Here is a 229,165-nt window from a genome sequence, read left to right as displayed (position 1 = left end):
CATCACCGCGCGCTTCCTCCCGGACAAGGCGATCGACCTGGTGGACGAGTCGATGTCGCGGCTGCGCATGGAGATCGACTCGCGTCCGGTGGAGATCGACCAGCTCCAGCGGAGCGTGGACCGCCTGAAGATGGAGGAGCTCGCGCTCGCCAAGGAGACCGACGAGGCCAGCCTGCAGCGCCTGGAGAAGCTCCGCGAGGAGCTGGCCAACCGCCAGGAGGACCTCAACGCCCTGGTCAGCCGGTGGGAGCGGGAGAAGGCCGGCCTCAACAAGGTCGGTGAGCTGAAGAAGCAGCTCGACGAGGCGCGCGGCGCGGCCGAGCGGGCCCAGCGCGACGGCGACTTCGAGGCCGCGTCCCGGCTCATGTACGGCGACGTCCCCCGCCTGGAGAAGGAGCTCGCCGAGGCCACCAAGGCCGCCGAGACGGCGGAGGCCGAGGCCGAGCCGATGGTGAAGGAGGAGGTCGGCCCCGACGACATCGCCGAGGTCATCTCCTCGTGGACCGGCATCCCCGCCGGGCGGCTGCTTGAGGGCGAGACCGCCAAGCTGCTGCGGATGGAGGACGAGCTGGGCAGGCGCCTGATCGGCCAGCAGCAGGCCGTCCAGGCCGTCTCCGACGCCGTACGGCGTGCCCGGGCCGGCATCGCCGACCCCGACCGGCCGACCGGCTCGTTCCTGTTCCTCGGCCCGACCGGCGTCGGCAAGACCGAGCTGGCCAAGGCGCTCGCCGAGTTCCTGTTCGACGACGAGCGGGCCATGACCCGCATCGACATGAGCGAGTACGGCGAGAAGCACAGTGTGGCCCGTCTGGTCGGCGCGCCGCCCGGATACGTCGGCTACGAGGAGGGCGGCCAGCTCACCGAGGCCGTGCGGCGCAGGCCGTACACCGTGGTGCTGCTCGACGAGATCGAGAAGGCCCACCCCGAGGTCTTCGACATCCTGCTGCAGGTGCTCGACGACGGCCGGCTCACCGACGGGCAGGGCCGCACGGTCGACTTCCGCAACACGATCCTGATCCTCACCTCGAACATCGGCTCGCAGTACCTCGTGGACCCCACGATCGAGGGCGGGGCCAAGCGCGAGGCCGTGCTGAACGCGGTGCGGGCCTCGTTCAAGCCCGAGTTCCTCAACCGGCTCGACGACATCATCGTGTTCGACGCGCTGGGCACCGAGGAGCTGTCGCAGATCGTGGACCTGCAGGTCTCCCGGCTCGCCCGGCGTCTGTCCGACCGGCGGCTGACGCTGACCGTCACCCCCGCCGCCCGCGACTGGCTCGCGCTCACCGGCTACGACCCGCTGTACGGCGCGCGCCCGCTGCGCCGCCTGATCCAGTCGGCCATCGGCGACAAGCTCGCCAAGGAGCTGCTGTCGGGGGCCATCCGGGACGGCGACGAGGTAATCGTCGACTTTGACGAAGCAGGTGACACGCTGACGATCCGGCCCGCTCGGTAAGGTCTTCCCCACCATTGGGGCAAGCGCGCCCCGCCCTTTCCCCTCGCTGCTACGTTCGGCGTTCGTCGGACTACCGTACGCGATCAGGGGGACGTGGATGTCCAGGACATCACGAAGTATTCGAGGGCGGTGCGTCGCGCTTGCGGCGGTCACTGCCGGTGTGAGCTGGCTGACCGGGGGCCCGGCGATGGCGAAGGGCGGTGCGCTGGCCGACGCCTGCCGGGCCCAAAGCCAGGGCGTCACCGGCCGCGACGTCACAGCCCGCGACGTCACAGCCCATGACGTCACCGGCCGCGACCCGGCGGGAGGGCTGGCCACCCTCGCTCCGGCGGCGAGCGTGCTGAGCATCGCCGACGCGGCCGGAGCTGCCGCCGGCCAGGGGCACAACTCGCTTCCCGCCGGCTCGGCCACCACCGCCAGGACCGTCTCGGGGCCGGCGGCGCTGCCGGCCGTGCCAGGCCCCCGTACGCTGCCGGGCACAATGCCCGGCAGCGTGTCCAGCGCGGTGCCCGGCACCGCCAAGGCCGCCCCCGCCATACCCGGCGGCGCGGCGGCGCTGCCCGCACCGGCGGGCGCGAAGACGCTGCCGGCCGACGCCAAGACCCTCTCGGCGCCCGCGAACGCCGTCTCCGCCCCGGTGCACAACGCCGTCGCCGGCGCCACGGCCGTCTCCGAACCGCGCCGCGCGCCCGCCGTTCCCGCGGCGGATGCCAAGACCCTGTTCCCGGCCACGAGCACCGTGCCCCTCCTTGCCGTCGCACCCGCCAAGCCCAGCACCGCGAGCACCTGCGTGCCGCAGGCGCTGCGGACCGCGCCGGCCGCCGAGGAGCGGGAGCACCCCGCCACGCAGGGGCATCCGAAGAAGAGCCACCGGCATCCGAAGCCGGAGGGCGAGCCGGCGGGCTCCGCGTCCCGCGGCGACTCCGCCCAGGGCCCGGCGTCACCGGTGTCGCAGAACCCCGGGTCTCAGAATCCGGGGTCGCAGAACCCGGAGGCGCGGAGGCCGGAGGCACGGAAGCGGGGCGCGCAGAAGCCGGAGGCGCAGAAGCCGGAGGCGCAGAAGCCGGAGGCGCAGAACCAGGGAACGCAGGGCGCTCCCGCGCCTCAGAGCGTCTCCAACAGCAGCAGTTCGCAGAGCGCCGCCTCGGGCCAGGAGCAGAGCACGAAGACCTTCCCGGTCAGGGAGCACCGCCACCGCAAGGCGCACCACCCCCACAAGCAGCCCGGGACCGTGCCCCCGGAACAGGCCGGGAACGGTGCCGCCAACCATGCCTCCAACCAGGCCTCCAACCAGGCCTCCAACCATGCGGCCGCGCAGCCGGGTCAGGCAGGCCGGCCGATGACCGGCACGCGGAACGCCTCCCTGCCCCAGGGCGAGCGCAAGAAGGGAGCCAAGGACAGGCGTCAGCGGCAGGACGGCGCGCGCGGGCGGGGGACCGCACCGGCCGTGCAGCCCGACGCGGCGGACGGCCGGCACGTGCCGCGGTTGCAGCCGCGCGAGTACCCCAAGGCGGCCACGCGCCAGCAGAACGGTGACATCACCGCCCCGGCCGCCCTCACCAAGGCGACGGGCACGCGCGCGGTGACCGATCTCGCCACCGCGACCGGCAAGAAGCTCCTGCCGTAACCCTCCATCCGGCCGTACGCCACGGACAGACGCGCGAGGACGGTGCCCTGCGGCGGCCTCGGCCTCCGCGACACCGAAGACAGCGAAACCTAAGACAGCGACACCGAAGACAGACGGAACCGAAGCAGCGAAACCGAAGACAGCGAGACTCAAGGGGCCGTGACTCACGGCCCCTTTCACATGTCCTCACACCGCATGCCGCACGCAGCCGGCACCAGCGCGACCCGCCCCCTCCGCTGTTCCCGGCGCACGTCCCCGTGGAACGCTCCGGGGCGCGGTGAGAGGCCCTCAGGCAGAGCCGGAGGCCGAGAGCGTCAGCGGGAGACGTCGAGGAGGGCGTCGAGATCGTCCTCGGGCAGGCCGAGATCGACCCGGATGCGGTAGCGGGTGCGCAGCAGGGAGTCGCGGATGCCGGGCCCCGTCGCGCCGCAGGCGCGCGTGCCCGATCCCGTGCCACAGGCACGGATGCCGTCGGTGGCCCACTCGTGCGCCGCATCGAGGTCGCCGTACGCCACGAGCGTCTCGGCGACGGTCAGCGCGGTGGCCGGGTTCCAGTCCCCTGCCCTGATCGCGGCGATCACGGCCCTGGCCTCCTCGGGCCGGTCGAGTTCGAACAGCGTGTCGGCGATGCCCGCACGCGGATCCACCGGCACCTCGCCGCCGTCCTCCAGGGCGCTCTGGTAGCGGTCGAGGGCGGTCGCGGGCTGACCGGACTGGCGCCACTCCTCCGCGGCGAGCACGAGGATCGCCGCCCTGGACATCTCTCCCGACTCGTACCCCTGGGCCAGCGCGTCGAGGCGGCGGGCGAGGGCACCGTGGTCATCGAGCAGCAGGGCCTGTTCGAGCAGTCGGTCCACCTGCTCATTTGTCACATGTGCCACAGAGCCGAGGCTACCGATCCCGGCCTGTTTTCGCAGGACAACACCAGGCATTGCCGAAGCAACAATTAGTACACGTTTGGCTACTATGCGCTTTTCTCAGCAGATAGCCGGGCATATCGCACCACGCCTGTGCCAATCGAAGCTCGGCGAGGAGCGTTACAGCATGTCCAAGCGGGTGATACTGACTCTCGCCTCCACAACGGTGCTCGCCGCCGTGGTTCCGGGTTTCGCCGGCTTCGTCACGGCCCAGTACGAGGCGCTCGACCAGGCCCGCGCCGAACTGGCCCGGCTGCAGGCCAAGCTGCAGATGATGGAGCTGAGAGTCGAGCCCGCGGCGACTCTTGGGTGCCGCGGCGACGCGGCCAGGAAGGGACAGCCGAGCCTGACGGACGAGGACGACACGCGGGAGCTCACGATACCGCCGCGCACCCGTACCAGGTCGTGGCAGAACACCGCCTACGTCCAGGGCACCGCGCCGGGGCTGTGGCCCTCGATCGGCGTCCCCCGCGCCGTACCCGGCCCGCGGGCGCCGGGCGATCCCGGCGGCCCCCGCGAGTGAGCCGCCCGTAGCCACCGACGCCTCCCGCCGCGGGTCACCGCCCGCCTCCCGCCGCGGGTCACCGCCCGCCTCCCGGAGGCGGACCCGGGCTCTTCGCGGCGAGCCACCCGATGACACCCGTCCGCCTCCCGCGAGCGATCCCACACTCTCCGCGGCGGGCCGCCCGACGACAGCCGTACGCCTCCGGCACGTGGACCCCCGCCCCGCAGCACGAGGGGGGCGCGTCGTCACTCGGGCGGTGAGACGGCGGAGGCGAGCTGACGGGACAGGTATCCGCGGACGAGTTGCTTGGCTTCGGCCACGATCCCCGGGTCGCCGTTCGGGTCGTGCCGGAAGGCGAGCTTCAGCACCGCGTCGCCGGCCTCGACGGCGACGATGATGGCACGGTCCAAATCCTCACTGTCCGCCAGTCCGAATTCGGCGAGAAGCAGCGCGCGAAGCCGTCCGGCGATCACGGTGTTGTTGTCGGCCACGGAGTCGAGGAGGTCGAGATCGAAGACCTCGCCGAAGTGCAGCGAACGGAACCCGGGCACGCTGCGGTGCATCTCGACGTACTCGTCGATGATGGCGTCGACGGCGTCCCACCAGCCGGCGTAGTCCTCGACCATGAAGCGGCTTCCGACCCGTGCGACGAACAACTCGACGTTGCGCCGCGTCAGGGCCTGGCTGAGCGCCCGCTTGTCCGGGAAGAACTGGTAGACCGAGCCGATCGCCACCCCGGCCCGCTCGGCCACCCTGGTGGTGGTCAACGCGTCGTACCCGCCCTCGTCGAGCAACTCGGCGCAGGCGTCGAGCATCCGCTCCACCCTGCGGGCGCTGCGACGCTGCGAAGGACGCCTCCGCAGCGGCTCTCCGGGATGCGACGAGCGCGGCGACATCCCCTCACCACCCCCACGGCCCCATTTTTCGTCGGCGGCACAATGCTCGACAGCGAAAGCGGGACCGCCTGCTTCCCTCACGTACCGGCTGGACACCCACCCATCTTGCCTGTTTCACGCGCCATGGTCAGCGCTTATCGGCCAGTCGTCTGAATTGCGGCAAGATTCCGTTAGGCACCACCTCAGGAGTCGGCGGGTGCGGCCGACAGGCCGGTGCAGCCGCGCAGCGCCTGGTAGGCGCCGAGCGCCTGCTGCTTGGCGCCGCCCGTCAGGGCAATCGGCACGCCGCCGTTGATCCGGGCGGGGGTCCACTGGTCCTTGAGCACCTTCCTGCCGTTGATCGTCAGGGTGAGCACACCGGTCGCCCCGGTGTCCGGGCCCCAGTTGTAGAAGGCGAAGTTGCCCAGGCCGTACTGCACGTACGCCTGACCGGAGTAACCGCCGCCCAGCAGGATGTGCGCGTGGCTGCCCACGATCACGTCGGCCCCCGCGGCCACGAGCTTGGCGGCCAGGCTCCGCTGCACCGGCGTCGGGCACTTGACCAGCTCGGCGCCCCAGTGCAGGAACACGATGACGGTGTCGGAGTTCTTGCGGGCCTGCCGTACGGCACGCAGGAGGCGGGGCTCGTTCTTCGCCGAGGCGAGCCCGCCCTTGTCGCCGGAGGCGGTCCACGACTGGATGAACTGCTCGTCGAGCACCTGGGTCGCGCCGATGATCGACACCCGGTTGCCGTTGACCGTCCTGCGGTAGGGCCGGTATGCCTCGGTCTCGTTCGCGCCGATGCCGATGACGGGGAACTTCGAGGACCTGATCGCGGCGAGCGTGTCCCTCAGGCCGCTCTCCATGTAGTCCATGCCGTGGTTGTTGGCCATCGTGACGACGTCCACCCCGGCGGCCTTGAGCGCGGCGAACGCCGTGGCCGGGGCGCGGAAGGTGAACTGCTTGCCCGGCGCGGGCGTACCGGCGGTGGTGATGGCCGTCTCGAGGTTGAGCGCGGTGAGGGTGGATTTGCGCAGCACGGCGGCGATCGGGCCGAGCGCCGTACGCGGGTCGGCGTTGAGCCGGTTGCGCAGGACGCCCTCGAAGTGCACATCGCCCGCGAAGGAGATCGTGAAGGGCCGCCGCTGCGGCTTGGGAGACGGCGTCGCGGTCTTGACCTCCGGTTGCGACGCACTGGGGACGGGCTCGCTTTCCGCCGGGCTGCACCCCGCGACGAGGAGGGGAGCCGCGAGGAGGGCGAACAGGGACAGGGCGAGGGGCTGACGTCTCACGGCACCCGAGCATGCCATCTCCCGCCGACATCCGGGGAGCCCGTGGGAGATCGTGGGGCAAGAAACTGGGAGAGTTCCTTTACTTGAGTCATTCAAGTTTGCTGCTAGCGTGGGGGCTGTGGACGACGCCGGGCGCCTTCGCCAGGCCGGACTGCGGGTGACCGCGGCCCGGCTGGCGATCATGCGGACCGTGGGCGAGGGCGACCACCTCGACGTGGAAGCCATCCATCGCGGTGTGTGCGAACGCGTCGGCCAGGTGTCCCTGCAAGCCGTCTACGACTCGCTGAACGCGTTGCAGCGCGGCGGACTGCTCCGCCGCATCGAGCCCGCGGGCAGCCCGACGCGGTACGAGACGCGGGTGGGCGACAACCACCACCACCTCGTCTGCCGCCACTGCGGGAGAGTCACGGACGTCGACTGCGCGGTGGGGCACGCGCCCTGCCTGGAGCCGGCGTCGGACGCCGGTTACCTGGTGGACGAGGCGGACGTCATCTACTGGGGCCTGTGCCCCCCGTGCCGCGCCGAGGCCCGCAGCGCCCGGCCCGACACCGCCCGCGTCTGAGCCTCGCGCCCCCTGCTTTCCGCACTCCCGATGAAGTGACTCCGCCCGATGGAACAAACCGGAGGACAGCCCAATGACCGACAGGCCCATCACCACCACTGACGCCGGGATTCCCGCCCCCAGCGACGAGTTCTCGCTGTCCGTCGGCCCCAACGGGCCGTTGCTGCTGCAGGACCACTACCTGATCCAGAAGATGGCCCACTTCAACCGGGAGCGGGTCCCCGAGCGCGTGGTCCACGCCAAGGGCGGCGGCGCGTACGGCGTGCTGCGGATCACCGAGGACGTCAGCCGATACACCAAGGCGAAGCTGTTCCAGAAGGGCAAGGAGACCGAGCTCTTCCTGCGGTTCTCGACCGTCGCGGGTGAGCTGGGCAGCGCCGACACCGTACGCGACCCCCGCGGCTTCGCGATCAAGTTCTACACGGAGGACGGCAACTACGACATCGTCGGCAACAACACGCCGATCTTCTTCATCCGCGACCCCTCGAAGTTCTCCGACTTCATCCACTCGCAGAAGCGCCGCGCCGACACCCACACGCGCGACAACAACACGCAGTGGGACTTCTGGACGCTGTCGCCCGAGTCCGCCCACCAGGTGTCGTTCCTCATGACCGACCGCGGCACGCCGCGCACGTGGCGGCACATGCACGGCTTCGGGTCGCACACCTTCCTGTGGTACAACGCCGCCGGCGAGAAGTTCTGGGTCAAGTACCACTTCAAGACCGAGCAGGGCATCGAGAACCTCACCGACGCCGAGGCAAAGGCACTGGTGGCGGAGGACCCGGACTTCCACATCCGCGACCTGCACACCGCGATCAAGAACGGCGACCACCCGGCGTGGAAGGTCAACGTCCAGATCATGCCGTTCGAGGACGCGGCGGACTACCGGTTCAACCCCTTCGACCTCACCAAGGTCTGGCCGCACTCCGACTACCCGGAGATCACGATCGGCCGGTTCGTGCTGAACCGCAACCCGGAGAACTACTTCGCCGAGGTCGAGCAGGCGGGTTTCGAGCCGGCGAACCTGGTGCCGGGCGTCGGCCCCTCGCCGGACAAGATGCTCCAGGGCCGGCTGTTCTCCTACCCGGACGCCCATCGCTATCGCATCGGGCCGAACTACCTGCAGCTTCCGGTCAACGCGCCGAAGGTGCCGGTGCACAGCTACAACCGCGACGGCCAGATGCGCTACCGCAACCCGGGCGATCCGGTCTACGCGCCGAACAGCGTCAACGGCCCCGCGGCCGACCCGTCGCTCTACGAGGGCGAGAACTACGGGGTCGCCGGTGAGATCATCCGCAGCGCCCACGTCAGGCACCGGGAGGACGACGACTACGTCCAGCCGCGGGCCCTGTGGGAGAACGTGCTCTCGGACGTCGACCGCGACCACATGGTGAGCAACATCGTCGGCCACGCCTCGGCTCCCGAGGTCACCGCCGACATGAAGAAGCGCGTGGTCGAGTACTGGACCAACATCCACAAGGACCTCGGCCAGCGCGTCGCCCAGGGGCTCGGCCTCGCCTGACCCCCTTCCCCTCGCGTACGGCTCGCGCCCCTTTCCGGGCGCGGGCCGTACGCGCTGCTTCGTTCCTCCCGAGCCTCGGCGCCGGCTCCCAAGCGCCTGTCCGGTGAGGAATTGACATGACATGATTGCGGGGTGTCAGGGCTCCGTCGTCGCAGCACTCACAAGCCGGCTTACCTGCTCCCAATAACGCTGACGGTGCTTACCGTGCTAGTCGGAGCAGCACTCACCATCGCCTCCCCCGCCGCCATGAGCAAGATCGCGGCTTCCGCCGATGTGGACTGGGAGCAGCTCAGCTATATCGGGCAGACATATGGCGCCGCTTCGGCGATCCTGTCTGCCCTCGCCCTGACGGGAGTCGCAGCCTCCCTGATACTGCAGACCAGGCAGGCCCGGGCGACAAGAAAAGAAATAGAACGCAACCACCATTTCCAGTTGATGGAAATGGCCATCAACAATCGCGAGCTTCTCGCCTGTTGGGGCGGCACCGAATCAGAACATGAGGCGCAGACATTACGGCAGCGACTCTACTTGAATCTGATCGTGTCTTACTGGGAAATGATGTACGAGGTCGGGGAGACCTCTACTCAAATGCTTCGGTCAAACGCACGAAGCGCGCTCTTTTCCCAACGAATGGGATACGACTTCTGGACGGATACCCGCATGGCTCGTCTCGCAGTCGCGAACAATGCACGTAAGCGCCGATTCTGGAAAGTCATAGACGAGGAATACCAGACTATCCGATCCTCGCAAGCCGTTCCTTCGGCGACAATCCTGCCTCGTCGCAACGGGCCATCGGCCTCAGCCCTTGCCTCAATCGCTGTTGTAGTCACCACCGCCATCTGCTGGGCGGTAGGCATCATCAGGAGGAAGAAAAAGGGCCTGGCCGCCGGGATGGTCAGCCAGGCCGAGAACTAAAGGTCGAACTCGCCGTCCTTCACGCCGCCGATGAACGCGTCCCATTCGGCGGAGGTGAAGATGAGAGCGGGACCGTCCTGGTTCTTGCTGTCACGCACACCCACATGGCCGTCGGGCAGCACGGCCACCTCCACACAGGCGCAGTTGTTGGCGCTCCGGCTGCTCTTCCACCAGACGGCGCCGGACAGGTCAATCGAGTTCATGGACAATGTTTCTCTCCCCCCGAAAACAACACGCGCGGGTTTCCGGGGCGGTCTAGAGCTGGCTATCGCCAGTGGCGGACAGTTTTCTCCAAGAACCGGCGGGAGTCGTCCACGTCGAGGGCTTTCGTCTCCAGGTAGTCGAATGCCACCTCGTACCGGTAGACGATCGCCTCGTCCTCGACCAGACGCCCGCCCAGGAGTGCCTCCAGGTACACGACGTCATGGAACTCGGGCAGCTTGAGGTGGCAGAACGCCCCGGTGTTGATCGGGTGGTCCGCGTCGAGCGGAAGTATCCGCAACTCGACGTTCGGCAGCTCTGACACCTCGATCAGCCGCCTGAGCTGTTCCCGCATCACCTCGTGGTCGCCGAACCGGCGCAGCAGGACCGACTCCTCCAGGACGGCCGAGATGGCCAGCGGGCTCTCCGCCCTGAGAACCGCCTGCTGGCGCGCCATCCGGACCTCGATCCGGCTGCGGACGCCGCCCGGCGCCTCTAGGGTGCTCCGCTGTCCGCTCTCCATCATGGCTCGGACGTACGCCTCTGTCTGGAACAGGCCCGGCACCACCTGGGGTTCCCAGTCGCGTGCCGCCGTGGCTTCGGCCTCCAGGCCAAGGAACGTCGTGTATTCCTTGGGCAGGGAGTCGCGGTAATCCTCCCACCAGCCCTTCCGGGTCGCGTCCCGGTGCAGGGCGAGCAGCTCTTGGCGCTGGCGGGAATCTACCATGTAGATCACGAGCAGCGCTTCAACGTCTGCGGTTCTCGGCGAGGTGCGCGCCGTCTCTATCCTGCTGATCTTCGCTGCCGACCAGCCGAGCCGGGCGGCGACCTGGTCGCCCGTCAGATCGGCGCGCTCGCGCAACCGGCGCAGTTCCTGCCCCAGCCGCCGGCGGCGGACGGTGGGACTGCCGTGCTCGGGCATCCCGTCCGACCTCCTTCGTCCGGTGAATCCGGTGGTTCCGGTGGACGCACGGATGGTGGGCGCGCCCTGGCGGATCGGGCGCGCGGGTGAGGGGCGCCCTCTTCGAAGATTACCGCGCCCGCTCGTGCAAGTTGCACGGTAATTTGCAGCGCATCCGCACAAGATTCTTGCGGATTTCTTTTCGGCAAGTATTGCAGGGGATTGCGTCCTGAGTCACGATCGATGCGGGAAGGGTCTTCCGGAGTGTGGGGGCGCCGGCGGTCGCCGGCGAAATACTCCGAGGCCCGCTTCCCCATCCGGGGCACGCGCCCGGCGAGGGGCGCCGGCCGCCTCGGATGCGCGTGACAACGGGAGGCATCCGGGCCAGCGGGATTTCGACATTCGGCCGGCGTCGCCGGCGCTCGCACTGCACGAGCAGCGATCACCGAATGGGCCGTTCCGGCAGTGGAACGCGCCCTCCGTACGACGAGTTCAGGACGACGAGATCTCCACTTGGCACCCATCCGAAAGGAGTCTCTTGATGAATCCCCCCGGTGCCGCCTGGTTATCACTGATCAAAAGCCGGATGACGATGGCCGACCTGGCGCTGTGCGCCGACCAGGACAGGTGGGCGCGCGAGCTGAAATGGACCGTCAGCCGCACCGGCTTCGGGGCCCGCCACTACCGCGACCCCCGCTTCGACCTCGTACGCGAACTGGAGGAGGTCGGCCGCCTCTTCACCGTCTGACGCTCTCTTCACCGGCTGACACGCTCGTCACCGGCTGACACGCTCTTCGCCGTCTGACGCTCTCACGGCTGCGACGGGACGGGACGTGTCGTGAGCCAGGCGGAGGTGCGCCACTCGCAGTGCCCGGCGGGCGTCGAGGCGCCCGGCGCGGCACGCGCCCGTGAATCAGGCGGAAGGTGATCGTGACCGGTTAGGCTTGCGCGGGTGACGACCGCGCTCATCCACGAACGGCTCCAGTCCCAGCTCGCGTTCCACATGGAGATCGACAAGCTGAAGCGCGTCATCCGCCGGAACTCGCTGATCGACGGCTCGCGCAGGGAGAACGACGCCGAGCACTCCTGGCATCTGGCCATGATGGCGATGACGCTGGCCGAGCACGCGCCCCCGGGGACCGACATGTCCAGGGTGGTCGAGATGCTGCTCGTCCACGACATCGTGGAGATCGACGCCGGCGACACCTTCATCTACGACCCCGTCGCGGTCGAGGGGCAGGCCGCCCTCGAACGGGCGGCGGCCGAACGGATCTTCGGGCTGCTTCCCGAGGACCAGGGGGCGCGGCTGCGGGCCCTGTGGGACGAGTTCGAGGAGCGGCGCACACCGGAGGCGAGGTTCGCCAGGGCGCTCGACCGGCTCGCGCCGATCATCGCCAACCACCACAACGAGGGCGGCACATGGTCGCTCTACAAGGTGACGGCCGACCAGGTCATGGAGAAGGTGCGGCTCATCGCGGAGGGGTCTGCCACGCTCGGCGAGTACGCCGCGGAGCTGGTCGCCGGCTCGGTCGCCCGGGGTCATCTGGCCCCCTGACCGGCAGCGTACCGGCCCGAAACTCGCACATACCGTCTCATGCCTGTCCATGTTCACACCCGTGACGCGGGGGTACGTGATCCCGTGTTAGGGGGCGGAACATGGAAGAGACGACCAGGCCGCGTGCGGGCCGTACGGCACGGAGGGTCCCTTCGGCAGAGCTCCTCGACGGGCTCGAGCGGGCCACCGCGCTCGACCGGCCGATCAACGTCATATCCAAGAAGGTGCGCCGCAGGCTCGGCCCGGGAAAGCTCCGAGACGTCCTGCACGGGGTGCCCATCGGACACCCGCTGCATCCTGCGCTCGCCGTGACGACCTTCGGCTGCTGGCTGTCGGCGAGCGTGGTGGACATGACCAACACGGGCTCACGCGCGGCGCGGACACTGATCCTGGCGGGGCTGGGCACCGCAGTTCCCACGGTGGCGGCCGGCCTCACCGACTGGTCCACCCTCCATCGGGAACAGCAGCGCGTGGGCTTCGTGCACGCCATGACCAACGCCACCGCGGCGCTCTGCTACACGGGCTCTCTTTTCTTACGGATGACGGGACGCGAACGCGCCGGGCGCATGCTGGCGTACGCGGGACTCGCGGCGGCCTCCGCGGGCGCGCACCTCGGCAGCCACATGTCCTACCGCCAGGCGGCCGGGGCCAACCACGCGGAGTCGGTCAGCCACCTCATGCCGCTCGGCTGGCACGACCTGTGCGCGCTCAAGGACCTGCCCAACGGACGGCCGGTCCGGCGGCGACTCGGCTACATCGACCTGTTCGTCCTGCGTCTCGGCGACGACGTGAGCGTGCTCGCGGACAACTGCTCCCACCTCGCCGGCCCCCTCCACCAGGGGCGGGTCGCCATGGAGGAAGGCGAGGCCTGCATCGTCTGCCCGTGGCACGGCAGCGCCTTCCGCATCTCCGACGGCCGGGTCATGCATGGTCCCGCGACGTCGCGCCAGCCGGCCTTCCAGACCCGGCTGCGGCAGGACGGCGTCGTCCAGGTCCGTCCCGCGGAATGACCAACACAGAGACCGTACAGTGACCGCTTGTCCGGACCCGGGTCAGCCGGTGTCCGGGCCGCGGTCGTCCGCCGGATGTTCGACCAGCGCGAGGACGCGGTTGGACATGAACCTCGCGGTGCGGACGGGAGTGCCCGCCCGCGTGACCTCGCTGACCTCGACCACTCCCCGGCCCGTCGTGATCTCGATCCGGCGGCCCGCCCTGGTCGCGACCACCTCGTAGGTGCGCGGAGTTCCCCCCGCATCGATGACGATCTCCACCCGGTCGCCCTTCACAAGGGCAGACATACCCTTTCAGGACACCAGCTTCACTATCGCCACGATTCCGATGACAACAATGAATCCCCGCAGCAAGGGTGCGGGCAGCCGGCGGCCCAGGCGGGCGCCGAGGAAGCCGCCGACGGCCGAGCCGAGCGCGACCATCAGCACGGCGGCCCAGTCCACCGGCGCGATGAACGCGAACAGCACCGCCGCCGTGGCGTTGACCAGCAGCGACAGCAGGTTCTTCGCCGCGTTCACCCGTTGCAGGTCCTCGTCGAGGACGCTGCCGAGCAGGCCGATCAGCACAATGCCCTGAGCGGCGCCGAAGTAGCCGCCGTACATGCCGGCGCCGAGGACGCCCAGCCACAGCCACGGCCCGCCGTGGGGGTGCGGCCTGCGCCGTACGGCCAGCCACTCGTTGATCCTCGGCTGGAACACCACCAGGAGGCAGGCGACCGCGATGAGCACCGGGACGATGACCTTGAACGCCTCCGCGGGCAGGCGAAGGAGCAGCACCCCGCCCGCGAGCGAGCCGATCACGGACGCGACGCCGAGCCGGGTCAGCCGCTCACGCTGGCCCTTGAGCTCGGCGCGGTAGCCGAGCACCCCGGTCACACCGCCGGGGACGAGGCCGACGTTGTTGGACACGTTCGCGACGATCGGCGGGAAGCCGACGGCCAGCATCGTCGGGAACGTGATGAGCGAACCCGATCCCACGACGGCGTTGATGGCCCCGGCCCCGACACCGGCCGCGAAGACCACGGCCGCATCCCACGGCGTCACTCGCACCTCTCCCTGTTTTCCTGCCTCGCTTCGCTCGGCTGCTCTGGGCGCTTCGATGCCGTTGGTCGTGCCGGAGGCGCGCGATGAGCACAGCCCTCGTCGTGCTTGGTCGCTTCGCTCCCGCGCGCTCCTCAGTCCAGAACACGGCGCGCCCCTCGCTGTACGGCTATCCGCCAAGGGTAGGCGCCGGGCTTCTCGCGGAGGTCAGAGGGGACGGGCGTACCAGCGGCCCTCCTGGCCGCGGTCGAGGTGCAGCGGCACGCCGAAGGTCGCGGACAGGTTCTCCGGCGTCATCACCGACTCGATCGGCCCCTGGTCGACGACCGAGCCGTGCCGCAGCAGCAGCACGTGGGTGAACCCGGCCGGGATCTCCTCGACGTGGTGGGTGACCAGGACCATCGTGGGCGACTTCGGGTCGCGGGCCAGCGCGCCGAGGCGGCGCACCAGATCCTCGCGGCCCGCCACGTCGAGCCCGGCGGCGGGCTCGTCGAGCAGCAGCAGCTCGGGGTCGGGCATGAGCGCCCGGGCGATCTGCACCCGCTTGCGCTCGCCCTCCGACAGCGTCGCGAAGCGCCGCCGGATCAGATGGGCGCAGCCGAGCTGGTCGATGAGCTCGACCGCCCGGGTGACGTCGTGGGAGTCGTACTCCTCCGTCCACCGCCCCAGGATGGCGTACGACGCGGTGAGCACGAGGTCGATGACCTTCTCGTCCGGCGGGATGCGCTCCGACAGGGCCGCGCTGGCCAGGCCGATCCGGGGCCGCAGGTCGAACACGTCCGTCTGGCCGAGCCGCTCGCCGAGGATCTCCACCGAGCCCTCCGACGGGAACAGCAGCGACGCGGCCACCTGGAGCAGCGTCGTCTTCCCCGCGCCGTTCGGCCCGATCACCACCCAGCGCTCGTCCTCGCGGACGCTCCAGTCGATGCCGCGCAGCAGGGCGGCGCCGTCCCTGCGGACGGCCACGTCCTGAAGCTGAAGCACCTGACCGCCCATGTGGTCCCCCTCCCGTGGTTCGCTGAGATAAAACTATGGCAGTCCGACCACATATCGTGGATCGGGTGCGCATCGATTCACCGATCTCCGCCACGCTCGTCGCCTGGGGCAACGCCTGGCTCGGGGGACACGTGAGCCTGGAGCACGCCCTCGACCGCGTCGAGCGCGAGGCCGGGCCGCAGGTGGTGGCGGCGGACGACGTCGAGACCCCCCTGCTCGCCTACCTCGTCGACCGGCGGATCGAGGGGCTCGCCGCGTTCCGGCTGGCCCTGCCGGTCCCCGGCGACCCGCTCGGGCTCACCGGCCCGCCCGCCTTCAACGGCGCCGCCATCGACGCCGGCCAGGCCGTCGTGGCCGTGCTGCCCGGCCGGTGCCTCGGTCTCGTGCCGTCCGCCGACCGGCGCGGCTCGTCGTACTCCGGGATCCGCTGGATCGTGGCCGAGGCGTCGGCCGTCCCGCCCGACGTGCCGTCGCTGGCCGAGGCGGAGCAGGCGCTGCGGACCGCCATGATGGCCGCCACCGAGGCGCTGCTTGGCGTGAGCGGCCCGGCGCAGGGCTTCCCGACGCCGGACGCGCTCGACCGCGCGGGCGAGGCCCTCGCCCCCGGCTATCCGGGCAGGGCGCACCGGGTCGGCGCCCTCGCCGCCCGGCTGTCGGCCGCGCTCCGCCTCGCCGACGAGCGGGGGCTCACCTCCGGGCAGGTCGCCGTCCGGGGGCAGGCCCTGCGCGACCTCGACCGAGCCGTACGGCGGGCCAGAGTGGCCGCGCACAACGCGATCGTGGAGTCCCAGGTCTGACGACGTGCGCCCGGGCCGGGCTCACTGCTTCGCGACGGCCTCGCGGACGGCGGGCACGACCTCCTGGGCCCAGCGGGCCAGGAGGGTGAGGTCGGGAGTGCCGTGGTCGGCGGAGAAGAGCGTGAAGCCCGACGCGCCGTGCTCCAGCACGGCCCCGGTCAGTTCCTCGACCCACTGGCCGACGGAGCCGCCGATCCAGCGGCCGTCGGAGTCGCGGGTGGCGGGCAGCGGCCGGTCGGTGATGCGCCCGGGGAAGTTGAAGACCGTCCGGATCTCGCGCGGATCGCGGCCGGCGGACGCCGCCGCCTCGTCGATGACCGGCCGCGACGTGCGGTATCGCTCGCTGAGCCAGTCCGCCGCGTGGCCGGGGATCCAGCCGTCGGCCACCCGGCCGGTGGCGGCCAGGGATTTCCGGCCGACCGATCCGGTCCACACGGGCGGCGCGGGCACGGGGGCCGGTTCGATGCGGTTCATCTGGTAGTGCTTGCCCTGGTAGGTGACCGGAGGGCCACCGCCCGACAGCAGCTTGACCAGGACGATCGCCTCCTCGAAGGCGTCCACGGCGTCGCCGGGCGAAAGGAGCGGCACCCCCATGTCGACGATGCGATCCCACAGTCCGCCCGCGCCCATGCCGAGCACGATCCGGCCGCCCGACAGCGCCGACAACGACGTCACCAGCCTGGCCAGCATGGGAGCGGGCCGGGTCGGCAGGTTGGTGACGTTGGCGAACCCGGCGATGTGCCGCGTACGCCCGAGGATGAAGCCGAGCGCGGCGTAGGCGTCCACACGTCCGCCTAGGTAGGGATGGTCCGACAACGTGAAGATGTCGAGCCCGTCCCGGTCGGCCTGCTGGGCCATGCGCAGCAGCTCGGGTATGTCGTCGATGCCGGGGTGCGCACCGAAACCGAAGACGACGTCATGTGCTGACAACGTTCTGCCTTTCCCCAAGAAATAGGGTTCGTGCTACGAACCATATTAGTTCGTAGCACGAACTGCAACCTCAGCGCGTGGAGTCGGGTTCCATGAAGACGGTGGGGACCTTGTTGTCCGTCACGACACGGCCGAGCAGGGCGGCGAGTGTGTCACGCTCCGCCGGGGCCAACCCCGAGGTCAGTTCCTCGACGCGGCGGCAGGTCTCGGTGTAGAACTCGTCGGCCAGCCTGGCTCCCTGCCTGGTGAGCGACACCCGCACCGCCCGGGAGTCCTGAGGGTCGGGGTTGCGCCGGACCAGTCCGTTGCGCTCGCTGCGGTCCACCAGACCGGTCAGGCTCGACTTCGCCAGGCCGAGCATCGCACCCAGCTCGCTCATGCCATAGGGCTGCGCCATCAGGACGCACAACAACTGGCCCTGCTGCTGGGTGATGCCGTACTCGCGGGCGGAATCCACGTACACGGCATTCACCAGGAACGTGGACCGCACCAGTGCGGCCACCGTCCCGATCTGGCCGTCGATATCCTTACTCACCGGTCCAGAGTAACCAATTCGCGAGACGAACTACCGCCTTCCGCCGAAGCGTGCGGAGGGGACGGCTATCGGGGCGACTGGAGCGGGGCGGCCGCCTGGTCCACGTTGTCGGCCACGCGCCGGAGCAGCCGGATCAGTTGCTCGGCCTCCTCGGCGGCGAGACCGGACAGCACGTCCCGCTCCCCCTGCAGCAGCGCCTCGCGCACCAGGTCGAGCCGGTCCCGCGCCAGGTCGGTGACGGAGAAAAGGCTGCCCCGCCGGTCACGGGGATTCCGCTGCCGGCACACCAGGCCGTCGCGTTCCATCCGCGACAGCATCTCGGCCATCGTCGGCTGTTCGACCCGCGCCAACCGGGTCAGGTCCTTCTGCGACAGCGGGCCGTCTTCGGCCAGCGTCAGAAGCACCGCGGCGTTCGCCATGCTCAGCCCGAGGGGGCGCAGCCGCAGCTCATGGAGGCGGGTCACCTTCCTCGACGAGTGGTTGATCCAGAACGCCGCATAGCGCTCCGGGGCCCAGCGCTCCCCCTCGCCCTCCATCGGCGCCTCTTTCCCGCTCGACCGGCCGTCCGCCATGGGCACGCGACGGCATCTCCCGCGTGGGATGCCCGTCCACCGCCCGGCAAAAGGCTACCGACACCGTGCGCGCCCGTTGCATAGGACCCTATGTTTCTGTTTACATAGGGCCCTATGCATCAGCTCGACAGACTGGACCCACCATGAAGACAGCCATCGTCAACGCCCGGGTGTTCGACGGCGAGAGGCCGATCGGCCCCGCCGGGGTGCTCGTCGGCGACGGGCGCATCCTCGCCGTGGGAGGCGACATGCCCTCCGACGCCGAGGTCGTCGACGCCGCCGGGGCGACCCTCCTCCCCGGCCTGATCGACGCCCACGTCCACACCAGCGAGGACTCTCTCGCGCTCGCCCTGACGTTCGGCGTGACGACGGAACTCGAGATGCAGGGCGGGCACACCCGGCACAGCCGCGCCCACATCGAGGACGACGACACACTCGCCGACGTCCGCTCCGCCGGCTTCGGCCTCACGGCGCCGGGCGGGCATCCCAGCGAACTGGTCCCCGAGGACTTCGACATCCGTCCCTTCATCGGGCGCGGTGGCCGGGCGTCCGCAGGGGACGGCGCGCCGGATGACCGGTGGCAGGCCGGCCCTCCCCCGGAACCCCACGTGACCACTCCCGAGGAGGCGGTGGCGTGGATTCCTCGCCTCGTGGCTTCGGGCTCGGACTACATCAAGTTCATGGTCGACGACGGGACGGTCGAGGGGCATCCGGGCCTTCCCATGCTCGACCAGGCGACACTGGACGCCGGCGTCGCCGAGGCCCACCGGCACGGGATGCTCGCCATCGCCCACGCGCTCACCGTCGACGCCACCCGCATGGCGATCGAGGCGGGCGTGGACGGCCTCGCCCATCTGTTCATGGACCGCCCGCACACCCCTGAGATCATCCGGATGATCGCCGACTCCGGCGCCTTCGTCGTCGCGTGCGTCTGCCTGAACGCCTCGCTGATGGGGATGACCGGCGAGGCGCTGGCCGACGACCCGCGGGTGAGCAGGCGTCTCGACGACCGCTGGGACAAGACCCTTCGCGGCAGCTTCAACCGCTACCCCCAGGGCAGGCTCGACGACGTGCTGGCGTCCGTGGCGGCCCTGCACGAGGCCGGCGTGGACGTCCTCGTCGGCACCGACACCTCCATTCCCGTGCCGTTCCTCGGCGGGCTGGCGCACGGCGCGAGCGTGCACCACGAACTGGGATACCTCGTCCGCGCCGGTCTCGCCCCGTCCGCGGCGCTCCACGCGGCGACCGCCGCCACCGCCCGGCGGTTCCGGCTGGACGACCGCGGGCGCATCGCCCCAGGGCTGCGCGCCGACCTCCTCCTGGTCGACGGCGACCCCACCACGGCCATCGGCGACACCCTGAACATCCGGGCCGTCTGGCGGCGCGGCGCCCGGCTGGCGGGGTGAGCAGGCGGGGTGAGCCTGCGGGTGCTCAGGCCAGGCCGTGGCGTACGGCGTAGAGCGCGGCCTGGGTGCGATCCTGCACGCCGAGCTTCATGAGCACGTTGGAGACGTGGGTCTTCACCGTCTTCTCCGCCACCACGAGTTCGCGGGCGATCTCGCGGTTCGAACGGCCGGCGGCCAGCAGCCGCAGCACCTCGCGTTCCCTGTCGGTCAGCGCCGCCCCCGCCCCGTCCTGCTCGTGGTCCTGACCGGCCAGCATCGCCTCCGCCGCCTCCGGCGCGAGCAGGACCTGGCCGCCGTGCACCGCCCGGATCGCCTGGACGAGGGCGCCGGGATCCACGTCCTTGTAGAGGAAGCCCGCCGCGCCCGCCCGCATGGCCGGGGCCACGTCACCGCGGTCGCTGACCGAGGTGAGGACGATCACCCGCACGTCCCGCAGGGCGCGGCTCGAAAGCTCCGCGAGCGCGCCGAGACCGTCGAGCACCGGCATCTTCAGGTCGAGCAGCAGGACGTCGGGGGCGAGCGCGCCGGTCATCTCGACGGCCTCGGCGCCGTCGGCCGCCTCCCCCACGACGCTGATGTCCTCCTGGATCTCCAGGAACGTGCGCAGGCCTTGCCGTACGACGGGGTGGTCGTCGGCGATGAGCACGCGGATCACGCGGGCACCTCCAGTCGTACGGTCGTGCCGCGGCCGGGCGCGGAGGAGACCGACAGCGTGCCGCCGACGGCCTGGGCCCGGTCGCTCATGGACAGCAGCCCGAGGCCGTGGACCCCGCCCCCGTGCAGGCCGGCGCTGTCGAATCCGGCGCCGTCGTCGCGCACCTCCAGCACGAGCCCGGCGTCGTCGTACGCGAGCCGTACGTCGATGCGGGTGGCCCCGGCGTGCCGTACGGCGTTGTGCAGCGCCTCCTGGGCGACCCGGAGCACGGCGACCTCGATCTCGGGCGCCAGATCGGGGGCACTGCCGAGGCCGGGGTCGCCGGGCGGCTCGCCCTCGGCCGAGAACGCGACGGTCATGGGGTGCAGGCGGTCGAGGAGGGCGACCTGCTTGCGCAGGCTCTCCACCAGGCCGTGCCGGTCCAGTTCGGGTGGGCGCAGCTCCACGATCACCGCACGGAGCTCGGTCAGCGCCTCTCCCGCCATCCGCTCGACCCGCTCGATCGCCTCGGCCGCCCGCTCGGGGTCCGTACGGGCGAGCGCGGCGGCGGCCCGCGCGGTCAGCCGCAACGAGAACAGCTTCTGGCTGACGGCGTCGTGCAGCTCACGGGCCATCCGCGTGCGTTCCTCGACGACCGTGAGCTCGCGCCCCCGCTCGTACAGCCGGGCATTGGTGATCGCGATGGCGGCGTGCGCCGCGAACAACGTCAGGAGTTCCTCGTCGGCCTCGTCGAACCCGCCCGGCGTCCGCTTGTTGGACAGGAAGACGATCCCGAGGACCGTTCCGCCGTCCATGATCGGCACGCCCAGGAAGTCCTTGAGCACGGGATGGGCCTTCGGCCACCACTCGAACCGGGGATCCCTGCGAATGTCGGGCAGCCGGACCGGCGTCCCCTCGCGGAGCATCGCGCCCAGCATGCCGTGCTGGCGCGGGGTGGGGCCGATGGCCGCCCACTGCTCGTCGGAGATGCCCTCGGCCACGAACTCGGCGAACGCGCCGTCGTCGTCCGGGACGCCGAGCGCGGCGTATTTCGCGTCGAGCAGCCGCGCCGCGGACCGCACGATCACCTGGAGGACCTCGCGGACCGACAGGTGACGGGTGACGGCGAGCACGGCCGAGCTGACCGCGTGCAGCACCGCGTCACGGTCCCGCGCGTCCCGCCCGGGCGCGTCGTCGCCGAGCCCGGGCGCGGCACCTGCCTTTTCGGGCGCGGCGCCTGCCTTTTCGGGCACGGGGTGAACCGGCTCGTCGGAGGCGGTGCCGGCCTTTTCGGGCGCGGTGGCATCGGTGGGCTCGGGCACGCACACAGACTAGGTCCACCGCAGAGGGGCCCGCGTCGGCCGCCGGTCCTAGACCCAACTGCCGAGCGACGGCGAGACCTCGGTCCGATGTGTGCCTGACGTGCTGATTTCTAGCGTGAAGCGCATGAAGCACGCACTCATCACCGGAGCATCGCGAGGGCTGGGACTCGCTCTCGCCAGGGCGCTCGCCGCCGACGGATGGTCGCTCCTGCTCACCGCGCGTGGCGAGGAGGACCTGATGTCGGCGGCCTTCGACCTCGGCGCCCGGGCCATCCCCGGAGACGTCGCCGACCCCGCGCACGTGGCCAGGCTCGCCGAGTCCGCGCCCGAACTGGATCTCCTGGTCAACAACGCGAGCGGGCTCGGCCCCGCCCCGCTGCCCAGGCTCGCCGACTACCCGCTGGACGCGCTGCGCGCGCTGTTCGAGACGAACGTGATCGCGCCGCTCGCACTGGTCCAGGCCACGCTGCCCGCGCTGCGCGAGCGAAGGGGCGCGATCCTCAACATCTCCTCGGACGCCGCCGTGGAGGCGTACGAGGGCTGGGGCGGCTACGGCGCGACCAAGGCCGCCCTCGACCAGGTGTCGCACGTCCTGGCCGCCGAGGAGCCCGATGTGGCGGTCTGGTGGGTGGACCCGGGCGAGATGCGCACCCGCATGCTGACGGACGCCGTCGGCCCGGAGGAGGCCGGGGCCGCGCCGCCGCCCGAGACCGTGGTGCCGGCGCTGCTGCGCCTCGTGGGCACCCGCCCGGCCCCCGGCCGCTTCACCCGGGGAGAGCTGGAATGACCGCCCCCGATCCGGCGATCCGGCCGTACGGGGCGGGGGGATCGTTCGAGTTCGCGCTGACGGCGCCGCTGGAGGCGCACGAACCGCCGGAGGCGCGCGGGCTGCGCCGCGACGAGGTCAGGTTGCTGGTGTCCCGCCGCGACACCGGCGAGGTCACCCACCACGTGTTCGCCGACCTGCCGTCGCTGCTGTCCCCCGGCGACCTGCTGGTGGTCAACAACTCCGCCACCCTCCCCGCGGCGGTGCGGCTCGACCGGCTGGCCGTCCACTTCTCCGGACGGCTCGCGTCCGGCGAGTGGCTGGTCGAGCTGCGCCGCCGTACGGGGACGGCGACGGAGCCCTACTCCGGCGCCGCGCCCGGGGAGTGGCTGCCGTTGCCGGGAGGGGCCACGCTGCGCCTGCTGGCGCAGGAGACGCCGCGCCTGTGGCGTACGCTCCTGGACCGCGACGTGCTCTCCTACCTCGCGGCGTACGGCGTGCCCATCCGGTATGGCTACGTGGGGCGCGACTGGCCGCTCGCCGACTACCAGACGGTCTTCGGGGTCGAGCCGGGCAGCGCGGAGATGCCCAGCGCCGGCCGGCCGTTCACTCCGGAACTCGTCACCGCCCTGGTCGGCCGGGGGATCGGCGTCGCACCGATCACGCTGCACACCGGGGTCGCGTCGCCGGAGAAGGACGAACCGCCCTATCCCGAGTGGTTCTCGGTCTCCCCCTGGACGGCACGGGTGGTGAACATCACTCGCGAGCACGGGGGCCGGGTGATCGCCGTCGGCACGACCGTCGTACGGGCCCTGGAGACCGCCGCCCTCGACACCCCCACCCCGGGCACGGTGCGGGCGGCGTCGGGCTGGACGTCGCACGTCGTCACGCCGGCGGGAGGCGTGCGAGCGGTGGACGGCCTCGTCACGGGCATGCACGAGCCCCGCTCCAGCCACCTGATGATGCTGTCGGCGATCACCGGGACCGAAGTGCTGGCCCGCTCGTACGAGGCGGCGCTGGAGGAGGGCTACCTCTGGCACGAGTTCGGCGACAGCCATCTCATCCTGTGACACGTGACCGAACCGTGATCTCGATCGTCAAGGCTGACCGCATGCGTACCCTCATCGGCAAGCCGACCGCGCTGCTGGCCGCGCCACTGGCCGCGGGCGCGCTGGTCGCGGCCGGCGCGCCCGCCTCCGCCGCGTCGGCCGCGACCACCACGACCACCGCGACCACCACGACCACCGCGGTCGCGGCGTCCACCTCGTCCACGGCGGCGTCGGCGCCCGTCCGCATCCAGGTCAGCTATCCCTACGGCGTCCGCGCCGGGCGCGTGGTGACCTTCAAGGTCAAGCTCGTCAACAAGCTCAGGACCAGGACCAACGAGATCTTCCTGGCGGTCAAGTTCCCCAAGAACGTCACCAAGACCCGGATCTACGTCCCCAAGGGCTCCCGCTACCACGAGCAGTGCACGCGGGAGCGGACCCGCGCGCTGTGCGTGCTGCCCGGTCTGAAGAAGGGCGGGAGCTACACGTTCTGGGCGAAGGCCCAGGTGAGCGGGTCCGCCCGCGGCAAGCTCTACGGCTACTTCGGCGGCGCGGTCACCGACACGTCACTGAACACCGACCCGAAGGAACTGCTCAGCGAGTTCGGCGACAGCATCGGCTGGGTGAAGACGAAGAGCACGATCACCCGCTGAGCTCCCCTCGGCTCACGACGATCCCCCTGATCCACAGCGCCCGCCCGGCCTCCCCGGGCGGGCGCCGGCGTTCGTGCGGCACCTCCGGGTCAGGCCGCCACGGCCTGCTCCTCGGGTTCCACGAGCCCCGTTCTGACCTGAGCCTCGGCGATCCGCGCCAGCGCCGCCCGGGCCTCCCCACGGCGGGCCCGCCCGCCGTACGCGGCCGCGCGGTCCAGCCGTACGGCGGGGAAGACCGTCACCTCCGCGACGAGGTCCCTGGTCGCGACGATCCGCAGGACGGACGCGAGCAGCGTGTCGTCCCCGACGTACGACGGCCGGGTGGAAAGGGCCGCCCGCTCCCCCTTGCCCCCATGAACCGCAGCGCCTCCATGAACCGCAGTGCCCTCCAGGAACCGCAGCGCCACCGGCCGCACGGGCACCCCCGCGTCGAGCGCCGCCTGGAACACCGCGGGCCGGAAGCGCCCCATCTCGCGTCCGCACCACGTCGTGCCCTCGGGGAACGCGGCCACGCTCTCGCCGCGCCGCAGCGCGGCGGCCATGTCCGCGACCACCCCCGGCAGGGCGGACAGCCTGTCCCTGTCGATGAACAGCGCGCCGCCCCCGGCGGCGAGCGTGCGGACGATCGGCCACCTGCCCACCTCCGCCTTGGCCAGTGGCCGGCAGGCGAAGGTGGCCGTGATGACCAGGGGGTCGAGCCAGGAGACGTGGTTGCCAACGAGCAGGGCCGGCCCGTCCTCCCCCGGCACGGCTCGCGCCCGCGCCGAACCCCCGATGCAGGAGAACCCGCGGTGCGTCACGATCCTGACGCCGAGGGCCCGCAGCAGCAGACGCGACCAGCGCGTCGTGACCGCCCCGCGCAGTGCCGTACGGCCCAGCGCGAGCGCGACCGGCAGGCCGGCGAGCAGCACGGCGGCCGCGCCCGTCAGGCGGGCCGCCCGGCGCAGGGGGCCGGCCGCACGCGCCTGCGCGCGCAGGCAGACACCCGGCGTGCAGGGAGACGCCGGCAGCCAGGCGGAGGAGGCCGCCGGCAGGTGCGCGACGGCGCTCACCGCGTCCGTCCCAGGAAGTGCCGCAGGTAGCGGGGATCGGCGTCGGCCACGGAGAGCAGCACGAAGAAGTCCGCGGTGCCGAAGTCCGGATCGTAGGCGGGAGCGCCGCAGATCCACGCGCCGAGACGCAGGTAACCGCGCAGCAGCGGCGGCAGCACGAACCGGTCGGGGCGGGAGATCCCGGCGTCGCGCCACGGCCTGTGCGGCGTGACGCGATACTCCTCGGGCCCCAGCTCGACCCGGTCGACGACCCCGGCGGCGACCGCGCCGCCGTCGTCCAGGGGCACCGAGCAGCAGCCCGCCAGCCAGGCGTGCCCGCGGCTGGTCATGTAGTGCGCGATCCCGGCCCACATCAGGGCGACGACCGTGCCGCCGCGGTGGTCGGGATGCACGCACGTGCGCCCGGCCTCGACCAGGTCGCCGCGCAGGCCCTCCAGCGCGCCGAGGTCGAACTCCCCGTCGGAGTAGAGCCGGTCGGAACGGCGGGGCGGCAGCAGGCGGTAGGTGCCGACCACCGTGTCCCCCTCGCGGACGAGGAGGTGGTCGCAGTACGCGTCGAGCGGTTCGACGTCGAGCCCGCTCAGGGGGGAGTCGAGCCGGGCGCCCATCTCCCCGGCGAACACCTCGTACCGCAGGCGCTGGGCCGCACGCAGGTCGGCGGCGCTCTCGGCGAGCCCGACGGTGTAGCGGCCGGAGCCAACGGATTGTCCAGACTGCAGAGAGATCGTCATGCGCGTCGCGTCCTTCCTCGGGGGGTGCCGGCCACGATGAGGCGGGCGGCGCAGGGCGTCCCGGCCTGGCCTGCTTCGCGGCCCACCACCATGACGACATGCGGAAATGACAGCGGACCCTCAGAGCGGGGGCATGAAGGCGTCCGCATCGTGAACCTCGTGCGCGCTCATGACAAGCCGCGCAGTAACCTCAAACAACGTGAACCAGCGCACGCTCCTGATCACGCTGACCGGTCCGGATCGCCCGGGCGTCACCTCGCGGCTGTTCTCCGTACTGGCCGGGTTCCCGGTCGTCGTGGCCGACGTGGAGCAGGTCGTCATCCGAGGCCGCCTCACCCTGGGCGTGCTCGTCGCCTACGCCGGGGGACCGCCCACCGGCACCGGAGGCACGATCGGCGGCCTGTGGACGGCCGTCGAACAGGTCGCCGCCGACCTCGACATGGACCTGGAGATCGCCACCGGCACGACCTCCAAGGAGAAGCGGCGACGCGGACGGCTGCACGTCACCGTCCTGGGCGCGCCGCTGCTGCCCGCCGCCATGGCCGGGATCGCCGGCCGGATCGCGGCGAGCGGCGCCAACATCGACAGGATCGAACGGCTGTCGAGCTATCCCGTGACGTGCATCGAGCTCGCCGTGTCCGGCGCCGATCCCCAGGCGATGCGGGCGGAACTGGCCGCGGAGGCGGCGGCGCAGCAGGTGGACGTGGCCGTGCAGCGCAGCGGCCTGTACCGCCGGGCCAAGCGCCTCATTGTGATGGACGTCGACTCGACGCTGATCCAGAACGAGGTCATCGAGCTGCTGGCCCGGCACGCCGGCTGCCTGGACGAGGTCGCCCGGGTCACCGACGAGGCCATGCGCGGCGAGCTCGACTTCGCCGAGTCGCTGGTCAGGCGGGTCGCGCTGCTCGAAGGGCTGTCGGAGGAGGTCTTCGAGAAGGTCGTCAAGGAGGTCGTCCTCACCCCCGGCGCGCGCACGCTGGTGCGCACGCTCAAGCGGCTCGACTACCGCTTCGCGATCGTCAGCGGCGGCTTCACCCAGATCACCGACTCCCTCGTGGCCGACCTCGGCATCGACTACTCGGCCGCCAACACCCTCGAGGTCGTGGACGGCCGGCTCACCGGCCGGGTCGTCGGCGAGATCGTGGACCGTCCGGGCAAGGCCCGCGCGCTGGAGCGCTTCGCCGCCGAGTCGGGCATCCCGCTGAGCCAGACCGTCGCCATCGGCGACGGCGCGAACGACCTCGACATGTTCGCGGTCGCCGGGCTCGGCATCGCCTTCAACGCCAAGCCGATCGTGCGGCAGGCCGCCGACACCGCGGTCAACGTGCCATACCTCGACTCGATCCTCTACCTGCTCGGCATCTCCCGTGAGGAGGTCGAGGCGGCCGACGCCGAGGACGGCATGCCGCCCGTCATGACCTGACGCCTCAGAACCTGACGCCTCATGTCCTGACGCCTCAGGGCCTGTTCGCGAAGGCGTCGGCCGCCGCCGCGCACAGCCGTACGGCGTCGGCGTCCAGCGAGCGCAGCGCCTGGTCGACGGCGGCGGTGCGCAGCAGGGCCCGCCCCGAGCCCGGCTCGGTCGCGTCCGCCTCAAGTTCGGTGAGCCGGCGCTCGGCCTGGGCGCCGACCCACACGGCGTCGTCCGCGAGCCCCCGGCTCACCTCCGCCGCCGGCTCGTACGGCTCGCGCCCCCGCACGGCCTGCGCGGCGGCCCGCAGGTGGCCGCCCACGGCGTCCAGGACGTCGGGCACCGGCCCGGCGCCGGTCGGCTCGTCGCGGAGCACCGAGATCAGCGTCAGCAGGTCGTCGCGGACCCGCTGGGCGGCCTCCAGAGCCTCGTCGACGGCGTCGGGGACCGTGCCGCCGGGCTCCTTCGCGATGTAGCCGAGCGCCCCCACGACCATCTCGGCGTCCACCGCGGCCTTCCTGATCCGCTCCTCGGCCCGCTCCGCGCCCGCCTTCCCCCTGGCCAGCTGCGCGAGCGCCCGGGCGACCGCCGCGTGCGAGTCGAGCATCCGGCCGACCCGCTCGGCCAGCCGCTCGGTCTCCCCGCGCGGCCACAGCAGCCGCGCGCACGCGATGGCGATGACGCTGCCGACGACGGTCAGCACGACCCGCGACTCGGCGATCCGGGCGGTCTGCGGCACCTGGAAGTCGAGCAGCAGCAGCACGCACATCGTCATGAACGTCGCCCAGTAGGCCTGGTGCGTCGGGGCCAGGCCGAACGCCAGCGCGGCCGACACCCCGATCAGCGCGACGAGCGGCCAGTGACCCGGCGCGAGGTGCAGGATGGCGGCCGAGACCAGCCCGCCGGCCGTGCTGCCGCCCACCCGTGCCCACACCTTGGCCCGCGTCTCCCCGTACGTCGGCTGGATGGTGACCAGCACCGCGATCACCAGCCAGTGCGGGAACGCGGGCTTGACCACCACGATGACGATCGAGGCGAAGGCGGTGCCGAGCACGACCCGCAGGGCGTGCCGCACACGCGGGTCGTCGAAGGCGAGCGGCGGGGGGACCGCCAGGGGGGCCAGATCGAGGCCGGGCGCGCACAGGCGGCGGGCCGCCTCGGCGGAGCCGTCGAGCGCCTCCCGGATCCGCCCGGCGCTGTGGGCGATCTGCCGGAGGAGGACGAGCACGACCATCTCGCGCTCGCCGCCCGCGGCCCGGTCGCGCAGCCGGTCGACCCGGTCGCCGAAGTCCACGACGGGCACGTGCTCGGGCGGGCACTCGGCCAGGTAGGCCCGCAGCGACGCGGACAGCGAGCCCACGAGGTCGCCGAGCTTCGCCTCGTCCGCCGCGCCGGGCGCACGCCGGGCCAGCGTGTCGCACAGCCCGCGCAACGCGACGATCTCGTGGAATACCCGGCGCAACGCGATCGCGACGTCCTCGGCCGCCCTCGACCGCTCCCACCGCAGGCGGCGGGCCCGGGCCGTACGGACCTCGGCGATCGCGTCGGCGGCCTTCCTGCGGCGCTCGTCCCACTCGTCCCGGCCCACCGCCGGGTCGGCCACGGCCTCGACCAGCCCGGCCAGGGTGTCGGCCGTCTCGCCCAGCATCGTGACCACCGGGCGGGTGCGCCGCCACGGCCAGGGCAGGGTGAGCAGGACGGCGGCCAGCAGACCGCCGAGCAGTTGCAGGCCCGTGTGCGGCACGGGGTCGAGCGGCAGCGGGTTGGCGGCGGTCAGCAGCAGCGTGAGCGCCGGGGTGACGCCGATCGGGCGGACCAGGCCGCCCAGCCCGGCCAGGGCCGAGGCGACGGCCACCATGAGCCAGCTGCTGCCCGACAGCAGGATCCCCAGCGACGTCCCCACGCCGACCGACAGCACGACGCCGAGCAGGTAGGGCGTGCGCACGCCGGCGGGGTTCGCGATGGCCCGCGCCGCGACCAGCCACGCGCCGAGGCCGACCGTCGCCCCGCCCGCCGGGTGACCGGTGAGCAGGCCCGTGAGCAGCGGGATCACCAGGCAGGCGGCCCCGGTCAGGCCGAAGCCGAGCGCGAGGCGCGGATCCTCCAGCCTCGGCGCCCTGGCGAGCACGACGTTCCTGAGCGGCAGGCGCTTCTTACTACCCGCCTCGCCGGGCCGCAATCAGGTGCGGCTCAGATGGACCAGCCGTCCGGTGCCGGGGGCGGCGTCCTCCCACGGCACGTCCAGCTCGATCACCGCGTACGCGCCGGGCGGGAAGCCGTCGAGCCTGGCGTCCGTCAGGGCGGCGACGAGCTCGTGCACGCCCGGGTTGTGGCCGACCAGCACCACGGACGCGACCTCGCCGTCCGTACGGCGCAGCACGCCGAGCAGGTCGTCGGGGTACGCCTCGTAGATGTCGCGTTCGATCTCGACGGGGGCGTCGAGACCGAGCAGCTCGGCGGTCCTGCGGGTGCGGACCGACGGCGAGCACAGGACAAGTCCGGGGGCGAACCTCCGGATCTCCTCCCCGGCCGCCCGGGCGTCCCGCTCACCGCCCGGGGTGAGCGGACGTTCGCGGTCCGGGAGGCCGAGCGCATGGCCGGCCTTGGCGTGCCTGACCACGACGAGGGTCCGGGCGCTCATGGCATGGCCCAGACGGCGAGGCCCACGATCACGGCGATCATCACCGCCATGGTCAGCAGGATCAGCGCCAGCGTCCTGCCCCCGTTCGGCTTGTCCATAAGTGCTCAGTGTAAGGAGAAGGTCCCCCGCTCCAGGAGCAGGGGACCTTCGGGCCGTGGTGCGGGCCGCGTCAGTGGGCGACGGGCTCCGTGGCGCGGGACGCCTTGTCGGCCTCGCCGGACGGGGCGATGCCCGTGGCGCGGCGCTTGGAGACGACCACGGCGCCGACGACGACCGCGACCGCGACGACCGTCGCGGTGGCACGGACCGCGACGTTGTCGGCGTACGCGACGACGGCCGGGGCGATCAGCAGCGCGACCAGGTTCATCACCTTGATCAGCGGGTTGATGGCCGGGCCGGCGGTGTCCTTGAACGGGTCTCCGACGGTGTCGCCGATCACGGTGGCGGCGTGCGCCTCCGAGCCCTTGCCGCCGTGGTGGCCGTCCTCGACCAGCTTCTTGGCGTTGTCCCAGGCGCCGCCGGAGTTGGCGAGGAACACCGCCATCAGCGTTCCGGCCGCGATGGCGCCGGCCAGGTAGGCGCCGAGCGGCGCGTACCCGAGCGCGAAGCCGACCGCGATCGGGGTCAGCACGGCGAGCAGGCCGGGGGTGGCGAGCTCGCGCAGCGAGTCGCGGGTGCAGATGTCCACCACGCGGCCGTAGTCAGGCAGCTCGCTGCCGTCCATGATCCCCGGCTTGGTGCGGAACTGCTCGCGCACCTCGTACACGACCCGGCCGGCGGCGCGGCCGACGGCGCTGATCGCGAGGCCGGAGAACAGGAACACCACGGCCGCGCCGACGACGAGGCCGACCAGGGCGTTCGGGGCGTCCACCGAGAGGCTGAAGTTGGCGAACGAGCCCAGGGCGTTCTTCACGCCCTGCGTCGCCTTCGCGAGCTCGCCCTCGACCGCGGTGCGGAACGAGCCGAACAGCGCGGTCGCCGCGAGCACGGCGGTCGCGATCGCGATGCCCTTGGTGATGGCCTTGGTGGTGTTGCCGACCGCGTCCAGGGAGGTGAGGACGCGGGCGCCCTCGCCCTCGACGTCGCCCGACATCTCGGCGATGCCCTGGGCGTTGTCGGAGACCGGGCCGAAGGTGTCCATCGACACGATGACGCCGACCGTGGTCAGCAGGCCGGTGCCCGCGAGGGCCACGGCGAACAGCGCCACGGTCACGTTGCCGAAGCCGAGCAGGAAGGCGCCGTAGACCGCGCCGCCGATCAGCAGCGCCGAGTAGACCGCGGACTCCAGGCCGACCGAGATGCCGGACAGGATGACGGTGGCGGGACCGGTGAGCGAGCTCTCGCCGATCTCCCGGACCGGGCGCCGGTTGGTCTCGGTGAAGTAGCCGGTGAGGATCTGGATGGCGCTGGCCAGGACCAGGCCCACGAGCACCGCGCCGATGGCGATCAGGCGCGGGTCGGCGGTGAGCGCGGCGACGTCCGCGGAGGCGCCGGACAGTTCGGCGAAGCTCGACGGGAGGTACGCGAACGCCGCGACGGCCACCAGCACCGCCGAGATGGCGGCGGAGATGAAGAAGCCGCGGTTGATGGCGGTCATGCCGGAACGGTCGTTGGAACGGGGAGCCGTGGTGAAGATGCCGATGACCGCGGTGATCACGCCGATCATGGGGACGATCAGCGGGAAGACCAGGCCCTCGGTGCCGAAGGCGGCCCGGCCCAGGATCAGGCTCGCGACCAGCGTGACGGCGTACGACTCGAACAGGTCGGCGGCCATGCCGGCGCAGTCGCCGACGTTGTCACCCACGTTGTCGGCGATGGTGGCGGCGTTGCGCGGGTCGTCCTCCGGGATGCCCTGCTCGACCTTGCCGACCAGGTCGGCGCCGACGTCGGCGGCCTTGGTGAAGATGCCGCCGCCGACACGCATGAACATCGCGAGCAGCGCGGCGCCGAAGCCGAAGCCCTCGAGGACGTTCGGCGCGTCGCCCTTGTAGACGAGCACGACGATCGCGGCGCCCAGCAGGCCCAGGCCGACCGTGAACATGCCGGCGACGCCACCCGTGCGGAACGCGATGCGCATCGCGGTCCTCTCACCCGACTCGCGGGCGGCGGACGCGACGCGGACGTTTCCGCGTACGGCGAGCCACATGCCGATGAAACCGGTCAGCGCGGAGAACACCGCGCCGACGACGAAGAAGACGGACCGGCCGATTCGCTCACCGGTAGAGCCCGCCGGGAGCAACAGAAGCAGGAACGGAATGACAACGACGAATATCGCAAGCGTCCGGAACTGCCGCGCGAGATACGCGGCGGCGCCCTGCTGCACGGCACGCGCGATGTTCTGCATCCGCTCGGTGCCCTGCCCGGCGGCGAGCACCTCCCGGACGAGACCGCCCGCGACGGCCAATGCCAGCAAAGCCACGACGGCGACGACTATGACAAGAGTGAGATGGGAACCGTTCAGAGCTACCGCTGCGCCTTCGCCAGCGGCGTGCAAGGCAGACATCCGTCCTCCTCGGCCAGACGGGGTTTCGGTCTCCCTGCCCGGACGACGCTGGACGAACCCACTGGCCGTGCGGCGCTTCCGGGCGGGTTGGCAAGTGCCGCTTCCGGTTGCATCCGCAATACCTTGGCCGGTGCCGGGAGTCTACGCAGCGACGCCACGGATATGAAGGCCCTCGTGCCCCGTAATCGAAGCGGCGTCCAGTAATGGACGAACATTTGCACCGCTATGAAGGGGCTTTGACCAGCGGAGTCAGGGGCGCGGCGGTGATGGTCGCGCCTGTTACGGCCAGCCCTTGTTCCTGATTAGGGACGTCCGAAATTGGGACGGGCATAGCAAAAGATCGAGTGTCACGCCGGGGGGCGACACTCGATCTGCTCGAAGGTCGTGCCTCGAAGGTCTTTGCGTCGAAGGTCTTGCGTCGAAGGTCTTCGGAGGCTTTCGAAGGTCTTCGGACGTCTTCGCAGGCCCTCGGGGTCCACGGATGTCCTCGAGGGTCCTCGGAGGTTCTCGGAGGTTCTCGAGGGTCCTCGGAGGTTCTCAGAGATTCCCGGAGATTCTCCGAGGTTCCCGAGGCTTCCCGAGGCTCTCCGAGGTCAGAGGGCGGCGACGCCGTTGGGAGACGCGGGCCAGCTCATGCGGATGCGCATGCCCTTCGGCCCGGGGAGCACCTCGACGTCGTCGGCCAGCCCCGCGATGACCGCGATGCCCAGATTGTCGATCTCGGGCACGAGGCTGCCGTTCGCCTCCAGCACCTGGGGCGTCACGTCCTCGCTCGGGGCGGCGTCGGTGACCGTCACCTCGAAACGCCCCGCGTCATCGCGTAACTCGATGCGTACGGGCTCCCCCGGGCAGTGGAGGCGGTGCGCCTCCACAGCCCGCGAGCACGCCTCTCCGACGGCGAGCCGCACCTCGTCCAGGATCGCCTCCGCCACTCCCGTACGCCGGGCGATGGCCGTGGCGACCAGCCGGGCCGTACGCACGTGGGCGGGCAGAGCGCTGAACGTCAGCTCGACGGTGGCCATGTTGCTGAGTCCCCGGCCGTCACTTGTCCCGGCCGTGGGCTTCCTTGGCCTCCTCGACCGAGGCGTAGATCCCGAAGACCTTCGTCAAGCCGGTGATGCGGAAGATCTTCAGGATGCGCTCCTGCGTGCAGACGAGCTCCAGGGAACCGTCGTGCGCCCGCACCCGCTTGAGGCCGCCGACCAGAACGCCAAGGCCCGTCGAGTCGAGGAAGTCCACCTTCTCCATGTTCACGAGCAGGTGGAAGTTGCCCTTGTTGACCAGGTCGATCAGCAGCTCACGCAGTCTGGGCGCGGTGTAGACGTCGATCTCACCCTCGACATCGACGATGGTGAGATTGTCCTCGGAATGGTGGTCCAACTTCAGATCCACAGATCCTCCAGCGCCTTACTTGCGTAGGTCTCGATACAGGTCATGCATCCTGGTAGTCCAGAGGCACGACCCGATGCGCGGCATTCAACCACGCTACGACTCCGTGTCTATACGAAATCACGACTCCGGGCGACTCTCCCCGCAGATGCCAAACTGGAAACCAGTGACTCCGACTTCTTCGTCCTCTGCCCGAACAGGCGACCTTCTCACCCGCCTGCTCGCGGTTCCCGCACGCCGGGGGCGCGTGACTCATGTGGAGCATGTTCCAGCACGTCAGGCAGGTGAGGCAAGATGGCCGGAATGGGCCCCTGATCTGCTGGTCTCGCGACTGCGTCTGCAGGGGGTCGCCGGTCTGTGGGAACACCAGCTTAAGGCCGCCGAGCTGGTTAAACGTGGCCAAAACGTGATCATTGCCACAGGGACGGCGTCCGGGAAGTCCCTGGCCTACCTGGTCCCGGCCGTCACGGAGATCTTCTCCGGCGGCACCGTGCTGTATCTCACCCCCACCAAGGCGCTCGCCGCCGACCAGCTCAGGGCCCTGCGGAAGCTGCGGCTGACGCAGGTGCGCGCGGCGACGTACGACGGGGACACGCCGCCGGAGGAACGCCGGTGGGTCCGCCAGAACGCCAACTACGTGCTGACCAACCCGGACATGCTGCACAGGTCGATTCTGCCCCGGCACTCGTCCTGGTCGTCCTTCTGGCGGCGGCTGCGACTGGTTGTCGTGGACGAGTGTCACGGCTACCGGGGTGTCTTCGGCTCCCACGTCGCCCAGATCCTGCGCCGGCTGCGCCGGGTCGCCGCCAGGTACGGCTCCTCTCCCGTGTTCCTGCTGGCGTCGGCCACCGCGAGCGACCCCGCCGCCGCGGGAGTGCGCCTGACCGGCCTTGAGATGGCCGAGGTGACCACGGACGCCTCTCCGAGGGGTTCGACCACCTTCGCTTTGTGGGAGCCGCCTCTGACCGATTTACGCGGGGAGAGCGGGGCCCCGGTCCGCCGCACGGCCACGGCCGAGGCGGCCGACCTCCTGGCGGACCTCGTGATCGAGGACGTACGCACTCTCGCGTTCGTCCGCTCCCGCCGCGCCGCGGAAGCCGTGGCCCTCACCGCCCGACGCACGCTGGAGGAGGTCGAGGCCCTCATCGACGCCGGGCCCGCGCCGTACGGGGAGGATGTCGAGGGCGTGCCGGAAGAGATGCGCGGCCGGAACGACGGGGGATCTTCCGGTGAGGCTTCCGAGCAGGCCCCCGGCGGGGCTTTCGGTGGGGCTTTCGGTGGGGCTTTCGGCGGGGCTTTCGGCGGGGCCTCTGAGCGAGCTGGAGTGCGCGTACGGTCCTCCCCGGAGGCCACCGAGGCCGCTGAGGCCGCTGAGGCCACCGAGGCCGCAGATGCGGCCGAGACCGGCGCGGGGCGCCGTGAAGATCGTGGAGGGAGGCTGGCCGACCGGGTGGCGGCCTATCGGGCGGGTTACCTGGCCGACGACCGGCGGGTTCTCGAAAAGGCCCTGCGGTCGGGCGAGCTGACCGGCCTGGCCACCACCAACGCGCTCGAACTCGGCGTCGACGTGTCGGGGCTCGACGCGGTCCTCATCGCCGGGTGGCCCGGCACCCGCGCCTCCTTGTGGCAGCAGGCGGGCCGGGCCGGCCGCGCGGGCCAGGACGCGCTGGCCGTGCTGATCGCCCGCGACGACCCGCTGGACACCTACATCGTCCATCACCCGGAGGCGGTGTTCGGACGGCCGGTGGAGGCCATCGTCCTCGACCCCGACAACCCGTACGTGCTGGCACCCCACCTGTGCGCGGCCGCCGCGGAGATCCCGCTGACCGAGGACGATCTGGAGATCTTCGGCCCGGCGGCGCCGGACGTGCTCGACGACCTCGTGAGCCGCGGACTGCTGCGCCGGCGGCCCACGGGGTGGTTCTGGACGAGCCGGGACCACGCGGCCGACCTGGCGGACATCCGCGGCTCGGGCGGCGCCCCGGTGCAGGTCGTGGAGGCGTCGACCGGCCGCCTGCTGGGCACGGTCGACGAGCCGTCGGCGCACACCATGGTCCACCCCGGAGCCGTCTACCTGCACCAGAGCGAGACGTTCGTGGTCGACGTGCTCGATCTGGACGCGGGGGTCGCCCTGGTCACCGCCGCCGAACCGGACTACGCGACCTTCGCGAGGGACGTCACCGACATCCGGGTGATGGAGTCGCTGCGTTCGCGGCCCTTCGGGCCCGGCACCCTGCACTTCGGCTCGGTGGAGGTCACCCGCCAGGTCGTCTCGTACCTCAAGCGGCGCACCCAGACCGGAGAGGTCCTCGGCGAGGAGCCGCTCGACCTGCCGCCGCGCACGCTGTGCACCCGCGCGGTCTGGTGGACCCTGCCCACTCCCGCCCTCGCCGATCTCGTCCAGCCCGGACGCGCCGTGGATCTCGGCGGGGCGGCGCACGCGGCCGAGCACGCCTCGATCGGCCTGCTGCCGCTGTTCGCGACCTGCGACCGCTGGGACATCGGAGGCGTGTCCACCGAGCTCCATCCCGACACGGGCCTGCTCACGGTCTTCGTCTACGACGGCCACGACGGAGGCGCGGGCTTCGCCGAGCGCGGGTACGCCCGGGCCTCCGACTGGCTGACGGCCACGCGTGAGGCGATCGCCTCATGTGAATGCGAACGCGGCTGTCCGTCCTGCATCCAGTCCCCAAAGTGCGGCAACGGCAACGAGCCGCTCGACAAGGCCGGAGCGATCCGCCTCCTCGACATCCTCCTGGGCGCCTGACCCGGCGCGCGGATCACGTCGTCCGGCAGATGGGCGCGGGCCCTCCCGCCACAACCTCCAGGGTTCGCGGCGGCGTCGCGTCCCCTGGCCGGCCTTGGCGGCTGCTCCCGCTCCTGACGGGTGGCCGGAGGAACGTGTTCCGGGCACGTACGGGAGCCCGCGGCGGTCAGAGGTCGCGGTGGCGGCCGGAGTAGAGGCTGTCGTCGTCCTCCGTCCAGACGTCCGGCTCGGGCTGGCGGAGAGGCCGTTCCGGCATCTGGCCGTTGATCTCCACGCCCGTGGGCACCGTCGGCGCCGGGACCACCGGCATCTGCCCGGGCCGAGCCGCCGGAGACAGCGGTACGTCAGCGGGGGTCGTTCGGCCGCCGTCACCCAGCCGTGCCGTCAACGGAGGAAGCGATGCCAGCCGGTCCAGGGCGGACTGCACAGACGGTTCGCCTTGGGTGGAGACGGCCGAGGCCGGAAGATCACCGGACGACGATGTGGGGGAAGCCGCACCGGCGACGGCAGAGTCCACAGTGGCACCGTTCGGCGGAAGAGCGGCGGAAGCAGTTCCGTCAGCCGGGTGAGCAGCGAAAGCCGGGTCATCGGAAGCCGAGCCGCCGGAAACCGAGCCGCCGGAAGCCGGGTCACCGGGAGTGAGGTCCTCGGCTGCGGGGGAAGCGAAGGCCGCCTCAGCCGCAGGTGACGCTCCAAGGCTGATTTCAGCGACAGCCGGGAGCGGCTCCAGCTGGTCCGGCCGGGAGAAAGGGGCGGCCGGCTCGTGATCGGACAACGCGGTCTCCTGACCCGTGCCCGTGATCGCGTCTGTGCCTGCGCCCGTGATCGTGCCTGTGCCTGTGCCTGTGATCGTGCCTGTGCCTGTGAGCGTGCCTGTGCCTGCGCCCGTGTCCGTGATCGCGCCTGTGCCTGTGAGCGTGCTCGTCGTCGTCGAGGAGGTGCCGCTCAGGACGGATCCGGTGTCGGCCTCCGTCTCCGGAAGGTTTTCGCGCGCCTTGGGCCTGGCCAGGATTACGGAGGGACGTCGTACAGGCGCGTTCCCCCGGGCCTTCGCCGTGGCGGCGCCGCTGAGCGCGGCCGCGCCACTGGCCACCGTGGCGGACTGAGGCGAGGTGCCCGTCTTTCCTGTCACCGGCTGCGGCTCCGGGCCACGGGATCGTCCGTCGCCCGCGCTGTCCCCGGTCAAGCCCCTGCGCCGCAGCCAGGCACCCAGGTTCGCGCCGGTGAGTAGCAGGACGACGGCGAGCGCGACGTACACGCCGAAGCTGAGCCCGCCGAGCGGCAGGAAAGAGGACTGAGCCGTCATCTTCGGATCGTCGGTCTTCTCCGGGACGACCACCGGCTCGGTCTGGTCGCTGCCGCCGTTCGCCTCCGGCAGCGTGAGCTCGGTGTCTTCCGGCAGCTCGGTTTCCTTGGGCGGCGTGGTGTCCTTCGGTAGTGCCGGTTCCGGGTTCGGCACGGCAGTGGGCTGGTGTGTCTTCGGGTTCTTGGCGGCGGGCGACTCGACCGCCGACTGGCCCGGCTTTTTCGACGGTCTCGGTGAGGGGCTCGGGGATGCCTTCGGGGCGGGAACGGCCACGTACACGGCCGCGGAGCGCTGAGATCCGACGGTGCCGCCCGTGCCGTCCGATCGGAACGCCCGAACGGAGACGTCCACCTTCTGTCCGCCCATGCCTGCCGGGAGCGCGAGGCTCGTCCGACAGGTCGAACCGGAGCAGGCGGAGTCGACGGAGACAGAGCCGGACTTGCCGGCCTTGGCCGATGTGATCTCGTACGACTGGAGATCCGGTTCGGCGCCCTTCGCCCAACTGACCAGGATCGTCGAGGGGTTCTTGAGCTGTGCCTCGACCCCGGAGGGGGCCTCCGGCGGGCGGCTCAGCACAAAGGTCGAGGTGGCGTAGGTCTTGTGCGTTACCTCACCGAACAGGCTGACTGTGAACGTGCCGTTGGGGGCGTCGCCGGGGTCGAAGGATCCGCTGATCGTCTGGTTCGCGCCGCCGGAAGCGATCTTCTGCCGGGAGGTGGAGGGGCCCTCGACGTACAGGGCCATGCTGACCTGGTACCAGTCCGTCTGCGCGGACACGGCCACCGGACCGGACGACTTGACGACCTCTCCGTCCGAGGGGGAAAGGATCTCGGCGTCGGCCGCGTTCGCCGGTGCGGCACCGACCAGCAGCGTCGACGCCAGAGCCATCGAAATGATCATCGCCGTTGTGCCCAGCCTGCGAACCCTGGTCACGACGCATCCCTTCGTGGAGAACCGTCCGCCCCGGCTGCCTCGGCCGGAATGCGTACGGCGACTGAGAGTACGCGGCACTTTACGCCAGCCGTCCACTCTTGGACCGTATGTCTAAGAAGTCGTGATTTTATTGCGACACAAGTAGTTTGGCATTACAGAAGATCCAAAATGCGTCACATACCGCTCGCACCCTAAGCGGCTGGCAGCGCCTCATCGCGGCTCGACGGGTGTCGCGGCGGGACAGCGGCTTCGACGACGGCCGCCGCCGCCAGGCAGAGATCCTCCCGGAATCGGGGACCGATGATCTGCACCGCCTGCGGCAGCCCACCCGGCTCGCCGGTCGGCACCGCCACCGCGGGCAGCCCCAACAGGTTCGCGGCCACGCTCATCCTCATCGACGCCGGCCAGTCCGCGAGCCAGGCCGGATCGAGGTCGGCTCCCACGGCGAACGCCGGTCTCGTACAGATCGGTGCGAGGATCAAGGGCGTCCGGCGCATCCACTTGGCCCAGCCCGCTCCGTCAGCGTGTCCTCCTTTTCGTCCGCCGCGACTGTGGAACCTAAGGCGGACCGCCGGGATAGAGCAGCCTTGTTCTTTTCGGTGTAGTGATCCGCCCACCGACGATCGGCCCCTCATGCCGCGGCACCAACCGGACCGGCTTTGGCGGAAGCGGTGGCCGTCGCGGGGCCGAGGAGGGGGACCGCGAACCGCACCGTTACCGCGACCTCGGCGACTCCGTCCGACAGCGAGCACGACCGCAACGACGCGCCGTTGGCGACCGTGATCGCCTTCGCGCGATCACACGCCTCATCCGGGGCCGCCAGCGCCACGCGAGCGGCCCCGAGCGCGCCGAGATCGGCGGCGCTCTGCGCCCGGTGCCGCGCGACGCGGGCGACGCCCACCTGGACGACGACCATCGCCACCGCCCAGACGGCGGTCATGAGGGCGATCGTCCAGATGGTCGCCGAGCCGCGTTCCCGCGCGGAGCATGCTCGGTCCTCCCACGTGCCACATCTCCCCATCAGATATCTCCCTCCACCGGAGGCCGGGTCTCCGCCACGTCCGCCGTCGATGACGGGAGCACGCCGGGTTCGGTGGCCGAGACAGCGGCGGCCCGGAGGCGAACCGGCGGGAACGGCGACCTGAACGGCGGCCGGACGGTCACGACGACCTCGACCCGAGTGGTGTCCGCTCCCACGCGAATGGACACCGTGGCACCCTCGGGAGCCGCTCGCAGGACCGCTGCGTTCACCTCCTCGGCCTCCTCGCCCCGCGCAGCCGCATGTGCACCGGCCCGGGCCGCGTCGACGCATCGCAGCTGCGCGCCCACGATCGTCACCGCCCACAGTGAGGCGGTCAGGACCAGCACGAGGGCCGGGAGTGCGACAGCGGTCTCCGCGGTCACCGACCCTCGCTCCCGCCGGGGCCGCACGTCCGTCACACGACGTCCCGGCGCCCAGGTATGGCGGCGCACCACCGGTAGCCTCAGGCGGCCAGTTTGAGTGCCTTCTGGATGAGCGCGGCGAGCATGGACCTCACCTCCGCGCTGGTGACCACCTTCCAGAGCAGTGCGGCGAACCCGCAGGCCGCTATCGTGCCGACGGCGTACTCCGCGGTGGACATGCCCGCTTCGGCCCTCGTCCCGGCCTGCACCGCCCACTGAATGCTCAGCTCTCGGGCGCGGCACGAGGCCCGGGCGAAGGAGCGTCGCAGCGCGGCGAACGGCCACTTCAGGGACTCGCGCGTCGCCCGCACAGCGCCCCGCAGCCGGCCATCTCGACACCCTGCATCCTGGCAGCCCGCACCTCGGCGTCCCGGCCGTTCGGCCATCGGAAGGACGGCCAGGGCGCTGACAGCGAGGACGCTCCCCGCCGCGCCCACACCACACCGGCGGCGGCCGCCTTCCCACAGACCGCCTCCTGCCCACCGGCTCGCAATCACCCACCGGCCGGCGATCGCCCGACGCCCCATGCGGCCGAGACCCGGCCCCTGCCCAGACCTCGTCGACGCCCCCGACGCTTCGGAGTTCCCGAACCCTGTCCACCGGCCGAAGTGGGTGAACATCGACGCGCGCCCGGGGCGGCCGAACAACCCCCTTCCTACGGAGCGCACGAGGGCCGCCCATCGTGCCGGCCGTGCCCTGTGACGGCCCACAGCGTCACCGGCTCGCCACCGGAGGATCATGCCCCTCTGATTCCTCCGGCCGGTCGCGGCGTGCTTGCTCATCGGTCCTCCTGACCCCGCTGGGGGCGGCCCCTCCGCCCGCGCTGGGGCCAGACTGCGGGATGGCGGACGGCGGGATTCGGGCCGAGCGTGGTTCTGTGGACAAGAGCCCTGCCAACGCAGTTGTCCACAGCCACAGCACCCTCGCCTGTGAATCAACAACCAGCGATTGGAGAGCTTCCAAGCCATTTGCGCCCCCTGCTGTCCACAGGTGTGGATGACAGTGTCCACAGGTTGTTCATGGCAGGAGGATCTGGCCCGCCAGCCCCGCGACCATGGGGATGATCCCCAGGAAGACGAAGGCCGGCAGAAAGCAGAGCCCAAGCGGCGCGACGGCGTGAACGCCCACCCTTCGTGCCGCGGCCGAGGCCGTCGCCCGAGCCGTACGCCGGGCGTCGTCGGCGAGCCGGGTGAGGACGTCTGCGACCGGCGCACCGCTCTGGGCAGCCCGGATCATCGTTCTGGACAGGGCGGCGAGCGCCGGTTCATCGGACAGAGCGGCCCACGCCTCCTCAGGAGGAGCACCCAGGCGCATCTGAGCACCGGCCCACGAGAGGCGCTCACCCACCGGGCCCGCGATCGCGACGGCGGTCGTCTCGACGGCCCCGCTCATCGGTTGTCCGGCCCGGAGACAGGCGACGATCAGATCGACGGCGAACGGAAGGTCGGCGCTCATGTCCCTCCGGCGGCGCCTGACTTCGGCGGGTTCCCGCCTGCGAACGGCGACGAACAAGCCGATGGCCGTCACCGCCCCCGCGAGCACCCCCACCGGGCCACCGAGAAGCAGGAAAAGCGCGAATCCCACGGGTGCCGCGACTGCCACCCCCCGACGTGACGCGCTCGCGCCCACCGGCGTGGCGCCCGGTGATCCCCGGGCGGGCGCCTCCGGTGACGACCCCGACGACGCGATGGCGTTCAGGCGCACGGCCGGCGAACGAGCAACCGGCCATGCCAGCATCGCCAGCGTGGTCAGGACCCCGGCCAGTACGGCGATCATGTCTCGCCCCCCTTCCCAGCAGGACAACCGGATTCAGCAGGACAACCGGCGTCGCCTTCTATTTCGACGGCCGTCCTCTCTCACCACTCGCGACAGCCGTCGCCTGTTCACCACGGACGAAAGCCGCCGGCCAGGCCACACCGCTGCGACAGCCGCTGGCCACACCGTCGCGACAGGCGCGCACTCGCGAGAGCCGCTGGCGCTGGCCGATCACGGCATTTCTGATCACGGTGCCGTCAGGTCCTCCGCCCGGACGACGAGCCTGCGGGTCCACCAAACGCCGGCGGCGTCGAGGGCGAGCCCGACGACCAGGCAGGCGAACCCCGCCGGGCCGCCGAACAGGAACGCCACCGGATTCATGCCGAGTCCGGCGGCCATCAGCAGGCCGAGCACGGGCAGGCCCGCCAGCATCCGAGCGGTCGCCCGAGGTCCGGAAAGCTGGGCGGCCACCTCCTCTCGATGGGCCTGTGCCTCCCGCAGAGACGCGCACACCCGTTCCACCAGCGCGGTCAGGCCACCGCCCACGGCCATGCTCACCCGCCAGCACGCGGCCAGCCGGACCAGGCCCTCGCCACCACGGACGGGCGCCGCGTGCAACAGGGCCGCGGCGACGTCGCCGCCGTCACGGGCGGCGGCGACCACCGGGGCGAGTGCGGCCGCGTCGGGTGGGCTGACCGAGGAGACCGCACGCGCGAGGGCGTCACCGGGAGTCCTGCCCGCCGACAGCTCGGCTGCCAGGCTCTGGCACAGCTCGACGGACGCCGCACGCCAGGCCGCCGCCGTCGCCCCTGGCCGTGGACGGCGGGCAAGTGCCGCCCAGAGCCCGCGCATGTCCCTCGGCCGCCGCGTTCCGGTGAGCGATGCCAGGCGTGTCCTCCCGGCGTCCGGCCCGGCCCACACCCAGGCGGCGATGGCGGCGGCGAGCACCGCGACCAGCCCCGTGACCAGCCCTCCCGGCGGCGTCATGACAGCCCTCCCGGCAGCGAGGCACCGGCCAGGAGCGTCGCCCCGCGACCGCCGGCCCGGTGCGACAGGCCCACCCGCGACGACACGGCACGCCCTTCCCGCTGCGGCCGACCCGCCCGGAACGCGCTTCGGCGTCCGCTGCGGCGCGAAGGAGCACCTGGCGGCGGCGAAGGAGCACCTGGCGACGTCATGACGGCCAGGACGCGGGGCAGCGTGCTCGTAGCGCGTCGAAGGACGGGCCCCGGCACGCCCGGCCGTCCGGGTCGAAGGTCAGAGCCGGAACCGCCGTCACCAGACCGGACGAGCCGCGTTCGAGCACGCAGATCTCCGACACGCGGCGACGGCCGCCGCCCGCCTCCCGCACGAGGTGGATGACGAGGTCGAGCGCGGCGGCGATCTGGCTGTGCACCGCCTCTCGGGACAGCCCCGCCGCGCAGGCCAGAGCCTCCAGCCTCGCGGGCACGTCCGCCGCGTTGTTGGCGTGCAGCGTGCCGCAGCCACCCTCGTGACCGGTGTTGAGCGCCGCCAGCAAGTCGACGACTTCCGCTCCGCGCACCTCACCCACCACGAGGCGGTCGGGGCGCATCCGGAGGGCCTGCCGTACGAGATCGCGCAACCCGACCCCGCCCGCGCCTTCCAGGTTCGGCGGCCGGGCCTCCAGCCGTACGACGTGCGGGTGCTGGGGCTGCAACTCGGCGGAGTCCTCGACCAGCAGCAGGCGCTCCGCCGGACCCGCGAGGGAGAGCATGGCGCTCAACACGGTCGTCTTACCGGTGCCGGTGCCCCCGGTGACCAGGAACGCCAGCCGCGCCGCCATGATCGCGCGGAGCACGGCGGCTCCGCCCTCCGCGGCGAGCTCCTCCACCGTGAACGCCCGCCGTGACGGCAGCCGCAGGGACAGGCAGGTCCCCTCTGCCGCGATCGGCGGGAGGACCGCGTGCAGGCGCACGCCGCCGGCCAGCCGGGCGTCCACGTAGGGGCAGGCGTCGTCAAGACGGCGCCCGGCCGCCGCGGCCAGACGCTGGGCCAGCCTGCGGACCTCGTCGTCTCCCGGAAACGTGACGCTCGTCCTGCGCAGGCCGTCCCCGTCGTCCACCCACACCTCGCGAGGCCCGTTGACGAGGACGTCCGTGACGCCCGGCTCGGCCAGCAGGGCTTCGAGCGGGCCCGCGCCGATGAGATGGGCGCGCAGCGTTCGTGCGACAGCCAGAATCTCGGCGTCACCGAGCACGGCCCGCTCCGCGCGCAGGGCCGCCGCCACCTGTGCCTCGCTCGGAGCCGCACCGGTCTGCGACAGCCGTACGCGAACCGCCTCGAACAGATCCGCGCCGACCCCCGGAACGGTCACCGGGCCTTCGCGGGTCATGGGCCACCCGCCCCGGCGGACGGCCGGCCGGTCCTGCCGGTGTGGGACAACCCGCCCACGAGTGACTCGAGCAGCTCCCCGCAGAAGCGGCCCAATGGGGATCGGCGCAGCGGCGGCGGATCTCCCCGATCCAGCGTCTCCACGAGTCCGCGCACCTCCGGGAGCACGCCCGCGCACGGGACCGACAGAGAGGCCGCGACGACCTCCGGATCGAGCGTTCCGGCGCGCATCACCAGGCGCAGGTCGCCGGTCCCCGGCCGGAGCAGCGTCACCGTCTGGGCCGCCGCGAGCGCTCCTCGCAGGTCCGCGGGAACGACGACGATCGTCGCCGCGGCCCTGGCGAGCGCCTCCGCCTCGCCTTCGCCGACATGCCGGGGCAGGTCGACCACAACCAGGTCGCAGCCGCGCCGCGCGGCGTCGAGCACGACGCGCATCGCCTCCCGGGGGATGCGCACCGGCTCGCCGCGATGCGCCGACAACACGGTGAGCTCCCCGAAGGTGGGCAGCGCCTCCTGGAGCGCGGCGAAGCTCACCCTGCCTTCCCGCCCGACGACGTCGGGCCAGCGGGCGCCCAGGGCCTCCTCCTGACCGAGCAGCACGTCGATGCCGCCGCCGAGCGGGTCGGCGTCGACGAGGAGCGTGCGCAGCCCGCCGCGGGACGCCGTCAGCGCCAGGGAGGCCGCGAGGACGGTGGCTCCGGCGCCGCCCTTCCCTGCGGCGATGCACAGGACCGTGCCGGCCCTGGTCGCGGGCTCGGCGGCGTCGCCGAACTCCTCCACGAGGAGCCGCTCGGCCTCGGGCAACTCCAACACGGTGTGCGCCCCGACGGCGACGCACCTGCGCCACATGTCGGGGTCGTCGGCCGTCCGCGTCACGACGACCACGTTCTGCCGGGGCGGCGGCCCCGTGGCGGCGAGGTCGTCGGCCAGGTCACTGCCGACCACGACCAGCGGCGCCCGGATCCAGTACGGCCGGGCGTGGGCGGCCGCCTGGGCCACGTCGAGTTCGACGCCCGCGGCGGCCGCGATGCGGAGCAGATCGTCGAGGAGTTCCTGATCGTCGGTTATGGCCAGTGGGCGTGGCATCGGTGTCTCCCTGTCGTCCGGGACGACTCGGCGTCCGGGAGGACCACGATGCGATGGGCCGCGACCGGCCCGGGAGAGCGAACCGCGTTCTGTGGACGAAGCCCGGCCTGTGGACAGGACCGAGCAGTTAGGGGCGTCCGCTACTCGCCACAGCCAGGTTGGTCCAAAAGGGCGACCCCCGCCGGGGGGGAGAGCGGGGGTCGCCTGGCGGTCCGGCTCTGGGGGGGTAGAGCCGGTCCCGTATTACAAGAAAGCTTTAAACAAGGAACCAGGGCATGGCAAGGGTTCCAGCACCCCCAAGGGACGCACGCCGTTCCGTATGGAGAGACACACGGTATGGTGCCTGATCACGAGAGGTACGTCGAGGACCCTCTCCCATCTGAGTAAAATTTTTTCCCAGAGTCAGTGTGGCATGTCGACAGGCACGGTCGCAACGGGTGCGAGCGGCGGCCACGAGGAGTCACCGATGACACCTCATCGTGCCGACAAACGGCATCAATGGGGACAAAAGTGCAGGATTGACCTCAAGGGACTCGGTAAAGCTCTTGAAGGTAGGGGTTTCCATCCCAGGGAAACGGACGTAAAAAGGGATTACGGACCTGCGGGTCCGCGTACGGCATCGGGTACCCACGCGCGACCAGCCGCGGGAGGCGTGTCGAGACGGGCTTGACCCGCTCCGACAGATTCAGGTGCACGCTTGGTAACCCGGTGACACGTACCGGCGACGGCGTTCCATACCAGGGACGCCGTCCGCTTTGTCCACGCCAGCGCCTTCGTCCACACCGACGCCCTTGTCACAGGCCGATGTCCACCACGGCCCCGCCGCGGACCGCAAGAGGCGGATCAGCGGGACATGGCCTCGCAGATCGCCGTCGTCTCGCGGACGCCGAGGACGACCGCCGAGGCGCAGTGCCTCACCCACGTGCCGACGCCCTCCCCCGTGCCCTTGAGATACGCCCTGAGGCCCTCGGCGTACGCGTCGCCGAGATCGGCGTGGCCCACCTCGACGGCGGCGAGCGACTTCGGATCGAGGCCGAGGTCGACCAGCGTGAGCCGCTCCGCGGCGCGGGCGACCAGGCCGTCGGCCACGCCGAAGGGACGCAGCACCGCCAGCTCCGCGTGCACGATCGCGGCGAGCACGAGGGCGGGCGCCGAGGTGGAACCCGTGACCAGCCCGGCGAGGGCCGACATGCGCGCCGCGGTCTCCTCCGCTCCGGGCGCCGGTCCGAGCCCGAGCGGATCGGCGGTCGTGGGCGTGGTCCGGGGCCTGCCGGGGTCGGCGGTCAGCCCGGCCGCGGCCAGCGCGTGCAGCCGGGCGAGGACCTGCCGCGGCGCCGACCGCCACGTCGGGGCCAACCGGCCGAGTTCGGCCGAGGCGCGCAGCGCACCCTGCACGACGGGGTCGGTCACCTCGCCCAGGCGCAGCGGCTCCAGCGGCACGTCCACGCCCTCGATCGCGGCGGAGGCGCGCGCGCCGCGCAGGGCCGACTCCGCCGATACCTCCGGACTGCGCCGGCGCAGCACCCGGTGCCGGTAGAGCCGGTCGACGGCCTCTCGGGCCTCCTGTACGGCCTCGGGCACGCCGGGCAGCCCGGCGATCACGGCCAGGGGATCGCTCACAGCCCCCGACCATACCCGCCGGTAAGGAGTCGTTCGCCGAGGAGGTGCGGCCGTTCAGCGCACAAAAGCGACGCCGGTCTCGGCCGCCTTCACAGCTGTCGCTAAGTTTGCAGGCCATAGCCCTATTACCGGACAAAACACGCCTGCCCCGATTACTTGTACTTGACACCGCTCGCCTGGTGAAGTGGGACACGACATACCCCAGCTTGGCCGAGGCGGCCGAACGAGAGACAACCTTTAGACGCTGTGAAGGAGCACGGAGTGGCCACCGAGACCCCCGGTCAGGAAACCCAGGAGACGCTGTCGAACCTGCTGAGCGAGACGCGCCGGTTCGAGCCCCCGGCGGACCTGGCGTCGGCCGCGAACGTCACGGCGGACGCCTACGAGGAGGCCGCCCAGGACCGGCTCGCCTTCTGGGAGCGCGCCGCGGAGCGGCTGACGTGGGCGGAGCGCTGGGACACCACGCTTGAATGGAAGCCGCCCTTCGCCAAGTGGTTCATCGGCGGCAAGCTGAACGTCGCCTACAACTGCGTCGACCGCCATGTGGAGGCCGGCCGGGGCGACAAGGTCGCCTACTACTGGGAGGGCGAGCCGGAGGGCGACAGCCGTACGATCACCTACGCCGACCTGCAGAAGGAGGTCGCGAAGGCGGCGAACGCGCTGCAGGAGCTGGGGGTGCGCAAGGGCGACCGGGTCGCGGTCTACATGCCGATGATCCCCGAGCTGCCGATCACCCTGCTGGCCTGCGCCCGGATCGGGGCGATCCACTCGGTGGTCTTCGGCGGCTTCTCCGCCTCCGCCCTGAAGAGCCGCATCGAGGACGCGGACGCGAAGGTCGTCGTCACGGCCGACGGCGGCTTCCGCCGCGGCGCGCCCAGCGCGCTCAAGCCGACGGTCGACGAGGCGGTCGCCGAGTGTCCCGGCGTCGAGCACGTCGTCGTGGTGCGCAGGACCGGCCAGGACGTCGCGGTCACGGAGCGGGACGTGTGGTGGCACGACCTCGTGGACCGCCAGCCGGCCGAGCACGAGCCGGTGCCGCACGACGCCGAGGACCCGCTGTACATCCTCTACACCAGCGGCACGACCGGGAAGCCGAAGGGCATCCTGCACACCACCGGCGGTTACCTCACCCAGGTCGCCTGGACCCACCACGCGGTCTTCGACCTCAAGCCCGACAGCGACATCTACTGGTGCACGGCCGACATCGGCTGGGTCACCGGGCACTCCTACATCGTGTACGGCCCGCTCGCCAACGGCGCGACCAGCGTGATCTACGAGGGCACCCCGGACACCCCGCACCGCGGCCGTTTCTGGGAGATCGTGCAGAAGTACAAGGTCACGATCCTCTACACCGCCCCCACCGCGATCCGTACGTTCATGAAGTGGGGCGACGACATCCCCGCGAAGTTCGACATGTCGTCCCTGCGGGTGCTCGGGTCGGTCGGCGAGCCCATCAACCCCGAGGCGTACGTCTGGTACCGCGAGCACATCGGCGCCAACCGCTGCCCGGTGGTGGACACATGGTGGCAGACGGAGACCGGCGGCATCATGATCAGCCCGCTCCCCGGTGTCACGGCCGCCAAGCCCGGCGCCGCCATGCAGCCGCTGCCCGGCATCGCGGCCGACGTGGTCGACGACCAGGGCAACTCGGTGCCGAACGGCGGCGGCGGCTTCCTCGTGGTCCGCGAGCCCTGGCCGTCCATGCTCCGAACCATCTGGGGCGACGACAAGCGCTACGTCGACACCTACTGGTCGCGGTTCGAGGGGATGTACTTCCCCGGCGACGGCGCCAAGCGCGACGAGGACGGCGACCTGTGGCTGCTCGGCCGGGTGGACGACGTCATGCTGGTCTCCGGGCACAACATCTCCACGACCGAGGTCGAGAGCGCGCTGGTCAGCCACCCGAAGGTGGCCGAGGCGGCCGTCGTGGGCGCCACCGACCCGGTGACCGGCCAGGCCATCGTGGCCTTCGTGATCCTGCGCGGCAGCGCGGAGGAGAGCGACGACATCGCCTCCGAGCTGCGCGCCCACGTGGCCAAGACGCTCGGCCCGATCGCCAAGCCGCGGCAGATCCTGGTCGTGCCCGAGCTGCCGAAGACCCGCTCCGGCAAGATCATGCGCCGGCTGCTGCGCGACGTGGCGGAGAACCGCTCGCTCGGCGACGTCACCACGCTGACCGACAGCTCGGTCATGAACCTGATCGCGGAGAAGCTGCCCAGCGCCAAGAGCGACGACTGATCGCGAGCCGCCCGATCTCATGAGGAAGGCGTGGACGAACGGCGTCCACGCCTTTCCTCGTCTCCACGCCCGCACGGGGGGCCGCGTCCGAGAAGTCCCCAGTGCCCGTGCGGAATCTCCGGTGCCCGTATGGAATCCCCGGTGCCCGTACGGGCGCCGGAGCCCCGCGGCCGCGCGCTTCGCCGCGACGAGGAGCGGGCAGATCGCCTGAGGCGTCTATTCCGGCCGTGTGCGGGCAGGTCCCCGCCTACGCGGCCTTCGGGCCGCCGTCATCCACAGGCGAGGGGGCTTCACGTGCACGTGCGCGGACGGGCACGAGATGATGTTTGATAGTCGCAGATAGGAGATCGCTCATGCCCGAGGACGAATCGCTCGGTGCGCTGGTCGCCCAGGCGAGCCATCACATCTCGACCCTCGTACGGTCGGAGATCGAGCTGGCGAAGGCCGAGCTGAAGTTCGACGCGAAGCGGGTCGGCGTGGCAGCCGGGCTGTTCGGCGCCGCGGCCTTCATCGGGCATCTGTGCCTGATCCTGGCCTCGTTCGCGATCGCGTACGCCCTCGTGGCCGCGGGGCTGGCCACGTGGCTCGCGTTCACGATCGTCACCGTGTTCTACCTCCTGATGGCCGGGTTGCTGGTCCTCGTCGGCTACCGCCGGCTCAAGGGGCTGACCGGCATGAAGCGCACCAGGCGGAGCCTGCGCGGCCTGGCGGGCCCGGAAGAGGCGGAGGAGGAGCTGCCGGAGAAGGTTCCGGCCCCCGCGCCGCGGCCCGCTGCCCCGGCGCCACCGCCGTACACCGGCCCCACCGCCGGGCAGGTGGGCGCCCACCGGGAGTCCGTGAGCGATGCCGGTTGACGAGACGCTGACGGAGGTCGACGGCCCCTGGACACACCGGGTGGTCCACGCGGGCGGTGTGCGGTTCCACGTGGCGGAGGCCGGGGAGGGGCCGCTGGTCCTGCTGCTGCACGGGTTCCCCCAGTTCTGGTGGACCTGGCGGCACCAGCTTCCGGCGCTGGCGGAGGCCGGCTACCGGGCCGTCGCCGTCGACCTGCGCGGTTACGGCACCAGCGACAAGCCGCCGCGCGGATACGACCTGCCCACGCTGGCCGTGGACGCGGCGGGCCTGGTGCGCGCGCTCGGCGAGACGAGCGCGATCGTGGTGGGCCATGACTGGGGCGGGCTGCTGGGCTGGACGATGGGCGTCCTCGACCCCAAGGTGGTCCGGCGGCTGGTCCCGGTGTCGGCGCCGCATCCGCTGCGCCTGCGGTCCGCGCTGTTCACCGACCCGCTCGGGCAGCTCAAGGCCAGCCGCTACGCCCTGGGGTTCCAGCTCCCCTTCCTGCCGGAGCGGAAGCTCACCCGCAAGGGCGGCGCCGCGGTGGGCAGGCTCGTCGAGAGGTGGGCCGGGCCGCAGTGGCCCGGTGACGGCGTGACGCGGGTGTACCGGGAGGCGATGCGGCTCCCGACGGTGGCGCACTGCGCGCTGGAGTACTACCGCTGGTTCGCCCGGTCCCAGATACGCCCGGACGGCTTCCGCTACGCACGTCAGATGCGCGCGGAGATCGAGGCGCCGACGCTGCAACTGCACGGCGCGCTCGACCCGTGCGTCCTTCCGCGGACCGCCCAGGGCTCCAGCAGGTTCGTGGCCGCGCCGTACCGGTGGCGGCTGATCGAGGGCGCCGGGCATTTCCCGCACGAGGAGCGCCCCGAGCAGTTCAACGCCGAACTGATCTCCTGGCTCTCCGACCCCGAACCTGACCGCTGAACCCGACCGCCGAACCCGACCGCTGAATTCGACCGCCGAACCCGACCGCGGGATCCGACCGCTGGATCCGACCGCTGGATCCGACCGCTGACCTGGCGTCCGGTGCCGGGCTTTGTCCCTCCGTCGCCGGTCTCACCCGTCGTGACCGCCCCAGGCGGCCGTCCCCGGCTGCCGGATCGGTACCCGTGATCTTGAAGAAGATAGTAGAAATGTGCCCTGAAGTGGCCCAACTTCCTGGTTGATCTCCGGTGTTCCGGGAGATCGCCGCCGCTTCGGCCGCTCTGAACCGCCCACGCGCCCTGCGGAGAGACCATGCGTGACCGTGATGAAGCGGGTCGCCCCCGCAATGCACGCCCTCGCGACGAGTACGGCAGGCCGCTCCCGAAAGGCGCAGAGGGAGTGCCCCGGGTGCCGGACGACTACGCCCCCGCCGCCGAGGAGGCGCTGGAGGAGGCCAGGAAGCTGCTGGCGGCCGGCCGCCCGTTCCACGCCCACGAGGTGCTGGAGGCCCGCTGGAAGACCGGCCCGGCCGAGGAACGCGAGTTGTGGCAGGGGCTCGCGCAGATATGCGTCGGTCTCACGCACATCCAGCGCGGCAACCTCTCCGGCGCGGCCGCCCTGCTGACCCGTGGATCCGCCCGGCTCGCGGTGTACGGCTCCACCCGGCCCTACGGGCTGGACCTGCGGGCCCTGGCCGTGCAGGCCGACGCGATCACGACCGCCGTCGACGAGGGGAACGCCGACGCCGGCTCGGCCATCGCCACCGTGCTTACCCTCCTGACCCCCGCCGGGTGACTGGTGCTGTGACCGCATAGGTTCGCCGGGTTGGCCGTTGTGGCGGTTGGACGTGCGGCGACATCCGATCCTGCGGCAGCGCGGGAGGGGTGGCTGCTGACCGAGCCGGGCCTCTCTGTTTCCGACCGTCCGGACCGGCCGACCGGGCTTCGGCACCGCCGGCTCGACGGGCCTGCCTGTCCTCTGATCTCTCGGTTTGCCGGCCGCGGAGAATCGCGGCTCCGAAGCTACTCGCAGTAGGCGCGGCCACCGAACCGGCCCAGTGCCGTGCGCATGGTGTGCAGCAGCGCGGTGCGCTCCGCACCGCCCGAGGCTACGTACAGCCGGGCCACAGAGCATTTGTAGGAGGTCGCGCAGTTGTGGCGCTTCTTCAGCGCGTCGATCTGTGCCCGCTCCGCGGTTCCGGCCTGCGCGTCCTTGAACTCCACCATCAGGGCATGGCAGGGGCCGCTGGGCTCGACGCGGATGCGGTGCACCAGCGCCCAAGGGATGGAGAAGGATGTGTCCGCCGCGCGTATCCAGCGCTTGTCCACGACGGTCAGACCGATGTGGTCCACGATGAGCAGGTCCTTGCCCTCCGCCCCGGCGGTCAAGAAGAGCAAGGTGGCCATGAACCCCCCGATGATCGCATACATCTGGAGGATCACCCCTACCGAGAGATGCTTGTGGCTCTCTCCTGTGATCGTGTCCATGCCCAACCCGACGACGAGAGTGATCGCGGCCAAGCCTGCGCCTTTGAACGCGCTGGCCAGCCGCTTGGCGATCCGTATCCAGGGCGTGGTCAGCTCCACGATCACCGGGCTTTCTTCTCCTGCGGCCGGGGACGTTTCGGGTCGGGCCCGGCCGGGATCGGACGCGGCCGCCGGTGCGGGGATGTGCGCACGCTGGTCGGAAGCGCCGGTGGGGGGCAGCGCCGCGGCCAGGGAGGCCACCGCGACGATGAACGAGCCGGCGCCCGCGATCCAGGACAGCGTCTCCAGGTCACTCAGGAACAGGGCCACCGCCACCACCGCACATGCCGCAGCAGCCGAGGCGCCCACCCATACCAACCGCATGCGCGCATTCTGCCGCCTGGTGCTCGCGACGACAGGCAGTTCCGGCTACCTCGCCTTCACCATCACAGCAAGCCGAACGACTGGCTAGTCGCAGTCCTGGGTGCCCACGCGGACGACGGCGCCGCTGCCGTCCTTGGCGTCGGGCATGACCTCCTCCGCGGTGAGGGCGTAGCCCGTCTCCGGCTGGTCCGTCGCGGCGGCGAAGATCACTCCGAACACCCGGCCGTCCGGGCTCAGCAGCGGCCCGCCCGAGTTGCCCGGCTGGACCTTGCCCCGGATGGCGTAGACCTCGCGCTCCACCTTGCGCTGGTTGTAGATGTCGTACGACTCGGCCCGCTGCTTGATCCTGACGCGCGCGGCGAGCGGCGTGAAGGGGTGTCCCTTCGGATAGCCGGCGATGATCGCGCTGTCGCCCTTGTCGGCGTTCATGTCGAAGCGCAGCGCGTTGATCGGAAGGCCCGGGACGAACAGGACCGCGATGTCGCGTTCGGGGTTGTACAGCACGACCCGGGCGTCGTACTGGTTGCCGTCGTAGTCGGTCACCCGCAGCCCCTCGGTGACCCCGGCGACCACGTGGGCGTTGGTCATGATCCGCTGGCGCGCGTAGACGAACCCGGTGCCCTCGATGCGCTTGCGGCAGCTCGGGGCTGTGCCCTGCACCTTGACGATCGCCCTGCGGGCCCGGACGAGGGCCGGGCTGCTGTTGATCAGGCTCTGGTCCGGCGGGGGCACGTTCTGGCCGCCGATGGAGGTGATGACCTGCGGCCACTCCGACGTGCTGACGAAGTCCCTGAAGGGTTTCTGCATGTCCCGCACGCCGTCCGGAATGGCCTCGTCGACCGTCTGCCACACGACGGAGCCGTTGATCTGGTCCTTGATCAGCGGCTGGCCGAAGCTCATCGAGATCATCAGGGAGCCGAGCAGCCAGGCGATGGCCAGCACCGACAGACCGCTGGCGACCGAACCGCCGAAGGCGTCGACGGCCTTGGCCGGCTCCCACGTGACGTGGCTGCGGGCCACCGCGCCGATCGTCGAGGACGCGAACTGCCCGATCGTCGCCGCCAGGAAGACGATGACGATGGCTAACAGGGCCCTCTCGATGTCCCCGCTGACGATCGCTCCGGCCAGGGGCGGCGCGATGAACAGCCCCAGGAGGGCGCCACCGACGAATCCGATGAAGCTGAAGGCCCCGATGATGAAGCCCTGCCGGTAACCGGATACCGCGAAGGCCACCACCAGGCCGATCAGGATGAGATCCAGAAGATCGCCGCGCACAGTTTCCACGGTATAGGCACGCCACTCGTCGTGTGCGGGCGTCTGCCGGGTCTCGTCGCCATCCGCGGCGTACGGGCCCCCGCGGCGGCTCAGCCCCGCGCGGCCAGGTCGAGGACCTCGGGGGGAAGATCCTCGACCCGCGACCGGTCCCAGGGACGCTCGAAGCCGGCCGCGGTCAGCACCCCGTCCAGCACGCCGGCGGTGAACCCCCACACGAGCAGGCCGCGTACACGGAACGCCACGGAGGGGACGATGCCGCGCGGGTGGCGCAGCCGCAGCCGGTTGGCCGGGTCCACCAGTTCCGCTACCGGCACCCGCTCGACGGTCTCGACCTCGTCGGGAGACGCGGCGTGCACGGCGCAGGGCGTGTGCCACCAGGCGAGCACGGGGGTCACCCGGTTGTCGCTGCGCCAGACGTAGAGCTCGGGCATGGTCCCGACGACCTCGACGCCCGAGGGGTCGAGCCCGGTCTCCTCCTGGGCCTCGCGCAGGGCCGCGCCGACGGGGCCGTCGTCGTCGGGATCGACGCCGCCGCCGGGGAACGCGGGCTGACCGGCGTGCACCCGGCCCTTCGAGCTGCGCTGGATGAGCAGGATGTCGGGCCCTTCCGGCCCTTCGCCGAACAGCAACAGCACCGCCGCCGAGCGGCCGGCGCCGTTCGCGGGCGGTCGCAACGCGGTGGGAACAGGGCTGTGCGCGGCCTTCGCGGCCAGCTCCGTCAACCAGGGGGGAGCCACGACCACCTCCACATCGTCACACCGCTGTCACACCGGGCACGCGCGGGCCCAGGCGTGCCGTACAACCACGCGAGAGCACGCGAGCTTCCCGATCACCGCGTATTCACGAGAACGGGCCCGGCCGCACCAGCTTGCGCGCCTCGTCCGCGTCGGTCGGGCCCGTGCCGTACGACGGGCAGAGCGCGGCGAGGGGACACACGCCGCAGGCGGGCTTCCTGGCGTGGCAGATGCGCCGGCCGTGCCAGATCAGCCGATGCGACAGCATCGTCCACTCGGACTTGGGGATCAGCTCGCCGACCTCGTGCTCGATCTTCACGGGATCGGTCTCGGTCGTCCAGCCGAAGCGCTTCGTCAGCCGCTGGAAGTGCGTGTCGACGGTGATTCCCGGGACGCCGAAGGCGTTGCCGAGCACGACGTTCGCGGTCTTGCGGCCCACGCCGGGGAGCTTGACCAGGTCGACCAGCTTGCCCGGAACCTCCCCCTTGTGGCGCTCACAGAGGGCCTGCGCCATCCCGATGATGCTGTTGGCCTTCGCCCGGAAGAACCCGGTCGACTTGATGATCTCTTCCAGTTCGGCGCGGTCCGCACCGGCATAGTCGGCCGCGGTCCGATACTTCGCGAAGAGCACCGGAGTGACCATGTTGACCCTCTTGTCGGTGCACTGCGCCGACAGGATCGTGGCGATCAGCAGCTCCAGAGGGTTGCCGAAGTCGAGTTCGCAGTGGGCGTCGGGGTAGGTCTCGGCCAGGATCCGGTTGATTCGCCGCGCCCGCCGCACGAGTCCCAGGCGGGTCTCGGCCTGGCGCTGGCGCCGTCGGGGAGCGGCCGTGTTCGTCGCCATGCCGCAAGCGTAGGGCCTCGCGCCCCCGGCCCGCTCCCAGGTCATGGCTTGCCACACATGCCACATATGCAGCCTGTATTTGCCAATTTGTCCCTACGCAGCGCAATACACTGTGCCCGTAGGGGGACGACCGGCTACCCGAGCTGGTCGAGCAGCAATGGGCGTCAGGATAGGTTTTCGCCAAGATTGTGTTGTTTCGCCAGGCACGACGCACACGAGTGCGAGCCGGGACCTACGCCCATGCGACGTAACGGGACACCCCGTAATGCGCCGTGGAAGGCGTGGGTCACAATGGCTAGCACGGAGCCGGCGACCGAGCGCGCCCGCAGCAAGGAGGCACCGTGAGCACCGAGGAAGTACTGAGCAAGGCGCCGCTGTTCTCCGCGCTCGACCGCGAGAGCGCCGCGGCTCTGCGTACGAGCATCACCGAGGTGGAGCTGCCCAAGGGCCGCACCCTCTTCAGTGAGAACGAGACGGGCGACCGGCTCTACGTGGTGCTCGAAGGAAAGATCAAACTGGCGCGTACCGCCCCGGACGGCCGGGAGAACCTGCTGAGCGTGCTCGGCCCCGGCGAGATGTTCGGCGAGCTGTCGCTGTTCGACCCCCGCCCGCGTACGGCCTCGGCGATCGCGCTGACCGACGTGCGCCTGGCGGGGCTGGGCCACGACGACCTGCGGCCGTGGCTGACCGGCCGGCCCGAGGTCGCCCTCCACCTGCTGCGGGCCCTGGCCCAGCGGCTGCGCCGCACCAACGACGTGCTCGCGGACCTCGTCTTCACCGACGTGCCGGGCCGGGTCGCCAAGCAGCTCCTGGACCTGGCCGACCGCTTCGGGCAGAAGACCGACGACGGCATCCGGGTGCACCACGACCTCACCCAGGAGGAGCTCGCCCAGCTCGTGGGCGCCTCTCGGGAGACGGTCAACAAGGCCCTGGCCGACTTCGCCCAGCGCGGCTGGCTGCGCATCGAGGCCAAGGCCGTGGTGATCATGGACAGGGAGCGGCTCTTCAACCGCTCCCGCTGAGCCGCTAGAGCGTCTTGAGGTAGTCGAGCTGGGCCGCCACCGACATCTCGGCGGCCGGCCACAGTGACCGGTCGATCTCGGCGTAGACCATCTCGACGATCTCGCGCGCGTCCCTGGCGCCCCTGCGGATCGCCTCGCGGATCTGGTCAAGCCGCTCACGCCGGTGGGCGATGTACGCGTCGAGCACCCCGGCCGGATCGGGCAGGACGGGCCCGTGACCGGGCAGCAGCGCCGTGGCCTCCAGGATCTCGGCGCCGTGCCTGAGCCGGTCCAGGCTGCGCAGGTAGTCGCCGAGGTCCCCGTCGGGAGCGATCACGGTCGTCCCCCGGCCGAGGATGGTGTCACCGGTCAGCATCGCCCGGTCGCCGGGCAGCCAGAAGCACAACGAGTCGAACGAGTGGCCCGGCGTGCCGACGACCCGCACCTCCACGTCGCCCGCCGTCACCACGTCGCCGTCCACCAGGCCCTCCTCGCCCAGGCGGTGGCGGGGGTCGAGCGCCCGCACCGGCGCGCCGAGCATCCGCGCGAGCGCCCCCGCGCCCTCGCTGTGGTCGGGGTGGCCGTGCGTGAGCAGGACGGCGGTCACCCGGCGGCCGTCCACCCGCTCGGCGACCCGCCGCAGGTGCGCCTCGTCGTCCGGGCCGGGGTCCACGACCAGTACGGCGTCCGCCCCGCCGACGATCCACGTGTTGGTGCCGTCGAGGGTCATCGGCGACGGGTTGGGCGCCAGCACGTTCACGGCGCTCGCCGTGCCCGCGCCGTCGAGACCGCCGGAGCCGTCCGGGCCCTCCACCGGGATCTGCAGGCCGCTCACTCGGCCGCCTTTCCTGTCTCGGGAATCATGAGCACCATCCGCCCGTCCACCTCGGCGGGCTCCGGCAGGACGGTCGTGATCGACCGGGGACAGGCGAGCACGTCGCCGGACGACTCGAACGCCGCCATCTCGGCCAGTGTGCGGAAGGTGGGCGGCAGCATGTGCGCCGTTCCCGCCCTCGCGGCGGCCAGCGCGTCCCCCGGCCGCATCCAGGCCACCCCGGACGCCTCCCCGCCCACGTCACGCGTACGCTGCCCGGGCGGCAGCGCCGCCACGAAGAAGCGGGTGTCGAAGCGCCGGGGCTCCACGACCGGGGTGATCCAGTGCGCCCACGCCTTGAGCAGATCGGACCTGAGCACGAGACCGCGCCGGTCGAGGAACTCGGCGAACGACAGCGTGCGCGCGATCAGCGCGAGGCGGTCGGCCTCCCAGTCCGGGCCGGTCGTGTCCGTCACCACCGTGTCCGGGCCCGGCCCGGCCAGGAGCACGCCCGACTCCTCGAACGTCTCGCGTACGGCGGCGCAGACGAGGCCCCGGGCCGTGCTCTCGCCGGCCCGGAAGACCTCGCCCCACTCGGCGGGCGACGGGCCCGCCCAGGCAACGGCGTGGTCGGCGTCCCGCGGGTCGACCGATCCGCCGGGGAACACGTAGGCGCCGGCGGCGAAGGCCATCGTGGCCTTGCGCCTGAGGAGGTACACCTCCAGGGGGTCGTCACGCAGCAGCACCACCGTGGCCGCGTCCCTGGCGGGGACGGGAGCCAGGCGGCCGGCGAGGATCTCCCGCGCCCGCTCGCCGACCTCGCCGGGCAGCGGAAACCCCATGAGGCCCTCCAGAACAACGATCGGGTCAACCGGCCCCCATGCTCCCCCACGCCTTCACGGAACCGCAAACCCCGGTTCCGGCCGGCCGGACGGTCAGCGGACCTCCGCGATGACCTCCACCTCGACCGGGGCGTCGAGCGGGAGGACCGCCACGCCGACCGCGCTCCTCGCGTGCTTGCCCGCCTCGCCGAACACCTCGCCGAGCAGTTCGCTGGCGCCGTTGACGACCTGCGGCTGCCCGGTGAAACCGGGAGCGCTCGCGACGAACCCGACCACCTTCACGATCCTTACGACCTGCGACAGGTCGCCCACCAGCGCCTTGATGGCCGCCAAGGCGTTGACCGCGCAGATGCGCGCCTGTTCCTTGGCCTCCTCGGCCGACACCTCCGCGCCGACCTTGCCGGTCACGCCCAGCTCGCCCTTGACGAGCGGAAGCTGGCCGGAGGTGTAGACGTGGTCGCCCGTCCGTACGGCGGGCACGTACGCGGCCAGCGGGGGCACGACCTCGGGCAACGCGAGCCCGAGCTCGGCGAGCCGCTCCTCCGGGGTCGCCATCACTTCGGCCGCTTCATGTAGGCGACCAGCTGCTCGGGGTTGGGCCCCGGGATGACCGAGACGAGCTCCCACCCGTCTTCGCCCCAGTTGTCCAGAATCTGCTTCGTGGCGTGCGTGAGCAACGGCACGGTGACGTATTCCCACTTGGTCATGGGCAAAGGCTATCGAGGCACGGCACGCCGGGGACGCTCAGGAACGCGGTTCGGGCCGGGGAGCGTGGGCGGGCACGTCGAACGCCGTTCCCGGCAGGTCGGCCGGAGCGTCGATGGCGGGCAGCTCGTCCAGCGCCTCCTCGACAGGCTCGGGCTCCTCGGCCTTCTGTGTGGCGGCGGGCGCCTCGGCGGGAGCCATCTTGTCGAAGAAACGCAGCAACTCGACCGGCAGCGGCATGACCAGCGTGCTGTTCTTCTCGGCCGCGACCTCCACCACGGTCTGCAGCATGCGCAGTTGCAGGGCCGCCGGGTCCGACGACATCTGCCGTGCGGCGGCGGCCAGCCGCTTGGACGCCTGGAACTCGCCGTCGGCCGTGATGATCCGGGCGCGCCGCTCCCGCTCGGCCTCCGCCTGCCGCGACATCGACCTCTTCATGCCCTCGGGCAGCGCCACGTCCTTGATCTCGACCCGCTCGATCCGGATGCCCCACGGCCCCTCGGTCGGCTCGTCGATGACGGCCTTGAGCTGGGCGTTCAGCGCGTCCCTGTCCGACAGCAACTGGTCCAGCTCCGACTGGCCGATCACCGACCGCAGCGACGTCTGGGCCACCTGCGAGACGGCGAAGAGGTAGTTCTGGACGTTGACGACCGCCTTGATCGGGTCGATCACCCGGAAGTAGACCACGGCGTCGACGCGGACCGACACGTTGTCCCTGGTGATGCCCTCCTGCGCGGGCACCCCCATCGTGACGATCTGCATGTTGACTTTTTGCATGCGGTCCACGATCGGGACGATCAGGTGGAGACCGGGCCCCCGCACCTCCTGCTGGATCCGGCCGAGCCGGAACACGATCCCGGTCTCGTACTGCTGGACGATCCGCACACCCCGGGCCACCGCGACGAGCAGGGCGAACCCCAGGACCACGACCAGCGTCAACAGCACCGACTCCACGGCCGGCACCTCCTTCGTCGACCCGATTGGGCGAGCGCCCATTGTCGAACCCTTACCCAATCGACGCGCAAGCCGTACCTCGGGTTTCGATGGAGGACGACCCCCGCGAATCGGCAGGTAACCCTTGGGTAGCCTTCCTCACGTGGGCGAGTGGAGCAGGCACGCCGACGGGAACCACCGCGCGACGACCCGCGCACGCGATCTCGCCGGCCGTCCGGAGGAGGCACGGTGAGTCAGCCGACCAGCAGTCGCGGCGGGAGCAACGGGGAGGCCCGTGACACCGACTGGGACGGCGTGCGCCTGCACGTGGTGAGCGGCAAGGGCGGCACCGGGAAGACGACGGTCGCCGCGGCGCTCGCGCTGGCCCTGGCCGCGGGCGGGCGCAAGGTGCTGCTCGTCGAGGTCGAGGGACGGCAGGGCATCGCCCAGGCGTTCGACCTGCCGCCGCTGCCGTACGAGGAGCGCAAGATCGCCGTGGCGCCCGGCGGCGGGGACGTGTACGCGCTGGCCGTCGACCCCGAAGAGGCCATGCTCGAATACCTGGAGATGTTCTACGGCATCAAGCGCGTGGGCAAGGCGCTGACCCGCATGGGCGTGGTCGACTTCGCCACGACCATCGCCCCCGGCCTGCGGGACGTCCTGGTCACCGGCAAGACCAGTGAGGCCGTACGGCGCCGCGACAAGCTGGGCCGGAGGGTGTACGACGCGATCGTCATGGACGCGCCCCCGACCGGCCGGATCGCCCGCTTCCTGAACGTGACGCAGGAGGTCGCGGGGCTGGCCCGGGTCGGGCCCATCAAGAACCACGCCGACCTCGTGCGGGGCGTCCTCGCCTCCCCGGAGACGGCGGTCCACTTCGTGACGCTCCTGGAGGAGATGCCCGTCCAGGAGACGCTGGACGGCATCGAGGAGCTGCGTACGACCGGCCTGCCGGTCGGCGGCGTGTTCGTCAACATGGTGCGCCCCGCCGGGCTGCCGGAGGGCGTGCTGGAGGCGGCCGGCCAGGGCCGGTTCGACTCCGCCGAGCTCGCGCTCGGCCTCAAGGCGGCCGGGCTGACGGACGGCAGGGCCGACGCCTCCGCGGTCGCCGAGGCGCTCGCCCGTGAGGTGATCGAGCACGCCCAGCGGACCGAGCTGGAAAAGCGCGAGCGCGTCGCGTTGGAGGAGGCCGCCGTGCCGCGGTACGACCTGCCGCTGCTGCCCGACGGCGCCGACCTGGCCGGGCTCTACGAGCTGGCCGACGCGCTGCGGGCCCAGTGTGTCGCGTGAACTGTGCGCGGCGTGACCTTGTGATCGAGTGAGAGGCTGAGCTGTGACCAGGACGGCGCCCGCGCTGGACATCGACGCGATCTTGGATGATCCGGACACCCGGATCATCGTGTGCTGCGGCTCGGGCGGTGTCGGCAAGACCACGACGGCCGCGGCCCTCGGGCTGCGCGCCGCCGAGCGGGGCCGCTCGGCGGTCGTCCTGACCGTGGACCCCGCCAGGCGGCTGGCCCAGGCGATGGGCCTGACCGAGCTCGACAACACCCCGAGGCGCGTGAACGGCGTGAACGGCGTGGACGGCGCCGGAGAGGCCGGCGGCGAGCTGCACGCGATGATGCTCGACATGAAGCGGACCTTCGACGAGATCATCGAGGCTCACGCCGATCCCGAGCGTGCGCAGCAGATCCTGACGAACCCCTTCTACCAGTCGCTGTCGTCCAGCTTCTCCGGCACGCAGGAGTACATGGCGATGGAGAAGCTGGGCCAATTGCGCCGCTCGAACGAGTGGGACCTGATCGTGGTGGACACCCCGCCGTCGCGGTCGGCGCTCGACTTCCTCGACGCCCCAGAGCGCCTCGGCCGGTTCCTGGACGGCAGGCTGATCCGCATACTCACGGCACCGGCCAAGGCCGGCGGGCGCAGCGCGTTCAAGCTGCTCAACGCCGGCTTCGGGATGGTCGCGGGCATCCTGACCAAGGTGATCGGGGCCCAGGTGCTCCGGGACATCCAGATGTTCGTCACCGCGCTCGACGCGGTGTTCGGCGGTTTCCGCCAGCGTGCCGAGCAGACGTACCGGCTGCTGCAGGCGCCGGGCACGGCGTTCCTCGTCGTCGCCGCGCCGGAGCGCGACGCGATGCGCGAGGCGTCCTACTTCGTCGAGCGGCTGGCCGACGAGCGCATGCCGCTGGCCGGGCTCGTCGTCAACCGCGTGCACCGGCCGCTTGCGCCGTCGCTGTCGGCGGCGCGCAGCTCCGCGGCCGCCGAGGACCTGGACGGCAGGGGCGAGCACGAGCTGACCGCGGCCGTGCTGCGACTGCACGCCGGAAGGATGCAGCTCGCCGCCCGGGAGCAGCGCCAGCAGGAGCACTTCACCTCGGCCCATCCGACGGTGCCCATCGCGCAGGTGCCCGCGATGCCCGAGGATGTGCACGATCTGGCGGGACTCCGCCAGATCGGGCAACTCCTCGCGTCCTGAAGGCCTGTCGTCAGGCGTCCCGTTTGGCCGCGGGACGCCTGACCGAGTTCAGCCGGCGATCAGTTCGTTCGTCCGCTCGTACTCTTCCTTGGCGGACTCCAGCAGGTCGCGCCAGGACTCCACATCCGGCCTGCGCCTGAGCAGCGCGCGCCGTTCCCTCTCCGTCATCCCGCCCCACACCCCGAATTCGATGCGGTTGTCCAGCGCATCGGCGAGGCATTCGGTACGGACGGGGCATCCACGGCAGATGAGCTTGGCCCGGTTCTGGGCGGCGCCTTGCACGAAGAGTGCGTCAGGATCCGCACCTCGGCAGGCGGCACGGGAGGTCCAATCCGTGATCCACATGTTCGACCCCACTCCCCTTAGGTGGTCAGTCGTCGTTTCGGCCGACGGGCGCGGGCGTCGGGCCTCCTGGTTGCAGTAGCCGCAGAGGAGAAAGTACGCAAGGAAACGATCGAACCGACATACCCCGGGGGGACCAAATTCGTGCATGGTCATGTCAGGCCATGTGGCCGGGAATGACTAGTCCCCCCCGCGAGGGGGTAATGCGGACCTGTGAGGTCGATGCCGGGAGAGTCACCAAACGGACGTACCCTTGGATCCGTGCAAGCTCACGGCAAAACTCTGGCATCCCGGACAGGTGCGGCCCTGCGCCTCGTCGGCGCGGCGGGCGTCGCGGGAGTGCTGGCGGCGGCGATTGCACTACCCGCCGTGGGTGGGGCCGGTGTGACGGTCAAGTCGAGCATCGATGCTCTGAGCCTCAAGGCGGCGGACCTCGACGAACCACCGCTGCCCGAGAAGACGGTCCTGCTCGACGCGGACGGCAAGCAGTTCGCCCAGTTCTACTTCGAGAACCGGGAATCGGTCCCGATGGACCGTATCGCGCCGATCATGCGCAAGGCGATCGTGGCGATCGAGGACTTCCGCTTCTACCAGCACGGCCCGCTCGACGTCGAGGGCACGACCCGCGCCCTGGTCAAGAACATCACGACCGGCGGGGTGACCCAGGGCGGCTCGTCCATCACCCAGCAGTACGTGAAGCAGGTCCTGTTCAACAAGGCGGAGACCGACGAGGAGAAGGCCGCCGCCGTCGCGCCGACCGTCGGGCGCAAGCTCAACGAGATCCGCTACGCGATGGGGCTCGAGCAGAAGTACAGCAAGGACGAGATCCTCAACCGGTATCTCAACATCGCCTACTTCGGCGCCAGCGCGTACGGCATCGAGTCGGCGTCCAAGCGGTTCTTCGGCAAGCACGCCTCGGAGCTGAGCCTGGCCGAGGCGGCGACGCTGGCGGGAGCCGTCCAGGACCCGAACGCCACCGACCCCAACCGCGGCAAGACGTTCCGCGACCGGCTGCTGGCCCGCCGCAACGTCGTGCTCGACCGGATGGCCGAGCTGCACATCATCACCGAGGCCGAGCGCGACGCGGCCAAGAAGAAGAAGCTGGGGTGGAAGGACAAGGAGATCCCCGGCGGCTGCGAGGAGAGCGAGTTCCCGTACTTCTGCCTGTACGTGCGGAACGAGATCCTCAACGACTCGCAGTTCGGCAAGACCAAGAAGGCCCGGCAGGACTTCCTGGCGCGAGGCGGCCTGACAATCAGGACCACGCTGAGCCGGAAGATGCAGAAGGCCGCCGAGAAGGCGATCAAGAAGTACGTCTACCCGTCCGACAAGCCGGTCGCCTCCGAGGCGCTGGTCGAGCCGGGCACGGGCGCCATCAAGGCGATGGCGGCGAGCCGGAAGTTCGGCACCAGCAAGAAGAAGAACGAGATGTCGATCAACGTGGTCGCCGACGCGTTGCACGGGGGCGGCGCGGGCTTCCAGGCGGGATCCACCTTCAAGGTGTTCACGCTGATCACGGCGCTGAAGGAAGGCTACAAGTTCAACGACGGCATCAACACCGGCGCGACCTTCCAAGCCAGCGGCTCCTCGGCCTTCAAGGACTGCGACGGCAACCTGGTCGGCGACCCCCGAGGCATCCAGCACAACTCCGAGGGCGGCAGCGGCGGGTTCCTGACCCTGCAGACCGGAACCTGGAAGTCGGTGAACACCTTCTTCATGGCCCTGGAGCAGAGGGTCGGGCTCTGCGACGTCGTGAAGACCGCCAAGGACCTCGGCATCAAGCGGGCCGACGGCGCAAAGCTGCGTGAGTTCCAGACGTTCACGCTCGGCTTCAACGAGATGGACCCGGTGACCGTGGCCAGCGCGTACGCGGCCATCGGGGCGCGCGGGAAGTACTGCAAGCCCATGGCGATCACGGAGATCACCGACCGCTTCAACAAGGTGACCGCGTTCAAGCCGTCCTGCAAGCAGGCCGTCGAGGCCGAGGTCGCGGACGCCGCCACCCACATCCTGTCGGGCGTGTTCACCAAGGGCACCATGTCGGGCGTCGGCGGCATCGGCCGGGACGCCGCCGGCAAGACCGGTACCGGCGACCAGTCCCGCACCGTCTGGTTCGCCGGCTTCACTCCCGACCTCGCGGGCGCGGTCAGCCTCGGCGACCCGCGCGGCCCGATGCGGTATCCGCTCCCCGGACAGTCGATGGGAGGCCGGACGTACGGCTCGGTCTTCGGCGCCACCATCCCCGGTCCGATCTGGAAGGCCACCTTCCTGGCGGCGCTCAAGGGCGTGGAGCCCACGTCGTTCGTCAATCCGGACATGTCGAGGTTCGGCGGCTGCGCCCACCAGTGCGCGCCCCCGCCGAAGCCGAAGTCCGACTGGGGCGGCGGCGACGGTCACGGAGGCGGACAGGGAGGCGGTCCCGGTAACGGCCGTGGCGGCGGCAACGGCCGTGGCGGTGGCAACGGTGGCCCCAACGGTCCCGGCGACTCACCGTTCGACATATTCGGCCACTGATCGTGTGCGATGGGCCGCTCCTCTCGCCGGGGAGCGGCCCATCGGCGTTTCCGATCCCGGCCCTCAGGCTCCCGGCCGTCAGGCGGACAGACGGGCGCGTACGGCCTGGGCGACCCGGCCGCCCTCGGCCCGGCCCGCGACCTTCGGGTTCAGGATCTTCATGACCTGGCCCATGGCCTTGGGGCCCTGCGCGCCGCTCTCGGCGATCGCCTCGTCGACGAGCGCGTGCAGCTCGTCGTCGCTCAACTGCGCGGGAAGGTACTCCTCCAGGACCGCCTGCTCGTCCAGCTCCGCCTGGGCCTGCTCGGCCCGCCCGGCGCCCGCGAACGCCTCGGAGGCCTCCCTGCGCTTCTTGGCCTCGCGGGTCAGCACCTTGACCACCTCGTCGTCGGAGAGCTCGCGGGCCTCCTTGCCGGCGACCTCCTCGACGTTGATGGCGGCCAGAGCCATCCGGATGGTCCGGACCCGCACCTCGTCACGGGCCTTCATCGAGGCCGCGAGGTCGGCCTTCAGCTTGTCCTTCAACGCACTCATGCATCCATCTTGCCGTGCCCGGCCTCCGGTCTTCGCCAGGTTATGCGGGAGGCGGGCCGTACGTCGGGCATCATGGCTGTGTGAGGAAAGCAGCCGCGATTCCCCTGTCCATCCTCGGCCTCGGCGTGGCCGGTGTCGGCTACGCCGCAGTGATCGAGCGGAACTGGTTCCGGCTGCGCCGGTTCGACGTCCCCGTCCTGGCTCCGGGCCAGCGACCGGTCCGGATCCTGCAGATCTCCGACCTGCACCTCACGCCCCGGCGCCACCGGCTGATCAAGTGGGTGCGGTCGCTGGCCTCGCTCAACCCCGACCTCGTCGTGAACACCGGCGACACGCTGGCGCACCCCGACGCGGTCGAGTCGTACATGTACGCCGTGGAGCCGCTGCTCGACCGGCCGGGTCTGTTCGTGTACGGCTCCAACGACCTCTACGCCCCCCGGCCGAAGAACCCCGCCCGCTACCTGTGGCGTACGTCCAAGGGGGACTCCCGGCAGCACGTGCCGACCCTGCCCTGGGCCGAGCTGGGCGCCGCCATGCGGGAGGCCGGCTGGCTGGACATGAACAACGCGACGGCCCGCCTCAAGGTGGCCGACCTCGACGTCCACGTGGGCGGCATCCACGACTCCCACATCGACCGGGACCGGTACGACGAGATCGCCGGCCAGGCTCCCGTCGACGCCGACCTTCGGCTCGGCGTCATGCACTCGCCCGAGCCGCGCAACATGTCGCGGTTCGCCCAGGACGGGTACCAGTTGCTCCTGGCCGGGCACACCCACGGCGGGCAGCTGTGCATCCCGTTCTACGGCGCCCTGGTGACCAACTGCGGCATCGACCGCGCCCGCGTCAAGGGGCTGAGCAGGCACGAGAGCGCCTGGCTGCACGTCTCGGCCGGCCTCGGCACCTCGCCGTACGCGCCCGTGCGCTTCGCCTGCCCACCCGAGGCGACCCTGCTGACTCTCGTCCCCCGCCGCCCCGTCGTGCCGGATGACACAAGCAGCCGCAAAGTCCGCTAGACTTGCCGAGGCGCAGGACGAAAAGTCCAAGCGACCGGGGTGTAGCGCAGCTTGGCAGCGCGCTTCGTTCGGGACGAAGAGGCCGTGGGTTCAAATCCCGCCACCCCGACCAGGTAGTTGCAGGTCAAGGGCCTGATCGCTGGAGACAGCGGTTGGGCCCTTGATCGTTTGACCGTCATTTGACCGTCGGTCTGAACGCCGCCAGGGAGCACTGGCGGGTTCAAACGAGTTCTCCTGGGCACCTTGATCACGACAGCCTGGGCCCCGAATCTTGATGGTCGTTCAAACTGTCGGCGCAGTAACCGAGCCGAATCGAAGAGTGAGTTTGTTCCGCTTTGACGGATACCGGGTGGTTAGGCTGTGCGAGTTTCTTCGTAGGCGGCTTACCAGCTTTCGATGAATTCAAAGATCGCGCTGCGGGCGGCGGCTCGGGTGGGCCAGCGACGTTGGTCCAGGAGTTCGCCCTTGATCGTGGCGAATAACGACTCGGCCAGTGCGTTGTCCCAACACTGACCCCGGCGTCCGACCGACAGCCGGATCCCGAGCCGCTCCGCCAGGCGGGCGTAGGTGGTGCTGGTGTATTGGCAGCCGCGGTCCGGGTGAAAGATCACCGGTGTGGTGGGGCGGCGGTTGCGCCACGCCTACTGTAAAGCGTCCGCGACCAGTTCCGTGCGCAGGTGGTCGGCGGTGGCCCAGCCGACCACCCGGCGTGAGGCGATGTCGATGACCGTGGCCAGATACAACCAGCCCTCATCAGTGGCGATATACGTGATGTCGCCACACCAGCGGGTGCCGACCCCGTCAGGTTCCGGCTGGAAGTCGCGGCTGATCAGGTCCGGCCGCTTGGCGGCCTCCGGATCGGGGATCGTGGTGGTCTGCCGACGGCGCCGACACCGGCCCTGTAATCCCAGCGCGCGCATCAGCCGGGCGACGCGACGGCGTCCGCATCGTTCGCCTTCGTGCTGAAGGGCCGCGTGGATGCGTCGACCTCGGCCTGGCGGACCCAGTCCCGCACCGCGGTCTCGGTCAGGTCGAACTCCTTGGCCACCTGGCTGATCGAACGATCACCGCGCTGGCATAGCTCGACGATCTCGGCCTTGAACTCCGGCGTGAACGAGCGGCGAGGACGCTTCTTCTTCCCCATGCTCTCCATCTTGGACATCCTTCCGGGGAGGAACCCCTGATCTCAGATGTCCGTCAAACCGGATCAAGCCCACGACGTCGTGGTCCTCAGATGAACGATCGGCCCGATATGTTCCGGCAGGCGATGGCGTCCCTCCTCGCTCAGCAGGGCGTCGACCTCCGCGTGGTCACCCTGGGCAACGGAGTGAACCCAACCGTCTGAGGGAGATCCACATCGGTGATTAGATCATCCCGGCCGTCCCTGTTGAGGTCGTCGACACGCCGCTTGCCCTTGGCCAGGCGGGCTGACCTGCTGGCAAGGCGCCGGTCTCAGTACAGTGACGGGGTGTCGGGTGAGCAGGTGGGCGCGCGGGTGGACATCTGGATCTGGTCGGTACGGCTGACCAGGACTCGTTCGATCGCGTCCGACGCCTGCCGGGGCGGTCACGTCCGGGTCAACGGGGTGCGGGTCAAGCCCGCGCACGTCGTCCGGGTCGGTGACGAGGTCCGTCTGCGGCACGAGGGGCGCGAACGCATTGTGGTCGTCTCCCGCGTCATCACCAAGCGCGTCGGCGCCACCGTGGCCGCCGAGTGCTACGTCGACAAGAGCCCTCCGCCTCCTCCGCGCGAGGAAGCCGTGACGGTGGCCGTTCGGGCTCGTGGCGCGGGACGTCCCACCAAACGCGAGCGCCGCAGCATCGACAAGCTGCTCGGGCGCCCGGTGGTGGAGGGGCGGGACCGCCGGGCACGCCCGGAGTGAACGGGCATGCCGCATCGAACTGGATGCGGGGTTCTTGGGTGATCGGCGACAACCCCACCAACGACATAGCCGGTGGACGAGCCACGGGCCTCCGCACGGTCTGAATCGACCGAGGCGCCTGGCCGAGCGTCGGCCACAGGCCGACCACGCGGTGACCGACGTACTCCAACCATCAAAGTCCCTGAGCATCATGAGCAGTTGTGACGGCAAACTGACGATGGAGGTGATGGCAGACCGTCAGCATGAGCACCGGGCAGCCCGACAAGTCCGCAGAAGTGACCGTGATCCTGCGCCCCGTGGTGCACTTGATGCAAAGAGACCACAAGCGGTAGACGTTGAAGGACAGACGTCCAGCCTGCCTTGTTAGGAGACAGCCCCGACGACCTGGCGCCTCAGGCGCCGATCATATTGAAGCCGCCATCGGCGTTGAGGTAGACCCCGGTCATGTGCCGGGCGTCGTCGGTCGCGAGAAACAGGGCCGTGCCAGCCAGTTCACCGGGGGCGGGGATGCGGCCCATGGGAGTCTGGGAGATCAGTTTTTCGCGGCGGCCGGCCTTCCAGTCCTGCCGGTTTAGTGTCGCCTCGGTCTCGATGAAGCCGGGTGCGAAGGTGTTGACCCTCACCGTGGGAGCGAAGGCGGCGGCGTAGGACTTGGTGATGCCGAGGATGCCGTACTTGGCGGCGGCGTACTGAGGAGCGCGGGCGCTGCCGCGCACGATCACCGTGGAGCCGATGTTGATGATCACACCGTGTCCCTGCTCCAGCATCCGCGACCCGAACTCGTGGGTGCACAGCATGGTTCCCTTGACGTCGACCGCGAGCACCCTGTCGATGGAGTCCTCGGTCAGGTCGCGCCACGACATCTGCTCGGGAGCGACGTCCCCGACGTTGTTGACCAGGACGTCCAGGACGGCGAAGCGGGAGAACACCTGCTCGGCCATGGCGCGGATGTCCTCGTGGCGGCTGATGTCGGCCTGGACGGTGAACGCATCGCCGCCGATGTCCTTGATCCTCTCCACCGTCCGCTCGGCACCGGCGGCGGAACGGTTGTAGTGGACGGCGACGTTGGCGCCCTCCTGCGCGGCGCGGACGGCGATCTCGGCGCCGTACCCGGTGCCGGCACCGGTCACCAGGACGTTCTTACCGACGAAACGGCGTGGAATGAGGTGCTCGGACACGGTTTCTCCTGTCTTCAGCGAACGAAGCTCTGTCGCAGCTCGCCGATACCTTCGATACGGCTGACCAGTTCGTCGCCGTCCGTCAGGTACCGGGGCGGGGTCCGGCGATTGCCGACTCCGGCGGGGGTGCCGGTGAAGATGAGGTCGCCCGGCAGCAGTCGCACGGTGGCGGAGAGCCTGGCGACCAGGTCGGGGACCGAAAAAATCATGGATTTGGTCCTGTCGTGCTGGACCACCTCGCCGTTGAGCAGGCAGGTGAGTCCGAGGTCGTCCGGGTCGGCGAACTCGTCCGGCGTGACGAGGAACGGCCCGGTGGGGCCGAAGCCGGGGAAGGACTTGCCGAGGCTGAACTGGGCGGGAGCGCCGCGCGACTGGGTGAGGCGTTCGGACAGGTCCTGTCCCACGGTCAGGCCGGCCACCGCCTCCCACCCTTGGTCCGCGCTCACCTGGTAGGTCTCCCGACCGATCACGGCGACCAGCTCGACCTCCCAGTCGACCCTGCCCTCCGGGAGGGTCACCTGCGTGCGGGGCCCGGTGAGGCAGGTGGGGAACTTGGTGAAGACGAGCGGGTCCCGCGGCGGGGTGAAGCCCGCCTCCGCGGCATGCGGCGGATAGTTGAGCGCGATCGCGAACACCTGCCGGGGCCGGGGCACGGGAGCCTGGAGCAGCTCCGGGTCGAAGGGGCGGCCGTACGCCTCATCGGGCAGGTCCGCCGCCTGCTCCCGTAACCGATCCCACTGTTCCAGCAACGCCATGGGATCGGCGGGGAGGCCCTCGATCTCCGCCGCCCTGTCGCCCTTCACCAGGATGGCCCGGCCGGCCAGGACGGCGAGCCTCACCAGTCCACCTTCTCCGGGACGGGCGTGCCGTACGCTTCCTCCCAGCCGATGACGGGGGTGCGCAGCACGCCCAGCCGCTCGACCTCGGCCTCGATGACGTCACCGGGCTTGAGGTACATGTCAGGGTCGCCGCTGAACCCAGCCACGCCCTGGACGGTGCCGGTGGTGATCAGATCGCCGGCGCTGTAGCCCTGCGGCGAGTGGTAGGCGACCAGGTGCGGAATCGACACCGACATGCGGCTGGTATTGGACTTCTGCCGGATCTGGCCGTTGACGCGCAGCTCCATGTCCAGGTTCTGGGCGTCGGGGATCTCGTCCGCGGTGACGATGTACGGCCCCAGCGGGCAGAACGTGTCGATCGCCTTGCAGAAGGAGAAGACGCCCGACTGCATCTCGCGACGCTGGATGTCCCGCGCTGTGATGTCGTTGAAGACGACATACCCTGCGATATGGTCGGGCGCGTCGTCCACGCCGAAGAACTTGCCCGGCTTGCCGATGACGACGGCGATCTCCAGCTCGTAGTCCAGTTCGCCGGTCAGGTGCTCCGGGTACACGACCGGCTCATCCGGTCCTACGATCGCGTCCACGTTCTGGAAGAACACGATGCCCTTGTGCATGGGGTGGGACCAGTCGACCTTCTTCGACTCGTCCTCGTGCTCCCGGAAGTTGCCCGAGGTGTGGAAGAACTTCTTCGGCACGATCGGAGCGCGCAGCCGTACCCCGTCGAGCGACAGCCGCTCCCCGGTCTCGGCGACCCGGCCCTCCCGCTCGAAGTACTCGCGGGTGCTAGCGACCTCGAGCGGCACCACGAGGCGCTCCTCAAGTTCCAGCCGCCCGACGCGGCCCTCGTCAAACGTGATCAGCTTCATACGTTCCGTTCCCTGTGTTCCCCGGCGAAGACCCTCAGGTGGAGGGCCAGTGTGCTGTAGTAACCGACCAGCGTCGTCAGCTCGAACACGCCGCGTTCGCCGAGCACGGCGACCGCGTCGCCGTACTCCTCGTCGGTCAGCGTGCCCGCCTCGGCCAGCGCCGCGGCGGCACGTACGGCCGCCCGCTCGGCGGGATCGGCGAGATCGGGCGGCGAGCCCTCCCGCAGCGCGGCTAGTTCGGTCTCGGTGAGGCCGCAGGCGCGGCCGACGGCCTCGTGCGCCTCCCGCTCGAAGGCGCTGCCCCAGTGCGCGGCCACCACGAGGATGCCCATCTCTCGTACGCGATCCCGCAACACGGAGCCGTAGCGCACCGCCGCGCCGAGCTCCTGCAGGGCAAGGCCGACGGTCGGGCTCAGGAGCATGGCGTTGAACGGGCCACGCAGCCGTCCCTCCTCGTCGGCGAGCGCGAAGCTCTGGGGCCCCGCCGCTCGCGGCCCGCCCGTGATGGCCCGGTAGACCTCTGCCTGCTCCGCCTCGAGCTCGCCAGGGAGCAGTCCGCGCAACCGTGCGTTCATACGAGCGTCCTGCCGCCATCGATGTACAGCACCTGCCCGGTGATGAAGGAGGCGCGGGGCGAGAGGAGGAACAGCACGGCGCCGACGACGTCCTCGGGCTGCCCCAGTCGTCCTGCCGGGACGAGCCGAATCATCTCCTCCCTCATGCCAGGCTTGGCCAGGTAGTCACGGGTCAGCTCGGTCTCGGTGTAGCCCGGTGCGACCGCGTTGACGGTCACGCTCCCGGCCGCCCACTCCCTGGCCATGACTTTGACCAATTGGTCGAGGCCCCCCTTGCTCGCCGCGTAGGGGCCGTGGTGAAGGTGGGCCAGCCGGGAGGAGACCGAGGAGAAGAACACCATGGCCCCCTGACCGTTCTCCCGCATTAGGCGGCCGGCCGCGCGGCCCGCCCAGAAGGCGCTGGACAGGTTGAGCGTGAGGATGCGGTCCCACACGTCGTCCGGAGTGTCGACAACAGGGCGGCGGTCGTTCGTTCCGACGGCGTGCACCAGCAGGTCCAGCCCGCCGAGCTCCTGCGCGGCGGTCGTCACCGCGGCCTCGCACGCCTCGGCGGTGGTCAGGTCGGCCGTGACCACGCGGAGCTCCGCTCCCACGAGCCGCGCGTCCGTCCGCATCGCCTTCAGCTTGACCGGATCCGCGTCGATGGCCGCCACGGATGCACCGGCCTCCGCCAGGCCCGCGACGCACGCCGCGCCCAGCCCTCCTGCTCCCATGACCAGCGCTTTACGGCCCCTCAGGCCCAGCCAGTCCATGCACCGGCCTCCCCGTCTCACTGTACGAAAGTCACTTTCACAGCGGGTCCGATGGTAGCCGCCCGTCGCGTGGTTGTCTACGAACAAACGTGCCATCTGTCGACAGAACTTCGAATTCGAGTCCAATTGAATCCTTGACGGCGTCCTAATGTCGACAGTATGAAGTAATGGGTCGACCACGGCCAGCGGACGGGATGAGGAGAAATGACGTGCCCGCTACCCATTTGACGAACCACCACCAGGCGGGCCGACTGGCCGGCAAAGTCGCCCTGGTGACGGGCGCAGGCGCAGGTATCGGACAGGGATGCGCGCTGATGTTCGCGGCCCAGGGCGCCGCCGTCGTCGGCTGCGACATAGACTCGGCCGCCGCCGAAGGCACCGTGGAGCAGGCGCGCGAGCGCGGGCTCGACCTGCGGATGGTCCACCCCTGCGACATGACGGATCCCGCGCAGGCCCAGCGTTTCGTGGACGAGGCCGTGGCTCTGCACGGCAGGATCGACATCCTGGTGACCGCCGGGGCGATCCCGCCGCACATGGCCTCGGCGGCCGAAATGGACTTCCAGAAGCAGTGGACGCCGACCATCCGGGGCGAAGTGGACGTGGTCTTCCTGCCATGTCAGGCCGCCTGGCAGCACTTCGCCGCCGCGGGCGGCGGTTCGATCATCAACTTCGCCTCTGTCAACGCGTTCCGCGGCAGCTCCAACTTCGGGATGATCGCCCACTGCGCCGGGAAATCCGCGGTGCTCGGCCTGACGCGCCAGCTCGCGGTCGAGGGCGGGCCCCTGGGCATCAGGGCCAACACGATCTCCCCCGGCATGGTGCGGACGCCCGCGACGGAGTCCGCGGGCGCGCACGAGGGCGCCAAGCGCGAAGCCCTGCTCTCCCGTATCCCGATGGGGAGGGTCGGCACGCCCGAGGACATCGCCTGGTGCGCCGTCTACCTCGCCTCGGACGAGGCGTCCTGGGTGACCGGCGCGAACTTCACCGTCGACGGCGGTGTGCTGGCCAAGTAGGAGAACCGTACGGGTCAGGCGGTGGCGCGGCGCCTCCGGGAGGGCTTGGCGGCGCCGGCGGCCTCCAGCGCCAGCTGCTCCTCGATCGCCCGGTACGCGCGGGCGGTGGCACTGGAGATCAGCGCGGAGGCCAGCGCCGCGTCCCGCTCCTCGTACGCCTGAATGAGCCGCTCCTGGTCGTCGACGCTGTAGGCGAGGCGGCCGGGGCGGGTCAGGCTGAGGTGGCGCAGCATCAGCGTGCGCAGCGCCAGCGAGTCGAGGATCTGCTTGAGGGTTGCGTTGCCGACGATTTCGGTCATCCGCTCCTGGAGATGCACATGGCTCCAGAAGTAAGCGTCCACGTCCCCGGCGTCGGCCAGCTTCCGCATCCGTGCGATCTCGGCCCGCAGGCTCGCCAGGTCCTCGTCGGTCGCGCGCTCGACGAAGAGCGCCGCCAGCATGGCGAGCAGGTGGCCCCGCACCTGATAGATGTCGCGGATGTCCCTGAGCGACGGCGCCGCCACGCGGGGGCGCCGGCGGGCCTTCATCTCCACCAGGCCCTCCTGCTCCAGCAGCATCAGGGCCTCGCGCACCGGTGTCCTGCTGGTGTTGAAGCGGCGGGAGAGGTCCACGCTGTTGAGGTCCTCACCCGGTCGCAACCGCCCCTCGATGATCCCGGCGCCGACCCACCCGGCGATCTGGGTGACCAGGGGTTCGCGCCGCTCCCGCAGCCGCAGCAGCCGCTCCAGCACCCCGTACGTGTCGTGATCGATCATGTATGGCTCCTCGCGAGGGCCTGCGGACGACGCGGGAGTTCCACGTCCAGGGCGACCAGGAAACGGGAGACCATGTTATAGGCGGCCGCCGTCGCGGTCAGTTCGACGATTTCGGCGTCGGTGAAGTCCGCGCGCAGGGCATCGAACACCGCGTCGGAAACGTGGACGTGCCGGGTCATGGCGTCGGTGTACGCGATGACCCGGCGGGCACGGTCGTCGAAGGCCGGATGGCGGTCGGCGTCCTCGTCGCGGATCGCGTCGAGGTGGGCCTCGCCGAGTCCGGCCGCACGCGCCTCCGGCTCGTGGGCGGCCCACTCGTAGTCGGCCCGGTTGAGCACGGCGATCCGCAGGATCACCAGTTCTCTGATGTCGGGCGGCAGGGCCGTCCGCTGCCGGATGGCGCCGAGCAGGCTGTTCCAGCCGTCGGCGATCGGCGGGCTGTGCAGCAGCAGGCCGTCGAGCGGGCGCAGGGCGCCGCCGCGGCGCGCGCGGATGCGTGCGGCGATCTCCCCGGCGCCGTCAGCGCCCGGTAGTCGTGCCATGATCGTGTCCTTCCGCAGGCAGGTCAGAGCGGGCGGGGAAGCCCGTCGAGCAGGTGCATCGCGGCGAGCCGCTCACTCACATCCGGGTGGACGGTCTCGCCGAAGACCATCACCGGCGCGTCGTCCGCGCCGCTGAAGACGGGCCAGGTGGGCAGCGTGCCGCCGTTGGGGTCTCCCGTGGCGGCGAAGCGGGCCCACGCGTCCGCCATCGTGTCCGCCAGCCGCCGGTCCAGGGGCCGCCACGGCCAGCCGGGACGCTGGTCCAGGTTGTCCAGCGCGTACGGCAGCTCGGCGGTGTGGTAGACACCGAGGTCCGGCAGTCCGGAGGGCAGGGGCGGCTTGCGGGTGAAGCGGTACATCCAGGTGGGAGCGCCCGTGCTGGCGCGGTGAATCCTGGCCCAGTGCCAGACGGGGTAGACGAAGCGGCTCTCTCCGGTGAACCGGACCGCCGACCGGGCGTCGCCGGCGGGATAAAGCCGGTCGAACTCGGGCCCACAGGGTACGCGGGACGGGCCGTAGACGGTGCCCTCGTCGCTGTTCGTGCCGACGAGCAGCGGAACAGGATGCTGCCGGCCGGCGGCGAAGACGTCGTCGCTGGCTTCGGCCAGCACACGGCCGTCGACGACCGGGCCGAAGTGGCCGCGCACGACGAGCTCGACGCCGGAAAGGCGGCGCAGCGCGTCGATGTCGCGGCCGCCGAACCCCTCCGCGTACAGCAGGCCCTGCTTCTGGGCCTCCTCCTGCGTCGGCAGCGGACCTTCGGCGCGGCCGACACCGCTGGCACTCTGCCCTATCGCCGCGCCGAACAGGGGACGGGCGGGCTGAGAAGCCATCAGGTGGCAGATGTGGGCGGCGCCGGCGGAGTTGCCCGCGAGGGTGACCTTTCCGGCGTCGCCGCCGAAGGCCGCGATGTTCTCCTGGACCCAGGTGAGGGCGGCGACGATGTCGTGCAGGCCGTAGTTCCCGGAGTGTTCGCCGAGACCCGGGTGGGCGAGGAACCCGAGTGCCCCGAGGCGGTAGTTGAGAGTGACGACGACCAGCCCGCGGCGGGCCATCGCCCGGCCGTCGTGGATGGACTGCGCGCCGTGTCCGTAGCGGTTGCCACCCCCGTGGATCCAGACCAGGACGGGCAGCCCGGCGCCCGGAGAGGGCTCAGGCGTCCAGACGTTGAGGTAGAGGCAGTCCTCGCTCATCACCAGGGCGCGGGGGTCGTCGAAGTTGGTGCGGTACATCACCGAGTCGGTCGGCGGGTGGGGTTGCAGCGGAGCCGGGCCGAACTCACGGGCCGGGCGCTCGCCATCCCACCTTCCGGGTCGCAGCGGCGGACGCCAGCGCAACTCGCCGACCGGGGGCGCGGCGAAGGGAATGCCGCGGAAGACGGCGATCTCGCCGTTCCACTCCCCCAGCAGCCGGCCGGCGGCGGTGCCGGCGCGTGGCGGGACGGCGGCGGTCATGACGCGGGCGCCTTATGGAGCCTGCCGTCCTTCATGATCGCGACCAGACGGTCCCGGTCCTGGACGACGGCGATGTCGGCGAGCGGGTCGCCGTCGACCAGGACCAGGTCGGCGAGGTAGCCCGGGGCGACCAGGCCGAGCTCGTCGCCCATGCCCATGATCTGGCCGCCGTACTGCGTGGCGGCGCGCAGCGCCTCGGCGGGGGTGAAGCCGAACCATTCGACGAAAAGCGCCAGATCGCGCATGTTGCGGCCGACCGGGTTCCAGGGGAAGCCGTAGTCGCCCCCGGGGACCACCCGCACGCCACGCCGGACCAGCTCCGGGACGACCTCCATGACCGCGCGCCGGGTCTCCTCGACCTCCATGCCGGGTTCTGGCTCGCTGTCCGCCTCGTACAGGTTGGCGTGGATGATGCCGGGGGTGGGAGCGACGAAGAGCCGATCGCGGGCGGCTTCCAGCAGGTCCAGCGCCTCCTCGTCCGCGAAGGTGCAGTGGTAGACGGCGCGGATGCCGTGCCGCACGGCCATCTTGATCGACTCGGCGGCATGGGCGTGGGCGGTGAGCCACACGCCACGCTCGCGGGCGGTCGCCGCCGCGGCGGCGACCTCCTCATCGGAGAACTGCACGATCCGCGAGGTGCCCTGGACCACCGCGCTCTCCCCGGACAACGACAGCTTGACGATGTCGACACCGAGGTCCGTCATCTCCGCCACGAACTTCCGCACCGATTCCGGCTCGGACGCCCGGCCGTCGATCCCCGGGAAGTCATAGACGCCCGGCTCGACCATGCCGGCGCTGCCCTCCCAGGAGGCGGCCCTGAACCTCGGGCCCGGCATCCAGCCCTCGGCGAACGCCTTGCGCGCGGCGATCTCCGTACGGGGCAGCCTGTTGCCGCCGGAATAGGCACTGGTGATGCCGTGGTCGAGCAGGACCCGGCCGGCGTGCGCCACCAGCAGCGCTTTCTCCTCGTCGGGCTCGTCCCGGCGGGGCGAGCGGTGCTCGACGGTCGAGCCGAAACCGAGGTGGGCGTGCGCGTCAACCAGGCCGGGGATCAGCGTGCCGCCACCTCCGTCGATCACCCGGGCGGCCGCACGCTGGTCGGCCGGAACGCGGTCGGCGACCGCGGCGACGCGGTTCCCTGTGACCAGTACCTCGGCGGGAAAGGGGTCGCGCCCGGTCCCGTCGAAGACCCTTACGTCGGTGAAGAGGATGCTGTCGTTCACTGTGCTCTCCGAAACGGTGGCGCGTCTCGACCGGTCCGCCGGCGCCTCGATGAAGACATCACCGGCCCAGGCAAACTGTCGACAGGAAGGTCATATTAATGCCTATTTGAGGTCTCGTACCCACTTGAATGTGGACAGACGGATGCTCGAGGCGGCGGCCCGGCCTTCAGGCGCCGGGCCGCCGCCGCACCGCGTCAGGCGACGGTGAGGGCGATCGAGCCGGTGTAGGAGTTGCCCGGCGCGATGTCGGCTGGGACGCCGTCGACCGTCATGGAGAGGGCGCGCCCGTCAGCGGCGGTGACGGAGGCGTCCGCGGCGAGGTGCAGCGCGCTGAGGTACGACGTGCCGGTCACCGTCCAGCGGGAGCCGCCGCCGAGGGTGACGATGACGCCGTTGTTCACCACGGGGGACGGCGTGTTGCCGACCACGCCGAGCTGGTCGTGGTTCGACTTGTTGATGGGGCTGACCCTGTGCACCGCGGTGCTGGCCGAAATGACGCCCTCCACCACGGAGTTGTCGAAGGTCAGCACCAGGTTCATGCCCTGCAGCTTGCCGACTCCGCCGCCGAGAACTCCGTTGTAGAAATCGCCCTTCAGCGTGATGTTGGAGAAGGTGCCGGAGGCGTCGGTGCTGTGCGGCGCCGTCGGGTCGAAGGTCGCCGACTTCACCGCGGGATCCGTCGGCTGCGTGTACGACGCGGTGTAGTTGGCCTTCCAGGGGTATCCGGTGACGTTGACCCGGCCCGGGTTGTCGTTGTCCATCAACTGGTAGATGACCCCGTTGCCCGGGGTGAGGCTGGCTCCCTTGGAGCCGTCCACCGTGACCGCCGATGCCGCCGCCTTGGACAGGAACATGGTCTCCCCCGTGGTGACGCGCGTCCCGCCGTCGATCAGCAGCGGCCCGGTGGACTGCCACATGAAGCCGAAGCGCTTGGAGTCGATCACCGAGATGCGCGGTTTGACGGAGCGGATGTCCTCACTGGTCAGCCCGAGCGACAGCGAGTCGTTGAGCGCCTTCACGGCCTCCGGGCTGCTGTCGCCATAGTGCAGCCCCGCGGATCCCCAGATGATCGACGCGTACGTCACGACGTCGTAGACGTTGCCCAGCAGATGCTCGGTGACGTTGCCGATGGCGTACGTGCCGTAGCCGGAGGTGCCGGTGTGCCGCAGCGTACAGTTGACCGCGACCAGCGTGCAGTTGTTGCCTTCGTCGACCGACAGCAGACCCCAGTTCTCGCTGGTGATGGAGGTGTTGAGGTACGTCGCCTTGGTCCCGTTGCCGAGTAGGTTGGTGGCTCGGACGGTCCCGTACATGCCGAGCAGCCACGGGCAGGTCATCATGAACGAGGTGTCGCCGGTGTCCTGGTAGCTCGCCGGCAGGGTGCCGTCGGTGGTGCTCAGGGTCGAGTTCTTCACGACCACTGTGGACGAGCCCTCTGCGACCACCGTGGCCCGTACGACGCCGCGGTTGTGGATCCGGGCGTTGTCGACGACCAGCCGGGTGCCGGCGCCCGTCGCGACGACGGCCGCCCCGTAGCCGATGAAGTCACAGCGGCCGTTGCCGGTGAAGCGGATCTGCGGCGACTTCAGCTCGTAGCTGCCGCCCGCCACGAACACACCGTTGAACGCCTCGCCGTACGAAACCAGCTGGAGCCCGGTCGCCGAGGTGTCGCGCAGTTTCCCGCCCAGCACGGCCGATAACACCGACTTGCGGCTGTTCACGCCGTCGGCGTCGACGTAGACCGCCTGCCGGATGGGCCAGCTCCGGCTGTTGTAGCTGACGACGTTCTCCTCGGCGACGGTGATCACGACGTTACCGCGGTAGGTGCCCGCGGCGATGCGCGTGTCGATGCCGTCGTTGACATAGAGGTCTTCCAGGGTGGAGCCGACCTCGGCACCGTTGACGGTGAGCGTGAGACTGTACCCCGCCGGGGCGGCGATGGCACCGCCCTCCTCGATCGTGAGGGTGTGGGTCCGGGTGGTGGCCTGCACCACCAGGGTCTGCCCGGACCGCACGGTGATGCCGTTTCCGGTGGTGGCCGCGCCGCCCGTGGTGCTCGCGCCGCCCGTGGTGGCCGCGCGTGCGACGGTCTGGACGGTCAGTGCCGGCGCCAGAGCCGCGGCCACGGCCACCAGCAGTGCCCGCGGACGGGCCCGGTACGAGAACTCGCGCGTCGCCAGGAGGGAGTACGGCGACGACTGGTCCGACGAGGAGTCGGCGACACTCTCTGTGTGGCTCCTACTGCTCACGGTGAGCTCCTTGTCTCGCGCGGGGACACCGGCGCGGTTCGTGGGGAGATTTCGAGTAGGCCGTTCCGTCGCGGGCCGCGACGAGATGGCCGAATCGCCGACCCTGCGTAGGACTGGCCGGTTCGGCGAAGCTTGGATGAGACGCGGAGGGACGGCCGGGTGGTCATGGCGGCGGACCTGCCGATGAGGGGCCGGGCGCTACTTGCGGTCGATCAGCTCGATCAGATTGCCGTAGGGGTCCGCGACGAAGGCCATGCGCGCGCCGGCGCGAGGGGCCGCCTGCGGGGCCATCCGTACCGTCGCCCCGGCCGACAGCAACCGGTCGAACTCGGCATCCACGTCGTCTACACGAAGGCAGATGTGTCCGAATCCGTGCGTGCCGGCGGCCTCGATCGGGCTGCGGGGGGCGGGGCCGAGCCTCGCGCTGGGGCGATGCAGCAGTTCGATGCGGTAGCCGCTTTCTTGGTGCAGGAGCATCACTCCGCGCAGGTCGGTGCCCGGGACGGAGAAGACCGGGGCGGCGGTGAGATGGAGGGCCTTGCTGTACCAGGCGATCGCGGCTTCCAGATCGGGTACCGAGATCCCGACGTGGTCGAACTGGACCATTGGCTCAGATCACCGCCTGCTGGGGGGAGTCGGCACCCCGGATGCGAGTGAGGACGCGAGTGCGCAGGTCGGCGAATCGCGGGTCGGCACGGGTGCTGATCTGGTCGCGGTCCGGCCCGAGGTCGACGGTCAGATTGTCGACGACGGTCGTCGGTTTGCCGCCCAGCACGACCACACGGTCGCCGAGGTAAACGGCTTCGTCGATGTCATGGGTGACGACGATGACGGTGATGTCAAGCTTCTTTCTCAGTGAGAGCGTCAAGTCCTCCAGGTCGAAACGCGACTGGGCGTCCACCGATCCGAAGGGCTCGTCCATCAGGAGCACCGGCGCCTCGTAGGCCAGTCCGCGGGCGATGGCGACCCGCTGCTGCATGCCGCCGGACAGTTGCCACGGGTACTTGTCTCCGACGCCGTGCAGGCCGACGGCGGCCAGGCACTCCTCGGCCCTCCTCCTGCGTGCGGCGCGTTTGACGCCCATGCCCTCCAGCGGGAAGGCGACATTGTCCCGCACCCGCATCCACGGCATCAGCGAGCCTCGGTAGTCCTGGAAGACGACGGCGATGTCCGCCACCGGTTTGGTGAGCGGTTCCCCTCCGTAGCTGACCGTGCCCGAGGTGGGGCGGGCGAGGCCGGACAGGCAGCGCAACAGGGTGGTCTTGCCGGCGCCGGACGGGCCGACGACGCAGACGAACTCGCCCTGTTCGACCCGCAGGGAGAGCCCGGCCAGGACCTGGTGGGCGTCGGCTCCCTCGCCGAAGGTCTTGCCCATGTCCTCAACGACCAGGGTGGAAGCGCGTCTCATGAGGTGACCTCGATCCGGTAGTCGCGCGGGCGAGCCGCTCGCCGGGCGCGCGGAGGACGCTGGTAGTACCAGCCGAGGAGCAGGTGCTCCGCGGCGAGCAGCAGCACGCTCAGGGCGTAGCCGAGCACGCCGATCACGATGGTGCCGGCCCAGGTGTCTTTGACCTGGAAGCTGGACCCGCTCTGCAGGATGAAGTTGCCGAGGCCGATGGGCGAGCCGTAGATCTCGCTGACGACCATCAGGACCACGGCGATCGACAGGGCGATCCTGACGCCGGCGAAGATCTGCGGCAGCGCTCCGGGCAGGACGACCTTGAGCAGCCGCAGCCGCCACGGGACGCGGTAGCTGCGGGCGGTCTCGCGGACCGCCGGATTGACGCCGTGTACACCGCTCACGGTGTTGAGCAGGATCGGCCACAGCGAGCCGAGGGCGATCAGGAAGACCTTCGGCCCCGCGCCGATGCCGAGGCTCAGGATGATGACGGGGACGAAGGCAACGGTCGGGGTCGCCCGGGCGAAGTCCAGCAGCGGCATCAGCGCTTGCCGCAGCACGCCCAGCTCGCCGATCACCAGTCCGGCGCCGATGCCGACGACGGTGGCGACGGCCAGCCCGGCGAGGATGTTGCACAGCGAGAAGACCAGGTCGTCGACGAGCTCGCCGTCCAGAATGTCGGTCCAGAGGGTGGCGAGCACCTGCGTGAACGGCGGGAAGTAGAAGTCGGTGCTGCCCGCGGTGGCGACCAGCAGGACGACCAGGATCAGCGCCGGCAGCCACAGCTGCTTGAGCGGGGTTTTCCACATGAGCTTTCTCCCTGGCTCAGTCCGCCTGCGCGGGCGGGCGCCAGCGCAGCAGCCGGGATTCGAGGAGCTGGGACAGCAGGTTGATGCCGTAGCCGATCAGCCCGGCGGTGAGGATGTAGGCGTAGGCCGCGGCCGAGGCGCCGCCCTGCTGCTCCTCCACGACCATGTGGCCGATACCGGGCAGCGTGGTCAGCACCTCGACGCCGATGGCGACCAGTACGGACGTCGTCGCGGCCAGCCGCAACCCGGTCATGATCGATGGGATCGCGCTGGGCAGGACCACCTTGCGGAAGCGCAGCAGCCTGGGGATCCGGTAGCTCAGCACGGTCTCCTGGATCATCGGCGTCACGCTCCGCGCGCCGTACTGGGCCTGGAGGAAGACCGGGAAGACGCAGGCGATGAAGACGACCGTGGCCTTCATCGCCGGTGTCGACCCGAGGACCAGGAGGAACACCGGCAGCAGCGCGATGACGGGGAAGGACCGCAGGATGTCCACCAGCAGCCGGGAGGACCGCTCGGCCGCTGCGTAGGTGCCGGTGACCAGGCCGAGCGGGATCCCGGCCACGGCGGCCAGGCCGAAGCCGGTGACCGCCCCGCGCATAGTCTCGCCCACCGCCTGCCAGTACTCTCCGCTGCTCGCGAGCTGTGGGAGCTGGGCGAACACCTCCCCCGGGCCGGGCAGCGCGGTGGCGCTCACCAGGCGCGCCGCCCCGGCCAGCGCCCACAGCGCGAGCACCGCGAGGAGCGCGCAGAGTTGCAGGAGAAGGATCCTGCCGCGAGGCCCTGTCCTCGTCATCGCCGCCGCCTCACTCTTTCAGGAGCCTGACGCGGAGGTTGGCGCCTGGTCCCAGTACACGTCGCCGTCCTGCGGAGCGCTCTTCAGCAGACCGAACTCGTGCATCTTGGTGATGACCGTCCGCATCACCGCAGTGTTGATCTTGGTGTCGAAGTACGGGAGCTGCTGGGCGGCGATGTAGGAAGCCGGCAGCGTGGTGTACTTGCTGTCGATCGCCCGTACGTCGTCGGGGTGGTCGTTGGCGTAGGTGACGGCCTTGGCGATCGCCTCGCCGAACTTCTTCGCGGTGTCTGCGTTCTCGGCCAGGTAGGACTGGCTGGCGAAGAGCAACCCCTGCAGGATGCCGGGCAGGGAGTTCATGCCCTTGCCGACGACCCGCAGGCTGTCGTCGGCCTTGCCGCCCGCGTAGAAGGGGCCGAAGGCGAAGACCGCGTCCGTCTTCCCGGTGCTGACGGCGTCGACCAGCGCGGTGGACGGCAGGGCGACGAACTTCACCTCGCCCGGGTCGCCGCCGTCCTGCTGGACCAGGTAGCGGCAGATGAACTCGATGGTCCCCCCGAGGGCCGACAGGCCCACGGTCTTGCCCTGCAGGTCGGCGAAGGAGCTGATCTTGCTGTCCTTCTTGACGAGCAGTCCGTCGGTCTGCTCGGTCTTCGTGGTCGCGGTCATCAGACCGGTGACGATCCGGATCGGCAGGCCGGCGGCGGCGCCCTTGAGGAAGCCCGAGCTGTCGGTCATCGCGAACTGCGCCTGGCCGTTGATGACCAGCGGGGCGTTCTGCGAGGTGTCCTGTGCCCCCGCCTTGATGGTGACGGCGAGCCCGGCCTGGGTGAAGTACCCCTGTTGCTCGGCGATGAAGAGCGGCTCGAAGAGGGCGCCGTTGGAGCGCAGCACGGTGACCGGGACCAGCCCGTCCGCGCCGGTCTTGGCCGTGGCGCTGCCGGACTCCGAGGCGCAGGCTGTCAGCGGGACGAGGACGGCGACGGCGGCGAGGGCCGCGAGGGCCGCGGAGAATCCGCGGCGCGGAGGCTTGGACATGGGGGATGTGCTCCTCGGTGCGGGCGCGTTACTTGCGGTGGGTGGCCAGGGCGTAGGCGGTGGTGGACTCACCGGGAGCCATGTAGGAGCGGAAGAGGCCGTCGGGATCGTAGGCGGCGCGAATCTTCTCCAGGCGTTCGGCGTTGTCCGGGCTGAGGCCGAGGTCGAAGCGGTCGGCGATGTTGTTATCGGAGAACTGCAGGCCCTTGGACAGGTGCTGGACGGCGCCGAGCGCGCCGTGCACCCACTGCTCGTGGCTCAGGTCCATGGCCGGGTCGGTCCAGCCGGAGTTCGGCGAGAGGTACGCCTTGGCCTGGGCGGACCAGCAGGCACCGGGGCGCGGTGGGTAGTGGCCCCACAGCATCCACAGCACGAAGCTCGCGCCGTCCGGCATCGTGTCGAAGACCGGGCGGGCGGCCGTGAGAATCTCCTCGACGGAGCCGTCGGCCCAGATGCCGTCCACGGCCCAGCGCAGGCCGGCGGGGGTGAGCCGGTCGGCGATCTCGTAGAGTTCGGCCATGGTCGTCGGCTGGTCGACCAGCGCCCGTACGGCCCGATCGCGGAAGGGCGCGGCCTCCAGTGGGGCGAGCAGGTCCTCGCCGGTCTCCGGAGTGCAGAAGGCGGTGGCGGTCAGGGAGACGGCAGGGGCGCCCAGGCCGGGGGCGAAGCCCACCTTCGCGGAGAACTCCACGGCCGTCGAGAGGGACTCCAGCGTGGCGTACGACCAGGCCAGCACCTCGTCGCGCAGTTCCAGCGGGTACGTGTGCACCGTTCTGCGGATGGCGGTCGGACGGGGGTGCAGGTCGAGATGGAAGCGGGTCACGACCCCGAAGAAGCCGGGACCACTGCCGCGGGCCGCCCAGAGCAGGTCGGGGTGGTTCTCGTCCGTCGCGTGCACCAGGGTGCCATCGGCCAGCACGACGTCGATCGCCTGGATGCTCAGACAGGCCGGGCCGAGGTGCCGGGAGTTCCAGCCATAGCCGCCGCCGAGGATGAAGCCGCCGATGCCGACCGTGGGGGCGTGCCCGGTGGGAAAGAACAGACCGTGCGGTTCCAGTGCGGTCTGCAGGGCGGGGCCCTTGGCTGCCGGCTGTACGGTGGCGGTCCTGGCCACCGGATCGACGGTGATCTCCTCCAGCCGCGAGAGATCGATCAGCATACCGCCGTCACGCACCCCGTTGCCCACCCAGCTGTGGCCTCCGGAGCGGACGCCGATCGCGAGGCCCTCCGCGCGGGCGAGCCGTACGGCCTGGACCACGTCCTGTTCGTCTGAGGCGATGACGATAACGTCGGGGAAGCGGTCTGGCTTGCGCTCGTTCCACACCGCGTCGAGACGAGCCGCCTCATACCTGGCATCGCCACGGCGAATGATGACCGGCCCGGTGCTGCGGGCAGACTGAGGTGAGTGCGAGGCGGATGAGCTGGACACTTTATCTCCTCGTAGTGCAGATGTCGCGACGATAGTGTTGACACTTAGCCCCGGTCAAGCCTATTTTTCGTCCAAATTTCCGGATTGTGTCGACACTTTTGGCGGCGGTGTAGCGCCAGTGCGGTCGTGGACTCGGCGGGCGTCAGGTAGGCGCGGAACAGTCCCTGCGGGTCGTAGCGCTCCCGCAGCCGCTCCAGCCGGACGGCCTGCTCCGGCTCGAGGCCGTGGTCGGGCCGGTCTGCCGGATTCGCGTCGGCGAACTGGGTGCCGCGCGCCACCGGGGCCATCGCCGTCAGCGTCTCGTGGGCCCACCGCTCGCCGCGCAGGTCGTCGGTGGGATCGGTCCACACGGCGTTGGGCGAAAAGTACAGTCGCGCCTGGGTCGACCAGCAGGCGTTCTCGCGGGTGGGCTGACCGCCCCAGAGCATCCAGAGCAGGAAGCTCTCCCGGGTCGGCAACCCGTCCAGCACCTCCCGGCCGGCCTCGATCACCTGCTGGACCGGCGCGTCCGTCCAGACGCCGTCCACCGCATAGCGCTTACCCTTCGGTGTGAGGCCGTCCGACAGCGCGTACAGGTCATCGAGCGTCGACGGGAGCCGCTCGATGGCGCGGATCGCCCGGTCGATGAAGGGCGCCTTCTCCACCGGGTACAGCAGCTCGACGCCGTCTCCGGGGCCGCAGAAGGCCGCAGCGGTGATGGTCGTGGTCGGTGCCTCCACGCCCGGCGTGAAGCTCACCTTGGCGGACATCTCCAACTGGGTCGAGATGGACGGCAGCGCCTCGTACGACCAGGCCAGCACCTCGTCCCGGAGCTCGTAGGGGAAGACGTAGGCGCTGCGCAGGACCTGCTCGTATCGCGGATAGACCTTGAGGTAGAAGCGGGTGACGATGCCGAAGAAGCCGGGACCGGAGCCGCGCACCGCCCACATCAGATCGGGATGGGTTTCGTCGGTGGCGTGCACCAGTTCCCCGTCGGCGAGGACGACGTCGACCGCTTCGACGCTGAAGCAGGCCGGGCCGAGATGGCGAGAGTTCCAGCCATAGCCACCGCCTATCAAGAACCCGCCGACCCCGACCGACGGGCAGTGACCGCTCGGGAAGACGAGCCCGTCGGCGGCGAGCAGCGCGTTGAAAATCGTCCCCCGCACAGCTGGGCGTACGGTTGCGCGCCGGTTCGCGGCGTCGACGGTGACCTCCTGCAGGGCTGACAGATCAATCAGCAGCCCGCCGTTGCGTACGCCGTTGCCGATCCAGCTGTGGCCGCCGGAGCGGATGGAGACCTTCATGCCATGGGCTGCAGCGTAGGTGACACCCGTGCACACGTCTCGGTCGCTCGCGGCGAGGAGGATGGCGTCGGGATAGCGATCCGGCTTGCGCTCGTTCCACACCGCGCCGAGCCGCGCCTCCTCGTAGCCTGCGGCTCTCCTGGTGAGAAGGGCGCCATCGAAGCGGCGCTCAGCGGGACTTGTCATGGCAGTTCCCCAGGGTGGTGCGGAACGGAGAAGTCGAAGCATTCGATTGGGTTGTCGACCATCAGCAGGCGCAGATGGCCGGGGTCGGGGGCGATCTCGGCCAGCAGGTCAACGAGCAGGCCGTCGTCAGGGGCGTCGCCCTGGATGTTCACGTGCGGATAGTCGGTGCCCCAGAGCATCCGATCCGGCGCGTAGGCCACGAGGGCGGCAGCCAGCGCGACGGCGTCGGCGTACGGAGGGCCCTGGCGGGAGACCCGGTCCACCCCGCTGACCTTGACCCAGACGTCGCCGGTGTCGATCAGGGCGCGCAGGCTGCGCAGCGCGGGACCGCCGGCTCCCTCGGCGATTTCCACCCTGGCAAGGTGGTCGATCACCACCCGGCAGGGCAAGGACCGGATGAGGGACGCGTGGTCGGCCACCTCCCGGCCCGAGAGGTGGAGTTCGGCTGCCCAGCCGAGGCCGTCCACCAACTCCAGCACGAGGTCGATCTCCTCCCGGGACGGCGCGCTGCGCAGGTGGGGCAGGAAGTTCAGGCGGAAGGCCCGGACTCCGGCCCGGTGCAGCTCCTCGACCTCGGCCCTGGTGGTCGTCTCATCGATCAACGCGACCCCCCGAAACCGGCCCTCACCTCCGGACAGGGCGTCGAGAAGCACACGATGGTCGGAGCCGTGAGCCGACGACTGCACGATCACGGCCCGATCCAGTCCCAGGTGGGAGTGCAGCGCGGCGAGTTGCTCCTTGGGCGCGTCCAGCGGAGTGAACGTCCGGCCGGGGGCGTAGGGGAAGACGGTGGCCGGGCCGAAGACATGGCAGTGGGCGTCGCAACTGCCCGGCGGCAGCACGATCCGCGGCCTGCGCGGGGCCGGGTGCGGCGGCGGGCAGCCGGAGGACGGCGCCGCAGTCCTCGTGTCAGTCACAGCGGGCCGTCATTCCGCCGTCGACGACGATCTCCGTGCCGGTCACGAATCGGGCTTCCTCCGACGCCAGGAAGAGCGCGGCGTAGGCCGTGTCCCGGCCGTCGCCCATGAAACCCAGCGGGATGCGGGCCCGACGCTGCGCCAGCAGCTTCCGCACGTCGCCGCCGGCCCGCTGGTGGGCGAGGCGGGCCTCGACCATCGGGGTGTGCAACTGGCCGGGCACCACGGTATTGACGCGGATGCCGTGCCGGGCGTACTCGACGGCGGTCACCCGGGAGAGTTGGATGACGGCCGCCTTGGCCGCCGCATACCCCACCTGGGCGGCGCCGGTCCAGCGCAGGCCGGACGCGGACGCGGTGTTGACGATGGAACCTCCTCCACCGCGCCGCATCACCGGGATGACGTGCTTGCAGGCCAGGAACGCGCTGGTGAGGTTCGTGCGAAGCTGGCTCTCCCAGTCTTCGAGGCTGAGCTCGACGGCTCCGCCGGGGTGGGATCCGCCGACGTTGTTGACCAGGATGTCGATCCGCCCGGCCAGCCGCTCGGTGTCCGCGTAGAACGCTCGGACCGCCGCGGGCTCGGTGACGTCGAGCACCTGGGTGCGGACGATACCGCCCTCCTGTCGTACCTGCTCGGCGGTGATCTCCAGGGAGTCCTCGTCCCGATCGGTCAGGTACACGCTCGCGCCCTCGCGAGCGAAGATCACGGCGGTGGCGCGGCCGTTGCCCCAGCCCGGGCCGACGCTGCCTGCGCCATTGATGACGGCGATCCGGCCCGCCAACCGGCCGCGCCGCGGATCTGGCACGTCGTCGGTCACGGTGGTCCCCCTCCATAGTCGGTGATCTCAGAGACGAAGTGTCGACAGTCTTACCGAGTGTCGACAAAAAGTAAACATAATTGAGGGCAAATCCACCCTTTCTGGCGGACACCTTGCCAATGATGTCGACACATGTTTGGATGAGACCTCTTATGACAGGAGGACGGAGAGCCCCATGGACAAGCCGGCAGTGTTCACCGCCGAGGAGATCGCACGGTTCCGCGCCGAGCTGTCCGCCAGGCGGGCCCCCGGCGCCTACGAGCCCGGCCGGTGGTCCGTCAGCCCGCTCAACCGCCGGCCCGAGGTGACGGGGCCGCTGCCGGAATCCGTACGGCTTCGCGACGCCACCCTGCGATCGGTCGAGACTTTGCCCGGCGTCGTCGCCTCCGATGAGGCCAAGAGGGCCTACCTCCGGCAGTTGGTGGGCGCCGGCGTCGGCGAGGTCGTCACCGCCGGGCTCGCGGGGCGGGACGACAAGACGCTGCGGGCCGAGGTCGAGGTCATCAAGGGCGAGAACCCCGGCTGCCGGGCGGTGTGCCCGCTGATGCGCACTACGCAGGACATCGACCGCGCGGCCGAGGCCGGCTACGACGGCGTCCAGATATGGGTGCAGGGCTTCGGCGAGACGGCGCTGATCTACCAGCCGGCCGTTTACCAGCAGGCGTGGCGGAGTGAGGACTGGCGCACGACGCAGAAGGTGCTTGACCGCCCCGGCGTCCTGGCCCGCGCCGTCCCGCTCATCCGGCATGCCCGTTCGCTCGGCCTGGACGCGATCGTGCCGATGCTGATGGTCTCCTTTCTCACGGAGGAGGTGCTGGCCGAGTCGGTGGATGCGCTCGCCGGCGCGGGCGCCACCGAGCTCACCCTCTTCGACGGGCCCGGCGCGATGAGTCCCGAGGCGTACGGGCACCTGGTGCGCCGGACCAAGGAGCTGGCGCCGCGCGTCGAGGTCGGCCTGCATCCGCACAACACCTTCGGCCTGGCGGTGGGATGCGCGGTCAGCGCTGTGCGGGCGGGCGCGGATGTCGTCGAGCTGTCCGTCAACGGATACTGCGGCGGCCCCGGCAACGCCGACCTGGCGGCGACCGCTCTCGCCTTCGAGGCCCTGTACGGCGTCCGCACCGGCATCCGCACCGAGCGGTTGACGGCCCTGGCCCGTGCCGGGGAGGAACTCACCGGCTATCGCCTCGCCTGGAACCACCCGGTGACCGGCACCCACGCCTTCTGCTGGGGCGGCATGGATTTCATCACGCAGGAGACGACGGTCGACCCGCTGCTGCACAACTGTGTGGAGCCCGCCGTCGTCGGCAACGAGCGCAAGGTTCCGTTCACCCCCGACAGCGGCCCCTACACCCTCGCCGACAAACTCCGCTCGCTCGGCGCGACGATCGGCAAGGACCGGATCGAGGCCGTGCTCCGGCGGGCCCGCGACCTCATGGCTCGCGAGGAGCGCCTGCTCACCGACGCCGAGTTGGCGACGCTGGCCGCGGAGGTGGCCGAGGGCGGCACACGCGCGGTTTGACGGGCGCAGGGGCGCGAGGGTCCGAGATCATCTGCCGAGGGCACCGAGCCGCTTGCTGTGAAGGCCGGCGTCCCAGCCTCGGCATGCAAGATCTCCGACGGCATGCCCATGGTATTCTCGCTCTCCGAAAGTGGGTTACCAAAAGCATCGGCACTCACCCTGATCGGGAAGTGCGAGGACCGTCGCATGCCTGCCAGACGAACAACGGAGCCCTCGGCCCGCCCCGAGTATCGCGTCGAGGCGCTGGCCAAGGGATTGCGGCTGCTGGCGCTTTTCACCGAGCAGCGTCCTGTGTGGCGGGTGAGCGACATGGCGGCGGCGACCGGCACGCCGCTGCCGACGGTCTACCGCATGGTCATGACGTTGGCGGCCGAGGGTTATCTCGACCAGCTGCCGACCGGCGACTACCGGCCCGGCGTCCGGGTGCTCACGTTGGGCACTGCCGCACTCCGCGGTCTCGGCCTCGTCGAGATCGCCGCCCCGCGGCTCAGGGCGCTGGCCGAGGCCACCGGCGAGACCGTCAATCTCTGCGTCCTCACCGGCGACCGGGTGCTCTACTTGATCCGGCTGCGCAACTCCGACCTGGTCACCGCGAACATCCAGGTCGGCTCTACTCTGCCGGCGGTGTACACCTCGATCGGCAAGCTCTTGCTCGCCCACCTGGACGAGGCCGAGCTGAACACCCGCGTCACCGCGGATTCCTTCGGCCCCGCGCACGGACCCAATGCCAAGCTGTCCCTGGACGAGCTGCGAAGCGAACTGGCGGGGATCCGCAGGGACGGTTGGGCGATGCAGGACGAGGAGCTGGCCTTCGGGCTGCGCTCGATCGCCGTACCCCTGCGGGACGCTTCCGGACGAGTGGTCGCAGGCGTGAACGTGGCCGTGCAGGCCCGGGACTGGCCGGCACAGCGGATCACCGGGGAACTGGGACCGCAGATCGAGCGCTGCGCCCGGGAGATTTCCGCCCTCCTGGGGTCCCCCGCCGGCTGACCGGCGCCGCCCCGCGAGGTGCGCCTGGCCGGGGAAGGCTCCGGTGAGACACCGGCCCCGCTCTACCACTGGGACGTCGGCGAGCCGCGATGGGCGGCCGCCCCGTACGTGCCGGGTACGCGCGATGTCCCGGGATCGCAAGTCCTCCGGTCATAGTCGAGATCGATGACTGGCATGGCGATCCATCATTTCCCCAGGTACCTCGGGCGCTGTTTCACTCTTTCTCACCACCCCCTGAGCACTGGAGTGCCCGTGAGAAGAAGAGTTCCGGTGGCCCTCGTCGCCGCCGCCGTTCCCCTGGCATGCCTGCCCGGCACGGCCCAGGCCACGACGGCCGGAAAGGTCACAGTGGAGGCCGGCGACACCTGGGTCGTGCCGCGGACCACCAGGCTGAGCGCGCTGACCATCGCACCCGGGGGCGCGATCGCCGCTCCCGAGGGCCACAGCCTGACGATGACGGTGAACGGCGTCGAGACCGGCGGACTGCTCACCCGGACAGGTGGCACGCAGACCGCCGTCGCCGCGGGAACCTACAGAGGCGACGTCGTCGTCACGGTCGCCGACGCGAACCCGGTGAGCTGGCAGAAGCTCGTGTTCCCGTTCCGCCAGGCCCTGTACGTCGATGACGCGGGCGTGTCCGCGGGCAAGTCCGTCCCCGCGGCCGTCGTGGGCGGCCGACTGGGCGACACCTCGGCGGAGAACGTGAAGATCACCTCCACCGGCGAGGCCTTCAACGGCGTCTATGTGAAGGACGGCGTCTACGCGCTCGTCAAGCCCAGGATCGAGCTGACGGGCAACGGCCGATCCGACTTCGTCGGGTACGGGGCGGCGATCGTAGGGACGGGCGCGAAGACCAGGCTCGTGGTCGACGGGGCGACGGTCAGCGACAGGGGCGCCGTCCGCACGGGAGTCGTCGCCGACGGCGGCGCGAACGTCATCGTGAAGAACTCCCATGTCCACACCGCGAACGGCGTGCTGCCGAGTGACTACAGGTCGACGGTCGACCTCACGTACATGCAGCAGGCACCGTGGATGCTGGGCATCGTGGGCAACGTGCGTGCCACGAACCTCCTCGGCGAGAACACCAGGGCAACGTACGTCAACTCCGCCATCTCCTCCGAGGGCTGGGGCGTGCTCTCGACGGACACCGGCAAGAACGGAAGGTTGACCGCCATCGCCAGCACGGTGACCACGACGGGCGGTGAGGGCTACGGCGCCTACGCGATCGGCGGCGCGACCGAGCGCTTCCTCGGCTCCCGCTTCGACGTGGACACCTACGCCGCGATCAACCGGGGTGGCGCGATCTATTTCGGCGACAGTTCACGGACGGCCGTGTCCAAGCTCAACGTCGACCTGGACCTCGGCCTGTCGGCGAAGGAGCTGGCCGCGATACCGGTCCGGGGCACGGTCGTGAACTCGAAGCGGTGGGGCGTCATGTGGCATGGGGCGGGCTCCGTCGACGTGAGCGGCGGCACCGTGATCAACACCGGCGAGACCACCTTCCTCGACAAGGGCCAGCAGGTCACGATCAACGTCAACGGCTCGCAGGGGGCCCGGCTGAACCCGGGCAACGGCGTCATCCTGCAGGTCATGGAGGACGACGACCCGGGACCGCAGATGGTGGACGGCGTCCTGCTGAACACCGGGGTGTACCACGAGCCGACCGGTGATCCGGCCAAGGCGGCGGACTTCGACGTCACCTCGGCTCACGCCGAGGACGCCACCGCGACGTTCACCGACATCACGCTGAAGGGCGACTTCTACAACGCGGTCCGCGGCGGGTCCACCGGTGGCCAGGGGCCCGGCGCCGGGCTCACGGGCAAGAACATGGTGCTCAACTTCAGCGGCTCCAAGGTGACCGGAGTCATCTCGGCCGCCCGGGCCACGCACCAGGTCGACACCATCACCTCAGCCGAATACAAGCAGCTCGGTGTGGTCACCAACACTCCCCGGCCGAGCGTCAACAACGGCGCGATCGTGAATCTCTCCGGCGGATCCACCTGGACGGTGACCGGCACCTCCCACCTGACCAATCTGGCCGTCTCCGCCGATTCCACGGTCGCCGCGGCGGCGGGCAAGCGGGTCACCATGACCGTGAACGGCGTCCAGACGCCCATTGTGCCCGGTCAGAGCTACACCGGCGCCATCGTGCTGACCGTGGGCTGATACCACGCATACCGGCATTGCATGATCATCAGCCTTGCCCCCGGCCGCCGGCCGGGGGCTAACTACCGTCATGAGAATCGCTACCTTCGAAGCGGACGGGGCCGAGCGGGCCGGGCTGGTGAGTGAAGATCAGGTCAGGCCGCTGCCGGCCGAGGTGACCGTACGGGGCCTGCTGGAGCGGGACGCCCTGCCCGGTGCGGCGGATCTCGCGGGCCCGCCGATCCCGCTGGACTCGGTGCGGCTGCTGCCGCCGCTGCATCCGGCGAGCATCCGCGACTTCGTCGGCTTCGAGGCGCACATCGAGGGCGCGGCCAGGGCGCAGGAGGGCAAGGACGCCGTCCCCTCGCGCTGGTACGAGGCGCCGGCCTTCTACTTCACCAACCCGCACGCCTGCGTCGGCAGCGGGGCGCCAGTACCGATCTTCCCCGGGTCGGAGCGGTTCGATCTGGAGTGCGAGGTGGCCGTGGTGATCGGCAAGGCCGGCCGCGACCTGACTCCCGAGCAGGCCCGCGAGCACATCGCCGGATACACGATCTTCAACGACTGGTCTGCCCGGGACGTCCAGCAGCTCGAAGGGCGGCTGCCGTTCGGGTTCGCCAAGGGCAAGGACGGCGCGCACACGCTCGGACCGTGGCTGGTGACGCCCGATGAGCTGGAGCCCTACCGTACGGCCGACGGTTACCTCGACCTCACCATGACGGCCGAGATCAACGGCGTGGTGCTCGGCGAGGACTCGCTCGCGAACTGCTCGTGGACGTTCGAGGAGCAGATCTCCTATGCCTCGAGGGGCGCGTGGATCCGCCCGGGGGACGTGCTGGCCTCCGGCACGCACGGCGGCGGCTGCCTGGCCGAGATCTGGGGCAGGGCGGGACGGCGCGAGCCCCGCCCGCTGGCGCCGGGCGACGTGGTGACACTGACCGTCGAGGGGATCGGCACCGTCACCAACACGGTCGTGGAGCCCGGTCCGGCGACGCCGATCCCCACGGCCCGCCGCCGCGGCCGCGGCCCGACGCACTGATCCCGTCGTCAGGAGGCGTCGATCGCGTCGACGATCGGCTTCGTCCCGCCGTGGGCGGTGTGCCCGCCGTCCACGGCGATCTCGGCGCCGGTGATGTACGCCGCCTCGTCGCTGAGCAGGAACGTCACCAGTGGGGCCACCTCCTCAGGCCGGCCGGATCGGCCCAGGGTGGTCTGCGCCACCGAGGCCGCCACGAAGACCGGAGAGGCGCCCGTCATCAGGGGCGTGTCGATCGGGCCGGGATGGATGATGTTCACCCGGATTCCCCGCCGGCCGTACTCCAGCGCGGCGACCCTCGTAAGGCCGCGCAGCCCCCACTTGCTCGACGTGTACGCCACCGCCTGGTGGGCGGTGAGCGCCGCGATCGATCCGACGTTCACGATCGACCCACCGGACGGCATGAGCGGCTCGACGGCCTGCATGCCCAGCATCGGTCCGGTGAGGTTCACCGCCAGCGCGCGGTTCCAGTCGGCCAAGCCCACCGACCCGAGCCGGGGGCGCATCGGGATGCCCGCGTTGTTCACCAGCCCGTGCACCGGCCGGCCGGTGTCCCGCAGCCATTCGGCCAGCTCTGCCCACTCCTTCTCACTGGTCACGTCGAGATGGCGGTAGACGACGGAGCCGGGCCGTTCCAGCGCGGCCCCCTCGTCGTCGAGCACGTCGGTGGCCACCACGTACGCGCCCTCCGCCGCGACGGCCGCGACCTCGGCGGCGCCCTGCCCCCGCGCTGCTCCTGTTATCACGACCGTCCGGCCGTCAAGCTTTCCCATGGCATCCGACGCTAGGAGCCGGACCGACGCGTACGGAAATAGCCATCGCAGATGGCAGGCATCAGGCGGCGCACGCCGCCCGCTCGCCGAGCGTCCTGGCCACGTCGCGGAAGACGCCGAGCAGCCACTGGTGGCCGTCGTCCAGGTTGCGCGAGGGGTGCCACCACAGGGCCTCGACCAGACCGAGCTCGCCGAAGGGTGGCTCGACGACGCGCACCCGCGCAGCCCCGGCCACCCGCAGCGCCAGCCGCTCGGGGACGATCGCCACGAGGTCGGTCCCCGCCACGACGAACGGCACCGACAGCCACCCGGCGGCGGTGACCTGGACGCGGCGTCGCATGCCGAGCTGCTCGACCATGCGGTCGGCCGGGGTCATCGTGGCCGGGCCGCCCATCAAGGGGACGGCGTGCGGCAGCTCCTCCAGATCGCGTATCGTGAGCGTGCCGTCCCTGAGCCGCTCGTTGCGCGGGTCGACCACGCACACGAACCGGTCCCGGAAGACGACCTCCGAGTCGCCGCGGAAACCGTAGCCGCGCGGCGCGACCAGGAAGTCGAAGCGCAGCATCTCGCGCTGCGACTCGTGCATGTTCTCGGGGATGGGGCTGAGGTCGAGGCACACCTCGGGGGCGAGCTCCTGAATGCGGCGCAACAGCGGCTCGTTCAGCACGGTGATCGCATAGTCGGACATCGCGACCGTGAAGACACGGCGGCTCTCCGGCGGGTGAAACGGCACGCCGAGGCCCAGCGCCCGCTCCATCCGGCGTACGGCGTCCTGTACGACCGGCAGCATGCTGCGCGCGACCGGGGTCAGCTCGTACTCCCGGCCCACCCGGACCAGCAGGTCGTCCTTGTAGTGCCGGCGCAGCCGGGCGAGCGCGCCGCTCATGGTCGGTTGGCTCATCCCAAGCCGGGCCCCGGCGCGCGTGACGTTGCCCTCCTCCAGCAGCGCTTCGAGGGCGACCAGCAGGTTGAGGTCGGTGCTTCCCAGCCCCATGGCCACCCTCCGAGCCGACGACAACGCAGATTACGCGAGTGTTACCACCAAGGATCAAATACGAACAAGACGGACATCGGATAACTTTGCGGGATCGTAACGGAGAGGAGTCCCGATGGCCGGGTTGAAAAGGATCGACCTGAACCTTTTGGTCGTCCTCTACGCACTGCTCGAGGAGCGCAACCTCACGCGCGCCGGGGAGCGCATCGGCATGAGCCAGCCGGCGATGAGCGGGGCACTGGTCCGGCTACGCGCGCACTTCGGCGACGAGCTGCTCGTCCGGGTCAACCGCGCCTACGAGCTGACCCCGCTCGCCGAGGCACTGCTCCCGGACGTCCGCGCCGCGATCGAGGGCGTGGAGCGCACGCTGTCGATCGGCCCGCGTTCCGGCACGCTCGTGCAGCAGCGGGAGTTCTCCATCGCGATCTCCGACTACGCGCTGACCATCCTGGTCGAGCCGCTGCTGGCGGTCCTGAAGACGACGGCGCCCGAGGTGAACATCGAGTTCCAGCCGATGCCCGCCGACAACTCCGACATCGAGGGGTTTCTACTCAGGCACGACCTGATGGTGGCGGCCCTCGGCTCCGGGGTGCCGGGCCGCAGGCAGCAGATCTTCCGGGATCGGTTCGTCTGCATCGCCGACCGCGGCAATCCGCTGCTGCGCGACGGCGCGCTGACCATCGAGGATCTCGAACGGCTACCGCACGCCCGGGCCAATTTCGGCCCTGGTGTCACCACGCCCTCCGACCGGCTGCTCGACGAGCTGGGGATCGCCACCCGTGTGGAGGTGACCTGCAAAGGCCTGCTGCCGCTGCCGTTCGTCGTGAGCGGGACCAGCCTGGTGGCGTTCGTGCCGGAACGGCTGGCACGCCGGCTCGACCCGTCGCTCAACGTGGTCGTCGCGGATGTTCCCTTCGCGCCGGCCGAACTGGTTGAGGGGGCGCACTGGCACCCCACGCGATCGGCCGACCCGGCGCTGCGCTGGCTTCTCGGGGTCTTCCGGCAGGTGTCGGAGCAGGTCGGCTGACATCGCCGGCGGAGGCGATGTCAGGTATCCCGAGTACCTATTTCCGGAGAAATCACCGGCCTCCCTAGCATCGCGGTGACCGTCCCCTCTCTCCTGGAGCTCCGCCATGCCCGATGTCCTTCCCGTCCACGCCGGTCCCTTCGCTCTCGGGACCTTCAGCCTCGCGCAATCGGAGCCGTTCGCCGGCCTGGTGGCCGGGGACCGGGTGCGCAGGCTGGACGTCCCGGGGGTGACCGAGTCGCTGCGGGCGTGGGACCTGGACGAGTTGGGCGGCCTGGCCACGGGCCCGGGTCCGTGGATCCCGCTCGGCGAGCTCGAGATCCACGCGCCGCTGCGCCCCCGGCAGGTGCTGCAGAGCGGCGCCAACTACCACAAGCACGTTCTCGACCTGGTGATGGCCGAGTTTCGCGCGGACAACGAGGGAATGACAGAGGAGGAGGCCCGCGCGGCGGGCAAGGCGATGATGGACGCCCGCGTCGCTAACGGCACGCCGTACGTCTTCGCCGGGCTCCCCAGCGCGATCTGCGGGCCGTACGACGACGTCGTGTTGCCCGACCGGGGCAGCAGGCACGACTGGGAACTGGAGCTGGCCGTGGTGATCGGCCGGCCCGCCTGGCGGGTGCCGCGCGAGGAGGCGATGCGACACGTCGCGGGCTACACGATCTGCAACGACATCACGACCAGGGACCAGCTCTACCGCCCGGACCTGAAGAAGATAGGCACCGACTGGCTGAGCGCGAAGAACGCGCCGACCTTCCTGCCCACGGGCCCGTTCCTGGTGCCGGCGGCGTTCGCCGGCGACCCCATGGACCTGCGGATCCGGCTGCGCCACAACGGCGTGGTCCGGCAGGACGAGTCGACCAAGGACATGATCTTCGACATCGCCGAGCTCATCGCGTACACCTCGGCGCGGGTGCCCCTGTCGCCCGGTGACCTGCTGCTGACCGGCTCCCCCGCGGGCAACGGCGCGCACTGGGGCGTCTTCCTGAAGCCGGGCGACGTGATGGACGCCGAGATCACCGGCCTCGGCCACATGCGCAACACCTGCGTCGCCGCCGACTGACCCGCGCCGCGGATTCCGCCGCCGGGGTGCTCCCCCGGCGGCTTCCGGCATGCCCGCGAAAACCCGCCCGGAACCATCACGAGACGCATGCCTGACATCGCCGATTCATATTTCCGCCCGGTTAAGCGGCGTCTATACGCTCTCGCCATGCCTGAACGGTTGATCACGCATCTGCGTCATGTCGACTTCGCCGTCCCAGATTTCCGGAAATATCTTGATTTTTATGAGAATGTCTGGGGTCTGACCCTCATGGCCGGCGACACCGGCGTCGCGTTCCTCGCCGCGGAGGGCTCGCCCGAGCAGTACGTCATCAGGCTGCGTGAGGACACCGTCAAGCGGCTCGACCTGCTGGCTTTCGGCGCGGAAACGCCAGCGGACGTGGATGAGCTGGCCGAGCGCCTGGGCGCCGCCGGGGTGACGCTCGTCAGCGAGCCCGGCACGCTCACCACCCCCGGTGGCGGGTACGGCTTCCGCTTCTTCGACGGCGACGGCAGGACCGTCGAGGTCTCCGCCGACGTCGCGCCGCGCGCGCACCGGAAGGTCGAGAAGGGTGAGTCGATCCCGGTGCGCCTGTCACACCTGGTCGTCAACTCCCCTGCCCCCGAGGCCACCCGGGCGTGGTACGAGACCCACCTGGGGTTCGCGCTCAGCGACACGCTGTGGTCCCGGCACATGGGCGATCTCATGTACTTCATGCGCTGCAACCCCCGCCACCACAGCTTCGCCATCGCCCGCGGGCCGCACGTCTCCGTCCACCACACGTCCTTCGAGCTGCGCGGCGTGGACGAGTACATGTACGGCACGGGCCGGGTGCTGCGCAGCGGCCACCGGATGGTGTGGGGTCCCGGCCGTCATCTGGCCGGTGAGAACACCTTCTCCTACTTCATCGACCCCGCGGGCAACACGGTCGAGTACACGACCGACCTGCAGGAGCTCGACGAGGACCTGTGGCACCCGCACGTGTACGACGTCGACGACCCGATGACACAGGACCAGTGGGGCACCGCCAACCCGATGAACGAGCTGGTCGCGAAGGAGAGCTTCAACGACGTGGACCGGGGGGTCTTCGTCGCGCCACCGGTCTGATCCGGCGTCCCAGCGGAAACCGCGGCCCGGCCCCGGGCCGTCCGGTCTTGTCCCGGAACCACTCGGGGGAGCCCTCACCTCACCTCTCACCAGGAGAACGACCATGAAGAAAACCCCCCTCCTCGGCGTGCTCGCGCTGGCGGGCGTGCTGGCCTTGGCGGCCTGTGGGACGGACGATCCCGCAGCAGGCCAGGCGAAGGAGTCCGCCCCGTCCGGCGAGTTCGCCTCGTACCTCGAGACCGCCTACAAGGGCCAGGTCGGCGCTCCTCCGACCGCCGTGAGCAAGCCGAAGTCCGGGGTCAGCCTGTGGGTGATGTCCTGCGGCGAGCAGACGACCGGCTGTTCGGGCCCGGCCTCCGCGCTGATGGAGGCCGGCAAGGCCGCCGGATGGCAGACCCACCTGTGCGACGGCCAGCTCAACCCGACCGGCTTCGCCAGTTGCGTACGGCAAGCCGTCAGCGCGAAGGCGAACGTCTTCATCCCGGTCGGCATCGACTGCTCGACCATCAAACAGCCGTTTCAGGACGCACGGGACGCCGGCGTCGTCGTCGTGGGCGGCGGCGGCGCGAACTGCCAGGACGAGAACGGCAAGGACATCTGGGCCACCGAGCGGCTCCAGCTCGACGGCCTGGACCTCAAGTCGTACTACCTGCTCAACGGCAAGCTGCAGGCCGACTACCTGATCGGCAAAACCGGCGGGCAGGCCAAGGTCCTGGTGCTGAACTTCACCGACCAGGTCTGGGGCCCCTGGGTCACCGAGGGCTTCAAGGCGGAGCTGGCCAAGTGCTCCGGCTGCTCGGTCGTCTCGACCCTCGACATCAGCAACGCCGACTGGGGCGGCAACACAGCGGTGCAGAAGTTCCAGGCCGCGCTGCTGGCCGCACCGACCGCCAATTCCGTCATCGTGCCGGTCGACGGCTGGATGACCCAGGGCCTGTCCCAGGCGGTCATGTCGTCCGGCCGGAACGACCAGCTCATTGTGATCGGCCGCTTCGCGGACAAGCCGAACCTGGAGCTGATCAGGAACAACCAGGGCCAGGACGCCAGCGTCGGCTACGCGACCAACTGGGGCGCCTGGGGCTCGGTCGACGAGGCCGTCCGAGTGCTGAACGGCGAGCAGCCGGTGGTCGAGGGCGACGGGGTCCAGGTCGTCGATGCCGACCACAACATGCCCCCGGCGGGCCAGGAGTTCAGCGCGGGCGTGGACTACAAGAACCTCTACCTCAAGGCGTGGGGACTCGCCTCCTGATGTCCGCGCTCACGATCACGGGCCTGACGAAGCGGTTCGCCGGGACCACCGCTCTGGACCGGGCCGCGCTGTCGGTCCGGCCGGGCACCGTTCACGCCCTGCTCGGCGGGAACGGCTCCGGCAAGAGCACCATGATCAAGATCCTGGCCGGGGTGCACCGGGCCGACGCCGGGCAGATCACCGTGATGGGCCGCACGTACGAGGCCAGCCAGTTCACCGCCGCGCACGCCCGGCAGGCCGGCCTCCGCTTCGTCCACCAGGACCTCGGCCTGTTCGACGAGCTGTCGGTGGCGGAGAACTTCGCCCTCGACGCCGGGTATCCCACGGCCGCCGGGCGGCGCGTCCGCTGGTCCGCCCTGCACCGGCGGGTGTCGCAGGTCCTGGAGACGTACGAGATCGACGTCGACCCGCGCACCCCGATCCACCGCCTGCGCCCGGCGGACCAGACCATGGTCGCCATCGCCCGCGCCCTCCGGAACCAGGAGGAGGGCGAGCTGATCCTGGTCCTCGACGAGCCGACCGCCCGCCTCGGCGAGCACGAGTCTGCGCTGCTGCTCGACGCCGTACGACGCCGGGCCGCGCACGGCCAGACGGTGCTGCTCGTCAGCCATCGGCTGCAGGAGGTGCTGCGGTCCTGCGACGACTTCACCGTGCTGGTGGACGGCACGGTCGGCGGCGCCCTCGTGGACGCCCATCCCACCGAACGGGACCTGATCCGCCTCATGGCCGGCGGCACGGAGCCCGACCTCGGCGGGCACGCCCCCCGCGAGACGTCCGGCCCAGCCGCGCTGCGGATCGAGGGGCTGCGAGCCGGCCCGCTGCGCGGCGTCGAGCTGACCGTCGGCGAGGGCGAGATCGTCGGGGTCGCCGGGTTGGTCGGCTCGGGCCGCACCACGCTGCTGAAAACGTTGTTCGGCGCGCGCCGGGCGGCGGGCGGCCGCATGTGGCTGCACGGCGAGCCGTACGCCCCGCGAACCCCCGCGGAGGCGATCCGGGCGGGGGTGGCGCTCGTGCCGGAGGACCGCGGCGGTGAGGCGGCCTTCGCCGACCTGCCGATCCGCGACAACCTCGCGGTGACCGTGCTGCGCCGCTACTGGCGGGCGACCGGCATGCCGCGTTCGCGCGAACGGCGCGACTCCGCGGCGCTCATGACGAGGTACGCGGTGAAGGCGGCCGGCCCGGACGCGGTCTTCTCGTCGATGTCGGGCGGCAACCAGCAGAAAGCGGTCCTGGCCCGCTGGCTGCGGCGCGAGCCGAGGCTGCTGCTGCTCGACGAGCCCACCCAGGGCGTGGACGTGGTCTCCCGGGCCGACATCTACGCCGCGATCCGCGCCGCCGTCGCGGACGGCTGCTCCGTGCTGGTCACCTCCTCCGACCTCGTGGAGCTGGAGACCCTCTGCGACCGGGTCGTCCTCCTCAAATCCGGCAGGACGGCGGGAGAGGTCATCGGCCCGCACCTGACCGCAGCCCACCTCACCGGCCTCGTCCAGTCCGCCCTCGGAGCGAACCCATGACCATCGAGGAGTCCACCGTGCCCGCGTCCACGAGGACCGCGGAGCCGAAGAGGAAGCGGGGCGGCTCGCCGCTGCTCCACACCGCGGAACGGTACGCGCTGCTCGGGCTCACCGTGGTGATCGCGCTGTTCTTCAGCGTCTGGCCCGGCAGCAGCTCGACGTTTCCGACCATGGCCAACCTGAACGTGGTGACTGGATCCCAGGCGGTGGTGGCGCTGATCGCCCTCGCCGCGCTCTTCCCGCTGGTCTCCGGCTACTTCGACTTCTCGCTCGGGGCGATCGCGGCCACCTCGAGCGTGCTGTGCGCCGGGCTGATGTCGCACAACCGTCTGCCGCTCGGGGTCGCCGCCGTGGCGGCGATCGCGCTGGGCGCGGCCTGCGGGGCCGTCAATGGCCTGCTGGTCACCAGGGCCAGGCTGAACGCCTTCGTCACCACGCTCGGCAGCGCCACCCTGCTGGGGGGCGCCATCCAGTGGTACACCGGGGGCGCCACCATCCTGGAGGGCATCTCTCCCGTGCTCACCCGGTTCGGTTCCGCCCAATTCCTCGGCCTCCCCCGGGTCGTCTACGTGGTGGTCGTGGTGATGCTGGTCCTCTGGTACGTGCTCACGCACACGCCGTACGGCCGGGCACTGTACGCGATCGGCTCCAACGCCCGCAGCGCGCGGCTGGTGGGCCTGCGGGTGGACCGCGACGTGTTCATCGGGTTCGTCATCTCGGGCACGATCGCGGGCGTCGCGGGCGTCCTCCAGCTCGCCCGCACCGGATCGGCCACCGCCGACTCCGGCAGCAGCCTGCTGTTCGCCGCGCTCGCGGCCGTCTTCCTCGGCGCCACCGCCGTGAACCCCGGTCTGTTCAACGTGTTCGGCACCATGATCGGTGTGCTGTTCGTCTCGGCCAGCGTGAGCGGGCTGACGCTGGCGGGCGCGAGCAACTGGGCGCAGCCGGTGTTCAACGGCGCCGCGCTGCTCGCGGCCGTCGGCCTGTCCACCTACCTCGGCCACCGTCGCGGCGCCGCCGCCACGAGCTGAAGGGACACCACAGTGCAGATCTCCTTCGACCACGTCGGCATCACGGTCGCCGACCTCGACACCGCCGTCCGCTGGTACTGCGCGGCGCTCGGCCTGCAGCACGATTTCTCCTTCGAGATCGCCGAGCACGACTTCCGCGGCGTGGTCCTGCGCAGCCCGCTCGGCTTCCGCATAGAGCTGCTCCAGCGGGCGGGCTCCGCACCGGGGCTGCGCGCCCCCGATCCGCTGACCGCCGCGCTGACCCGGGGGTACGGGCACATGGCGGTGCGGGTGCCCCGTCCGGAGGACGTGGACGCCGTATTCCTGGCGCTGCTGGAGGCGGGGGCGACCGGGCGGATGGCGCCGCAGGCGGCGCCGGAGCCCGGATCGCGGATGGCGTTCGTCGCGGATCCCGAGGGCAATCTCATCGAGATCCTCTCGCGGGGTGAGACCTCGTGAACAGGGTCGCCGTGGTGACGGGCGGGGCGGGCGGTCTCGGCAGGGCCGTCGCGCTGCGCCTCGCCGACCTCGGCTGTCACATCGCCATCGCCGACCTGCGCCCGGCCGGCGACACGGTCAAGGAGGTGATCGCCCGCGGCCGGCAGGCCTACAGCGAGATCTGCGATCTGGCCTCGGCGACGGCGATCGACCAGTTCACCGCGAACGCGCTGGCCCGCTTCGGCCGCTGCGACATCTTGGTCAACAACGCCGCGCACCAGGCCCTGCGCTCCCTGCAGGAGCTGGACCTGGTGACCTGGCGGCGGGTTCAGGCGGTGAACGTGGACGCCCCCTACCTGCTCTGCGCGGCGTTCGTGCCGGGCATGATCGAGCGCAGGTACGGCCGCGTCGTCAACATCGTCTCCAACACCGTCTGGGAGCCACCGCACGAGGGGTTCCTCCCATACGTGACGAGCAAGGCCGGGCTGCTCGGCTTCACCCGCGCGCTCGCAGTCGAGGTCGGCGGATCCCGGGTCACCGTGAACGCGGTCGCCCCCGGCCTGACCAGGACGTCGGGTGCGATCCGCGGCAACAGCCCGGAGAACTTCGAGTCCGTACGGCTGCGCCAGGCCGTTAAGCAGACCATCGAGCCGTCGGACGTGGCGGGAGCCGTGGCGTTCCTGGTCTCCGACGAGGCAGCCATGATCACCGGCCAGGCGCTGCGCGTCGACGGCGGCCTGGTCACTTTGTGAAAGGACATCTGTGGCACGACTGGACGGGAAGGTGGCGCTGATCAGCGGCACCGCGATGGGCATGGGCCGGGCCGCCGCGCTGGAGTTCGCTGCGGCCGGCGCGCTGGTCGCCGGGTGCGACCTCGACGAGGAGGGCGCGGCGCGGACCGTGGCACTGGTCGAGGAGGCGGGCGGCAGGATGGTCTCCGTCGCCCCGGTGGACCTCGCCACCGAGGAGGGCGCCGCCGCCTGGGTACGCGCCGCCGTGGACGCCTTCGGCCGCGTGGACGTCCTGTACAACAACGCCTCGGCGCTCAAGATCGGCGGCTTCCCGGAGCAACCGGCCGAGGAGTGGTACTTCACCATCCGCAACGAGCTGCATCTGGTGTACGAGAGCACCCGGGCGGCCTGGCCATACCTGAAGGAGAGGGGCGGCGTGGTCGTCAACGTGGCCTCGATCGCTGCGCATCGCGGCGCGATGTTCGCCGGGCAGGCGGCGCACGGCGCGGCCAAGGGCGGCGTCGCCGCCTTCACCCGGCACCTTGTGGTCTCCGGCGCGCCATACGGCATCCGGGCCAACACCATCAGCCCCGGGCCGATAAAGACACCGGCCACCGCGGGCTTCTTCGACGATCCGGAAGGACCGGCCAAGGCAGTGCTCGAGACGATCCCGGCGCGCCGCGCCGGCGAACCGGAGGACGTGGCCCGGCTGGCCGTCTTCCTCGCCTCCGACGACGCGTCGTTCATCAACGGCGCGGACATCGCGATCGACGGCGGCCTCGCGGCGGTGGCGCCGTGACCCTGATCCACCGGGGGGAGCCCGGTTTCGACGAGGCCGTGATCGGCCGGGTGTTCAACGCCCGGCGCCCGGCGCGCCGCCCGGCCGCCGTCCTCCTCGCGAGCACCGAGCAGGAGGTCGTGGAGGGCGTACGGCTCGCCGGCGAGCGGGGCTGGAAGATCGCGGTACGTGCCGGCGGGCACAGCTGGGCCGCCTGGAGCGTGCGGGACGAGGGCCTGCTGATCGACCTCGGCGGGCTCAAGGACATCGCCTACGATCCGGAAACCGGGATCGTCGGCGCCGGACCCGCGGTCAAGGGCGGCGACGAGCTGAACCCTTACCTCGCCGGGCACGGTCGCTTCTTCAACGGCGGCCACTGCCCGTCGGTCGGGATCGGCGGATTCCTGCTGCAGGGCGGCATGGGCTGGAACGCGCGCGGCTGGAGCTGGGCCGCCGAGAACATCGCCGCCATCGACGTGGTGACCGCCGACGGAGAGCTGGTCCGCGCGTCGGAGCAGGAGAACGCCGACCTGTTCTGGGCCGCACGCGGCTCCGGGCCCGGCTTCTTCGGCGTGGTCACCCGATTCCACCTGCGCACGCTGCCGCTGCCCCGGGCGCTGACCGAGACCGTGCACGTCTACCCCGCCGAGCTGTACGACGAGGTCATGACCTGGCTCTACGAGACGCACACTGAGGTCTCGCGGGACGTGGAGATCGTGGCGGTTTCGCAGAGCTCCCCGGAGCACGGTCGGGTGCTGGTCGTCAGCGCCCTGGCCTTCGTGGACGACCACGAGGCGGCGGCGGAGGCGCTGGCGCCGTTCCTGACCTGCCCGGTGCTCGACCGAGCGCTGGTGCGAGCGGACGCGGTGCCCACGACGCTCGCCGGGCAGCTCGACCGGCAGCGGGAGGCCAACCCGGAGGGCCACCGCTACCTGGTGGACAACGCGTGGGTGGAGGGACCGGCGGAGGCGGCCGTTCCCGCGATGAAGAAGTCGTTCATGGACCTGCCTACGGACAAGGCGTTCACCATCTTCTTCAGCATGGGCCCGACCAGACAACTGCCCGACATGGCGCTGTCCCTGCAGACCGACGTCTACCTGGCCACGTACGTCGTCTACGAGGACGAGGCCGACGACGAGCGGCTGCGCGGCTGGCTGACGGACGCGATGGCCGACCTGCAGCCGGTCACCGCGGGTCAGTACCTGGGCGACTCCGACTTCACCACCCGCAGGCTGCGCTTCCTTGGCGACGCGCAGTGGCGGCGTCTGCAGGACATCAGAGCCCTGCGGGACCCGGAGGGCCGGTTCGCCGGCTACCTCGCCGAGCCGGGCGAGCTCAACGTCAACCACTGGCTGCGATGAGCGTTTCCCTCGCCTGAATTCCCGGAGCGTTCGCCATCGCATATCCGAATTCCTGACAACGCGGATCGCGATATCCGCCTCTCTTGCGGCGAATCGCCATTCCGCGCGATCGTCCTCTCACTACTCACCAAATGTATGTGGATGGATTTTCCAATGGCAGTTCATGTGAAAACCGCCGTGTCCGCGGAGAGCGTCGCCGCCGACCTGACCTCGGTCCGCGAGACGGTGCGGGACGTCATCGCCGACATCCGTACCCGCGGCGACGCCGCGGTGCGGGAGTACTCACAGAAGTTCGACAACTGGTCGCCGGAGTCGTTCCGTCTTTCGGACGAGCGGATCGACCGGATCGTCGCGAGCGTGCCGGACCAGGTGATCGAAGACATCCGGTTCGTGCAGGAACAGGTGCGCCGATTCGCCCAGGCACAGCGGGACTCGATGTCCGACATCGAGATCGAGACCCTGCCCGGGGTACGGCTCGGCCACCGGAACATCCCGGTCGGGGCCGCCGGCGCCTACATCCCCGGCGGCCGGTACCCGCTGACCGCCTCCGCGCACATGACGATCGTGACGGCGAAAGTCGCAGGCGTGCCCCGGGTCGCCGCCTGCACACCGCCGATCAGGGGCGAGATCCCCGCCGCCACCGTCGCCGCCGCGCACCTCGCCGGAGCCGACGAGATCTACCTGCTCGGCGGCGTGCAGGCGGTCACCGCGCTGGCGGTCGGCACCGAGACGATCGGCCGGGTGGACCTGCTGGCCGGGCCCGGCAACGCGTACGTCGCCGAGGCGAAGAGGCAGTTGTTCGGCGAGGTCGGCATCGACCTGTTCGCCGGGCCGACCGAGATCCTCGTCATCGCCGACGAGACCGCCGACCCGGTCACCGTGGCCGTCGACCTGCTGAGCCAGGCCGAGCACGGGCCCGACTCCCCCGCCGTGCTCATCACCACCTCCGCGGCGCTGGCCCGCGAGACGCTCGCGCACGTCGAGCGCATCCTGCCCGGCATGCCGACGAGGGACTACGCCGGACCGGCCTGGCGGGACCACGGCCAGATCATCGTCGTAGACGACCTCGACGAGGCGTACGCGCTCGCGGACGAGTTCGCCTCCGAGCACGTCGAGGTGCTGACCGCCGACCCCCGCGCGGCCCTGGAGCGGATGCGTGACTACGGCGCGCTGTTCCTCGGCGCCGGCACCTGCGTCTCGTACGGCGACAAGGTGATCGGCACCAACCACGTGCTGCCCACCCGCCGCGCCGCCCGCTACACCGGCGGGCTGTGGGTCGGCAAGTACCTCAAGACGGTGACGTACCAGGAGGTGACCGACCCGGTCTCGAGCGCCCGCCTGGGCGAGATCTGCGGCCGGGCCTCCCGGGTGGAACTGTTCGAGGGCCACGCCCGCTCGGGCGATATCCGCGCCGCCGCACTCGACGGGGCCACTCCCGTCTGGCTGACCGAGGCGCTGGCCCGATGACCGGCCTCACCGGCAGGACCGCGCTCGTCACCGGGGCCGGCAACGGCCTCGGCAGGGCCGTCGCCGTGGCCCTGGCGAGGGAGGGCGCGCGGGTCGTCCTGGTCGGCAGGACCGCGGCCACGCTGAACGACACCTGTACGCTCACGGGCGGGCGGGCCGAGGTCTGCGACGTCTCCGATCCGGCTTCCGTGGCGACGCTCGCCTCCGCCCTCGCCGACGAGACCGTGTCGATCCTGGTGAACAACGCCGGGATCGCCGGCCCGGTGAAACCGCTGTGGGAGGTGGAGCCGGCCGAGTGGGACGAGGTCTTCGACGTCAACGTCCGCAGCGTCTACCTCATGTGCCGGGCCTTCCTGCCCCCGATGATCGAGCGCGGCGCGGGCGACGTGATCAACCTGGCCTCGGTCAGCGGCAAGCGCCCGCTGGCCCGGCGCACGCCGTACACCGCCAGCAAGATGGCGATCCTGGGGTTGACCAGGACGCTCGCGTACGAGGCCGGGCCGTACGGCGTGACCGTCAACAGCCTGTCACCCGGGCCGGTGCGCGGCCCGCGCATGGCGCGTAACTTCGCGCTGGAGGCGGAGAGGACCGGCAGCTCGGTCGAGGCGGCGGAGGAGGCGTTCGTCTCCCGCGCCGCCCTGCACCGGCTCGTCGAGGAGGACGAGGTGGCGGCGGCGGTCCTCGCGATGCTGCGTATGCCGGGCCTGTGCGGCGCCGACATCGACCTGTCCGCCGGGATGGTGGCACCGTGATCCTCGAACGCGCCGAGTTCACCGTCGTGGACCCCGAGGGGTTCGCCGCCGCCTACCGGGCGGCCCGGCGACATATCGCACGGGCACCGGGGTTCCGCTTCGTCGAGCTGTCCCGCGGTGTCGAGCGGCCGGACGTCTTCCTGCTGCTCGTGGGGTGGGACACGGTCGAGGACCACACCGTGGGCTTCCGCGGCTCCGAGCTGTACGAGCACTGGCGCGAACTGCTGCACCCGTTCTTCACCGCGCCCGCGCGCGTGGAGCACTTCGAGAAAGGCGATGGCCCATGGCCGTCTCACGAGTCCTGATCGTCGGCGGGGGGATCACCGGCAGTGTGATGGCCCTCGCCCTGGCCCGGCGGGGCGTCGCGGTCGACCTCGCCGAGATCTCCCCCGTCTGGTTCGGCGTGGGTCACGGCATCACCGTCCAGGGCAACGCGCTGAAGGCGCTGCGCCAGGTCGGCGTGCTCGACCAGGTGCTGGCCAGGGCGGTGCCGTTCGACATGATGCGGCTGCGCAACGCGGACGGCTCGCTCATCGCCGAGCTGCCGACCCCGCACACCGGCGGAGAGGACCTGCCCGCCACCGCCGGAGCGCTGCGGTCCGACCTGCAGTCCGTGCTGTGCGAGGCGGTGTACGCCGCGGGTGTCCAGGTCAAGCTCGGCCTCAGCGCGCACCGGCTCGACCAGTCGCCCGGCCACGTCGACGTGGTCTTCACCGACGGTTCCACGGCCCGGTACGACCTGGTGGTCGGCACCGACGGCCTGCACTCTCGGGTGCGGGAACTGATCGGCATCGACGTGACGCCGGAACCGGTCGGCATGAGCATCTTCCGCGTCGTCGGCAAGCGACCCCCGGAAATGGACTGCGCCGAGGTCTACTACGGTGGCCCGAGGTACAAGACCGGATACAGTCCCATCTCGGCCGACCAGTGCTACGCGTACCTCCTCGACGAGAACCTCGACCGCGCGCTGATCGGCCCGAACGCGCCGCTGTCGCTGCTGCGCGAGCGCGGCGCGGGGTACGGCGGCGCCTGGGGTGAGGTCATCGCCTCGCTGCCCGCCGACGCCGTCGTGGACTACCGGTGGATCGAGGCGGTCCTGATCGACGGCCCCTGGCACCGGGGCCGGGTGATGGTCGCCGGTGACGCCGCGCACGCGTGCCCTCCGCTCATCGCGCAGGGCGCGGCGATGTGCATGGAGGACGCGGTGGTCCTGGCCGAGGAGATCGCTGGGGACGGCCCGCTCGACGCGGCGCTCGATCGATTCGCCGCCCGGCGGCTGCCCCGGGTGCGCACCGTGCTGCGCAACTCGATGACGCTAGCCGAATGGGAGATCCGTCCGGACACGCCCGGCGCCGACCCCGGCCGCATCATGACCGAGACCCTCACCTTTCTCACGGACGCCGCATGATCATCGATATGCACGCCCATCTGGCGGTGCCGGAGGCCGAGGAACTGGTCCAGGGCGCCCCCGGCCTCGCCGCCGAGCATGCCGTGGAGCAGGCGAGCCACTCGGCGCACAGCCTGCGGGTCAACCGCGAGCAGCTCGCCCGCGTCATCCCCCGGATGCGCGACGTGCGAGCGCGGCTGGCGGACATGGACGCGATGGGAGTGGACGTTCAGGCCGTCAGCCCCATGCCGATGCACCACTACTGGGCGCCACCGGAGCTCGCCGCCCGGTTCGCCCGTACGGTCAACGACGGCGTCGCGGCACATGTCGCCCAGGCTCCGGACCGGCTGGCGGGCATCGGCACAGTGCCGCTCCAGCATCCCGAGCTCGCCGTCGCGGAACTGGAACGCGCGCTCGCGCTCGGCCTGCGCGGGGTGACGGTCTCGACGAACGTGGACGGCCGCGAGCTGGCCGATCCCCGGCACGAGCCGTTCTGGGAGGCGGCCGCCGCTCACGGCGTGCCCGTGCTCATCCATCCGTGGGGCTGCACGCTCGGCCCCCGCCTCGCGGCCCACTACCTGGGGAACTCCATCGGCCAGCCGGTGGAGACGACGGTCGCGCTCGCGCACGTGATCTGCTCCGGGCTGCTGGATCGCCTGCCCGGGCTGCGGTTGTGCGCGGCGCACGGAGGCGGCTACCTGCCCGCCTTCACCGCCCGCGCCGACCACGCCTGGCACAATCGCCCCGATGCGCGCTCCTGCGCCGAGCCACCCAGCGCCTACCTGCGCAGGATCTGGTTCGACTCGCTCGTCTACACCGCCCCGGCACTGCGGGCGCTGGTGAACGCGGCCAGCGCGGACCGGGTCGTGATCGGCACCGACTACCCCTTCGACATGGGCGTGGACGACCCCCTCGTACGGCTGGACTCCGCCGGTCTCGGCCCGGCGGACGTGAAGAAGATCGTCAGCGCGAACGCGCTCGACCTCCTGGGAGGAGCCCTGTGAACGCAGCACCGCGCCGCGTCGTCACCGGCCACGATGCGGCGGGCGTCTCGATCGTCCTGTCCGACGGCGCGCCCCCTGTCGTGCGCACCGCCCCCGACGGCGCGCTGTTCTACGAGATCTGGAACACCGGCGCGGCTCCCGCGCCGATCGCACCCGACGAGCCCGAGCCGACCGAGCGTTCCCTGACGGTCCCACCCGACCCCTGCGGCACGAAGATCCGCATCAACGTCTTCCCACCGGGGCTGATCTCGCCCACCCACCGCACCCAGTCGGTCGACTACGGCATCGTCCTGCAGGGCGAGGTCGTGCTCGTGCTCGACGGCTCCGAGACCGTTCTGCACGCGGGCGACGTCGTGGTGCAGCGCGGCACCGACCACCGATGGGAGAACCGCTCGAACGGGTGGGCGACTATGGCCTTCATTCTGGTGGACGGCTTCTTCACCGGTGGGCTTCGTTCCCTGCTCCCACCGGACGTCCTGGACGGCCTGATGACCGACCCGCTCAGTCACCACTGAGCGCGCTGAACCGCGACGCCTGCCACGTCAAGATCTCGCGTTGCGTACCGCTGATCCCCAAGAAGGGTGACCTGATCCTGGACGTTGTACGTGACCGGATCATGTATGTCGAGGTGTTGTACTACTGCAGTCTCCGGGGCGCGACGAGCCGAAGCACCGGCCCGGATAGGGCCCAGGATTGAGTGACGAACTGAGTGACAACGGCCCCGGACACCGGTGGATCACCATGGATCGAAACAGCAGGTCCCCGACACGGTAGGTCCATGTGCCGCCCTGATCTTGATTGCTTCCCGGACGAAGAGGCCGTGGGTTCAAATCCCGCCACCCCGACTCGGTAGTTGCAGGTCAAGGGCCTGATCGCTGGAAACAGCGATCAGGCCCTTGATCGTTCGTTAGCGTGGCGTTAGTGATTTGAACCCGATCACGTAGCCGTTAGCGACCTCAGGCAGCCCTAAAACCATCCGATCCCGCGCCCGGTTGAACCTCGACCTCAGGTCTGCGATACACGTGCCAGCTTCACGGGCTCACTCTGCCGCTCCCGCAGGGCCAGAACGTGCTGCTGGCGCTGTGGACCGAGCGGTACAGCCGGGGCCGCCGCCACCGGGATGGCGCGAGAAGATCTTCACCCGCGCAATGAGCAGCGGCCCGGGTTCAGGAGCGCCGAGCGCCCCCCGTAAGCCTCGGCGCGAGGTGCCCATGCAGTGAAACGTGGTGGGTAGCAGGCATGAGGAAGCCTTCGGGGCGGACCGGCTGCAAGGGGAGGCCTCTGTGGGCGGTCGAGGGCTTCGCCGCTGACGAAGGCGATCGTCGTCGGGGAGCTCCTGCTCGCGGCGGGTGCGACGACGGCCACATCGGCTGATGTCGTACGCGTCCCTGTGATCTGCACGGTGAGGGCGGCGAGTTCGGCGGTGATGGCGTCGGCTGCGCGCCCTACGACGATGATGATCTGCCCGGCGAATCGGGACGCGATGCTGGGCGGGGCCGATACGGGGGTGAGGCCGTCGAGTAAGGAAACCCGGCGATTCAAGAGTGCCGCGACGGTCAGCCGGTAGCGCGCGCTGCACCAGGCCATGCCCGTGCCGCAGCCTTTACGGAGGCTCTTTCGTTCACTGGCTTTGCCGGGCGAGGTAGGCGACTCCTGGTCGAACCGGACGGCGAAGGGCGGCTATTCGTCGCCCTTGCTTTCGCTCCGGAGCTGCTTGTACATGTCCCTGCACTGCTTGGTGTCCATGTCGTCGGGAGCGCACAGCCGCACGTCCAGGGCGAAGTCGACGGTGTGCTGCCGGCCCGCCGAGGTGTAGAAGACGCGGACGCCTGCGGCCCGCGCGGTGGCGTCGCCGGTCTTCCCGTACTGCAGGCCGAGCTCCGTGCGGAGGATGTCGTCCCGGTCCTTCCCGCAGATCGTGGTGACGGCGGGGCTGCGGGCCGGGAAGCCGAGTTCGGTCAAGGGCCGCTCCTCCTCGCCGAGCATGCCGCGCGTACGGCTCTGCCGCCGGGAGGAGAACGCCTGCAGGACGATGCCGCCACTCGGGTCGAGCAGATCGACCTTGTCGATGGTGACCGAACCGGGCCGGTCGAGGCACATCACCCAGCCTCCCAGGGAGTACGGCCGATGGGCCACGGTGTCGGGCAGCACGACGCCGATCGTGACGTCCTCGTCGGATTCGGGTGTCTTGTTGAGATACAGGCGCGGGCCCTCACCCGCGCATCCGGAAACCATGGCCGCGACCATGGCGACCGGCAGGATGAGACGAGTGAGGGCACGCATGACGGAACTCCTTACCCCGATCGGCCGGTTGTCAGTACTTGTGCGCTTCGGCGATACGCGAGGCGGATTGGGCCCAGCCCAACGGTGAATTGCCGCAGATCCGGGTCTTCTTGTGGATGGTCCAGCTCACGGGACGAAGAGGCCGTGGGTTCAAATCCCGCCACCCCGACCAGGTAGTTGCAGGTCAAGGGCCTGATCGCTGGAGACAGCGATCAGGCCCTTGATCGTTCGTTACTCCGGGACGCCGGCCGCGTGGCAGCGGTCGGGGTCGGCCAGCCAGGTGCGGGCGGGCAGGTAGAGCCATCGGTCCAGCAGCGCTCGCCCGGCCGGGGTGGCGTAGGCGAGGAACACCCCGATCTGGCAGTTCTCGATCCGGCCCGCGGTGCCGCTGTATTGCCGCTGCATCCCAGCCGACCCTGCGCCCTTCTTGACGAACCCTGTCTCATCCACGATCAGCACGCCGTCCGGGCCGAGCCGGCCGACAACGAAGTCCCCGACGTCATCGGGGACGACCTCGGCATCCCAGGGGCGGTGCGCAGCAGCCGCTGCAACGCCTGCGGACCGGCCAGCCCGGCGTGTTCGGCCAGGTTCCAGCAGTTCTTACGGTCGATGTCGGCCAGCAGCCCACGCACGTACGTGGTCGCGGCGCGGCGGGGTTCGGCACGGCCGAACCGGCTGGCGACCCGGGCCATCAGCTCGTTGAAGATGACCATCCAGCCGTCGGGGTCTACGCTGTGGCTCGCGGCCACCGCACGATCTTTGGTTGTTCTCACAAACTCCGAATGATCACGCGCTGGCCGTCTCTATGCGACCCAAACGCCTCAAGATCACGAACTGTCACTGGAGTAGCTAGCCTATCCAGCCGTTGCCGATCTTCACCGGTGGTTGACTGCTGTAGCCGCGCTTGCTCTCGCCGGGGTAGAGCCACAGGTCCCAGGTGTCGTAATTGATGGCGATGACGTCCTGGTGACCGTCGCCGTCCCAGTCCGCGACGCTGGCGCCTCCCGTAGCGCGGCCGGGAGCTTGAGGCCCAACCGCCGCTCGGCGGCGTTCAACTCCTCCTCGCTGTAACCGTCTTCGTCCCCGAGCGGAGTCACGCCCACGCCTCTCCGACGTTCATGCTCCTACCGGAGGTCACGGCGGTCAGCTCCGCCTCATGGCAAGTCGCACAACTCATCACGGCTGAGCGCGTCCAGGACCAGCGGAAAAGGCACCGGCCAGGCGGCGATGGCGTAGAACCGGCGACTGCCCGGCCGGCAGGAGACGGCCCAGGCGGGCTCGGCCTGGTCGAGCCGGGCGGCGGCCAGCCGTTGCCCGGCGTCCCAGTACCGGCGATGAACGCGAACCGGTTCACCCTCGGTACCGTGGTGGGCGTTGGCGTGCCGCGCCGGTTCCTTAGCGGGCTTTCGAGGCACCGGCCCAAGGACCCCTACCGCGTCCTCAGCGTCGGCGAGGTCGAGCTGTTCGGCAACTCGCAGGTGTCTCCAGGACGGACCCCGGCCGAGATCCTCGACGCCCTGTTGCGCAGCGGATGTAGCGAGCGACCGCACCGCCCGACGAGCTGCCGTCGTCCTCGATCGGCTGAAGCCGTACCGCGACGTACGCGAGGTGCGGAAACTGCTGGTCAACACGCCAATGTACAGCCCTCAACACCCCAGCATTTCATCTTGCCCTAAAGGGGACACAGCAACCTAAATCTATGCAAAAGCCATCTTGTCCGAGGCCATCTAGGGTCGGAATATCCGTACAAAGAGTGACCCGGTGTACTGTCCTGGTACGACCATCAGAGGAGGTGAAATGAACTCTGGCACCAGGCCAGGCGTGGGAGACAACTGCCCCTGGGGAAGGCTTGCCCGCGTCTCCTCGGAGGAGTCACCCCCTGGACCTCAGCCAGCGGAGCAGCCACCCAAGACCTTCCTCCCATCGGAGCCCCGCCCCGGGATCACAAACCGCCTCCGGCAGCTCTGGGCAGATCAACTCATGACGATGCCCAGGAATTCCAACTTTGAAAAGATCTTCATATCGGCCGTCTTGTCCGCACTTGGCAGCGGCGAGACATCGACATTCCTGCCTTCCGGTACCGCTGTCCGGTTCGCCGTCTGCGATCAGGTATGGAACAACCGTAACGACTTCGTGGCCGTGCTCTACTCGGCGCTCGGCCACGCTCGCGGTGCGCAGGCCCGGCAGGGTGAAGCACGGGGATGCAAGAGGATTCCTCCGGACCGGCCGCGGTGCGGGGACCGGGGGTTCGACTACTTCGATGGCGAGACAGCCGTTCAGGTCAAGTCCTACATCGCTCCCCGCGGCCTCGAAACATCTGAGCCCTTGCGATGCGCCGCCGAAGAAAAAGAACTTTTCCTCCACCTTCTGTCAGCCGTTAGCACCTACCAGTGCGGGACGGAGAAGGCAGAGAACTCGGACAGCATCCACCTCGAGGCGTTGGAGTCGTCCGCCACTTCCGCCAAGAGGCACAAGTCATGGAAGAAGCTGCCCGACTGGCTGGTCGACCTTCTGATTCAGCTTGCCTCCCGTCACCTGTCGATCTCAGGGCTCTTCCGCGTCGGCGAAAAGGTTCGGCTGCTCCAGCGAGCCACCGTCGTCATCCCTGGCTCTGGCTACGACTTCGATACGGCTTTCCCCGCGCTGTCCTTCGGTCAACTCGCGGTGCGCTACGCGCATGACGTCGATCCCGAATTACGTATCCCGCAGGCCTGACCGCACTTCTCGTTGGTCGCCTGTGGGCTGAATCATGCCCGCGGCCGGCTTCCTCATTCGAGTCAGTCTGCGGGTTTCGCCATAGTGGCGACTCCCGTGTTACTCCCCCAAGGAGACCGGGATGCATTCCATCCCTCTCACAGTCCTGCACGTAGCGGGCCCGCTGATCGACGCTGGTACTGATGTAGCCCATCTCGCCGCCATCGCGCTGTACAGCCTCCTGGCCCTGGCCGCCGTCGTGCTTGTCTTCATCGTCGTTACCGGGCTGACGGCGATTCTCAGCAGGGACTCCGGCCGCCAGAAGCGTGCCATGGCCTGCTTCAACGCTATGCTCAAGCCGTTCTGCGACATCATCAAGGTAGTCAGTGCGATCCTCCGAGGCCGGAGATGAGCGCCGGGCGGGGCAGGCCCCCGCGGTGCCCGGGCGATGTACTCGAGCTCATAGTCCGTCTACGCCGAGATCACATGACCTTCCGAGACATCGCTCATGTCCTCAATGCCAGGGGGATTCCCACACCGTTGGCGAGGAGTCCGTGGACGCCTGCGCACGTGTACAACCAGATCACGTCCCGACGTGGAGCCGAGCTACTTGATCGGCTGAGCGCGGTGGTGTGATCTGCTGCCAACGGGTCGTTTTCCGGGCGTCAGCATCCCCGGTCACGGTTTTCCGGGCGGGGCACCGGGAGCCGGACAGGAACGTCGAAGGCGTGAAGCACGGGCACGACAGGTACGGCCGCGTGCGACTCCGACTGCGAGACCTGCCGCCGATCGGCGGCAGGTCTCGGCGAGAAGGACACCGATCACGGGGTGCGCTCCGCACTGGCCAGTGCGGCGGTGCCGGCCAGAGCCAAGGTGGTCGGGTCCGGGTTCCCCGAGCACTGCCGATGTGGAGATGACGGTAGCGACCGGCGCCTGCGAACAGAACGTCTTCCGTCCGGTGAACCGGAACCCGCCGTCGACCTCGACGGCCGTGGTCGTTGGGGACACCCAGTCCGATCCACCGCTGGTGGCCATGATCATCCCGTCCGCGGCGACCAGGCGCAGCGCGCCCTCGGCGTCCGGCGCGCCTCGACGGTGCCGCCAGCATTGGACCAGAGTCATATAGAGGTGCATGGCGGCGGCCAGCGCGGCCGATCCGGCGTGGCGGGCGAGCTCGCCCTCGGCCAGCACCACCTGACGCAGTGCGGCGCCCAGGCCGCCGAACTCCGTGGGTACGGCCAGCCTCAGGTAGCCGTGATCGCGCATCGCCTGGTAGCCCTCGGCGACGAAGGTCGCGTCCAGGTCGTGCTCCGCCTCGCTCGGCGCGCACCGCAGGCCGACCTCGGCGGCCAGCGCGACGACGTCGGCGTCGTGCTGGGGCTGGTTCATTGTGACTGTCATGGCTCGACGGTAAGAACGCCGGGCGGCCGCCTCTAGTACGAGATGTGTACCATCTGGCGATTTCGGCTCAGAGTTACGCTGATCGGCGTGGGAACCTCGTACGGACAATTCTGCCCTGTCGCGAAGGCGATGGAGCTGCTCGACGAGCGCTGGACGCTGCTCATCATCCGGGAGCTGGTCACCGGAAGCCGGTACTTCAACGAGCTACGCCGCGGGGTGCCGAGGATGTCCCCCTCTCTGCTGTCCAGGCGGCTCAACCGGCTGGAGCGGGCAGGCGTCCTGGAGCGTCGTCCCGACGGCAACCGGGTGCGGTACCTGCTCACCCCGGCCGGGCAGGAGCTGCAGCCGGTGGTCGAAGCACTGGGCGCCTGGGGCATCCGCTGGATCCCGGAGCTCGGCGACGAGGACCTCGATCCGCAGTTGCTGCTGTGGGACATGCACCGCAACGTCGACCACGACGTCATCCCTGAACAGCGCACGGTGGTGCAGTTCAGCTTCACGGATGTGGCAGCGCACACCCGCGACTGGTGGCTGGTCATCACCCCCGGTGACGTCGACGTATGCGACGACGATCCCGGCTATCCGCTGACGGTGAAGGTGATCGTGGGCCTGCGGCGGATGACCGAGATCTGGCGTGGCGATCTCACCTGGTCCGACGCCCTCCGCTCCGGCGCCGTTGAGGTGCACGGCCCGGAGGCGCTACGCCGCGCCGTGCCCCGGTGGTTCAAGCTGTCCACATTCGCCCAGGTCCCCCGCCCCCACCGCGTGAGCTGACGGGCCCGGGGAAGGGCTGTGCTCTCATCACCGACAGGCCGCCCTGCGCACAGTCCCAGCCACTCACCGCGCCGGCGACGTCCCGGACCAGGCAGCCTGGACGCGGTGCCGATCCCGGCGGCATCCGCCGCAGAACATGACTGAGGCGGCCAAGAAGGTGAGCTGTCACCTCCCCTGCCGCCTCGTCTGTGCCGTCTCTGCCGCCCTCGTCGCAGGCGGCCGACAGCCGGAAGGTCAGGAAACGGTTGCCTTTGACGGCGTGAGGACCACATCAAGTGACACGATGTAGTCCTTCATTTGATCCAGGGTTTGCATGGGCTTCTCCGGATCGAAGCGGATGTCGGAGAAGGAGGCGACGAACCGCTCCAGCACGACGCGCCCCAACGTCCGCGTCAGGGGCAGGCCAAGGCAGATGTACATGCCCTGCCCGAAGGTCAGATGAGGGTTCGGGGAGCGCCTGATGTCGAATCGTTCCGCGTCCGGGAAGTAGTTCTCGTCGAAGTTGGCCGACGAGTCCCAGATCACCACGTACTGACCCGCCTTGATCTCGTGCCCACCCAGCACGGTGTCGTGCCGGGCCGTACGCCACAGGTTGAACCACGAGAAGTCGTAGCGCAGGATCTCCTCGATGGCTCCCGGAATCAGCGAGGGGTCGCGCCGCAGCGTCAGGTAGAGCTCCGGATCCCGGCAGAAGCGAGAAAAGGCGTAGGCCAGCATGAGGGAAAGCGGGGCATTGCCGGCGGTCGCCAGATCCAGGCACATGTGGACGATTTTTTCCTCCGCCAATCGTCCATCCTTGCTCCGCTCCGCGAGCAGGGCGCTCATCAGATCGTCGCTCGGGTTGCGCTTGCGCTCGTTGAGCTGCTCCGTGAACAGATCGACCACGTCGGCGTGATCCGGAGAACGAACCCCGATCAGCTGGCCGAACATCTGGTCGGACCACTCCCGGAAACGGCCGGCGCCCGTGATCCGCAACCCGAACATGTCCGCGACGACGCGTTCCATGAGCGGATAACACAGCTCCCCGAGTATCTCCATCCTGCCGGAGGTCAGGGCGTCCGCCAGCAGCGAGTCGACCATCGACGAGAATTCCGGCGCTCGGCTCTCGATGTTGGCCGGCACGAACGATCGCGCGACGAAGCCTCGCAGGAAGCGGTGATCCGGTATGTCCGCCCTGCCGAAGGAGAACGGCAGACCCTGGTGGGTCTTGTTGGTCACCGAGAAAATGTCGGGATTCTTGAGCACGTGATTGACGTCGTCGTACCGGAACACCTCCCAGAGGTTGTACTCCGGACGGAAGCGTAATGGTTCGTTCTTCTGCATCTGCTGAAACCAGGATATCCGCGCCTCGATCGAGTCGCTCAGCTCGGGAAACAGCAGATCCCTGGTCGGCTTGCTTGATGTGCTGGTCATGCCTTCACCTTTTTCTCCGGCCGGCCTCGCGTCCTGCCCCGTGATGGTCACTACAGGAGCTCGACCGTGAGCCAGATGTGTTCCTTCGTGCGAAACGTGCTTTCCCACACGGCCTTGCCGACCTCGGGGAGCCTGTCGGTGTGCTCGTCGACCACCTTGCCCAGAACGGGACTGCTGAGCGTCTCCGAGGTCGGTCCGTACTGGACGATGAGCTTGTTGCCCGTCGCCTGGCTGAACCGGAGCCTGCCGATCGGCGCGTCGCAGATGCGTTCCCGCACCGGCGTCGGCGCCACGCTCACCAGCGGCGCCCAGGCGTACATGGACTCGCCGCTGACGACCGCGTGGTCCTGCAGCACCGTGAACGGCAGCGACTTGACGACATCCACGCAGAGCTGCTCATTGAGGTCGTAAGCAAGCTCGGCAGCGACCTCCACCCCCAGTGGTTGCCACGTGAGCTTGATGGGGATGCGCCGGAGCGGATCACCCTCGGTGTCGACCGGTGCGGGCGTGTACTCCGGTCGCGTCGTGACGTCGCTCGCGGCGTACCGGTAGTGCTCGCCGACATGCCAGGGGAAGTAGTGATGCGACCAGGCCGTCAGCCGGTTCACGTACTCGGTGAACGTCGACAGTCTGTCCACGAGCTCCCGGCGATCCTCAGCGGGCTCGCCGACCTTGACGGCGTACTCCGCCAGGGTGGGGAAGCCGTTGTAGCCGAGAAAGGTACTGTAGATGGGGTCCAGCGTGCGGAAGACCGTGAGCACGTTCTCGACGGACAGGCTCTCGTCCGTCGCCATTCTCACCAGCTGGTAGAGATTCATGGAATAGTCGCGGACGATGCTGTTCGCGAAATCCCACGCGGTGAAGTACTGATCGTATGATCCGGGTAGATCGGGAAGGGTTCCGGTTCGCATCATCTGGATTTCCGAGGGCTCCTCGGAAATCAACTTCGTGGTGAGTTCCCTGAGCTCTGGGTATGCAGACACCTATCCCCCAAATTGATGTACGCGCTGGATGAGCCTTGCTTTCTCGAGAATCCTTACGACGCCACCCGCAGACGATCGGGCGAGCATCGAGCCCACAGGGGATGGATCTCCCCCGTGAGGATCTGCGTTGCCAGGGTTCGTCCGATGAACGGAGCGAGAGTGATGCCACTGTTGGCGAACGCCTCGTAGTAGCCGGAGACGCCGGACAATGCGCCGACGCTGGGAAAGCCGTCCGACGGGAACACCGCGGTGCCCATGCGAACCCGCTCGACGGTGGACGACGCCAACGCCGGAACGGTGCGGTACACGCGCTCCAACAGGTCCTTGACGATCTCGTCGCTGGGCTCGGACCGGATTCCGGCCGGAAGACAGGCATCGACCTGATCGGATCGCACCCGCACGCGGCCCGGCCCCGCCGACCTGACGTGCGCCTCTGCCCCGCGCAGGACGTGCTTCACGGGATCGCCGTCCGTCGCGAGGTCGATCACGAGGCTGCTGCGCGTCGCGACTGCCCCGAGCATGGGAGCTCCGAGCGTCGCGGCCACCGTGACGGCCTCAGGACCGGCGGCATTGACGACGGCATCGACCTCGATGCGGTCCTGGTTCTCCAACCGGAGCGCCACGACGCGGTCGCCCTGGACCTCGATGTCCGCGACCTCGCCCTTCCACAACCTCAGATGACCGGACTGCTTCGCGGCCTCGATCAGTGCGGAGACCAGTTTCGGGCCGTCGATCCAACCCTCGTCCGGGAACCGCACAATCGGTGCTTCCGCGTGCGAGAACGCGATGTTCGGCTCCCACTCCTTCACCTGGGCCGCGTCGCACCAGGTCGCGCGATAACCCCAGGCGCTGAGCCGATCGACAACCTCCACGAACGACTCGCTGGTGCCGGCGCCGCCCACGTCAGCGGCATCGGTCCAGGCCAAACTGCCGGTGGGATGCCACCAGGGAGCGGAAGCGAACTGCTCGGCGAAGCGTACGTGTTCGATCATCCCGGTGTGGCTCAGTTCGAACCGGGGGTATGTCGGTTGCTGGTAGGCGCTCAATCGCGCGAAGCTGACACCCGTGGTCAAACTCCCTGGTTGCGCGCGCTCCACGCAATGAACACGCACCCCGCGTTGTGCGAGGGAGAAAGCCACGCAGGCTCCGATGACGCCGGCCCCCACGACCCCTACGGTTTTCACTGTCCCCTCCATGTCTTGCGGCAGAGCATGATCGCAGCGCCGAATCGGGCCCGCACCGGGCGCGTGGTCACAGGAGTTCGGCGATGTCGAAGGCCAGGTCGAGAGACTGGCTGCGGTTGAGCCTCGGGTCGCACGTCGACTCGTAGCGGTGGTGCAGGTCGTCGGCCAGGATCTCGTCGCCGCCGCCAATGCACTCGGTCACGTCCTCGCCGGTGAACTCGACGTGGATGCCGCCGGGGTGGGTGCCGAGCGCGCGATGGACGTCGAAGAATCCACGCAGCTCGTCGAGGATGTCGGCGAGGTGCCGGGTTTTGTGGCCGCTCGGCGCGAGGAAGGTGTTGCCGTGCATGGGATCGCTGATCCAGGTCGGCTTCCCGCCGGCCTCCTGGGCGGCACGGATCAGCTCGGGCAGTCGGTCGCGGATCCGCCGCGCGCCCATTCTGGTGATGAAGGTCAAGCGCCCCGGCTGCCGGTCCGGATCGAGGATCTCCACATAGGAGCGGACCTCGGCCGGCGTTGTCGACGGGCCGAGCTTGACCCCGATGGGGTTCGCGACGCTCCGGCAGTAGGCGACGTGCGCGCCGTCCAACGCGCGCGTGCGCTCGCCGATCCAGAGCATGTGACCGCTGGTGGCGTACGTCAGCCCGCTGTCGGGGTCGATGCGGGTGAGCGCGTCCTCGTAGTCCAGCAGCAGGCCCTCGTGGCTGGCGAAGATCTCGGCCGAACGCAGCTCGTCGAGTTGGACCCCGCAGGCGCTCATGAACCGCAGCGCGTGGTCGATCTTGTAGGCCAGCTCCTCGTAACGGGCGCCTGCCGGCGAGCTCGCCACGAAGTCCCTGTTCCACCGGTGCAACTGATCCAGGCCCGCGTACCCGTCGCGCGCGTCGCCGGCCACGATGTCCAATGTGAACCGCGACGCCTCGTACATCCGCCACAGCCGAGCCGGGTCCGGCACGCGGGCCGCCGGGTCGAAGTCGAAGCCGTTCACCGCGTCGCCCAGATACGCCGGGAGCGTCACGCCGTCCCGGGTCTCGGTGGGGCTGGAGCGCGGTTTGGCGTACTGCCCCGCCATCCGGCCGATCTTCACGACCGGCCTCCCCGTCGCGTAGGTGAAGATAACGGCCATCTGCAGCAAGGTCTTGGTCTTGTTGCGGATCGCGTCCGGGGTCACGCCGTCGAACGTCTCCGCGCAGTCACCGCCCTGCAACGCGAACGCCTCGCCGTTGGCCACCGCCGCCAGCCGGGACCGCAGACTGTCGCATGCGCTTGGCGTGACCAGACCGGGCGCGGCGGACAGCCTGGCCAGCACGTCCTCCAGGACCGTGCGGTCCGGCCATTCCGGCTGGTGCGGCGCGGGCGCGTCACGCCAGGAGACGAGCAACTCGGAATTCGTCACGGAGAGCAGATCATCACAATCTCTGCCAGGAATGCAATGAATTGTCCGAGTGGTCCGGTCAGCCGGGCATCGAATGGTCTGCCCAACTATGACCGGGTTTGATTGTCTTTCCACTTAACAAAGGAGGTATGCGATCTCCGGAATGACGGAATTGCTGGACGTCACCGTGACTGCGATCCTCGTGCGGACCACCGCGAACGGCTGCCGGTGCTGAACGAGCTGTGCCGACGGCTCGGCGCCGAGGAGGTCTTCCTACCGGAGGACCCGCATCCGGACGATCACCCCCGCGGGCACGGGCACCGTGGTGGCGGTCCACTACGACGGCTCGGCTTGTGCACCGGCCTGCCGAACCAGCACACCGCCACCCGCTACCACTCGATCACCGTGGCCGAGCCGTCGCCGGCGAGACTCGCCGGGACGGCACAGCCTCCACCCGGGAACCGCCCATCGAGGGTGTGTGGCTCCGCCCGGGAAGCATCGCCATCATCGACGGCATGACGATGATGGCGAGCTTCCTGGCCTGCGTCAGGACGCGAGCAGCCCGGTGACCTGGCGCATGGCGGCGGCGAGCACACCGACGGCCTCCGGGAGCTGGCCGCTGCGCACCGCGCCGTAGCCGACCACCACCCCGGGTGCGAACGGCCGGCGGCCGAGCTGGAAGTGCCTGCCGGGATGCACGAGAACCGACCTCGCCCGTGCGACAGCGGCCAGCCGGACGTCGTCGACTCCGTTGGGCCATTGGATGTACGCGTGCGTACCAGCAGGCGCGCCGGTCATCCTTGCGCCCGGCAGGTGTTGCTCGACGGCGTCCCGCAGCGCCGAGCGCCGTGCCCGGACGACGCTCCGGACCTGTCGAACGTGCTGATCCAGCACGCCCGACGAGATGAAGTGGGCGAATGTCAGCTGGGTGAGCGGGTCGGGGGCGCCCAACTGCATCCGGCCGAGCCGGTCCGTCACCAGGTCCGGCGCCACCGCCCAGCCGAGCCTTATGCACGGACCGAGCAGGGTGCCGGTCGCCCCGATGTAGATCACCCGTTCCGGACGATGCCGTTGCAGGGCGAGCGGACCACTGCCGACGCCGAACCACAGGTGCCCGTCCCGGTCGTATTCGATCACCCAGCCGTCCACGTCGGCGGCCCAGCGCAGCAGCGCCTCCCGTCGGCGCGATGACAGCACGGCCCCGGTCGGCACCTGCGACACCGGTGTGACCAGCACAGCGCGCGCCCCGGACCGCTCAAGCGCGTCGACGTCAATGCCCTCGCCGTCCACGGGCACCCCGGTCACCGTCAGGCCGGCATGCTCGGCGAGCCGGGCCTGCCAGGGCGCGCCGGGGTTCTCCACGGCGATGTGGTCGCACCCGAGCTCTCGCAGGACATGGCACACCACGCCGACGGTGTGGTCGAAGTCCGCGGTGACGGCGACCTCCGCAGCGGTCGCCAGGACTCCCCGCGAACGGCCAAGGTACGCCGCGAGTTCGGCTCGGAGTTCTGGAACACCGAGGGGGTGCCGCCGCGGACCGGGTTCACCGATCGATCGACCCACGTGCTCGTAGGCCTGCAGCCATTCACGTGAGGGGAAGAACACCGTGCTTGTCGCGTCGACCCGCAGGTCGAAACGGGCTTCCGCGGTTTTGGTCGGCTCGGTCGTGATTCGGCCGAGATGAGGTAGATGTGTCGCCACCCTGGTGCCCGACCCCTGAGTGGCCCTGAGATAGCCTTCGGCGATCAGCTGTACATAGGCTTGGACCACGACGCTGCGGGAGACTCCGAGGTCTCCGGCAAGATCGCGGCTCGACGGCAACCGGACACCTGGATGCAGGGTGCCGTCCTGTATCCGTCCGCGGATGGCTGACTGGATCTGCGCGGTCATGGGCAGCCGTGACTTCCGGTCGATAGCGATCGGTAACATTCTTCCCCTCGGCGCTGACTTGCCCCCTCAGCGCCGACTTTCCCCTAGGCGCTGATCTCTTGAGCGCTGCCTTCCCGGCCGGTGATGGCTTTCCTTTCAGTGCGGAATGGCCCGCCCACGGGGGTGTGAAATGGACTTGGCCGGCGCCATTGCCGACGTGAACGCTTGACGCGAAAGAGCAGCGAAGGAGCGGCGATGACCGGCCAGGAAACCGCGGTCGACGCGCCTTGGAGACGAAGGGCGGAGATTCTTCCGGCGCTCGCGGACGGCCAGGACCTCGCTGGGGCCGACACGGAGTGGCCCACAGGCGAGGTCACGCGTGGCGCGGCCGGCGATGCCGGGCTGGGCGGCCTGCTGGTTCGTCCGTGGTTCAAGGGAGGGACCGTCACGGAGCTCGACGGGCTGGTGCGTGCCATGGACGCGGACGCGGTCAGGGCCGGTGTCGGCTGACCGCTGCTGGTAATCCTCGGCACCGGCGGGGAATAGGGCGACACGGTGAACATCTCCACCGTCTCGGCGATCGTCGGCGCGGCGGCGGGCGTGCTGATCGTCAAGCAGGGCAACCGGCCCGTGTTCTCGGCGTGCGGTTCGGCGGACCCGCTTGAGGAACTGGCCGTTGTCATCGACCTTCCGGCGGCAGTGCCGCGAGTGCTCGCCGAGGTGGGGATCGCCTTCCGGGTCTCCTCGGTGTCTCATCCCGCGATGCGCCACGCTTCCGCGGCACGCGGACGACTCGGCGTGCCGACGGTCTTCACCGTGCTGGGCCCGTTCACGAATCCCGCACCGCTCGGCGCGGCCGCCATCGGCGTCGCCGACGCCCGGACGGCTCCGTTCGTCGCCGGAGTTCCGGCCCGTCGTGGCCGCTCCGCGCTCGTCTTCCGTGGTGACGACGGGCTGGCCGAACCGACGGTCACCACCACGTCCCAGGTGTGGACTGCGCGCGCCGGGACCCTGCGCCAGGAGACATTCGACCCGCGTGACCTCGGCATTCCACCGGCGGCGCCGGATTGCCTGCGCGGCGACGGGCCGGCACACAACGCGGAGATCACGCTGGAGATCCTCACGGGCACGCTCAGCCCGGTCCGTGACGCCATCCTGCTGTCCGCCACGGGGGAACTCGCCGCCCCCACACCGGCCGCCACACCCGGCACAGCGCCTGTCAGGGAGCGGATGGGCGTGCGTGGGGAGAGCCGCTCGCGCCGTCGACGACGGCGACGCCGCGATGATCCTCGACCAGTGGGTCATGGTGACTACCGAACAGGCCGAGAGCATGACATCACCGACCGGGTGAACGGGCGCCATCGTTGATCCTCGGCGAACCCTGCCGTCCGGACAATGCCGCGACGATCGGCAGCACCATGTCGGCCCCGGCGACGTCCACCCCGACGACGTCCGCCCCCGCAACGTCGGCCCGGGCGACGGCGGCCTCGGCAAGCCGACAGGGATGCAGGACGACGTCCTCGCTCAGCAGAGGAACGCTCACCACTTCACGCACGGCGCGCAGGTCGTCCGGCGAACCGCCGGAGTGCCTCGGCTCGGTCAGCAGGCTGATCGCGGCCGCGCCGCCCGTCACGTACTCGGCGGCAGTCGATCTCGGTCGATCGCTTGCCGCGCGCCGCCTCCGGGCCGGGCGGACGCGCTTCACCTCCGCGATCAGCCGGGTGCCGTCGGGCGTCATCCGGGCCCACGCGACTCGGCCCGACGCCGCAGAGCCTCCAGGCTCACCTCGGCCATTCGCGCCCGCAGGTCTTGCGAACTCCGTCGACAATCCCTGGTCAGCATGCTCACCTGACAACGCCCATCCCCCGAATTCGTGGCGCACTCAGTTCACCTGCCCGGATGGAACCCCTGCCCGGATGGATCAGTGCCCGGGCGAGAGGACGCGATCGGGCACCTGGCCGTCGGCTGCGCTCACCGTGCCCCGGCCGGCCACCAGTGCGACGATCGTCTGGCCGGCCGCGGCCACGCACATCAACATGATCGGTGCTTGCCAGCCGGAACTCACCGTGTGCAGCAGCCCGAAGACCACGGGCCCCACGGCGGCCAGCAGGTAACCGATCGACTGCGCCATCGCCGACAACGCGCCCGCCACGGACGCGTCCTGGGCGCGCAGGCTGATGAAGGCCAACGCGAGCACGAGGCAGGCTCCGCCGCCCAACCCAAGGACGACACTCCACAGCAACGCCAATCCCGGCGCCGCGAAAAGTCCGACGTAGCCGAGGAGCAGGACCGCCGAGCAGATCGTCGCCAGCGCGCGCTGGTCGCGTGCCCACCGCAGCGCGCCGGGCACGGCCAGGCTGGTCACCACCGCGACCGCCTGGAACAGGAACAGCATCCATCCCGCCGTGGCCGCACTCATGCCGTTGTCCTGGAAAACCTGAGGCAACCAGGTCACGACGACGTAGAAGCCCAGCGACTGCAATCCCATGAACGCCGTGACCGCCCATGCCAGCCCGGAACCCCATGGCAACCGGTGCCCGCGAATCGCCTGAGCGGTGCGCCGCGGAGCCCGCATCTGAGGAAGCCACAGCAGGACAGCCACCAGCGCGAACAAGACCCAGCAACCCAAGGCGGTGTACCAACCGCCGGGGGCGACGTCGGCGATCGGTACCGCCACTCCGGACGCCACCGCCGCGACACCGCCCATCACAGTGGCATAGGCGCTGGTCAGCAGTCCCACCTTGGTGGGGAAATCGCGCTTGATGAGGCTCGGCAGCAGCACGTTGCCCACGGCGATGCCCGCCCCGATCAGCACGGTTCCCGCGAACAGACCGACTGCCGTCGGCACCCACCGGAGCGCGATCCCCAGTGTCAGCACCACGAGCGCGCCCCCAAGGAGCTGCTCGGCTCCCCACCGTGCGGCCAGTCGAGGCACCAGTGGGGACAACGCCACGAACGCCAGCAATGGCAGCGTGTTCAGCAGGCCCGCCACTGCCGGGGCCAGACCCAGATCAGCCTGCACGCGATCCAACAACGGCCCGACGCCGGTCAAACTCGCCCGCAGGTTCGCTGCCACCACGAGCAGCCCCCACACCAGCAACGCCTGACCGGAACGCCGCGTCGACGTGTTCTCCATGCACACAACGATCGAGCAGCGCCGCTGCCGGTAACCAGACCGCGCTCAGGCTAGCCCCCGGAGGGCCACCCTCCGCGCTGCGCGACAAGGCACTGCGCGACAAGGCACTGCGCGACAAGGCGCTGGGCGACAAGGCACTGCGCGACAAGGCACTGCGTGATCAAGGGGTGGCCCGGTACCCTATCGGCGTGGGGACGCCATTGGGGAATTTCATCCGGGCCAAGCGCGACAGCATCCAGCCGGAGTCCCTTGGACTGCCGGACCGCGGCCGCCGCCGGTCCCCGGGTCTGCGCCGGGTGGATCTCGCCACGAGCGCCGGCATCAGCGTCGAATACCTGACCCGCATCGAGCAGGGCCGCGACCGCAATCCGTCGCTGGCGGTCATCAACGCCCTCGCCGACGCGCTCCGCCTCGACCCCTCGGAGCGCAATCACCTGCGCTACCTTGCGAAGATCACCGGCGACGGATGCTCCGTCCACATCCGGCCCGTGCCACCGCCCCGACGCGTACGACCGTCTGTCCTGCAGACACTCCGCCTCCTCGAACCCGGCGTCGCCATCGTGACCAACCGGCTGGGCGACGTACTCGCCCACACCAGCGGCTACCAGTTGATCACCAGCGGAACCGGGCTGCTCGACTCCGCCCATCCGAACCTCAACTGCTACCTGTTCACCGACCCCCGCGCCCGGACGTTTTTCGTCGACTGGGACGACATCGCGGACGAGCAGGCGTTCGACCTGTGGCAGGCGCCGTCCCTCGAGAATCTCGAGTGGCTCACCGCGGAGCTCGCACCCGTCGCCGGGTCCGACTTCACTCGCCGCCTCAACCGTCATGTGGTGCCGCGACGCGGCGTTCTCCGGCTCAACCACCCGGCCGGGCACCAGCTTCGACTGATTCGTGAGACGCTCGAACTGCCCGCCGAGGCCCAACAACTCGTCGTCTTTCTCCCAGCCGACGACCAGACGGCCGAGGCCATCGACCAACTCCAGCGCCAGTCCCACGGCCGGCTCCGGTCCATCTCGTGACACTGCGGGCCTGGCCCTCTCGCCGTACCACCATCTGCAGGCAGGGCCCGCGCCGGCAGCCGGGCCCGTCCTTGGACGGCGTCTGAGCGACCAAGGGTTGCCCCTCGGGCGGGCCGGGACGAGCGCATCTGTCTCGTCCCGGCCGACCCGTGGGTCATGCCAGTAGCGGGTGCCAGCCGTCGCGGTAGCGGACACCACCACGCCGGAGCCGGACCTCGTCGTGCCAGGTCCCGGGAACTGGTTCGGTGCGAACGAGTTCGGGTCGATCCGCCACGATGCACACATCCTCGCCGGGCCACCACCAGCCGCAGGAGCGCGCCAGTGCGGCCCAGTGGCCGAGGTGCTCGAGTTCGTCCGGCCCGTACGAGGCCAGTCCGAGCCGGTGCAGGGCGTCGTAGTAAGCGACCCACGCCGCGTCCTGCTGCCCGTACCAACACGCCGGTACGGACCCGCTGCCGGCCAGCGCGTCACGAATCGGCATGCGGAATCCGTGCGCGAGGCTCCGGTGAAGTGCGACGCGGATGCCTTGGTGCACCACGACACCCAGTGGAACGCCGGCGTCGAGTGCCTTCAGCGGTGGCAGTTCGGGCCAGGGCTCGTTCCGTTTGGCCTTGCGAGCTGGGGACAGCTCAGGGTCGGCGTGGGAGACACCGGCGCTGAGTGCGCCGCGCAGCTGGGACTCGAGCATGGCCAGATCACTGGCCAGTGGCGGTATCCCAAGCGGATGAGGATCCCGGATCCACCCGTAGAGCTGGTCGAGAGTGGGCAGACCGGCGACAAGCGGGATCGCCTGCTCCGGTGAATCGACCCATTCGAACCGGGGCTTCGGGCGAGAGATCCTCGCGTAGATAACGGTCAGGCTGTGTTCGACGGTCCACCGGTCGGCCGGCTCCGTGGACAGACCGTGGTCAAGCCACTCCTGTCGAATCTCGACGGCTTCCTGCCACCGGTCGTGAGCACTCTTGCTTCGGACGTCGACCACAGGTTCAGCGGCGGCGTGGCGCCGCGTGGGCGCGGTCACCGCGCGTGGGCGTCGCCGCCCTTTCGGTTGGAGATCATGCCTCGATGATGGCCTGCGCTCCGCGGTGCGCGCAACCACTCCGCCGATCCCCGCCCGAACCGCCGCTGCCGTCCCTGCTTGTTCCACGCTTGCCCCGCAGCAGGCGCCACATGCCCGAGATCCGCTCGGAGTGCGTGGTCACCGACCGCGCCTTGCCGGGTCGGCATCGAAAGTGGCAGCATGCGCCGGTGCGTCCATTGAGGCTGATCGAGTCGACCCCGGGAAAGTACTCGCTGTTGCTTGACGCGGGAACCGCACAGGTCGACGACGTGATCGAGGAGCTCGGTCACGAGCCGAACGGATATTTCTGGGAAGGCGTCGCGCAACTGCTCGTCGGCACCGAGGCCCCCGCTCTGGAAGGCCGGTTCTCGTACGACCCCGAAGGCGACATGTTCTGCGCGTACGGGACAGACCGCGGCGCGCTGGAGGAGCTGGGCACCCGGATGGCGGCCGTCGCGACCGACGCCGACCGCATGCGGCGGCTCGTCGCGACCGCCGAGGCGGACGGTTTCGAGTTCGACGACTGACTCGCCGCCTTCCAGCTGCACGGCCGGCCCGGACAGGAAGTGGGGAGCACATCCTGCGGCTCGCGCGCCAGTCTGCCCCGTTCGGCCGGCACGGCGGCCTGCTCACGGGCGGCCACGGCTCGCGAGCCGTCGGTGTACGGCTCTGCCCACGCTGTCGCCCGCAGAACTGAGCCTGCGGGCGAGGACCACTCCAGGCGCTGACGTCGTCGGTGACCGGCAGGCCGGGTTCGACGTGACCATGAGATGCCGGACGCGCCTACAGGGTGTCGGGGCGCCAGCCGGTGGCATCCTGCTCGGTGATCTCGCGCAGCACCCGGGCGGGGTTACCGGCGGCGATGACGCGTGCGGGGACGTCTCGGGTCACGACGGCCCCGGAACCGACGATCGCGCCGTCGCCGATGGTCACGCCGGGGTTGATGATCACCCCGCCCCCGATCCACACGCTGTCGCCGATGGTCACGGGCTTGGCGTAGCAGGCCCCGGCCACGCGCTCGTCGGGATCGATGGCGTGGTTGGAGGTGTAGATGCTCACGCGTGGTCCGAGCAGGACGTTGTCGCCGATCGTGATTCGTGCGCCGTCGAGCATGACGGCGTCGAAGTTGGCGTAGAAATCGGCGCCGACACTGATGTTGTAGCCGAACTCGCACCGGAAGGTGGGCTCGAAGTGAGCACCGGGGCCGACGTGGTCGAGCAGGTCACGGAGGAGGGCCTCACGGTGGGCCTGGGGAGCGCCGAAGCTGTCGTTGTAGGCGTTGGTGAGCAGCACGGCGCGCTGGCGGGCGGCGACCAGTTCGTCGGTCAGGTCGTTGTACATCTGCCCGGTGAGGATGTGGGCGCGCTGTGCCTCGAGGCTCACGGTTGTCTCCTACGGTGTTCGGTCTTCGCCGGCTGCGCGGCCGATTTACAGCCTGGGCCGCGCAGGCGCCGGGTTATCGAGGACCAAGTGTTGCGGAGGCCGGTGGCCGACGTTGATGGGGCCTCTCCCGCCGCCTGCTGGACCCGGCGGCGTGCCCGAACGGCACCCCCGCGCTCGCGCTTCGACGAACTTGTCGGTCCGCATCCGTACGGCTCCCTCATCGGTGCCGCTCCGCTGAGGGAACCCCGTCGACATGTGAGGACCCGGCATGACGGACGATCTCTTGCGTCCTGCGGAACTCGCCCGGCTTTTCCCGACGGCGGCACAGGTCGCGGCTTGGCGGTCCCGCTCCCCGGATGGACGTCTCGATGCCCCTCCGTACAGCGAGGTCCTGGCGGTCGGGGCGCTGGAGGACGCTCACTCCCGGCGGCGGGCACCCTCAGCCGGCGGCCAACGCGGCGCGGAGCGCCGCCTCGTTGAGCTGGTGCGAGTGACCGAGGATGCGGTCTAGATCATCGCCTACCTGGGAGAATTCGCCGCGGCTGGTCGCCTCGTACAGGTCCGACAGCTCTTCGGCGACTTCGTCGGCGGCGCCGGCGTTCTTCAGCGCGGCAGCGACACTCGCGGAGCTCACCTCAAGGAGCGCGATCTCCCGATCGGCGAGCAGGGTGAAGACCGATGCGATGCCGAGCGCGGTCAGGCCGAAGCCGGACAGTTCGAGAACCTCCCCTTCGTGTCCGCCGTCGGCCAACACGATGGCTGCCGCTTCGGCGTAGTCCGTCAGCGCGGCGGGCGCCATCGTACGTCCGCCGAACGCGCAGACGAACTCGCCACTGGCCAAGGCCAGCCGCGCGGCCGGCAGCAGCGCCTCACTGTGCAGGTTGTCACGCAGGATGGTGAACGGGACCCCACTGCGGCGGACGGCACCCTCCAGCGCGTGGTGCCACTTCAGGTACGTGCGCTCGCTGTTGATGATCCCCACGTGGACGAGGTGCGGCACCCCGGCCTCGGTGACGGCCTCTATACGGGCCAGGGCCCGGTCGATGCTGCCGCTCGGCGTCTGCCGCCCGATCCAGCCGGGTGGCGGATTGCTCAGGACACGCTCGGCGTCGGCGAAGATCGCCGCGCCGTTGCCCGGATCGGCGTAGTCCTCCTGCCGGACTTCGACGCCGAGAGCGGCGAGATCCGCGGCCTGCTCCGGATCGGTGGTGGTCACCGCCACCCGGCCGGCGGGAACGCGGGTCAGGAGATGCCGCACGACCAAGCGCCCGTACGCGCTGGTTCCCTCGGTTACGACGATCATCGGGGCGCCTTTCTCAGCGATGGCCGACCGATCTTTCCGTGTCCCCGGCACGCTGCCGCAGCTCCGCCAGGTCGACTTGGCCCTCGGCCGTAAGCAGCCCGGCTGTCCGGAGGCGTTCCTCGATGTAGTGCTGCACGGGCAGGGCGACACCGCAGAAGAGCCGCCCGTCACCGTCACGCCAGCGTTGCTCCGGGGTCGCCTCACCCATGAAGAAGCCCGAGCACGACCCGAAATATCGACATCCGGTGCAGGCGTCTCGCACCCGGGCCCGTGACTGGGCAAGGGCCCGTGCGAAACCGGCCGATCGCCGCATGTCCGAGAAGGAGTCGTGGAAGATGTTCCCGTGGCGTAGCGAGCCGTCGTAGGCGTCGCCGTTGGAGTACACACCGCCGTCGGTGTCGACGATGAAGACGGCCTCGCCGTGCTCCTTGTCGTAGTAGCGGCGCCCCCGGCCGCTCAGGTGCGACAGTACGTTCGACACATAGGTCTCCACGGGCTCAACCCGGATGGGGACCGCCGAGGCGAACCACCGGTCGGTGGCGACCTTCAGGGCGTCGACTGTCTCTGCGGGGGACAACTCGTGCGGCGCGAGCTGACCGGCGTAGCCCGTGCGGTAAATCGGCAGGAAACGAAAACTCAGCCGCAGATCCTCGAAGAATGTGTAGATGTTTTCGACGTATGGCGCGGTCGCCTTGGACAGCACGGAGATACAGCCGAAATGAATGCCCTCATCGAGTAGCGCCTGCATCCCGTGGAGCACCTTCGGTTGCACGTCGCCACCGAATCGGTCTACCCGGTTTCCGCCGAACAGGTCGACCGAAACGCCGACCTCGTCGAACACCTCCTTCAGCACTCGGATGATATCCGGCCGGACGATCGTGAGATTGGTCTGCACCGCGTTGGTGAACGGCAATCCCAATGGGTCGAATATTTCATGCTCGTATTGCAGAAGGCGCCAGTAGAAGTCGGCCCCCATCAGCAACGGCTCACCGCCGTGCCAGACGAAATCGAGCCGGCGCGGGTGATCGCGGAAGTACTCGCCCACGGTGCCGAACATCGCCCGGATGTCGTCCAGCGACATCCTGGTGGTGTCGCCAAGCGACGGGAACTCGTAGCAGTAGCGACAGCGCAGATTGCAGAACTTGGAGACTTTGACCACGAACTCCGCGTACGGCGGAGTGCCGGGCGGGGGCGGCATCTACTGCCCGGCCGACTGCTGCATGCGCATGAAGGCGGCCAGCACCCGGGACTGGCTCAGCATCCGGACCCGCTCGCCCACCGGGCTGACCAGCTCTTCCAGGTTGATCTCACCCTCCACCTCGTCCGACTTCGGCTTCGGTGGGCCCTTGTCGAGAAACTTCTCATGAAACGGCGGCCCGTTGTGCGGCGAGTCGACGAAGAAATCGGGATACTTCGCCTCGCCGGCCAGCCGGAGCCGGTCGACCATGGCCATCCGCGAGGCGCGGACCTCGGCGCCCTTCAGCTCGGGCGGCCCGACGAACTCGTGGAACCGCGTCTGCGGAGACTCGAGGAAGAAATCCGCGTAGGAGTCCGGCTGCGCCATCACCTCGGCCGCGTAGGTCTCCTCAAGCGTCATGGCATAGAGTCGGTTGTAGGCATTGTCCGAGATGTCCGATAAAGGGCTTGGCTGCCAGTGTTTTGGAGCGTTTTCGATGCGTGGTCGATCGCTCGGCACTTCGCCGCTGCCGGGCGTGGTGGCGTCGGCCATTTCGGCCTCCATTGGGAGAGCGGGCCCGTCCCAACCATAATTATCACCATATTGGTTCCGGTCAAGCGGCCCGCACTTGATCCGCATACCACGTGAATTCCATACCGATCAAATAGCGATCAGCCGTCACCTGGCGGCGGGGCGTCAACCGGCGCTCGCGAGGGCGAATCGCTGGGAGAACGCGGACATCTCGTCCCGCTGTCGCTCCGGATCGGTGGTGGAGGAGCCGACCACGATGCGGGTCACGCCCTGTGCGGCGTACGTCTCGACGCGTTCCTCGGACATGTCGATCGACCCCCAGCGCGTGTATTCCAGCGCATCGGGATCGCGGCCGGCCTCGGCGGCCGCGGTCCGGGCCAGTTCCCACTGGATGGCGCGTTCCTCCGGGGTGAGCGAGCCGCCCGGGAAGTAGCCGTCGCCGCGCCGTCCGGCACGGCGTGCGGCGGCCCGACTCGACCCGCCCACGTGGATCGGCAGGTGCGTGACGCCATAGGGCTTGGGATAGCTGCACACGTCGTCGAAGCCGAAGAACTCGCCCGTGAAGCCGACGCCTTTCTCGTCCCCCTCCCACAGCAGCCGCAGCACGTCGATCGCCTCGTCGGCACGGCGTCCGCGGGTGCCGAAGTCGACCCCTGTCGCCATGGCCTCGCCGGGCAGGGTGCCCAGCCCCACGGTCAGCAGTCGCATGCGCCCCTTGGACAGCACGTCGATGGTCGCCAGACGCTTGGCCAGGACCACCGGATGGTGGTACGGCAGCAGCAGCACGGCCGTGCCGAGCAGGAGGCGTCGCGTGGCCGCCGCGACGAAGCCCAGGCAGTCGAGCGGATCGGGGTAGGGCAGCGTCGGCGGGATCTCGAAGGGGCCGATCGCGGCGCCGGGATACAACACGATGTGTTCCGGCAGGTACAGCCCCTCGAAGCCGCAGTCCTCGGCATGGCGGGCGTAGGCCACGAGCCTGTCGGGGTCGAGCCCGTCCGCCGTGGAGTAGCTGATCGCGAATTTCATCGGGGCTCCTTGGTCGGGTGTTCGCGATCACGCTAGAACCTTGTCGCAGGCGTCAAGGCAAGGGCGGAGCCGTCTCCGCCTGCGCAGGTCAGGGGGAGGCAGGCGGCGGACGGCGGGGATCGGCGCCGACGCCGAGCACCGCGGCGGCTTCGCCGGTCCGGAACGTCAAGCGCGTGTCGTCTCTCGTCTGCGTGCCAGCGCCAGATAGCGCTCCTCGGTGTCGTGGTAGTCGAGCAGGGTCCAGCCGGCGGTGTCCAGCAGGGGACGGAGGTTGTGCTCGGCCCGTACGTCGTCGGGGGTCAGGGTGCGGCCGCGCCGCGCCGCGAGCACCGCACGGCCCACGGGGTGGAACAGCGCCATCCTCCCGCCCGGGCGGGTCACCCGGGCCAGCTCGGACAGCACGGCCACCGGCCGGAGAACGTGGGAGATCAGCCCGGACGCCAGCACGCCGTCCGCCACGCCGTCGCGGAGCGGGAGCCGCCCGACGTCGGCGACCAGCAGCCTGCCGTACTCCTCCCGGCCCCGCTCGCGGGCCGACCGGATCATCTCCGGGGTGACGTCCACGCCCACCACCCGCCCCGCGGCCCCGACCGCGTCCCGCAGCAGGGGGAACGCGCGGCCGGTTCCGCATCCGGCGTCGAGTGCCAGGCCTCCGGCCGGCAGAGCCATGCCGGCGATCGCGGCGGCGAAGGCCGGGCCGTCGTCGGGGTACTTCTCCTCCCAGGTGGCCGCCTTCGCGGCGAAGAACTCCCTGGTCTCCCGGAGGGATCGATCGTTCATGTCTTCGTCTCCTCTGCGGAAGGAGGTGGATGAACGATTCGACCACAGTGAGGACCTCGTCACGAAGCCGAGCGTCCATTCGCCTCCCGGCCGGACGTACGGCTCGTCGCGACCGCCGTGTAGATCATCGCCGGCCTCCGGCAGAGGGCCCGGTCAAAGCGGCAGCGTGATCCGGTCGACGCACCAGTAGAGGCTGATCGCCACGATGGGGACCGACATGACCGCGGTCACCCAGCGCGCCGCGGACGTACGGCGCAGCAGCGTCAGCACCGGGAAGAGCACCGCGATGATCAGCAGCTGGGTGGCCTCGATGCCGACGTTGAAGCTCAGCAGCGACAGGAGCAGCTCCCACGACCCCTTCTCGTCGATGTCCAGCGCGCTCGCGAAGCCGAGCCCGTGCACCAGGCCGAAGGCGAAGACGATCGGCAGCCGCCATCTGCCCAGTTTGTCCTCGTCGCGGCCCAGAAGGTTGGCGACGGCCACGACGATGATCGACACCGCGATCACCGGCTCGACGATCCCCGCGGGAACGTCCACGATCCCCAGCGCCGCCAGGAGGAACGTGATGCTGTGGGCGGCCGTGAAGGCGGAGGCCGTGACGACGACGTCGCGCAGGCGGCGGGCGCCGATCAGCAGGGCGAGCAGGAAGAAGATGTGGTCGAGGCCGGACAGCAGGTGCTCGGCGCCGAGCAGGAAGAACTCCCCCACCTGGTTCGAGGCCCGGTGCTCGCCGACCCGCAGCGTCGGCTTCCCCGCGGTCAGGACCGCCGAGCCCGTCGTGCCGTCGAGCGTGTAGCCGACGATCGTCTCCGTGCTGTGCACGAAGCTCTCGGCGTCCGGGAAGAGCGCGCTGGAGATGGCGTGTCCTGCCTCGCCGTCGCCCGCGCAGCGGTAGTCGAGGGTCACCACCGCGTAGGCCACCTTGTCGCGGTCGCGCACGCCCGCGTCGCCCACCGGGGTGGGCGTGCAGGGCCTGTCGCCGTACGTCACCGCGAAGCGGCGCGTGACGTAGTCGACCACGGCGGCGCGGTTCTTCTTGAGCTGGCGGAGCTGCTCGGCCCGCTCCTTCGCGTCGTACGCCTCGGCGTACAGCCAGGCCGACTTCATGAGGAGGTCGTACTCCAGGTCGAGCACGACTCTGACGTCCGCACCCGTCCCGGTCACCGTGGCGTGCGCCTTGGTGGTCGCGTTGTGCGCCGCCGCCGGAGCGGAGAACGCCAGCAGCCCGCCGAGGGCGAAGGCGAGAGCGAGGAGGGCGGCGGACAGCCTGCGAGACATGTCTCGTTCTCCAGGATTCGAAGGGTTCGAGGGGGCCCAGGTTTCGAGGACGCCCCGGTTTCGAGGACGGCCAGGTTTCGAGGGGGCCCACGATTCGAAAGGGAAGGCCGCCCCGGACGAGCCGCCTTGAGGCGGGGTCCGGGGCGGCGATGACGGGTTACCTGCGCTGGAACCAGCGGTAGAGGGGCGAGTCCGGTCCCCACTTACCGGGGCGGCCGTGCTCGTCCTTGGTGACGAAGACGCTGGGCTCGGAGGCGGTCACGCCGCCGCCGGTGGAGCGCGCGGTGACGAACCAGGCGTAGGCCGTGTCGCCCTTGAGACGCTTCCAGGTCACCGAGGCCACCTGACCCGACGGGACCGTGCTCGTGCCGATGATCCGGGTGGGCTTGTAGATCGCCAGCGAGTCGGTCGTGAAGCTCGTCGTGCGGGTGGTGAGATCGACCGGCAGCACCATGTTGTCCTCGCGGCCGTCGTAACGGCGCAGCGGGTCGAACTCGCCCGCGCCGAAGTCGTTCAGCAGCGGCGAGTAGGTGTCCACGGTCAGCTCGGCCCGCTTGACGTTGAACTGCAGCAGCCGGAAGAAGCTCGCGCCGAACTGGAGCTGGTCGTCCGGGTTGTATCCGCCCACCTGGGTGAGCCCGAGGCGGTCGGCCGAGACCGTGTAGAACTGGTAGTCCGCCAGCAGTTCGACCACGCCCTTGCCGACCTGGCCGACCTTCGGCTTCACGTTGGTGGCCACGCCGTGCTCGTGCCCGGCGAGGATGAGGAAGACGTTCGGGTTCTTCTCGACCACCGTCTTGTAGAGCATCGAGCCGTCCGGCGCCGAGAATCCCGCGCCGCGCCCGTCCGGGTTGGTGCTCGGCACGAGGTAGTCGTGCGAGAGCAGGATGCCGTTGCGGTCGGGGAACCGCTTGAAGACGGAGTCGGCCCACTCGGCCTCCTCCCGCGTGACGCCGTACGAGAGGCCGACCACGACGAAGTCCAGCCCGCCGGCCGAGAACAGGTCGTAGTGGTTCTGGTTGTCGCCCTCCTTCCACGGCCCGCCGTACTCCGCGTGCTGCCAGCCCTGCGCCGCCGTCTGGTAGCGGCCGGGGCCGTAGTACGTGTTGTAGATCGCCTCCGGCCCGTTCTCGGTGCCCGACTGGTTGTCGTGGTTGCCGGCGATCACGCCGTTCGGGATCTTCGCCTCGTCGAGGACGCGCTGCTGCTTGGACGACACCTCGAACTCGCCGACGACCTCCCGCTGCGTGGCCTCGTCCGCGGGCTTGCGGATGTTGTTCTCGATGATGTCGCCGGTGTGCGCGACGTACGAGATCTTGCGCTGGTCCTTGTTGTCCTTGATCCAGTTGACGATCCCGGCGTACGCGGACTCCCACACCGCGCGCTCCTCGGCGGTCTCCTGCTCCACCGCGCCCTCGGAGAGGTACTGCGTGTCCGTGAAGTGGACGATCGAGAAGTCGTACGTGGAGGGGTCGGCGAAGCCGTTCGGGTCACCGGGGTCGATGTCGTCGGCGAACGGGTCCTCGCCCGTCACCATCACGTGGACCTGCTGCCCGTCGACGTACTCGTCGCCGACGACGGCGGTGAGCGCGGTCTGGCCCTCGGCTGCGCCGCGGGAGCTCGTCAGCAGGTCCCACGCCCGGGTCCTGGTGTTCCACGCCCGCAGCGACACCAGGCGCTCGGGGTCGATGACGCCCTCCCAGCGCAGGACCGGGGCGTCCACGTGGCCCTTGACCTGGATGTCGTACCGCTGGTAGGTGACGTCCCGCCCGGCGGGCGCGTCGAGCGTCGCGCCGTCGGCGGGCTCCAGCCCGGCGGCCTTGACCTTCTTCTCACCGGGCACCTTCAGGGTCGTGGGGACGGCCTCGGCCACGCCCTGGAACGCCTGGTTCGGGGTCAGGATGTCGGCTTCGGAGAACGTCGCCTTGACCTCGCCGCCGCCGGGCTCGGCGACCTTCGCCGAGAGCGTGACGGAGCCCGACACGTCGACGGCTCCGGACGCCGGGGTGAGCTCGGCGGGGGCGTCCGGGATGCCGGCGGACTCGAACGAGACCTCACGGGTGGCGGTGTTGCCGAGCGAGTCCACGGCGGTCACGGCGAGGGTGTGCGAACCCGGCCGCAGCCCGGGGCCCACCTGGGCGCCCAGCGCGATCGGCTGCCCGTCGAGCGTGACGTCCGGCCCGGACACCACGCCGGAGGCGTCCTCCAGCGTGACGTCCAGCACGACGGAGGCGGTGATCTTCTCGCCCGCGGCGGGGACGCTGGTGGCGACCTTGGGCGCCGAGTTGTCGGTGATCAGCGTACGGGTGGCGATCTCGCCCGTGGTCGAGTTCGCGGCGAGGGTGTGCTTGCCGTCCTTGATCGCGGTGGTGTCGAGGTCCGCGCTCAGGCCGCCCGCGGGGGCGTCCACGAGGAACTCGAGGTCGATCTCGGTCAGCAGGTTCACGTTGTCGCCGCAGTTGCCGTCGCCCATGCTGTAGGAGCTCTTGAGCATCTGGCCGGTCGCCGTGCCCCGCACCGGGGTGAGGGCGATGTTCGAGATCGCGAAGTCGTCGCGGTTGTTGCCGCACGACGTCGGATAGGTGCCGGTCACGAAGTCGATCGTGTTCCAGCCGGGCACGAGGTATTCGTTCGGGAAGGTGAAGTCGACCCGCCGGCTCACGAAGTCGCCGTCGAGCACGACCTTCCGCCCGTTCACGAGCAGGTGGTTCTGGTAGCGCGCCTCGATCGAGTTGGTGCCCACGGTGAAGCTGAGGGTCGCGTCACCCGAGCCGAGCGTCCGGACGACGTGCACCGCCGGGGCGTCGATCGTGTAGCGCAGTTCGACCTCGCGGAGGGCGGTCTGGCTGCTGCCGCAGGTGCCGTCGCCCATGTCGTAGGACGGCTTGATGTCCTGACCTTTCACGGTGGCGCCGTCGAGGGCGAGGTCGAGGTTCGCGATGGTGAAGTCGTCGCGGTCGGTGCCGCAGGACGCCTTCCAGTCTCCGGTCACGACCTTGACCGTGTTGTCGCCGGGCACCAGGAACCGGGCCGGAACGGCGACGGTGACGCGCCGGCCGGCCCAGGTGCCGCCCAGGTCGATGCGCTTGCCGTTGACGAGCAGGAAGTCGTCGTACTTGTCGTCGATCGAGTCCGCGCCCACGTCGAAGCTGAACGTCGCCGCGCCGTTGCCCAGGGTGGCCTTCGTGGCGGGTTCCGCGCCGTCGACGGTGAGGGACGAGACGCCGCCCGCACCGGCGGCCGGTACGGTCGCGTGGATCGGCGTGGTGCGTGCCACCAGCGTGCCGTCCGTGGGCAGCAGCCGGGGCGCCCCTGCCGGGGCGTTGTTCACGGTCACGGTGTGCTTGACCCTGGCCCCGGACGCCGCCTTGGCGGTGACGGCGTGCTCGCCGTTGGCCAGCGTCGTGGTGTCCAGGTCCGTGGCGAGACCCGTGGTGCCCTGGGGGTCGCCCTTGACGAAGAACTTCAGCGTGGCCTGCTTGAGCAGCGTGGTGTTCGAGCCGCAGTTGCCGTCGCCGAACGACAGGGTGTAAGGGTTGTCCTCCCCGTCCGCGACCTCACCGAGCAGTTCGAGGCCCACGTCGGACAGGACGAAGTCGTCGTAGTTGACGCCGCACGAGCTCTGGATCGTCCCGGCGAAGATCTCGATGGTGTTCTCGCCCTTGACGAGGTGTTCGTTCGGGATCTCGATGGTCGCCCGCTCGTTCACGAGGTCGCCGATGTCGCTCCGGTAGACGCCGTTGACGAGCACGTAGTTGTGGTATCGCGCCTCGGTCGAGTTCGAGCCGACGTCGAAACGGAGCTTCGACACGCCCACCGTACGGGTGGCGTTCAGAGCGGTGCCGTCGACGGCCAGCTCGGTGACGCTGTCACCGGCCGCGGCCGGAACCGCCGCGACCTTGACCGTGCCCTCGATGTACGAGCGGTCGGCCGGGCTGAGGGCGGGCGGGGTGGGGGAACCGGTCGGCGTCGGGCTTGGGCGTCCATGACCCGCTTTCGCCGGGTCCGGGTCGGCGTGCGCCGCCGTCACGACGCCGCTGACGAGCAGCGTCGCGACCAGGGCGATCACGGCGGCCACGGCGAGACGCCCTCGCCTCCTCAAGCCTCCCAGCAGCTTTCTCGCTGCCACTGGCTGCATCAGGTGCAGTCCCTTCCATCACGATGCATAAAGCGCCGATAAAGCGGCGCGGTCTCGAGCGGTCACAGTGGATCTCGCGAGTGAACGATGTGCGTGAAGGGACTGAAGCAAAGACGAACTATCGCCTCATTCTGGTCATCTGTTACGAATCAGGAACGACTAGGTCACAACGCCCGCAATTCCGCAAAGCACCCCACCACTCTTTGCCGAGCTTCGTACGTGTTTACGCCTAGATGTCCGAAATGGGGACTTCTGTCATCGGAGCACCGGATGAGCGACCGGCGGCGGTCGGGGATCATAGTTCGGGGCAGGTCCCGGGACAGGAAGGCGGGCTCGATGGACTTCCGCGACGACGTGGATCTCGACGCGTCACAGGTGGAGGAGGGCGGTGGCGGGTTCCCGGGCGGCGGGCTCGCGATCGGCGGAGGCGTCATAGGCGTCATCGCCCTGGTCGCCGCCCTGGTCCTGGGAGTGAACCCGGCCGATCTCCTCGGCGGCGGAAGCTCCTCGTCCGGCGGGTCCACGGGCGCGCGTCCGGCCTCGGACCTCACCTCCCAATGCAAGAAGGGCAGCGACGCGGACCAGTCGGAGAAGTGCCGCGTGGTGGGCGTGGTCAACAGCGTCCAGAAATACTGGCGGGACGCCTTCGCCGAGCGGGGCAAGCAGCCGTACCGCAACGCGCGGACCGTTCTGTTCACCAAGGTCGTGAGCACCGGCTGCGGCCAGGCGACCTCGGCCGTCGGCCCCTTCTACTGCCCGGCCGACAGCAAGGTCTACCTCGACCTCGGCTTCTTCGAGGAGCTGGAGAGCAAGTTCGGCGCCAAGGGCGGGCCCTTCGCCCAGGCGTACGTGATCGGTCACGAGTACGGGCACCACGTGCAGAACCTCCTCGGCACCACCCGGCGGGTCGGCGGCGACAGCCAGGGAGCGGACAGCGCCTCCGTACGGCTGGAGCTTCAGGCGGACTGCTACGCCGGGGTGTGGGCGAAGAACGCCGTCGACACGGGGTTCTACGAGAGCCCGTTCACCGCGACGGACATCAAGGAGGCCCTGGACGCCGCGGCGGCGGTGGGCGACGACAGGATCCAGGAGCGCAGCCAGGGCAGAGTGGATCCCGAGGGCTGGACGCACGGCAGCTCGCGGCAGCGGGTGAAGTGGTTCACCACGGGATACGAGACGGGCTCCCCCGCCCGGTGCGACACATTCTCCGGCACCATCTGACGTTTCCTCTGCGGGCTCGACGCTTACCGAGGTTTTCCCGCCGCGAGCTACTGGCGTTCCCCTTGTGACGTGCATTGTGGGGGGACAGCCAGCGCGGCGGCGGGGGGCATCCGATGACACAGGGGCTGCACCAGTTCATTGCGGCGGCGGGCCCGTGGGCCTACCTGGTGGTCGGGCTGATGGCCTGCGCGGAGACGGCGGCGCTCATCGGGCTCGTGGTGCCGGGTGAGCTCACCCTCCTGATGGCGGGCTTCCTCGCCTTCACCGGGAACGTGAGCCTGCCGCTCATGATGGCCGTGGCCGGCGTGGGCGCGATCGCCGGGGATTCGATCAGCTACCGGATCGGGCGGCGGCTGGGGCCCCGGGTGCGCGACAGCCGGCTGGGCCGCCGGGTGAGCGCGGAGCGCTGGGACCGCACCGAGGACTACCTGCGGCGGCGCGGCGGGTGGGCCGTCTTCTTCGGCCGCTGGGTCGGCCTGCTGCGCGCTCTCGTCCCCATGCTGGCCGGCATGGGGCGCCTGCCGTACGCCAGGTTCCTCACCTTCGAGGTGCCCGGCGGCCTGGCCTGGGGGGCGGGGACCGTGGGGCTCGGGTACGCCGCGGGGGGCTCGTACGAGCTGGTGGAGCAGGTCTCCGGACGGATCGGCCTCCTGGTCGTGGCCGGCCTGGTCGTGCTGGCCGCGGCCGGCCTGGGCGTCCACCGGCTGACCCGGTCGCGAACGCAGGCCGCGGGGTGTGCCAGGGTCACGCCCTCCCGCCGGCCCGTGAAGGGGTAGGAGAAGACGTCACAGCGGCACCCCGTGCGGTGAGCGACCAGATGCTCCAGGCGAACCAGCCGACCGGGATCTCGATCAGGTGGGCGAAGAACCAGAACAGCAGCACCGCCGCCGTGGCCGCCCCGGGTGCGACGCCGAAGCCGATCAGCGCCAGCGCGGTCGCCGACTCGCTGATCCCCGACCCGCCGGGAGTGATGACGGCGGTGGTCAGCACCCGGTTGATCGCGAAGGCGGCGACCGCCTCCGGGACGGCGACCTCGGCACCGGTCGCCCGCAGGCATCCGATGAACAGGACGCACTGCAGCGCCATGTAGGCGACCATGCCGAGCGTGAGCCGGGGCCACCGCGTACGAGTGATCTCGATGGTGGAGTGGCGCAGGTCGAGCAGGAAGTCGCGCAGGCAGGGCTTCCGCCGGAGCGGCAGGAGCCGGACCACCCGATCCAGGCCCCGGCCCAGCAGGTCGGCCACGGCCTCCCGATGGAGGGCGGCCGACATGGCCACGACGACACCGATGAGCAACGCGCCGCCGACCCCGGCGGCGGCCGCCAGCCGGCGGTCCGGCACGTACCCCGCGCCGAGCAGGCAGACGAGTCCCACGGCGGGGAGCAGGAAGCGGGACAGCAGGTTCCACACACCCGTCACGACCGTCGAGGCCACCACCGGCCGCCGTCCGAAGCCCCACCTGGTCATCATGGTGAAGGTCATGGCCACGCCCACGGCCCCGCCGAACGGCAGCACGTTGCTGGCACCGCTGCCGACGCAGTTGACCAGCAGCGCCCTGCGCCTGCTCAACCCGGGCAGGGAGTCGCTCAGCACGTTGGAGTAGGCCCACAGCCCGGCCAGCCACAGCCCCGTGAGCACCGCCATCGGGCCCCAGCCGACCCCTGACAGGCGGTGGTCGAGCTGCCCCCAGGTCACTCCGGCGATGTGCGGGAGGAAGGAGATGAGCACGGCCGCCAGCGCCAGGGAGATCAGCGACATGACGACCCTGTTGCGGGGTGAGCGAGTCGTCGCGACCTCTGCCTCCGCCGGAATGGTCTCCACGCCGATTCGCCGCCTCCGTGTCCGCTTCATCCCGCGTTCGCGGGCCAAATGGAGAACAATCCCAAACATGCCTATTTGGGCAAAATCGACGGCAAGCTTGCGGAAATCCCGGCGGCCGGCGCGCGGGCCGGGGCGGCGCGCCGCGACCTCCCCGGCCCAGGCATGGCGAAATCCGGCAACCGTCACGTGACGGTCCTGCGCCATGCGCCCGCCGATCAGGGGAAGGGCAATCTTTACCGGCGGCCGGAACCCGGGCACGGCGCTTGATCGTTCAGGTGGCGGCTGACACACCTCATCGACCGTCGACAGGGAGAAACACGTGGTCTTCAAGCGGATGCTGGGCGCTCTCGGGGTGGGCGCCCCCTCGGTGGACACCGTACTGACCACCCCACGAGTCCGGCCGGGCGGCGTGCTCACCGGCGAGGTGAGACTGTCCGGCGGCGACTTCGACGCCGAGATCGAGGACATCACCCTCGGCCTGGTCGCCCGGGTGGAGATCGAGCACGGCGACGGCGAGGGCGCGGGGCTCGGGGAGTTCTCCCGTGCCCGGGTGTCCGGTCCGTTCACCCTGCGCAAGGGCGAGAACCGGAGCATCGCCTTCCAGATCCCGGTGCCGTGGGAGACCCCGATCAGTGAGATCGACGGGCAGCACCTGAGCGGCATGGCGCTCGGCGTACGCACCGAGGTGGCCATCGCGAAGGCCGTCGACAAGGGCGACCTCGACCCGATCGCCGTCGAGCCGCTCCCCTCGCAGCTCCGCGTCCTGGAGGCCTTCCTCCAGCTCGGTTTCGCGTTCAGGTCGGCCGACCTGGAGGCCGGCCACCTGTACGGCGTGCGCCAGGAGCTGCCGTTCTACCAGGAGATCGAGTTCTACCCGCCCCCGCGGCACGCCGGTGTGGTGGGGGAGGTCGAGCTCACCTTCGTGGCCGACCCCGCGGGTCTGGAGGTAATCCTGGAGGCCGACAAGCGGGCCGGCCGCTACTCCGGCGACGCCATCGGCCGCTTCCGCGTCAGTCACGAGGACGCGGCGCGCATGGACTGGCCCGGGGAGATCGACCGCTGGCTGACCGGGCTGGCCCAGTACGGCACACAGTATGGCGCGCCGTACGGTGACCACCACGGCGCGCCATACGGTGGTGACCACCACCACGGCGGCTACGGCGGGCACGGCTTCGGTGGGCACGGGGACCACGGGCACGGCTATGGGCACGGCTACGGGCACGGCGGCCACTACGACGGGCACCACCCCCACCAGGAGCACCGCAGCGGCCCCGGCTGGGGCGCGGTGGCCGCGGCCGGCGCCGCCGGAGTCGTCGGCGGCCTGGTGGCCGGCGAGATCGTCGAAGAGATCTTCGAGGACGACGAGGACGAGGGCGGGGACGGCGACTGGTAGAGCGCCCCGCCCCGCGCCGCGGCGGCCCGACGCCGCCGCGGCGCATCCGACCGGCATCGATGCGCGGGCGCGACCCGGCCCCGGCCGGCGTCAGCAGCGCGGCGTCTTCTTGCCGGACGAGCGGAGCCTGACCCTGGAGACCGCCCTCGGGGTGCGCGCCGATGGCGGGCTGGGCCATCGGCGCCGGGGAGGGCGCCCCCGCGGGTTCACAGACGCAGCAGGGCCGCGACCGCGCCGGTCGTCGCCGGGTGCCGGGCGAGCAGGGCCCGCACCTCGCCGTTCTCCTGCCCGGCGCTCCCCCACTCCGCCGTACAGCCGAGGAGCGCGGCGACGGCGTCGCACGCCTGCGGATACCGGGCCAGCAGCGCGGACACCGGCCCGCTCGGCGCGGCCGCCGCCCGGGCCTTCCGCGCAGGTGCGGCCGGCCGTTCCCAGGGCGGGGTCCAGGCGTCCAGCTCGGCCAGAGACCCGGGGAAGGTCCGCCCGGCCTCGCGGACGAGCACGGGGACCAGCTCCGGCGCGTGCCGCCGCAACGTGGTGATCAACGTCGGCAGCCACGGCAGCAGGACGGGGTCGGGCAGTCGCGCGAAGGCCTTCGACAGCGCCTCCACCACGAACGGCGCGAGGCCGGGAACGGGTTCGAGCGCCTGGACGAACCCGCTCACATAGAGCGGATAGGCCGGGACGACGAGCGGGTTGGCCAGCAGCTCGTCACAGCGGACGCGCAGCTCGTCCCTGGCCAGCAGGCCCAGTTGCGTCTGCGCCGCCCACAGCAACGCGACCTTGGCCGGGGCCCGCGGGTGCGACTGCCGTACGGCCAGTTCGAGCTGGGCCCGGTCGCAGCCCAGTGACAGCGCGAGGCTCTCCAGCGTGAACAGGAAGCCGAGCATGGCGCCGACCTGGCGTACGCCGGTGTCGTCGTCGGCGAAGGCGGTGGGCAGCAGCGTGCAGTAGTGGGCGTATCCGGCCGTGACGAAGTCCTCGCACCAGGCGGGCAGCTCCGGTTCGCTCGCCCGGTAGTAGGTCAGCAGCCGCCTGATCCGGCGCAGCACCTCGGGCGCGTCGTCCACCGTGCGCTCGGCGGCCAGCAGCTCGACGGCCCGGGCGCCGAGCTCGCCGGCGAGGCGGCGGCCGCCCAGATAGAGGATGGTGTCCTCCACCGCCGCGAGCGCGACTCCCGCCGTGGCCTGGGGATCCCACGCCTGGCGGCGCAGCCGCTGCTCCAGCACCTGTTCGACGGTGACGCCCTCGTAGCCCAGCTCGATGATCTCCCGCTGGTGCCGGCCGAGCGCGACGTCCCAGCTCTCCTGGATCGGCCGCTCGCCGAGGCGGCGCGCCCCCATGATCGGCCGGACCGCGCCGTCGGGCAGCAGGTGACGCAGCGTCCACAGCAGGTCGGAGCACGGCTCCAGCTCGGGATCCGCCTTGAGGTCGAGCAGCACCCGCTGCTGGGTGCGCCTGGTCAGGTCGAGCCCGAGGGGCTCCAGCCGGTCGTACACGTCGCGGGCCAGCGGGGGCAGCGCGTCGTAGCCGACCATCCCGATCTTGTCGCCGCCCAGGAGGATCTCGCACAGGCGGCGGACGTCGCGGCGGCCCGGCACGACGTCCTTCTCGATGCAGGTGACGGCCGCGTCGGCGAAGTCGTACGGCGTGGGCCTGGTCCGGCCGCGCAACCCGGCGAGCAGGATCGACGTCTCGAACACGGCGATGGCGTCGGCCGTGCTGGCCAGATAGCCGTTGCGGCGGGCCAGCCGCACGATGTCGACGCACCATCCGCGCAGTTCGTCCTCGTCCAGGCCGTCGAGCGCGGGCGGGGTGGCGAGGAACCCCGACAGCCGGTCGGCCTCCTGCTCGGCGGCGACGGGCGGTGCGGCCTTGGCGGCCTTGGCGGCTTTGGCGGCCCGCTTCCCGCGCCCGCCCTGCTGCCCCTCCAGCCGGTAGGGCGTGACGCCCCCACGCCTGACCGCCTTGGCCCAGGTGGCGGCGGCGATGGACACCGAGCCCTGGGCCAGGCCGAACTGCGCCTCGATCGCGGAGTGGCTGGAGGGGATCAGCCCGTACAGCCAGCGGGTGCCCGTGCGCGGACCGATCGCGTACGGCGGCGCCTCGGACCGCAGGCCGAACTCGGCGACCGTGCTGACGGCGTGGAAGGCCCCGCACACGTACAGGCAGTCGGCGGGGTCGGCGCCCGACGCGGCGAGGTGCTCGCGGATCCGCGTCCACATGTAGCGCTCGCGTTCCTCGTCGACGGCCAGGCGGTCGTCCCCGTCGGGGCGCAGCCGCCGGAACAGGCTGCCGACCAGCGCCATCGCCTGGCGGTAGGTGTCGTAGCCGGCCCCGGTCAGCGGCTGCTCGACGTACTGGTCCCACCACTCCGACCAGTGCCGCACCTTGCCGTGGTGCAGCAGGTGCTTTTCCAGCTCGGCGAAGCGCGGTCGCAGGTCGCCGATCTCGACGCCCACGGCGTCCCCATGCAGCGCCGCCTCGTCGCTCTGCCCGTCTTCGACCGAGCCTGACTCCTGCGGAGCCGAACCAGCCGCTTCCTGGGGCAGCCACTGGAAGACGTGGTCCACCGAGCGGTCGACCAGCACGAGCTCGACGCCGGGGGTGTCGAGCGCGTACGCGATGGCCTGATACTCCGCCGACGCCTCCGTGACCGGCGCGATCACGCTGAGCGGACCGGAGCCGGGCGGGAACCCGTCGAGCTGGGTGGCGAACGCCTGCAGTGCCACCGGCAGCCTGCAGTTGCGCAGCTCGTCGAGGAGCGGGCGCAGGTCCTCGCACAGCTCCAGGTAGACGACCTTGGGCCGCTTGTCGCGCAGCCGCCGGGTCATGGCCAGGGCGGAGGCCGGCGAGTGGTGGCAGACCGGGAAGATCTCCAGCTCCTCGCGCAGCATGCGGTCGACGTCGTCGACCATGCCGGACAGGATGCCCGCCAGGCTGAGGGACGGCGGCGCGTCCCGGCCTCCGGAGAAGGCCGCGGCGGCGTCGAGAAGCTGCTCGCGCAGGGCGTCGAAGGTGCTCATGACAGCGTCGAGATCGCCTGACGTCCGCCGTCGAGGAACCGCGTCCACTCGCCGCCGTCGTTCCTGCTGCGTGGTTCCACCACCCCGTGCCAGTACTTGTTGAGGATGGCCAGGTCCTCCGGGGCGCGCCTGGCCAGGGAGCCGACCAGGGCGCCGCCCAGCGTCTCGGCACGCAACGTGCGGTCGCCGAAGAAGTGGCTGTGCAGGATGGCGTCCTCCAGCACGCCGATCTGCTCGGCGGTGGACAGGGCCGACTCCAGCTTCTCGTCCTCGCTCGTGGCCGACGCCGCCGCGGCGCGCAGGTCGGCGAAGCTCTGCAGCAGGATGTCCAGGAGCGCGGGCGGCACGTCCAGCTCGATGCGGTGCCGGCGCAGCAGTTCTGTGGTGCGGAAGCGGACGATCTCCGCCTCGCTGGCCTTGCTCGTCACCACGGGGATGCGGACGAAGTTGAACCGCCGTTTCAGCGCCGAGGACAGGTCGTTGACGCCCCGGTCCCGGCTGTTGGCGGTGGCGATGATCGAGAACCCGGGCCTGGCGAAGACCGTGTTGTCGGTGTCCAGCTCGGGAATGGAGACGTACTTCTCCGACAGGATCGAGATCAGGGCGTCCTGCACGTCACTGGTGGCGCGGGTCAGCTCCTCGAAGCGGCCGATCATGCCCTGCTCCATCGCCGTCATGATCGGCGAAGGGATCATCGACTCGCGGGACTGGCCCTTGGCGATCACCATCGAGACGTTCCACGAATACTTGATGTGGTCCTCGGTGGTGCCCGCCGTTCCCTGCACGACCAGGGTGGAGTTACGGCAGATGGCGGCGGACAGCAGCTCGGCCAGCCAGCTCTTGCCCGTGCCCGGGTCGCCGATCAGCAGCAGGCCGCGGTCGGAGGCGAGCGTCACGATGCTGCGCTCGACGAAGCTCCGGTCGCCGAACCACTTCTGCGGGATCTCGCGGTCCAGGCCGTCGGACCGCTCGCTTCCGAGCACGAACAACCGGACCATCCGGGGGCTGAGCCGCCAGGAGAACGGCTTGGGGCCGTCGTCGATCGACTCCAGCCAGTCGAGCTCCTCGGCGTACTTCACTTCGGCGGGCGCGCGGAGCATCTCGTCGGTCATGTGAGGGGGTCTCCTAGGCGAGGAAGTTCTTGAGTTCGAACACGAGCTTGCGGATGTGGCCCGAGATCACCGGCGTGCCCAGGTCCTTGAGCTTCTGCCGGAACCACGGGTTGACGCTCTGCTGGCCGCCGCTGTCCACCGAGCCCACGGGGATGAGCCGTACGCCGGATCGGTGCAGCGCCTCCATGCCGGCGTAGACGGCGGGGGAGTTCCACTCGTGGAAGTCCGAGATCCACACGACCACCGTGTTGCGGGGGTCGGCGACCTTCGGCTGAGCGAGGGCCAGGGCGGCGGTGCCGTCGGTGCCGCCGCCGAGCTGGGTGCGCAGCAGCACCTCGAACGGATCGTGCACCCACGGGGTGAGGTCGAGCGCGCGGGTGTCGTACGCGACCAGATGCACGTCGACCTTGGGCAGCCCGGCGAAGATGGACGCCAGGATGGTGCAGTTGACCATCGCGTCGACCATCGAGCCGGACTGGTCGACCACCACGATCATCCTGGCCGGCGTCGTACGCCTCGCGGTGCGCCGGTAGTAGAGCCGGTCGACGTAGAGCCGCTGGTCCTCGGGGCTGTAGTTGGTGAGGTTCTTCCAGATCGTGCGGTCGAGGTCCAGGTTGCGAAACACCCGCTTGGGCGGCACCGACCGGTCGATCACGCCCGCGCCGGCCTTCTCGACCTGTGTGCGCAGCACCTCGGCGACCTCGTCGACGAACCTGCGGATCAGCGCCTTGGCGTTGGCCAGCGCCACCCCGGACAGGTTGGCCTTGTCACGCAGCAACTGCTCGACCAGCGACATGCTGGGCGTGAGCTGCCGCGCCAGGGCCGGGTCGGCCAGGACCTCGCGCAGCCGCATGCGGCCGACCAGCTCGGCTTCGATGCCGGCCAGCGCCTTGACCAGGTCGTCGTCGCCTATCCTGACGCCGGTGCCCGGCCCGGACCCGGCCGTGGGCCCAGCACCGTGGCCGCTTCTGTGGCCGGCCCCGGCCTCCGCTGCGGATTCGCCGCCCGCCTCTCCCGGCGCCGCGCCCGTTCCCGATCCGGGCGCCTGCCCCGCGCACAGGGCCCACTTGAGCCAGGCGGCGTCGCGCTGCCAGGTCGCGAGCCGAGTGGCGCTGACGTCACCCGAGCCGGTGGCGAAGACGTTGAGCAGCAGCTTCGAGACCAGCGCCGCCCGGCGCACCTCGCCGCCCGGCACGTGCTCGTCCGGCGTGAGCAGGGTCTCGAACTCGGCGGACAACTCGGGGAAGCGCTGCACCAGCGAGTCGACCGACACGGCCGGGTCGAGCAGCCCGGCGGGCAGGCCCAGATCATCGACGACCGCGACCCCGGCGGTCTCCAGCGCGGGCTGCTCCTCGTGGTCGAACAGCCGGGCCAGCAGCCGCCAGTAGAGCACCTGACGCCGGTTCCGGTCGGCGTCCGTCAGGCCATGGTCGCCGCTCCTCGAACCCGTCTCGGCCCCGGTGGCGTTCACCCCGGCGCGGTGCCCGCCGGCGGCGGTCAGGCCGTCTTCGCCGATCATGGAGATGTCGTCGCTCACCGCCGCAGCAACCGTCCGGCTCGTTCACGCAGCACCGTGACCGCGTCCCCGGTCTTGGCCTCGGCCTTGGCCGCCTTGGGATCGGTGGGGCCGAGCGCCCAGTCCGCGGTGGCGACCACCACCGCCTCCCGCTTGACCTTCGCCTGTACGGCGAGCGGCTGCAGCGTCCAGCGGCCGCCGTCCCACTGGACCAGGCCCACGCACGCCGACGAGGCCGCCAGCAGCTTGGGCGTGAGCGGGCCGCAGTCGGGCAGCCGTTCCGCGTCCACGGCGAGGACGGCGCCGCCCAGGTCGAAGGAGCCGTCCGCGGTGACCTTGTAGCCCTCCACCAGCACGGGTTCGGCGATCCGTACCGGAGCGCGGTCGAGGGGCGGCACCGCCGGGGCGAGCGCGCCGGGCAGGCACAGCCGGGCGGTCGCCAACGGGTCGGCCGGCTTGCTGACGAAGGCGCGGTCGTCGTGCCAGACGAGGTCACCGCTGTCGAGCAGGGGCACGTCCGCGATCTCGATGCTGCGGCGGTCGGCCAGCGCGGCGAGCAGCACCTTGTGGCGCTGCGGCAGCTTCCACAGCGCGGGCCCGACGATGGTGTCGACCTTGGCGGCCGTGACGGAGGTGCGCACCAGCCGGGACCTGCCGCCGTCGGAGGGCTCCAGGACGGCGTGCACCTGGAACTGGACGGCGGTGCCGTGCTCGTGCACGTCGACGCCGAGCACCAGCAGCCGTCCCGACACCGTGGCGGCGGGCCGGGGCTCCCCGGTCAGTACGCCGTCCTGCGACAGCAGCACGGCGCGGGTCCACAGATCGGCCCAGCGCCGCACCGGCAGACGCTCGGTCGAGCCGATCGGGCAGGAGGCGCGCAGCTCTGCGGCGAAGCCGTCGATCAGCACCGCGAGCCTGCGCAGAGCCGGCACGGCGAGCAGCGCCTCGATGACCTGGTCCGCCGCGGAGACGAGGTCGTGGTCGACGCCGCGCCAGCCGGTGATGGCCAGCTCGCGCAGCCAGGAGCGGACTCCGCCGAGCACGTTCCCGGCCGGTTGAGCGGCCGGTTGAGCGCCGGAGCCGCCCGCCTCCCCCGCCGTCCCGGCACCGCCGGGAACGACAACGCCGGGAACGGCACCGCCGGGAACGGAGCCGCTGGGAACGGAGCCGCTGGGAAGAGAGCCGCCGGGCGTGGGCGGCCAGTCCGCCCGCTCCCGTCCCAGGGCCGCGTCCAGGCTCCCGAGCAGGGCGTCGTGCACGGCGCCGTACAACGCGACCCGGCCGCCCGCCAGGGCCGTCAGATGCTCCTGTGCGATCGAGCCGGACACGACCGCGTCGGCGGCCTCCGCCAGCCGATCACCGAGAGGGGTGGCGGCGAACGCCGCGGCCGGAGCGGTCACGGCCTCGGCACGCTCGTCGGCGAGCCGGGCGAGGCCGTGCACCAGGGCGTCGTCGAAGCCGTCGAGCAGCGCGAGCGCCTCTCCGGTCCCCTCACCGTCGTTTCCCGAGTCGCCGCCGAGCAGGGCGGCGAGCTGTACGGCGAGCATCAACCCACCGTCCCCGTGGCCGGGAACCAGTGCAGCTCCGGGATCGGCAGGGTGGTGTCGGGCACCTCCAGGTAGGCCAGGTGGCGCAGGAACCGGCTGAACACGACCGCGGCGGGGGCGGGCTCGTGGACGCCGCCCAGGCAGTCGGCCAGATCCGCGCCCTCGGGGACCTCGACCCGCAGGTAACGGGACACGCGGTCGGCGCCGTACTGCACGACGGCCTCGGCGACCAGGGCCCGCAGGTGCTTGCACGGCGAGCCGTACAGGCCGCCGCAGGGGCGGTTGTTGTTGGTGCTGCAGTTGTAGTTGTGGGTGCCGGCGGCGATGGAGGAGACGTAGACCCGGCCGATGTCCGAGCCGCTCGACACCACGCCCTGCAGCCGGCCGTCCGCCAGCTCGACGAAGGGGACCTTCGCCAGTTTGCGCGGCTGGACCGGCGGCACCACGCGCAGCCTGCTGTGTCGTGCCCACACGGTCGCACCGTCGGGGGAACGGTCTGTCATGATCCGGAACGTAGCCGAGCCGTACGACAAAACAGCTCGGGCCGCCGACCCGGAACGGCCGGCTGGGAGGCGCGGGTCCCGCCTCAAACGCTCACGCGTGCTCGTCTTCGGGCTGGGCGGCACCGGCAGCCACACGGCCTGGGCGCTCGCCGCGTGCGGCGTCGGTGAGATCCACTGCGTGGACCACGACCTGGTCGAGCTGTCCGACCTGACGCGGCAGGCCCTCTATCGGGAGGCCGACATCGGCGGTCCCAAGGCGGACATGGCCGTCGCCCGGCTCGCCGAGGTCGACTCCTCCGTCCGCGTCACCGGGGAGACCCGGGCCGTCGAGTGCGAGGAGGACATGCTCGACCTCGTACGCGGGTTCGACGCGGTGGCGATGTGCGCCGACGAACCCGCCGGCCGCGGCGGCATCCGCATCTGGGCCAACCGGGCCTGCCTGCCGGAGAAGATCCCGTGGGCGCTCGGCGGTTACAACGGCCCGCTGGTGAGCGTGGCGGCGTTCACTCCCGGCGGACCGTGCTACGAGCCCTCGGCAGCATGGCCAGGTGACAGGCCCCGGGCCGCCCCCGCCGGTCAGGCGAGCGGAAGGCCGGCCCCGCGCTCGGACTCGGGACGCGGGCCGCGGATGCGCCGCCCGCTCTCCTCGATCGGCACGTCGTTGATGCTCGCCTCCCTGCGGCTCATCAGCCCGTCGGCGGTGAACTCCCACAGCTCGTTGCCGTAACTGCGCCACCACCGGCCCTCGGCGTCGTGCCACTCGTACTGGAACCGTACGGCGATGCGGTCGCCGCCGAAGGTCCACAGGTCCTTGCGCAGGGCGTAGTCCCGCTCGCGCTCCCACTTGCGGCGCAGGAAGGCGACGATCTCCTCCCGTCCGGTCAGGAACTCCGAGCGGTTACGCCACACCGAGTCCTCGGTGTACGCGAGCGCGACGCGTTCCGGGTCTCTGGTGTTCCAGGCGTCCTCGGCGGCCTGCACCTTCTGCCTGGCGGTCTCCTCGGTGAACGGCGGAAGCGGGGGACGCGTGCTCATCGTGCTCTCCTTCCCGAACCAGGAGAACGCTCGTTCTCCGTACGTATCGTAGAGAACGATCGTTTTCCCCAGCGAGGAGGGGCCAGTGGACGCTACGCGGCGCGGGCGGATCGACGGCGACGAGGCGCGCCGCCGCGTCCTGGACGCCGCCGAGCGGCTGTTCTACACCCGGGGCATCCAGGCCGTGGGCATGGACCAGATCCGCGACGCGGCCGGGGTCTCGCTCAAGCGGCTCTACCAGTGCTACCCGTCCAAGGACGCGCTGGTCGAGGCATACCTGGAGCATCGCGACCGGCGGTGGAACGACGCGCTGGCCGACCACGTCGGCCGCGTCGCCGAGCCACGCGAGCGGGTGGCGGCCGTCTTCGCGTTCCTCGCCGAGTGGTTCGGGACGGCCGACTTCCGCGGCTGCTCGTTCATCAACGCCTTCGGAGAGCTCGGCCCGGTGTCACCGCCGGTCGCGGCGGCGGCGCGGGCGCACAAGCGCGTGCTGCGGGAACGCCTGGGCACGCTCGCGGCCGAGGCGGGCGCCGCCGACCCGGACACCCTCGCCGACCAGCTCCTGCTGCTGGTGGAGGGGGCCATCGTCGCCGCCGCCATGGGCACGGCCACCGGCCCCGCGGAGCGGGCCGGGTCCGCCGCCCGGGCGCTGCTCGACGCCGCGACCGCCTCCGGCCCCGGCCACACCCTCACCTCACATCGGCGACGGCGCGGGTAGGCAGGACGCCCTCCGGAGGCGGCCTGGTGCCGCGGCCACACCGACACGCCTCCACTACCAGGCCGGCACCCCGGCTACACCACCGCGGACCCGCGGAGGACTACAGGGATCCGTCGCCGTGGCCTGGGGCGGTCGCCTCCGGTGTTCTGCCTGTCTCGCTCCGCACCTGCTGGGGCAGGAAGATCCGGGACAGGCGCGGAGCGGAGTCCGGCGCGGCCCGTGGGAGACGGATGCCGAAGGTGGCTCCGGCTCCCGGCCGCCCGTCCACCTCGATCGTGCCGCCGTGCGCGTCCATCACCTCGCTCACGAGAGCCAGGCCGATGCCGAGACCCCCGGTGTGGGGCACACCGGCATGTCTGGCGAGCAGACGCTCGCCGTCACGCGGGTCCAGCCCCACGCCGTCGTCCCGCACAGTGAGCTGAACGGTCTCGGGACCCGAACAGACGGTCACCCAGATGTGCCCGCCCGCGCGGGTGTGGCGGAGCGCGTTGTCGAGAAGCGCGGAGATCACCCGGCGCAGCGCGGCCTGCGCTCCGCGCACGACATGATCGCCCGGACCCAGCCGCAGGTCGATCGTCACCCCGCGCTGCCGGGCGCGGGCCGCCTCGGCCTCGGCCGACTCCTCGGCCAGCGCGGCCAGGTCCGCAGTCCCGGACGGCCGGCGGCGCTGTCTGAGCTGCGTCGACAGCAACAGGTCCTCGATCACCTCGCCCAGTTGCCCGATGCCGGTGACCAGCCGATCGACGTCGCCCGCGACGAGCAGAGGGTCCGGCTCCCGCCGCAGGCGCCGGGCGGCGAGTTGCGCACGGACGTGCAGACGGGCCAGCGGGCTGCGCAGTTCGTGGCTGACGTCGGCCGTGAACCGGCGCTGGCGGTCGAGGGCATCGCCCAGCGGCGCGATCGCCCGGCGGGCGAGCACCTGGCCGATCAGCAACCCCGCCAGCAGTGCCGCGACCTCAGCCGCGCAGAGCGTGCGCAGCAGCCGCCGCCGCTCGGTGACGGGGTAGTACAGGTCCATCACCGCCTGCAGGGACACCTCGCCGCGCCGCTGCGTACGGACCAGGTACGTATGACCGCCGACCTCCGCGACGTCGACCCGGGTGCGGCCGTCGGCGGCGACCCGGTCGAGCGTCTCGCGCACCGGCAGGGTCTCCGGCGCCCCGGGGGAGCTCCGCATGGTGTTCGCCCGGAGTTCGAACAGCCATACGCAGGGCGGCGGGTGGTCCAGCGGGGCCGACATCGCGGCCACCGCCAGGTCGCGCCGGGCGGTGGCATCCTGCTCGTCGACCACGACGCAGTACACCAGCGCGCCCAGGAGGGCGATCGCCAGCGAGAACACGGCCGCCACCTGCAGGGTGATCCGGCGGCGGGCGCGCACCAGCAGGCGCCGTTCCGGGTCGAAGGACCGTGAAGCCGTCACAGCTCACCCAGGCGGTATCCCACGCCCCGCACCGTGCGCACGACGCCGGACCCCAGCTTGTTGCGCAGATAGTAGACGTAGGTGTCCACGATCGACTCGGTCCTTGCGCCGTCGAAGACCCGCTGCAGCAGCGAGGTGCGCGTGTGCACCTGCCGGGGGCGGGCCGCCAGCGCGTGGAGCAGCCGGCACTCCTGGCCGGAGAGCGTCACCTGCTCACCGGACGGCAGCCGTACGCTGCTGGACGCGGAGTCGAGCCAGCCGGAGCCGAGCGGCAGCAGCGCGGCCTGGTCCAGGTTCCTGCGGTGCAGGGCGCGCACTCTGGCCAGCAGTTCGTCGATCTCGAACGGCTTGACCAGGTAGTCCTCGGCGCCCGCGTCGAGTCCGGTGACGCGATCGGCGAGGGCGCCGAAGGCGGAGAGCACCAGCACCGGCACGGTCACCGCCTGCCTGCGCAGCCGCCGCAGCAGATCGAGCCCGTCGACCACGGGCAGTCCGCGATCGATGATCATCGCGTCGTAGGGGCGGCTCAGCCCCAGGTGCAGGCCCCGCTGGCCCTCCAGCGCCAGATCGACCGTGTATCCCTGGTCGGTGAACACCTCGACCAGCATCTCTCCCAGCTCGCGGTCGTCCTCCACGAGCAGCAGGCGCCAGGAGCGCGGTTCGGATGTCCCCGATATCCGTGCCACCGAACAACCGTGGCACCGATATCAGGAAATATCCAGAGTTTGAAATGCCGCCCCCGGGAGCCTGCCGCCATATTCTGCGAATGTCCGAACCCTCGGATGAAATTAGATGAAACCGATTTCTCACGCTGCCGTGCGCGCCTGTCCGGCCATGCTCTCCACGCTTCCCACGTCCGTCCGTTCGTGGCGCTCCGGGAGCGCCAGTTTGTACAGCGGCAGGGCTCCCGCGGTGGTGAGCACGGCCACGAGGACGAGCATCGAGAAGAGCTCCTGTGTGATCATGCCCTGCGCCAGGCCGATGTTGATGAAGATGAGGATCATCAGCCCGCGGGCGTTCATCATCGCGCCCATGGCCCAGGATTCGCGCCAGCCGAATCCCAGCGCCCGCGTCGCCAGCGAGCAGCCGAAGTACTTCCCGCAGAAGGCCACAGCCAGGATCAGCGCGAACGCCAGGAGCGCGGGGCCGCCGGCGATGCCCCCGAGCTGGGTGTTCAGACCCGAGAACGCGAAGAAGACGGGGAGCAGCAGGGTCGAGACGACGTCCATCATCCGGCCGTGCAGAGCGGCGCGGAACGCCGGCTCGCGCGGCATGGCCAACCCGGCGACGAAGCCGCCGAACACCGAGTAGACGCCGATCAGGTCGGTGATCCACCCGGCCGCGAGCGGCACCAGGACGATCACGTACACGCCGCCGGCGCCGAGCCGCCCGGTACTCGCGACGCGGCGGCCCAGGGGGCGCAGCAGCGGAGCCACCACCCCGAGCATCACCGCCGCGAACGCCCCCGCCAGGGCGATGGTGCGCAGCGTGTCACCGGAACCGCCGCCCAGGTGCACCGCCGACAGCGCCGCGAGCAGGCACCAGGCCACGGCGTCGTCGATGGAGGCGGCCAGCAGGGCGATCCGGCCGACGCGGGTGTTCTGCAGCCCGCGCTCGTACAGGATCCTGGCGAGCATGGGGAACGCGGTCAGCGACAGCGCTCCCCCGAGGAACAGCGCGAACTCCATCCGGCCGACGTCCTGCCGGGAGAGGCCGTCCCACAGGAGGAGACCGGCGGCGGCGCCGGGGACCAGGGGAGAGAGGATCCCCGACGCGGCCAGCACGCTCGCCTTGCGCAGCTCGCCCGGCGCCCGGGCGTCGTGGTCCATCCCGGCCCCGACCAGGAACATGTACAAGGTCAGGCCGATGGTGCTGAGCACGTACAGGACCGGCCTGACCTCGGCGGGGAACAGCGCCGCCTGAGCGCCGGGGAACACCGCGCCGAGCAGCGTCGGCCCGAGCAGGACGCCGGCGACCATCTCGCCGACGACGCGCGGCTGCATCACCAGATTGGCCAGCCGGCCGCACAGCGCCGCGGTCAGCAGGATGACGGCCAGGGCCGGCAACACCTTGAGGGCCAGTTCCAGGTTGGGATCGGCCGCGGGAGCTTCGGCCAGGAGAATGGCGGGAACGGGCATGGCATGCGCCTCCACTCGTGATCGGGACCTGACATCGACCGGCACCGGTCACCCGAAGGTCACCGGCACCGCCACCCGGATCCGGTCGTCTACGTGCCCTCGGGGCGGGCGTCGCCCGAGAAGCCCGAGAAGCCGGAGAAGTGGCGCTCGCACAGCCGCAGCCGGCGCGCGTCCCACACCATGTACGTGCCGAGGACGAGCTGCACCAGGCTGCGCCAGACGTCCTCCCAGCCGTCCCGCAGGCGCATGAACAGCAGCGTCAGGCGCCGTCCCGGCCCGCGCCGCGCGTTCAGCGGAGTGAGGAGGCACGGTCCCCGGTTGGGCAGAGACCGGGTGTGCGCGGCGGTGGAGTCGAGCTCGTACGCCCGCAGGGTCTCCCGCACCGCGACGCGCAGGGCGAGCGGCGCGAGCCGCCACGCCGGGCAGGGACGGTTGGCCGGCATGCCGAACGGGATGTGGTTGAGCTCCCGGACCGGGGCGTGCCCCGGGGCGAAGCGTCCGGGGTCGAAGCGCTCGGGATCGGGGAAACCCGCGCGGTGGAAGGCGGGGTAGTCGAAGCAGAGCACCGAGCCGGCCGGGATGGCGACGCCCTCGCCGAGGGAGATGTCTCCCTTGGTGACGCGATGGGCGATGCCGAAGAGCGGGTAGAGCCGCAGCGTCTCCGAGATCACCTGGTCCAGGTAGCGGTCGTCTCCGGCACGCGCTCTGTTCTGTACGTCCTGGTGCTGGGCCAGGGCCATCAGCACGTGGGCCGCGGCCTCCGACATCTGCACGACCGCGGTGTTGAAGAAGGCGCCCTGGAGATACAGCGCCTGCTCCCGGGCCGTCAGACCCACCGGAAGCTCGTGCCTCACCCGGGGCAGCGACTCGGCGAGATACGCGGTCAGCCGGTCGCGCCGGTCCATGTGCCGCAGGCCGCAGCACTTCAGCGCGGTCACGACGTCGTCCGCGTTCCCGACGATCAGGTCACGCGCGTGTGGCGGGCACGGCTCGCCGAAGACGAGCTCGTAGGAGAACTCGGCCCAGACCGGCATCATCAGGTCGCGCAGCCGGACCACCCCGCGCCTGCCCTCCAGTGCCCGGACGACGCACCGGCGGGTGAGCTCCTCGGCCCGTGCCCGCGGCACGGACAGGACGCGGCGGGTCGCCAGGGCGACGGCCTCGTACCGCTCCCCCGCCTCCAGGTGCTCCTGGTGCATCTCGGGCCCCGGCGACAGCCAGTACCAGAACAGGTCGGACAGGGCGGCGCCTTCGCTCCGGCCGGAGGCCGCCGGATGGGAGTAGACCTCCCTGAACCGGTCGACGCCGACCAGGTCGCCGGGGACCGGAATGCTCTCCTCGCCGTTGATCTTCGTGAACACCCACCCGCGCAGCGCGACGACGCGCCCGGGGAGCCACCGGGGCAGGCTGATCACGACGATGGCCGCGGCCACCCACGCCGCCGTCAGCATCGCCGCACCAGCCCCGGTTCCAGGTCCCGCACCGAGGCGAGGCCGCACAGGGTGAGCGCGTGCTCGACCTCGTCCCGCAGCAGCCCGAGCACGCGGGCCACGCCGCGCTCGCCGTCCGCCGCCAGGCCCCAGATCACCGGACGGCCTATCGCGACCGCGGACGCGCCCAGCGCCATCGCCTTGACCACGTCGGTGCCCCGCCGGATCCCTCCGTCCACCAGCACCGGTACGGCCCCGCCGACGGCGGCCACGATCTCCGGCAGCAGATCGACGGTGGCCGGGACGGTGTCGAGCTGCCGCCCGCCGTGGTTGGAGACGTACACCGCCGACACGCCGTGGTCCAGGGCGAGGCGCGCGTCGGCGGGATGCGTGACGCCCTTGAGCACGATCGGCAGCCGTGTCATCCGCCTCAGCAGGTCGACGTGCTCCCAGGTGATCGCCGATGACATGACGATCGGCCGCACCGACCCGGGGTCGCCGTCGCGCAGGTTCTCGCAGCGCATGCCTTCGGGCAGGTCGTCGAAGCCGTTGCGCGCGTCCCGGTCTCGCCGCCCCCGGGCGGGGGAGTCCACGGTGACGACCAGCGCCGCGCACCCGGCCGCCTCGGCGCGCCGGACGACCGCCTCGGTGAAGGCCATGTCCGGCTGGACGTAGAGCTGGAACCACAATGTGGCGCCCGGCGCCGCGGCCGCGACGTCCTCGACGGCGACGGTCGCGGCCATGCTCACGATCATGATGGTCTCCGCGGCGGCCGCCGCGCGGGCCGTCGCCTTCTCCCCCTCCGGGTCGGCGAGCCGGTGGAACGCGGTCGGCGCCACCAGCACCGGCGTCGCCACACGGCTGCCCAGCAGGGCGACCCCGAGTTGCGGGCTCCCCGCGCCGCGCAGGACCCGCGGCAGCAGCGCGAGCCGGGCGAACGCCGCCTCGTTGGCTCGCACCGTGACCTCGTCGCCGGCCCCGCCGGCGAAGTAGTCGTAGTGGGCGGGGTCCAGCCGGTCCCTGGCCGCCGCCTCGAACTCCCGGACGGTCGGCAGCACGGCCGTCACACCGAGACCGGAAGGCTCTGGCGCTGGAAGAAGTCGCGGAGCGGCCGGTGGTGCACCTCTTCCGAGGTCCAGTCGTTCTCCAGGTTCTCGGTGACGTGGTGGACGGCCTCCACCACACCGCCCCGATAACGGCGTACGACCGGGTGGAGGTAGTGGCCCTCGTGCGCACGCTCCGCGTCGCTCTGCCTGATCCGCCCCACCGAGAGGTCGAAGGGGTCGATCTGGTCGTGGTGCGGGCCGTACTCCAGGGTGATCGCGAAATGGCCGCCGTCACTGATCGGCGGACCCTGCAGATGGATCGGTAGCTCCTCCAGATAGCGCGCGCCGCCGCGCCCGTCCGGGACGATGACGTCGGCCAGCACCCCGAACTGCTGCCACAGTCCTGAGCTGCGGTTGACCCGTTCGAGCACGGCCGCCGCGAGCACGTCCGGATCGGCAGGCAGCGCACATCCGGGCCACGGGACACCGTGGTGCCTGGCCTCCAGGATGCGGTGCAGGGCGCGCACGCCGTAGCGGAAACCGTGGATGAACCCGTTGGTGCCGTGCTTGAAGTCGATCGACTGTGTGATCGTCCCGGCGAAGTGGAGGCCGGGCACGTTGACCGACTCGTAGGCCGGGGTCAGCGCGGGGAACCTGTCCCCGATCGCCAGCTCGGGACGGCACTCGGGGGCGAAGATCGAGGCGTCGAACCGGAAGCCGGTGCAGACGATCACCCGGTCGTACGGGATGTCCTTGGTGACCTCGTCGGCCCGGACGAAGGCCACCGTCACGAGGTAGGAGCCGTCGGCCCGGCGCTCGATGCGCCGGACGTCGCCGTCCAGCACCGCGTTCTGCAGCTTGAGCTGATAGGTGTCGAGGAAGTTGTTGTTGACCGCGCGCAGGTGCCCGACGAAGTGGGTCCGCCAGGCCAGCCGCAGCGGCCGCGGCCCGGCGACGTGTACCACCGCCGCCGTCTCGAGGAGGTTGTCGGCGGTCTCGAAGGCCGAGTTGGCCTTGCCGATGACGAGCACCCGCATGTCCGTGTAGTCCGCCGGGTCGGTCGAGTGGGTGCTGTACTGCTCGGCGGTCTCGATGCCGGGGATGGGCGGGACGTTGGGCCGGGAGACCCCCGTCGCGACGATCACCCGCCGGGCCCGGTACGTCCGGCCGTACTCGTCGGTCACCAGGAACGGGCCTTCGGCGTCCGGGCGCGCGACCTCGGCGACCCGCGCGTCGTACGTGACGCGCAGGCCCCGGGCGAAGTCCTCCAGGTAGCGGACGAAGTCCTCGGCGGCGGGGAAGTAGCGGTCGCTGTAGCGGGTGAACACCAGGTCCGGGTCGTCCGACAGCAGCGAGTTCCAGTCCATCCGGAGGTTGAGCTCCGGGTCGTCCCATCCGGTGTGCTTCTTGTTGATGGAGATGAGCGTGCGGTGGCGGGGGAAGGTCCGGAAGAACGCGCCGGGCTCGGGCGCCGCCTCGAGAATCCGGTGGCTCCGCCCCGCCCGGTGCAGGAAGTGACCCATCTGCAGGCCCGCCGGTCCGGCGCCGATCACCAGGTAGTCCAGGATGTTGTCCGGCACTGACGCCTCCCTCACTGCGGTGGTTGAAGTTTCACCAGTGTTGGCGGGCGATTCTCAGAGATGGATCAGAGCGCCGAGGACAGGTGCCGCTCGACCAGGGCACGCTTGTCCGGCTTGCCGCTCGGCGCGATCGGCACGGAGGACACCGTCGTGATCGTCCGGGGAACGCTGTCCGCGCCCAGCTCGGCGCGTACCAGCTCCGTCAGGGTCGCGCGGTCCGGGGTGCGGCCGGGAGCGGGGACGACGAACGCGTGGACGGCCTCCCCCGTCCGCTCGTCCGGCGCGCCGGTCACGTACGCCTCGGCCACGTCGGGGTGGCCGGACAGCACCCGCTCGATGGGACCGGCGTACACGACGATCGCGTTCACCATGATCACGTCCCTGGTCCGGCCGGCCAGGTGCAGCAGGCCGCTCTCGTCGAGGTGTCCGAGGTCGCGGGTGCGCAGCCAGCCGTCCCGCAGCACGTCGCGGGTCTCCTCCGGCTGATCCCAGTAGCCCGCCATCAGGAAGGGGCTGCGCACGTGGATCTCGCCGGTGTGTCCCGTGGCGACCGGACGGCCCTCCTCGTCGCGCACGCTGATCTCGACGCTCGGGTGCGGGCGGCCGACCGAGGCGGGCGCGTCGTGGCCCTCCCCGGGCGTGAGCATGGAGATGACGCCGGCCTCGGTCGCGCCGTATCCCACGTAGACGACGGGGCCCAGCCGGTCCAGCGCCTCGAGCAGCCGATGCGGGCTGACCGGTGATCCTGAGACCGTCAGCGCGCGCAGGCTGCCGATGTCGACCGGCTCCTCGCGGAGCAGGTCGAGCATCTGGCACAGCCGGGGCACGGTCACGATCGCGCCGGTGATCCGATGCCGCTCGATCGCGTACGGGAACAGCGGCCGGCCGTCCTCGTCGGGGATCACCGCGGTGCCGCCGCCGAGCAGGCACGACGCCAGGAAGTCCAGCACCACCAGACTCGACAGGGTGCCGAACAGCAGGTAGCGCTGGAAGGACGCGTCGAAGCCGGGCGCGATCGACGACCAGCCGCGCTGGCTGGACCAGTGCGCGGCCAGGGCCCGATAGGTGAGCACGCAGCCCTTCGGCCGGCCCGTGCTGCCGCTGGTGAACGTCAGCAGGGCCACGTCGTCCGGGCGCGCAGTGACGGCGGGGAAGCGGTCGTCGCCGGGATGGGCCAGGAGGTCGACCACGCCGGGCACGCCGGGAGCAGGACCGGGCGACAGCAGCATGGCAGGCCCGGCGGCGTGGAGCAGTTCCGGTGTCGCCGTCGAGCGATCGAGGACCACGGCGCCGATTCCCACGCCGAGCACGTGGGCGAGCTGACGGGGCGTGTACCCGGGCCGTACGCTCACGACACGGCAGCCCAGCACGTGCGCGGCCATCTGGGCGGCGAACGCCTCCGGCGTGACGCCGGTGTGGACGGCGACGCCGTCGCCGGAGCCGAGTCCCGCATCGCGCATCGCGCACGCCATGCGCCCGATGAGCTCCAGCAGCTCGCCCCGGGAGACGATCCCGGCGCCCTGTTCGAAGGCGGGAGTGCCGGGCGAGCCGCGTAGCGCCTCCAGCAGCAGGTGTGGGAACGCGCCGGCGGCGTGCTCGGGCCCGCTGTGGTCGAGAGGCTCGACGCGTTCGTGGTGCGTGGCGGGGGTGGCGGGATCGTGCATGTCCGGCTCCTTCGTCTCGCGAGGCACCCGCCCCCCGGCGACGACACGACCGGCCGCGGCGCGGGCGCCGGTGTCCCACCGGCTGTCCCGACGGTAGACGGCGCGGATCAGAGCCGGATCAGAACGAGCCCGCGCGGCGGAAGCCCCATGAGCAGGGGTTCAGCCCATCGCGAGCATCAGCGGGGCGAACATGCGGGTCCGGTCGCCGGGGAGCGGCCTGCCGCCGTGGACCATGAAGGACGTCGAGAACGCCGGTGACACGCCCCGCTCGCCGAGCCAGTGCAGCAGGCCCGGCCGGGCGCGCTCGACCTCGATCCGCACCAGGCCCTCGGCGTTCCGGGCGAGGTCGGTGACGAGCGCGCGGGCGACCGCCTCGTCACCGGCGACCACCGGCCCGATGAACAGGGTGTCCAAGCTGCGCCACGACACGGCGTAGCCGGTCAGCCCCGTCTCGTCCTCGGCGACCCTGACCTCCTCGGCGAAGGCGAACAGCCGCGCGAGCAGCCCGGCCCGGTCGGCGCCGAAGACCTCGCCGTCGAGCGCGAGCAGGGCGTCGAGATCGGCACGGAGGTCGGCCGGCCTCGACAGGACGGGGTCGTCCCCGGCGCGCAGGCGCCCCACACGCGCCTCCGTCACGCCCAGCGTCTCGAACCCGAGCTTCTCGTACAGCGGCCGGCCTGACTCGGTGGCCCAGAGGAAGACGGCCGCGTCGCCGGCCGCGTCCAGCACGTGCGTCATCAGCCGGCGGCCCAGCCCGCGCCCGCCATATCGGGTGGCGACGAGCATCATGCCGATGCCCGCCGCGGTCGTGCCGTAGCGGGTCAGCGTGACCGTGCCCGCCAGTTCTCCCGATGGCGCGTCGATCGCGTAGACCTCGGCGTTTTCCAGGAGGAACAGCCACTTGCGCTCCTCCCGGGCCCAGGCCCTGTCCTCGCTGAGGGCGAGGCATCGATCCAGGTCCTCGGGTCCGAGCCGGCGTACGGGAAGCTCGGCGGCCGGCGTGGTGAGCGGGTCGGGCATGCGTCTTCCTTGTCCGCGCCGGTTCACGGCACCGGCGCTCCGTGGCGGCATCCGAGGCTAGCCGCATCCCCGAGCCGGCGGGAACCGGTTTTCCACCGATCTCCATCCACGCACGGCGGACCGGCGATCTTGCCACGATCGGGGCCTCGGAGGGAATCACGGATGCAGGGCGAGCCCCTTGAGCACCTTGTCCACGGCGTTCCTGGGACCGTGCACGGCCAGCCCGACGAGCGGCATCTCCTCCGCCGTGACGGCCCGTACGGCCGCCCGGTTGTCCACGTCGTTGCCGGTCTTGAACATCTCCTCGATGTAGACGGCCACGGCGAGCCCCCGCTCGACGGCACGGGCGCGCACCCGGGCCAGCCCGGCGGGGTACGCGGCGTAGACGAGCACGGGCTGGCGGAACATCGGCAGATAGGAGGTGCCCGAGCCGTCCTCGTACCGCTCCCCGATCACCTCGGGGACTCCGCCCGCGACCGCGCTCGCCAGGAACGCGGTCACGTTGAGCTTCTGCCACACGGCCAGGTCCTCCCGGACCACGATGCCGATCTTGGAGTCGAAACGCATGCGAACCAGGCTGCCGCCGGCCGCCGCGCGCCGTCTTGTACGCTCGTGCGCCATCCGACCGCGCACAATGGTGCCGTGGCACACGACTGGTCCCGCTACTGGCGATCCCCCGACCGGTCGCTGGAGGCGATGCACGCCCACTTCGCCCGGCACGTCTACCACCGGCACAGTCACGAGACGTACTCCTTCGGCGTCACCGAGGAGGGCCACCAGGCGTTCACCTGCCGCGGGGCCGCGCACACCAGCGTGACGGGCATGGTCATGACGTTCAACCCGGACGACCCGCACGACGGGCACGCCGCCGACACCCTCGGGTTCACCTATCGGATCGTCCACATCAGGCCGGAGCTGGTCACCGGCGTGCTGGGCGACCTGGCCGGGCGGGAGACGGGACCACCCCTGTTCCCCCGGCCCGTCGTACGCGACGAGACGCTCGCGGCCGGGCTCAGGGCGCTGCACAAGGCCCTGCTCGGGGGCGCCGGGGCCCTCCGGAGGGACGAGTTGCTGACCGCCGTCGTCTCCTCGATCGTCCGGCGGGCCGCCACCCGGCCGGTGCCGGCGCGGGAGGCCACCTCCGCCGACGCCCGCCGCGTCGCCGAGCGGGTGCGGAGCCGCCTTCGGGACGCCCCGCTCGCCGAGGTCACCGCCGACGACCTCGCCGCCGTGACCGGGCGCAGCAGGTTCGCGGTCTACCGCGCCTTCCGCGCGGTGTACGGCATGGCGCCCAGCGACTACCAGCGTCTGCTCCGGTTGCGTACGGCCCGGCGGCTGATCGCGCAGGGCCGTTCACTGGGCGAGGCGGCGGCCGAGGCGGGGTTCGCCGACCAGAGCCACCTCACCCGGTGGTTCGTCCGCTGTTACGGCATAAGCCCCGGGGACTACCGGGCGGCCGTGCCGGCCTGAGCGGTATCCCCGGGGCGGGCAGCCGCTCACGCGCCTCAGGCCAGGCGCGGCGGGAACCCGCCGGTGGCCACCGGCCCCCAGGACGTCGGAGTGATCCGCACCAGCGACTTGCCCTGGCGGACCATGGCCGCGCGATACTCCTCCCAGTCGGGGTGCTCCCCGGAGATCGAGCGGTAGTACTCGACCAGCGGCTCCAGGGCCTCCGGCAGGTCGAGCACCTCGGCGGCGCCGTCCACCTGCACCCACGGCCCGTCGAAGTCGTCCGACAGCACGACCACGCTCGCCCGCGGGTCGCGGCGGGCGTTGCGGGTCTTGGCGCGTTCGGGGTACGTCGACACGACGATGCGGCCCTCGGCGTCGACCCCGCAGGTCACCGGGGACGCCTGGGGGCCGCCGTCGCGCCTCGTCGTGATCAGGATCGCCCGGTGGCGGTCACGGACGAAGTCGAGCAACTGCTCACGGGAGACGGTCTCGGCGGTCGCGATCCTCGGACTCATGCTCGCTCCTCGCCTCCGGCTCGGAGCGGCGTTCGCCGCTCGCCACGCCCGCCGTGTTCACTGGTTCGCTCGCTCATGCCGCCACTTTAATCACCGTCCGGAGGCGCGGCTCCGCTCCACCAGGCAGGTCACGCCGTCGAGCAGGAGCCGCATGCCGAGCTCGAACAGGTCGTCGAGGCGGAAGTCGTACCCGTCCTCGCCCAGCGCGCCGATGACCTTGGCGAAGGCCGGGTAGCGCCCCGACCCGGCGATGGCGGTCAGCGCCGGCCCCTGGACGTCCATCCACTGGTCCTCCGACAGGCCGGTCGCCGCCGCGATCTGCGCCTCGCGCTCCAGGTTGATCGCCAGGCCCTGCACGTGGCTGTAGAGCAGGATGTGGACGTCCAGCACGGTCACCGGATCGAGGCCGAGGCCGTCGAGGGCGGCCAGCGCCCAGTCGGCGTGCACGGTCAGCCCGGGCAGCGCCAGCGGCCTGCCGAGCGGGCTGAGCTGCGCCAGCCACGGATGCCGCCGGAAGATCGCCCACAGCGTCCGGCCCGCGATCTCCAGCCGTTCCCGCCAGCCCTCGGGGGAGTCGCCGGGATAGCCCAGCTCGCCGAACGCCGCGTCCGCCATGAGCAGGACCAGATCGTCCTTGCCTCCGACGTACCGGTAGGGGGACATGGCCGCGACCCCGAGCCGGGCCGCCACACCGCGCATCGACAGCGCCTGCAGCCCCTCCGCGTCGGCGATCTCGATGGCGGCCCGTACGACGCGCTCGCGGGTCAGCTCGCGCTCGGCCCCCGCACCCGGCCGCCGCCGCGCCGTCTCGGCACCCCTCGGGGCCGGCGCCGCGACGCGCGTCCGATCTCGCGGCGGCGCGGCAGGCCCCGGCGCGGGCGGGAGAGCCGGGGGCGGTTCCGCGACGACCGTGCCCACGCGGGGTTCCGCGCGGACCAGCCCTTCCCGGCGCAGCTCGGCGAGCGCCCTCGTCGCGGTGGCGAGCGCGACCCCCCACTGCGCGGCCACCTGCCGGGTCGAGGGCACCCGATCGCCGGGCGCCAGCTCGCCCTCGGCGATCCTGCGCCTGATGTCGGCGACGATCCTCGCGTACGGCGGCGTCACGTCGATCTCCTTTCTGTACTAGGACAGAAGCTACCTGTACTAGTACAAAATCTCACCATAACTCCAGCTTGCGGAGCGTGTGCTTACACCGTACATTCACTACGCATACGACATCCACACCCCCAAGGGAGCTTCGATGGACAACGTGCTCGTCTCCGGCGCCGGTGTCGCGGGGATCACGCTCGCCTACTGGCTGCGCCGCCACGGCTTCGCCCCGACCGTGGTGGAGCGCGCACCCGGCCTCCGCGCCGGCGGGCAGGCGATCGACATCCGGGGCGTCGCGCTGGAGGTCGCCGGCCGCACCGGCGTCCTCGACGAGGCGCGGCGCCTGCGCACCGGCCATCGCGGCATGTCCGTGTACGACGGCGAGGGCAACGAGATCATGCGCTCGGAGGAGATGACCTACAGCAGCGGCCGTCTCGGCAGCGACGACATCGAGCTGCTGCGCGAGGACCTCACCCGCCTGCTGTACGAGCGGACGCGCGGGGAGGTCACGTTCCTGTTCGGCGACTCGATCACCGCGCTGGAGCAGGACGGGCGGGGCGTGCTGGCCCGGTTCGAACACGCCGGGCCGCGCCGGTACGACCTCGTGGTGGGCGCGGACGGCCTGCATTCCACGGTCCGGCGGCTGGCCTTCGGGCCGGAGCAGGAGTTCGTCCACCACCTGGGGACATACCTGGCCGTTTTCGGCATGGACAACTTCCTCGGGCTGGAGGACTGGCAGGTCTGGATGCAGGACGGGGAGCGCGGGTACGGCGTCTTCCCCGTCCGGGGCAACACCGAGCTGCGGGTCTCACTCGGCTTCCGGTCCGAGCCGCTCGACCACCGGGACCCCGCCCGGCTGCGGGCGGCCCTGGCCGAGGCGTTCGCGGGCGCGGGCGGGGAGACGCCGAGGTTGCTGAAGGGCATGGAGGAGGCGAGCGACTTCTACTGCGACTCGATGGCCCAGATCCACATGGACCGGTGGTCGTCGGGACGGATCGCGCTCGTCGGCGACGCCGCCTACTGCCCCTCCCCTCTGTCGGGCCAGGGCACCAGCCTCGCCCTCGTGGGCGCGTACGTACTGGCCGCCGAGCTGGCGGCGGCGGGAGGCGCGCACGAGGCCGCCTTCGCCCGCTACGAGCGGCGGATGCGCCCCTTCGTGGCGCTCAACCAGGCGCTGGCCACGGAGAACCCGGGCCGTGGGGCTTCCGAGGAGTCGGTCGATCGAGCGAAGGACGCGATCTCCCTGGACGGGTGAGGGCCGGGCACGTGCTTTACCGGCCATCGACCCGGCTAGCACCCACTACGTACGTATGCCTCGAACAGGTATCGATACGGGTGTTTTCCCCCTCCCCACCCCAAGGCGCGAGAAGGCACTCTGAAAGCGTCTCAAAGAGTGCATGAGAGTCAGGGGGACCGATCATGTGCCAGCACCACCCGCAGTGCCCGTCGGCGGACGCGCCCGACCGCGACGCGGCCTGTCTGATCGCCTTCCACCCCGAGCAGGGATGGGGACTGCTCTGCAACGGCGTGGTGCTCTTCGACGACAGCGGTGAGCTCATGCCGGACGGCCGCAGCATCCCGGCTCGCGACTCCCTGGGATGTGCCGCATGAGTCTGATCTACTGTCCCGTCCGGGAACCGATGCCGGCCGCGCACGGCGGCGAGGCGGCCACCGCCGCTCTGCGGCGCCGCCACTTCATGGTGCGCCACCGTTGGGAGACGCTGCGGCAGCGGGTCGGCGACCTCGCGATCCAGCTCGTGGACGACCCCGACGTCGAGGTCGCGTCCTGGCGGCTGCCCGCGGACGCCACCTCCGCCGGGCGGGCCCGGCGGCTGGTCCGCGAGCGCCTGAGCGCCTGGGGCATGGACAAGCTGTCCGACGTGACGGAGCTGCTGGTGAGCGAGCTGGTCACGAACGTGGTGTGCCACACCTGCTGTGGCGACCTCGTCGTACGGCTGTCGGCCGTCGAGGGGCTGCTGCGCTGCGAGGTGGAGGACTGCGACGGCGCGATGCCCGAGATGGCCCGGCCCTCCGCCGCCGACGAGAACGGCCGCGGGCTGCGGCTGCTGGACTCGCTGGCCTGCTGCTGGGGCGCGGAGCGCACCCGCCAGGGCAAGATCACGTGGTTCGAGCTGCCGGCGTACGCCCTTCGCTGACCGGGCCCGCCATGCCGCTCGCGCCGTCCACGCCCGGGCCGTTCGGCCGCTCGCTCAGCCGCTCCTTCATCCAGGCGGCGACCTGGGCGCGCGACTTGAACCCGAGCTTGTCGAGGATGTGCTCGATGTGGCCTTCCGCGGTGCGCTGGGAGATGACCAATCTGCCCGCGATGTCCTTGTTGCTCAGTCCCTCTGCGACAAGGTGCGCGATCTCCGTCTCCCTGCGCGTCAGCGGGGCGATCCGGCCCTCGAACGGCGCGGGCCGGCGGGCGGGCGTCCGCTCCTGCAGGGCGTACGTCAGCGCCTCTTCCCGGGTCAGCGCCGCGCCCCGGGACACCTCGGCCAGGAAGGCGCGCTCGCCCAGCGCCTCGCGGGTGGCCGCCTCGCACTCGTCGTGGCAGCGGCCCATGTAGCGGAACTCCGCCAGCCGCGCGCCGACGGCCTGCCAGAAGGTCCGTACGACGCCGAGCAGCCGGGCCGCCCGCTCGTACTTCTGCTCGCCGGCGGCGAACCAGGCATGGGCCTCCAGGTTCATCCCCATGCCGAGCTGATCGCCCACAGTCGTGTTGTAGCGCAGGCTCTCGTTGTCGATCTCGCAGGCCGCGCGCATGTCGTCCCGGTGCCAGGCGTCGATCGCCAGCGCCAGCAGCGCGTACGCCCGGTGCCAGCCCTCGCCGTACAGGTCGCACAGGGCCACGCACTCCTCGGCCAGGTCGCGAGCGGCCGGGCGGCCGAGGAACGCGTTGGCCAGGGCGAGCCGGTTGAGCGCCAGCGCGAGACCGATGGGGTCGCCGGCGGCCCGATGGGCGGCCGCCGCCTCCTCGTACCGCCGCATGCCGTTCTCCAGGTCGCCCCCGCACACGGCCACCATGCCGGACAGGAACGCGATGTAGCCGGGCGTCACCCGCAGCCCGAGCCGCTCGGCGATCGCCGTGGCCTCCTCCAGACGTGCGAGCGTGGTGGCGCAGTCGTCCCTGAGCAGGGCGATCCAGGCGCCCGCCCACAGCGCGTGGGCGCGCACCTCGCCGGGTTCCGTCGCGGCGGCAAGGCTCCGGTCGAACCAGCCTGCCCCCTCCGACAGGTGGTAGGCACTCCAGTGGTAGAGCAGTTCCGCGGTCATCGCCAGGCCCGTCTCCGCCTCTCCCGGCTCGCGCAGCGACCAGTCCAGGGCCTTGCGGAGGTTGGCGTGGTCCCGTTGAAGGCGCTCCATCCACGATTGCTGGGCGGCGCTGAACAGCTCCGCCCAGGCCCTTGAGGTGATCTTCCGGTAGTAGTCGCGGTGCCGCCGGTGCAGCGTCGCCTCGTCCCCGGAGGCCGCCAGCAGCTCACGGCCGAAATCCCGCACCGTGTCGAGCAGGCAGTAACGGACCACTCCGTCGAACTCCCAGCGGAGCAGGACCGACTTGTCGACCAGCCCCGCGACGAGTTCGAGCACGTCCTCGGGGGCGATGCCGTCGCCCGCGCACACCTGCTCGGCCGCCTCCAGGTCAAGGCCACCGGCGAAGACCGAGACCCGCTGCCACAGCAGCCGCTCCTGCTCGGTGCACAGCTCGTAGCTCCACTCGAACAGCGCCCGCAGCGTACGCTGCCGGGGCAGCGCGGCCCGCGATCCCCCGGTGAGCAGCCGGAACCGGTCGCCCAGCCGCTCCAGCACCTGGCTCACCGACAGGGCGCGCAGCCGTACGGCGGCCATCTCGATCGCCAGGGGCAGGCCGTCGACCCGGCGGCAGATCTCGGCCACCGCCTCCTCGTTGTCCTCGGTCACCTCGAACCCGGGGACGACCGACGCGGCCCGTTCGGCGAACAGCCGGACCGCGTCCGACTCGGCGAGCGGCACCGCCGAATCGCCGTCCGGGCCGGGCATCGACAGCGGCGCCAGCTCGACGATCCGCTCGCCGTCGATGCCGAGCGCCTGCCTGCTGGTGGCGAGGACCCGAAGGTCGGGCAGCGCGCGGACCAGCGTGTCCACGAGCACCGCGCACTCGGCGAGCACGTGCTCGCAGTTGTCGAGCACGATCAGGGTCTGCCGGCCCCGCAGGCGTTCGACCAGCGCGTCGAGCGGCGGCCGGGCCGAGTGGTCGTTGACCGACAGCGCCTCGGCCACGGTCTGCACGAGCAGGGCGGGATCTTCGAGCGCGGCCAGCTCGACCAGCCACACACCGCCGGGGAAACTCCTGCGGACCTCCTCGGCGGCCCGCAGCGCGAGCCGGGTCTTCCCCACCCCGCCCGCACCGATCACCGTGACAACGTGCGAGGTCCCCAGCAGGCGCTTGAGCTCGGCCAGCTCGTGCCGGCGCCCGACGAAGCTGGTCACCTCGGCGGGCAGCCCGACCGGTTCCCCCTTGGCAACCCTCGTTCGCATAGCGGTCATGACGCCCACGCCGCCCCCGTCGTCCGGTACGTCACCACCTCGTGGCACATACCAGCGTACAAACGCGTTGCCGGGCGCCCCGGGACGGGCTCAGCCCTTCATCCGCCGCAGGATCTGCTCGCGGCGGAGTTGCAGGTCGTCGATCAGCGCCTCCTGCTGCTCGACGTTGGTCAGCAGGGCGGATCTCTCCGCCATGTCCGTGGGCGCGTCCCAGCTCTGCCCGATCTCCTCGCGTATCTGCCGGGCCTCCTCGCGCAGGCGCTCGATCTGGGCGTCCACCTCGTCGAGCTCCTTCTTGAGCTCCGGATCGTCCATCCCGCACCGTCCCTTTCGTCACTCACGTCGTCTCCCCCATTCCACGAGGGCGGGAAACTATTCGACGACGGTGGCAGGGAGGTAGACGGTTTCGCCGGTCGCGCGGGCCCGCTGGGCGGCCGTCAGCCGGGCCACCAGGTAGGCCGGCATGAGGGAGGCGGCCTGCTCCGCGGTGAAGAACCCGTAGTCGTCCAGCTCCTCCTCCTGCAGGACCACCCTCGTCCCGTCCTGCTCGAACGTGCCGCAGTCGAACAGGAAGTGGACCAGCGGGACCGGCCGGTCGTCCAGCGGCGGCACCCACTGGACCACGAGCAGGCGGCCCACCGGCCGGGTGAGGCCCAGCTCCTCGGCCAGCTCCCGGCCGCAGGCCGCCTCGGGCGACTCGCCCTCGTCGATGTGGCCGCCCGGCCAGCCCCAGTGGTCGCGGTAGCCCGGCTTCACGAGCAGGACCCGCCCCGAGGAGTCGGTGACGAAACCGGCCGCCGCGGCGGCCACCTTGAACAGCCCCGCGTAGAAGGCGTCCGCGGGAATCACACCGGCTCCGATCTCATGCCCTGAGCCTAGTAGGGGTTGTCCCCTAGATCGCGGGGAGGAGGACGTACGCCCGGGGCAGTACGCGCGATCTGGTCTGCACGCCCGATGCCCGGCCCGTGATCGCTTCCTACCGTCGAAGCAGACGTTTAAGGGGAGGTCATGGGACGCCGCAGGAACATCGCCGCCACCATCGGCGGCTGGAGCGCACGCCATCGATGGTGGGCGCTGCTCATCTGGGTCGCCTTCGTCGCCGTCGCGACGGTGGCGGGCAACGCCGTGAGCACGGCGGAGATGCGCGGCTACGAGTCCGCGAACGGCGACTCGCGCCAGGCCGAGCAGATCCTCGACGGCGCGCGCTTCGCGAACGTCGCCGGTGAGATCGTGCTGGTCCAGTCCCGTACGGGGACGCTGACGGTGACGGACCCGGCCTTCCGCCGCGCCGTCGAGGACGTCAAGAGGGCCGTCGAGGCCACCGGCCAGGTCGAGCATGTGCGCACGCCGTACGACAAGGAGCCCTCGCCGGTGACGCAGGACCGGCGCACGACGCTGGTCCAGTTCGACATGAAGGGCGACGGCGGCACGGCGCAGGACCGGATCCAGCCGGTCCTCGACGCGGTGGCCAGGGTGCAGGGGGCGCATCCCGGCCTTCGCGTCGAGGAGGCGGGCGCGGCCAGCGCGGCGAAGCTGATCGGCGAGGCGATCGACGAGGACTTCGTCCGCGCCGAGCAGCTCTCCCTGCCGATCACGCTCGGGATCCTGCTCGCCGCGTTCGGCGCGCTGCTGGCGGCGGTCGTCCCGGTCGCGCTGGCGATGACGGCGATCTTCGCGGCCACCGGCCTGCTGGCCTTCACCAGCCATCTCCTGCACGTCGACTCGGCCACCACCAACGTCATGCTGCTGATCGGCCTGGCCGTGGGCGTCGACTACTCGCTCTTCTACATCATGCGAGAAAGGGAGGAGAGGTCGAAGGGCCGCGACAAGAAGCGGTCCATCGAGATCGCGGCGGCCACGTCGGGACGCGCCGTGCTCATCTCCGGCATCACCGTCATCGTGGCCATGGCGGGCATGTTCCTCACCGGCAACGGCATCTTCATGGGCTTCGCCGAGGGCACGATCCTCGTGGTGCTCACGGCCGTCGTCGGCTCGCTGACCGTGCTGCCCGCGCTGCTCTCGCTGATCGGCGACAAGATCGACGCCCGCCTGATCCACGGCGCGGCGCGCGTCCTCACCGGTGGCCGGGTCACCTGGCGGCGGATCCTCGGCGTGCGCGGCGGCCAGAGCCGGATGTGGGGCGCGATCATGAAGCCGGTGCTGCGGCACCCGCTGATCTCGGTCGTCCTCGCCGGCGGCCTGCTCACCGCCCTGGCCGTCCCGGCCTTCGGCCTGAAGACCGGCACGGAGACCATCGACGACCTCCAGGGCGACTACCAGATCGCCGAGACGTTCAAGCGGATCGACAAGGCCTTCCCCGGCGGCAACGAACCGGCGGTGGTCGTGGTGAAGGCGGCCGACGTGACGACGCCGGCGTTCACCGCGAAGATCGACGACTTCAGGCGGCGGGCGCTGGCCACGGGCGAGGCCAACGAGCCCTTCGCCGTCGCCGTCAACCCCGACAAGACGGTGGCCAAGATCAGCATCGGCATCAAGGGCACCGGCACCGACGAGGTCTCCGAGCACGCGATCCGCACCCTGCGGGAGAAGGTCGTCCCGGCCACGCTGCCCGGCGCCCACGTCACCGGGTCCACCGCGGGCTCGATGGACTTCAACGAGCAGCTCATGCGCCGCGTCCCGCTGGTGTTCGGGTTCGTGCTGCTGCTGGCGTTCGTGCTGCTACTCGTCTCGTTCCGCTCGCTCGTCGTGGCGGTCAAGGCCATCGTGCTCAACCTGCTGTCCGTCGCCGCGGCGTACGGCGTGCTCGTGCTGGTCTTCCAGAAGGGGTACGGCGAGAGCCTGCTGGGCTTCCACTCCACCGGGACGATCACCAACTGGCTGCCGCTGTTCCTGTTCGTGATCCTCTTCGGGCTGTCGATGGACTACCACGTCTTCATCCTCAGCCGGATCAGGGAGGCGTACGACAGGGGCATGAGCACCGAGGACGCCGTGTCGTTCGGGATCAGGAGCACGGCGGCCGTGGTGACCAGCGCCGCGCTCATCATGGTGGCGGTGTTCGCGACGTTCGCCACGCTGTCGCTGCTGACGTTCATGCAGCTCGGCATCGGCCTGGCAGCGGCCGTGCTGATCGACGCGACGATCGTCCGCGCGGTGCTGCTGCCCGCGACGATGAAGCTGCTCGGCGACTGGAACTGGTACCTGCCGCGCTGGCTCAACTGGCTGCCGCGGTTGTCGCACGGCGACGACGCGCCCGAGGAGGCCCCGGAAGAGCGGGTCCCGGCCCTCGTCTGACGCTCCGGTCCTCATGCGCCGGAACGGTGCCCTGCCGTTCCGGCGCATGCGTGGGGGTCGCACAAGGGTCAAGAATCACATAAAGGTAAAATGCATCTACGTGGGGCATACGGGTGAGAACAGTCGCAAACCCCTGATCTACTGGACCGCCGGTGTGCTCGCGTACATGGTCGCGGTCTTCCACCGGCAGTCGCTCGGCGTGACGGGGATCGACGCGGCGACGAGGTTCGGGGTCGGGTCCGCGGCGCTGTCCACCCTCGCGATGCTCCAACTGCTCGTCTACGCGGCCATGCAGATCCCCGTCGGCGTCCTGGTCGACCGCCTGGGTTCCAAGCGCATGCTGCTCATCGGCGCGGCGGTCATGGCCCTCGGCCAGCTTCTGTTCGCCGTCTCCACCGGCCTGTGGGCGGCCGCCGCCGGGAGGGTGCTGGTCGGCTGCGGCGACGCGATGACGTTCATCAGCGTGATCCGGGTGGTCAACGTCTGGTTCCCGCCCCGCCGCAACCCGCTGATCGTCCAGCTCACCGGCATCCTCGGCCAGTTCGGCGCGGTCGTGTCGACCGTGCCGCTGATCACCTCGCTGCACGCGTACGGCTGGACGCCGACCTTCCTGTGGGCGGCGGGCCTGGGGGTGGTGGCGCTGACCGCCGTCGGTCTCCTCCTGCGCGAACGGCGGCCGGACCGCGCGCCGGCGGCACTCGGCGTGCGGGCGGCCTGGGCGGAGCCGGGCACCCGCCTCGGGATGTGGACCCACGCCGCCACCCAGTGCTCGGTCGCGGCCTTCACGATCCTGTGGGGCTACCCCTTCCTCGTGCAGGGCCAGGGCCTGTCTCCGCGTACGGCCGGCGTGCTGCTGACCACGCTGACGCTGCTCGCGATGGGCTGCGGGCCGCTGCTCGGCCACCTCGCCGGGCGCTTCCCACTGCGCCGGTCATGGATGGTGCTCACGGTCATCGGCGCCACGGCCGGCGCGTGGACGCTCGTCCTGCTCTGGCCCGGCCCCGCCCCGCTGTGGACGCTCGGGCTGCTCATGCTGGCCCTCGCCACGAACGGCCCCGGCTCGATGGTCGGCTTCGACTACGCCCGCACGTTCAACCCGGCCGAGCGCATCGGCGTCGCCACCGGCATCGTCAACGGCGGCGGCTTCGCCGCCTCGATGTCCCTGATCGCGCTCGTCGGGGTCGTGATGGACCTGCAGGGCGACTTCCGCTGGGCGTTCGCCGTGCAGTATCCGATCTGGCTGCTCGGGGCCGTACAGGTGATCCGCTACCGCGCCCGCGCCCGCCGCCGCGCCACCGTTCGCCCGGCTCCCGCCCCGGCCCCCGCCTGACCAGAGCCCCGCCTCGTCGGAGCAGGTTCAGCGCCGGCTGTCGCGACCGCTCTCCACGTCCACCGCTTCCGTGAAACCCGGGATCGCGCCGATCACACCATCCCACGTGCCGCCCGGTACAGGCGGGGTCCTCATGAGCTCGGCAAGTCCTGGCACGTCACGAGACTCCCGGGACAGGGCCGCGTCGAAGGCCTGCCACTGGTCCTCGTCGAGGCGGAACACCGTCCGGTCCGCCGGCAATTCGCGGGCGACCGTGGTCTCCGCGTTCACACGCAGCTTGGTGCGCTCCTCCTCGCCACCCACGGCCGAGAGCATGGCAAGAGATGAGCGGAGAGCGTCTGTTCGATTACTTCACGTGTACGAAGGGGTCGGGGAAGTGGGAGGGGGCGAGGACGGCGGCCCTGGCGAGGATGTCCTTGCGCGTCCGTACGGCCAGGTCGGGTTCCTCGTCGTACACGTAGGGGATCGAGGGATCGGCGACTTGGACGGGGTGGAGCACGGCGTCGCCGCTCATCACCAGATCTCCCACCTCGACGCACTGGTGGCCGGGCGTGTGGCCGGGCGTGTGCAGCACCCGGACCCCGGGCACGAATTCGGCGTCGCCGTCCACGATGTCGAGCCGGTCCCCCAAAGGAGCGAGGATCAGCTCGCGCACCGGGCCGGCGGCCCACTCGGTCTCCGCCCGCTGCACGACATATCGGGCGTTCGGGAAGGCGGGAACGCCCTCCACCACCGCGCCACCCGCGTGGTCGCTGTGCAGGTGGGTCAGCACGACGACGTCCACGTCGGCCGGGGCGGCCCCGGCGGCGGCCAGCTCCCCGCCGAGCCGTCCGGGCAGGGGCGCCCAGGTCGCGGACGAGTCGGCGCCGCCGATCCCGGTGTCCACCAGGACCGTACGGCCCGCCGCCCGCAGCAGGTAGCAGTGGAAGTGCAGCACCCACTCCTCGCCGGGCTCGAACATCGCACCGGCGAACATCTCGGGCAGCGGCTTGCGGACCGGTTCCTTCATGGGACCCACGGCATCGCAAAGCGGGATGATCTCGACACCGGCCACGATTCTCGGCTCATGCGGCATCGCACCACGATAGAAGAAGCGCCCCACGACAGAAGAAGCGCGGATCAGCGGGCAGCCGGGACCGGCGCGTAGTCGACGTCGAGGTCGGCCGCGTAGACAGCGCGCTCACAGCGGGCGCAGCGGTAGAGGATCGGACCCTCGTCGAGCTCGGTACGGCAGCGCGGGCAGCGGCGGCGGGTGCGGGTCATCGCGGTCTCCCCCTTCGAAAAGTTCCTTACGCGTTCATGGAACCTCCGCCGGCTTGCCGTACTCCTGCAGCCGACTTGTCGCCGGTTCGCAGTCCCGTGCGGGGTGGATGATGGACGGGTGCTCGCCGACGTCATCGACCACCTCGTCTGCCCCGCCTGCGGGACGGCGATCCACCTGGCCGAGGGGTCGGTCAGGTGCGCGCGCGGCCACTCCTTCGACGTGGCGCGGCAGGGGTACGTGAACATGCTCACCCGCCCGGCCGGCACGGCCGACACGCCCGCAATGGTAGCCGCGCGGGCGCGCTTCCTGGAGGCGGGCCACTACGCCCCGCTGGCCCACCGCCTCGCCCGGATGTGCGAGGGCGCCACCGTGGTCGCCGACGCAGGCGCGGGCACCGGTTACTACCTGGCCGCCGCGCTCGGCGACGACGCGGTGGGCATCGCGATCGACGTGTCCAAGCACGCGCTGAAACGGGCCGCCCGCGCGCACCCCCGCATCGGCGCCGTGGTGGCGGACGTGTGGCGGCCGATCCCCGTCGGCGACGACCGCGTGGACGTGCTGCTCAACGTCTTCGCGCCGCGCAACCCGGAGGAGTTCGCCCGCGTGCTGCGGCCCGGTGGTTCCCTGGTCGTCGTCACCCCCGGCCCCGGCCACCTGAGCCCGCTCGTCGGGCGACTCGGCCTGCTGAACGTGGACGAGGACAAGGACCGCCGCCTGGAAGACGCCCTGGGCGGCCGGTTCGCCCGGGTTGCGGAGGAGACCGACGAGATCGCGCTCTCGCTCGGCCACGACGAGGTCGAGGCGGTGGTCGGCATGGGCCCGAGCGCCTGGCACACGCGCCCGGAGGAACTGGCCGCGAAGATCGCCGCACTGCCCGACCCCGTGGCGGTGACCGCGTCCTTCCGCGTCACCCGCTGGGCCGTGCTCACGTGACCATGCACGCCTGACGGTGCTTGTCCGACGGTGCTTGTCCGACGGTGCTTGTCCGACGGTGCTTGTCCGACGGTGCTTGTCCGACGGTGCTTGTCCGACGGTGCTTGTCTGACCAGGCCTGCCTGGACGGCCAGCCGTACGCCGAAGCCGCAGCACCGGCGCCCGCGTCGCCCCCGGGAGCCGCAGGCCGCCGGGAGCCGCAGGCCGCCGGGAGCCGCAGGCCGCCGCCGGGCCGGATCAGGTGGTGCGCGCCGCCGGGCCGGTGAACCAGCCCGCGTAGGCGAGTACCACGCCGAACACGCCGAGCGCTGCGAAGAACACGCGCGCCACGGCCGTCGCGGTGGGGGAGAGCATGGTGGCGTCGACGCCGGACTCGATCGTCGACGGGGCGGCGATCAGCAGGAACCCGCGGATCGCCACGAACCAGCCGAAGAGCGAGATCGCCACGGCGAGCGGGCCGCGCCAGCTGCGGTGCAGGCCGATGATGACGAGCCCCGCTGCGAGCATGAGGGCGCCGAGCATCAGCACGTTGAAGGTCTGGGCGAACAGGTCGCCGACCAGGACGCCCAGGTCAGGCAGGCGGATCGCGTAGACGATCCCGAACGTGGCGACGTAAGGGCCGATGACGCGGGCGAACGCGCGCGTGCGCAGCTGCGCTGCGACGTCGGCGGGGACGCTAGCGGCTGGCATCCTTTTCCCCTTCCGGCCGGTAGCCGGCCTGGTGCAGCACGGCTCGCAGGAACTCCTCCACCTCGGCAGCCGTGCTTGTGTCGGGGCGGGAGACCAGGTGCTGCCAGACCGCGCCGGTGAGCAGGTCCAGCAGGACGTCGGGATCGGTGTCGGGGGGCAGCTGCCCGCGATCGCGGGCCTCCTCCAGGACGTGCCGGCGGGCCCGGTCGCGGTGCTCCCCGAAGCGGGTGCGGTAGGCGGCGGCGAGCTCGGGGAGGTCGTCGACCGCGCTGTAGAGGCGGCGCAGCAGGAGGCGTTGCCGCGGGCCGGCGAGCGCGTGGGCCCAGCCGGTCAGCAGGTGCTCGATGTCGTGGATCTGCGGGGACGCGGGCGGGTCGCCGTACGCGGCCTCGACGGTGGCGACGAGCAGCTTCGTCTTGTCCGGGAAGCGCCGGTACACGGTGGCCCGGGTGACCCCGGCGCGGCGGGCCACCTGCTCGATGCTGGTGGCCTCGACGCCGCGCTCGAGCAGCAGGTCGAGCGCGGCGGCCAGGATGGCGGCATCTGCTTCCACATTGCGGGGACGACCAGGCACAGTAATTACAATACAGATCTGCTCCGTATTGAATCAATGGGCCGCTGGCCCCCGATCCCCGTTCCCGCGCTCGGCTCTGCGACCTGCGCGCCCGGATCGCCTTCGACGAGGGCGCCCCGCACATGGCCCACGATCCGCTGCCGCCCAGCTCGCCGGCCTGACCCGCTCGCCGCCTGAACTCGTGGCCCGAGATCGCCCATTTGTCGGTCATTGTCGTCTCTCACGGGCGATACTGAACCCGACCCCGTAGGAGCGCAGGGGAGGGCCGGCATGAAGGCCGAGGAACGCTGGCAGGCCAGGTTCCGGGCACCGCGGGTGACCCTGCCCACGTGGGCGCGCCAGGCTCCGCATCGCGCCGTCTACCGCGGCAACGCCTCCGGTTCCTGGGAGATCTACGCCTGGGACCGGTCGAACGGTCAGACCCGCCAGGTCACCGACCGTCCCCGCGGCACCCGGTACGGCGCGATCGACCCCACCGGCCAGTGGATCTGGTGGTTCGGCGACGTACACGGCGACACGGACGGCGACGGGCACGACCGAGGGCACGACGAAGGGCAGGGCGTGTGGTCGCGCCAGCCGTTCCTCGGCGGCCCGGACGTGCCTCTTGCCATGCCGCCCGGCCACCCCTGCGGGCTCGCGCTCGCCTCGGACGGCGCCGCGGCCGTCGGCCGCTCCTCCCGGGACGGCTTCGAGATCCTGCTGGCCAGGCCAGGGAACGAGCCGGTCACGGTGTACCGCCACGACGAGTACGCCGCGGTCGCGGACATGTCACTCGACGGCTCACTCATCGCCGTCAACCACAGCGAGCACGGCGACGTCCTGCACCCGGCCGTACGGGTCATCAGGGCGAACGGCTCGACGGTCGCCGAGCTGAACGACGGACCGGGCAGGGGCGTGACCGGCGCCAGGTTCGCCCCCGTTCCCGGCGACCGGCGCCTGCTGGTCCTGCACGAGCGCCGGGGCCGCCGCGAGCCGCTCGTGTGGGACCCGGTGACCGGCGAGCAGCGGGAGATCTGGCTGCGCGTGCGCGGCGAGATCTCCGCGGACTGGTACGACGACGGCCGGGCGCTGCTCATCATCCACAACCAGCGGGGACGCACGGAACTGCTGCGCTACGACCTCGCCGGAGGCGGCCTCACCCCGATCGAGAGCCCGCACGGGGTGATCGAGGCGGCCGCGCCGCGCCCCGACGGCACCGTCGAGTACGCCTGGTCGAGCGCCAGCCACCCGCCGGTCGTCAAGTCGAGCAGCGGCCATGTGGTCTTCAGCCCCGGGCGCACGCCGCCCCCGTCCGTCCCGCTCGAGGACATCGACGTGGAGGGCCCCGGGGGGCGCATCCACGCCCTCGTCTCCCGGCCGGAGCGGATGTCCGCGCCGTACCCCACGGTGTTCCTCCTGCGCAGCGGGCTCGCGGGGCTCGCGGGGTTCCGCGGCGGCCCGGGCGGGCAGGACGACGACTCGTTCCAGCCGCAGGTCGCGGCGTGGGTCGACAGCGGTTTCGCGGTGATCCGGGTGAACCACCGGGGCTCGGCCGGGTACGGCTCGGCCTGGCGCGACGCCCTGCGCGGCGACGTCGGCCACATCGAGCTGGCCGACGTGGCGGCGGTGCGCGACTGGGCGGTGGAGCGCGGGATCGCCGACCCCGACCGCCTCGTGCTCGCGGGCACCGCGTGGGGCGGTTACCTGACCCTGCTGGCGCTCGGCACCCAGCCCAAGTCGTGGGCGGCGGGGATCGCGGCCGTCCCCATCGCCGACCACGCGGCGGCGTACGAGGACGAGGCCGAATGCCTGCGCGCGGCGCACCGGGCGCTGCTGGGCGGCTCCCCGGCCGAGGTGCCCGAGCGGTACGCCGCGGCCTCCCCGATCACCTACGCCGACATGGTCGAGGCGCCGCTGCTGATCCTCACGGGGGCGAACGGCCCCCGCTGCCCGGCGCGGCAGGTCGAGCACTACGTGCGGGCCCTGACGGACCACGGCAGGGAGGCGTCCGTCTACCGGTACGACGCCGGGCCGGGCACGCCGACCGTGGAGGAGCGGGTGCACCGGATGGCCGCGTCCATCGACTTCGCCGTCCGGGCCATAGGGGGTGTCTAGGGCGCGCGCAGGACGAGGATGGCCAGGTCGTCGGCGCTCGGCTCGGGCGCGAAGTCCTGTACGGCGCGGCGGATGCGCTCGGCCACCGCACGGGCGGACAGGTCGACGCACTCCGCCAGCAGCTTGGCCAGGCCGCCGTCGTCGTCGAGCAGCCGGTCGCCCGACCGCCGCTCGGTGACCCCGTCGGTCACGCCCAGCAGCACGTCGCCCGGGGTGAGCCGCAGGCTGTCCTCCTGGAACTTCGCCTCGGGGAACACCCCGAGCAGCGACTGCGGCGAGGCGACGACCTCGACGAGGCCGTTCGGCCGCAGCCGCATGGCCTCCGGATGCCCGGCCGAGACGAGGCGGATGTCGAGTCCCTCCGGCACGACCGTGATCTGGCCGTGCAGCAGCGTCAGGAAGCGGGCGCGCTCCCCCTCCTCCAGGATCGCCTGGTTGAGCCGGCCCACGACGGCGGCCACGCCGTACCCCTCGCGGGCGAGCAGCCGGAGCGTGTGACGGGCCAGCCCGGTGACCGCGGCGGCCTCGGGCCCGGTGCCGCAGACGTCGCCGATCGCGAAGCGCCAGACCCCGTCCGCGATCGGGAACAGGTCGTAGAAGTCGCCGCCGACCTCGTTGTTCTCCCCGGCCGGCTCGTAGATGACATGGAAGTCGAGCCCGGGGGTCGTGGGCTCGTCGGGCGGCAGGAGGCTGCGCTGGAGCGCCCGGTTGGCCGCCGCCTGCTGCGCGTACAGGCGGGCGTTGTCGAGCGCGAGCGCCGCGCGCCGGCTGAGGTCCTCGGCGATCTGCATGGCCTCGTCCGGGAAGCGGTCGCGCCGGCCCAGGCACATCACGCCGAGCCGCCGCCCCCGCGCGGTCAGCGGGTAGGCCAGCGCCTGCCAGTCGCCCATCGGCAGCACGGCGGGGTCGTCGTCCGCCGGCAGCGCGATCTCCTCCAGCTCGTCGCGCATGGCGTCGATCTGGGTCTCGTCCGCGTGCCAGAGGTAGGCGGGCCGCAGCTCCCCCAGCCCGTCCTGGTCGGTGTAGACGGCGCACCAGCTCGCCAGGCGCGGCACCACGATCTGCGCGATGATCGCCGGGACCATCTCCGGGTTGAGCGTGCCCGCGAGCAGGTCGCTCGCGTCCGCGAGGAAGCCCAGCCAGCCCGGGCCGTGCGCGGCCTCGAGCAGCCACTCGTCGCTCTGCACCGGCTCCCCGCCCGGCAGTTCGAGGCGGGCCCAGCGGGTGCGCAGCGACGAGGTGAACGTGACGCCCCACGAGATGGCGTCGGCCGGCGGCCCGAAGTCCTGGCCGTCCGTCTTCTCCCGCACCTCCACCTGGATGGACTCGCCGTGGTGCAGCCACACGACCTCGAAGGGCGCGTCGGCGGCCTCCGCGACCAGCTCGCCCGCCAGGCGTTCGGCCTCGGGGTACACGGACATCGCGGCCCACGCCGTCATCACCTCGCGCGTGAACCGCTTCACTTCGGGTACGGCCGTCTCGCCCGGCGTGAAGGACGCCGCCAGGACGGCTCGAGGGGTAGTTGTCACCACCATTGTGCTTACCACACTTTCGCCTGACCTCGGGTCAAGCAAGGGGGCCCCGCACCCCACGGAACGTGACAGACTGGCATGGAGTCCACGGCTGGACAGGCCGTATGAGGCCCTACGCCTTGGTCGCGTCAGCCCCGTCGGGGTAAAGGAGGCTAAATGTCGCCCGCCAACGCCGAGCTGGCCGGGACCGAACGGGTCTATCGCGAATCCGATCTCGTGCCCTTCCTGGAGACTCTTATCACATGGCGCGACGGCGACTTCCGCCGCCGCGTCTCGCACGCCCCGCCGGGAATCCTCAGCGAGATCCGGCTGCTGCTCAACGAAGTGGCCGACCGCCGGGAACACCTGGCCAACGAGCTGGCCCGGGTGCGCCGCGAGATCGTCAAGGAGGGCCGTTTCACCGAACGGCTGAGCCCCGGGCCGGGCGTCGGCGCGTGGGCGGAGAGCGTGGGCTCGGTCAACGACCTCATCGACGCCATCGTGACACCGGTCAGCGGCGCCGCCGACGTCATCGACGCGGTGGCCAAGGGCGACCTGTCCCGCCGGATCGACGTGGACCGCGCGGCCCGGGGCGAGGTACGCCGCCTGGGCAAGGCCATCAACGGCATGGTCGACCAGCTCTCGCTGTTCACCTCGGAGGTGACGCGGGTCACCCGCGACCTCGGCACCGAGGGCAAGCTGGGCGGCCGCGCCAACCTGCGCGGCATGTCGGGAAGCTGGCGCGACCTCACCGAGGCCGTCAACACGATGTCCGACCGCGTCTCGGCGCAGGTCCGCGACATCGCCGAGGTGACGACGGGGGTCGCGCGAGGCGATCTGAGCCGCAAGGTCACCGTCGACGCCGTCGGCGAGATGCTGGAGCTGAAGCACACCGTCAACACGATGGTCGACCAGCTCTCGGCGTTCGCCGAGGAGGTCACCCGGGTGGCCCGCGAGGTCGGCACCGAGGGCAAGCTGGGCGGCCAGGCGCAGGTGCGCGGCGTGTCGGGGGTCTGGAAGGACCTCACCGACAACGTCAACTTCATGGCCAACAACCTGACCTCGCAGGTGCGGCAGATCGCCGTCGTCTCCACCGCCGTGGCCAAGGGCGACCTGTCCAGGAAGATCACGGTGGACGCCCAGGGCGAGATCCTGGAGCTCAAGGAGACCCTCAACACGATGGTCGACCAGCTCTCGGCGTTCGCCGACGAGGTGACCCGCGTCGCCCGCGAGGTCGGCACCGAGGGCAAGCTGGGCGGCCGCGCCGAAGTCAAGGGCGTGTCGGGCGTCTGGAAGGACCTCACCGACAACGTCAACTCGATGGCGAACAACCTGACCTATCAGGTGCGCAACATCGCCCAGGTCACCACCGCCGTCGCCAACGGCGACTTCACCCGCAAGATCGACGTCGACGCCCAGGGCGAGATGCTCGAACTCAAGAGCACCATGAACACCATGGTCGACCAGTTGTCGTCCTTCGCCTCCGAGGTGACCCGCGTCGCCCGCGAGGTCGGCACCGAGGGGCGGCTGGGCGGCCAGGCGCAGGTCCGCGGCGTGTCGGGCATCTGGAAGGACCTCACCGACAACGTCAACTTCATGGCGAACAACCTGACGTCGCAGATCCGACAGATCGCCGTCGTCTCCACCGCCGTGGCGCAGGGCAACCTGTCCAAGAAGATCACCGTGGACGCCCAGGGCGAGATCCTGGAGCTCAAGGACACGATGAACACGATGGTGGACCAGCTTTCCGCCTTCGCCGACGAGGTCACCCGCGTCGCCCGCGAGGTCGGCACCGAGGGGCGGCTGGGCGGCCAGGCGCGCGTCCCCGGCGTGTCGGGCGTCTGGAAGGACCTCACCGACAACGTCAACTCGATGGCGAACAACTTCACCTACCAGGTGCGCAACATCGCCCAGGTCACCACCGCCGTCGCCAACGGCGACCTGACCCGCAAGATCGACGTCGACGCCCAGGGCGAGATCCTCGAACTCAAGAGCACCATGAACACCATGGTCGACCAGCTGTCGTCCTTCGCCTCCGAGGTCACCCGCGTCGCCCGCGAGGTCGGCTCCGAGGGCCAGCTCGGCGGCCAGGCCCGCGTCGAGGGCGTCGAGGGCACCTGGAAGCGGCTCACCGAGAGCGTGAACGAACTGGCCGGCAACCTGACCACCCAGGTGCGCGCGATCGCCGAGGTGACCAGCGCGGTCGCCAGGGGCGACCTCACCCGGTCGATCACGGTGGAGGCGCCAGGCGAGCTGGCCCAGCTCAAGGACAACATCAACACGATGGTCGCCACCCTGCGCGAGACGACCAAGACCAACCAGGAGCAGGACTGGCTCAAGTCCAACCTGGCCCGGATCTCCCGCCTGATGCAGGGCCACCGCGACCTGATGGAGGTCGCCCGGCTGATCATGAGCGAGCTCACCCCGCTCGTCTCGGCCAGCCACGGCGCCTGCTACCTCTACGACGACGGCAGGCTCAACCTGATCGCCGGGTACGGCATCCAGCCGGGGTCGTCCCCCAAGCCGAACTTCGAGCTGGGCGAGGGGATCATCGGCCAGGCCGCCCTGGAGGCCAAGCAGATCATCCTGGAGAACGTGCCGGTCGACTCGATCACGGTCGAGACCGGGCTCAGCCGGTCGAACCCGGCCCAGATCGTCGTGCTGCCGATCCTCTTCGAGAACAAGGTGCTCGGCGTCCTGGAGATGGCCTCGTTCAGGCAGTTCAGCGAGGTGCACCTGGCGTTCCTCACCCAGCTCGTCGAGACCATCGGCGTCACGATCAACACGATCATGGCCAACTCCCGGACCGAGGACCTGCTCACCGAGTCGCAGCGGCTCGCGATCGAGCTGCAGGAGCGCTCCGACGAGCTGCAGCGCCAGCAGGAGGAGCTGCGCCGGTCCAACGCCGAACTGGAGGACAAGGCGGCGCTGCTGGCCAAGCAGAACCGGGCCATCGAGATCCAGAACTTCCAGATCGAGCAGGCCAGGCGGACGCTGGAGGAGCGGGCCGAGCAGCTCGCGGTGTCCTCACGCTACAAGTCCGAGTTCCTGGCGAACATGTCCCACGAGCTGCGCACCCCGCTGAACAGCCTGCTCGTGCTGGCCAAGCTGCTGACGGAGAACGCCGAGGGCAACCTGACGCCGCAGCAGGTCGAGTTCGCCCGGACCATCCACGACGCCGGCTCCGCGCTGCTCCAGCTGATCAACGACATCCTCGACCTGTCCAAGGTCGAGGCGGGCCGCATGGACATCCACCCGCAGACGATGTCGCTGTCCGCGCTGGTCGACTACATGGAGGCCACCTTCGCGCCGCTCGCGCAGGACAAGGGCCTGTCGTTCGCGGTCGAGGTCGATCGGTCCGTGCCCAACGACCTGCGTAGCGACGAGCAGCGGCTCCAGCAGGTGCTGCGCAACCTGCTGTCCAACGCGGTGAAGTTCACCCACGAGGGCGAGGTCAGGCTGGAAGTCACCCGCGCGCCCGCCGACGTCCCGTACGTGGACGAGAAGCTGCAGGGCTCGCAGGAGGACATGCTGGCCTTCAGGGTCGTGGACACCGGCATCGGCATCGCGCCGGACAAGCTCGAAGTGATCTTCGAGCAGTTCCGCCAGGCGGACGGCACGACCAGCCGCAAGTACGGCGGCACCGGCCTCGGCCTGTCGATCTGCAGGGAGATCGCCCGCCTCCTCGGCGGCGAGATCCACGTCCAGAGCACCCCCGGAGAGGGCAGCACCTTCACGCTGTACCTGCCCCCGGCCTACTCGGGGCCACTCGCCGCACCCGACGGCGGCGCCATCGCCACGCCCGTGGAGTCGGAGGACCGCGAGAGCGAGATGCCCGACCTGCACATCAAGGACATCCTCCCGGAGATCCCCCTCCCGACCGACCTGCCGGTCCCCCAGTACGCGCCGCTTGTGGACAGCCACGACTGGCAGGGGGACGACCCGCTGTCCGGAGCCAAGATCCTCATCGTGGACGACGACATCCGCAACGTCTTCGCGCTGACCAGCGTGCTGGAGCGGCACGGCTCGACCGTCGTGTACGCCGAGAACGGCCGCGAGGGCATCGAGCAGCTCGAACGCAACGAGGACGTGGCGCTCGTGCTGATGGACATCATGATGCCCGAGATGGACGGCTGGGCCACGACCTCGGCGATCCGCACGATGCCGCAGTTCGCCGACCTGCCGATCATCGCGTTGACGGCGAAGGTCATGCGGGGAGACCGCGAGAAGAGCATCGCGTCGGGCGCCTCCGACTACGTGCCCAAGCCCGTCGACGTCGACCGGCTGCTGGAACGGCTGCGCGGATGGCTCATGCGCGGCCGCAACGGGGGCACAGAACGAACGAGGGGCGTGCCGTCCCGAGAGTCCCGAGACTCCCAGGAGGCGTGATCGATGGCTGACCGTGCCAGGGTCCTGCTCGTCGACGACCGCGAGGAGAACCTGATCGCCCTGGAGGCGATCCTCAGCTCGCTGGACGTCGTGCCCGTACGGGCCCGGTCCGGCGAGGAGGCGCTGAAGGCCCTCCTGTCGACCGACTTCGCTCTGATCCTGCTCGACGTGCGCATGCCGGGCATGGACGGCTTCGAGACCGCCGCGCACATCAAACGGAGAGAGCGCACCAGGAACATCCCGATCATCTTCCTGACCGTGGTCGACAGCGCCCCCGACTACGCCTTCCGGGGGTACGCCGCAGGGGCGGTGGACTACCTCACCAAACCGTTCGATCCCTGGGTGCTGCGCGCCAAGGTCGCCGTGTTCGTGGAGCTCTACACGATGAACCGGCGGCTCACCGAGCAGGCGGCGCTGCTGCGTGAACGCCTGTCGAACGAGCTGCCGGGCGGCGGCGACCACACCTCCGTGCTGGCCGAACTGTCCGGCCGGGTCACCGCCGTGGAGGACGAGCTACGGCGGGTGCGGGAACTGTCGGACAAGTCCGGTGACGCGCCCCTGAACGGCGCGGTCGCCGAGTTGGGCGAGCGTGTGGCCCACCTACGAGCCGGCTTCGACGCCCTCGGCTGAGCGTACGCGCCCGGCTCGCCCGCGGCCGGCCGGGTCAGCGGCGGGCGCGTTCCAGGGCGTCCCAGAAGCCGCGGCGCAGGGCGTGCCGGACCTCGTCGTGCAGCAGGAAGTCGATCGGCAGCGAGGACCCCTGCAGCAGGCGGGCCTCGAGGTCGGACGGCATCCGGGGCTTGCGGGCGAGCACGGCCTCCAGCCACAGCGCGGGGGCGTCCCTGGCGACCGACTCGCCGAAGTCGTGGCCCTCCTTGTGCGCCGCCTTCACCGCCTCGGCGAGCGTCGTGGTGCCTCCCGTCTGGACCGGCACCGGCGCGGGCTGCGGGCCCGTGTACGGCCCCAGTTGGGAGGGCGAGTAGCCGGCGGGGCCGGAGCCGTACTGGCTCTGCGCCGGGCTGCTCGGCGGCGTCTGGGTTCCCGAGGGCGGCGACGGTGGCGCCGGCGGGGTGGAGGCCGGTGGAGCCGGCAGCGGAGTGCTCACGGGCGGTTGCGCCTGGCGCTGCTGCTGGGACGGCTGGCCGGGCGGCTGCTGGGATTCCGGAGAGTAGCCGTTGTAGGCCGGCGGGGACGGCTGCGCGGGAAGGGCCGGGCGCGCGTGGGCGGCGGAGGACCGGCCGCCGCTGTGTGCGCCCGTGCCGTGCGAGCCGCTTCCGTGGGTGCCTGTGCTGTGCGATCCGCCGCTGTGGGGTCCCGTGCCCTGCGTTCCCATAGTGTGCGGCTGGGTGGCGTTCGACGCCGCGCCGGTGGCATCCAGGTCGTGGGACGCGCTCTGTGACGGGGCGCCGTGCGATCCCGTCACCGGGGTCGCCCCGCCCTGAAGGCCGGCGGAGTGGCTCCCCTGCGGCTGGGTTCCGTTCTGCAACGTCCCGTTCTGCAGCGTCCCGTTCTGGGGTGTCCCGTTCGGCGCTGTCCCGTTCTGTGGGGAGCCGTTGAGGTGGGTCCCGTTAGACAGCGAACCGTTTCCGTGGGGGACGAGGCCGTTGCCGTGGGACTGGCCGTTGCCGAGGCCCGGGCCCGGGTCCGCCCCGGTGAGCATCGTGACGTACGGCCGGAGATGGCCGCTCCCGATCTCGACGAGGTCGTCGCACTCCTGCCGCAGGGTGCGCGCCGAGGACCAGGCGCCGTCGGTGGCGATCTGCATGACGGTCACGCGGATGCCGAGGTCCTGCGCGTCGCTCACCACCTGGGTGAGGTCCTCGTCGCCGCTGACCACGACCGCGTCGCAGACCGCGTTGTTGCGCGCCAGAGTCATGAGATCGCGGTGGACCTGGGCGTCCACGCCCTCCCGCCGGCCCGGCCGGATCCGGCCGAGGCGGAGCTTGAGCCCGGGGATGTCCGCCAGCACGTCGTGCTCCGGCGTACGGCGGCCCTCGACGGTCGCCTCGTACCAGTAGCAGCGTAGGAGCGGCAGGCCCGTCCGCTCTCGTGACAGCTTCGTCAGGAACTGCAGCAGGCCCGGATAGTCCCAGGAGACGGCCTCGCGATGGCGGGTCCCATGGACGGCCATCGCGCCGTCTGCCAGCAAGTAGCCGGCGTCAACGAACAGCGCGCAGCGATCCACGCGACACCGCCCTTCCTACGTGGCTCTCTCAGGGTAGTCAAGCGTGTCTTCCCGCGAGGGTGATTCCCGGCGATTCAGCCCTCGCCCGCCTGGTGGGGGATCGGGACGCCCACGACCCTGGGACCGGAAGCGTTCACGCCGACCGTACCAGTTTGTCCAGGTATCGCCTCCCACCAATTTGTTATGGAAAACCTGCGAGGGGATCCGGCACACCGGGAGCCGCGTTTCCTACGCGGAGTCCTCGGCCGCGTTCACCGTCGTGAGCGAAGACCTCGCCACGTCGAGTGGTCAGCTTGTGTGGGAAGTCCCGCCGCCGGTCGGCGATCCGTCCGTCCTGGGGACGAATGCGAGCGATGCCGGAGGACAAATCGGCCGGGTACGGGCGGGAACTACTGGTCGTGGGGTCGCCGCCGAGCTGGCGCAGAGGCGAAAAGCCCGCGGAGCTGGTGTAAGACCGCAACGAGAATCCTTCCGGGCGGGCGACCGGCGGTGAAGTCAGGAAGACCAACCGCCGACGGTTGGACTCCCCTCCCTTCGGCGAGAGGAGGATGTCACGACCACGTTCTTGCGCTCACGACAGCGACGCCGAAGAAGACGGGGTCACGCCGGGTGGCGAGCTGGAGTGCGGGGCGGGGTCCCAGGAGGGCGTGGAGCGTGTCGACCGCGACGCCTCCGGAGTCTTCCCGGCCCAGGGCATCCGTCCGCGACCGGTCGTCCCGGCCGCCGCGAACCCGATCACTCATCGTGACGACCCCCGCCCTGACCCCCTCGCCGTTCCACACCATCAGGTCGATCCGCGCGGGCGCGCCGTCCGGGGCGAGGCCGTCGAGAGGGAGCCGCAGGGCCTTCTCCTCGCTCCCGACGACCGCCGCGGCGTCCAGGACCAGGGCCCGCGTGTACGGCTGCCGCGGGTCCGCGGCCATCACCACCAGGCCCCAGGCGGCGTGCCGGACCGTTCCCGTGGGCGCCGGGGCGCCCGCGACCCACCAGCGGCCCCCGCCCGCCGTACGGACGAGAGATGTCACGTCGGCGAACGCCTGATAACCGGACCCCGTGGGCAGATTCCGCCGGGCGACCTCGGCGGCGTGCAGCGTCGTGTATCCCGGCATCCCCGGAGCGCGCACCCGGATGTCATCCGCGGGAACCGCCCTCCGGCCGCCGCCGGACCAGTAGAGACCCGCCCACAGCACCTCGCCTCCGGCAGGCAGGTCGAGATCGGCGCAGCTGGACGTACGCGTCGAGGGGTCCCTGTCGAGGTCGACCGGCACGCTCACGCCCGAGCCCCGGCCCCGGCCGGCCACCGCGGCTCCGCAGGGGGCGGCCGGCGCGGCGGAGCTCACGAGCGCGTTGCCGACGACCCGGGCGACGAGGCGGCCGTCCGCGGCGAAGCGCGCCGCGGCGCCCGAGGCGCGCACCCCCACGGTCGATTCGGCGCTGGTCTCCAGCCGCCCCGACCGCACCCGTACCGTGAAGGGCCGTCCCGCGGGCGCGTCCGCGGCCACGGCCACCTTCAGGAAGATCGCCGTCACCTCACCGGCGGCGAGCGGTCCCCGGACGCACCGCACCACTCGGCCCGGCACCAGGCGGCCCGGCACCAGGCGGCCCGGCGCCTCGCACGACCAGCCGTCGCCCGCGCCGCTCCCCGTCGGTGCGCGGTCCGCGCGCCCGCCCGCCGCACGCCCCTGACCGGCGCCGCCGCCCGCCTCACCGTCCTCCTGCACGGCACCGCTCTGCCCCACGACATCGGGCTTCGCCTCGTGGCCCTTTCGCGTACCTCCGCCCGCCGCGCGGCCCCGGCCTCCGTGCTCGTCCTGATCCACGTAGCGGACGCCGGGCGGGAGGGTCACCGTCGCGGCGACTTCTCCGGTGGCCGCGTCGCCCGCGTTGCGCAGCCGTACGGCGACGAGCCCGGACTGGCCGCGCAGCAGGGCGCCGAGCGGGTCGACGGCGGCGACGAGCGCCTCCTTCGCCTTCCTCCCGCTCCCCACGGCCTTCCGGGCCCCGGCGTCGCCCTGGCCCGATTCGTCGCCCTGGCCCGATCGGGCGTGCTCACGGGCCTCACGGCCGCGCTCCTCGGCCCCCGGGCGCCCCTGCGCCTCGCCCGGCCGCACACGTGGGGTGCGGTCACCGACCGGCCGGGGGGCGCCTGGCTCGTGCCGGTCACGGGCCCGCCCCTGCGCCTGCCGTGTCCCGGCCTGCGCGCGAGCCTGGGCACTACTGCCCTGAGCCCTGCCTTGAGCGCTGTCCTGGGCGTGGGCCTCGGCGCGTTCCTGGGCGTGGGCCTGAGCGCGGGTCTGGGCGCGTTCCTCGGCGCTTTCCTGGGCGTGGGCCTGGGCGCGATGGTCCTGGTAGGGGCGCCGGGAGAGTCGGCCTCGCACCCGTTGCCGCTCGGGGGCCGAGCCCTGTGAGGCGTCCGCGTGGCCGGAGTCCTGATCCCGGCCGGCGAGGACGGTGGTCGTATCCGGCTCGCTCACCGGACGCCTGCTCGCCTGCCTCCCGCTGTCCTGCCCGGCGCCCCTTGCACGGTCACTCTCCCGGCCGGCAACCGTGTGCTGTCCGCCTGCGCGGCCTTGGGTGCCGGATGCCGCCGCTCGTCCGTCGCCGTGACGTGGGGCCGGGTGGTCCTCGCCCGTCCGGCCGGAAGCGGGCAGCGGTCCCGGGGCCTCCCGCGCCGTGGCTTCTTCCCGCGGGGCCTGCCGGTCCGCACCGGGCGCGACCCTGCCGGTGATCTCGGGCATGCCGAGCGCGATGCCCGCGCTCGGCGCGTCGGCACCGCTCCCGGCCGCCGAGTCCTTCGTGGTCCCCGGCGTCGGGACGCTCACGGCTGTCCCGGGCGTCTGGGCGCTGTGCCTCGGCGGATCGTACGGCGACGGGCTTTCCGCCGGTCCCGCGTGACCGGTGGCGGTCCGCGAACGCGAGGCGGCGCTGACCCCGGGTTGCGGAGGGTCCAGAGCCCGCGTCCCGCCCTGGCCTCCTGAGCCGCCCGTGTGAAGCATGCCCGTCGGCTGCGCGACGAGCAGGAAGGCGGCCGTCGCGAGGCCGGCCACGGCGACGCCTCCCAGCACCGCACGATGCGGCGTGGGCACACTCCGCACCAGTGCGGACAGCCGCGCCAGCGCCGCCCGCGTACGGGCGAACGCCGCCCGCGACACCGCGCCCGCCTTCGCGCACGCGCGCCGGATCGTCCCCCGCGTGCGGACGTACACCGCCCGGGGCACCGCACCCGCCTTCGCGCAGGCGCGCCGGGTCGTCGTCCGCGCCCGGCCGTACGCCCCGCGGAGCAGCGCGTCCGCCCGTTCGCGCGCAGGCCCTGCCGGGCCCGTCCCGCCCCGTGCGGCCCCGACGGCCCCCCTCACGCGGCGGTCCGCGCGGCTCGTCAACGCCTCCATGTGATGGCGAACGGCATCCAGCCGCGCCCGCGCCCTGCCGCCCACCCTGCCGCCCAGCCTGCCGCCCAGCCGGCCTTTCGGTCCGCGCCCGCTCGTCATGCCGCCGCCGTACGACCGCGAGCCCGTGGTGGTCGCCGCGGCGAGGTCGGCGAGGTAGTCGTCCACGGCCGGCCCGGCGACGAGCTGACCGACGACGGCCCGCAGTTCCTGCGTGAGATCGACCATCTGGAGGAAGACCGACCGGCAGTCGATGCACTCGGCCACGTGGGCGTCGACCGCGCCGGCCTCCTGCTTGGGCAGACCGTTCTCGACGTAACGAATGATCAGGGACAGGATCGGCCGGCACTCGGCGCGAGGGCCGTTCTCCAGGTGCAGCCGCAGGTAGGCCTCCCGCAGGCCCTGACGGGCCCTCCGGGCGAGATAGGCCGCGCCCCTGCCCGACAGGCCGAGCAGCGGCCCCGCCTCGGCGGGCCTGCCGTCCTCGATCTCCATGTGCCACAGCAGCATGCGCCACCGCTCCGGCAGCGAGCGGTACGCCCGGGCGAGCGGCGAGCGCTCCAGCCCCGCGAGTTCGGGGTCCACGTAGAGGGAGTCGCCGTCGGCCAGATCGACCACCCCGGCGGCGGCGTAGCGGCGCACCGACGCGAGGAGATAGGGACGGAACGCGGAGGCGGGGCCGCCACCCCGCCGCACCACCTCCAGGACTCTCGCGAAGGTCTCGACGAGGAGGTCCTCGACGGCGTCCTCGCTCTGCACCACCTGCCGGGCCAGAGACCGCGCGGCGGCCGAGTGTCGCCGGTAGAGCGTCCCGAAGGCCGCCGTGTCGCCTCCCCGCACGGCCTCAAGCAGTTCCATGTCGGTATGCCGGACTTCTCTACGCATTGCGACCTCGCGATTACGATGAGTTGCACCGCGATACATTCCGCAGTGCATGTCCTGGCTAAACCGCTGGAGCCTCTTTACTCTCAGTAGTCTTCGCACGCCACATCCGGCCACCGGGCCCGTACGGCCCGCACGCCGGGACCGGCCGTACGCTGAGCCTCATGAGTGACCGCGAGAGACTGCTGGACGAGATCAAGAACAAGGGCATCGTGCACGGGCGGGTGGTGCTGTCCTCCGGCAAGGAGGCCGACTGGTACGTGGACCTGCGCCGCATCACCCTGGACGGCGTGGCGGCGCCGCTGGTGGGCCGCGTGATGCTGGACCTCACCGAGGACCTGGACTACGAGGCGGTCGGCGGTCTCACGCTGGGCGCCGACCCGGTGGCGACGGCGATGCTGCACGCCGCGGCGGCCCGTGGGCGCACGCTCGACGCGTTCGTGGTGCGCAAGGCGGGCAAGGCCCACGGCCTGCAGCGCAGGATCGAGGGTCCGGACGTCGCCGGACGCCGGGTGCTCGCGGTGGAGGACACCACGACGACAGGCGGGTCGGTGCTCACCGCCGTGGAGGCGTTGCGCGAGGCCGGTGCGCAGGTCGTGGGCATCGCGACGATCGTGCACCGGGGTGGCGACGAGGCGCTGGCCGCCACCGGCGTGCCGTACCGCTCCGCCTACTCGCTCACTGATCTGGGGATCGCTTCACAGTCAGCTTCTCGGCCGTGAACGACCGAGCTTGCAGCTCCTCGCCGTCGGTGGATTCGACGGTTCGGGCCGCGTCGTCGGCAGCGTGACTCACTGCCCAGCCCGCGACACCGCGCGCGGCGATGTTGCGGGCTGCGTTGACGTCGGCGTGCTCAGCGAAGCCGCACGACGTGCAGGCGAAGGTTTCCTGGTCGGGCCGGTTCCTTTTGTCCACGTACCCACATGAGGAGCAGGTCTGGGAGGTATAGGCCGGATCCACGTGGATCACGGCGACTCCGGCACGGGCCGCCTTGTAGGCGATGAAGCTCCCCAATTGGTGGAAGCTCCACGAATGCAGCGCGACCCGCTGGGGCTTGCGGAGCCGTACCCGCTCACGGATACCGCCCAGGTCTTCCAGGGCGATGCCGCGTCCGGTGCGTTCTGCCTCGGTCACGATCTGCTTGGCGATGGCGTGGTTGGTGTTCGCGGCGAACCGCGCCTCCTTGCGGCGGCGCCTTTTCAGCAGCCGTTTGGCGGACTTGGTGGCCTTGGCCTGCAACCGGCGGCGTAGCCGGCGCTGCCGGTGGCGGTGGGCGTTCAGGCCCTTGCCACTGTGCCGGACCCCGTCGCTGGTGGTCGCGATGTTGGCGATTCCCAAATCCACGCCCACAAAGGCGTCCGGGACGGCGATGGGCCGGTCGGGGACATCGCAGGTGGCGATCAGAAACCACATCCCGTCCCGGCACACCAGATCCGATTCGCCTTTGCGATAGGCGGCCAGCATCGTGAGCTGTTCGGCAGATGCGGTGAAGGCAACATCGCGCACCCTTCCCGCCGTCGTCCAGATCGACACCGTACGAGCATCGATCCGCCACGACAGGCACCGGTCATCGAAGGGCTGCGCGGCATCGGCGCGGAAGGTGATCGGTTTGGAAGTGGCGCGGGCACGGCGTGCCGATCCTTGGGGGCCAAGGTTACCGTTGCGGATGTTGGCATGCAGGGTGGTGTAGGCATCGGCGACCTTCTTGATCACATGCTGGGCGGCCTGCGCCCCCAGCCCGCGTGCCTTCAGCTCGCGGTAGGTGTGCCTGCGCAGCGCGTACTCGCGCCGGGTCCCGGTGATGAAGGCCACCCGTGAGACGTGGTTGGCGGCCTCATTGACCGCGCGCAGGGTGAATTCCAGCGCCGCCGCCTGCTCGCGGGTCGGCAGGAGTCTCACCTGCACTACCAGTCTCACATTCGAACAAATTACCAATCGATCTATGTCGCCGCGATGGGAATCCGCCTCGATATCCGACGAGGACGCAACGTCGTCTCCACGCTGCACGCGCATTTGGTCTTCACACCCAAGTACCGGCGGGGTGTGTTCACCGGCGAACTCCTGCGCCGCTGCGAAGAAACCTTGATCGAGGTGTGCGACAGTTTCGGCGCCGAGCTGGTCGGGTTCACCGACGAACACGACCACGTCCACCTGCTGGTCCGCTATCCTCCCAAGGTCGCCCTGTCCACCCCGGTCAACAGCCTCAAGGGTGTCTCGGCCCGGCTATTGCGCAAGGAGTACGGGCCCCATGTACGCAAGTATCTGTGGGACGGCCACTTCTGGTCCCCGTCCTACTGCGCCGGCCGCTTCACACTGAACGCCTGCCGCTCGCCGGGCGGCCCGGGGGACCTGGCGGTGCCGTTCTCGAAGACCTCGACCGTGCTCGCGTCGTCGAGGACGACGTCGAGTTCGGGCTGGAAGTAGGACGCCTGCTCGCCCCGGGCCAGCTCCCGGTCGATGAGCACGTCGCCGCCGGGCACCCGGACGAACACGGGACACCGGTCGGCCTGGCAGAGCACGCGGACGGTGGGCACGCGGGGCGTGGAGGGCGCCGCGGATGGCCGCGCCGACGGGGTGGAGGACGCGCCGACGGCGGGCTCCTCCGAGCCGAACGTGGACAGCAGCGCTCTCGCGCCGACCACGATGACGGCGAGCAGCAGCACGACCGCCAGGCCGACCAGCGCCAGCCTGGCGATGCCGAGGGGATCAGACCTGTGGCGTCCCACAATCGGGAGAGTAGCGGGTGTGAGGCATATCTCAGTACTGACCGGTCACTTCTTGTGCGGTTGCACTTTCCCGCAGGTCATCCGCCATCTCCCGACGCATCCCCGGTCTGCCCTCCGTGCGGCTCGCGGGCCGGCCCGCGCTCCCGGCCGCGTCGCCGCGGAACGTGGGTTGTGCCACGGCACGATCAGACCACCGGACAGCCGTCATGAGGCGCCGCACCGGCGGGCGTCCACTACCGAGGGTGTCTACCGGGGGGCGTGGTGGCGGCCCTTGGGGACCGCGGCGGCGGCCCGGCGGTTCTTCATGACCTCGCGCACGATCGGGATCACCGACAGGAGGATGATGACGAAGACCCCGGGAAGGATGTACTTGTCGATGCCCTCGACCTTGCTGCCGAGGAAGTACCCGAGCAGCAGCAGGGCCTCGACCCAGACGACACCGCCGAGGACGTTCCAGACGAAGAAGCGGCGCGCGTCCATCTCCAGCACGCCGGCCACCGGGTTCATGAAGGTGCGGACGATCGGCATGAACCGCGCGGCGACCACGGCCTTCGCGGGACCGAACTTCTCGAAGTAGTACTCCGCCTTCTCGACGTGCTCCCTCTTGAACAGCCGGGAGTCAGGCTTGTCGAACATCCTCCTGCCGACCTTCGCCCCCAGGAAGTGGCCCAACTGCGCCCCCGCGATCGCCGCCAGCGGCGCGCCGATCAGCAGGGTGGGCAGTGACAGAGGCGCGATCCCGAATCCCTGCGCGGCGGCGGCGGTGCTGAAAATTCCAGCGGTCACCAACAGCGAGTCACCGGGCAGGAAGAACCCGACGAGCAGCCCCGTCTCGGCGAATACGATGGCGATGACGCCGATCGTCGCGAAGGCGCCGAGCATGCTCAGCCACCACTTCGGGTCAAGAAGGTCCAAGAGCACGTCCACGGGGCGAGCCTACCTGTCCCAGATGAGATGAGACTGAGAAGCGGCAGAGCTGTGGAAAACCGTGAATCGCGGAATGACCGCGGCTTTCCCGGCGCCCCACATACCCGGCTTTCCCGATCGGCCCGGCCTTCGGGATACTTGCCACGCCGCATACCGTCAGAAGGAGATGACTTCGCATGCCTATCGCGACTCCAGAGGTCTACGCCGAGATGCTCGACCGCGCCAAAGCGGGCGGCTTCGCGTACCCGGCGATCAACGTGACCTCGTCGCAGACCCTGCACGCCGCGCTGCGCGGCTTCGCGGAGGCGGAAAGTGACGGGATCATCCAGGTGTCGACCGGTGGCGCGGAGTTCCTCTCCGGCACCACCGTGAAGGACATGGTCACCGGGTCGGTGGCGTTCGCCGAGTTCGCCCGTGTGGTCGCCGAGAAGTACCCGGTGACGGTGGCGCTGCACACCGACCACTGCCCGAAGGACAAGCTCGGCTCGTTCGTCCGCCCGCTGCTGGAGATCTCCGCCGAGCGCGTCGCGCGCGGCCAGGACCCGCTGTTCCAGTCGCACATGTGGGACGGCTCCGCCGTGCCGCTGGACGAGAACCTCCAGATCGCCAGCGAGCTGCTCGACAAGACCGCCGCCGCCAAGGTCGTCCTCGAGATCGAGATCGGCGTGGTCGGCGGCGAGGAGGACGGCATCGTCGGCGAGATCAACGAGAAGCTCTACACGACGCCGGAGGACGCGCTGGCCGTCGCCGAGACCCTCGGCCTGGGCGAGCGTGGCCGCTACATCGTGGCCGCCACCTTCGGCAACGTGCACGGCGTGTACAAGCCGGGCCACGTCAAGCTGCGCCCGAGCGTGCTCAAGGAGATCCAGGACGCCGTCGGCGCCAAGTACGGCAAGGAGAAGCCGTTCTCGCTGGTCTTCCACGGCGGCTCCGGCTCCGCCCTGGAGGAGATCCACGAGTCGATCTCGTACGGCGTGGTGAAGATGAACATCGACACCGACACGCAGTACGCCTTCACCCGCCCGATCGTGGACCACGTGTTCCGCAACTACGACGGCGTGCTGAAGGTCGACGGCGAGGTCGGCAACAAGAAGGCCTACGACCCGCGCGCGTACGGCAAGGCGGCCGAGGCCGGCATGGCCGCGCGCGTGGCCGAGGCGTGCCAGCAGCTCAAGTCCGCGGGCACCAAGATCAAGTAAGGGAACGGGCCCGGCGGGAACCGGCAGATCGATCTTGTATCGATCTTCGGACTCCCGCCGGGCGGCCCATGCCTGGACCGCCGACAGCAGGTAAGACGGCCGGGAAGCGGCTTCTCGCTTCCCCCAACCGGGGTCGGCGACAGACGAGCCCTGCCCGTCGAAAACAAAAGGACGGCTGCAAGGGAGCGGTCCGCAGACAGGTAAATTACTCTGATCAAATGGAATCGCACGAGAACCTCCTTGCCGGCCCGCCGCCCACCTTGCTGCCCGACACCCCCGAGGCGCGGCAGATGCTCGAGTCGGGCGCCAAGGCGGCAGACGTGGCGGCCCGCTTCCCCGCCTACTCGGCGGCCTGGGCCGCTCTCGCCGACGACTACTTCGCCGCGGGTCACGCCGTCACCTCGTACGCGTTCGCGCGCACCGGTTACCACCGGGGTCTCGACCAGCTGCGCCGGGCGGGTTGGAAGGGGCACGGGCCGATCCCGTGGGAGCACGAGCCGAACCAGGGGTTCCTGCGCTGCCTGAACGCCCTCGCCCGGGCGGCCCAGGCGATCGGCGAGAAGGACGAGGCCGAGCGCTGCGCCCAGTTCCTGCGCGACAGCAGTCAGGCCGCCGCGGAGGCGCTCACCGCGAACTCCTGAACGAGCTCCCGCACGAGCTCCCGCACGAACTCCTGGACGAACTGCCTGAACGGGGCCGTACGCGGAACGGCCGGGCCTGTCTCGCGACTTAAGACTCCGTTCACCGTCGGCATGCCCCTCAGGTAGTCTCTGTGTGCAAGAGGCCCCTGCCGCGCTTGCGTCAGGGGCTTTCGTCTTGGTGCGGGAGTTAGACCATGCCGGCTGTCGTTCTCGTTGGCGCCCAGTGGGGCGATGAGGGCAAGGGGAAGGCCACCGACCTGCTGGGTGGTGACGTCGACTACGTCGTTCGTTACCAGGGCGGCAACAACGCGGGCCACACCGTCGTCATCGGCGACCAGAAGTACGCGTTGCACCTGCTGCCGACGGGTGTGCTGTCGCCCGACGTGGTGCCGGTGATCGGCAACGGCGTGGTCGTCGACCCGGGCGTGCTGCTCAGCGAGATCGACGGGCTGGCCGAGCGGGGCATCTCCTGCGACCGGCTGCTGATCTCGGCGAACGCGCACCTGATCATGCCCCAGCACAAGGCCATCGACAAGGTCAGCGAGCGTTTCCTCGGCAAGGCCAAGATCGGCACGACCGGCCGCGGCATCGGCCCGGCGTACGGCGACAAGATCTACCGCATGGGCATCCGGGTCCAGGACCTGCTCGACCCCGGCATCCTCGGCAAGAAGATCGAGGCCGCGGTGGGCGAGAAGAACCAGATCCTCACCAAGATCTACAACCGCCGGGGGCTCGACCCGGCGAAGGTGCTGGAGGAGTACCTCGGCTACGCCGAGCGGCTGCGCCCCCACATCGCCGACACCTCGCTCGTGCTCTCGCAGGCGCTCGACCAGGACAAGGTCGTGCTGCTCGAGGGCGGCCAGGGCACGCTGCTCGACATCGACCACGGCACCTATCCCTTCGTGACCTCCAGCTCCCCCACCTCGGGCGGCGCCTGTGCCGGCTCGGGCATCCCGCCGACCCGCCTGACCAGGATCATCGGCATCCTCAAGGCGTACACCACGCGCGTGGGCTCCGGGCCGTTCCCGACGGAGCTGCTGGACGAGCAGGGCGACTGGCTGCGCCGGACCGGCGGCGAGTACGGCGTGACCACCGGCCGCAACCGCCGCTGCGGCTGGTTCGACGCGGTCATCGCGCGGTACGCCACCCGGATCAACGGCGTGACCGACTTCTTCCTGACCAAGCTCGACGTGCTGTCCGGGCTGGAGCGGATCCCGGTCTGCGTGGCGTACGAGGTCGACGGCGTCCGCCACGACGAGATCCCCATGACGCAGACCGACTTCCACCACGCCACTCCGATCTACGAGGAGCTGCCGGGCTGGCAGGAGGACATCACCAGCGCCAAGACGTTCGAGGACCTGCCGCCGAACGCCCAGGCGTACGTCAGGGCGCTGGAGGAGATGAGCGGCGCCCCGATCTCGGCCATCGGCGTCGGCCCGGGCCGCACGCAGACTATTCAGATTCGCTCCCTTATCTGATGATTGGTGGCGTACGCGCCCGGAACCGGAGGGTTCCGGGCCGCGGACGGGCGAGGCGGTAGGGTACGCCGCTGTGCATGGAAACGTTGAGCTGCACGGGCACCGTGGAGCGCGGGGCCTGAGGCCCGAGAACACCCTGCCCGGCCTGGCCTTCGCGCTGGAGCTGGGGGTCGACGCACTCGAGTTCGACGTCGCCATGTCCGCGGACGGGCAGCTCGTGCTCACCCACGACCTACACGTGTCCGCGGTGACCAGCGCCGACACGGGCATGGCCGTTCCGGGGGACGAGATGTTCCCCTACGTCGGCAAGCCGATCATCGCGCTCACGCTGCCGCAGCTGCGCACCCTCGACGTCGGCGTACGGCTGCCCGAGCGGCCGGACGACCGCTTCGCGCTCACGCAGGTGCCCTTGCCGGACACCCGGATGCCGACGCTCGGGGCGGTGCTCGGCCTGATCGGCGCCCTCGGCGCCGACCACGTGCGCCTCCACGTCGAGCTGAAGTCCGATCCCACCCGGCCCGACCTGTGCGCCGACCCGCGCCGCTTCGTGGAGGAGGTCGTCGACGAGCTCGACCGGCACGACCGGCTGTCGAGGGCGGCCCTGCTCAGCTTCGACTGGCGCGTCCTGGAGATCGCCAGGCCGCTGGTCGAGCGGCGGTACGCCCTGGTCGAGCGCGACACGATGACGCCCGCCTGGATGAACGGCATCCGCCTCGGCGAGGTCGGCGGCGACCTCGCGGCGGCGGCCGCGGCGGTGGGGGCGACCACGCTCTCCCCCGACCGCGTGCTCGTCGACGAGGCGCTGATGGCCGGGGCGGCCCGGCAGGGCCTGCCGGTCGTGGTGTGGACGGTCAACGACCCCGACGAGGCCGCCCGGCTGATCGACATGGGCGTGGCCGGCATCGTCACCGACTACCCCGACCGCATGCGCCGCCTCTGGAAGGCCCGCGGCCTGCCGCTGCCCGACCCCGTGACCCCGCTCCGCCCGGTGGGCGCCTGACCTCTCGGACAAGGGAAGAGCCCCACCCGAAGGCGGTTTCCTCAACCACCGGGCGGGGCTCCAGGGTCACCCACAAGAACGGCTTGCACAGCCGATTACCAGCCAAGCCCATCGGACCGTACCCGTCAACTAGCTGAGCGTCACCCGGCCCAGCGTGCCATCGTCACGGTCCGTACGGATTCACTCCTCCACGGACAGCGCGCCCGACGGGCAGAGCTGCACGGCCCTCTTCACGGCGGGTGCGAGGTCGGCCGGAGGCTCGGCGTCGAGCACCACGACCGTCCCGTCGTCCTCGCTCTGGTCGAACACCTGGGGCAGCGTGAGCACGCACATCCCCGCACCGATGCACCGTCCGGTGTCCGCCTTGATCTTCATCGTTCCCCCAGCTACTTCCCTCACCAGAGCACCGGCAGTCGGTGCACACCGTATATCGCCATATTGGACCGCAGCGGCACCTCCCGCGCCGGTACGGCCAGGCGCAGGTTCGGGAAGCGGCGCAGCAGGGCGGGGAAGGCGATGCGCATCTCGATGCGGGCGAGCTGCTGGCCCAGGCACTGGTGGACGCCGTGCCCGAAGCTGAGATGCCCGTGCGCCGGCCGGGTCACGTCGAGGGCGTCGCCGCCCTCGAACCGTTCGGGATCCCGGTTCGCCGCCCCGATGGACAGCGTCACCGACTCGCCGGCCCTGATCAGGGTGCCGCCGACCTCCACGTCCTCCAGGGCCGTACGGGTCGGCCCGATGTGCACGATGCTGAGGTAGCGCAGCAGTTCCTCCACCGCGTTCTCGACGGCGGCCGGGTCGTCCCGCACGGCGGCGAGCTGCTCCGGGTTCGTCAGCAGCGCGAAGGTGCCGAGGCCCAGCATGTTCGCGGTCGTCTCATGACCCGCGATGAGCAGCAGCAGCCCTACGCCGCCGATCTCCTCGGTCGTCAGCTCTCCGCCCGCGGCCAGGCCGCTCAGTATGTCGTCGGTGGGCTCCTTCGCCTTCATGGTGACCAGGCCGTGCAGGTAGGCGAGCAGGTCCTTGATCGCCGCCCGGATGTCCTCCATGGACGATTCCAGGTTCACCAGCACCGCCGAGTCGCGCTGGAACTTCTCCCGGTCCTCGTACGGCACGCCGAGCAGTTCGCAGATCACCAGCGAGGGGATGGGCAACGCGAAGGACTCGACGAGGTCGGCGGGGGCGCCCTCGCGTTCCATGGCGTCGAGGCGGCTCTCGGTGATCTCCTGGATCCTCGGTTCGAGCTGCTTCATCCGCCGTACGGTGAACTGCCCGGTCAGCAGACGCCGGTATCGGGTGTGCTCGGGGGGATCCATCCGGAGGAAGAACCCCGGCGTCAGCGGCTCACTGCGGAACTCCCCGCGCTGGGGGATCGGCGAGTGCAGCAGTTCGGTGCGGGTGCTGAAGCGGTTGTCGGCCAGAATGGCCCGCGACTCCGCGTACCCCGTCACCAGCCAGCCCTCGTGCCCGTCCGCGTACGTCATCCGCTGGATCGGCGCCTCGTCACGGCGGCGTGCCAGTTCGTCCGGCGGATCGAAGGTACGTTCCCGAGCGAGGGGGAAGGTCGCCAACCGGGGTGTCGCCTCTGTCATGACACGCTCCTGCGAGAGTGGAAACGGTCGATGTGTCGAGCGGCCCGCTCCCCCCACCTAACAACATCATCTGACATATCGCAATGACCGATTGCTCATGATTCCGGTCATGAAGCGTACGGGTGACGACACCGAAAGCCATACTCCCGGGACGCGCGGGACGGGCGTCCCGGGGGGGAGAGACGTGGGGTCAGAGCCAGCCGTTGCGGCGGAAGGCGCGGTGCAGGAGCGTGCAGGCGACGACCATGACGCCGATCACGATGGGGTATCCGTACACGGACTTGATCTCGGGCATGTGCTCGAAGTTCATCCCGTAGATGCCGGCGATCATCGTGGGGACCGAGATGATCGCCACCCAGGAGGAGATCTTGCGCATGTCCTCGTTGGCGAGGGCGTTGGAGCGGGCCAGGGCGGCCTGGAGGATCGAGTCGGACAGCTCGTTGGACGACTGGACCTGCTCGCACACGCGGGACAGGTGGTCGCCCACGTCGCGGAAGTACTCGCGCATCTCGGAGGGGATGCTGCGCCGCTGGGGAAGGGCGTTGAAGGGGGTCTGGAGCGGTCCGACGGCGCGCTTGAGCTCCAGCATCTCGCGCTTGAGCTGGTAGATCCTGTTGATGTCGCGGGAGCTGACCTCGGCGAAGACGGCCGCCTCGACCTCTTCGAGCTCGGCCTGCATGAGGTCGGCGACCTGCAGGTACTTGTCCACGACGTGGTCGGCGATGGCGTGCAGGACGCCCGTCGGGCCGCGGCCGATCAGCTTGGGCTTCGACTCCAGCTTCTCGCGGACGTCGCCGAGCGGGCAGTGCCGGCCGTGCCGCACGGTGACGACGAAGTCGGGCCCGACGAACACCATGATCTCGCCGGTGCCGATGATCTCGCTGCTCGCCGCCGACACCTCGTGGTCGAGGAACGCGACGGTCTTGAGCACCACGAACAGCGAGTCGCCGTACCGCTCGACCTTGGGCCGCTGGTGGGCCTTGATGGCGTCCTCGACGGCGAGCGGGTGCAGGCCGAACACGTCGGCGAGCCACTCGACCTCGGGAGCGGCGGGCTCGTGCAGACCGACCCAGACGTACGCGTCGGGCACCTCGTTGGCCTCGTTGTGCTCGCGGACCAGGCGCACGGCCTCGGGAATGCCGTCGGCGTCGATCTTCTCGCCGCCGACGTACGCGCCGAACTCGACGAGGGAGTTGCTCGGCGGCACGCAGCGGACGACCGGATCCGCGTTCACCGGCGCGGCGCTGAGATGCGTGGACATGACGCGGGTGTGCCTGTTGATGCGGGGAAAGAGCAGAGAGGAGCGCATGGCGGTCCCTTCCCGCCCGAGCCGACACGCTCTACGCGCGACGTGATGTCACCCCTTCATACAGGCGTGAGCTGCCCCTCGGGCTTCAGTTTCGGAGTGGTCGGGAATGCGCACGACGTACGTGCGCGAGCACGTACTGACGGGATCACCAGAATTCATCCCAGACCACCTCCAATCGCCACGAGACAGCGCGAAGCCTATCTAACCTACCACACGGCCGTTGGACACCTGTTCCAGGTTACCCGCGTCAAGTGCCACCGATCATGCACTTCTTGCCAAAAACAGCCCGAACAAACTAGCCATCCGTGTGTATCCCACCCGAAACGGGCAGGTCAGCATGCTTGGCGTCGTCAGCCGGCGGAAGACGCCCCGGCGTACGGATAGGGACTCCTCATCCCGCCGGAGTACGCCTCGACCATGCCGTCGACGTGCTCGGGCGGTTCGGCCATGAAGGGACGCCTTCACCCGGGCGCTCGCCCCCGCCCGAGAACGGGAGGCCGCCGACCACTGCGACAATGGTCGGGTGCGCGTACTTGTCATCGGTTCCGGGGGTCGCGAGCACGCTCTGTGCCGGGCCCTGCGGCTCGACCCCGCCGTCGAAGAAGTCCACTGCGCCCCCGGCAACGCCGGCATCGCGGAAGTGGCCACCCTGCACCAGGTCACGCCGACCGACGGCGCGGCGGTGACGGCGCTCGCCGAGCGACTGGGCGCCGGCCTCGTCGTGATCGGCCCCGAGGCGCCGCTGGTCGCCGGCGTCGCCGACGCCGTCAGGGCCGCCGGGATCCCCTGCTTCGGCCCGTCGGCGGAGGCGGCGCGGATCGAGGGGTCCAAGGCCTTCGCGAAGGACGTGATGACCGCCGCCGGGGTGCCGACCGCGCGCGCGTACACCTGCACCACGGAGGAGGAGGCCGCGGCGGCGCTCGACGCGTTCGGCGCGCCGTACGTCGTGAAGGACGACGGCCTGGCCGCGGGCAAGGGCGTGGTGGTGACCGACAGCCGCGAGGAGGCCCTGGAGCACGCCAGGGCGTGCGAGCGGGTCGTCATCGAGGAGTACCTCGACGGCCCCGAGGTGTCGCTGTTCGCGCTGTGCGACGGGACGAGCGCGGTGGCGCTGCAGCCGGCCCAGGACTTCAAGCGGGCCTACGACGGCGACAAGGGCCCCAACACCGGCGGCATGGGGGCCTACACCCCGCTGCCCTGGGCGCCCGAGGACCTGTCCGAGCGGGTGATGGCCGAGATCGTGCGCCCGACCGTGGCCGAGATGGCGCGGCGCGGCATGCCGTACACGGGAGTGCTGTACGCCGGGCTGGCGCTGACCTCGGCCGGCCCCCGGGTGATCGAGTTCAACGCGCGGTTCGGCGACCCGGAGACCCAGGTCGTGCTCGACCGGCTGGAGACCCCGCTCGGCGGGCTGCTGCTCGCGTGCGCGACCGGCACGCTCGCCGGGCACCCGCCGCTGCGCTGGCGCGACGGGGCCGCCGTGACCGTGGTGCTCGCCGCCGAGAACTACCCGGCCGACCCGGTCAAGGGCGACCCGATCGCGGGGCTTCCGGTGACGGCCGAGGGCGCGTACGTGCTGCACGCGGGCACGGTTCTCGACGGGGACAACCGGCTCGTGTCGAGCGGCGGGCGGGTGCTCAACGTGGTCGGCACGGGCGCGGACGTCGCGCAGGCGCGGGCGCGTGCCTACGAGGCGCTGGAGCAGATCACGCTGCGCGGCTCCCACCACCGCTCCGACATCGCCCTGGCCGCCGCCTCCTCCTGACGCCTGACGATCGGTGATGTCCGCGTAACGATCGGTACACGACTCGTACGCGGACATACCATCTGATCAGCGGAGGGAGGTCGCCTGGCCACGGTCGCCAGGCCCCGGGTCGAGCAGGTCCATCTCCGGCCTGCAGGACGGTGAGGCGGAACGCGCGTGGCGGCGCCCGGTGGTCCTCCGTACGGCGGGAGTGCCCCGTTCCCCCGTCGTTCCCCCGTTCGTGGCCGATCACATCCACCCGCGGCTGCGCACTCTCCCCCTGCTCAAGTCGCGGTGAAGAGCTGGGAAGATGGAACGGTGAAGCACCTGCACTCCGGCAAGGTACGCGACCTCTACGAGACGCCCGACGGGCTGCTGCTGATGGTCGCGTCCGACCGCATCTCAGCCTTCGACTACGTGCTCGAACCCGGCATCCCCGACAAGGGGGAGATCCTCACCCGGCTGTCGCTGTGGTGGTTCGAGCAGCTCAAGGACGTCGTCCCCAACCACGTGGTCTCGACCGACGTCCCGGCGGAGTTCGCCGGCCGTGGAGTGCTGTGCCGCAGGCTGCGGATGGTGCCGGTGGAGTGCGTGGCCCGCGGCTACCTCACCGGCTCGGGGCTCGTGGACTACCGCAGGGAGGGCGTCGTCTCCGGCGTACGGCTCCCGGAGGGGCTCACCGACGGGTCCCGGCTGCCCGAGCCGATCTTCACGCCGTCGTCCAAGGCCCCGATGGGCGAGCACGACGAGCCCATGACGTACGAGGAGGTCGCGGCGGAGGTGGGCGAGGACGTGGCCGAGCGGCTGCGCCGGATCACCCTCGACGTCTACAGCCGTGGCGCCGAGATCGCTTTGGAACGTGGCATCATCCTGGCCGACACGAAGATCGAGCTGGGCTGGGACGCCGACGGCGTGCTGACGCTGGGCGACGAGGTGCTGACGCCCGACTCCTCCCGCTTCTGGCCGCTGGACCAGTGGGAGCCGGGCCGCTCCCAGCCGTCGTTCGACAAGCAGTTCGTCAGGGACTGGCTGCTGTCCCCCGAGTCGGGCTGGGACAGGTCGTCGGGCGAGGCTCCCCCGCCGCTGCCCGACGAGATCGTCGAGCGCACCCGCAGCCGCTACGTCGAGGCGTACGAGCGGCTCACCGGAGAGCGCTTCCGCGGCTGAATCACACAGGTCACGCAAGTAGTCTCAAGTGACCTGTTCCCCCATGCGTTCTGGGGGTAGTTCCTCCCCGAAACTCCCGGGACAGCGGCTACTCTAGGCCGATCGTCCTCGCCGACGACTCGGCTGCCGGCTGACGGGAGTCCCCCACCCTTCCCCCGAAATAGGAGTCGAATTCATGGTCCGTTACCGCGTGCGCGGTGGCAACGTACTGCGTGGAACCGCCTTCATCCAGGGCGCGAAGAACGCCGTACTGCCCATGATCGGGGCGGCGTTGCTCGCGGCCGAGGGCCGCACGGTGCTCCGCAACGTGCCCGTCATCGAGGACGTGCGCCGGGCGGTCGAGCTCGCCCAGGCCGTGGGCGCGAAGGTGGAGTTCCACGAGAGCGAGCGGACGCTCGTCATCGACGCCTCCCAGCTGACCAGCCCGGTCCTGCCCGCGGAGATCGCCCGCCGGTTCCGGGGATCGGTGCTGTTCGTCCCCGCGCTGCTCCACCGCCTCGGCGAGGCGATCATCGAGGGCATCGGCGGGTGCAACCTCGGCAGCCGCAACCTCGACTTCCACTACCTGGGCTACAAGCGCCTGGGCGCGATGGTGGACGAGGGCGAGGCCGTCATCCACATCAAGGCCGGCGGCCTGATCGGCGCCCCCCTGTACCTCGACACCCCGTCGCACACCGGCACCGAGAACCTGATCATGGCCGCCTCGCTGGCGCGGGGCACGACCGTCATCGAGAACGCGGCCCTCGAACCCGAGGTGCTCGACGTCATCACGATGCTGACCAGGATGGGCGCGCGCATCCGCGGCGGCGGCACGGGCTTCATCACGGTCGAGGGCGTGGACGAGCTGACCGCGGTCGAGCACACGGTCATGCCCGACCGGCTCGACGCGGGCGTGTTCGCGATGGCCGCGGCGATCACCGGAGGCGAGGTGAGCCTGGTCGGCGCCTCCCTCGAGCACCTCGGCGTGGTCCGGTGGAAGCTGGAGCAGATGGGCGTCGAGTTCGAGAACCACGGCGCGGTGCTCCAGGTCCGTCGCAACCGCCCGCTGCGCCCGATCAACGTCATCACCGACACCTACCCCGGCTTCGCGACCGACCTGCAGTCGCCGCTGATGACCGTGGCCTGCCTCGCGGACGGCTCCAGCTACATCCACGAGCGCATCTTCGACGGCCGCTTCGCGCTCGCGGGCGAGCTGAACAAGATGGGGGCCAACGTCGAGGTCGAGGGCAGCCGGGCGGTCGTGCACGGCCCGACGCCGCTGCGCGGCACCGAGGTGACGGCGCACGACCTTCGGTCGGGAATCGCGCTCGTGCTCGCCGGTCTCGCGGCGGAGGGCGAGACCACGATCGGGTCCGGATATCTCATCGACCGCGGTCACGCCGCGCTCGCACAGCGTATGCAGGCACTCGGCGCAGATGTGGTGCGTGAAATTTCCACTTCGGACGAGGGCTGAGTCCGGAAACCTTTACTAATGCCCTGACCAGCGGGGACCTTCCGATTTACGGAAGCGCCGAGACCACCCAGAATGGTATTCCGGCAAATCTGGGCGTGACATTACGGCCTTAACCAGCGATCGTTCCAAAGAGAAGCCACAACAACGAGGGCGACGTGGGATGGGACGAACATTGGTCGAGCGCACGGAAGACACTCCGCGCGGGTCACGTCTGGGCACGGTGACACCCGACCTCACCATCGGCGTGGTGGGGTCGCATGATCTGGTCGAGCGGGTGATGCTCATGGGGCACTCGGCTGCCCCGGTGCCCTGCCGGCTGGTCGCCGCCGCGTACCGGGACGAGCAGGAGGCGGCGGACAAGGTGACACGGCTCGGGCCGGGTGTGGACGCGTGCCTGTTCGCGAGTCCGGTGCCCTTCGAGCTCGCCAGGCGGGCCGGAGTGCTGACGATGCCCGCCACGCACGTGCAGCTCGGCGGAGCCGCGCTCGTGGCGGCGATCGCGCGGGCCGCGCTGGACGAGCGGATCGATCCGCGCCGGGTGAGCGTCGACGTGCTCGGCCGGCCGGACATCGACGAGGCGTACGCGGACCTCAACCTCTCCTCAGGGGAGGTGCACAGCCGTGACGAGCCGGGCCCGGTCGGCACGATCACGGCCTTTCACGAGCGGCTGTTCCGCCAGGGGGCCACCACGGGCGCGCTGACGTGCGTCCAGGGCGTGGCCGACCGGCTGACCTCCGCCGGGGTGCCGGTGGTGCCGATCCGGCCGACCTCCGCGGCCGTCCGTACGGCGCTGCACACGGCCGCGCTGCTCGGGGCGCGGCACCGGCTGGAGGAGTCGCAGCTCACGGTCGTGCTGGTCGAGGTGCCGACGCTGCGCGAGCCGGTACGGCGGGCCGCGCCGCGCTACTGGCGCGACGAGTTGCGCCTGTCGCTGCACCGCCTGCTGGTGCAGGAGGCCAACCGGATCAACGCGAGCGTGTGGCCGATCGACGACCACAGCTACCTCGTGGTGGCCACGAAGGGCTCGATCGCGACGGCCACGGACGGGTTCCGGGTGCTGCCGTTCGCCGCGAGGATCCGCGAGGAGCTTGGCCTGGCCGTCGAGGTGGGTGTGGGGATGGGGCGCACCACGCACGAGGCCGAGACGCACGCGAGAGGCGCGCTCGCCCGTACTCAGGGCGGCAAGCAGCCGCAGGGCTTCGCGGTGGACCGGGAGGGCCGCGCACTGGTGCCGCCGCCCAGGATGCCGCCCCAGCCGGGCGGGCCGGTCAAGCCCAAGGGGGTCGAGGTGCTGGCGCGCCTGGCCGCCAAGCTGGAGGGCGGGGACACGGTCGTGGACGCGGAGGGCGCCGGGCGCATGCTCGGGGTGACCCCGCGTACGGCCAGGCGGTTGCTGCGCACGCTGGTTGACGAGGGACTCGCGTGGCCGCTTCCGCCGAACCGCACCCCCCAGCCGGGCCGCCCGCGACAGCTCTACCGGCTGATCGTGGAGAAGTTGAACCGGTAATCACCGTCGGAAAGCGACGGTCTATCGTCATGACCTATGGAACGAAACGGTCATGACGTGCGGGTGTGGCTGGCGCTGGCGGCCGTGTACGTGGTGTGGGGCTCGACGTACCTCGGCATCGCGATCGCCATCCAGACCCTTCCGCCGATGATGAGCGGTGGGCTCCGTTTCGTCGCGGCGGCGCTGGTCCTCGGCACGGTCCTGCTCGTCAGGGCCGTGCCCCTCCGCATGCGATGGAGGGAGTTCGGCGGCGCCGCGCTGGTCGGGCTCCTGCTCCTCGCCGGGGGCAACGGCATGGTCGCCGTGGCCGAGCAGCACATCTCCAGCGGCCTCGCCGCGCTGCTCGTCGCCTCGACCCCGCTGTGGCTGATCGTGCTCAGGACGGTCTTCAGGGACCGGCCGCACGTGCTGACGCTGACCGGCGTGCTCGTCGGCTTCGCCGGGGTCGCCTTCCTCTCGCTCCGGGGCGGCGGCGCGTCCGGCAGCGGGGCAGGCATCGCCGTGGTGCTGCTGGGCTCGCTGTCGTGGTCGGTGGGATCGTTCGTCTCCCCGCGGATCCCGATGCCGGCCAACCCGTTCGTGGCCAGCACGGTCGAGATGGCGGTGGGCGGCACCGCGCTGCTGGTCATGGGCCTCGCGCGGGGCGAGCGGCTGCACCTCGGCGCGGTGAGCTGGCAGTCGTGGACGGCCCTGGCCTACCTGGTGCTGGTGGGCTCCCTGGTGGGCTTCACCTCGTACATCTGGCTGCTCGGCCACGCGCCGATCTCGCTCGTGTCCACCTACGCGTACGTGAACCCGGTGGTGGCGGTGATCCTCGGGATGGTGGTCCTGTCGGAACCGGTCACCGCGGCCATGCTCGTGGCGGGAGCCCTGATCGTCGTGGGGGTCGCGCTGGTGGTCTCCACCGAGCGCCGCAAGCGGGCCGCGCCACCGGCGGTGGAGGAAACTCCCGCGGATCACGGACGCGTCCCCGCGCCCCAGCCGACCTCCGAGTCGTGAAACCGAGCCGGCTCGATGAAACGCGAGAGCGAGACCGGTAATTCGAGGCCGTGACCGAATCAGCCGCTCGATTTCGCTGCGATATGCCGATTATCCCGCGATATTCGCACGGGGAAATCGCGAGAAGACGGCTGGGCCGGCGCGCCTCGCGGAGGCCGGAGCGGTCAACTCGGTGGTCTACTACCGTCGGCCACACCCCAGTCACGACAGCGGAAACCACATAGAGTCCATCAGATTGCGAGGAGCGACGGGATGTTCGAGAAGTTCACCAACCGAGCGCGACGTGTCGTCGTCCTGTCCCAGGACGAGGCCAGGATGCTCAGTCACGACTCCATCGGCACCGAGCACATCCTCCTCGGCTTGATCCGTGAAGGTGAGGGCGTGGCCGCCCAGGTTCTCACGAGCCTGGGCCTGAGCCTTGAGGGTGTGCGCCTGCAGGTCAAGGAGGTCGTCGGCCAAGGCCGGGCCGCCACACCGGGGCACCTTCCGTTCACCGCGGCGGCCACCGGCGTCTTCCAGTCGTCGAACCAGGAGTCCTTGCAGCGCGGCCTTGACTACATCGGCACCGAGCACATCCTGCTCGGGCTCATCCGCGATGGCGAGAGCGTGGCGGCCCAGGTCCTGGTCAAGCTCGGAGCCGACCTCGACCACGTGGGGCGGGCCACAAACACGCTCGTCCAGCAGTACCTGGCCCGCTAGTCGGTGACGAGCTGCCGGAACGCCTCGGCGGCGGCGAGGAAGACGTCGTTGGCCTCGCGGTCGCCGATCGAGACCCGGGCCCCCTCCCCGTCGAACGGGCGCACGGCGACGCCCACGGCCGCGCACTTCCCGGCGAACTCCATCGTGCGCTCGCCGAGGCGCAGCCAGACGAAGTTGGCCTCGGTGGGCGGGACGGTCCAGCCCTGCGACAGCAGCGCCTCCCTGACGCGGCTGCGCTCCTTGATCACGGTCTCGACCCGCTCCTGCAGCTCGTCCTCGGCCCGCAGGGAGGCGATCGCGGCGGCCTGGGCGAGGTGGTTGACCGCGAAGGGCAGCAGCGTCTTGCGGACCGCGGCGGCCACCGGCTCGTGCCCGATCAGGTAGCCGACCCGCAGCCCCGCCAGGCCGTACGCCTTGGAGAACGTGCGCAGGACGGCGACGTTGGGGCGCTCGCGGTAGAGCGTGAGGCCGTCCGGCACGTCCTCGTCCCTGACGTACTCCCGGTAGGCCTCGTCGAGGACGACGGTGACGTTCTCGGGCACGCGGTCGAGGAACCGCGTGAGCTCGCCGGCCCGGTTCACCGTGCCGGTCGGATTGTTGGGGTTGCACACGAAGACCAGGCGCGTCTCCGGGGTGATGGCCTCGGCCATGGCGTCGAGGTCGTGCGTCTCGTCGCGCAGCGGCACCTCGACCGCGTTGGCGCCCGAGAGGCCGACCAGCAGCGGGTAGGCCTCGAACGAGCGCCAGGCGTACACCACGTCGGCACCCGGCTCGCCGACCGCCTCCAGGATCTGCTGCGCGACCGCGACCGATCCCGCGCCCAGCGCGACGTGGTCGTACGGCACGCCGAACCGCTCGGCGAGCGTCTCGGTGAGCCGCACCGCACCGGGATCGGGATAGCGGTGGACCTCCGTGGCCGCCCGCGCGATCGCCTCCACCACCGACGGCAGGGGTCCGAAGGGGCTCTCGTTGGAGGACAGCTTGTACGAGCGGCCGTCCGGGGAGACCACGGCCTTGCCGGGCTTGTAGGCCGGCATGGTGTCGAGGATCGAGCGGAATCGAGGCATGTCCTAACGATAGGAGATCCGCCTGCTCCGGCGGCACCCCGCACACCCCCTGTGGACGACTCGCCGGCCCTACTTGTAGTAGGCGTAGAGCGTCTTCCAGGCGCCGGCGTACTGGCAGTTGAGGGACGGCTTGGCGGCCTTGGCCTCGGAGCAGACCTTGAGCTCGACCTCGCCGACGTTCTTGACGGTGAAGGCGAAGGTCTTCTTCGCGCCGTACGAGCAGGTGCGGTAGTTGCGGTACGCCAGGTGCGGCTTGTTGGCGGCGTCGAAGTAGCTGACGCGGAACAGGGCCCAGCCGCAGGTGGACGCGCTGCGGGTCAGGCTGGTGACGCTGCCGGAGACCTTGACGTACGGCGCCGGCGAACTCTTGTCGCCCTTGGCCGCGGCGGTCAGCGAGCCGCTCGTCTTGGCCGTCGACCCGGCCGCGTAGTAGGGACCCCAGGGCTTGGGGGCGGCGGCCTGGGCGGCCGTGGCGGTGGCGAGCGGGGCGAGGGCCAGGATGCCGGCCGCGAGCGTGATGCCTGCCAGGGAGCGGGTGAGGGTCATGACTGGGGTCCTTTCCTCGTTGTTGTGGACAGCTTGTCCCGGTGCGCTTTCAAGCCCCTTGACGCTCGCTGTACCGCGCCTGGTCGGCAGGGGACCGCATGGTTAGGATCACGCGGTAACCGGCGATCGGGGAGAGCATGACGAGCGGCTCGCAGGGCGAGGGACCGCGGGACGACGATCCCCGGCGAATCGGACCGTTCCACATCCTCGGCAGGCTCGGCCAGGGCGGCATGGGCACGGTCTATCTCGGCCGGGACGACGAGGACCGCGAGGCGGCGGTCAAGGTGATCCACCCGCAGTGGGCGGCCGACCCCGACTTCCGGCGCCGGTTCCAGCGCGAGGTCGCCGCCGCGCAGCGGGTCGCCCGCTTCTGCACCGCCGCCGTCCTCGGCGCGGGGCTGGACGGCGACGTCGCCTACCTCGCCACCGAGTACGTCCCGGGGCCCACCCTGCAGGAGGTCGTGCGGGAGCGCGGGCCGCTGTCGGGGTCGAGCCTGGAGGCGGTGGCGGTGAACGTGGCCGTGGCGCTGCAGGCCATCCACAGCGCGGGGGTGATCCACCGCGACCTCAAGCCGTCGAACGTGCTGCTGTCGCCGGTCGGTCCCAAGGTCATCGACTTCGGCATCGCCCAGGTCACCGACACCACCGCGGACATCAGCGGCATCGTCGCGGGAACGCCGTCCTTCATGTCGCCGGAGCAGGCGAAGGGCGACCGGCTGACCCCGGCGTCCGACATCTTCGCCTGGGGCGCCCTGGTGGCGTACACCGCCTCGGGCCGGGCGCCGTTCAGCGGCGGGTCGATCCCGAGCATCCTCTACCGGGTGCTGCACGAGCCCCCGCACATCTCGGGCCTCGACCCCCGGCTGCGGTCGATCGTCGACCTGGCGCTGGCGAAGGACCCGGCCCGGCGCCCCACCGCCCAGCGGCTGGTCGAGATGCTGACCGGCCAGGAGCCGATCGAGCCCGCGCCGGAGGCCGCGTGGCGGGGCACGGTGCCCGTGGTCTCGCCGTCCGACGGGACACAGACCGGCGCCGGGACACAGACCGGCGACGGGACGTCCGGCGCGGCCACCGGAACGGGGCGAAGGTCCGGATTGCGAAGGTCGGGATTGCGTCTGGGGATCGCGGCCGCCGCCGCGGCCGTCGTGGTCACGGCCGGGGTCGTCGCCGCCGTGCAGTCGGCGTCCTCGGACGGACGGCAGGCGTCGGACGGACGGCAGGCGTCGGACGGACGGCAGGCATCGGGTAGAGGGCAGGCGTCGGGTGGAGGGCGGACCACGCCGCCGGCGCGCGCCACCGCGAGCGCCTCGGGCGGCAACCCGCTGCGCGGGCAGGCCGTACGGCTCTACGCGAGCCCGACCGGTGACGAGGCGCACCAGGCGGACGTCTGGCAGGCGGCGGGGCGGGCCGAGGACGCCGCGACGATGCGGAAGCTGGCCGCGGTGCCCAGGGCCGTGTGGCTCGGGCGGATGAGCGCGGGCGAGGCCGCCCGTACGGCGAGCGCCACGCTGGAGGCCGCGGCGCGACAGGACGCGGTTCCGGTCTTCGTCACCGACCACGTCCCACTGCGGGCGTGCAACGAGGACGGCGGCGCGGCGGACTCGGCGGAATACCTCTCCTGGATCGACGCGCTCGCGTCGGCCGTCGGCGACCGCCGGGCGGTGTTCGTGCTGGAGCCGAACAGCCTGGCGGAGTTGCCGGGCTCGCCGGACTGCTCGCTGGGTGACGCCGCCGACCAGCGCGCCAGGCTGCGCATGCTCGCCTCGGCGGTCGAGCGGCTCGGCGCGCTGCCGAACACCGCCGTCTATCTCGACGGCAGCCTGGAGGGCTGGCCGTCACTGGAGGTCACCGCGGCTCGGCTGGTCGATGCCGGGATCACCGGCGCGGACGGCTTCTACCTCAACGCCGCGGGATATCAGAAGACCGACCAGCTCGTCGCGTACGGCACCCGCCTCGCCGCCTGTGTGAAGACCAAGTCCTCGGGCCGGGACCGCGCCTGCGCCGACGCCGGCACGGACGCGGAGACGGCCGGGCTCCCCCACTTCGTGATCGACACGAGCAGGAACGGAAAGGGCGGCTGGAACCCGCCCGAGGGCAGGTACAAGGACCCCCAGTCCTGGTGCAACCCGCCGGGACGCGGCGCAGGCGTACGGCCGACCACCCGCACCGGCAGCGCGCTCGTGGACGCGTACCTGTGGGTGCGGCCGGCCGGCATGTCCGACGACCGGTGCACGCGGGGCGAGGGCGGGTCCGTCGACCCGGTGTACGGCGTCGTCCCGCCGTACGGCGGCGCGTGGTGGCCCGAGCTCGCCCTCCAGCGGGCGAAGGACGCCGTTCCGCCGCTCTGATGACCATCTCGCCGGGTTTCACTAAGATCCCGCGACATGTGGCGGAAAGTAAGAATCGTGATGGCCGGTGTCTGCGCAGCCGGCGTGTGCGTCGTCCCCACCGCGGCCGGACCCGCGACCGCCGCGACCGCCGAGGCGTCGGCCTTGACCACGAAGGCCGTGACCACGAAGGCCGCGACCCCGGCCGAGGTGAAGAAGAAGGACGAGCCGTACTGCGCCCGGTACAAGTGCATCGCCCTCACCTTCGACGACGGCCCGTGGCCCTACACTCCGGCCCTGCTCGACACGCTGAAGAAGCACAAGGCGAAGGCCACCTTCTTCCTGCTCGGCAGGAAGGTGGCCTACCGTCCCGAGCTCACCCGGCGGATCTACGAGGAGGGGCACGACATCGGCAACCACACCTGGACCCACCCCTCGCTCACCACGCTGTCGGACGGTGAGGTGCTCGAAGAGGTCTCGAGCACATCGGAGGTCATCTACCAGACGATCGGCAAGATGCCGGACTACATGCGCCCGCCGAACGGCGCGACCAACTCCAGGATCGCGGGTCTCATGGCCAATCTGGGACTGCCGCAGATCCTGTGGACGGGGTCCACGCTCGACTGGCAGGCCCGCGACACCAAGGTGATCGCCGAGCGCACGCTGAAGCTCGCCAAGCGCAACGGCGTGATCCTGCTGCACGACATCGTCCCCGAGACGGTCAAGGCCATGCCCGGCGTGCTCACCGCGCTGGAGAAGCAGCACTACAAGTTCGTCACGCTGACGACTCTGCTGCAGGGCCGCACACTGCGCCCCGGCGAGGTCTACCCGCCCCGGGGCAAATAGCCGGCCCCGGGCGTCGTCCCCGCGTACGGCGCCGGTGCCCCCGGCGGGAACACCGGCGGCGGGGAAACCGGCGGAGGCGTTGGGGACACGGGAGAGACCGCCGCCGTCTCCGCCGTCGCCGAGGGGACGCGGCCGGCGTCGGCCGTGAGCGAGCGGTCCAGGGCCGCGCGCATCCGGGGTTGCAGGGGCCGCTCGACCAGCCGGTGCACGCCGTACGCGACCAGGAGCGCGGCGGCCACGGCCAGCGGGAGCGTGACGCGGTTGCCCAGCGCCGGGTGGAGCCACTGGATGAGCAGGAACCCGACGTGGTGGTGGAAGAGGTAGAGCGGGTAGGTCAGCGTGCCGAGGAAGGTGAGCCACCGCCAGTCGAACCGGTCGAACGCGCCGACCGCCACCAGGATCATCACCAGAAAGATCAGCGAGATCACGGCCACCACGAGCGCCGAGCCAAGCGCCTGCCCGTATCTCCGGAGCGCCGGCGGTTCCTCGTTCAGCACCGCGTAGAGCCCGAGCACCCAGCCCACGCCCACGAACAGCCAGGGGAACAGCGACCCGCCGAAGCGGTGGACGAGATAGAGGGCCATCCCCGCGATGAAGTACGGCGCGCTGAACGGCACGAGCACCGCCTGCAGCAGGTCGGCGTTCACCCGGTCGGCGATCGCCAGCAGCAGCACCCACGCTCCCATGAACGCCAGGCACCGGCGGTAGGTGATCCCCACGGCCGCGAGGCAGGCGATGAGGGCGTAGAAGACCAGTTCCTGCCACAGCGTCCAGTAGACGATCTCCAGGTCGCGTACGCGGAAGCCGTGCTGGAGCATCGTCATGTTGGCCAGCAGTTCGGTGAGGCTCGGCCGGTGGTCGGTGATCAGTCCTCCGACGGCCAGGCCGCCCAGGACGAGCACGCTCGCCCAGTACGCCGGGAACAGCCGGGCGATCCGCGACGCCGCGAAGTGCCCGGGCGTGCGGCCCCAGGCGCTCATCAGGATCACGAATCCGCTGATCAGAAAGAACAGGCGCACGCCGTACACGCCGAACATGGTCACCGCGCTCAGCGCGGGGAAGGCGTTGGGCGTGCCCCAGGCGCGTGTCTCGCCGAAGTGGAAAAGGACGACGCCGAGGGCCGCGCAGAACCGCAGCAGGTCGAGCACGCGCAGCCGGGACGGTCCGGGGGAAATGGCCGGCGCATCGGTGATGCGGGGGGCCGCAGCCAGCATAGGCCGGAATATATCCTGAAAGATCGCTGTGAGTCGGACCATTCGTCAACGGCTGTCCTGTCTCCCCGTCCGGATGCGCGGGGAAACCCGAGGACGGTCACGGGCAGAAGCGGCGCCTGGTCACCGCCTGCGAGGAGCGTCTTCCTGCCAAGTCGACCAGCGGAGCGGACTTCGCGAGGACCGGAGCTTCCAGGCGGCGCAGTCCCGCGAACCCGCCCACCAAGCACGTCCACCACCCGGCCAGGCGGCCGGTCAGGTGCGCAGCATGGGCGGGTGCAGCAGCACGGCGGGGCCCCGGCGGTAGAGCATGGCGGGACGGCCGCCGTCCCGGGTCGTGGTGCGCCCGGTGGGCACGAGGAAGCCCTCCGTCTTGGTGACCTTCCGGTGGAAGTTGCGCGGGTCGAGCGGACGCCCCCAGACGATCTCGTAGACGCGGCGCAGCTCCGCGACGGTGAACTCGGGCGGGCAGAAGGCGGCGCCGAGCGAGGTGTATTCGAGCTTGCCCCTGGCCCGCTCCACGCCGTCGAGCATGATCCTGCGGTGGTCGAAGGCCATCTGCGTCAGCTCGGCCACCGGCTGCCAGCTCATGTGGGCCTCGGTGGACGCGGGCAGGTCGGGGGCGAGGCCCAGGTAGGCCACGCTGACGACCCGCTGGCGCGGATCGCGGTCCGGATAGCCGTAGGTCTGGAGCTGCTCCAGGTGGACCGGCGCTCCGGGAAGGCCGGCCCGTTCGGCCAGCACGCGGGCCGCCGCGGCCGGCAGGTCCTCCTCCAGCTTGATGAAACCGCCGGAGAGCGCCCACCGGCCCTCGTACGGCGGCCGGTCGCGCCGCCAGACAAGGGCGCTGAGCTGCTGGGACCTGACGGTGAGCACGACGAGATCCACGCTGACGGGGATACGCGGGATCATGTCCAGCACGCTACAGGACGCGGGCCGCGGCTCGGGCCGTCCGGAGTCCGCGGACCCGGCCTCGCGCGGGAGCTTCATCACCGCTCCACATCCTTGTAACCGGAATACCGCGTCCCCGGATGCCGCCCGGCACAGCGCGGCCGATACAGCGCGGCCGGTGCCGGGCGCCACACCGCCGGAAACGTCAGAGCGCCTGCGTGGGCTTGACGTAGGTCACCCGGAGGTTCAGGTAGGCCGCCACGCCGACATCGTGGCCGCGTACGGCGAGCAGGTTGCAGCAGTCCAGGTAGGTAGCGGGCACGACGACGTCGATCGCCCCGCCGGCGCAGTTGCCGCCCTTGACGCTCTGCAGGAGGTGGCCGTTGAAGTAGACCTGCGCCTCGTTGTCCACCGTTCCCTGGATGCGCACCTCCTGCGCGTCGCGCGGCAGGTGCAGCCAGTGGCGCACCAGGATGTCGGTGTTGACCGCCCACGGGGTCTTGACGCTGGCCGGGTTGTTCCAGGAGCAGGTCCCGTTGGTGGTGCCGAAGCCCGCCTGTCCCGTCGGCCAGGCGCTGTCGTCGAATCCCCGCTCGGCGAAGTCCGGCACCTGGGTCGTGGAGGGCACCTGGCGGTAGGTCCAGCCCGTGCTGTTGTAGCCGAGCGCGGTGACGACGTTCGCGCGCCCGCTCGCGGCCGGGGCGGCGGTGGCCGCCGGGGCGGTCAGGGCCATCGCGGCCACCAGCGTGCCCGCCGCGAGACCTGCGGGCAGGAGGTGACGAAGTCGGTTCATGTGCGGTCTCCTTGTCGATCGTCGAATGCCCTGATACGGCGGGCACCTCGGAACCGGCGTGGACGGGCCGGCCGTTCGCGCCGCCTCTCCAGCGAGATCCGCTGGGCGGCGGCGCAGGGCAAAGGAGATCAGCGGGCGGGGCCGGCCGCGCGGACACCCCGCCGCGGCGTTGCCCGTTCCTTGCGCGGACATTGCCCGGCACAGACCGGACGCGGGAACAGGCACAGACCGGACGCGGCGAACAGACACCGAGCGGACGCGGGAAGCAGACACCGAGCGGACGCGGGAAGCAGACACCGAGCGGACGCGGGAAGCAGACACCGAGCGGACGCGGGAAGCAGACACCGAGCGGACGCGGCAACAGGCACCGAGCGGACGCGGGAAACGGACACAGCCGGGACCCGGGAACGGACCGGCTCGGTCAGGGGGCGGTCAGCCGGTGTTGTGGTAGTAGACCGGTTCGGCGGACTTCCTGCCGTCGGCGGAGGTGACCTCCACCCGAACCCAGACGCCGCCGGGGACGGTGGCCCAGTCCACGGGGATCCAGATCTTCTCCGTGCCCGCCGGCAACCCCTGGATCGGCGTGCTGTCGTACCAGCCGACCGTGGCCGAGTCGACGACGCGCGGCGTGTCCAGGCCCGGCCAGCTCAGCGTGACCTTGGCCGAGCCGAGGTTGTAGCCGCGGATCTCCAGGCCGTCCTGGATCTGCCGCGCGTGGCGCTGGGCCTCGATCGGGATCGGGCGGTCCCAGTCCGCCGCGATCTCCTGCGACAGTGACGGCGAGCCGCAGGTGAAGAAGTCGCTCCACATGTACGAGATGATCTTCGACACGTACGGCGCGGCGAGCGTCACCTGCGTGTCCAGCCTGGGCTTGTCGGTGCGCCCGCGGGTGCCCTGACGGCCGCAGGCCTCGGTCGAGGTGGACGGCTCGAACGCCTCCACGTTGGCCCACAGCTCCACCTGGACGCCCTCCTGGACCAGCTCCTGGCGGGCCAGCGACATCGCGCGGTAGTAGTCACGCGTGCCGCCGTAGTAGGCCGTGGCGTACGTGCTCTCGCCGACGACGGGCTTGAGGCTGTCGTCCACCGGCTTGTTCTTCCAGTTGGGCCAGAACAGGCCGACCTTGCCCGTGCCCCGGCCGTCCTGCGGCGCGATGATCTCCACCCCGGTGCGCGCGAGGGCCTTGAAGCCCTGGGCCACCTGGCTGGGCGTGGAGGTGTACTTCACCCGTCTGCGGCTGTCGATGTACGGGCTCACCAGGATCGGCTTGTCCGGCAGCTCCTGTTCGACGATCAGGTGCTGCTCGGCGTACACCTGGAGCGTCTGGACCTTGCTCGGGTCGGGCCAGTCCCGCAGCTGCAGCTCGAACGGCTGGTAGACGCCGCCCAGGGACTCGCGGCCCCTGAAGCGGTCGCCGTAGTCCTGCAGGATCCGCCGGGTCAGCGTGGTGAGCGTGCCGATGTGCCGGGGGTCGGCCCGGGTGGACTCCTCGGGGTCGCGCGGCGCGAGCGGCAGCGCGGGGAAGACCTTGATTCCGAACCGGTCGCCGAGGTCGAGCAGCTCGCTGAGGCTGTCCTTGACGCCCGCCGAGACGAGGATCAGGTGGTAGCCGCGCCCCTCGCGGGTGAAGTCGCAGGTGGGGTCGTCCGAGCCGTCCTCGGGCGCGAGGAGCCTGAAGAAGACGGCGTCCCCCACGACGATCTCGTGCTCCATCTGGGGGCAGCGGAGGATGCCGGGGCCGAACCGCTCGTCGGTGCGGTAGACGTACGTCCTCGTGATGCTGTTGCCCGCGTTGGCCGCCTGAAGCTCCTTCTCCGCCGCCTTCATGCAGGACAGCCCGTTCTCGACGCAGCGGGCGTACCTGGCGTCGGGCTTGGGTTCCTTCCCCTCGGGGGTCGACGCCTCCAGGACCCGGCCCGCGTCGTCGGTCTCGCGCGGCGACAGGCCGAAGCCGAGGCGCACGACCGTGTCCCCGCCGAGGCGGTGGATGGCCTCCAGCTGGCGCCGCCAGGTGCAGGGATCGGAGGTCGGGATCAGCCAGTAGCCGCTCACGGCGTACGGCGTGGTCGCCGCGGTCTTGAACGTCCCGCAGGGGTCGGTGAACTCGCTGTGCGTCGGCGACCCGATCACGGGGGTCGAGGGGGCGGTCTGCCCGGCGCTGGCGGTGCCGGAACCGGTGCTCCCGTCGCGGAGGACGATCACCACGGATGCGACACCGGCGAGAATCACCACGCCCAGGATCAGAGTGAGCCAGCGCACTTTCAGGACACTACCGCCCGTCGTTCAAATGATCTTGCCGCGGACAGCCTACCCGGATGTTCGCACTGCCAGGACGCCGTGACCAGCCGCCCAAAGCAGTGTTCACCGCGTATTCAGCTCTTGACGCCCGCCCACGCCTCTAACTGGGTGACGAACCGGCGCGCGGAGTTGGGCCAGTGGTGGTGTGCCCGCGCGGCGGCGTAGCCGCGTCCACCGGTTCCGATCCGTTCGAAGGGGTTGTCCCTGAGCTGCAGCACCGCCCGCGCCACCGCCTGGGGGTCCTGCCAGGGGACGACCAGGCCGCACTGGTAGCGCTCCACGAGCTCCACGGCCCGCGGCGAGGGGGTGGTGATGACCGGGATGCCGTGGGCCATGTACTCCACGATCTTCGTGGGCATCGAGTGGCGGTAGTTGGGCTCGTCGTGCAGCAGCGAGAGCCCGGCGAGCGCGCCGTCGAGCCGCTTGAGCGCCTCGTCGTTCGGCATGAAGTCGCGCCACTCCAGCACGCCCTGGGCGACGGCCTCGTTCAGCAGGGGGCGGCTCTGCGGGTCGGCGTAGCCGATGAGCTCCACGGCCACCCGGTGCGGCTGGAGCAGCCGGGCCACCTCGACGGCCTCCTGGACGCCCCGGGCCTCCGACAGCCAGCCGAGGTAGACGACGCGGTCGTCGCCGGGCTGGCTGACCCGGTCGGGCACCCATGTCTCGTTCGGCACCACGAGGTGCTGCTGCTTGAACCGGCCCGCGTACGCCGCCTCGGCCAGCAGCAGGTGCAGCCGGCGCTCGGCGGTGGTTTCGAGGAGCCGGGCGAGGAACCGCGTCGGCGGGCGCAGGAACGCCGGCAGCCACGGCTTGAGCGACAGCGTCGCGGGGGTGTCCTCGTGGACGTCCCAGACGACCGGCGGGCGACCGCGCACCCCGGCGACCGCGAACAGCAGCTCGGGGTCGTGGATGAGGGCCAGGTCGACCTTGCCGCGCATGCTCTTGAAAAGCCTGCGGGCCGCCCGCACCGCCGCCAGGCGACGCCGCTCGGCGGCCCTGGGCAGGTCCACACCCGTCACCCACGAACGCGGCACGACTCCCCGCGCGGTGTACGGCGCGGCGTACGTGACCTCATGACCGGCGTCGACGAGCGCCCGGATCTGCCGGTGCAGGATCCGGGCGTCCTCGGGGTGATGCACCACCGTCATGACGAGCACGTGCACGCGCGAAACCCTTCCTACAACCGCTCGACGCGTTCGCTCGTGGCCAGCACGCCGCGAGTGTCCAGGACGAGAGAGGCTCGCTCCTCCACGACGTCGAGGTCGAAGGCCGAGTGCTGCTGGAGCAGCACCACCACGTCGGCGGCGGCCACGGCCTCGGCCAGGTCCTCCTCGCGGGGGACCGCCCTGCCCTCGACCGACCACTCCTTCACGTACGGGTCGCAGAACGACAACTCGGCGCCCAGCTCCAGGAGCGCCTCGGCCACGGGGATGGCCGGCGTCTCCCGCTCGTCGGCGATGTCCGGCTTGTACGTCACGCCGAGGAGCAGCACGCGCGAGCCGTTCACGGGCTTGCGGGCCCGGTTGAGCAGCCGCTGCACGCGGGCCACCACGTACGACGGCATCCGCTCGTTGATCTCCTGGGCCAGCTCGACGAACCGGAAGGGATAGCCGAGCTTGCGCACCGTGTACGACAGGTACGAGGGGTCGACGGGGATGCAGTGCCCGCCGACGCCGGGGCCGGGAAGGAACTTCTGGAAGCCGAAGGGCTTGGTGGAGGCGGCCTCGATGGCCTCCCACAGGTTCACGCCGAGCTCGTCGCAGAAGATCGCCATCTCGTTGACGAGGGCGATGTTGACGTGCCGGTAGGTGTTCTCCAGCAGCTTGGCCATCTCCGCCTCGCGGGTGCCGCTGACCGGCACGACCCGCTCGACGAACTGGGAGTAGAAGGCGGCGGCCCGCTCCTTGCAGGCGGGGGTGTAACCGCCGACGACCTTGGGGGTGTTGCGCAGGCCGAACTTGGGGTTGCCCGGGTCGATCCGCTCCGGCGAGAACGCCAGGTGGAAGTCCTTGCCGGCCACCAGGCCGGACTGCTCCAGGATCGGCCGCGCCAGCTCGTCGGTGGTGCCGGGCCACGTGGTGGACTCCAGCACGACGAGCGTGCCCGGCTGAAGGTGCTCTGCGACGGACCTGGTGGCGCCCTCGACGGCCGACAGGTCCGGACGGTGGTCCTCGTCCAGCGGCGTCGGGACGCAGATGACGATCGTGCGCGACCTCGACAGCACGGACGCGTCCAGCGTGGCCGTGAAGCCGCCGGTGAGCATCGCGTCGAGGTCGGCGTCCGTCAGGTCGTCGATGTAGGAGCGGCCGGCGTTCAGGGCCTCGACCTTGCGGGGGTCGACGTCCAGACCAGCCACCCGCAGGCCCGCCGCCGTGGCCTCCTTGGCCAGCGGCATGCCCACGTATCCCAGCCCGATGATCGTGAGATCGAAGGCTGTCACGACGAGGCCTTGGGGGGATCCTGGGGGCGGAAACAACACTTCATGGTGGCAAAGGTTATCTCAACTCGGAACCAAGCATGCCTGATGCAACACATCCGACTTTCTGCTGTTTATCGGCTTTCGGTCAGCGACTGGTAGATGCCTTGGTAGGTGCGGGCCAGGCTGCTCCAGGTCCGGTGGGCGGCGACCTCGGCCTTGCCCGCCTCGCCCATGACGCGGCGGCGCTCCGGATCGTCGCGCAGCGCGGCGAGCGCCTTCGCCAGCGCGGCCGGGTCGCCGGGCGGCACCAGCAGACCGGCTCCCTCGCCGCCGACGAGTTCCGAGAGCGCGGGCAGGTCGCTCAGCACGACCGGCTTGCCGAGCGCCATCGCCTCGACCGGCTTCAGCGGGGTGACCAGGCGGCAGACGCGCAGGTCCTCACGCGGGCAGACGAAGATGTCGATGGCCGCCTGTGCCTGCAACGCCTCGTCCGGGCCCACCCGGCCGGGCAGGATCGCCTCCTTCAGGCCGAGCCGTTCGACCTGTTCGAGCAGCGCGGGCCGCTCGGCCCCGTCTCCGACCAGCAGGACCTTCACCGGCGTTCCCGCGTCGCGCAGCAGCGCGGCGGCGCTCAGCAGCGTGGCGAAGCCCTCGTAGGCGACGATGCTCGACACCGAGCCCACGACGATCTCGTCCCGGCCGATCCCGAACCGGTCGCGGAACGCCCCGCCGTCGTAGTCGGCCGTCAGCAGGGAGTCGTCCACGGCGTTGGGCGCGAGGAAGATGCGCTCCCTGGGCACGCCGCGCTCCACGATCTCGGCGGCCATCGTCTCGGCGAGCGTGACGACCGCGTCGGCCTCGCGCATGATCTGGGCCTCGCGCTCGCGCTGCAGCGTGTGCCGCTCGCTGCCGACCCTGGCGGGGTCGCGGGAGACCCAGGTCTCCTCCAGGAAGCCGCGCACCTCGTACACGAAGGGCGTGTTCGTCCGCTCGCGAACGGCGAGCGCGACCGAGCCGTTGCGGTGGTCGGTCGCCGCGTGCAGGACCTGCGGGCGAAGGGTCCGGACCAGCTCCGAGACGTCCGCGGCGCCGCGGATCATCCGCCCCTGGCTCTCGAACGGCACCTCGTCCTTGGGCAGCAGGCGGTAGTAGGGAATGCCGTCGATCTCCTCGTACGGCTCCACGTCGGTGTGTCCCTGGAGCATGGGCCAGCCCCAGCTCGTCACGACGTGGGGGTCGAGCCCGGCCGACTTCTGCGCGGTGACGATGCGGTGGGTGCGCACGGTGTAGCCCGCCTGCGTGTACGGCAGGGCGTTGGTGACCATGTGCAGCACCCGGCCGGGCACCCGCTCGCCCATGATGATCTTCGGCTTGGGCGGGATCGGGTTCGGTCCGAGCGCGGCCTTCTCGCCCTCGTAGTAGGCCATCCTCCGGCGGACGAACGGCCATCGGGCGTGCGGCTGGAGCGCCCCGACCGCGTCGGACATCCGGCCCACCTCGAAGTAGGCCTTGGCGTCCCGCAGCGGGCCCTTCGCCGCCCGCTGCAGGATCTTGCGGGTCCTGACCTTGACGAACCGGGCCGCGGGCCAGGCGACGCGCCCGACGACCGGGCGCATCCCGGCCGGCATCGCGTCGGCGGCGGCCTGGGCGACCCGCATGGGGTCGGACTTGACCTTGCTCACGAAGATCCGGGAGACGAGAACCGGGTTCCTCGCGAACCCCCGGAGGAAGCCGCCGAGGCCGGCCTTCGCGGACGCGGCGGACACGGCCTTTACGGGCTTGTTGGCCTCGGTTTCCACGGCGCGACCGTACCATAGGCAACGTTTGTCCCAGGTAAGGATGAAATACGAAAGGCGAGGTAGATGAGAGACAACCCCCTCGTCCTGCACGTACTGGGCGCCCGGCCCAACTTCGTCAAGGCGGCCCCGGTCGTCAGGGGGCTGGCCGAGCTCGGAATCAGGCAGGGCATCATCCACACCGGCCAGCACTACGACGCGCTGATGTCGGA

Annotated in this window: 211 protein-coding genes, 1 tRNA gene and 5 pseudogenes (2 of these 217 running past the window's edge); 88 read left to right on the top strand and 129 right to left on the bottom strand. The window is 70.7% G+C overall.

From position 1 onward, the window contains the following. Both clpB and ABZ857_RS04025 read left to right on the top strand, forming a co-directional pair. Nucleotides 1-1,453 carry the 3' portion of an ATP-dependent chaperone ClpB gene (gene clpB / locus ABZ857_RS04030; RefSeq protein ID WP_357037112.1) on the top strand. 1,139 nt of this gene lie to the left of the window's left edge, so 1,453 of the gene's 2,592 nt are visible here — the last part of the coding sequence; the start codon falls outside the window, past its left edge; the stop codon is at nt 1,451-1,453. A 160-nt stretch (nt 1,454-1,613) separates the two neighbouring features. Then, nucleotides 1,614-3,080 (top strand): hypothetical protein, encoded by a 1,467-nt coding sequence (locus ABZ857_RS04025; protein ID WP_357037109.1) that lies wholly within the window; start codon nt 1,614-1,616, stop codon nt 3,078-3,080. Between the two features lie 314 nt (nt 3,081-3,394). Here the strand turns inward: ABZ857_RS04025 and ABZ857_RS04020 are convergent, their stop codons facing one another. Further along, the gene (locus ABZ857_RS04020) at nt 3,395-3,961 is read right to left on the bottom strand and encodes a tetratricopeptide repeat protein (protein ID WP_357037106.1); all 567 of its coding nucleotides are present in this window, start codon (nt 3,959-3,961) and stop codon (nt 3,395-3,397) included. Between the two features lie 163 nt (nt 3,962-4,124). Here ABZ857_RS04020 and ABZ857_RS04015 point away from each other — a divergent pair, with 163 nt between their 5' ends. Further along, nucleotides 4,125-4,520, top strand: coding sequence for a hypothetical protein (locus ABZ857_RS04015; protein ID WP_357037103.1), 396 nt, complete (start codon nt 4,125-4,127; stop codon nt 4,518-4,520). Between the two features lie 227 nt (nt 4,521-4,747). Here the strand turns inward: ABZ857_RS04015 and ABZ857_RS04010 are convergent, their stop codons facing one another. Together ABZ857_RS04010 and ABZ857_RS04005 are read right to left on the bottom strand one after the other, a co-directional pair. Continuing rightward, nucleotides 4,748-5,317 (bottom strand): TetR family transcriptional regulator, encoded by a 570-nt coding sequence (locus ABZ857_RS04010; protein WP_357037101.1) that lies wholly within the window; start codon nt 5,315-5,317, stop codon nt 4,748-4,750. 263 nt (nt 5,318-5,580) lie between these two features. Beyond that, the gene (locus tag ABZ857_RS04005) at nt 5,581-6,669 is read right to left on the bottom strand and encodes a CapA family protein (protein WP_357037098.1); all 1,089 of its coding nucleotides are present in this window, start codon (nt 6,667-6,669) and stop codon (nt 5,581-5,583) included. Between the two features lie 118 nt (nt 6,670-6,787). On the opposite strand from ABZ857_RS04005, the gene ABZ857_RS04000 reads away from it, so the two are divergent. From ABZ857_RS04000 to ABZ857_RS03990, 3 genes are all read left to right on the top strand, one after another. Continuing rightward, on the top strand, nt 6,788-7,231 hold the full coding sequence (locus ABZ857_RS04000) for a Fur family transcriptional regulator (RefSeq protein ID WP_357037096.1): 444 nt from the start codon (nt 6,788-6,790) through the stop codon (nt 7,229-7,231). A 73-nt stretch (nt 7,232-7,304) separates the two neighbouring features. Beyond that, entirely contained in the window at nt 7,305-8,753 is a 1,449-nt protein-coding gene (locus ABZ857_RS03995) for a catalase (protein WP_357037092.1), read from the top strand. A 246-nt stretch (nt 8,754-8,999) separates the two neighbouring features. Then, a complete protein-coding gene (locus tag ABZ857_RS03990; RefSeq protein ID WP_357037089.1) occupies nt 9,000-9,668 on the top strand; it encodes a DUF6082 family protein in 669 nt (222 codons plus the stop codon). Here ABZ857_RS03990 and ABZ857_RS03985 read toward each other — a convergent pair. Further along, on the bottom strand, nt 9,665-9,871 hold the full coding sequence (locus tag ABZ857_RS03985; protein WP_357037086.1) for a DUF397 domain-containing protein: 207 nt from the start codon (nt 9,869-9,871) through the stop codon (nt 9,665-9,667). The two genes, ABZ857_RS03990 and ABZ857_RS03985, sit on opposite strands and share 4 nt — an antisense overlap. A 62-nt stretch (nt 9,872-9,933) precedes the next feature. Further along, nucleotides 9,934-10,791, bottom strand: a complete 858-nt coding sequence (locus ABZ857_RS03980; protein ID WP_357037083.1) for a helix-turn-helix transcriptional regulator — start codon at nt 10,789-10,791, stop codon at nt 9,934-9,936. Nucleotides 10,792-11,311: 520 nt separating this feature from the next. Here ABZ857_RS03980 and ABZ857_RS03975 point away from each other — a divergent pair. The 3 genes from ABZ857_RS03975 (at nt 11,312) to ABZ857_RS03965 (ending at nt 13,335) form a co-directional block, all read left to right on the top strand. Further along, nucleotides 11,312-11,518: a hypothetical protein gene (locus tag ABZ857_RS03975; protein ID WP_142563375.1), complete on the top strand. Its 207-nt coding sequence runs from the start codon at nt 11,312-11,314 to the stop codon at nt 11,516-11,518. 255 nt (nt 11,519-11,773) lie between these two features. Then, a complete protein-coding gene (locus ABZ857_RS03970; protein ID WP_357037400.1) occupies nt 11,774-12,325 on the top strand; it encodes an HD domain-containing protein in 552 nt (183 codons plus the stop codon). A gap of 101 nt (nt 12,326-12,426) precedes the next feature. Then, nucleotides 12,427-13,335 carry a Rieske (2Fe-2S) protein gene (locus ABZ857_RS03965; protein WP_357037078.1) on the top strand — a complete coding sequence of 303 codons (909 nt, stop codon included), beginning with the start codon at nt 12,427-12,429 and terminating at the stop codon, nt 13,333-13,335. Between the two features lie 42 nt (nt 13,336-13,377). Here ABZ857_RS03965 and ABZ857_RS03960 read toward each other — a convergent pair whose 3' ends face one another. The 3 genes from ABZ857_RS03960 to ABZ857_RS03950 form a co-directional block, all read right to left on the bottom strand. After that, nucleotides 13,378-13,623, bottom strand: coding sequence for a hypothetical protein (locus tag ABZ857_RS03960; RefSeq protein ID WP_211591737.1), 246 nt, complete (start codon nt 13,621-13,623; stop codon nt 13,378-13,380). A gap of 6 nt (nt 13,624-13,629) precedes the next feature. Next, a complete protein-coding gene (locus ABZ857_RS03955) occupies nt 13,630-14,379 on the bottom strand; it encodes a sulfite exporter TauE/SafE family protein (protein ID WP_357037075.1) in 750 nt (249 codons plus the stop codon). A gap of 204 nt (nt 14,380-14,583) precedes the next feature. After that, the gene (locus ABZ857_RS03950; RefSeq protein WP_357037072.1) at nt 14,584-15,372 is read right to left on the bottom strand and encodes an ABC transporter ATP-binding protein; all 789 of its coding nucleotides are present in this window, start codon (nt 15,370-15,372) and stop codon (nt 14,584-14,586) included. Between the two features lie 65 nt (nt 15,373-15,437). Between ABZ857_RS03950 and ABZ857_RS03945 the strand changes: the two genes are divergently transcribed. After that, a complete protein-coding gene (locus ABZ857_RS03945; protein WP_357037069.1) occupies nt 15,438-16,169 on the top strand; it encodes a hypothetical protein in 732 nt (243 codons plus the stop codon). Between the two features lie 21 nt (nt 16,170-16,190). Here ABZ857_RS03945 and ABZ857_RS03940 read toward each other — a convergent pair whose 3' ends face one another. The 3 genes from ABZ857_RS03940 to ABZ857_RS03930 all read right to left on the bottom strand — a co-directional run bounded on the left by ABZ857_RS03940 (nt 16,191) and on the right by ABZ857_RS03930 (nt 18,206). Beyond that, a complete protein-coding gene (locus tag ABZ857_RS03940; RefSeq protein WP_357037066.1) occupies nt 16,191-17,099 on the bottom strand; it encodes an LLM class flavin-dependent oxidoreductase in 909 nt (302 codons plus the stop codon). 70 nt (nt 17,100-17,169) lie between these two features. Continuing rightward, nucleotides 17,170-17,634: a MarR family transcriptional regulator gene (locus tag ABZ857_RS03935; RefSeq protein ID WP_357037063.1), complete on the bottom strand. Its 465-nt coding sequence runs from the start codon at nt 17,632-17,634 to the stop codon at nt 17,170-17,172. A gap of 65 nt (nt 17,635-17,699) precedes the next feature. Next, complete coding sequence (locus ABZ857_RS03930) at nt 17,700-18,206, bottom strand: MarR family transcriptional regulator (RefSeq protein WP_357037398.1); 507 nt, start codon at nt 18,204-18,206, stop codon at nt 17,700-17,702. 143 nt (nt 18,207-18,349) lie between these two features. On the opposite strand from ABZ857_RS03930, the gene ABZ857_RS03925 reads away from it, so the two are divergent. Continuing rightward, a complete protein-coding gene (locus ABZ857_RS03925) occupies nt 18,350-19,612 on the top strand; it encodes an amidohydrolase family protein (RefSeq protein WP_357037060.1) in 1,263 nt (420 codons plus the stop codon). Between the two features lie 25 nt (nt 19,613-19,637). Here ABZ857_RS03925 and ABZ857_RS03920 read toward each other — a convergent pair whose 3' ends face one another. Next, the gene (locus ABZ857_RS03920; protein WP_357037057.1) at nt 19,638-20,267 is read right to left on the bottom strand and encodes a response regulator transcription factor; all 630 of its coding nucleotides are present in this window, start codon (nt 20,265-20,267) and stop codon (nt 19,638-19,640) included. After that, entirely contained in the window at nt 20,264-21,568 is a 1,305-nt protein-coding gene (locus ABZ857_RS03915; RefSeq protein WP_357037054.1) for a GAF domain-containing sensor histidine kinase, read from the bottom strand. Before ABZ857_RS03915 ends, ABZ857_RS03920 begins: the two co-directional genes overlap by 4 nt. Before the next feature lie 124 nt (nt 21,569-21,692). Between ABZ857_RS03915 and ABZ857_RS03910 the strand changes: the two genes are divergently transcribed. The 3 genes from ABZ857_RS03910 to ABZ857_RS03900 are packed head-to-tail and all read left to right on the top strand — an operon-like array spanning nt 21,693 to nt 24,033. Continuing rightward, entirely contained in the window at nt 21,693-22,355 is a 663-nt protein-coding gene (locus ABZ857_RS03910) for an SDR family NAD(P)-dependent oxidoreductase (RefSeq protein WP_357037051.1), read from the top strand. After that, a complete protein-coding gene (locus ABZ857_RS03905; protein WP_357037048.1) occupies nt 22,352-23,404 on the top strand; it encodes an S-adenosylmethionine:tRNA ribosyltransferase-isomerase in 1,053 nt (350 codons plus the stop codon). The genes ABZ857_RS03910 and ABZ857_RS03905 overlap by 4 nt, the downstream gene beginning before the upstream one ends. Before the next feature lie 41 nt (nt 23,405-23,445). Next, complete coding sequence (locus ABZ857_RS03900) at nt 23,446-24,033, top strand: hypothetical protein (protein ID WP_357037045.1); 588 nt, start codon at nt 23,446-23,448, stop codon at nt 24,031-24,033. Nucleotides 24,034-24,122: 89 nt separating this feature from the next. On the opposite strand, the gene ABZ857_RS03895 is transcribed toward ABZ857_RS03900, so the two are convergent. Next, entirely contained in the window at nt 24,123-25,085 is a 963-nt protein-coding gene (locus ABZ857_RS03895) for a lysophospholipid acyltransferase family protein (RefSeq protein ID WP_357037042.1), read from the bottom strand. Next, entirely contained in the window at nt 25,082-25,816 is a 735-nt protein-coding gene (locus ABZ857_RS03890; protein WP_357037039.1) for a GNAT family N-acyltransferase, read from the bottom strand. The genes ABZ857_RS03895 and ABZ857_RS03890 overlap by 4 nt, the downstream gene beginning before the upstream one ends. Before the next feature lie 199 nt (nt 25,817-26,015). On the opposite strand from ABZ857_RS03890, the gene serB reads away from it, so the two are divergent. Beyond that, nucleotides 26,016-27,239, top strand: a complete 1,224-nt coding sequence (serB, locus tag ABZ857_RS03885; protein ID WP_357037036.1) for a phosphoserine phosphatase SerB — start codon at nt 26,016-26,018, stop codon at nt 27,237-27,239. Nucleotides 27,240-27,273: 34 nt separating this feature from the next. Here the strand turns inward: serB and ABZ857_RS03880 are convergent, their stop codons facing one another. The 5 genes from ABZ857_RS03880 to ABZ857_RS03860 all read right to left on the bottom strand — a co-directional run bounded on the left by ABZ857_RS03880 (nt 27,274) and on the right by ABZ857_RS03860 (nt 33,763). Further along, on the bottom strand, nt 27,274-29,406 hold the full coding sequence (locus tag ABZ857_RS03880; protein ID WP_357037033.1) for an FUSC family protein: 2,133 nt from the start codon (nt 29,404-29,406) through the stop codon (nt 27,274-27,276). Beyond that, nucleotides 29,407-29,868, bottom strand: a complete 462-nt coding sequence (locus ABZ857_RS03875; protein ID WP_357037030.1) for a histidine phosphatase family protein — start codon at nt 29,866-29,868, stop codon at nt 29,407-29,409. A gap of 169 nt (nt 29,869-30,037) precedes the next feature. Next, nucleotides 30,038-32,371 carry a sodium-translocating pyrophosphatase gene (locus tag ABZ857_RS03870; RefSeq protein ID WP_357037027.1) on the bottom strand — a complete coding sequence of 778 codons (2,334 nt, stop codon included), beginning with the start codon at nt 32,369-32,371 and terminating at the stop codon, nt 30,038-30,040. A 593-nt stretch (nt 32,372-32,964) separates the two neighbouring features. After that, nucleotides 32,965-33,393, bottom strand: a complete 429-nt coding sequence (locus tag ABZ857_RS03865) for an ATP-binding protein (RefSeq protein ID WP_357037024.1) — start codon at nt 33,391-33,393, stop codon at nt 32,965-32,967. Nucleotides 33,394-33,412: 19 nt separating this feature from the next. Then, nucleotides 33,413-33,763: an STAS domain-containing protein gene (locus tag ABZ857_RS03860; protein WP_030506779.1), complete on the bottom strand. Its 351-nt coding sequence runs from the start codon at nt 33,761-33,763 to the stop codon at nt 33,413-33,415. A gap of 403 nt (nt 33,764-34,166) precedes the next feature. Here ABZ857_RS03860 and ABZ857_RS03855 point away from each other — a divergent pair, with 403 nt between their 5' ends. Further along, the gene (locus tag ABZ857_RS03855) at nt 34,167-36,527 is read left to right on the top strand and encodes a DEAD/DEAH box helicase (RefSeq protein WP_357037021.1); all 2,361 of its coding nucleotides are present in this window, start codon (nt 34,167-34,169) and stop codon (nt 36,525-36,527) included. A gap of 166 nt (nt 36,528-36,693) precedes the next feature. Here ABZ857_RS03855 and ABZ857_RS03850 read toward each other — a convergent pair whose 3' ends face one another. The 10 genes from ABZ857_RS03850 to ABZ857_RS03805 all read right to left on the bottom strand — a co-directional run bounded on the left by ABZ857_RS03850 (nt 36,694) and on the right by ABZ857_RS03805 (nt 47,022). Beyond that, on the bottom strand, nt 36,694-38,721 hold the full coding sequence (locus ABZ857_RS03850; protein WP_357037017.1) for a hypothetical protein: 2,028 nt from the start codon (nt 38,719-38,721) through the stop codon (nt 36,694-36,696). Nucleotides 38,722-38,957: 236 nt separating this feature from the next. Next, entirely contained in the window at nt 38,958-39,263 is a 306-nt protein-coding gene (locus tag ABZ857_RS03845) for an amidase family protein (protein WP_357037014.1), read from the bottom strand. A gap of 134 nt (nt 39,264-39,397) precedes the next feature. Continuing rightward, nucleotides 39,398-39,787 (bottom strand): Rv3654c family TadE-like protein, encoded by a 390-nt coding sequence (locus tag ABZ857_RS03840; RefSeq protein WP_357037011.1) that lies wholly within the window; start codon nt 39,785-39,787, stop codon nt 39,398-39,400. Next, nucleotides 39,787-40,206, bottom strand: coding sequence for a TadE family type IV pilus minor pilin (locus tag ABZ857_RS03835; RefSeq protein WP_357037008.1), 420 nt, complete (start codon nt 40,204-40,206; stop codon nt 39,787-39,789). The genes ABZ857_RS03840 and ABZ857_RS03835 overlap by 1 nt, the downstream gene beginning before the upstream one ends. Before the next feature lie 44 nt (nt 40,207-40,250). Beyond that, on the bottom strand, nt 40,251-40,520 hold the full coding sequence (locus tag ABZ857_RS03830) for a DUF4244 domain-containing protein (RefSeq protein WP_357037005.1): 270 nt from the start codon (nt 40,518-40,520) through the stop codon (nt 40,251-40,253). Between the two features lie 706 nt (nt 40,521-41,226). Then, nucleotides 41,227-41,985 (bottom strand): type II secretion system F family protein, encoded by a 759-nt coding sequence (locus ABZ857_RS03825; protein WP_357037002.1) that lies wholly within the window; start codon nt 41,983-41,985, stop codon nt 41,227-41,229. A gap of 225 nt (nt 41,986-42,210) precedes the next feature. After that, entirely contained in the window at nt 42,211-42,951 is a 741-nt protein-coding gene (locus ABZ857_RS03820; RefSeq protein WP_357036998.1) for a type II secretion system F family protein, read from the bottom strand. Nucleotides 42,952-43,138: 187 nt separating this feature from the next. Then, on the bottom strand, nt 43,139-44,317 hold the full coding sequence (locus tag ABZ857_RS03815; protein WP_357036995.1) for a TadA family conjugal transfer-associated ATPase: 1,179 nt from the start codon (nt 44,315-44,317) through the stop codon (nt 43,139-43,141). Beyond that, nucleotides 44,314-45,402, bottom strand: coding sequence for a septum site-determining protein Ssd (gene ssd, locus ABZ857_RS03810; RefSeq protein WP_357036992.1), 1,089 nt, complete (start codon nt 45,400-45,402; stop codon nt 44,314-44,316). Before ssd ends, ABZ857_RS03815 begins: the two co-directional genes overlap by 4 nt. An 843-nt stretch (nt 45,403-46,245) precedes the next feature. Further along, nucleotides 46,246-47,022: an oxidoreductase gene (locus ABZ857_RS03805; protein WP_357036989.1), complete on the bottom strand. Its 777-nt coding sequence runs from the start codon at nt 47,020-47,022 to the stop codon at nt 46,246-46,248. Between the two features lie 261 nt (nt 47,023-47,283). Between ABZ857_RS03805 and acs the strand changes: the two genes are divergently transcribed. The 4 genes from acs (at nt 47,284) to ABZ857_RS03785 (ending at nt 51,819) form a co-directional block, all read left to right on the top strand. Beyond that, on the top strand, nt 47,284-49,260 hold the full coding sequence (gene acs / locus ABZ857_RS03800; RefSeq protein ID WP_357036986.1) for an acetate--CoA ligase: 1,977 nt from the start codon (nt 47,284-47,286) through the stop codon (nt 49,258-49,260). 353 nt (nt 49,261-49,613) lie between these two features. Further along, nucleotides 49,614-50,114: a phage holin family protein gene (locus ABZ857_RS03795; protein ID WP_357036983.1), complete on the top strand. Its 501-nt coding sequence runs from the start codon at nt 49,614-49,616 to the stop codon at nt 50,112-50,114. After that, complete coding sequence (locus tag ABZ857_RS03790; protein ID WP_357036980.1) at nt 50,104-51,024, top strand: alpha/beta hydrolase; 921 nt, start codon at nt 50,104-50,106, stop codon at nt 51,022-51,024. Before ABZ857_RS03795 ends, ABZ857_RS03790 begins: the two co-directional genes overlap by 11 nt. A gap of 408 nt (nt 51,025-51,432) precedes the next feature. Then, nucleotides 51,433-51,819 (top strand): DUF309 domain-containing protein, encoded by a 387-nt coding sequence (locus tag ABZ857_RS03785; protein ID WP_357036977.1) that lies wholly within the window; start codon nt 51,433-51,435, stop codon nt 51,817-51,819. A gap of 227 nt (nt 51,820-52,046) precedes the next feature. Here the strand turns inward: ABZ857_RS03785 and ABZ857_RS03780 are convergent, their stop codons facing one another. The 4 genes from ABZ857_RS03780 to nth all read right to left on the bottom strand — a co-directional run bounded on the left by ABZ857_RS03780 (nt 52,047) and on the right by nth (nt 55,727). Continuing rightward, the gene (locus ABZ857_RS03780; RefSeq protein WP_357036974.1) at nt 52,047-52,874 is read right to left on the bottom strand and encodes a hypothetical protein; all 828 of its coding nucleotides are present in this window, start codon (nt 52,872-52,874) and stop codon (nt 52,047-52,049) included. 84 nt (nt 52,875-52,958) lie between these two features. Then, on the bottom strand, nt 52,959-54,149 hold the full coding sequence (locus ABZ857_RS03775) for a MarP family serine protease (protein ID WP_357036971.1): 1,191 nt from the start codon (nt 54,147-54,149) through the stop codon (nt 52,959-52,961). A gap of 89 nt (nt 54,150-54,238) precedes the next feature. Next, nucleotides 54,239-54,892, bottom strand: a complete 654-nt coding sequence (locus tag ABZ857_RS03770) for a CoA pyrophosphatase (RefSeq protein WP_357036968.1) — start codon at nt 54,890-54,892, stop codon at nt 54,239-54,241. Nucleotides 54,893-54,989: 97 nt separating this feature from the next. After that, a complete protein-coding gene (nth, locus tag ABZ857_RS03765) occupies nt 54,990-55,727 on the bottom strand; it encodes an endonuclease III (RefSeq protein WP_357036965.1) in 738 nt (245 codons plus the stop codon). Nucleotides 55,728-56,068: 341 nt separating this feature from the next. On the opposite strand from nth, the gene ABZ857_RS03760 reads away from it, so the two are divergent. Continuing rightward, nucleotides 56,069-56,749, top strand: a complete 681-nt coding sequence (locus ABZ857_RS03760; RefSeq protein ID WP_030506761.1) for a Crp/Fnr family transcriptional regulator — start codon at nt 56,069-56,071, stop codon at nt 56,747-56,749. A 4-nt stretch (nt 56,750-56,753) separates the two neighbouring features. On the opposite strand, the gene ABZ857_RS03755 is transcribed toward ABZ857_RS03760, so the two are convergent. The 5 genes from ABZ857_RS03755 to ABZ857_RS03735 all read right to left on the bottom strand — a co-directional run bounded on the left by ABZ857_RS03755 (nt 56,754) and on the right by ABZ857_RS03735 (nt 60,085). Continuing rightward, nucleotides 56,754-57,563: an MBL fold metallo-hydrolase gene (locus tag ABZ857_RS03755; protein ID WP_357036962.1), complete on the bottom strand. Its 810-nt coding sequence runs from the start codon at nt 57,561-57,563 to the stop codon at nt 56,754-56,756. Next, the gene (locus tag ABZ857_RS03750) at nt 57,560-58,384 is read right to left on the bottom strand and encodes an NUDIX domain-containing protein (protein ID WP_357036960.1); all 825 of its coding nucleotides are present in this window, start codon (nt 58,382-58,384) and stop codon (nt 57,560-57,562) included. Before ABZ857_RS03750 ends, ABZ857_RS03755 begins: the two co-directional genes overlap by 4 nt. Before the next feature lie 93 nt (nt 58,385-58,477). After that, nucleotides 58,478-58,939: a RidA family protein gene (locus tag ABZ857_RS03745; RefSeq protein ID WP_079313707.1), complete on the bottom strand. Its 462-nt coding sequence runs from the start codon at nt 58,937-58,939 to the stop codon at nt 58,478-58,480. Continuing rightward, on the bottom strand, nt 58,939-59,091 hold the full coding sequence (locus ABZ857_RS03740; RefSeq protein ID WP_076440089.1) for a DUF4177 domain-containing protein: 153 nt from the start codon (nt 59,089-59,091) through the stop codon (nt 58,939-58,941). The genes ABZ857_RS03745 and ABZ857_RS03740 overlap by 1 nt, the downstream gene beginning before the upstream one ends. 37 nt (nt 59,092-59,128) lie before the next feature. Continuing rightward, on the bottom strand, nt 59,129-60,085 hold the full coding sequence (locus tag ABZ857_RS03735; RefSeq protein ID WP_357036956.1) for a slipin family protein: 957 nt from the start codon (nt 60,083-60,085) through the stop codon (nt 59,129-59,131). 186 nt (nt 60,086-60,271) lie between these two features. Here ABZ857_RS03735 and ABZ857_RS03730 point away from each other — a divergent pair, with 186 nt between their 5' ends. Both ABZ857_RS03730 and ABZ857_RS03725 read left to right on the top strand, forming a co-directional pair. Continuing rightward, the gene (locus ABZ857_RS03730; RefSeq protein ID WP_357036953.1) at nt 60,272-61,312 is read left to right on the top strand and encodes an ArsA-related P-loop ATPase; all 1,041 of its coding nucleotides are present in this window, start codon (nt 60,272-60,274) and stop codon (nt 61,310-61,312) included. A 43-nt stretch (nt 61,313-61,355) separates the two neighbouring features. Then, nucleotides 61,356-62,504, top strand: a complete 1,149-nt coding sequence (locus ABZ857_RS03725; protein ID WP_357036950.1) for an ArsA family ATPase — start codon at nt 61,356-61,358, stop codon at nt 62,502-62,504. A 48-nt stretch (nt 62,505-62,552) separates the two neighbouring features. On the opposite strand, the gene ABZ857_RS03720 is transcribed toward ABZ857_RS03725, so the two are convergent. Next, nucleotides 62,553-62,849, bottom strand: coding sequence for a WhiB family transcriptional regulator (locus tag ABZ857_RS03720; RefSeq protein WP_030506755.1), 297 nt, complete (start codon nt 62,847-62,849; stop codon nt 62,553-62,555). A gap of 258 nt (nt 62,850-63,107) precedes the next feature. On the opposite strand from ABZ857_RS03720, the gene ABZ857_RS03715 reads away from it, so the two are divergent. Continuing rightward, a complete protein-coding gene (locus ABZ857_RS03715; protein WP_357036947.1) occupies nt 63,108-65,360 on the top strand; it encodes a transglycosylase domain-containing protein in 2,253 nt (750 codons plus the stop codon). A gap of 78 nt (nt 65,361-65,438) precedes the next feature. Here ABZ857_RS03715 and ABZ857_RS03710 read toward each other — a convergent pair whose 3' ends face one another. Beyond that, the gene (locus tag ABZ857_RS03710) at nt 65,439-65,894 is read right to left on the bottom strand and encodes a GatB/YqeY domain-containing protein (protein WP_357036944.1); all 456 of its coding nucleotides are present in this window, start codon (nt 65,892-65,894) and stop codon (nt 65,439-65,441) included. Between the two features lie 80 nt (nt 65,895-65,974). Between ABZ857_RS03710 and ABZ857_RS03705 the strand changes: the two genes are divergently transcribed. Next, on the top strand, nt 65,975-66,907 hold the full coding sequence (locus ABZ857_RS03705) for a metallophosphoesterase (protein WP_357036941.1): 933 nt from the start codon (nt 65,975-65,977) through the stop codon (nt 66,905-66,907). A gap of 35 nt (nt 66,908-66,942) precedes the next feature. Beyond that, a tRNA-Pro gene (locus ABZ857_RS03700) sits at nt 66,943-67,019 on the top strand. 271 nt (nt 67,020-67,290) lie between these two features. Here ABZ857_RS03700 and ABZ857_RS03695 read toward each other — a convergent pair. Genes ABZ857_RS03695 through ABZ857_RS03685 form a run of 3 tightly spaced genes read right to left on the bottom strand, consistent with a single transcriptional unit; the run spans nt 67,291 to nt 68,051 of the window. Then, on the bottom strand, nt 67,291-67,518 hold the full coding sequence (locus ABZ857_RS03695; protein ID WP_357036938.1) for an integrase core domain-containing protein: 228 nt from the start codon (nt 67,516-67,518) through the stop codon (nt 67,291-67,293). Nucleotides 67,519-67,548: 30 nt separating this feature from the next. Then, on the bottom strand, nt 67,549-67,887 hold the full coding sequence (locus ABZ857_RS03690) for a DDE-type integrase/transposase/recombinase (RefSeq protein ID WP_357037395.1): 339 nt from the start codon (nt 67,885-67,887) through the stop codon (nt 67,549-67,551). Beyond that, nucleotides 67,827-68,051, bottom strand: a complete 225-nt coding sequence (locus ABZ857_RS03685) for a transposase (protein ID WP_357036935.1) — start codon at nt 68,049-68,051, stop codon at nt 67,827-67,829. The genes ABZ857_RS03690 and ABZ857_RS03685 overlap by 61 nt, the downstream gene beginning before the upstream one ends. Before the next feature lie 324 nt (nt 68,052-68,375). Between ABZ857_RS03685 and ABZ857_RS03680 the strand changes: the two genes are divergently transcribed. Together ABZ857_RS03680 and ABZ857_RS03675 are read left to right on the top strand one after the other, a co-directional pair. After that, nucleotides 68,376-68,789 (top strand): RNA-binding S4 domain-containing protein, encoded by a 414-nt coding sequence (locus tag ABZ857_RS03680; RefSeq protein ID WP_357036932.1) that lies wholly within the window; start codon nt 68,376-68,378, stop codon nt 68,787-68,789. A gap of 23 nt (nt 68,790-68,812) precedes the next feature. After that, nucleotides 68,813-68,893 (top strand): HAD hydrolase-like protein, encoded by an 81-nt coding sequence (locus ABZ857_RS03675; protein WP_357037392.1) that lies wholly within the window; start codon nt 68,813-68,815, stop codon nt 68,891-68,893. 288 nt (nt 68,894-69,181) lie between these two features. On the opposite strand, the gene ABZ857_RS03670 is transcribed toward ABZ857_RS03675, so the two are convergent. The 5 genes from ABZ857_RS03670 to ABZ857_RS03650 are packed head-to-tail and all read right to left on the bottom strand — an operon-like array spanning nt 69,182 to nt 73,002. Next, a complete protein-coding gene (locus ABZ857_RS03670) occupies nt 69,182-69,967 on the bottom strand; it encodes an SDR family oxidoreductase (protein WP_357036929.1) in 786 nt (261 codons plus the stop codon). Between the two features lie 14 nt (nt 69,968-69,981). Beyond that, nucleotides 69,982-70,806, bottom strand: a complete 825-nt coding sequence (locus ABZ857_RS03665; RefSeq protein WP_357036926.1) for a fumarylacetoacetate hydrolase family protein — start codon at nt 70,804-70,806, stop codon at nt 69,982-69,984. Continuing rightward, nucleotides 70,803-71,675 carry a fumarylacetoacetate hydrolase family protein gene (locus tag ABZ857_RS03660; protein WP_357036923.1) on the bottom strand — a complete coding sequence of 291 codons (873 nt, stop codon included), beginning with the start codon at nt 71,673-71,675 and terminating at the stop codon, nt 70,803-70,805. Before ABZ857_RS03660 ends, ABZ857_RS03665 begins: the two co-directional genes overlap by 4 nt. After that, on the bottom strand, nt 71,672-72,250 hold the full coding sequence (locus tag ABZ857_RS03655; RefSeq protein ID WP_357036920.1) for a carboxymuconolactone decarboxylase family protein: 579 nt from the start codon (nt 72,248-72,250) through the stop codon (nt 71,672-71,674). The genes ABZ857_RS03660 and ABZ857_RS03655 overlap by 4 nt, the downstream gene beginning before the upstream one ends. Continuing rightward, nucleotides 72,247-73,002 (bottom strand): SDR family oxidoreductase, encoded by a 756-nt coding sequence (locus ABZ857_RS03650; protein ID WP_357036917.1) that lies wholly within the window; start codon nt 73,000-73,002, stop codon nt 72,247-72,249. The genes ABZ857_RS03655 and ABZ857_RS03650 overlap by 4 nt, the downstream gene beginning before the upstream one ends. A gap of 209 nt (nt 73,003-73,211) precedes the next feature. Here ABZ857_RS03650 and ABZ857_RS03645 point away from each other — a divergent pair, with 209 nt between their 5' ends. Beyond that, the gene (locus ABZ857_RS03645) at nt 73,212-74,015 is read left to right on the top strand and encodes an SDR family oxidoreductase (RefSeq protein ID WP_357036914.1); all 804 of its coding nucleotides are present in this window, start codon (nt 73,212-73,214) and stop codon (nt 74,013-74,015) included. A gap of 14 nt (nt 74,016-74,029) precedes the next feature. Here ABZ857_RS03645 and ABZ857_RS03640 read toward each other — a convergent pair whose 3' ends face one another. The 14 genes from ABZ857_RS03640 to ABZ857_RS03575 all read right to left on the bottom strand — a co-directional run bounded on the left by ABZ857_RS03640 (nt 74,030) and on the right by ABZ857_RS03575 (nt 88,915). After that, nucleotides 74,030-74,770, bottom strand: coding sequence for a GntR family transcriptional regulator (locus tag ABZ857_RS03640; protein WP_357036911.1), 741 nt, complete (start codon nt 74,768-74,770; stop codon nt 74,030-74,032). After that, entirely contained in the window at nt 74,767-75,312 is a 546-nt protein-coding gene (locus ABZ857_RS03635) for a carboxymuconolactone decarboxylase family protein (RefSeq protein WP_357036908.1), read from the bottom strand. The genes ABZ857_RS03640 and ABZ857_RS03635 overlap by 4 nt, the downstream gene beginning before the upstream one ends. A 23-nt stretch (nt 75,313-75,335) precedes the next feature. Then, on the bottom strand, nt 75,336-76,766 hold the full coding sequence (locus ABZ857_RS03630; protein ID WP_357036905.1) for a carboxylesterase family protein: 1,431 nt from the start codon (nt 76,764-76,766) through the stop codon (nt 75,336-75,338). Next, nucleotides 76,763-77,989: an amidohydrolase family protein gene (locus tag ABZ857_RS03625; protein WP_357036902.1), complete on the bottom strand. Its 1,227-nt coding sequence runs from the start codon at nt 77,987-77,989 to the stop codon at nt 76,763-76,765. The genes ABZ857_RS03630 and ABZ857_RS03625 overlap by 4 nt, the downstream gene beginning before the upstream one ends. Before the next feature lie 194 nt (nt 77,990-78,183). Next, the gene (locus ABZ857_RS03620) at nt 78,184-80,238 is read right to left on the bottom strand and encodes a hypothetical protein (protein ID WP_357036899.1); all 2,055 of its coding nucleotides are present in this window, start codon (nt 80,236-80,238) and stop codon (nt 78,184-78,186) included. 198 nt (nt 80,239-80,436) lie between these two features. Continuing rightward, the gene (locus ABZ857_RS03615; protein WP_357036896.1) at nt 80,437-80,844 is read right to left on the bottom strand and encodes a VOC family protein; all 408 of its coding nucleotides are present in this window, start codon (nt 80,842-80,844) and stop codon (nt 80,437-80,439) included. Between the two features lie 4 nt (nt 80,845-80,848). Then, complete coding sequence (locus ABZ857_RS03610; RefSeq protein ID WP_357036894.1) at nt 80,849-81,646, bottom strand: ABC transporter ATP-binding protein; 798 nt, start codon at nt 81,644-81,646, stop codon at nt 80,849-80,851. After that, entirely contained in the window at nt 81,643-82,446 is an 804-nt protein-coding gene (locus ABZ857_RS03605) for an ABC transporter permease (RefSeq protein WP_357036891.1), read from the bottom strand. The genes ABZ857_RS03610 and ABZ857_RS03605 overlap by 4 nt, the downstream gene beginning before the upstream one ends. A 16-nt stretch (nt 82,447-82,462) precedes the next feature. Continuing rightward, the gene (locus tag ABZ857_RS03600) at nt 82,463-83,242 is read right to left on the bottom strand and encodes an ABC transporter permease (RefSeq protein ID WP_357036888.1); all 780 of its coding nucleotides are present in this window, start codon (nt 83,240-83,242) and stop codon (nt 82,463-82,465) included. A gap of 18 nt (nt 83,243-83,260) precedes the next feature. After that, nucleotides 83,261-84,280: an ABC transporter substrate-binding protein gene (locus tag ABZ857_RS03595; protein ID WP_357036885.1), complete on the bottom strand. Its 1,020-nt coding sequence runs from the start codon at nt 84,278-84,280 to the stop codon at nt 83,261-83,263. A 28-nt stretch (nt 84,281-84,308) separates the two neighbouring features. Then, on the bottom strand, nt 84,309-85,709 hold the full coding sequence (locus ABZ857_RS03590; protein WP_357036882.1) for an FAD-binding oxidoreductase: 1,401 nt from the start codon (nt 85,707-85,709) through the stop codon (nt 84,309-84,311). Nucleotides 85,710-85,753: 44 nt separating this feature from the next. Then, nucleotides 85,754-87,181 (bottom strand): FAD-binding oxidoreductase, encoded by a 1,428-nt coding sequence (locus ABZ857_RS03585; RefSeq protein ID WP_357036879.1) that lies wholly within the window; start codon nt 87,179-87,181, stop codon nt 85,754-85,756. After that, complete coding sequence (locus tag ABZ857_RS03580; RefSeq protein WP_357036876.1) at nt 87,178-88,098, bottom strand: amidohydrolase family protein; 921 nt, start codon at nt 88,096-88,098, stop codon at nt 87,178-87,180. The genes ABZ857_RS03585 and ABZ857_RS03580 overlap by 4 nt, the downstream gene beginning before the upstream one ends. Beyond that, a complete protein-coding gene (locus ABZ857_RS03575) occupies nt 88,091-88,915 on the bottom strand; it encodes an SDR family NAD(P)-dependent oxidoreductase (protein WP_357036873.1) in 825 nt (274 codons plus the stop codon). The genes ABZ857_RS03580 and ABZ857_RS03575 overlap by 8 nt, the downstream gene beginning before the upstream one ends. A gap of 175 nt (nt 88,916-89,090) precedes the next feature. Here ABZ857_RS03575 and ABZ857_RS03570 point away from each other — a divergent pair, with 175 nt between their 5' ends. From ABZ857_RS03570 to ABZ857_RS03555, 4 genes are all read left to right on the top strand, one after another. Beyond that, nucleotides 89,091-90,437: a hypothetical protein gene (locus tag ABZ857_RS03570; protein WP_357036871.1), complete on the top strand. Its 1,347-nt coding sequence runs from the start codon at nt 89,091-89,093 to the stop codon at nt 90,435-90,437. Between the two features lie 186 nt (nt 90,438-90,623). Further along, entirely contained in the window at nt 90,624-91,427 is an 804-nt protein-coding gene (locus ABZ857_RS03565; protein ID WP_357036869.1) for an IclR family transcriptional regulator, read from the top strand. A 252-nt stretch (nt 91,428-91,679) separates the two neighbouring features. Beyond that, nucleotides 91,680-93,593 carry a hypothetical protein gene (locus ABZ857_RS03560; protein WP_357036866.1) on the top strand — a complete coding sequence of 638 codons (1,914 nt, stop codon included), beginning with the start codon at nt 91,680-91,682 and terminating at the stop codon, nt 93,591-93,593. Between the two features lie 70 nt (nt 93,594-93,663). Further along, on the top strand, nt 93,664-94,611 hold the full coding sequence (locus ABZ857_RS03555) for a fumarylacetoacetate hydrolase family protein (RefSeq protein ID WP_357036863.1): 948 nt from the start codon (nt 93,664-93,666) through the stop codon (nt 94,609-94,611). Nucleotides 94,612-94,619: 8 nt separating this feature from the next. Here the strand turns inward: ABZ857_RS03555 and ABZ857_RS03550 are convergent, their stop codons facing one another. Together ABZ857_RS03550 and ABZ857_RS03545 are read right to left on the bottom strand one after the other, a co-directional pair. Then, nucleotides 94,620-95,381, bottom strand: a complete 762-nt coding sequence (locus tag ABZ857_RS03550) for an SDR family oxidoreductase (RefSeq protein ID WP_357036860.1) — start codon at nt 95,379-95,381, stop codon at nt 94,620-94,622. Nucleotides 95,382-95,442: 61 nt separating this feature from the next. Continuing rightward, the gene (locus tag ABZ857_RS03545; RefSeq protein WP_357036857.1) at nt 95,443-96,375 is read right to left on the bottom strand and encodes a LysR family transcriptional regulator; all 933 of its coding nucleotides are present in this window, start codon (nt 96,373-96,375) and stop codon (nt 95,443-95,445) included. 115 nt (nt 96,376-96,490) lie between these two features. On the opposite strand from ABZ857_RS03545, the gene ABZ857_RS03540 reads away from it, so the two are divergent. From ABZ857_RS03540 to ABZ857_RS03465, 16 genes are all read left to right on the top strand, one after another. Further along, nucleotides 96,491-97,402, top strand: a complete 912-nt coding sequence (locus ABZ857_RS03540) for a LysR family transcriptional regulator (protein ID WP_357036853.1) — start codon at nt 96,491-96,493, stop codon at nt 97,400-97,402. A gap of 106 nt (nt 97,403-97,508) precedes the next feature. Next, entirely contained in the window at nt 97,509-98,465 is a 957-nt protein-coding gene (locus tag ABZ857_RS03535; protein ID WP_357036850.1) for a fumarylacetoacetate hydrolase family protein, read from the top strand. A gap of 87 nt (nt 98,466-98,552) precedes the next feature. Continuing rightward, nucleotides 98,553-99,551 carry a VOC family protein gene (locus ABZ857_RS03530; protein ID WP_357036847.1) on the top strand — a complete coding sequence of 333 codons (999 nt, stop codon included), beginning with the start codon at nt 98,553-98,555 and terminating at the stop codon, nt 99,549-99,551. Nucleotides 99,552-99,654: 103 nt separating this feature from the next. Beyond that, nucleotides 99,655-100,800, top strand: coding sequence for a substrate-binding domain-containing protein (locus ABZ857_RS03525; protein ID WP_357036844.1), 1,146 nt, complete (start codon nt 99,655-99,657; stop codon nt 100,798-100,800). After that, nucleotides 100,782-102,314, top strand: a complete 1,533-nt coding sequence (locus ABZ857_RS03520; RefSeq protein WP_357036842.1) for a sugar ABC transporter ATP-binding protein — start codon at nt 100,782-100,784, stop codon at nt 102,312-102,314. Before ABZ857_RS03525 ends, ABZ857_RS03520 begins: the two co-directional genes overlap by 19 nt. Further along, nucleotides 102,311-103,345 carry an ABC transporter permease gene (locus tag ABZ857_RS03515; RefSeq protein ID WP_357036839.1) on the top strand — a complete coding sequence of 345 codons (1,035 nt, stop codon included), beginning with the start codon at nt 102,311-102,313 and terminating at the stop codon, nt 103,343-103,345. The genes ABZ857_RS03520 and ABZ857_RS03515 overlap by 4 nt, the downstream gene beginning before the upstream one ends. Before the next feature lie 12 nt (nt 103,346-103,357). After that, nucleotides 103,358-103,783, top strand: a complete 426-nt coding sequence (locus ABZ857_RS03510; protein WP_357036836.1) for a VOC family protein — start codon at nt 103,358-103,360, stop codon at nt 103,781-103,783. Then, nucleotides 103,780-104,514, top strand: a complete 735-nt coding sequence (locus ABZ857_RS03505) for an SDR family oxidoreductase (RefSeq protein ID WP_357036833.1) — start codon at nt 103,780-103,782, stop codon at nt 104,512-104,514. Before ABZ857_RS03510 ends, ABZ857_RS03505 begins: the two co-directional genes overlap by 4 nt. A gap of 10 nt (nt 104,515-104,524) precedes the next feature. Further along, complete coding sequence (locus tag ABZ857_RS03500; protein ID WP_357036830.1) at nt 104,525-105,292, top strand: SDR family oxidoreductase; 768 nt, start codon at nt 104,525-104,527, stop codon at nt 105,290-105,292. After that, entirely contained in the window at nt 105,289-106,632 is a 1,344-nt protein-coding gene (locus tag ABZ857_RS03495) for an FAD-binding oxidoreductase (protein WP_357036827.1), read from the top strand. Before ABZ857_RS03500 ends, ABZ857_RS03495 begins: the two co-directional genes overlap by 4 nt. Before the next feature lie 153 nt (nt 106,633-106,785). Then, complete coding sequence (gene hisD / locus ABZ857_RS03490; protein WP_357036824.1) at nt 106,786-108,099, top strand: histidinol dehydrogenase; 1,314 nt, start codon at nt 106,786-106,788, stop codon at nt 108,097-108,099. Continuing rightward, nucleotides 108,096-108,851: an SDR family oxidoreductase gene (locus ABZ857_RS03485; protein ID WP_357036821.1), complete on the top strand. Its 756-nt coding sequence runs from the start codon at nt 108,096-108,098 to the stop codon at nt 108,849-108,851. The genes hisD and ABZ857_RS03485 overlap by 4 nt, the downstream gene beginning before the upstream one ends. Further along, nucleotides 108,848-109,156 (top strand): antibiotic biosynthesis monooxygenase, encoded by a 309-nt coding sequence (locus ABZ857_RS03480; protein ID WP_357036818.1) that lies wholly within the window; start codon nt 108,848-108,850, stop codon nt 109,154-109,156. Before ABZ857_RS03485 ends, ABZ857_RS03480 begins: the two co-directional genes overlap by 4 nt. After that, nucleotides 109,135-110,259, top strand: a complete 1,125-nt coding sequence (locus tag ABZ857_RS03475) for an FAD-dependent monooxygenase (RefSeq protein ID WP_357036815.1) — start codon at nt 109,135-109,137, stop codon at nt 110,257-110,259. The genes ABZ857_RS03480 and ABZ857_RS03475 overlap by 22 nt, the downstream gene beginning before the upstream one ends. Further along, nucleotides 110,256-111,242, top strand: coding sequence for an amidohydrolase family protein (locus ABZ857_RS03470; protein WP_357036812.1), 987 nt, complete (start codon nt 110,256-110,258; stop codon nt 111,240-111,242). The genes ABZ857_RS03475 and ABZ857_RS03470 overlap by 4 nt, the downstream gene beginning before the upstream one ends. Next, on the top strand, nt 111,239-111,757 hold the full coding sequence (locus tag ABZ857_RS03465; protein WP_357036809.1) for a cupin domain-containing protein: 519 nt from the start codon (nt 111,239-111,241) through the stop codon (nt 111,755-111,757). Before ABZ857_RS03470 ends, ABZ857_RS03465 begins: the two co-directional genes overlap by 4 nt. A 1,165-nt stretch (nt 111,758-112,922) precedes the next feature. Here the strand turns inward: ABZ857_RS03465 and ABZ857_RS03460 are convergent. Both ABZ857_RS03460 and ABZ857_RS03455 read right to left on the bottom strand, forming a co-directional pair. After that, the gene (locus ABZ857_RS03460; protein ID WP_357036806.1) at nt 112,923-113,525 is read right to left on the bottom strand and encodes a hypothetical protein; all 603 of its coding nucleotides are present in this window, start codon (nt 113,523-113,525) and stop codon (nt 112,923-112,925) included. Between the two features lie 237 nt (nt 113,526-113,762). Next, nucleotides 113,763-114,238, bottom strand: a pseudogene (locus ABZ857_RS03455) (transposase); the annotation flags it as partial. 1,267 nt (nt 114,239-115,505) lie between these two features. Here ABZ857_RS03455 and ABZ857_RS03450 point away from each other — a divergent pair. The 3 genes from ABZ857_RS03450 (at nt 115,506) to ABZ857_RS03440 (ending at nt 116,855) form a co-directional block, all read left to right on the top strand. Further along, nucleotides 115,506-116,240, top strand: coding sequence for a hypothetical protein (locus tag ABZ857_RS03450; RefSeq protein WP_357036803.1), 735 nt, complete (start codon nt 115,506-115,508; stop codon nt 116,238-116,240). A 121-nt stretch (nt 116,241-116,361) separates the two neighbouring features. Beyond that, entirely contained in the window at nt 116,362-116,631 is a 270-nt protein-coding gene (locus ABZ857_RS03445) for a hypothetical protein (protein WP_357036800.1), read from the top strand. After that, nucleotides 116,628-116,855 carry a recombinase family protein gene (locus ABZ857_RS03440; RefSeq protein WP_357036797.1) on the top strand — a complete coding sequence of 76 codons (228 nt, stop codon included), beginning with the start codon at nt 116,628-116,630 and terminating at the stop codon, nt 116,853-116,855. Before ABZ857_RS03445 ends, ABZ857_RS03440 begins: the two co-directional genes overlap by 4 nt. A 42-nt stretch (nt 116,856-116,897) precedes the next feature. Here the strand turns inward: ABZ857_RS03440 and ABZ857_RS03435 are convergent, their stop codons facing one another. Then, nucleotides 116,898-117,620 carry an acyl-CoA dehydrogenase family protein gene (locus ABZ857_RS03435; protein WP_357036794.1) on the bottom strand — a complete coding sequence of 241 codons (723 nt, stop codon included), beginning with the start codon at nt 117,618-117,620 and terminating at the stop codon, nt 116,898-116,900. An 87-nt stretch (nt 117,621-117,707) separates the two neighbouring features. Between ABZ857_RS03435 and ABZ857_RS03430 the strand changes: the two genes are divergently transcribed. Next, on the top strand, nt 117,708-118,394 hold the full coding sequence (locus ABZ857_RS03430; protein ID WP_357036791.1) for a helix-turn-helix domain-containing protein: 687 nt from the start codon (nt 117,708-117,710) through the stop codon (nt 118,392-118,394). A gap of 234 nt (nt 118,395-118,628) precedes the next feature. On the opposite strand, the gene ABZ857_RS03425 is transcribed toward ABZ857_RS03430, so the two are convergent. The 6 genes and pseudogenes from ABZ857_RS03425 to ABZ857_RS03400 all read right to left on the bottom strand — a co-directional run. After that, complete coding sequence (locus ABZ857_RS03425) at nt 118,629-119,807, bottom strand: cytochrome P450 (RefSeq protein WP_357036788.1); 1,179 nt, start codon at nt 119,805-119,807, stop codon at nt 118,629-118,631. Nucleotides 119,808-119,857: 50 nt separating this feature from the next. After that, a complete protein-coding gene (locus ABZ857_RS03420; RefSeq protein ID WP_357036785.1) occupies nt 119,858-120,790 on the bottom strand; it encodes a hypothetical protein in 933 nt (310 codons plus the stop codon). Nucleotides 120,791-120,843: 53 nt separating this feature from the next. Further along, nucleotides 120,844-121,986, bottom strand: coding sequence for an FAD-binding oxidoreductase (locus ABZ857_RS03415; RefSeq protein ID WP_357036782.1), 1,143 nt, complete (start codon nt 121,984-121,986; stop codon nt 120,844-120,846). Between the two features lie 55 nt (nt 121,987-122,041). Continuing rightward, the gene (locus ABZ857_RS03410) at nt 122,042-123,370 is read right to left on the bottom strand and encodes a class II 3-deoxy-7-phosphoheptulonate synthase (RefSeq protein ID WP_357036779.1); all 1,329 of its coding nucleotides are present in this window, start codon (nt 123,368-123,370) and stop codon (nt 122,042-122,044) included. Nucleotides 123,371-123,895: 525 nt separating this feature from the next. Further along, nucleotides 123,896-124,912: a PLP-dependent aminotransferase family protein gene (locus ABZ857_RS03405; protein ID WP_357037389.1), complete on the bottom strand. Its 1,017-nt coding sequence runs from the start codon at nt 124,910-124,912 to the stop codon at nt 123,896-123,898. Between the two features lie 147 nt (nt 124,913-125,059). Next, nucleotides 125,060-125,239 (bottom strand): annotated as a pseudogene (locus ABZ857_RS03400) (GntR family transcriptional regulator); the annotation flags it as partial. Nucleotides 125,240-125,473: 234 nt separating this feature from the next. Between ABZ857_RS03400 and ABZ857_RS03395 the strand changes: the two are divergent. Continuing rightward, nucleotides 125,474-125,728, top strand: a complete 255-nt coding sequence (locus ABZ857_RS03395) for a hypothetical protein (RefSeq protein ID WP_357036776.1) — start codon at nt 125,474-125,476, stop codon at nt 125,726-125,728. 45 nt (nt 125,729-125,773) lie between these two features. Continuing rightward, nucleotides 125,774-126,586, top strand: coding sequence for a hypothetical protein (locus ABZ857_RS03390; protein ID WP_357036773.1), 813 nt, complete (start codon nt 125,774-125,776; stop codon nt 126,584-126,586). Here ABZ857_RS03390 and ABZ857_RS03385 read toward each other — a convergent pair. After that, nucleotides 126,555-126,956: a hypothetical protein gene (locus tag ABZ857_RS03385; protein WP_357036770.1), complete on the bottom strand. Its 402-nt coding sequence runs from the start codon at nt 126,954-126,956 to the stop codon at nt 126,555-126,557. The two genes, ABZ857_RS03390 and ABZ857_RS03385, sit on opposite strands and share 32 nt — an antisense overlap. A gap of 183 nt (nt 126,957-127,139) precedes the next feature. Continuing rightward, the gene (locus ABZ857_RS03380) at nt 127,140-128,354 is read right to left on the bottom strand and encodes an MFS transporter (RefSeq protein WP_357036767.1); all 1,215 of its coding nucleotides are present in this window, start codon (nt 128,352-128,354) and stop codon (nt 127,140-127,142) included. Nucleotides 128,355-128,542: 188 nt separating this feature from the next. Between ABZ857_RS03380 and ABZ857_RS03375 the strand changes: the two genes are divergently transcribed. After that, nucleotides 128,543-129,379, top strand: coding sequence for a helix-turn-helix transcriptional regulator (locus tag ABZ857_RS03375; protein ID WP_357036764.1), 837 nt, complete (start codon nt 128,543-128,545; stop codon nt 129,377-129,379). A 154-nt stretch (nt 129,380-129,533) separates the two neighbouring features. On the opposite strand, the gene ABZ857_RS03370 is transcribed toward ABZ857_RS03375, so the two are convergent. Then, complete coding sequence (locus ABZ857_RS03370; RefSeq protein WP_357036761.1) at nt 129,534-130,400, bottom strand: DUF6745 domain-containing protein; 867 nt, start codon at nt 130,398-130,400, stop codon at nt 129,534-129,536. 227 nt (nt 130,401-130,627) lie between these two features. Between ABZ857_RS03370 and ABZ857_RS03365 the strand changes: the two genes are divergently transcribed. Then, on the top strand, nt 130,628-130,966 hold the full coding sequence (locus tag ABZ857_RS03365) for an Imm51 family immunity protein (protein WP_357036758.1): 339 nt from the start codon (nt 130,628-130,630) through the stop codon (nt 130,964-130,966). Between the two features lie 256 nt (nt 130,967-131,222). Here ABZ857_RS03365 and ABZ857_RS03360 read toward each other — a convergent pair whose 3' ends face one another. The 8 genes from ABZ857_RS03360 to ABZ857_RS03325 all read right to left on the bottom strand — a co-directional run bounded on the left by ABZ857_RS03360 (nt 131,223) and on the right by ABZ857_RS03325 (nt 141,995). Next, complete coding sequence (locus ABZ857_RS03360) at nt 131,223-131,822, bottom strand: sugar O-acetyltransferase (RefSeq protein ID WP_357036755.1); 600 nt, start codon at nt 131,820-131,822, stop codon at nt 131,223-131,225. Nucleotides 131,823-132,261: 439 nt separating this feature from the next. Continuing rightward, nucleotides 132,262-133,125, bottom strand: coding sequence for an NAD(P)H-binding protein (locus ABZ857_RS03355; RefSeq protein WP_357036752.1), 864 nt, complete (start codon nt 133,123-133,125; stop codon nt 132,262-132,264). A gap of 13 nt (nt 133,126-133,138) precedes the next feature. Further along, a complete protein-coding gene (locus ABZ857_RS03350) occupies nt 133,139-134,284 on the bottom strand; it encodes a radical SAM protein (RefSeq protein WP_357036749.1) in 1,146 nt (381 codons plus the stop codon). Between the two features lie 39 nt (nt 134,285-134,323). Further along, nucleotides 134,324-134,854 carry a hypothetical protein gene (locus tag ABZ857_RS03345; RefSeq protein WP_357036746.1) on the bottom strand — a complete coding sequence of 177 codons (531 nt, stop codon included), beginning with the start codon at nt 134,852-134,854 and terminating at the stop codon, nt 134,324-134,326. Nucleotides 134,855-134,998: 144 nt separating this feature from the next. Next, on the bottom strand, nt 134,999-135,859 hold the full coding sequence (locus tag ABZ857_RS03340) for a TIGR03619 family F420-dependent LLM class oxidoreductase (protein WP_357036743.1): 861 nt from the start codon (nt 135,857-135,859) through the stop codon (nt 134,999-135,001). A gap of 165 nt (nt 135,860-136,024) precedes the next feature. Next, nucleotides 136,025-136,639 (bottom strand): class I SAM-dependent methyltransferase, encoded by a 615-nt coding sequence (locus ABZ857_RS03335; RefSeq protein WP_357036740.1) that lies wholly within the window; start codon nt 136,637-136,639, stop codon nt 136,025-136,027. 153 nt (nt 136,640-136,792) lie between these two features. Beyond that, nucleotides 136,793-137,917: a HupE/UreJ family protein gene (locus ABZ857_RS03330; protein ID WP_357036737.1), complete on the bottom strand. Its 1,125-nt coding sequence runs from the start codon at nt 137,915-137,917 to the stop codon at nt 136,793-136,795. A 157-nt stretch (nt 137,918-138,074) separates the two neighbouring features. Beyond that, nucleotides 138,075-141,995, bottom strand: coding sequence for a metallophosphoesterase (locus tag ABZ857_RS03325; protein ID WP_357036734.1), 3,921 nt, complete (start codon nt 141,993-141,995; stop codon nt 138,075-138,077). A gap of 396 nt (nt 141,996-142,391) precedes the next feature. Between ABZ857_RS03325 and ABZ857_RS03320 the strand changes: the two genes are divergently transcribed. After that, on the top strand, nt 142,392-143,276 hold the full coding sequence (locus ABZ857_RS03320) for a neutral zinc metallopeptidase (RefSeq protein ID WP_357036731.1): 885 nt from the start codon (nt 142,392-142,394) through the stop codon (nt 143,274-143,276). 113 nt (nt 143,277-143,389) lie between these two features. After that, nucleotides 143,390-144,052 (top strand): DedA family protein, encoded by a 663-nt coding sequence (locus ABZ857_RS03315; RefSeq protein ID WP_357036728.1) that lies wholly within the window; start codon nt 143,390-143,392, stop codon nt 144,050-144,052. On the opposite strand, the gene ABZ857_RS03310 is transcribed toward ABZ857_RS03315, so the two are convergent. Beyond that, nucleotides 144,021-145,097: a lysylphosphatidylglycerol synthase transmembrane domain-containing protein gene (locus ABZ857_RS03310; protein ID WP_357036725.1), complete on the bottom strand. Its 1,077-nt coding sequence runs from the start codon at nt 145,095-145,097 to the stop codon at nt 144,021-144,023. The genes ABZ857_RS03315 and ABZ857_RS03310 overlap by 32 nt on opposite strands. Before the next feature lie 48 nt (nt 145,098-145,145). Here ABZ857_RS03310 and ABZ857_RS03305 point away from each other — a divergent pair, with 48 nt between their 5' ends. Both ABZ857_RS03305 and ABZ857_RS03300 read left to right on the top strand, forming a co-directional pair. After that, nucleotides 145,146-145,364, top strand: coding sequence for a hypothetical protein (locus ABZ857_RS03305; RefSeq protein WP_357036722.1), 219 nt, complete (start codon nt 145,146-145,148; stop codon nt 145,362-145,364). A gap of 52 nt (nt 145,365-145,416) precedes the next feature. After that, a complete protein-coding gene (locus ABZ857_RS03300) occupies nt 145,417-146,490 on the top strand; it encodes a sporulation protein (protein ID WP_357036719.1) in 1,074 nt (357 codons plus the stop codon). A gap of 206 nt (nt 146,491-146,696) precedes the next feature. Here the strand turns inward: ABZ857_RS03300 and ABZ857_RS03295 are convergent, their stop codons facing one another. The 5 genes from ABZ857_RS03295 to ABZ857_RS03275 are packed head-to-tail and all read right to left on the bottom strand — an operon-like array spanning nt 146,697 to nt 154,194. Continuing rightward, nucleotides 146,697-149,516: a hypothetical protein gene (locus ABZ857_RS03295; protein WP_357036716.1), complete on the bottom strand. Its 2,820-nt coding sequence runs from the start codon at nt 149,514-149,516 to the stop codon at nt 146,697-146,699. Beyond that, entirely contained in the window at nt 149,513-150,628 is a 1,116-nt protein-coding gene (locus ABZ857_RS03290) for an AAA family ATPase (protein ID WP_357036713.1), read from the bottom strand. Before ABZ857_RS03290 ends, ABZ857_RS03295 begins: the two co-directional genes overlap by 4 nt. Before the next feature lie 13 nt (nt 150,629-150,641). After that, complete coding sequence (locus ABZ857_RS03285) at nt 150,642-152,165, bottom strand: VWA domain-containing protein (RefSeq protein ID WP_357036710.1); 1,524 nt, start codon at nt 152,163-152,165, stop codon at nt 150,642-150,644. Further along, nucleotides 152,162-153,691 carry a hypothetical protein gene (locus ABZ857_RS03280; protein ID WP_357036707.1) on the bottom strand — a complete coding sequence of 510 codons (1,530 nt, stop codon included), beginning with the start codon at nt 153,689-153,691 and terminating at the stop codon, nt 152,162-152,164. The genes ABZ857_RS03285 and ABZ857_RS03280 overlap by 4 nt, the downstream gene beginning before the upstream one ends. Continuing rightward, nucleotides 153,691-154,194 carry a hypothetical protein gene (locus tag ABZ857_RS03275; RefSeq protein WP_357036704.1) on the bottom strand — a complete coding sequence of 168 codons (504 nt, stop codon included), beginning with the start codon at nt 154,192-154,194 and terminating at the stop codon, nt 153,691-153,693. The genes ABZ857_RS03280 and ABZ857_RS03275 overlap by 1 nt, the downstream gene beginning before the upstream one ends. Here ABZ857_RS03275 and ABZ857_RS03270 point away from each other — a divergent pair. Next, a pseudogene (locus ABZ857_RS03270) lies at nt 154,193-154,759 on the top strand (ThiF family adenylyltransferase); the annotation flags it as partial. The gene ABZ857_RS03275 and the pseudogene ABZ857_RS03270 sit on opposite strands and share 2 nt — an antisense overlap. 11 nt (nt 154,760-154,770) lie before the next feature. On the opposite strand, the gene ABZ857_RS03265 reads toward ABZ857_RS03270, so the two are convergent. After that, entirely contained in the window at nt 154,771-155,229 is a 459-nt protein-coding gene (locus tag ABZ857_RS03265; RefSeq protein WP_357036701.1) for a nuclear transport factor 2 family protein, read from the bottom strand. An 85-nt stretch (nt 155,230-155,314) separates the two neighbouring features. Here ABZ857_RS03265 and ABZ857_RS03260 point away from each other — a divergent pair, with 85 nt between their 5' ends. Further along, nucleotides 155,315-155,947, top strand: a complete 633-nt coding sequence (locus ABZ857_RS03260) for a TetR/AcrR family transcriptional regulator (protein WP_357036698.1) — start codon at nt 155,315-155,317, stop codon at nt 155,945-155,947. A 100-nt stretch (nt 155,948-156,047) separates the two neighbouring features. Here ABZ857_RS03260 and ABZ857_RS03255 read toward each other — a convergent pair whose 3' ends face one another. The 9 genes from ABZ857_RS03255 to ABZ857_RS03215 all read right to left on the bottom strand — a co-directional run bounded on the left by ABZ857_RS03255 (nt 156,048) and on the right by ABZ857_RS03215 (nt 166,812). Beyond that, a complete protein-coding gene (locus ABZ857_RS03255; protein ID WP_357036695.1) occupies nt 156,048-157,367 on the bottom strand; it encodes a HAMP domain-containing sensor histidine kinase in 1,320 nt (439 codons plus the stop codon). After that, nucleotides 157,364-158,053, bottom strand: a complete 690-nt coding sequence (locus ABZ857_RS03250) for a response regulator transcription factor (RefSeq protein WP_357036692.1) — start codon at nt 158,051-158,053, stop codon at nt 157,364-157,366. Before ABZ857_RS03250 ends, ABZ857_RS03255 begins: the two co-directional genes overlap by 4 nt. 120 nt (nt 158,054-158,173) lie before the next feature. Beyond that, the gene (locus ABZ857_RS03245; protein WP_357036689.1) at nt 158,174-159,505 is read right to left on the bottom strand and encodes a cation:proton antiporter; all 1,332 of its coding nucleotides are present in this window, start codon (nt 159,503-159,505) and stop codon (nt 158,174-158,176) included. An 89-nt stretch (nt 159,506-159,594) separates the two neighbouring features. Continuing rightward, nucleotides 159,595-160,956, bottom strand: coding sequence for a cytochrome P450 (locus ABZ857_RS03240; RefSeq protein WP_357036686.1), 1,362 nt, complete (start codon nt 160,954-160,956; stop codon nt 159,595-159,597). Continuing rightward, nucleotides 160,950-162,002, bottom strand: a complete 1,053-nt coding sequence (locus tag ABZ857_RS03235) for an alpha-hydroxy acid oxidase (RefSeq protein ID WP_357036683.1) — start codon at nt 162,000-162,002, stop codon at nt 160,950-160,952. The genes ABZ857_RS03240 and ABZ857_RS03235 overlap by 7 nt, the downstream gene beginning before the upstream one ends. After that, nucleotides 161,999-163,561 (bottom strand): NAD(P)-binding domain-containing protein, encoded by a 1,563-nt coding sequence (locus ABZ857_RS03230; RefSeq protein ID WP_357036680.1) that lies wholly within the window; start codon nt 163,559-163,561, stop codon nt 161,999-162,001. The genes ABZ857_RS03235 and ABZ857_RS03230 overlap by 4 nt, the downstream gene beginning before the upstream one ends. 65 nt (nt 163,562-163,626) lie before the next feature. Then, nucleotides 163,627-165,225 (bottom strand): AMP-binding protein, encoded by a 1,599-nt coding sequence (locus ABZ857_RS03225; RefSeq protein WP_357036677.1) that lies wholly within the window; start codon nt 165,223-165,225, stop codon nt 163,627-163,629. 159 nt (nt 165,226-165,384) lie between these two features. After that, entirely contained in the window at nt 165,385-166,245 is an 861-nt protein-coding gene (locus tag ABZ857_RS03220) for a GNAT family N-acetyltransferase (protein ID WP_357036674.1), read from the bottom strand. 156 nt (nt 166,246-166,401) lie between these two features. After that, on the bottom strand, nt 166,402-166,812 hold the full coding sequence (locus ABZ857_RS03215) for a DUF2000 domain-containing protein (RefSeq protein WP_357036671.1): 411 nt from the start codon (nt 166,810-166,812) through the stop codon (nt 166,402-166,404). A 75-nt stretch (nt 166,813-166,887) separates the two neighbouring features. On the opposite strand from ABZ857_RS03215, the gene ABZ857_RS03210 reads away from it, so the two are divergent. Next, nucleotides 166,888-167,715 carry an AraC family transcriptional regulator gene (locus ABZ857_RS03210; protein WP_357036668.1) on the top strand — a complete coding sequence of 276 codons (828 nt, stop codon included), beginning with the start codon at nt 166,888-166,890 and terminating at the stop codon, nt 167,713-167,715. A 35-nt stretch (nt 167,716-167,750) separates the two neighbouring features. Here ABZ857_RS03210 and ABZ857_RS03205 read toward each other — a convergent pair whose 3' ends face one another. Beyond that, nucleotides 167,751-168,212 (bottom strand): PPOX class F420-dependent oxidoreductase, encoded by a 462-nt coding sequence (locus ABZ857_RS03205; RefSeq protein ID WP_357036665.1) that lies wholly within the window; start codon nt 168,210-168,212, stop codon nt 167,751-167,753. 90 nt (nt 168,213-168,302) lie between these two features. After that, complete coding sequence (locus ABZ857_RS03200) at nt 168,303-169,316, bottom strand: GntR family transcriptional regulator (protein ID WP_357036662.1); 1,014 nt, start codon at nt 169,314-169,316, stop codon at nt 168,303-168,305. A 136-nt stretch (nt 169,317-169,452) separates the two neighbouring features. On the opposite strand from ABZ857_RS03200, the gene ABZ857_RS03195 reads away from it, so the two are divergent. From ABZ857_RS03195 to ABZ857_RS03185, 3 genes are all read left to right on the top strand, one after another. Then, nucleotides 169,453-170,556 (top strand): FAD-dependent monooxygenase, encoded by a 1,104-nt coding sequence (locus tag ABZ857_RS03195; RefSeq protein ID WP_357036659.1) that lies wholly within the window; start codon nt 169,453-169,455, stop codon nt 170,554-170,556. 164 nt (nt 170,557-170,720) lie between these two features. Beyond that, a complete protein-coding gene (locus ABZ857_RS03190; protein WP_357036656.1) occupies nt 170,721-170,912 on the top strand; it encodes a DUF5999 family protein in 192 nt (63 codons plus the stop codon). Beyond that, on the top strand, nt 170,909-171,457 hold the full coding sequence (locus ABZ857_RS03185) for an ATP-binding protein (protein ID WP_357036653.1): 549 nt from the start codon (nt 170,909-170,911) through the stop codon (nt 171,455-171,457). The genes ABZ857_RS03190 and ABZ857_RS03185 overlap by 4 nt, the downstream gene beginning before the upstream one ends. Here ABZ857_RS03185 and ABZ857_RS03180 read toward each other — a convergent pair. The 3 genes from ABZ857_RS03180 to ABZ857_RS03170 all read right to left on the bottom strand — a co-directional run bounded on the left by ABZ857_RS03180 (nt 171,420) and on the right by ABZ857_RS03170 (nt 174,677). Then, nucleotides 171,420-173,819, bottom strand: a complete 2,400-nt coding sequence (locus ABZ857_RS03180; RefSeq protein WP_357036650.1) for a LuxR C-terminal-related transcriptional regulator — start codon at nt 173,817-173,819, stop codon at nt 171,420-171,422. The genes ABZ857_RS03185 and ABZ857_RS03180 overlap by 38 nt on opposite strands. A gap of 99 nt (nt 173,820-173,918) precedes the next feature. Further along, nucleotides 173,919-174,143 (bottom strand): hypothetical protein, encoded by a 225-nt coding sequence (locus ABZ857_RS03175; protein ID WP_357036647.1) that lies wholly within the window; start codon nt 174,141-174,143, stop codon nt 173,919-173,921. Between the two features lie 57 nt (nt 174,144-174,200). Beyond that, on the bottom strand, nt 174,201-174,677 hold the full coding sequence (locus ABZ857_RS03170; RefSeq protein WP_357036644.1) for an NUDIX hydrolase: 477 nt from the start codon (nt 174,675-174,677) through the stop codon (nt 174,201-174,203). A gap of 159 nt (nt 174,678-174,836) precedes the next feature. Between ABZ857_RS03170 and ABZ857_RS03165 the strand changes: the two genes are divergently transcribed. Beyond that, on the top strand, nt 174,837-177,080 hold the full coding sequence (locus tag ABZ857_RS03165; RefSeq protein WP_357036641.1) for an MMPL family transporter: 2,244 nt from the start codon (nt 174,837-174,839) through the stop codon (nt 177,078-177,080). A gap of 100 nt (nt 177,081-177,180) precedes the next feature. Continuing rightward, nucleotides 177,181-178,410: an MFS transporter gene (locus ABZ857_RS03160; protein ID WP_357036638.1), complete on the top strand. Its 1,230-nt coding sequence runs from the start codon at nt 177,181-177,183 to the stop codon at nt 178,408-178,410. Nucleotides 178,411-178,437: 27 nt separating this feature from the next. Here the strand turns inward: ABZ857_RS03160 and ABZ857_RS03155 are convergent, their stop codons facing one another. From ABZ857_RS03155 to ABZ857_RS03145, 3 genes are all read right to left on the bottom strand, one after another. Then, nucleotides 178,438-178,725 (bottom strand): DUF1778 domain-containing protein, encoded by a 288-nt coding sequence (locus ABZ857_RS03155; protein ID WP_357036634.1) that lies wholly within the window; start codon nt 178,723-178,725, stop codon nt 178,438-178,440. A gap of 31 nt (nt 178,726-178,756) precedes the next feature. Further along, the gene (locus ABZ857_RS03150) at nt 178,757-179,419 is read right to left on the bottom strand and encodes an MBL fold metallo-hydrolase (RefSeq protein WP_357036631.1); all 663 of its coding nucleotides are present in this window, start codon (nt 179,417-179,419) and stop codon (nt 178,757-178,759) included. A 110-nt stretch (nt 179,420-179,529) separates the two neighbouring features. Beyond that, complete coding sequence (locus ABZ857_RS03145) at nt 179,530-179,673, bottom strand: hypothetical protein (RefSeq protein WP_357036628.1); 144 nt, start codon at nt 179,671-179,673, stop codon at nt 179,530-179,532. 118 nt (nt 179,674-179,791) lie between these two features. Between ABZ857_RS03145 and ABZ857_RS03140 the strand changes: the two genes are divergently transcribed. Beyond that, complete coding sequence (locus ABZ857_RS03140) at nt 179,792-180,607, top strand: putative RNA methyltransferase (protein ID WP_357036625.1); 816 nt, start codon at nt 179,792-179,794, stop codon at nt 180,605-180,607. Nucleotides 180,608-180,844: 237 nt separating this feature from the next. Here ABZ857_RS03140 and ABZ857_RS03135 read toward each other — a convergent pair whose 3' ends face one another. After that, a complete protein-coding gene (locus tag ABZ857_RS03135) occupies nt 180,845-181,297 on the bottom strand; it encodes a hypothetical protein (protein WP_357036622.1) in 453 nt (150 codons plus the stop codon). Next, on the bottom strand, nt 181,284-181,871 hold the full coding sequence (locus tag ABZ857_RS03130; protein ID WP_357036619.1) for a TetR/AcrR family transcriptional regulator: 588 nt from the start codon (nt 181,869-181,871) through the stop codon (nt 181,284-181,286). Before ABZ857_RS03130 ends, ABZ857_RS03135 begins: the two co-directional genes overlap by 14 nt. Before the next feature lie 270 nt (nt 181,872-182,141). On the opposite strand from ABZ857_RS03130, the gene ABZ857_RS03125 reads away from it, so the two are divergent. Beyond that, nucleotides 182,142-183,965: a prolyl oligopeptidase family serine peptidase gene (locus ABZ857_RS03125; RefSeq protein ID WP_357036615.1), complete on the top strand. Its 1,824-nt coding sequence runs from the start codon at nt 182,142-182,144 to the stop codon at nt 183,963-183,965. Here the strand turns inward: ABZ857_RS03125 and ABZ857_RS03120 are convergent. After that, nucleotides 183,962-185,500 carry a GAF domain-containing SpoIIE family protein phosphatase gene (locus ABZ857_RS03120; protein ID WP_357036612.1) on the bottom strand — a complete coding sequence of 513 codons (1,539 nt, stop codon included), beginning with the start codon at nt 185,498-185,500 and terminating at the stop codon, nt 183,962-183,964. The genes ABZ857_RS03125 and ABZ857_RS03120 overlap by 4 nt on opposite strands. Nucleotides 185,501-185,653: 153 nt before the next feature. Between ABZ857_RS03120 and ABZ857_RS03115 the strand changes: the two genes are divergently transcribed. Further along, entirely contained in the window at nt 185,654-189,865 is a 4,212-nt protein-coding gene (locus tag ABZ857_RS03115; RefSeq protein WP_357036609.1) for a HAMP domain-containing protein, read from the top strand. Between the two features lie 3 nt (nt 189,866-189,868). After that, complete coding sequence (locus ABZ857_RS03110; protein WP_357036606.1) at nt 189,869-190,495, top strand: response regulator; 627 nt, start codon at nt 189,869-189,871, stop codon at nt 190,493-190,495. A 34-nt stretch (nt 190,496-190,529) separates the two neighbouring features. Here ABZ857_RS03110 and ABZ857_RS03105 read toward each other — a convergent pair whose 3' ends face one another. After that, nucleotides 190,530-192,050, bottom strand: coding sequence for an NYN domain-containing protein (locus ABZ857_RS03105; protein WP_357036604.1), 1,521 nt, complete (start codon nt 192,048-192,050; stop codon nt 190,530-190,532). A 551-nt stretch (nt 192,051-192,601) separates the two neighbouring features. After that, nucleotides 192,602-196,294: a hypothetical protein gene (locus tag ABZ857_RS03100; protein ID WP_357036601.1), complete on the bottom strand. Its 3,693-nt coding sequence runs from the start codon at nt 196,292-196,294 to the stop codon at nt 192,602-192,604. A 188-nt stretch (nt 196,295-196,482) separates the two neighbouring features. Here ABZ857_RS03100 and pyrE point away from each other — a divergent pair, with 188 nt between their 5' ends. Next, the gene (gene pyrE / locus ABZ857_RS03095) at nt 196,483-197,040 is read left to right on the top strand and encodes an orotate phosphoribosyltransferase (RefSeq protein ID WP_357036598.1); all 558 of its coding nucleotides are present in this window, start codon (nt 196,483-196,485) and stop codon (nt 197,038-197,040) included. Here pyrE and ABZ857_RS03090 read toward each other — a convergent pair. Then, complete coding sequence (locus ABZ857_RS03090; RefSeq protein ID WP_357036595.1) at nt 196,997-198,235, bottom strand: transposase; 1,239 nt, start codon at nt 198,233-198,235, stop codon at nt 196,997-196,999. The two genes, pyrE and ABZ857_RS03090, sit on opposite strands and share 44 nt — an antisense overlap. A 36-nt stretch (nt 198,236-198,271) precedes the next feature. On the opposite strand from ABZ857_RS03090, the pseudogene tnpA reads away from it, so the two are divergent. Then, a pseudogene (gene tnpA / locus ABZ857_RS03085) lies at nt 198,272-198,613 on the top strand (IS200/IS605 family transposase); the annotation flags it as partial. Here tnpA and ABZ857_RS03080 read toward each other — a convergent pair. Both ABZ857_RS03080 and ABZ857_RS03075 read right to left on the bottom strand, forming a co-directional pair. After that, a complete protein-coding gene (locus ABZ857_RS03080) occupies nt 198,610-199,044 on the bottom strand; it encodes a hypothetical protein (RefSeq protein WP_357036591.1) in 435 nt (144 codons plus the stop codon). The pseudogene tnpA and the gene ABZ857_RS03080 overlap by 4 nt on opposite strands. A 246-nt stretch (nt 199,045-199,290) precedes the next feature. Next, a complete protein-coding gene (locus tag ABZ857_RS03075) occupies nt 199,291-199,971 on the bottom strand; it encodes a VTT domain-containing protein (protein WP_357036588.1) in 681 nt (226 codons plus the stop codon). A gap of 176 nt (nt 199,972-200,147) precedes the next feature. On the opposite strand from ABZ857_RS03075, the gene fbaA reads away from it, so the two are divergent. The 4 genes from fbaA (at nt 200,148) to ABZ857_RS03055 (ending at nt 204,289) form a co-directional block, all read left to right on the top strand. Next, the gene (gene fbaA / locus ABZ857_RS03070) at nt 200,148-201,170 is read left to right on the top strand and encodes a class II fructose-bisphosphate aldolase (protein ID WP_079314587.1); all 1,023 of its coding nucleotides are present in this window, start codon (nt 200,148-200,150) and stop codon (nt 201,168-201,170) included. A 218-nt stretch (nt 201,171-201,388) separates the two neighbouring features. Next, entirely contained in the window at nt 201,389-201,811 is a 423-nt protein-coding gene (locus ABZ857_RS03065) for a DUF3151 domain-containing protein (RefSeq protein WP_193202056.1), read from the top strand. A gap of 194 nt (nt 201,812-202,005) precedes the next feature. Next, nucleotides 202,006-203,289 (top strand): adenylosuccinate synthase, encoded by a 1,284-nt coding sequence (locus tag ABZ857_RS03060; protein WP_357036584.1) that lies wholly within the window; start codon nt 202,006-202,008, stop codon nt 203,287-203,289. Between the two features lie 73 nt (nt 203,290-203,362). Further along, entirely contained in the window at nt 203,363-204,289 is a 927-nt protein-coding gene (locus ABZ857_RS03055; protein WP_357036581.1) for a glycerophosphodiester phosphodiesterase family protein, read from the top strand. 180 nt (nt 204,290-204,469) lie between these two features. On the opposite strand, the gene ABZ857_RS03050 is transcribed toward ABZ857_RS03055, so the two are convergent. The 3 genes from ABZ857_RS03050 to ABZ857_RS03040 all read right to left on the bottom strand — a co-directional run bounded on the left by ABZ857_RS03050 (nt 204,470) and on the right by ABZ857_RS03040 (nt 207,190). Beyond that, entirely contained in the window at nt 204,470-204,664 is a 195-nt protein-coding gene (locus tag ABZ857_RS03050) for a ferredoxin (RefSeq protein ID WP_357036578.1), read from the bottom strand. Nucleotides 204,665-204,684: 20 nt separating this feature from the next. Further along, nucleotides 204,685-205,881 carry a cytochrome P450 gene (locus ABZ857_RS03045; protein ID WP_357036575.1) on the bottom strand — a complete coding sequence of 399 codons (1,197 nt, stop codon included), beginning with the start codon at nt 205,879-205,881 and terminating at the stop codon, nt 204,685-204,687. A 190-nt stretch (nt 205,882-206,071) separates the two neighbouring features. Then, complete coding sequence (locus ABZ857_RS03040) at nt 206,072-207,190, bottom strand: magnesium and cobalt transport protein CorA (RefSeq protein ID WP_357036572.1); 1,119 nt, start codon at nt 207,188-207,190, stop codon at nt 206,072-206,074. A 523-nt stretch (nt 207,191-207,713) separates the two neighbouring features. Between ABZ857_RS03040 and purD the strand changes: the two genes are divergently transcribed. The 6 genes and pseudogenes from purD to ABZ857_RS03010 all read left to right on the top strand — a co-directional run. Further along, complete coding sequence (gene purD, locus ABZ857_RS03035) at nt 207,714-208,955, top strand: phosphoribosylamine--glycine ligase (protein ID WP_357036569.1); 1,242 nt, start codon at nt 207,714-207,716, stop codon at nt 208,953-208,955. A 297-nt stretch (nt 208,956-209,252) separates the two neighbouring features. Beyond that, nucleotides 209,253-210,101, top strand: a complete 849-nt coding sequence (locus tag ABZ857_RS03030; RefSeq protein WP_079314598.1) for a phosphoribosylaminoimidazolesuccinocarboxamide synthase — start codon at nt 209,253-209,255, stop codon at nt 210,099-210,101. A gap of 175 nt (nt 210,102-210,276) precedes the next feature. Further along, complete coding sequence (gene murA, locus ABZ857_RS03025) at nt 210,277-211,554, top strand: UDP-N-acetylglucosamine 1-carboxyvinyltransferase (protein ID WP_357036566.1); 1,278 nt, start codon at nt 210,277-210,279, stop codon at nt 211,552-211,554. 277 nt (nt 211,555-211,831) lie between these two features. Then, complete coding sequence (locus tag ABZ857_RS03020) at nt 211,832-213,061, top strand: transcriptional regulator (RefSeq protein ID WP_357037386.1); 1,230 nt, start codon at nt 211,832-211,834, stop codon at nt 213,059-213,061. 36 nt (nt 213,062-213,097) lie between these two features. After that, nucleotides 213,098-214,060, top strand: coding sequence for an EamA family transporter (locus ABZ857_RS03015; RefSeq protein ID WP_357036563.1), 963 nt, complete (start codon nt 213,098-213,100; stop codon nt 214,058-214,060). Between the two features lie 252 nt (nt 214,061-214,312). Then, nucleotides 214,313-214,714: pseudogene (locus tag ABZ857_RS03010) on the top strand (Clp protease N-terminal domain-containing protein); the annotation flags it as partial. 41 nt (nt 214,715-214,755) lie between these two features. Here the strand turns inward: ABZ857_RS03010 and hisC are convergent. Both hisC and ABZ857_RS03000 read right to left on the bottom strand, forming a co-directional pair. Continuing rightward, a complete protein-coding gene (gene hisC / locus ABZ857_RS03005) occupies nt 214,756-215,826 on the bottom strand; it encodes a histidinol-phosphate transaminase (protein ID WP_357036560.1) in 1,071 nt (356 codons plus the stop codon). Between the two features lie 69 nt (nt 215,827-215,895). After that, nucleotides 215,896-216,372, bottom strand: a complete 477-nt coding sequence (locus tag ABZ857_RS03000) for a hypothetical protein (RefSeq protein WP_357036557.1) — start codon at nt 216,370-216,372, stop codon at nt 215,896-215,898. A gap of 137 nt (nt 216,373-216,509) precedes the next feature. Here ABZ857_RS03000 and ABZ857_RS02995 point away from each other — a divergent pair, with 137 nt between their 5' ends. Together ABZ857_RS02995 and ABZ857_RS02990 are read left to right on the top strand one after the other, a co-directional pair. Beyond that, nucleotides 216,510-218,720 carry a glycoside hydrolase family 6 protein gene (locus tag ABZ857_RS02995; protein WP_357036554.1) on the top strand — a complete coding sequence of 737 codons (2,211 nt, stop codon included), beginning with the start codon at nt 216,510-216,512 and terminating at the stop codon, nt 218,718-218,720. 36 nt (nt 218,721-218,756) lie between these two features. Further along, nucleotides 218,757-219,545 (top strand): polysaccharide deacetylase family protein, encoded by a 789-nt coding sequence (locus ABZ857_RS02990; RefSeq protein WP_357036551.1) that lies wholly within the window; start codon nt 218,757-218,759, stop codon nt 219,543-219,545. Here the strand turns inward: ABZ857_RS02990 and ABZ857_RS02985 are convergent. From ABZ857_RS02985 to ABZ857_RS02955, 7 genes are all read right to left on the bottom strand, one after another. Beyond that, nucleotides 219,524-220,759, bottom strand: coding sequence for an acyltransferase (locus ABZ857_RS02985; protein WP_357036548.1), 1,236 nt, complete (start codon nt 220,757-220,759; stop codon nt 219,524-219,526). The genes ABZ857_RS02990 and ABZ857_RS02985 overlap by 22 nt on opposite strands. Before the next feature lie 252 nt (nt 220,760-221,011). Further along, nucleotides 221,012-221,668: an NUDIX domain-containing protein gene (locus tag ABZ857_RS02980; RefSeq protein WP_357036544.1), complete on the bottom strand. Its 657-nt coding sequence runs from the start codon at nt 221,666-221,668 to the stop codon at nt 221,012-221,014. 184 nt (nt 221,669-221,852) lie between these two features. Beyond that, nucleotides 221,853-222,440 carry a hypothetical protein gene (locus ABZ857_RS02975; protein WP_357036541.1) on the bottom strand — a complete coding sequence of 196 codons (588 nt, stop codon included), beginning with the start codon at nt 222,438-222,440 and terminating at the stop codon, nt 221,853-221,855. A 432-nt stretch (nt 222,441-222,872) separates the two neighbouring features. Continuing rightward, nucleotides 222,873-224,699 (bottom strand): DUF4434 domain-containing protein, encoded by a 1,827-nt coding sequence (locus tag ABZ857_RS02970; RefSeq protein ID WP_357036538.1) that lies wholly within the window; start codon nt 224,697-224,699, stop codon nt 222,873-222,875. A 113-nt stretch (nt 224,700-224,812) separates the two neighbouring features. Further along, nucleotides 224,813-225,901, bottom strand: a complete 1,089-nt coding sequence (locus ABZ857_RS02965) for a glycosyltransferase (RefSeq protein WP_357036535.1) — start codon at nt 225,899-225,901, stop codon at nt 224,813-224,815. A 14-nt stretch (nt 225,902-225,915) separates the two neighbouring features. After that, complete coding sequence (locus ABZ857_RS02960; RefSeq protein ID WP_357036532.1) at nt 225,916-227,178, bottom strand: nucleotide sugar dehydrogenase; 1,263 nt, start codon at nt 227,176-227,178, stop codon at nt 225,916-225,918. 110 nt (nt 227,179-227,288) lie between these two features. Next, a complete protein-coding gene (locus tag ABZ857_RS02955) occupies nt 227,289-228,956 on the bottom strand; it encodes a glycosyltransferase family 4 protein (protein ID WP_357036529.1) in 1,668 nt (555 codons plus the stop codon). Nucleotides 228,957-229,019: 63 nt separating this feature from the next. Between ABZ857_RS02955 and wecB the strand changes: the two genes are divergently transcribed. Further along, nucleotides 229,020-229,165, top strand: partial view of a UDP-N-acetylglucosamine 2-epimerase (non-hydrolyzing) gene (wecB, locus tag ABZ857_RS02950; RefSeq protein ID WP_357036526.1) — the start only. Its footprint extends 982 nt past the window's final position; 146 of the gene's 1,128 nt are visible here — the first part of the coding sequence; the start codon lies at nt 229,020-229,022; the stop codon falls past the right edge of the window.

Source organism: Microbispora sp. NPDC046933 (genome assembly GCF_040644635.1).
GTDB lineage: Bacteria > Actinomycetota > Actinomycetes > Streptosporangiales > Streptosporangiaceae > Microbispora.
Note: the sequence above shows the minus strand (reverse complement) of the source record. Positions and strands in the feature narration are given on the sequence as shown.

Bases quoted from the DNA above. Each gene is read 5' to 3' on its own strand.
- ABZ857_RS03460 (WP_357036806.1), bottom strand. From the start codon at position 113,525: ATGCGTGCCCTCACTCGTCTCATCCTGCCGGTCGCCATGGTCGCGGCC.
- ABZ857_RS03635 (WP_357036908.1), bottom strand. From the start codon at position 75,312: ATGGCACGACTACCGGGCGCTGACGGCGCCGGGGAGATCGCCGCACGC.
- ABZ857_RS03515 (WP_357036839.1), top strand. From the start codon at position 102,311: ATGACCATCGAGGAGTCCACCGTGCCCGCGTCCACGAGGACCGCGGAG.
- ABZ857_RS03345 (WP_357036746.1), bottom strand. From the start codon at position 134,854: ATGGCCGACGCCACCACGCCCGGCAGCGGCGAAGTGCCGAGCGATCGA.
- ABZ857_RS03295 (WP_357036716.1), bottom strand. From the start codon at position 149,516: ATGAGCACCTTCGACGCCCTGCGCGAGCAGCTTCTCGACGCCGCCGCG.
- ABZ857_RS03190 (WP_357036656.1), top strand. From the start codon at position 170,721: ATGTGCCAGCACCACCCGCAGTGCCCGTCGGCGGACGCGCCCGACCGC.
- ABZ857_RS03185 (WP_357036653.1), top strand. From the start codon at position 170,909: ATGAGTCTGATCTACTGTCCCGTCCGGGAACCGATGCCGGCCGCGCAC.
- ABZ857_RS03155 (WP_357036634.1), bottom strand. From the start codon at position 178,725: ATGCTCTCGGCCGTGGGTGGCGAGGAGGAGCGCACCAAGCTGCGTGTG.
- ABZ857_RS03975 (WP_142563375.1), top strand. From the start codon at position 11,312: ATGAATCCCCCCGGTGCCGCCTGGTTATCACTGATCAAAAGCCGGATG.
- ABZ857_RS03545 (WP_357036857.1), bottom strand. From the start codon at position 96,375: ATGGGGCTGGGAAGCACCGACCTCAACCTGCTGGTCGCCCTCGAAGCG.
- ABZ857_RS03150 (WP_357036631.1), bottom strand. From the start codon at position 179,419: ATGAAGGAACCGGTCCGCAAGCCGCTGCCCGAGATGTTCGCCGGTGCG.
- ABZ857_RS03165 (WP_357036641.1), top strand. From the start codon at position 174,837: ATGGGACGCCGCAGGAACATCGCCGCCACCATCGGCGGCTGGAGCGCA.
- ABZ857_RS03570 (WP_357036871.1), top strand. From the start codon at position 89,091: ATGGACAAGCCGGCAGTGTTCACCGCCGAGGAGATCGCACGGTTCCGC.
- ABZ857_RS03525 (WP_357036844.1), top strand. From the start codon at position 99,655: ATGAAGAAAACCCCCCTCCTCGGCGTGCTCGCGCTGGCGGGCGTGCTG.
- fbaA (WP_079314587.1), top strand. From the start codon at position 200,148: ATGCCTATCGCGACTCCAGAGGTCTACGCCGAGATGCTCGACCGCGCC.
- ABZ857_RS03710 (WP_357036944.1), bottom strand. From the start codon at position 65,894: ATGAGTGCGTTGAAGGACAAGCTGAAGGCCGACCTCGCGGCCTCGATG.
- ABZ857_RS03275 (WP_357036704.1), bottom strand. From the start codon at position 154,194: ATGACAGACCGTTCCCCCGACGGTGCGACCGTGTGGGCACGACACAGC.
- ABZ857_RS03630 (WP_357036905.1), bottom strand. From the start codon at position 76,766: ATGACCGCCGCCGTCCCGCCACGCGCCGGCACCGCCGCCGGCCGGCTG.
- ABZ857_RS03060 (WP_357036584.1), top strand. From the start codon at position 202,006: ATGCCGGCTGTCGTTCTCGTTGGCGCCCAGTGGGGCGATGAGGGCAAG.
- ABZ857_RS03600 (WP_357036888.1), bottom strand. From the start codon at position 83,242: ATGACGAGGACAGGGCCTCGCGGCAGGATCCTTCTCCTGCAACTCTGC.
- ABZ857_RS03990 (WP_357037089.1), top strand. From the start codon at position 9,000: ATGAGCAAGATCGCGGCTTCCGCCGATGTGGACTGGGAGCAGCTCAGC.
- ABZ857_RS03595 (WP_357036885.1), bottom strand. From the start codon at position 84,280: ATGTCCAAGCCTCCGCGCCGCGGATTCTCCGCGGCCCTCGCGGCCCTC.
- ABZ857_RS03205 (WP_357036665.1), bottom strand. From the start codon at position 168,212: ATGAGTCCGAGGATCGCGACCGCCGAGACCGTCTCCCGTGAGCAGTTG.
- ABZ857_RS03355 (WP_357036752.1), bottom strand. From the start codon at position 133,125: ATGATCGTCGTAACCGAGGGAACCAGCGCGTACGGGCGCTTGGTCGTG.
- ABZ857_RS03655 (WP_357036920.1), bottom strand. From the start codon at position 72,250: ATGAACGCACGGTTGCGCGGACTGCTCCCTGGCGAGCTCGAGGCGGAG.
- ABZ857_RS03555 (WP_357036863.1), top strand. From the start codon at position 93,664: ATGAGAATCGCTACCTTCGAAGCGGACGGGGCCGAGCGGGCCGGGCTG.
- ABZ857_RS03910 (WP_357037051.1), top strand. From the start codon at position 21,693: ATGAAGCACGCACTCATCACCGGAGCATCGCGAGGGCTGGGACTCGCT.
- ABZ857_RS03245 (WP_357036689.1), bottom strand. From the start codon at position 159,505: ATGCCCGTTCCCGCCATTCTCCTGGCCGAAGCTCCCGCGGCCGATCCC.
- ABZ857_RS03960 (WP_211591737.1), bottom strand. From the start codon at position 13,623: ATGTCTGCCCTTGTGAAGGGCGACCGGGTGGAGATCGTCATCGATGCG.
- ABZ857_RS03550 (WP_357036860.1), bottom strand. From the start codon at position 95,381: ATGGGAAAGCTTGACGGCCGGACGGTCGTGATAACAGGAGCAGCGCGG.
- ABZ857_RS03820 (WP_357036998.1), bottom strand. From the start codon at position 42,951: ATGACGCCGCCGGGAGGGCTGGTCACGGGGCTGGTCGCGGTGCTCGCC.
- ABZ857_RS03740 (WP_076440089.1), bottom strand. From the start codon at position 59,091: ATGACCAAGTGGGAATACGTCACCGTGCCGTTGCTCACGCACGCCACG.
- ABZ857_RS03425 (WP_357036788.1), bottom strand. From the start codon at position 119,807: ATGACCAGCACATCAAGCAAGCCGACCAGGGATCTGCTGTTTCCCGAG.
- ABZ857_RS03335 (WP_357036740.1), bottom strand. From the start codon at position 136,639: ATGAACGATCGATCCCTCCGGGAGACCAGGGAGTTCTTCGCCGCGAAG.
- ABZ857_RS03605 (WP_357036891.1), bottom strand. From the start codon at position 82,446: ATGTGGAAAACCCCGCTCAAGCAGCTGTGGCTGCCGGCGCTGATCCTG.
- ABZ857_RS03485 (WP_357036821.1), top strand. From the start codon at position 108,096: ATGACCGGCCTCACCGGCAGGACCGCGCTCGTCACCGGGGCCGGCAAC.
- ABZ857_RS03040 (WP_357036572.1), bottom strand. From the start codon at position 207,190: ATGCGCTCCTCTCTGCTCTTTCCCCGCATCAACAGGCACACCCGCGTC.
- ABZ857_RS03120 (WP_357036612.1), bottom strand. From the start codon at position 185,500: ATGGTGGTGACAACTACCCCTCGAGCCGTCCTGGCGGCGTCCTTCACG.
- ABZ857_RS03585 (WP_357036879.1), bottom strand. From the start codon at position 87,181: ATGACAAGTCCCGCTGAGCGCCGCTTCGATGGCGCCCTTCTCACCAGG.
- ABZ857_RS03450 (WP_357036803.1), top strand. From the start codon at position 115,506: ATGACGATGCCCAGGAATTCCAACTTTGAAAAGATCTTCATATCGGCC.
- ABZ857_RS03660 (WP_357036923.1), bottom strand. From the start codon at position 71,675: ATGAAGCTGATCACGTTTGACGAGGGCCGCGTCGGGCGGCTGGAACTT.
- ABZ857_RS03750 (WP_357036960.1), bottom strand. From the start codon at position 58,384: ATGGGGTTTCCGCTGCCCGGCGAGGTCGGCGAGCGGGCGCGGGAGATC.
- ABZ857_RS03125 (WP_357036615.1), top strand. From the start codon at position 182,142: ATGAAGGCCGAGGAACGCTGGCAGGCCAGGTTCCGGGCACCGCGGGTG.
- ABZ857_RS04015 (WP_357037103.1), top strand. From the start codon at position 4,125: ATGTCCAAGCGGGTGATACTGACTCTCGCCTCCACAACGGTGCTCGCC.
- ABZ857_RS03290 (WP_357036713.1), bottom strand. From the start codon at position 150,628: ATGACCGACGAGATGCTCCGCGCGCCCGCCGAAGTGAAGTACGCCGAG.
- ABZ857_RS03380 (WP_357036767.1), bottom strand. From the start codon at position 128,354: ATGGAGAACACGTCGACGCGGCGTTCCGGTCAGGCGTTGCTGGTGTGG.
- ABZ857_RS03840 (WP_357037011.1), bottom strand. From the start codon at position 39,787: ATGGGGAGATGTGGCACGTGGGAGGACCGAGCATGCTCCGCGCGGGAA.
- ABZ857_RS03905 (WP_357037048.1), top strand. From the start codon at position 22,352: ATGACCGCCCCCGATCCGGCGATCCGGCCGTACGGGGCGGGGGGATCG.
- ABZ857_RS03970 (WP_357037400.1), top strand. From the start codon at position 11,774: ATGGAGATCGACAAGCTGAAGCGCGTCATCCGCCGGAACTCGCTGATC.
- ABZ857_RS03050 (WP_357036578.1), bottom strand. From the start codon at position 204,664: ATGAAGATCAAGGCGGACACCGGACGGTGCATCGGTGCGGGGATGTGC.
- ABZ857_RS03980 (WP_357037083.1), bottom strand. From the start codon at position 10,791: ATGCCCGAGCACGGCAGTCCCACCGTCCGCCGCCGGCGGCTGGGGCAG.
- ABZ857_RS03675 (WP_357037392.1), top strand. From the start codon at position 68,813: ATGCGGGGTTCTTGGGTGATCGGCGACAACCCCACCAACGACATAGCC.
- ABZ857_RS03280 (WP_357036707.1), bottom strand. From the start codon at position 153,691: ATGCTCGCCGTACAGCTCGCCGCCCTGCTCGGCGGCGACTCGGGAAAC.
- ABZ857_RS03195 (WP_357036659.1), top strand. From the start codon at position 169,453: ATGGACAACGTGCTCGTCTCCGGCGCCGGTGTCGCGGGGATCACGCTC.
- ABZ857_RS03180 (WP_357036650.1), bottom strand. From the start codon at position 173,819: ATGCGAACGAGGGTTGCCAAGGGGGAACCGGTCGGGCTGCCCGCCGAG.
- ABZ857_RS03220 (WP_357036674.1), bottom strand. From the start codon at position 166,245: ATGCCCGACCCGCTCACCACGCCGGCCGCCGAGCTTCCCGTACGCCGG.
- ABZ857_RS03780 (WP_357036974.1), bottom strand. From the start codon at position 52,874: ATGCGGTTGGTATGGGTGGGCGCCTCGGCTGCTGCGGCATGTGCGGTG.
- murA (WP_357036566.1), top strand. From the start codon at position 210,277: ATGGTCCGTTACCGCGTGCGCGGTGGCAACGTACTGCGTGGAACCGCC.
- ABZ857_RS03925 (WP_357037060.1), top strand. From the start codon at position 18,350: ATGAAGACAGCCATCGTCAACGCCCGGGTGTTCGACGGCGAGAGGCCG.
- ABZ857_RS03530 (WP_357036847.1), top strand. From the start codon at position 98,553: ATGCCTGACATCGCCGATTCATATTTCCGCCCGGTTAAGCGGCGTCTA.
- ABZ857_RS03845 (WP_357037014.1), bottom strand. From the start codon at position 39,263: ATGCGCCGGACGCCCTTGATCCTCGCACCGATCTGTACGAGACCGGCG.
- ABZ857_RS03745 (WP_079313707.1), bottom strand. From the start codon at position 58,939: ATGGCGACCCCGGAGGAGCGGCTCGCCGAGCTCGGGCTCGCGTTGCCC.
- ABZ857_RS03340 (WP_357036743.1), bottom strand. From the start codon at position 135,859: ATGAAATTCGCGATCAGCTACTCCACGGCGGACGGGCTCGACCCCGAC.
- ABZ857_RS03950 (WP_357037072.1), bottom strand. From the start codon at position 15,372: ATGGGCGGTCAGGTGCTTCAGCTTCAGGACGTGGCCGTCCGCAGGGAC.
- ABZ857_RS02995 (WP_357036554.1), top strand. From the start codon at position 216,510: ATGACGAGCGGCTCGCAGGGCGAGGGACCGCGGGACGACGATCCCCGG.
- ABZ857_RS03735 (WP_357036956.1), bottom strand. From the start codon at position 60,085: ATGGGCGCTCGCCCAATCGGGTCGACGAAGGAGGTGCCGGCCGTGGAG.
- ABZ857_RS03415 (WP_357036782.1), bottom strand. From the start codon at position 121,986: ATGGAGGGGACAGTGAAAACCGTAGGGGTCGTGGGGGCCGGCGTCATC.
- ABZ857_RS03825 (WP_357037002.1), bottom strand. From the start codon at position 41,985: ATGATCGCCGTACTGGCCGGGGTCCTGACCACGCTGGCGATGCTGGCA.
- ABZ857_RS03900 (WP_357037045.1), top strand. From the start codon at position 23,446: ATGCGTACCCTCATCGGCAAGCCGACCGCGCTGCTGGCCGCGCCACTG.
- ABZ857_RS03225 (WP_357036677.1), bottom strand. From the start codon at position 165,225: ATGCACGATCCCGCCACCCCCGCCACGCACCACGAACGCGTCGAGCCT.
- ABZ857_RS03790 (WP_357036980.1), top strand. From the start codon at position 50,104: ATGCCGGTTGACGAGACGCTGACGGAGGTCGACGGCCCCTGGACACAC.
- ABZ857_RS03145 (WP_357036628.1), bottom strand. From the start codon at position 179,673: ATGACCCGCACCCGCCGCCGCTGCCCGCGCTGCCGTACCGAGCTCGAC.
- ABZ857_RS03815 (WP_357036995.1), bottom strand. From the start codon at position 44,317: ATGACCCGCGAAGGCCCGGTGACCGTTCCGGGGGTCGGCGCGGATCTG.
- hisD (WP_357036824.1), top strand. From the start codon at position 106,786: ATGGCAGTTCATGTGAAAACCGCCGTGTCCGCGGAGAGCGTCGCCGCC.
- ABZ857_RS03020 (WP_357037386.1), top strand. From the start codon at position 211,832: ATGCTCATGGGGCACTCGGCTGCCCCGGTGCCCTGCCGGCTGGTCGCC.
- ABZ857_RS02990 (WP_357036551.1), top strand. From the start codon at position 218,757: ATGTGGCGGAAAGTAAGAATCGTGATGGCCGGTGTCTGCGCAGCCGGC.
- ABZ857_RS03115 (WP_357036609.1), top strand. From the start codon at position 185,654: ATGTCGCCCGCCAACGCCGAGCTGGCCGGGACCGAACGGGTCTATCGC.
- ABZ857_RS03565 (WP_357036869.1), top strand. From the start codon at position 90,624: ATGCCTGCCAGACGAACAACGGAGCCCTCGGCCCGCCCCGAGTATCGC.
- ABZ857_RS03610 (WP_357036894.1), bottom strand. From the start codon at position 81,646: ATGAGACGCGCTTCCACCCTGGTCGTTGAGGACATGGGCAAGACCTTC.
- ABZ857_RS03930 (WP_357037398.1), bottom strand. From the start codon at position 18,206: ATGGCGGACGGCCGGTCGAGCGGGAAAGAGGCGCCGATGGAGGGCGAG.
- ABZ857_RS03440 (WP_357036797.1), top strand. From the start codon at position 116,628: ATGAGCGCCGGGCGGGGCAGGCCCCCGCGGTGCCCGGGCGATGTACTC.
- ABZ857_RS03995 (WP_357037092.1), top strand. From the start codon at position 7,305: ATGACCGACAGGCCCATCACCACCACTGACGCCGGGATTCCCGCCCCC.
- ABZ857_RS03890 (WP_357037039.1), bottom strand. From the start codon at position 25,816: ATGACGATCTCTCTGCAGTCTGGACAATCCGTTGGCTCCGGCCGCTAC.
- ABZ857_RS02980 (WP_357036544.1), bottom strand. From the start codon at position 221,668: ATGATCCCGCGTATCCCCGTCAGCGTGGATCTCGTCGTGCTCACCGTC.
- ABZ857_RS03435 (WP_357036794.1), bottom strand. From the start codon at position 117,620: ATGACAGTCACAATGAACCAGCCCCAGCACGACGCCGACGTCGTCGCG.
- ABZ857_RS03875 (WP_357037030.1), bottom strand. From the start codon at position 29,868: ATGAGCGCCCGGACCCTCGTCGTGGTCAGGCACGCCAAGGCCGGCCAT.
- ABZ857_RS03215 (WP_357036671.1), bottom strand. From the start codon at position 166,812: ATGCGTTTCGACTCCAAGATCGGCATCGTGGTCCGGGAGGACCTGGCC.
- ssd (WP_357036992.1), bottom strand. From the start codon at position 45,402: ATGCCACGCCCACTGGCCATAACCGACGATCAGGAACTCCTCGACGAT.
- ABZ857_RS04010 (WP_357037101.1), bottom strand. From the start codon at position 5,317: ATGCTCGACGCCTGCGCCGAGTTGCTCGACGAGGGCGGGTACGACGCG.
- ABZ857_RS03470 (WP_357036812.1), top strand. From the start codon at position 110,256: ATGATCATCGATATGCACGCCCATCTGGCGGTGCCGGAGGCCGAGGAA.
- ABZ857_RS03540 (WP_357036853.1), top strand. From the start codon at position 96,491: ATGGCCGGGTTGAAAAGGATCGACCTGAACCTTTTGGTCGTCCTCTAC.
- ABZ857_RS03685 (WP_357036935.1), bottom strand. From the start codon at position 68,051: ATGGGGAAGAAGAAGCGTCCTCGCCGCTCGTTCACGCCGGAGTTCAAG.
- pyrE (WP_357036598.1), top strand. From the start codon at position 196,483: ATGAGTGACCGCGAGAGACTGCTGGACGAGATCAAGAACAAGGGCATC.
- ABZ857_RS03305 (WP_357036722.1), top strand. From the start codon at position 145,146: ATGGAGAACAATCCCAAACATGCCTATTTGGGCAAAATCGACGGCAAG.
- ABZ857_RS03045 (WP_357036575.1), bottom strand. From the start codon at position 205,881: ATGACAGAGGCGACACCCCGGTTGGCGACCTTCCCCCTCGCTCGGGAA.
- ABZ857_RS03615 (WP_357036896.1), bottom strand. From the start codon at position 80,844: ATGGTCCAGTTCGACCACGTCGGGATCTCGGTACCCGATCTGGAAGCC.
- ABZ857_RS03315 (WP_357036728.1), top strand. From the start codon at position 143,390: ATGACACAGGGGCTGCACCAGTTCATTGCGGCGGCGGGCCCGTGGGCC.
- ABZ857_RS03850 (WP_357037017.1), bottom strand. From the start codon at position 38,721: ATGGCTCTGGCGTCGACGCTGCTGGTCGGTGCCGCACCGGCGAACGCG.
- ABZ857_RS03535 (WP_357036850.1), top strand. From the start codon at position 97,509: ATGCCCGATGTCCTTCCCGTCCACGCCGGTCCCTTCGCTCTCGGGACC.
- ABZ857_RS03795 (WP_357036983.1), top strand. From the start codon at position 49,614: ATGCCCGAGGACGAATCGCTCGGTGCGCTGGTCGCCCAGGCGAGCCAT.
- ABZ857_RS03985 (WP_357037086.1), bottom strand. From the start codon at position 9,871: ATGAACTCGATTGACCTGTCCGGCGCCGTCTGGTGGAAGAGCAGCCGG.
- hisC (WP_357036560.1), bottom strand. From the start codon at position 215,826: ATGCCTCGATTCCGCTCGATCCTCGACACCATGCCGGCCTACAAGCCC.
- ABZ857_RS03320 (WP_357036731.1), top strand. From the start codon at position 142,392: ATGGACTTCCGCGACGACGTGGATCTCGACGCGTCACAGGTGGAGGAG.
- ABZ857_RS03175 (WP_357036647.1), bottom strand. From the start codon at position 174,143: ATGGACGATCCGGAGCTCAAGAAGGAGCTCGACGAGGTGGACGCCCAG.
- ABZ857_RS03395 (WP_357036776.1), top strand. From the start codon at position 125,474: ATGACCGGCCAGGAAACCGCGGTCGACGCGCCTTGGAGACGAAGGGCG.
- ABZ857_RS02975 (WP_357036541.1), bottom strand. From the start codon at position 222,440: ATGAACCGACTTCGTCACCTCCTGCCCGCAGGTCTCGCGGCGGGCACG.
- ABZ857_RS03000 (WP_357036557.1), bottom strand. From the start codon at position 216,372: ATGACCCTCACCCGCTCCCTGGCAGGCATCACGCTCGCGGCCGGCATC.
- ABZ857_RS03065 (WP_193202056.1), top strand. From the start codon at position 201,389: ATGGAATCGCACGAGAACCTCCTTGCCGGCCCGCCGCCCACCTTGCTG.
- ABZ857_RS03135 (WP_357036622.1), bottom strand. From the start codon at position 181,297: ATGCCAGCCGCTAGCGTCCCCGCCGACGTCGCAGCGCAGCTGCGCACG.
- ABZ857_RS03445 (WP_357036800.1), top strand. From the start codon at position 116,362: ATGCATTCCATCCCTCTCACAGTCCTGCACGTAGCGGGCCCGCTGATC.
- ABZ857_RS03965 (WP_357037078.1), top strand. From the start codon at position 12,427: ATGGAAGAGACGACCAGGCCGCGTGCGGGCCGTACGGCACGGAGGGTC.
- ABZ857_RS03110 (WP_357036606.1), top strand. From the start codon at position 189,869: ATGGCTGACCGTGCCAGGGTCCTGCTCGTCGACGACCGCGAGGAGAAC.
- ABZ857_RS03870 (WP_357037027.1), bottom strand. From the start codon at position 32,371: ATGTCTGCCTTGCACGCCGCTGGCGAAGGCGCAGCGGTAGCTCTGAAC.
- ABZ857_RS03385 (WP_357036770.1), bottom strand. From the start codon at position 126,956: ATGACGCCCGACGGCACCCGGCTGATCGCGGAGGTGAAGCGCGTCCGC.
- ABZ857_RS02985 (WP_357036548.1), bottom strand. From the start codon at position 220,759: ATGCTGGCTGCGGCCCCCCGCATCACCGATGCGCCGGCCATTTCCCCC.
- ABZ857_RS03265 (WP_357036701.1), bottom strand. From the start codon at position 155,229: ATGAGCACGCGTCCCCCGCTTCCGCCGTTCACCGAGGAGACCGCCAGG.
- ABZ857_RS03720 (WP_030506755.1), bottom strand. From the start codon at position 62,849: ATGTGGATCACGGATTGGACCTCCCGTGCCGCCTGCCGAGGTGCGGAT.
- ABZ857_RS03650 (WP_357036917.1), bottom strand. From the start codon at position 73,002: ATGGACTGGCTGGGCCTGAGGGGCCGTAAAGCGCTGGTCATGGGAGCA.
- ABZ857_RS03330 (WP_357036737.1), bottom strand. From the start codon at position 137,917: ATGTCTCGCAGGCTGTCCGCCGCCCTCCTCGCTCTCGCCTTCGCCCTC.
- ABZ857_RS03865 (WP_357037024.1), bottom strand. From the start codon at position 33,393: ATGGCCACCGTCGAGCTGACGTTCAGCGCTCTGCCCGCCCACGTGCGT.
- nth (WP_357036965.1), bottom strand. From the start codon at position 55,727: ATGGCGACGAACACGGCCGCTCCCCGACGGCGCCAGCGCCAGGCCGAG.
- ABZ857_RS03640 (WP_357036911.1), bottom strand. From the start codon at position 74,770: ATGATCGATCACGACACGTACGGGGTGCTGGAGCGGCTGCTGCGGCTG.
- ABZ857_RS03015 (WP_357036563.1), top strand. From the start codon at position 213,098: ATGGAACGAAACGGTCATGACGTGCGGGTGTGGCTGGCGCTGGCGGCC.
- ABZ857_RS03475 (WP_357036815.1), top strand. From the start codon at position 109,135: ATGGCCGTCTCACGAGTCCTGATCGTCGGCGGGGGGATCACCGGCAGT.
- ABZ857_RS03240 (WP_357036686.1), bottom strand. From the start codon at position 160,956: ATGCTGACGGCGGCGTGGGTGGCCGCGGCCATCGTCGTGATCAGCCTG.
- ABZ857_RS03100 (WP_357036601.1), bottom strand. From the start codon at position 196,294: ATGGAACTGCTTGAGGCCGTGCGGGGAGGCGACACGGCGGCCTTCGGG.